This window comes from Mesorhizobium sp. M0106, assembly GCF_040322715.1.
In the GTDB taxonomy this organism is placed as follows: domain Bacteria; phylum Pseudomonadota; class Alphaproteobacteria; order Rhizobiales; family Rhizobiaceae; genus Mesorhizobium.
In genome coordinates, this window is the sequence record NZ_JAMYUA010000012.1 from 1 (window position 1) to 162,368 (window position 162,368).

At 62.9% G+C, this 162,368-nt stretch carries 167 protein-coding genes and 2 pseudogenes; 106 read left to right on the plus strand and 63 right to left on the minus strand.

Annotated features, from left to right (window positions below; all coding sequences use genetic code 11):
• On the plus strand, window positions 1-330 hold a 330-nt coding region (locus NKJ55_RS14050), incomplete at its 5' end, for a hypothetical protein (protein WP_352450422.1).
• Window positions 331-405: 75 nt separating this feature from the next.
• Here NKJ55_RS14050 and NKJ55_RS14055 read toward each other — a convergent pair.
• The 3 genes from NKJ55_RS14055 to NKJ55_RS14065 form a co-directional block, all read right to left on the minus strand.
• Window positions 406-1,014: a glutathione S-transferase family protein gene (locus tag NKJ55_RS14055; RefSeq protein WP_352450423.1), complete on the minus strand. Its 609-nt coding sequence runs from the start codon at window positions 1,012-1,014 to the stop codon at window positions 406-408.
• Between the two features lie 262 nt (window positions 1,015-1,276).
• Complete coding sequence (locus NKJ55_RS14060; protein ID WP_023678335.1) at window positions 1,277-2,131, minus strand: EAL domain-containing protein; 855 nt, start codon at window positions 2,129-2,131, stop codon at window positions 1,277-1,279.
• Window positions 2,128-3,021: an EAL domain-containing protein gene (locus NKJ55_RS14065; protein ID WP_352450424.1), complete on the minus strand. Its 894-nt coding sequence runs from the start codon at window positions 3,019-3,021 to the stop codon at window positions 2,128-2,130. Before NKJ55_RS14065 ends, NKJ55_RS14060 begins: the two co-directional genes overlap by 4 nt.
• 203 nt (window positions 3,022-3,224) lie before the next feature.
• Here NKJ55_RS14065 and NKJ55_RS14070 point away from each other — a divergent pair, with 203 nt between their 5' ends.
• Window positions 3,225-4,427 (plus strand): pyridoxal phosphate-dependent aminotransferase, encoded by a 1,203-nt coding sequence (locus tag NKJ55_RS14070; RefSeq protein WP_352450425.1) that lies wholly within the window; start codon window positions 3,225-3,227, stop codon window positions 4,425-4,427.
• Between the two features lie 6 nt (window positions 4,428-4,433).
• On the opposite strand, the gene NKJ55_RS14075 is transcribed toward NKJ55_RS14070, so the two are convergent.
• Both NKJ55_RS14075 and NKJ55_RS14080 read right to left on the minus strand, forming a co-directional pair.
• Window positions 4,434-4,829 carry a (R)-mandelonitrile lyase gene (locus NKJ55_RS14075; protein ID WP_352450427.1) on the minus strand — a complete coding sequence of 132 codons (396 nt, stop codon included), beginning with the start codon at window positions 4,827-4,829 and terminating at the stop codon, window positions 4,434-4,436.
• A gap of 30 nt (window positions 4,830-4,859) precedes the next feature.
• A complete protein-coding gene (locus NKJ55_RS14080; protein WP_352450428.1) occupies window positions 4,860-5,459 on the minus strand; it encodes a methyltransferase family protein in 600 nt (199 codons plus the stop codon).
• Window positions 5,460-5,603: 144 nt separating this feature from the next.
• On the opposite strand from NKJ55_RS14080, the gene NKJ55_RS14085 reads away from it, so the two are divergent.
• From NKJ55_RS14085 to NKJ55_RS14095, 3 genes and pseudogenes are all read left to right on the plus strand, one after another.
• Window positions 5,604-6,470 (plus strand): alpha/beta fold hydrolase, encoded by an 867-nt coding sequence (locus NKJ55_RS14085; protein WP_352450429.1) that lies wholly within the window; start codon window positions 5,604-5,606, stop codon window positions 6,468-6,470.
• 163 nt (window positions 6,471-6,633) lie between these two features.
• Window positions 6,634-8,685: an elongation factor G gene (locus tag NKJ55_RS14090; protein WP_352450430.1), complete on the plus strand. Its 2,052-nt coding sequence runs from the start codon at window positions 6,634-6,636 to the stop codon at window positions 8,683-8,685.
• An 816-nt stretch (window positions 8,686-9,501) separates the two neighbouring features.
• A pseudogene (locus tag NKJ55_RS14095) lies at window positions 9,502-10,001 on the plus strand (methyltransferase family protein).
• Between the two features lie 19 nt (window positions 10,002-10,020).
• Here the strand turns inward: NKJ55_RS14095 and NKJ55_RS14100 are convergent.
• Window positions 10,021-10,773 carry an SDR family oxidoreductase gene (locus NKJ55_RS14100; RefSeq protein WP_352450431.1) on the minus strand — a complete coding sequence of 251 codons (753 nt, stop codon included), beginning with the start codon at window positions 10,771-10,773 and terminating at the stop codon, window positions 10,021-10,023.
• 121 nt (window positions 10,774-10,894) lie between these two features.
• Between NKJ55_RS14100 and NKJ55_RS14105 the strand changes: the two genes are divergently transcribed.
• Window positions 10,895-11,539 (plus strand): TetR/AcrR family transcriptional regulator, encoded by a 645-nt coding sequence (locus NKJ55_RS14105; RefSeq protein WP_352450432.1) that lies wholly within the window; start codon window positions 10,895-10,897, stop codon window positions 11,537-11,539.
• A 104-nt stretch (window positions 11,540-11,643) separates the two neighbouring features.
• Here NKJ55_RS14105 and NKJ55_RS14110 read toward each other — a convergent pair whose 3' ends face one another.
• Both NKJ55_RS14110 and trxB read right to left on the minus strand, forming a co-directional pair.
• Window positions 11,644-12,540 (minus strand): LysR family transcriptional regulator, encoded by an 897-nt coding sequence (locus tag NKJ55_RS14110; protein WP_023678345.1) that lies wholly within the window; start codon window positions 12,538-12,540, stop codon window positions 11,644-11,646.
• 98 nt (window positions 12,541-12,638) lie between these two features.
• A complete protein-coding gene (trxB, locus tag NKJ55_RS14115; protein WP_352450433.1) occupies window positions 12,639-13,613 on the minus strand; it encodes a thioredoxin-disulfide reductase in 975 nt (324 codons plus the stop codon).
• Window positions 13,614-13,868: 255 nt separating this feature from the next.
• Here trxB and NKJ55_RS14120 point away from each other — a divergent pair, with 255 nt between their 5' ends.
• Window positions 13,869-14,345: an Lrp/AsnC family transcriptional regulator gene (locus NKJ55_RS14120; RefSeq protein ID WP_023678347.1), complete on the plus strand. Its 477-nt coding sequence runs from the start codon at window positions 13,869-13,871 to the stop codon at window positions 14,343-14,345.
• Window positions 14,346-14,669: 324 nt separating this feature from the next.
• Here NKJ55_RS14120 and NKJ55_RS14125 read toward each other — a convergent pair whose 3' ends face one another.
• From NKJ55_RS14125 to NKJ55_RS14135, 3 genes are all read right to left on the minus strand, one after another.
• Window positions 14,670-15,245, minus strand: coding sequence for a D-sedoheptulose-7-phosphate isomerase (locus tag NKJ55_RS14125; RefSeq protein ID WP_352450434.1), 576 nt, complete (start codon window positions 15,243-15,245; stop codon window positions 14,670-14,672).
• A gap of 7 nt (window positions 15,246-15,252) precedes the next feature.
• Window positions 15,253-16,731: a D-glycero-beta-D-manno-heptose-7-phosphate kinase gene (gene rfaE1, locus NKJ55_RS14130; RefSeq protein WP_352450435.1), complete on the minus strand. Its 1,479-nt coding sequence runs from the start codon at window positions 16,729-16,731 to the stop codon at window positions 15,253-15,255.
• Window positions 16,732-16,870: 139 nt separating this feature from the next.
• Window positions 16,871-17,503, minus strand: coding sequence for a LysE family translocator (locus NKJ55_RS14135; RefSeq protein WP_352450436.1), 633 nt, complete (start codon window positions 17,501-17,503; stop codon window positions 16,871-16,873).
• Window positions 17,504-17,927: 424 nt separating this feature from the next.
• Here NKJ55_RS14135 and rfaD point away from each other — a divergent pair, with 424 nt between their 5' ends.
• From rfaD to waaC, 3 genes are read left to right on the plus strand one after another with little or no spacing between them, the layout of a single operon-like run.
• Complete coding sequence (rfaD, locus tag NKJ55_RS14140) at window positions 17,928-18,878, plus strand: ADP-glyceromanno-heptose 6-epimerase (protein WP_352450437.1); 951 nt, start codon at window positions 17,928-17,930, stop codon at window positions 18,876-18,878.
• The gene (gene waaF, locus NKJ55_RS14145; RefSeq protein WP_352450438.1) at window positions 18,851-19,858 is read left to right on the plus strand and encodes a lipopolysaccharide heptosyltransferase II; all 1,008 of its coding nucleotides are present in this window, start codon (window positions 18,851-18,853) and stop codon (window positions 19,856-19,858) included. The genes rfaD and waaF overlap by 28 nt, the downstream gene beginning before the upstream one ends.
• Window positions 19,855-20,844, plus strand: coding sequence for a lipopolysaccharide heptosyltransferase I (gene waaC / locus NKJ55_RS14150; RefSeq protein WP_352450440.1), 990 nt, complete (start codon window positions 19,855-19,857; stop codon window positions 20,842-20,844). Before waaF ends, waaC begins: the two co-directional genes overlap by 4 nt.
• 226 nt (window positions 20,845-21,070) lie before the next feature.
• Here the strand turns inward: waaC and greA are convergent, their stop codons facing one another.
• Both greA and NKJ55_RS14160 read right to left on the minus strand, forming a co-directional pair.
• Window positions 21,071-21,544 (minus strand): transcription elongation factor GreA, encoded by a 474-nt coding sequence (gene greA / locus NKJ55_RS14155; RefSeq protein ID WP_023719113.1) that lies wholly within the window; start codon window positions 21,542-21,544, stop codon window positions 21,071-21,073.
• A 328-nt stretch (window positions 21,545-21,872) separates the two neighbouring features.
• Complete coding sequence (locus NKJ55_RS14160; RefSeq protein ID WP_352450441.1) at window positions 21,873-22,430, minus strand: tetratricopeptide repeat protein; 558 nt, start codon at window positions 22,428-22,430, stop codon at window positions 21,873-21,875.
• A gap of 236 nt (window positions 22,431-22,666) precedes the next feature.
• On the opposite strand from NKJ55_RS14160, the gene NKJ55_RS14165 reads away from it, so the two are divergent.
• From NKJ55_RS14165 to NKJ55_RS14180, 4 genes are all read left to right on the plus strand, one after another.
• On the plus strand, window positions 22,667-23,092 hold the full coding sequence (locus NKJ55_RS14165; protein ID WP_352450442.1) for a DUF3775 domain-containing protein: 426 nt from the start codon (window positions 22,667-22,669) through the stop codon (window positions 23,090-23,092).
• Window positions 23,093-23,168: 76 nt separating this feature from the next.
• On the plus strand, window positions 23,169-24,065 hold the full coding sequence (locus NKJ55_RS14170) for an extensin-like domain-containing protein (protein ID WP_352450443.1): 897 nt from the start codon (window positions 23,169-23,171) through the stop codon (window positions 24,063-24,065).
• Between the two features lie 110 nt (window positions 24,066-24,175).
• Complete coding sequence (locus tag NKJ55_RS14175; RefSeq protein ID WP_352450444.1) at window positions 24,176-25,030, plus strand: extensin-like domain-containing protein; 855 nt, start codon at window positions 24,176-24,178, stop codon at window positions 25,028-25,030.
• A 66-nt stretch (window positions 25,031-25,096) separates the two neighbouring features.
• Window positions 25,097-25,804: an LssY C-terminal domain-containing protein gene (locus tag NKJ55_RS14180; protein WP_352450445.1), complete on the plus strand. Its 708-nt coding sequence runs from the start codon at window positions 25,097-25,099 to the stop codon at window positions 25,802-25,804.
• 47 nt (window positions 25,805-25,851) lie between these two features.
• Here NKJ55_RS14180 and NKJ55_RS14185 read toward each other — a convergent pair whose 3' ends face one another.
• Window positions 25,852-26,871, minus strand: a complete 1,020-nt coding sequence (locus NKJ55_RS14185) for a zinc-dependent alcohol dehydrogenase family protein (RefSeq protein WP_352450446.1) — start codon at window positions 26,869-26,871, stop codon at window positions 25,852-25,854.
• A 127-nt stretch (window positions 26,872-26,998) separates the two neighbouring features.
• Between NKJ55_RS14185 and NKJ55_RS14190 the strand changes: the two genes are divergently transcribed.
• The 3 genes from NKJ55_RS14190 to NKJ55_RS14200 all read left to right on the plus strand — a co-directional run bounded on the left by NKJ55_RS14190 (window position 26,999) and on the right by NKJ55_RS14200 (window position 30,124).
• Entirely contained in the window at window positions 26,999-27,940 is a 942-nt protein-coding gene (locus NKJ55_RS14190) for a LysR family transcriptional regulator (RefSeq protein ID WP_352450447.1), read from the plus strand.
• A 60-nt stretch (window positions 27,941-28,000) separates the two neighbouring features.
• Window positions 28,001-29,311 carry a hemolysin family protein gene (locus NKJ55_RS14195; RefSeq protein WP_352450448.1) on the plus strand — a complete coding sequence of 437 codons (1,311 nt, stop codon included), beginning with the start codon at window positions 28,001-28,003 and terminating at the stop codon, window positions 29,309-29,311.
• Window positions 29,312-29,386: 75 nt separating this feature from the next.
• The gene (locus NKJ55_RS14200; RefSeq protein ID WP_352450450.1) at window positions 29,387-30,124 is read left to right on the plus strand and encodes a class I SAM-dependent DNA methyltransferase; all 738 of its coding nucleotides are present in this window, start codon (window positions 29,387-29,389) and stop codon (window positions 30,122-30,124) included.
• A 133-nt stretch (window positions 30,125-30,257) separates the two neighbouring features.
• Here the strand turns inward: NKJ55_RS14200 and arr are convergent, their stop codons facing one another.
• Window positions 30,258-30,665, minus strand: coding sequence for an NAD(+)--rifampin ADP-ribosyltransferase (arr, locus tag NKJ55_RS14205; protein ID WP_352450452.1), 408 nt, complete (start codon window positions 30,663-30,665; stop codon window positions 30,258-30,260).
• A 190-nt stretch (window positions 30,666-30,855) separates the two neighbouring features.
• On the opposite strand from arr, the gene NKJ55_RS14210 reads away from it, so the two are divergent.
• Window positions 30,856-31,149, plus strand: coding sequence for a hypothetical protein (locus tag NKJ55_RS14210; RefSeq protein ID WP_352450453.1), 294 nt, complete (start codon window positions 30,856-30,858; stop codon window positions 31,147-31,149).
• A gap of 52 nt (window positions 31,150-31,201) precedes the next feature.
• Here NKJ55_RS14210 and NKJ55_RS14215 read toward each other — a convergent pair whose 3' ends face one another.
• The gene (locus tag NKJ55_RS14215; RefSeq protein WP_352450454.1) at window positions 31,202-31,492 is read right to left on the minus strand and encodes a hypothetical protein; all 291 of its coding nucleotides are present in this window, start codon (window positions 31,490-31,492) and stop codon (window positions 31,202-31,204) included.
• Between NKJ55_RS14215 and NKJ55_RS14220 the strand changes: the two genes are divergently transcribed.
• The 4 genes from NKJ55_RS14220 (at window position 31,491) to NKJ55_RS14235 (ending at window position 35,515) form a co-directional block, all read left to right on the plus strand.
• Entirely contained in the window at window positions 31,491-31,841 is a 351-nt protein-coding gene (locus NKJ55_RS14220) for a hypothetical protein (RefSeq protein WP_352450455.1), read from the plus strand. The two genes, NKJ55_RS14215 and NKJ55_RS14220, sit on opposite strands and share 2 nt — an antisense overlap.
• 78 nt (window positions 31,842-31,919) lie before the next feature.
• Window positions 31,920-33,917, plus strand: a complete 1,998-nt coding sequence (locus tag NKJ55_RS14225) for an ABC transporter ATP-binding protein/permease (RefSeq protein WP_352450456.1) — start codon at window positions 31,920-31,922, stop codon at window positions 33,915-33,917.
• Between the two features lie 257 nt (window positions 33,918-34,174).
• Window positions 34,175-34,648: a VOC family protein gene (locus NKJ55_RS14230; protein ID WP_352450557.1), complete on the plus strand. Its 474-nt coding sequence runs from the start codon at window positions 34,175-34,177 to the stop codon at window positions 34,646-34,648.
• A gap of 84 nt (window positions 34,649-34,732) precedes the next feature.
• Window positions 34,733-35,515: a class I SAM-dependent methyltransferase gene (locus tag NKJ55_RS14235; protein WP_352450457.1), complete on the plus strand. Its 783-nt coding sequence runs from the start codon at window positions 34,733-34,735 to the stop codon at window positions 35,513-35,515.
• 39 nt (window positions 35,516-35,554) lie between these two features.
• On the opposite strand, the gene gcvA is transcribed toward NKJ55_RS14235, so the two are convergent.
• Window positions 35,555-36,448 (minus strand): transcriptional regulator GcvA, encoded by an 894-nt coding sequence (gene gcvA, locus NKJ55_RS14240; protein ID WP_352450458.1) that lies wholly within the window; start codon window positions 36,446-36,448, stop codon window positions 35,555-35,557.
• Window positions 36,449-36,655: 207 nt separating this feature from the next.
• On the opposite strand from gcvA, the gene NKJ55_RS14245 reads away from it, so the two are divergent.
• The 5 genes and pseudogenes from NKJ55_RS14245 (at window position 36,656) to NKJ55_RS14265 (ending at window position 40,259) form a co-directional block, all read left to right on the plus strand.
• A complete protein-coding gene (locus NKJ55_RS14245; protein WP_352450459.1) occupies window positions 36,656-36,841 on the plus strand; it encodes a DUF1127 domain-containing protein in 186 nt (61 codons plus the stop codon).
• 72 nt (window positions 36,842-36,913) lie between these two features.
• Entirely contained in the window at window positions 36,914-37,399 is a 486-nt protein-coding gene (locus NKJ55_RS14250; protein WP_352450460.1) for a VOC family protein, read from the plus strand.
• Window positions 37,400-37,433: 34 nt separating this feature from the next.
• Window positions 37,434-38,159 (plus strand): annotated as a pseudogene (locus tag NKJ55_RS14255) (SDR family oxidoreductase).
• Window positions 38,160-38,393: 234 nt separating this feature from the next.
• The gene (locus tag NKJ55_RS14260) at window positions 38,394-38,828 is read left to right on the plus strand and encodes an FKBP-type peptidyl-prolyl cis-trans isomerase (protein WP_352450461.1); all 435 of its coding nucleotides are present in this window, start codon (window positions 38,394-38,396) and stop codon (window positions 38,826-38,828) included.
• 753 nt (window positions 38,829-39,581) lie between these two features.
• The gene (locus NKJ55_RS14265; protein WP_352450462.1) at window positions 39,582-40,259 is read left to right on the plus strand and encodes an HAD family acid phosphatase; all 678 of its coding nucleotides are present in this window, start codon (window positions 39,582-39,584) and stop codon (window positions 40,257-40,259) included.
• Window positions 40,260-40,300: 41 nt separating this feature from the next.
• On the opposite strand, the gene NKJ55_RS14270 is transcribed toward NKJ55_RS14265, so the two are convergent.
• Window positions 40,301-41,281 (minus strand): quinone oxidoreductase family protein, encoded by a 981-nt coding sequence (locus tag NKJ55_RS14270; RefSeq protein ID WP_352450463.1) that lies wholly within the window; start codon window positions 41,279-41,281, stop codon window positions 40,301-40,303.
• A gap of 98 nt (window positions 41,282-41,379) precedes the next feature.
• On the opposite strand from NKJ55_RS14270, the gene NKJ55_RS14275 reads away from it, so the two are divergent.
• Entirely contained in the window at window positions 41,380-41,772 is a 393-nt protein-coding gene (locus tag NKJ55_RS14275) for a winged helix-turn-helix transcriptional regulator (protein WP_352450464.1), read from the plus strand.
• 74 nt (window positions 41,773-41,846) lie between these two features.
• Here the strand turns inward: NKJ55_RS14275 and NKJ55_RS14280 are convergent, their stop codons facing one another.
• Window positions 41,847-42,452: an NADPH-dependent FMN reductase gene (locus tag NKJ55_RS14280; protein ID WP_023678377.1), complete on the minus strand. Its 606-nt coding sequence runs from the start codon at window positions 42,450-42,452 to the stop codon at window positions 41,847-41,849.
• Between the two features lie 91 nt (window positions 42,453-42,543).
• On the opposite strand from NKJ55_RS14280, the gene NKJ55_RS14285 reads away from it, so the two are divergent.
• Window positions 42,544-42,912 carry a winged helix-turn-helix transcriptional regulator gene (locus NKJ55_RS14285; protein WP_352450465.1) on the plus strand — a complete coding sequence of 123 codons (369 nt, stop codon included), beginning with the start codon at window positions 42,544-42,546 and terminating at the stop codon, window positions 42,910-42,912.
• Window positions 42,913-42,961: 49 nt separating this feature from the next.
• Here NKJ55_RS14285 and NKJ55_RS14290 read toward each other — a convergent pair whose 3' ends face one another.
• The 4 genes from NKJ55_RS14290 to NKJ55_RS14305 form a co-directional block, all read right to left on the minus strand.
• A complete protein-coding gene (locus NKJ55_RS14290) occupies window positions 42,962-43,282 on the minus strand; it encodes a hypothetical protein (RefSeq protein ID WP_352450467.1) in 321 nt (106 codons plus the stop codon).
• A 143-nt stretch (window positions 43,283-43,425) separates the two neighbouring features.
• On the minus strand, window positions 43,426-43,821 hold the full coding sequence (locus NKJ55_RS14295; RefSeq protein ID WP_023678380.1) for an acyl-CoA thioesterase: 396 nt from the start codon (window positions 43,819-43,821) through the stop codon (window positions 43,426-43,428).
• Window positions 43,822-44,021: 200 nt separating this feature from the next.
• Window positions 44,022-44,993, minus strand: coding sequence for an MBL fold metallo-hydrolase (locus NKJ55_RS14300; RefSeq protein ID WP_352450468.1), 972 nt, complete (start codon window positions 44,991-44,993; stop codon window positions 44,022-44,024).
• Between the two features lie 265 nt (window positions 44,994-45,258).
• The gene (locus tag NKJ55_RS14305; RefSeq protein ID WP_352450469.1) at window positions 45,259-46,185 is read right to left on the minus strand and encodes a LysR family transcriptional regulator; all 927 of its coding nucleotides are present in this window, start codon (window positions 46,183-46,185) and stop codon (window positions 45,259-45,261) included.
• Window positions 46,186-46,291: 106 nt separating this feature from the next.
• Here NKJ55_RS14305 and NKJ55_RS14310 point away from each other — a divergent pair, with 106 nt between their 5' ends.
• From NKJ55_RS14310 to NKJ55_RS14335, 6 genes are all read left to right on the plus strand, one after another.
• Window positions 46,292-47,083, plus strand: coding sequence for an alpha/beta fold hydrolase (locus NKJ55_RS14310; RefSeq protein ID WP_352450470.1), 792 nt, complete (start codon window positions 46,292-46,294; stop codon window positions 47,081-47,083).
• A 47-nt stretch (window positions 47,084-47,130) separates the two neighbouring features.
• Window positions 47,131-47,589, plus strand: coding sequence for a GNAT family N-acetyltransferase (locus NKJ55_RS14315; RefSeq protein ID WP_352450471.1), 459 nt, complete (start codon window positions 47,131-47,133; stop codon window positions 47,587-47,589).
• A gap of 489 nt (window positions 47,590-48,078) precedes the next feature.
• Window positions 48,079-48,255, plus strand: coding sequence for a hypothetical protein (locus NKJ55_RS14320; protein ID WP_352450472.1), 177 nt, complete (start codon window positions 48,079-48,081; stop codon window positions 48,253-48,255).
• A gap of 746 nt (window positions 48,256-49,001) precedes the next feature.
• On the plus strand, window positions 49,002-50,618 hold the full coding sequence (locus NKJ55_RS14325; protein WP_352450473.1) for a GMC family oxidoreductase: 1,617 nt from the start codon (window positions 49,002-49,004) through the stop codon (window positions 50,616-50,618).
• A complete protein-coding gene (locus tag NKJ55_RS14330) occupies window positions 50,615-51,826 on the plus strand; it encodes a mandelate racemase/muconate lactonizing enzyme family protein (RefSeq protein ID WP_352450474.1) in 1,212 nt (403 codons plus the stop codon). The genes NKJ55_RS14325 and NKJ55_RS14330 overlap by 4 nt, the downstream gene beginning before the upstream one ends.
• The gene (locus NKJ55_RS14335) at window positions 51,823-52,746 is read left to right on the plus strand and encodes an NAD(P)-dependent oxidoreductase (protein WP_352450475.1); all 924 of its coding nucleotides are present in this window, start codon (window positions 51,823-51,825) and stop codon (window positions 52,744-52,746) included. The genes NKJ55_RS14330 and NKJ55_RS14335 overlap by 4 nt, the downstream gene beginning before the upstream one ends.
• Before the next feature lie 92 nt (window positions 52,747-52,838).
• Here the strand turns inward: NKJ55_RS14335 and NKJ55_RS14340 are convergent, their stop codons facing one another.
• The gene (locus NKJ55_RS14340) at window positions 52,839-53,777 is read right to left on the minus strand and encodes a diacylglycerol/lipid kinase family protein (RefSeq protein ID WP_352450476.1); all 939 of its coding nucleotides are present in this window, start codon (window positions 53,775-53,777) and stop codon (window positions 52,839-52,841) included.
• 737 nt (window positions 53,778-54,514) lie between these two features.
• Here NKJ55_RS14340 and NKJ55_RS14345 point away from each other — a divergent pair.
• The 3 genes from NKJ55_RS14345 (at window position 54,515) to NKJ55_RS14355 (ending at window position 56,762) form a co-directional block, all read left to right on the plus strand.
• Window positions 54,515-54,949: a DUF4383 domain-containing protein gene (locus NKJ55_RS14345; protein ID WP_023719157.1), complete on the plus strand. Its 435-nt coding sequence runs from the start codon at window positions 54,515-54,517 to the stop codon at window positions 54,947-54,949.
• A gap of 6 nt (window positions 54,950-54,955) precedes the next feature.
• Entirely contained in the window at window positions 54,956-56,086 is a 1,131-nt protein-coding gene (locus NKJ55_RS14350; RefSeq protein ID WP_352450477.1) for a hypothetical protein, read from the plus strand.
• A 160-nt stretch (window positions 56,087-56,246) separates the two neighbouring features.
• The gene (locus NKJ55_RS14355; RefSeq protein ID WP_352450478.1) at window positions 56,247-56,762 is read left to right on the plus strand and encodes a hypothetical protein; all 516 of its coding nucleotides are present in this window, start codon (window positions 56,247-56,249) and stop codon (window positions 56,760-56,762) included.
• Between the two features lie 8 nt (window positions 56,763-56,770).
• Here the strand turns inward: NKJ55_RS14355 and NKJ55_RS14360 are convergent, their stop codons facing one another.
• On the minus strand, window positions 56,771-58,393 hold the full coding sequence (locus NKJ55_RS14360; RefSeq protein WP_352450480.1) for an FAD-binding oxidoreductase: 1,623 nt from the start codon (window positions 58,391-58,393) through the stop codon (window positions 56,771-56,773).
• Between the two features lie 118 nt (window positions 58,394-58,511).
• Between NKJ55_RS14360 and NKJ55_RS14365 the strand changes: the two genes are divergently transcribed.
• Window positions 58,512-58,997, plus strand: coding sequence for a YegJ family protein (locus NKJ55_RS14365; RefSeq protein ID WP_352450481.1), 486 nt, complete (start codon window positions 58,512-58,514; stop codon window positions 58,995-58,997).
• Window positions 58,998-59,023: 26 nt separating this feature from the next.
• Here NKJ55_RS14365 and NKJ55_RS14370 read toward each other — a convergent pair whose 3' ends face one another.
• Window positions 59,024-59,995 carry a hypothetical protein gene (locus NKJ55_RS14370; protein WP_352450482.1) on the minus strand — a complete coding sequence of 324 codons (972 nt, stop codon included), beginning with the start codon at window positions 59,993-59,995 and terminating at the stop codon, window positions 59,024-59,026.
• Window positions 59,996-60,056: 61 nt separating this feature from the next.
• A complete protein-coding gene (locus NKJ55_RS14375) occupies window positions 60,057-61,097 on the minus strand; it encodes a CapA family protein (RefSeq protein WP_352450483.1) in 1,041 nt (346 codons plus the stop codon).
• A gap of 144 nt (window positions 61,098-61,241) precedes the next feature.
• Here NKJ55_RS14375 and NKJ55_RS14380 point away from each other — a divergent pair, with 144 nt between their 5' ends.
• The 6 genes from NKJ55_RS14380 to NKJ55_RS14405 all read left to right on the plus strand — a co-directional run bounded on the left by NKJ55_RS14380 (window position 61,242) and on the right by NKJ55_RS14405 (window position 69,122).
• Window positions 61,242-62,495, plus strand: coding sequence for a hypothetical protein (locus NKJ55_RS14380; protein ID WP_352450484.1), 1,254 nt, complete (start codon window positions 61,242-61,244; stop codon window positions 62,493-62,495).
• Window positions 62,496-62,607: 112 nt separating this feature from the next.
• Window positions 62,608-65,898 carry an excinuclease ABC subunit UvrB gene (uvrB, locus tag NKJ55_RS14385; protein ID WP_352450485.1) on the plus strand — a complete coding sequence of 1,097 codons (3,291 nt, stop codon included), beginning with the start codon at window positions 62,608-62,610 and terminating at the stop codon, window positions 65,896-65,898.
• Between the two features lie 429 nt (window positions 65,899-66,327).
• Window positions 66,328-67,932, plus strand: a complete 1,605-nt coding sequence (locus NKJ55_RS14390) for an ABC-F family ATP-binding cassette domain-containing protein (protein WP_352450486.1) — start codon at window positions 66,328-66,330, stop codon at window positions 67,930-67,932.
• A gap of 28 nt (window positions 67,933-67,960) precedes the next feature.
• Window positions 67,961-68,134 carry a hypothetical protein gene (locus NKJ55_RS14395; protein WP_023719167.1) on the plus strand — a complete coding sequence of 58 codons (174 nt, stop codon included), beginning with the start codon at window positions 67,961-67,963 and terminating at the stop codon, window positions 68,132-68,134.
• Window positions 68,135-68,262: 128 nt separating this feature from the next.
• Window positions 68,263-68,691 (plus strand): VOC family protein, encoded by a 429-nt coding sequence (locus NKJ55_RS14400; RefSeq protein ID WP_352450487.1) that lies wholly within the window; start codon window positions 68,263-68,265, stop codon window positions 68,689-68,691.
• A gap of 77 nt (window positions 68,692-68,768) precedes the next feature.
• Window positions 68,769-69,122, plus strand: a complete 354-nt coding sequence (locus NKJ55_RS14405; protein ID WP_023678403.1) for a DUF1428 domain-containing protein — start codon at window positions 68,769-68,771, stop codon at window positions 69,120-69,122.
• On the opposite strand, the gene NKJ55_RS14410 is transcribed toward NKJ55_RS14405, so the two are convergent.
• From NKJ55_RS14410 to NKJ55_RS14420, 3 genes are all read right to left on the minus strand, one after another.
• Window positions 69,109-70,764 carry a tetratricopeptide repeat-containing sulfotransferase family protein gene (locus NKJ55_RS14410; RefSeq protein ID WP_352450488.1) on the minus strand — a complete coding sequence of 552 codons (1,656 nt, stop codon included), beginning with the start codon at window positions 70,762-70,764 and terminating at the stop codon, window positions 69,109-69,111. The genes NKJ55_RS14405 and NKJ55_RS14410 overlap by 14 nt on opposite strands.
• Window positions 70,765-70,948: 184 nt before the next feature.
• The gene (locus NKJ55_RS14415; RefSeq protein WP_352450489.1) at window positions 70,949-71,215 is read right to left on the minus strand and encodes a DUF1488 family protein; all 267 of its coding nucleotides are present in this window, start codon (window positions 71,213-71,215) and stop codon (window positions 70,949-70,951) included.
• A 10-nt stretch (window positions 71,216-71,225) separates the two neighbouring features.
• Window positions 71,226-71,408, minus strand: coding sequence for a hypothetical protein (locus tag NKJ55_RS14420; RefSeq protein ID WP_023678406.1), 183 nt, complete (start codon window positions 71,406-71,408; stop codon window positions 71,226-71,228).
• Window positions 71,409-71,775: 367 nt separating this feature from the next.
• Between NKJ55_RS14420 and NKJ55_RS14425 the strand changes: the two genes are divergently transcribed.
• Complete coding sequence (locus tag NKJ55_RS14425; protein WP_023678407.1) at window positions 71,776-72,042, plus strand: hypothetical protein; 267 nt, start codon at window positions 71,776-71,778, stop codon at window positions 72,040-72,042.
• The gene (locus tag NKJ55_RS14430) at window positions 72,039-72,284 is read left to right on the plus strand and encodes a hypothetical protein (RefSeq protein ID WP_023678408.1); all 246 of its coding nucleotides are present in this window, start codon (window positions 72,039-72,041) and stop codon (window positions 72,282-72,284) included. The genes NKJ55_RS14425 and NKJ55_RS14430 overlap by 4 nt, the downstream gene beginning before the upstream one ends.
• 138 nt (window positions 72,285-72,422) lie before the next feature.
• Here NKJ55_RS14430 and NKJ55_RS14435 read toward each other — a convergent pair whose 3' ends face one another.
• The gene (locus NKJ55_RS14435; protein WP_352450490.1) at window positions 72,423-72,824 is read right to left on the minus strand and encodes a Kazal-type serine protease inhibitor family protein; all 402 of its coding nucleotides are present in this window, start codon (window positions 72,822-72,824) and stop codon (window positions 72,423-72,425) included.
• A 491-nt stretch (window positions 72,825-73,315) separates the two neighbouring features.
• On the opposite strand from NKJ55_RS14435, the gene NKJ55_RS14440 reads away from it, so the two are divergent.
• The 3 genes from NKJ55_RS14440 (at window position 73,316) to NKJ55_RS14450 (ending at window position 74,571) form a co-directional block, all read left to right on the plus strand.
• Window positions 73,316-73,528: a cold-shock protein gene (locus NKJ55_RS14440; RefSeq protein ID WP_006202520.1), complete on the plus strand. Its 213-nt coding sequence runs from the start codon at window positions 73,316-73,318 to the stop codon at window positions 73,526-73,528.
• Window positions 73,529-73,755: 227 nt separating this feature from the next.
• A complete protein-coding gene (locus NKJ55_RS14445) occupies window positions 73,756-73,968 on the plus strand; it encodes a cold-shock protein (protein ID WP_006202521.1) in 213 nt (70 codons plus the stop codon).
• A gap of 192 nt (window positions 73,969-74,160) precedes the next feature.
• Window positions 74,161-74,571 (plus strand): BA14K family protein, encoded by a 411-nt coding sequence (locus tag NKJ55_RS14450; protein WP_023678410.1) that lies wholly within the window; start codon window positions 74,161-74,163, stop codon window positions 74,569-74,571.
• 69 nt (window positions 74,572-74,640) lie between these two features.
• Here NKJ55_RS14450 and NKJ55_RS14455 read toward each other — a convergent pair whose 3' ends face one another.
• The 3 genes from NKJ55_RS14455 to NKJ55_RS14465 form a co-directional block, all read right to left on the minus strand.
• The gene (locus NKJ55_RS14455; protein ID WP_352450491.1) at window positions 74,641-75,282 is read right to left on the minus strand and encodes an MBL fold metallo-hydrolase; all 642 of its coding nucleotides are present in this window, start codon (window positions 75,280-75,282) and stop codon (window positions 74,641-74,643) included.
• 176 nt (window positions 75,283-75,458) lie between these two features.
• On the minus strand, window positions 75,459-75,770 hold the full coding sequence (locus NKJ55_RS14460) for a hypothetical protein (protein WP_352450492.1): 312 nt from the start codon (window positions 75,768-75,770) through the stop codon (window positions 75,459-75,461).
• Window positions 75,771-75,915: 145 nt separating this feature from the next.
• Window positions 75,916-76,809 (minus strand): branched-chain amino acid aminotransferase, encoded by an 894-nt coding sequence (locus NKJ55_RS14465; RefSeq protein WP_352450493.1) that lies wholly within the window; start codon window positions 76,807-76,809, stop codon window positions 75,916-75,918.
• 249 nt (window positions 76,810-77,058) lie between these two features.
• Between NKJ55_RS14465 and NKJ55_RS14470 the strand changes: the two genes are divergently transcribed.
• From NKJ55_RS14470 to NKJ55_RS14485, 4 genes are all read left to right on the plus strand, one after another.
• Complete coding sequence (locus NKJ55_RS14470) at window positions 77,059-77,586, plus strand: MarR family winged helix-turn-helix transcriptional regulator (protein WP_023678414.1); 528 nt, start codon at window positions 77,059-77,061, stop codon at window positions 77,584-77,586.
• Window positions 77,573-78,292: a response regulator gene (locus NKJ55_RS14475; protein ID WP_352450494.1), complete on the plus strand. Its 720-nt coding sequence runs from the start codon at window positions 77,573-77,575 to the stop codon at window positions 78,290-78,292. Before NKJ55_RS14470 ends, NKJ55_RS14475 begins: the two co-directional genes overlap by 14 nt.
• Before the next feature lie 51 nt (window positions 78,293-78,343).
• Window positions 78,344-79,759, plus strand: a complete 1,416-nt coding sequence (locus tag NKJ55_RS14480) for an ATP-binding protein (protein WP_023678416.1) — start codon at window positions 78,344-78,346, stop codon at window positions 79,757-79,759.
• A 205-nt stretch (window positions 79,760-79,964) separates the two neighbouring features.
• Window positions 79,965-80,987, plus strand: a complete 1,023-nt coding sequence (locus tag NKJ55_RS14485) for a glycosyltransferase family 4 protein (protein ID WP_352450495.1) — start codon at window positions 79,965-79,967, stop codon at window positions 80,985-80,987.
• Between the two features lie 12 nt (window positions 80,988-80,999).
• Here NKJ55_RS14485 and NKJ55_RS14490 read toward each other — a convergent pair whose 3' ends face one another.
• The 3 genes from NKJ55_RS14490 to NKJ55_RS14500 all read right to left on the minus strand — a co-directional run bounded on the left by NKJ55_RS14490 (window position 81,000) and on the right by NKJ55_RS14500 (window position 82,500).
• Entirely contained in the window at window positions 81,000-81,359 is a 360-nt protein-coding gene (locus tag NKJ55_RS14490; RefSeq protein WP_352450496.1) for a tRNA-binding protein, read from the minus strand.
• A 6-nt stretch (window positions 81,360-81,365) separates the two neighbouring features.
• Window positions 81,366-81,866: a type III secretion system chaperone family protein gene (locus NKJ55_RS14495; RefSeq protein WP_352450497.1), complete on the minus strand. Its 501-nt coding sequence runs from the start codon at window positions 81,864-81,866 to the stop codon at window positions 81,366-81,368.
• Between the two features lie 331 nt (window positions 81,867-82,197).
• On the minus strand, window positions 82,198-82,500 hold the full coding sequence (locus NKJ55_RS14500; RefSeq protein WP_352450558.1) for an accessory factor UbiK family protein: 303 nt from the start codon (window positions 82,498-82,500) through the stop codon (window positions 82,198-82,200).
• A 131-nt stretch (window positions 82,501-82,631) separates the two neighbouring features.
• On the opposite strand from NKJ55_RS14500, the gene lgt reads away from it, so the two are divergent.
• From lgt to NKJ55_RS14530, 6 genes are all read left to right on the plus strand, one after another.
• Window positions 82,632-83,483 carry a prolipoprotein diacylglyceryl transferase gene (gene lgt / locus NKJ55_RS14505; protein ID WP_352450498.1) on the plus strand — a complete coding sequence of 284 codons (852 nt, stop codon included), beginning with the start codon at window positions 82,632-82,634 and terminating at the stop codon, window positions 83,481-83,483.
• Complete coding sequence (locus NKJ55_RS14510) at window positions 83,480-84,568, plus strand: class I SAM-dependent methyltransferase (RefSeq protein WP_352450499.1); 1,089 nt, start codon at window positions 83,480-83,482, stop codon at window positions 84,566-84,568. Before lgt ends, NKJ55_RS14510 begins: the two co-directional genes overlap by 4 nt.
• A gap of 154 nt (window positions 84,569-84,722) precedes the next feature.
• Window positions 84,723-85,511, plus strand: a complete 789-nt coding sequence (gene pgeF, locus NKJ55_RS14515; protein WP_352450500.1) for a peptidoglycan editing factor PgeF — start codon at window positions 84,723-84,725, stop codon at window positions 85,509-85,511.
• The gene (locus tag NKJ55_RS14520; RefSeq protein ID WP_352450501.1) at window positions 85,511-86,662 is read left to right on the plus strand and encodes a M24 family metallopeptidase; all 1,152 of its coding nucleotides are present in this window, start codon (window positions 85,511-85,513) and stop codon (window positions 86,660-86,662) included. Before pgeF ends, NKJ55_RS14520 begins: the two co-directional genes overlap by 1 nt.
• A gap of 54 nt (window positions 86,663-86,716) precedes the next feature.
• Complete coding sequence (locus NKJ55_RS14525; protein ID WP_352450502.1) at window positions 86,717-87,337, plus strand: hypothetical protein; 621 nt, start codon at window positions 86,717-86,719, stop codon at window positions 87,335-87,337.
• A gap of 251 nt (window positions 87,338-87,588) precedes the next feature.
• Window positions 87,589-88,524: a ribose-phosphate pyrophosphokinase gene (locus NKJ55_RS14530; RefSeq protein WP_023678427.1), complete on the plus strand. Its 936-nt coding sequence runs from the start codon at window positions 87,589-87,591 to the stop codon at window positions 88,522-88,524.
• Window positions 88,525-88,621: 97 nt separating this feature from the next.
• Here NKJ55_RS14530 and NKJ55_RS14535 read toward each other — a convergent pair whose 3' ends face one another.
• Window positions 88,622-89,503 (minus strand): AraC family transcriptional regulator, encoded by an 882-nt coding sequence (locus NKJ55_RS14535; RefSeq protein ID WP_023678428.1) that lies wholly within the window; start codon window positions 89,501-89,503, stop codon window positions 88,622-88,624.
• Window positions 89,504-89,631: 128 nt separating this feature from the next.
• On the opposite strand from NKJ55_RS14535, the gene NKJ55_RS14540 reads away from it, so the two are divergent.
• Entirely contained in the window at window positions 89,632-90,882 is a 1,251-nt protein-coding gene (locus tag NKJ55_RS14540; protein WP_352450503.1) for an MFS transporter, read from the plus strand.
• 123 nt (window positions 90,883-91,005) lie between these two features.
• Here NKJ55_RS14540 and NKJ55_RS14545 read toward each other — a convergent pair whose 3' ends face one another.
• The gene (locus NKJ55_RS14545; protein ID WP_352450504.1) at window positions 91,006-92,196 is read right to left on the minus strand and encodes a glycerate kinase family protein; all 1,191 of its coding nucleotides are present in this window, start codon (window positions 92,194-92,196) and stop codon (window positions 91,006-91,008) included.
• 1 nt (window position 92,197) lies between these two features.
• Window positions 92,198-93,568: an SLC13 family permease gene (locus NKJ55_RS14550; RefSeq protein WP_352450505.1), complete on the minus strand. Its 1,371-nt coding sequence runs from the start codon at window positions 93,566-93,568 to the stop codon at window positions 92,198-92,200.
• Window positions 93,569-93,830: 262 nt separating this feature from the next.
• On the opposite strand from NKJ55_RS14550, the gene NKJ55_RS14555 reads away from it, so the two are divergent.
• Both NKJ55_RS14555 and NKJ55_RS14560 read left to right on the plus strand, forming a co-directional pair.
• Complete coding sequence (locus NKJ55_RS14555) at window positions 93,831-95,435, plus strand: sensor histidine kinase (RefSeq protein WP_352450506.1); 1,605 nt, start codon at window positions 93,831-93,833, stop codon at window positions 95,433-95,435.
• Complete coding sequence (locus NKJ55_RS14560; protein WP_352450507.1) at window positions 95,413-96,093, plus strand: response regulator transcription factor; 681 nt, start codon at window positions 95,413-95,415, stop codon at window positions 96,091-96,093. Before NKJ55_RS14555 ends, NKJ55_RS14560 begins: the two co-directional genes overlap by 23 nt.
• Before the next feature lie 217 nt (window positions 96,094-96,310).
• Here NKJ55_RS14560 and NKJ55_RS14565 read toward each other — a convergent pair whose 3' ends face one another.
• The gene (locus tag NKJ55_RS14565; RefSeq protein ID WP_352450508.1) at window positions 96,311-96,988 is read right to left on the minus strand and encodes an ArsR/SmtB family transcription factor; all 678 of its coding nucleotides are present in this window, start codon (window positions 96,986-96,988) and stop codon (window positions 96,311-96,313) included.
• Window positions 96,989-97,083: 95 nt separating this feature from the next.
• On the opposite strand from NKJ55_RS14565, the gene NKJ55_RS14570 reads away from it, so the two are divergent.
• From NKJ55_RS14570 to NKJ55_RS14605, 8 genes are all read left to right on the plus strand, one after another.
• Complete coding sequence (locus tag NKJ55_RS14570; protein ID WP_352450509.1) at window positions 97,084-97,578, plus strand: DUF2938 domain-containing protein; 495 nt, start codon at window positions 97,084-97,086, stop codon at window positions 97,576-97,578.
• A gap of 244 nt (window positions 97,579-97,822) precedes the next feature.
• Complete coding sequence (locus tag NKJ55_RS14575) at window positions 97,823-98,467, plus strand: 50S ribosomal protein L25/general stress protein Ctc (protein WP_023678438.1); 645 nt, start codon at window positions 97,823-97,825, stop codon at window positions 98,465-98,467.
• Window positions 98,468-98,490: 23 nt separating this feature from the next.
• Window positions 98,491-99,216 carry an aminoacyl-tRNA hydrolase gene (gene pth, locus NKJ55_RS14580; RefSeq protein ID WP_352450510.1) on the plus strand — a complete coding sequence of 242 codons (726 nt, stop codon included), beginning with the start codon at window positions 98,491-98,493 and terminating at the stop codon, window positions 99,214-99,216.
• A 3-nt stretch (window positions 99,217-99,219) separates the two neighbouring features.
• A complete protein-coding gene (locus NKJ55_RS14585; protein ID WP_352450511.1) occupies window positions 99,220-99,783 on the plus strand; it encodes a hypothetical protein in 564 nt (187 codons plus the stop codon).
• 77 nt (window positions 99,784-99,860) lie between these two features.
• A complete protein-coding gene (gene ychF, locus NKJ55_RS14590; protein WP_352450512.1) occupies window positions 99,861-100,964 on the plus strand; it encodes a redox-regulated ATPase YchF in 1,104 nt (367 codons plus the stop codon).
• A 217-nt stretch (window positions 100,965-101,181) separates the two neighbouring features.
• Window positions 101,182-102,156, plus strand: a complete 975-nt coding sequence (gene corA / locus NKJ55_RS14595; protein ID WP_352450513.1) for a magnesium/cobalt transporter CorA — start codon at window positions 101,182-101,184, stop codon at window positions 102,154-102,156.
• Between the two features lie 134 nt (window positions 102,157-102,290).
• Complete coding sequence (locus tag NKJ55_RS14600) at window positions 102,291-102,752, plus strand: MaoC family dehydratase (protein ID WP_023678443.1); 462 nt, start codon at window positions 102,291-102,293, stop codon at window positions 102,750-102,752.
• Entirely contained in the window at window positions 102,749-103,219 is a 471-nt protein-coding gene (locus tag NKJ55_RS14605) for a MaoC family dehydratase (RefSeq protein WP_023678444.1), read from the plus strand. The genes NKJ55_RS14600 and NKJ55_RS14605 overlap by 4 nt, the downstream gene beginning before the upstream one ends.
• A 43-nt stretch (window positions 103,220-103,262) precedes the next feature.
• Here NKJ55_RS14605 and NKJ55_RS14610 read toward each other — a convergent pair whose 3' ends face one another.
• The 4 genes from NKJ55_RS14610 to petA form a co-directional block, all read right to left on the minus strand.
• On the minus strand, window positions 103,263-103,808 hold the full coding sequence (locus tag NKJ55_RS14610) for an adenine phosphoribosyltransferase (RefSeq protein WP_352450514.1): 546 nt from the start codon (window positions 103,806-103,808) through the stop codon (window positions 103,263-103,265).
• Window positions 103,809-104,024: 216 nt separating this feature from the next.
• Window positions 104,025-104,897 carry a cytochrome c1 gene (locus NKJ55_RS14615; RefSeq protein WP_023679477.1) on the minus strand — a complete coding sequence of 291 codons (873 nt, stop codon included), beginning with the start codon at window positions 104,895-104,897 and terminating at the stop codon, window positions 104,025-104,027.
• Between the two features lie 88 nt (window positions 104,898-104,985).
• Entirely contained in the window at window positions 104,986-106,287 is a 1,302-nt protein-coding gene (locus NKJ55_RS14620) for a cytochrome b (protein WP_352450515.1), read from the minus strand.
• A 17-nt stretch (window positions 106,288-106,304) separates the two neighbouring features.
• On the minus strand, window positions 106,305-106,865 hold the full coding sequence (gene petA, locus NKJ55_RS14625) for a ubiquinol-cytochrome c reductase iron-sulfur subunit (RefSeq protein ID WP_352450516.1): 561 nt from the start codon (window positions 106,863-106,865) through the stop codon (window positions 106,305-106,307).
• Between the two features lie 281 nt (window positions 106,866-107,146).
• Here petA and NKJ55_RS14630 point away from each other — a divergent pair, with 281 nt between their 5' ends.
• Complete coding sequence (locus NKJ55_RS14630) at window positions 107,147-107,503, plus strand: cupin domain-containing protein (RefSeq protein ID WP_352450559.1); 357 nt, start codon at window positions 107,147-107,149, stop codon at window positions 107,501-107,503.
• Window positions 107,504-107,530: 27 nt separating this feature from the next.
• Here the strand turns inward: NKJ55_RS14630 and NKJ55_RS14635 are convergent, their stop codons facing one another.
• The 4 genes from NKJ55_RS14635 to NKJ55_RS14650 are packed head-to-tail and all read right to left on the minus strand — an operon-like array spanning window position 107,531 to window position 112,203.
• Window positions 107,531-107,845 carry a DUF6665 family protein gene (locus tag NKJ55_RS14635; protein ID WP_352450517.1) on the minus strand — a complete coding sequence of 105 codons (315 nt, stop codon included), beginning with the start codon at window positions 107,843-107,845 and terminating at the stop codon, window positions 107,531-107,533.
• 22 nt (window positions 107,846-107,867) lie between these two features.
• Window positions 107,868-109,748: an ABC transporter ATP-binding protein gene (locus tag NKJ55_RS14640; RefSeq protein WP_352450518.1), complete on the minus strand. Its 1,881-nt coding sequence runs from the start codon at window positions 109,746-109,748 to the stop codon at window positions 107,868-107,870.
• Entirely contained in the window at window positions 109,745-111,634 is a 1,890-nt protein-coding gene (locus NKJ55_RS14645; RefSeq protein ID WP_352450519.1) for an ABC transporter ATP-binding protein, read from the minus strand. Before NKJ55_RS14645 ends, NKJ55_RS14640 begins: the two co-directional genes overlap by 4 nt.
• A gap of 26 nt (window positions 111,635-111,660) precedes the next feature.
• On the minus strand, window positions 111,661-112,203 hold the full coding sequence (locus tag NKJ55_RS14650; protein WP_352450520.1) for a hypothetical protein: 543 nt from the start codon (window positions 112,201-112,203) through the stop codon (window positions 111,661-111,663).
• 283 nt (window positions 112,204-112,486) lie between these two features.
• On the opposite strand from NKJ55_RS14650, the gene NKJ55_RS14655 reads away from it, so the two are divergent.
• From NKJ55_RS14655 to NKJ55_RS14665, 3 genes are all read left to right on the plus strand, one after another.
• The gene (locus NKJ55_RS14655) at window positions 112,487-112,945 is read left to right on the plus strand and encodes a tRNA (cytidine(34)-2'-O)-methyltransferase (protein WP_352450521.1); all 459 of its coding nucleotides are present in this window, start codon (window positions 112,487-112,489) and stop codon (window positions 112,943-112,945) included.
• A gap of 170 nt (window positions 112,946-113,115) precedes the next feature.
• Complete coding sequence (gene soxR, locus NKJ55_RS14660; protein WP_023679485.1) at window positions 113,116-113,559, plus strand: redox-sensitive transcriptional activator SoxR; 444 nt, start codon at window positions 113,116-113,118, stop codon at window positions 113,557-113,559.
• A 119-nt stretch (window positions 113,560-113,678) separates the two neighbouring features.
• Complete coding sequence (locus NKJ55_RS14665) at window positions 113,679-114,029, plus strand: hypothetical protein (protein WP_156937440.1); 351 nt, start codon at window positions 113,679-113,681, stop codon at window positions 114,027-114,029.
• 36 nt (window positions 114,030-114,065) lie between these two features.
• Here NKJ55_RS14665 and NKJ55_RS14670 read toward each other — a convergent pair whose 3' ends face one another.
• Window positions 114,066-114,323, minus strand: coding sequence for a hypothetical protein (locus tag NKJ55_RS14670; protein ID WP_023679487.1), 258 nt, complete (start codon window positions 114,321-114,323; stop codon window positions 114,066-114,068).
• Between the two features lie 103 nt (window positions 114,324-114,426).
• Between NKJ55_RS14670 and hemF the strand changes: the two genes are divergently transcribed.
• From hemF to NKJ55_RS14685, 3 genes are all read left to right on the plus strand, one after another.
• A complete protein-coding gene (gene hemF, locus NKJ55_RS14675) occupies window positions 114,427-115,341 on the plus strand; it encodes an oxygen-dependent coproporphyrinogen oxidase (RefSeq protein ID WP_352450522.1) in 915 nt (304 codons plus the stop codon).
• A 257-nt stretch (window positions 115,342-115,598) separates the two neighbouring features.
• Entirely contained in the window at window positions 115,599-115,859 is a 261-nt protein-coding gene (locus NKJ55_RS14680) for a DUF1344 domain-containing protein (protein ID WP_023679489.1), read from the plus strand.
• 280 nt (window positions 115,860-116,139) lie between these two features.
• Window positions 116,140-116,325: a DUF1059 domain-containing protein gene (locus tag NKJ55_RS14685; RefSeq protein ID WP_023679490.1), complete on the plus strand. Its 186-nt coding sequence runs from the start codon at window positions 116,140-116,142 to the stop codon at window positions 116,323-116,325.
• Window positions 116,326-116,328: 3 nt separating this feature from the next.
• Here NKJ55_RS14685 and NKJ55_RS14690 read toward each other — a convergent pair whose 3' ends face one another.
• The 3 genes from NKJ55_RS14690 to NKJ55_RS14700 are packed head-to-tail and all read right to left on the minus strand — an operon-like array spanning window position 116,329 to window position 118,869.
• Window positions 116,329-117,597, minus strand: coding sequence for a CCA tRNA nucleotidyltransferase (locus NKJ55_RS14690; protein WP_352450523.1), 1,269 nt, complete (start codon window positions 117,595-117,597; stop codon window positions 116,329-116,331).
• Window positions 117,594-118,226 carry a CoA pyrophosphatase gene (locus NKJ55_RS14695; protein ID WP_352450524.1) on the minus strand — a complete coding sequence of 211 codons (633 nt, stop codon included), beginning with the start codon at window positions 118,224-118,226 and terminating at the stop codon, window positions 117,594-117,596. The genes NKJ55_RS14690 and NKJ55_RS14695 overlap by 4 nt, the downstream gene beginning before the upstream one ends.
• Window positions 118,227-118,239: 13 nt before the next feature.
• Window positions 118,240-118,869 carry a DUF1285 domain-containing protein gene (locus NKJ55_RS14700; RefSeq protein WP_352450560.1) on the minus strand — a complete coding sequence of 210 codons (630 nt, stop codon included), beginning with the start codon at window positions 118,867-118,869 and terminating at the stop codon, window positions 118,240-118,242.
• A gap of 145 nt (window positions 118,870-119,014) precedes the next feature.
• Here NKJ55_RS14700 and NKJ55_RS14705 point away from each other — a divergent pair, with 145 nt between their 5' ends.
• The 4 genes from NKJ55_RS14705 to NKJ55_RS14720 are packed head-to-tail and all read left to right on the plus strand — an operon-like array spanning window position 119,015 to window position 125,843.
• Window positions 119,015-120,019 (plus strand): AAA family ATPase, encoded by a 1,005-nt coding sequence (locus NKJ55_RS14705; protein WP_352450525.1) that lies wholly within the window; start codon window positions 119,015-119,017, stop codon window positions 120,017-120,019.
• Window positions 120,019-120,933, plus strand: a complete 915-nt coding sequence (locus tag NKJ55_RS14710; RefSeq protein WP_352450526.1) for a DUF58 domain-containing protein — start codon at window positions 120,019-120,021, stop codon at window positions 120,931-120,933. Before NKJ55_RS14705 ends, NKJ55_RS14710 begins: the two co-directional genes overlap by 1 nt.
• Complete coding sequence (locus tag NKJ55_RS14715; RefSeq protein ID WP_352450527.1) at window positions 120,930-123,752, plus strand: DUF4159 domain-containing protein; 2,823 nt, start codon at window positions 120,930-120,932, stop codon at window positions 123,750-123,752. The genes NKJ55_RS14710 and NKJ55_RS14715 overlap by 4 nt, the downstream gene beginning before the upstream one ends.
• Before the next feature lie 3 nt (window positions 123,753-123,755).
• Window positions 123,756-125,843 (plus strand): hypothetical protein, encoded by a 2,088-nt coding sequence (locus NKJ55_RS14720; protein WP_352450528.1) that lies wholly within the window; start codon window positions 123,756-123,758, stop codon window positions 125,841-125,843.
• Window positions 125,844-126,014: 171 nt separating this feature from the next.
• On the opposite strand, the gene clpS is transcribed toward NKJ55_RS14720, so the two are convergent.
• From clpS to NKJ55_RS14735, 3 genes are all read right to left on the minus strand, one after another.
• Window positions 126,015-126,320, minus strand: coding sequence for an ATP-dependent Clp protease adapter ClpS (gene clpS / locus NKJ55_RS14725; RefSeq protein WP_023679498.1), 306 nt, complete (start codon window positions 126,318-126,320; stop codon window positions 126,015-126,017).
• Window positions 126,321-126,576: 256 nt separating this feature from the next.
• The gene (locus NKJ55_RS14730) at window positions 126,577-126,792 is read right to left on the minus strand and encodes a hypothetical protein (RefSeq protein ID WP_352450529.1); all 216 of its coding nucleotides are present in this window, start codon (window positions 126,790-126,792) and stop codon (window positions 126,577-126,579) included.
• Window positions 126,793-126,828: 36 nt separating this feature from the next.
• Entirely contained in the window at window positions 126,829-127,173 is a 345-nt protein-coding gene (locus NKJ55_RS14735; RefSeq protein WP_023679500.1) for a hypothetical protein, read from the minus strand.
• A gap of 237 nt (window positions 127,174-127,410) precedes the next feature.
• Here NKJ55_RS14735 and NKJ55_RS14740 point away from each other — a divergent pair, with 237 nt between their 5' ends.
• Together NKJ55_RS14740 and NKJ55_RS14745 are read left to right on the plus strand one after the other, a co-directional pair.
• Window positions 127,411-128,127 carry a response regulator gene (locus tag NKJ55_RS14740; protein ID WP_352450530.1) on the plus strand — a complete coding sequence of 239 codons (717 nt, stop codon included), beginning with the start codon at window positions 127,411-127,413 and terminating at the stop codon, window positions 128,125-128,127.
• The gene (locus tag NKJ55_RS14745) at window positions 128,124-129,533 is read left to right on the plus strand and encodes an ATP-binding protein (RefSeq protein WP_352450531.1); all 1,410 of its coding nucleotides are present in this window, start codon (window positions 128,124-128,126) and stop codon (window positions 129,531-129,533) included. Before NKJ55_RS14740 ends, NKJ55_RS14745 begins: the two co-directional genes overlap by 4 nt.
• A gap of 237 nt (window positions 129,534-129,770) precedes the next feature.
• Here NKJ55_RS14745 and choV read toward each other — a convergent pair whose 3' ends face one another.
• The 3 genes from choV to NKJ55_RS14760 form a co-directional block, all read right to left on the minus strand.
• Window positions 129,771-130,952, minus strand: coding sequence for a choline ABC transporter ATP-binding protein (gene choV / locus NKJ55_RS14750; RefSeq protein ID WP_352450532.1), 1,182 nt, complete (start codon window positions 130,950-130,952; stop codon window positions 129,771-129,773).
• A complete protein-coding gene (gene choW, locus NKJ55_RS14755) occupies window positions 130,949-131,803 on the minus strand; it encodes a choline ABC transporter permease subunit (RefSeq protein WP_254819158.1) in 855 nt (284 codons plus the stop codon). Before choW ends, choV begins: the two co-directional genes overlap by 4 nt.
• A gap of 118 nt (window positions 131,804-131,921) precedes the next feature.
• Window positions 131,922-132,857 carry a choline ABC transporter substrate-binding protein gene (locus tag NKJ55_RS14760; protein WP_352450533.1) on the minus strand — a complete coding sequence of 312 codons (936 nt, stop codon included), beginning with the start codon at window positions 132,855-132,857 and terminating at the stop codon, window positions 131,922-131,924.
• Window positions 132,858-133,094: 237 nt separating this feature from the next.
• Here NKJ55_RS14760 and NKJ55_RS14765 point away from each other — a divergent pair, with 237 nt between their 5' ends.
• The 8 genes from NKJ55_RS14765 to NKJ55_RS14800 all read left to right on the plus strand — a co-directional run bounded on the left by NKJ55_RS14765 (window position 133,095) and on the right by NKJ55_RS14800 (window position 143,263).
• Window positions 133,095-133,706 (plus strand): thymidine kinase, encoded by a 612-nt coding sequence (locus NKJ55_RS14765; protein WP_352450534.1) that lies wholly within the window; start codon window positions 133,095-133,097, stop codon window positions 133,704-133,706.
• Between the two features lie 127 nt (window positions 133,707-133,833).
• Window positions 133,834-134,223 (plus strand): c-type cytochrome, encoded by a 390-nt coding sequence (locus NKJ55_RS14770; protein WP_352450535.1) that lies wholly within the window; start codon window positions 133,834-133,836, stop codon window positions 134,221-134,223.
• Window positions 134,224-134,439: 216 nt separating this feature from the next.
• Window positions 134,440-135,528 (plus strand): hypothetical protein, encoded by a 1,089-nt coding sequence (locus tag NKJ55_RS14775; protein WP_352450536.1) that lies wholly within the window; start codon window positions 134,440-134,442, stop codon window positions 135,526-135,528.
• Window positions 135,529-135,563: 35 nt separating this feature from the next.
• A complete protein-coding gene (locus NKJ55_RS14780) occupies window positions 135,564-136,709 on the plus strand; it encodes a hypothetical protein (RefSeq protein WP_352450537.1) in 1,146 nt (381 codons plus the stop codon).
• Between the two features lie 24 nt (window positions 136,710-136,733).
• Window positions 136,734-138,644 (plus strand): AAA family ATPase, encoded by a 1,911-nt coding sequence (locus NKJ55_RS14785; protein ID WP_352450538.1) that lies wholly within the window; start codon window positions 136,734-136,736, stop codon window positions 138,642-138,644.
• A 198-nt stretch (window positions 138,645-138,842) separates the two neighbouring features.
• The gene (locus NKJ55_RS14790; protein WP_352450539.1) at window positions 138,843-140,141 is read left to right on the plus strand and encodes a DUF6638 family protein; all 1,299 of its coding nucleotides are present in this window, start codon (window positions 138,843-138,845) and stop codon (window positions 140,139-140,141) included.
• A 14-nt stretch (window positions 140,142-140,155) separates the two neighbouring features.
• Window positions 140,156-141,280 carry a DUF2333 family protein gene (locus NKJ55_RS14795; protein WP_352450540.1) on the plus strand — a complete coding sequence of 375 codons (1,125 nt, stop codon included), beginning with the start codon at window positions 140,156-140,158 and terminating at the stop codon, window positions 141,278-141,280.
• A 303-nt stretch (window positions 141,281-141,583) separates the two neighbouring features.
• Window positions 141,584-143,263 carry a formate--tetrahydrofolate ligase gene (locus tag NKJ55_RS14800; protein ID WP_352450541.1) on the plus strand — a complete coding sequence of 560 codons (1,680 nt, stop codon included), beginning with the start codon at window positions 141,584-141,586 and terminating at the stop codon, window positions 143,261-143,263.
• A gap of 78 nt (window positions 143,264-143,341) precedes the next feature.
• On the opposite strand, the gene NKJ55_RS14805 is transcribed toward NKJ55_RS14800, so the two are convergent.
• On the minus strand, window positions 143,342-143,989 hold the full coding sequence (locus NKJ55_RS14805) for a cysteine hydrolase family protein (protein WP_352450542.1): 648 nt from the start codon (window positions 143,987-143,989) through the stop codon (window positions 143,342-143,344).
• A 128-nt stretch (window positions 143,990-144,117) separates the two neighbouring features.
• Here NKJ55_RS14805 and NKJ55_RS14810 point away from each other — a divergent pair, with 128 nt between their 5' ends.
• The 3 genes from NKJ55_RS14810 (at window position 144,118) to NKJ55_RS14820 (ending at window position 146,280) form a co-directional block, all read left to right on the plus strand.
• Window positions 144,118-145,107, plus strand: a complete 990-nt coding sequence (locus NKJ55_RS14810) for a helix-turn-helix domain-containing protein (protein ID WP_254819147.1) — start codon at window positions 144,118-144,120, stop codon at window positions 145,105-145,107.
• 187 nt (window positions 145,108-145,294) lie between these two features.
• Window positions 145,295-145,774, plus strand: a complete 480-nt coding sequence (parS, locus tag NKJ55_RS14815; protein WP_352638288.1) for a type II RES/Xre toxin-antitoxin system antitoxin — start codon at window positions 145,295-145,297, stop codon at window positions 145,772-145,774.
• Window positions 145,771-146,280: an RES family NAD+ phosphorylase gene (locus NKJ55_RS14820; RefSeq protein ID WP_352450543.1), complete on the plus strand. Its 510-nt coding sequence runs from the start codon at window positions 145,771-145,773 to the stop codon at window positions 146,278-146,280. Before parS ends, NKJ55_RS14820 begins: the two co-directional genes overlap by 4 nt.
• Before the next feature lie 58 nt (window positions 146,281-146,338).
• Here NKJ55_RS14820 and NKJ55_RS14825 read toward each other — a convergent pair whose 3' ends face one another.
• Window positions 146,339-146,896, minus strand: a complete 558-nt coding sequence (locus NKJ55_RS14825; RefSeq protein WP_352450544.1) for a sugar O-acetyltransferase — start codon at window positions 146,894-146,896, stop codon at window positions 146,339-146,341.
• Window positions 146,897-147,044: 148 nt separating this feature from the next.
• Here NKJ55_RS14825 and NKJ55_RS14830 point away from each other — a divergent pair, with 148 nt between their 5' ends.
• The 3 genes from NKJ55_RS14830 to NKJ55_RS14840 all read left to right on the plus strand — a co-directional run bounded on the left by NKJ55_RS14830 (window position 147,045) and on the right by NKJ55_RS14840 (window position 150,030).
• A complete protein-coding gene (locus NKJ55_RS14830) occupies window positions 147,045-147,506 on the plus strand; it encodes a DUF4126 domain-containing protein (RefSeq protein WP_352450545.1) in 462 nt (153 codons plus the stop codon).
• A complete protein-coding gene (locus NKJ55_RS14835) occupies window positions 147,503-148,879 on the plus strand; it encodes an FAD-containing oxidoreductase (protein ID WP_352450546.1) in 1,377 nt (458 codons plus the stop codon). The genes NKJ55_RS14830 and NKJ55_RS14835 overlap by 4 nt, the downstream gene beginning before the upstream one ends.
• Before the next feature lie 101 nt (window positions 148,880-148,980).
• Window positions 148,981-150,030, plus strand: coding sequence for a M14 family metallopeptidase (locus tag NKJ55_RS14840; RefSeq protein ID WP_352450547.1), 1,050 nt, complete (start codon window positions 148,981-148,983; stop codon window positions 150,028-150,030).
• Window positions 150,031-150,044: 14 nt separating this feature from the next.
• Here NKJ55_RS14840 and NKJ55_RS14845 read toward each other — a convergent pair whose 3' ends face one another.
• Window positions 150,045-150,815 (minus strand): isocitrate lyase/PEP mutase family protein, encoded by a 771-nt coding sequence (locus NKJ55_RS14845; RefSeq protein ID WP_352450548.1) that lies wholly within the window; start codon window positions 150,813-150,815, stop codon window positions 150,045-150,047.
• Between the two features lie 320 nt (window positions 150,816-151,135).
• Here NKJ55_RS14845 and NKJ55_RS14850 point away from each other — a divergent pair, with 320 nt between their 5' ends.
• Both NKJ55_RS14850 and NKJ55_RS14855 read left to right on the plus strand, forming a co-directional pair.
• Window positions 151,136-153,325 (plus strand): anthranilate synthase, encoded by a 2,190-nt coding sequence (locus NKJ55_RS14850; protein WP_352450549.1) that lies wholly within the window; start codon window positions 151,136-151,138, stop codon window positions 153,323-153,325.
• 32 nt (window positions 153,326-153,357) lie between these two features.
• Window positions 153,358-154,287 (plus strand): cation diffusion facilitator family transporter, encoded by a 930-nt coding sequence (locus tag NKJ55_RS14855; protein WP_502895031.1) that lies wholly within the window; start codon window positions 153,358-153,360, stop codon window positions 154,285-154,287.
• Window positions 154,288-154,375: 88 nt separating this feature from the next.
• Here NKJ55_RS14855 and NKJ55_RS14860 read toward each other — a convergent pair whose 3' ends face one another.
• Window positions 154,376-155,464: a hypothetical protein gene (locus NKJ55_RS14860; RefSeq protein WP_352450550.1), complete on the minus strand. Its 1,089-nt coding sequence runs from the start codon at window positions 155,462-155,464 to the stop codon at window positions 154,376-154,378.
• Window positions 155,465-155,565: 101 nt separating this feature from the next.
• Between NKJ55_RS14860 and NKJ55_RS14865 the strand changes: the two genes are divergently transcribed.
• The 6 genes from NKJ55_RS14865 (at window position 155,566) to NKJ55_RS14890 (ending at window position 162,045) form a co-directional block, all read left to right on the plus strand.
• Window positions 155,566-156,018 carry a DsrE family protein gene (locus NKJ55_RS14865; protein ID WP_352450551.1) on the plus strand — a complete coding sequence of 151 codons (453 nt, stop codon included), beginning with the start codon at window positions 155,566-155,568 and terminating at the stop codon, window positions 156,016-156,018.
• Window positions 156,019-156,189: 171 nt separating this feature from the next.
• Window positions 156,190-156,987: an SDR family NAD(P)-dependent oxidoreductase gene (locus NKJ55_RS14870; protein ID WP_352450552.1), complete on the plus strand. Its 798-nt coding sequence runs from the start codon at window positions 156,190-156,192 to the stop codon at window positions 156,985-156,987.
• Between the two features lie 49 nt (window positions 156,988-157,036).
• Window positions 157,037-157,345 (plus strand): putative quinol monooxygenase, encoded by a 309-nt coding sequence (locus NKJ55_RS14875; RefSeq protein WP_352450553.1) that lies wholly within the window; start codon window positions 157,037-157,039, stop codon window positions 157,343-157,345.
• 127 nt (window positions 157,346-157,472) lie between these two features.
• Window positions 157,473-158,561 (plus strand): AbrB family transcriptional regulator, encoded by a 1,089-nt coding sequence (locus tag NKJ55_RS14880; RefSeq protein ID WP_352450554.1) that lies wholly within the window; start codon window positions 157,473-157,475, stop codon window positions 158,559-158,561.
• Between the two features lie 182 nt (window positions 158,562-158,743).
• Entirely contained in the window at window positions 158,744-160,831 is a 2,088-nt protein-coding gene (locus tag NKJ55_RS14885; protein ID WP_352450555.1) for a TonB-dependent siderophore receptor, read from the plus strand.
• Complete coding sequence (locus NKJ55_RS14890) at window positions 160,831-162,045, plus strand: MFS transporter (RefSeq protein WP_352450556.1); 1,215 nt, start codon at window positions 160,831-160,833, stop codon at window positions 162,043-162,045. Before NKJ55_RS14885 ends, NKJ55_RS14890 begins: the two co-directional genes overlap by 1 nt.
• The last annotated feature ends 323 nt before the right edge of the window (window positions 162,046-162,368 follow it).

A 162,368-nucleotide genomic window follows, 5' to 3' on the forward strand; every position in this document is an offset into this window, starting at 1 on the left:
TTAATTTTTCTTCTCCCCCCCGGCCCGCCCCTGTTTGTCGCGGCGGCTTGTTTTTCTTTGCATGTTCGCTTTTTTTGGCTATGGGCGGGCGCGGGGTTTTCGGCGGGGGCGCGCGGCAAGTCACGGATGTACTGGCGGTCGCGCGAGAAGCGCGCCGGAGCGAAAGACCCCGACAAGCCGAAGCAGCAGATTGCTGCCGGCCCGGCCAAAACGCTCCCGATCAGGCTACCAAGCATGGGAAGGCGGGATTTTGTCCCGCCTTTTTGCTGTCTGGATTTTAAACGCCGACAATTGGCGAAACCGGCGATACAGCTCCTTCTCCCCGTATAGTGACGGGGAGAAGGACGCTTTCGCCGAAGCTTTCGCCAATTGTCAACGTTGCTCAGCAAAGTCGGCGAGTTGCACTCAACCCACCCACTCCAGCGGCACATGCCCCGGATCGGTCTCGACCCTTTTCAGCCAGGCGGCCACCGCCGGATAGGCGTCGAGCTGGAAGCCGCCCATCTCGGCCGTATGCGTATACGCGTAGAGCGCGATGTCGGCGACGCTCAGAGCATCGCCGGCAAAGAACGTGCTGCCAGCCAGGTGCTTGTCCATGACGCCGAGCGCCTTGTTGCCGCGCTCCAGCGTCACCGCCAGCCGCTCCGGCGTCGCATCCTTGGCTCTTTCAGGGAAGGTCAGCAGCGCCCTGCGCACGGCGATATAAGGCTCATGGCTGTATTGCTCGAAGAACAGCCACTGATAGGCCAGCGCGCGTTCGTATCTGTCCGCCGGCAGAAACCGCGTGCCTTCGGCGAGATAGAGCAGGATGGCATTGGATTCGGCCAGCCGGCGGCCGTCGTCGAGTTCGAGCAGCGGCACCATGGCGTTCGGGTTTTTCGCGACATAGTCGGGCTTGCGCGTGTCGCCGGTGTGCGAGCTGACCTCGACATTGGTGAAAGCGATGCCGAGCTTGGCCATCAACAGGCGCGGCTTGTAGCAATTGCCGCTGTCGATCATTCCATAGAGTATCATCGGTGCTCCCCCTTGCTCGCAACCACCCGTCTCAGGGCTTGATCCAGCCTCTATCGCGGCAGCGGCGGCTTCATCCAGTGATTTGTTTTGGCGTAACCATCAGCGCCGCTGATGCATTTCAGGATATATCGAGATTCAAGTCAGGCCGAGCCGAGAAGGGTGGGTTCCGAGAACCGGAGCGGAGCGTACTTTGGGTACGTGAGCACCGGAAGCGCAGGAAACCGCCGTTCGCAGGCCGGCATCACTTGAATCTCGACATATCCTAGCCGAATAGGGGGATGACGTTGTTGTCCCTGCCAAGCAGCCTGTCGATCGACAGCGGCTCCTCGTCGAACAGCGTACCGGCCAGCGCCGGCCGGGCAAGGTAAAAGCCCTGCAGCAGGTCGACGCCGCCATCCAGCGCGACGCGCAGATGCGTGGCGTTCTCGACGCCTTCGACCAGCACCTTGGCGCCACGGTCGTGCAGCGTCGAAACTAGCGGCCGGAAAAACCGCTCGGCGGCGGCATGGCGGCAGAATTCTGCGAACCAGGTGCCGTCGATCTTGACGATGTCGGGCTGCACCAGCGCTACCCTTTCTTCGGTCGAATGCCCGGTGCCGAAATCGTCGATGGCGATGCGGACGCCGTCGCGCCGCATCTCGCGCGCCAGGCTGACAAGCACCTTGTCGCCGGCCGCCTGTTCGGTGATCTCGCAGACCAGCATGCCAGGATGCAGGCCGAAATCCGCCAGATGCCTGGTCATCAGCCTGATTTCGGCCAGCGCCCGTGCGGGGTCATCGTTGATCAGCGGATTGTAATTGAAGAACAGGTCGAGCCCGTCGACGCCGATGTTGCGGAAGTTGCGCAAATGCAGCACCCGGCACATGGTTTCGACAAACAGCCGATCCGCTGCCGGCACACCTTCGAAGAAGATTTGCGGCGCCACCGGCCTGCCTGCGCGATGCGGCTCGATCAGTCCCTCGACCGCGACGGCGGCGAGAAACCTGCCGCGCGGCGCGAAGACCGGCTGGTAGGCGCTCCTCAGCCGGAATGCGCCGTAGACGCCATATTCGATGCCGACCTCGTCGGCAAAGATCGCTTCGCCGACCTTGCGCCGCATGTCGGCCCGCCCGGTCACGATGCCACCCTGCGCCCGAAAGCCCGCATCGGCCGCCGCGATGGCGAAACGGCCGCGGGAACTTTGTCCTTATCGGGCGACACCGCTGATGCTTGCCCGGCTTTGTCGAAGACGTGAAAGCTGGTCGGTGCAAGCTCGGGGCGTGCCAGCACGAAGCCTTGCACCATCGAGGCGCCCGACTTTTCGGCGAGCTCGAGCTGCCAGCCCGTCTCGATGCCCTCGAATACCGTACGGATGCCTTGCTCTTCGAAGCTTGTCACCATAGCGGTCAGCAAGGCGAAGCCGGCACCGGACTCCATCAGCGTCATGATCCAGTCGGCGTCGAACTTGACGATGTCTGGCCTGAGTTCCTTGATGCGATTGATGTCGGACTCCTCGGCGCCGTAATCGTCGACGGCAATGCGCAAACCATTGCCCCTGAGCGCCTCGACGAAATTGTAGAGCGTTTCCTGCGACGCCGATTTCTGTTCGGTGACCTCGCAGACGACGCGGCGCGGATCGATGTCGGCCTCGTGCAGCACCAGCCGCATGTCGCGCAGCGCCTTGTCGGCGATGCTGCGGTCGGTGAACACCGATGGATCGAAATTAATGAAGATGGAGGCGTCTCGCGGCAGGCAGGCGCCGGCGTTCAGAAGGTGCAGCGTCCGTGTCAGCGCCTCGATATGCAGGCGGTCGACCGCCGGACAGCTGTTGAAGAAACTCATTGGCGGCTGCGGCTCGCCTTCGCGGAACGGCCGGATCAGCCCCTCGAACGCGACGACGGAAAGCTTGCCCTTGTTGAAGGCGAAGATCGGCTGGAAAGCGCTTTGCAGCGTATAGACCCCCCAGACACCGCTGGCGGTGCCGTCATCATGGCGGATGATATGGGCAAGCCCGATGCTGCGCGTCACGGTTCCTCGCTGTGCGAGACTGGCGGACCGGCTACGGTCCCTGCCGTTCTAGCTTTTACCGATCGTTGGTGAATTTATTGTTTCCAGCATTGCGCGCTGGCTCATTCGACAATGCCTGCGCTGGGCTTGCGCTTGACCAGATGATGCGACATGAGAGGCGCCGCGGCGCCTTCGCCCGCCGGTCTTTTCTGGAGATATCTGTCATGGCCTTTCTTGCCGACGTCCTTTCCCGCGTAAAGCCTTCCGCGACCATCGCGGTGACGCAGAAGGCGCGCGAGCTGAAAAACGCCGGCCGCGACGTGATCGGGCTGGGCGCCGGCGAGCCGGACTTCGACACCCCCGACAACATCAAGAACGCCGCGATCGAGGCCATCCGCCGCGGCGAGACGAAGTATCCGCCGGTATCCGGCATCGTGCCGCTGCGCGATGCGATCGCGAAAAAATTCAAGCGCGAGAACAATCTCGACTACCGGCCGGAGCAGACCATCGTCGGCACCGGCGGCAAGCAGATCCTGTTCAACGCCTTCATGGCGACGCTGAACCCCGGCGACGAGGTGATCATCCCGCGGCCCTACTGGGTCAGCTATCCCGAAATGGTGGCAATCTGCGGCGGCACCTCGGCCTTTGCCGACACCTCGATCGACAACGGCTTCAAGCTGACGGCGACCGTGCTGGAAAAGGCGATCACGCCGCGCACCAAATGGCTGTTGATGAACTCGCCGTCCAACCCCTCGGGCGCCGCCTATACCGAGGCGGAGCTCAAGGGCCTGGCCGATGTGCTGTTGAAGCATCCCCATGTCTGGGTGCTGACCGACGACATGTACGAGCACCTGACTTATGCCGACTTCGTCTTCAAGACCATCGCCGAGGTCGAGCCGAAGCTCTATGAGCGCACGCTGACGATGAACGGCGTGTCAAAGGCCTATGCCATGACCGGCTGGCGCATCGGCTATGCGGCAGGCCCGGTGCCGCTGATCAAGGCGATGGACATGATCCAGGGCCAGCAGACCTCCGGCGCCTGCACCATCGCCCAATGGGCGGCGGTCGAAGCGCTGAACGGCCCGCAGGATTTCATCCCGAAGAACAAGGCGATCTTCCAGGGCCGGCGCGATCTCGTCGTCTCGATGCTCAACCAGGCGCGCGGCATCACCTGTCCGTCGCCGGAGGGTGCGTTCTACGTCTATCCCTCCTGTGCCCAGCTGATCGGCAGGAAGACCAAGAGCGGCAAGGTGATCGACAGCGACGAAACCTTCTGCTCGGAACTGCTCGAGGCCGAGGGCGTGGCGGTTGTTTTCGGCTCGGCCTTTGGCCTCGGCCCGAACTTCCGCATCTCCTACGCCACGTCGGAGGCTCTGCTCGAAGAGGCCTGCACGCGCATCCAGCGCTTTACCGCCGCGCTGGTCTGAGACGTTTCAGCCGCCATACTGCTCGTCGTTCACCTTCTCCAGCCAATCGACATGCACACCCTCGATCGCCTCCTGCATGGCGATGTGGGTCATCGCCGATTTGGGCGCGGCGCCGTGCCAGTGCTTTTCGCCGGCCGCAAAGGAGACGACGTCGCCGGCCCTGATCTCCTGCAGCGGCCCGCCCCAGCTTTGCACGAGACCGGCACCGGATGTGACATAGAGCGTCTGGCCAAGCGGATGCGTGTGCCAGTGGGTGCGGGCGCCGGGCTCGAAGCTGACCAGCGTGGCTCTGAGCCGCGCCGGTGCCTCTTTCTCGATGATCGGCGTCTGCAAAACCCGGCCAGTGAAGTATTTTTCCGGCGCAACAATCGTCGGCACGCTGCCGCAGGCAATAATCTTCATCGTCGCAAGTCCTCGATTCAATCCAGTGTCTTAGACCCTACCACTTTCGTCCGATGCCGGCTGCATCTCCTGCCGGCTGCGGGCAAAACGCGGCCAGAACAGACCGGTCCGCGTGCGGTAAGCGTCGTAGGCATCGGCCAACCTTGTCCGCGAAAATTTTCGCTCTTCGTCCAAGGCTGCGATCACGTAGATCGTAACGATGCCGGCGACCGGCACCACCGCCCAGACCGACCAGGTCGCGATACCCCATCCGATCCAGAAGATGATGTAGGACGTGTAGAACGGATGCCGGACATGGAGATAAGGGCCTTCGGTCACCAGGCTGTCGGGATTGTCAGGATCGAATGCGAACCGCAGCCCCGCCTTGCGGGAGACCGAGATCGCCCACCAGAACAGCGCCGAGCTTGCCAGTTCGATGGCGAGCCCGCCGATCTTCGCCGCCACCGGCTGCCGCTCGATCCACAGCAGCGCAAGAAAGAACAGCGCCGTGCCGACCACGACGGCCGAAATGATCATCGCGCCTTGAGACATGGTCTGCGACTGGAAATGCGCGCGCATCGACCAGGCATATTGGCCGAGCGTCGCGATGCTGCTGATCGAGACGAGAAGGTCGAGCGTGGATTCCATCATCAGGCTCCGGGGGTTAGCTGTGGTGGATTCGTTCATCATACCCGGCGCAAGCCGAGAAATCATTTCTTAACCACCGTTCTAAACAACATGGTGACCTCGGCATGCGATGTTGACCTGGAGACAATCCCAAGGTCCAAACCAGATATGGCCGTTTCCCACCGCACGATCCGCACGCCGCAAGCGGATTTGCGCCTCAGCCAGTCGTCGGGACCCGGCATCCCGCTTGTCCTGATCCACGGCTCGGGCAGTTCGCGCGCCGTATTCGCCCGCCAGTTCGACAGCCCGTTGGCCGCTGCCCATCGGTTGATTGCTTTCGACCTGCCCGGCCATGGCGAATCGTCGGACGCCCGCGATCCGGCGACGGACTACACCATCGCCGGCCTTGCCCAATCGGCGGCCCAGCTCCTCGATGCCTTGGGCATCGGCCGCGCCGTCGTCTTCGGCTGGTCGCTTGGCGGGCACGTGGCAATCGAACTCGCGAGTTTTCACCGCGCCGTCGGCGGGCTGATGCTGACCGGCGCGCCGCCGGTATCGAAGGGTCCTTTCGGCATGCTGCGCGGCTTCCACGCGCATTGGGACATGCTGCTGGCGTCCAAAAAGACATATTCCGAACGCGATGCCGAGCGCTTCGAGACGCTGTGTTTCGGCGACACCGCCGATCCGTCCTTTCGCCAAGCCATCCTGCGCACCGACGGCCGGCTGCGCGCCGCGGTGACGCGCGGCATGCTCACCGGCAAGGGCGCCGACCAGAGACAGGTGGTCGAGCAAGCCGCGTTTCCGGTCGCTATCGTCAATGGCGAAAACGATCCGTTCGTCCGGCTCGGCTATTTTGAGACGCTCGCATACGGCTCGCTGTGGGAGCATTGCCACATCGTCTCCGGCGCCGGGCATGCGCCTTTCTGGGAGCGTGCGGACCTGTTCAATCCGTTGCTCGCGCGCTTTGCCGAGACGGTGGCGGTGCAGCGCGTCGACGCACCCCCGCTGGCGTCGCGCCGAACCGGCACCGGCTGAACCGGCCCCAACTTCAAATCCCTTCAACCTCAAATCCCTTGCCCTCCCGGCCTGCCCGTGGGACGATGCCCTTTGGGTAGGTGGCAAATTGAAAAAAGCCTCGCCCGCGACGGCCGACAGGCCGGCCGCCGCTTACAGGGAAACGCCTGAGTGGAGGTCAGCCATGGGTACTCGCGCCGGAGGACGACGCACGGGACCGAAATGCATTGCCATAGTCGGTCCCTTCGCAAGCGGTAAGACGACACTTCTCGAAGCCATACTCGCCCGTACAGGCGCCATTCCCCGCCAGAATCCCGTTTCGTCCGGAAATACCGTTTCCGATCATTCGCCCGAGGCGCGCGCTCACGGCATGAGCGTCGAGGCGACCTTCGCCACCACCGATTTCATGGGTGAGCCGTTCACCTTCGTCGATTGTCCCGGCTCCATCGAATTCTCCTTCGAAGCCGAGCCGGTGCTGGCCGCCTGCGACGTCGCCGTGGTCGTTGCCGAGGCCGACGAGAAGAAGATCCCTGCCCTGCAGCTTATCATGCGCAAGCTCGACGATCTCGGCGTGCCGCGCATGCTGTTCCTGAACAAGGTCGACAAGGCGATAGCAGGTGTGCGCGACACGCTGAAGATGCTGCAGCCGGCAAGCTCGGTGCCATTGCTGCTGCGCCAGATCCCGCTGCGCAAGGACGGCGTCGTCATCGGCTCGATCGACCTCGCTCTGGAGCGTGCCTACATCTACCGCGAATATGCCGAGAGCGAGGTCGCCCAGATCCCGAGCGACGACAAGGCGCGCGAGCTCGAGGCGCGCTTTTCCATGCTGGAGACGCTCGCCGACCATGACGACCGGCTGATGGAGCAATTGCTGGACGAGATCGAACCGCCGAAGGATGCGATCTTCGACGACCTTGCCGCCGACCTGCGCGACGGCATGGTGACGCCGGTGCTGATCGGCACCGCCGAGAAGGGCAACGGCGTGCTGCGCCTGTTGAAGGCGATCCGTCACGACGCACCCGACAGCGAGGCGACGTGCCAGCGTCTCGGCGCGCCCGATGGCAATGCCACCGTTGTCCAGGTGATGAAGACCATCCACACCGCGCATGGCGGCAAGCTGTCGGTGTCGCGCATCCTGTCCGGCCAGGTCGCCGACGCCGCCGAGCTGTTCCTTTCCAATGGCGAAACGGCAAAGGTCTCCGGCATCTACAAGATGCTCGGCAAGGATCAGGTCAAGCTGACTTCGGCCAAGGCCGGCGACACGGTCGCGCTCGGCAAGCTGGACGCCGTCAGGACCGGCCAGACGCTGAGCTCGACCAAGGGCGGCATCCAGCCGCTGGTCACGCTGGCGCCGCCGCAACCGGTCTTCGCCTTCGCGCTGCGGCCGAAAGAGCGCAAGGACGAGGTCAAGATGTCGGCCGCCATCCAGCGCCTGGCCGAGGAAGATCCCTCGCTCAACCTGCATCACAACCAGGATTCGGCCGAAACCGTGCTGTCTGGCCATGGCGAGATGCATCTGCGCGTCGTGCGCGAGCGGCTGGAAGGCAAGAACCAGATCCCGGTCGAAGGCCATGTGCCGGCCGTGCCCTACCGCGAGACGATCCGCAAAGCGACGCAGCAGCGCGGCCGCCACAAGAAACAATCGGGCGGCCACGGCCAGTTCGGCGACGTCGTGATCGAGATCAAACCGCTGCCGCGCGGGTCAGGCTTCCAGTTCACAGATACGATCACCGGCGGCGTCGTGCCGAAAACCTACATCCAGTCGGTCGAGACCGGCGTGCGTGACTACCTGAAGTCCGGGCCGCTCGGCTTCCCGGTCGTCGATGTTGCCGTCAACCTTTCCGACGGCTCCTACCATGCGGTCGATTCCTCCGACATGGCCTTCCAGATGGCAGCGAAGCTGGCGATGAAAGAAGGCATGGCCGCGTGCTCGCCGGTGCTGCTCGAGCCGGTGATGAAGGTCGAGATCGTCACGCCGTCCGACGCGACGTCGAAGATCATTGCGCTGATCCCGCAGCGGCGCGGCCAGATCCTCGGCTACGACGCGCGGCCCGACTGGCCCGGATGGGACGTCGTCGAGGCGACCATGCCGCAAGCCGAGATCGGCGACCTCATCATCGAGCTGCGCTCGGCCACGGCGGGTGTCGCCAGCTACCGGGCCGTCTTCGACCACATGGCCGAACTCACCGGGCGGTTGGCCGACGAAGCGCTGAACGCCAACGGCAAGGCCGCCTGAGCCGCCTTTGCGGCCCAACAGGAAACGGCGCCCGGATCATTCGGGCGCCGTTTCTTGCGGACCGTCTTCGTGGGAGGCGAAACGGCAGGTCCGCCGCATGCTTGCCGCCGGTGTTTTGGCGGAGGAAGGTTCGGACGCGGTAGCTGCCTGAGCCCGGGTCGTCCGAGTGATGCCCCCATCCCCCGGACGAGCCACACCGCGTCCTGTACTCTGCTTAATCGATTTGGCGCGCCCGCGGCATGTTACCCGAGGTTACATGTCACTGTTACGCGACCGTTCCGGCCGATTTTCTGGCGATGTGTTGGTTTCGGGCAACAAAAAAGCCGGATCAATGAAGACCCGGCTGAGTTTGATTGGAAGTGCCTGTTAAGGCTAACCTCCAGAGGGGAACACTCGAGAGCGCTAATGGGAGGAGAACGCGCTCAGGAGATGATCTATATATGTGCTCTTCATGCCCAAGAAACAAGCATCTATTTTGCAACACTCACATGCAAAAAGGCGCCGGCTGTGGTCTAATCCGTCCCGAAGCGCAATAGGACCAGTTGAATCGCTGAAATACAGCCTGCGGCAAGGCAAAAATCGATCCGCGGCCGCGAATCAGCAGCGATTCCTGCTCGGAAAGTCGAAAAACGCAGGATGACGTGGAATCGTGCAGCACGCGTTTGTTTTTTCGGCAGCCAGACCTTGCTGGTGCATGCCGCCCAAAAGCCCGCCATCGAGCTTGACCTGAGGTGCGGCGGCTTGGGTTACATGCCGGACAAGACCTGAAGCGCGTTGCGGGAGACCGTTCAAGGCCGCGCCCGTAAGGAGAGCTATATGCGAGCCGCTTCGGCGATCGCCGGCAGCATCATCTTCCTTGCAGCGGCGCCCGGCGTGGTCGCCGGACTGCTGCCTTGGCTGCTGACCGATCGCTATCGCCTGCCCTGGTCGAGCCTGCCCGGTTTCGTTCCTGTGGGCTGGCTGCTGGTTGTCGCCGGCACAGCCATACTGCTGCACGCCTTTGCCCGGTTTGCCCTGGAGGGCCTGGGTACCCCCCCGCCCCGGTCGCACCGACCGAAAGGCTGGTCGTCGGCGGCATCTACCGCCATGTCCGCAATCCGATGTACGTCGCCGTGCTGTCGATCGTCCTCGGCCAGGCACTGCTGTTTTCGAGCTGGACGGTCGCCGCCTATCTCGTCATCGCCGCGGCCGCCATGATCTCCTTCGTGAGACTATATGAGGAACCGACGCTTGCCCGCCGCTACGGTGACGAATACGAGGCCTACCGCCGTGCCGTACCAGGCTGGCTGCCCCGCCTGACACCTTGGCGCGGCTGAAGCAGGCTCCAAGGCAACGTCACCACGGCAGCGGGCCGTCCTCGTTCGAGAACGTGCCCGTCGGACCGTTCGCGTCGAGAAGCGCGAGGCGCACCGGCTCCCGCGCGGCCTGTTCGACGGTGCGCGAACCTTCGAAGTTGTTCAGCTCCGTCGCGGTGTAGCCCGGGCAGGCAGCGTTGACCTTGATGCCGGTCTCCTCGAGCTCGATGGCGAAGGCGAGCGTCATCGCGTTGACGGCCGTCTTCGACGGGTTGTAAACGGCGCCAAACGAAGTGCGGTACGCAAAGGCCGGATCCGCGTTCAATGTCAGCGAGCCGGCGCCGCTCGATACGTTGACGATACGTGCCGCCGGCGCCTCACGAAGGAGCCGCAGCATCGCTTGCGTGACGGCGACGATGCCAAACACGTTCGTCTCGAATACCGCGCGTACGTCGTCGAGGGAGGCAACGCTCGGGCGGCCCGAATTGATGATCTCCTCGAGCGGCTTGCCCGGCTTTCCCGCATGGGAGATGCCGGCATTGTTCACCAGCACGTCGAGGCGGCCGAGTTCGATGCGGATGCGCTCTGCCGCGGCGGCGATCGACGCCTGGTCGGTGACGTCGAGCTGCAGGGCGTGGGCATCCTCTCCGATGCTATTTGCGGCTGCCTCGGCATGCTCGAGCCTGCGCGATCCTACGAGCACGGTAAGGCCGTTCGCCGCGAGGTCCTTGGCGATCTGAAGACCGATGCCCTTGTTGGCCCCGGTGACCAGGGCGACGGGTTTGTCCTGCATGGTAATCTCCTTTTGTGCACCGATATGTGGCCAACACCGCCTTGCCGTGCTAGATACAAGTCAAACGGAACCACGTTCCATATATATCCGGAACACGGTTCCGTTTGCAAGAGGTAATTTGATGGGCGAAAAAACGCCGAACGGCAAAACGGATCAAGGCGATGGTCTGGAACCCCGCGACCGCGCGGATCGGCACGTGCGCGCCGACGCACGGCGCAACATCGACGCGTTGCTCCGGGCGGCCATGGCGGTGTTCGCGACCTCCGGCGTGGAGGCTCCGGTGCGAGAGATCGCGGAAAAGGCTGGCGTCGGCGTCGGCACCGTCTACCGCCATTTTCCACAGCGCTCGGACCTGATCGTGGCCGTCTTCCGCAACGAGGTCGACGCCTGTGCGGACGCCGCGCCGATCCTGGCCAGGAAGCATGAGCCGGGTGAAGCGCTGGCCCTGTGGATGCAGCGCTATGTGGATTTCATCACGGCAAAACGCGGCCTCGCGGCAGCCTTGTACTCAGGCAATCCGGCCTTCGACACTTTGCCTGCCTATTTCAACCAACGGCTCCGGCCCGCGCTCCAAACATTGCTGGAGGCAGCGGCCGCGGCCGGCGAGGTGCGCGCCGACATCGAGCCGGGCGACCTGTTGGGGGCGGCCGCCAGCCTTGCCATGCCGGCACATGGCGGCGGCCCTGCCCAGGCGCGGCGCATGGTTGCCTTGCTGGTCGACGGTTTGCGCTACGGCGCCAGCACGCTGGCGGATACGCGTTCCTAAAGCGCGTTGCGTTCGACCGACCTGATGCGACGCGCTTTAGGTTCTTGTTTGATGCATGTCGTTATCGCAAAACCGCTGCACACTTTTGCGCGACATGCATTAAATCAGAACGACCAGCTGCGCGCCTTGGCGATGATGAAATCGCGGAAGACATGCAGCTTCGCCTGGTTCTTCATCGCGTCGGGATAGGCGAAATAGGTATCGAAGGACGGCACTTCGGTCTCGGGCAGCAATTGCACCAGCCCGGAATCCTTGCTGACCACATAATCGGGCAGCATGGCGATGCCGGCGCCGCCCTGCACCGCCCGCTTGATCGACAGGATGTCGTTGATCTGCAGCGTCGGTACCCTTTGCCCGCCTTCGAAATCGCCGACCGTTTCCAGCCAGTTCAGTTCCGACAGATGCGCCGGCACCGGCACGCCGAAGGTGACGATGCGATGGGTTTTCAGCTCGGCAATGGAATTCGGCTTGCCGTATTTGTTCACATAGGAGGGCGCCGCGTAGAGATGGAAATGCACGGTGAACAGGCGGCGCTGGATGAGGTCGGGCTGCTGCGGCTGGCGCAGCCGGATGGCGCAGTCGGCCTGGCGCATCGTGAGATCGAGCTCCTCATTGGCCAGGATGAGCTGCAGGCTGACCTCGGGATACAGCTCGATGAATTCCTGCACGCGCTCGGTCAGCCAGCCGGCGCCGAGGCCGACCGTGGTCGTCACCCTGAGCACGCCGGAGGGCCGGTCCTTGGTTTCGGTCAGTCGCGACTTGATGGTTTCGAGCTTCATCAGCACGTCGTGCGCCGTGCGGAACAGCATCTCGCCCTGCTCGGTCAGCACTAGGCCGCGGGCGTGGCGATTGAACAGCGGCACGCCGACATCATGCTCGAGCGCGCTGACCTGCCGCGAGATCGCCGATTGCGACAAATGCAGTGTTTCCGCGGCATGGGTGAACGACCCCGCTTCCGCCGCGGCGTGAAACACGCGTAGCTTGTCCCAATCCAACGCCATGATTTCCCCTCGTCCTGTTTTCTGGCGTCCGCCTGTTTTCGGCGTCTGAATGAAAAATCAGGCTTTTGCGCGGCTTTTCTCAGCCGCTTATCGAACAATCACTCCGCCGCTTCGCGGTGAACCTCGATCCCCGCCAGATATTTTTCCGCCTCGAGCGCGGCCATGCAGCCGAGCCCGGCCGCCGTCACCGCCTGGCGGTAGATGTCGTCGGTTACGTCGCCGGCGGCGAACACGCCCGGCATGTCGGTGCGGGTCGAATCCGGCGCCGTCCACAGATAGCCGTTCGGCTTCTGCTTCAGCTTGCCGGCAAACAGCTCGACCGCCGGCGCGTGGCCGATCGCCACGAACACGCCGTCGACCACCAGATGCATCTCCTGCCCGGTCACCACGTTGCGCAGCTTCAGCCCTTCGACCGACGGCGGCAGCGGCGCCTTGCCGGGCCTGCCGGTGATCTCGTCGACCACCGTGTCCCAGATGACGCGGACATTGTCTTTCCGCAGCAGCCGCTCGCGCAGGATGCGCTCGGCGCGGAAATCGCTGCGCCTGTGGATAACGGTGACGCTCTTGGCCAGGTTGGAGAGATAGAGCGCTTCCTCCACCGCCGAATTACCGCCGCCGATCACCGCGACGTCCTTGCCGCGGTAGAAGAAGCCGTCGCAGGTGGCGCAGGCCGAGACGCCAAAACCCATGAAGGTGTGTTCGCTCGGGATGCCCAGCCATTTCGCCTGCGCGCCGGTGGCGATGATCAGCGCGTCAGCGGTATAGATCGTGCCGGAATCGCCCTTGGCGCGGAACGGCCGCACGTTGAGGTCGACCTCGGTGATGATGTCGTTGACGATGTCGGTGCCGACATGCTCGGCCTGCCTGAGCATCTCGCTCATTAGCCATGGACCCTGGATCGGTTCGGCGAAGCCCGGATAGTTTTCGACATCGGTGGTGATCATCAGTTGCCCGCCCTGCTGCAGGCCGGCGACCAGCATCGGCTTGAGCATGGCGCGGGCGGCATAGATCGCCGCCGTATAGCCGGCGGGGCCGGAGCCGATGATGAGAACAGGCGCGTGCTTGGTGATCATGAAAAGCCTCTGCGGGGAGCAGCCATGGATTGTGGCATGAACTCTCGTCGATTGTTGCGCGTAATGTAAGTGTTGCCTGCGACGCCAGCAAGGCAAGTTGCCGTTCGTCCCCGGAAAGCTTCGGCGCCGGCGACGGCGACAAGCAACCCGCAGCAAGATGATGCGAAAATCCTCGATCCAGCGGATGGAATAGACAGCAAAGTCGTTTAATTACAAAGTCGCGAAAGATTCTTTCGCGTCACCACGGAAGCCACCATGCCGATCAAGGCCGATCTCGATGCCATCGACTGGAAGATCCTGCGCGAGCTTCAGCAGGACGGACGCATGACCAATGTCGAACTGTCGAGCCGCGTCGGCATTTCGGCGCCGCCGTGCCTGCGCCGCGTCAGGCGGCTGGAAGAGGCCGGCATCATCCGCGGCTACCGCGCTTTGCTCAACGCTCCGGCGCTCGGCCTCGACGTCGTCGCCTTCTGCCTGATCGGCCTGCATCACCAGGCCGACGCCGAACTCAAGACCTTCGCCGAGCGCACCCGCGGCTGGCCGATCGTGCGCGACGCCTGGATGGTGTCTGGCGAGTCCGATTTCCTGCTGCATTGCGTGGCGAGCGATCTCGGCACCTTCCAGACCTTCGTCATCGAGGAACTGGCCTCGGCCCCCAATGTCGATACGGTGCGAACCGCGCTGACCATCCGCCGGGTCAAAGACGAAGGGCTGGTGGCGTTTTCGGCTTAAGAGAGCAGGCAAAGCGGCTGCGAAACAAAAACCCGGAAACAAAAAACCCGCCTCGGCGGGCGGGATCGTCGGTGGAAATCATCACCATACCCAAATTAGTAGCATAGCTGCCGGCACAAAGCAAGAACAAAATTGCCTTCAGCGTTGAAGATTGGCTTCATTCCAGCTTGGGTTCCTCGCCCCACGAAAGTGGGGAGAGGTGGCTCGGCGAAGCCGAGACGGAGAGGGGAACCCGCTCTACGAAGCCCCCTCTCCGGCCGCTTCGCGGCCACCTCTCCCCCGCTTCGCGGTGGGCGAGGAACCCAGGTCCTGAGAGTTCGAGGATCACCCCACCTCGCAGAGGCGCGTTTCGACCATTTCGCACAAATGGTGATAGAGGCACAAATGCCCCTGCTGGATGATCGGCGTCGAGGTCGACGGTACGTTGAGCAGGATGTCGGAGAGCGGCTTCAGCTTGCCGCCGGTGTCGCCGGTCAGGCTGACCACCGTCATGCCCATCATGCGCGCCTGTTGGGCGGCGGCGAGGATGCTTGGCGAATTGCCGCTGGTCGAGATGGCGAGCAGCACGGCGCCCGCCGAACCATGCGCCTCGACCTGGCGCGCAAACACCGTGTCGAAGCCGTAATCATTGCCCCAGGCGGTCAGCACCGCCGCGTTGGCCGGCAGCGCGATGACGTTGTAGGCCTTGCGCTCCCTGAGGAAGCGGCCGACCAGCTCGCCGGCGATATGGATGGCGTCGCTGGCCGAACCGCCATTGCCTGCTATCAGCAGCGCCTTGCCCTGCGAAAGCGCGGCGACGACGGCGCTGACCGCCCGCTCCATCTCGCTGGTCAGGTCGCGCTCGACCATCGCCGAAATCGCGGCCGCCGAGCGGGCCAGGTAATCGTTCAGTTCGGACATGAAACCCTCAGTTCCCGGCGCGCAATCTGCCGATGGTGCCGGTCGTGCTCTTGCCGGCGACGAGGTCGACCAGCACGACGCGCCCGCCGGCCTTCTGCACGACATCGGCGCCAACCACCTGATCGACCGTATAGTCGGCGCCCTTGACCAGTATGTCGGGGCTCAGCGCCTCGATCAGCGAAAGCGGCGTATCCTCCTCGAAGATGACGACGGCGTCGACCGAGGCAAGTGCTGCCAGCACGCAGGCCCGGTCATGCTGGTCGTTGACCGGGCGCCCCGGCCCTTTCAGCCGGCGCACCGAGGCATCGCTGTTGAGGCCGAGCACCAGCCGGTCGCACTGGCTGCGCGCCGCATGCAACAGGCTGACATGGCCGGCATGCAGGATATCGAAACAGCCATTGGTGAAGCCGACGCTCAAGCCCTCGTCTTTCCAGGCCGAAACCATCCGCGCGGCGGCGGCGGCATCGAGGATCGCATCCAAGTGGGCGACCGGACCATGCGAGGCAAACAGCGCACCGGTGAGTTCCTCGATCGTCAGCCGCGCCGTGCCGCGCTTGCCGACGACAACACCGCCGGCGGCGTTGGCGATCGATCCGGCCATGACACGATCGGCGCCTGCTGCAAGAGCCAGCGCGAAGGTCGCGATTACCGTGTCGCCGGCGCCCGAAACGTCGAACACTTCGCGCGCCTGCGTGGCGATATGGCGGGCGTCGTCCGCACCGACGACGCTCATGCCCTTTTCGCTGCGCGTCGCGACGACGAAATCGAAACCGTGCGCCGAAATCAGCTGGCGTGCCGCCGCCTCGATTTCGTCGTCGGCAAACACTGCGCGGCCGACCGCCTCGCCGAGTTCCTTGCGGTTGGGCGTGATTGCCGTCGCGCCGGCATAACGCGCATAGTCGCGGCCCTTCGGGTCGACCAGCACCGGCTTGCCCGCTTCCCGACAGATCGAGATCAGCTCGCCGGCGACGCCGTCGAGCAGCACGCCCTTGCCATAGTCGGACAGAATGACGATGTCGGCCCGCGCCAGCGCTTCGCGAAAATGCCCGATCAATGTCGCGCGCTCGGCATCGCCCAGCGGCTTGATTTCCTCTTCGTCGAAACGCAGCACCTGCTGGTTGAGCGCGCTGAAGCGGCTTTTGGACGACGTCATGCGATCGGCATCCTGCGCCAGCCCGCCGGTGTCGACGCCAAATTCGCCGAGCATGCGCATGAGGTTCTTGCCGGCCTCGTCAGCGCCGATCACCGAGACCGGTATGACGGCAGCGCCGAGCGAAACGATGTTGGCGACGACATTGCCGGCGCCGCCCATCGCCAGCGTTTCGCCGCGCCCGTGCAGCACGGGGATCGGCGCTTCCGGCGAAATGCGCTCGATCACGCCATTGACGAAACGGTCGAGGATGAAATCGCCGACCACCAGCACGGTGACGCCGCCGAAGCGCGAGACGGCGCGGTGAAGAGGTTCGGGAGAGGGCAGCTTGATCATGTCAACGCGCGGGAGGGCCGATTTTCAGTGACGGGAAATTCGATTGGCAGGGCCGGCCGTTCATGGCGATGCCGATATACCGCAATTTCAGCCGACGCAACGGCAGGCCTTCGACCGATCGCCGCGGCGAGACAGTGCGTCAGCTTTTCTGCAACGCGACATGCACGCCCAGTCCGACAAGCACCGCACCGCCGGCGCGCCGCATCAGGCGCTGCGCCCGGCTCGACTGCCGCAGCCTGGCGATCACCGCGCCGGCCAGCACCACGCAAACAATATCGGCCGACGAGAACATCAAATTGACGATCGTTCCAAGCACGACGAACTGCAGCCAGACCGGAAACGCTGCCGAGGCATCGATGAATTGCGGCAGGAACGCCATGAAGAAAATCGCCGTCTTGGGGTTGAGCACCTCGACGGCAACGCTCTCGAAAAAGGCGCGGCGGGCGGATTTCGGCTGAATTCCCGGCAAGACAACGTCGCCTTGCGCCTTGGCGCGAAACAGCGAAACACCGAGCCAGATCAGATACAGCGCACCGACCAGCTTGACCGCCATGTAAAGCACCGGCACGGCATGGAAAAGCACCGACAGGCCGACAGCGGCGGCGAAGACGTGTATGTAGCCGCCGAGATGAATGCCGAGCGCCGCCATCAGGCCGGACCAGCGGCCGCGCGCCATGGTTTGCGCGGCGGCATAGAGCATGGCGGGACCGGGGATATAGGCGAAGATCGCCGTGGTGGCGAAAAAGGCGACAAGCAGTTCGGTTGATGGCATTCTTTGTCCCTGACGATCTCACCGGGTAGCGAATCGACTGAAGCGGCAACTTTGCGGCCTCACTGTGGCGCAGGGCAATCGCCCCCTTGCCCTTCTTGCAGGCGTCGGCGCCGCCCCTCATCCGCCTGCCGGCACCTTCTCCCCGTGTAGTGACGGGGAGAAGGGGGGCTTGCCCGCGATCTCAGCGCTCGTCTGTAATGTTGGCGATCGGCGAAACCGTCGACGAGAGCGCCCCTCTCCCCGTCACTATACGGGGAGAGGATGCCGGCAGGCAGGTGAGGGGCGGCGCCGACTAGATAATCGATGTCTCCGCCAGAAGTTGGAACTGCATCCACCCGAAGCAATTGCTCTCTGCTGCTTTATCGACAGCCCTATCGACCTCCCCTATAAGGGCCGGAATCGACAAGCGAGACCAGAGGCTTTCATGATCATCGTCACGGGCGGCGCCGGCATGATCGGTTCCAACATCGTCGCCGCGCTCAACGCCGAGGGTTTCAGCGACATCCTCGTCGTCGACGACCTCACCGACGGCCACAAGATCGCCAACCTCGCCGATCTCGAGATCGCCGATTATCTCGACAAGGACGATTTTCTGGCGCGGATGGAGGCCGGTGACCTCGGCCGCATCGAGGCGGTCTTCCACCAGGGCGCCTGCTCGACCACCACCGAATGGAACGGCAAGTTCATGATGGAGGTCAACTACGCCTATTCGAAGCGCCTGCTGCACGCCTGCCTGGCCCTGCGCGTGCCGTTCCTCTATGCCTCCTCCGCTTCGGTCTATGGCAGCGGCGCCGAGTTCCGCGAGGAGCCGCAATGCGAACGGCCGCTGAACGTCTATGCCTATTCGAAAAAACTGTTCGACGACTATGTCCGCCGCACCGTTTTCGATACCGATCACTCGCCGGTCGCGGGCCTGCGTTATTTCAACGTCTATGGACCGCGCGAGGCGCATAAGGGCGCCATGGCCTCTGTCGCCTTCCATCTGTTCAACCAGGTCGAGCAAGGCCAGAACCCGAAACTGTTCGGCGCCTATGGTGGTTTCGGGCCCGGCGAGCAGAGCCGCGACTTCATCCATGTCGGCGATGTCGCCGACGTCAATCTGTGGCTGTGGAAACGCGGCTCGAGCGGCATCTTCAACTGCGGCACCGGCAAGGCCCAGCCGTTCCGCGCCATTGCCGAAACGGTGATCGATACGCTCGGCCAAGGCCAGATCGAATTCATCGAGTTTCCCGACCACCTCAAGGGCAGCTACCAGAGCTTTACGCAAGCTGATATGTCCCGCTTGCGCGCAGCCGGTTACAATGGCCAGTTCCGCACAGTGGAAACCGGCGTCAGAGACTATGTCGAATGGCTGAAAGCCCAACGATCCTCGTGATCGGCCCACGCTGGGTGGGCGACATGGTGATGGCGCAGTGCCTGTTCCAGGCGCTGAGGGAGCTTCATCCGGATGCCGCCATCGACGTGCTGGCGCCGGCCTGGGCAGCACCCCTGGTCAAGCGCATGCCCGAAATCCGCCAGCAGATCGACCTGCCGCTGAATTCCGGCGCGTTCGAATTCCGCGTCCGAAGGCGCTTCGGCCGCCTGTTGCGCGGCCGCTACGACATGGCCTTTGTCCTGCCGGGAAGCTGGAAATCGGCGCTGATCCCGTTCTTTGCCGGCATTCCGCGCCGCGTCGGCCATCTCAAGGAAATGCGCTATGGGCTGCTGACCGACATCGTGCCCTTGCCCGATCGCCTGAAACGGCGCACCGCGCAGGCCTATTTCAGCCTTGCCCGGGGTGGCGCCTTCCAGGCGCCGAAGCTCGCCGTCGATCAAGCCAGCCAGGCGGCACTGCTCAGCCGTTTCGGGCTGACGGGGGGGAAATTCGTGGCACTCATGCCCGGCGCCGAATTCGGCCCGGCCAAGCGCTGGCCGAGCGAACACTATGCCGGCCTTGCCCGTGAGATGATGGCGAAAGGGTTTGGCGTCGCGCTGTTCGGGTCGAAGAACGACGCTGAGGTGACGGCGGAAATCGCCGCGCTCGCTCCGGGCGCCGTCGATCTTGCCGGCCAGACGCGGCTCGAGGATGCCATCGACCTGATCGCGGCGGCGAGGCTCGCCGTCTCCAACGACAGCGGGCTGATGCATGTCGCCGCCGCCGTCGGCACGCCGGTAGTCGCCGTCTACGGCTCGACCTCGCCGCAGAACACGCCGCCGCTCGCCGAGCGCCGCGAACTGGTCTGGCTCGGCCTGTCCTGTTCGCCCTGCCACAAAAAAATCTGCCCGCTCGGTCATCTCAACTGCCTGAAGACGCTGGAGGTCGAACGCGTCGTGGCGGCGGCGGAGCGGCTGCTGGAAATGCCGGCCGCCGCATGAAAGTGCTGATCGTCAAGACATCGTCCATGGGCGACGTCATCCACACCTTCCCGGCGATCGAGGACGCGCGCCGCGCTCGGCCGGATATCTCCTTCGACTGGTGTGTCGAAGAGGCATTTGCCGGCATCGTGGCGCTGCATCCAGCCATCCAGACCATCCACAGCGTGGCGATCCGGCGCTGGCGCAGGAAGCTGCTTCAGCCCGGCACATGGCGGGAAGTGATCGGCTTGCGCCGCGCCTTGCGCGATTGCCGCTACGACCTCGTCCTCGATGCACAAGGCTTGCTGAAATCGGCGCTGGTGGCGCGGCTGGCGGCAGCCCCGATCGCCGGGTTCGATCGGTCGAGCGCCCGCGAGCCTTCGGCGAGCCTGTTTTATGGCCATCGCTACGCCGTGCCGCGCGGCCTGCACGCCATCGAGCGCACGAGACGCCTGTTCGGGCTGGCGCTCGGCTACGAGCCGGATTTTTCCCGGCTTGAATCGGGCATCGTGCCGCCGGCCGGAAGATCGATTCTTGTCGGTGAAAAGACCGCCTTCCTGCTGCATGGCACCAGCCGCGAGGACAAGAAATGGCCGGTCGATGACTGGATCGAAACCGCCCGCCTGCTGGTGGACAAGGGGATGACGCCGGTCACCACCTGGTCGAACGACCGGGAACAGGCGGTTGCCGAGGCGATCGCCGGTGCCGTTTCGCAGACCGTGGTGGTTCCCAGGTCGTCGCTAGCCGAGATCGCCGCCGTCATCGGCGGCTCGACGCTGGTCATCGGCGCCGACACCGGCCTGACCCATCTCGCCAGCGCCTTCGGCCTGCCGACGGTGGCGATATTCCTCGCTACCGAGCCTGGCCTGACCGGCCCGCGCGGGCCGTATTCGTCGACGCTACTGGCCGCGCCTGGGTGCAGCGTCACGCCGCCGGAAGTGATTGCGGAAGCCGAGAGATTGCTGGCGCTTCGGGAGACCGGTCAGGCCAAGGTCGGTAGGGGATAGTCCTGAAAGTTGGCGCTGCCCCTCATCTGGCTGCCGCCATCTTCTCCCCGTATAGGGACGGGGAGAAGGACGCCTTCACCGAAGATTTCGCCAATCAGTAACGTTGCAGAAACGGCGCCGAGGTTCCGGATGGCCCCTTCTCCCCGTCACTATACGGGGAGAAGTGCCCGGCAGGGCGATGAGGGGCGGCGCTACCTGACGGGATTAGGGGCTCGCCTCAGATTCCTCAGATAAATTGCACCTGGACGATCTCGTAGCCCCTGGCGCCGCCCGGTGCGTTGACCTCGATGGCGTCGCCGACTTCCTTGCCGATCAGCGCGCGCGCGATCGGCGAGGAGATCGAGATGCGGCCGGATTTCACGTCCGCTTCCTGGTCGCCGACGATCTGGTAGGTCTTTTTCTCCTCGGTATCCTCGTCGACCAGCACCACGGTGGCGCCGAACTTGACCTTGTCGCCGCTGAGCTTGGTGACGTCGATCACCTCGGCCCGCGCGATCAGGTCCTCGAGTTCGTTGACCCGGCCCTCATTGAGGCTCTGTGCCTCTTTTGCCGCGTGATATTCGGCATTTTCGGAGAGGTCGCCATGCGAGCGCGCTTCGGAAATCGCCTCGATGATACGCGGCCGCTCCTGTTGCTGGCGCCAGCGCAGTTCTTCCTTCAATGACGCGAACCCCTCGCCTGTCATCGGGACCTTGTTCATAATGCCTGACCTTTCCTGCCGCCGCCCCCGCAATCGGGAGCGACCTTGTCGATGGTACAAAAAGAAAACGGTCCGGCAGCCTCGGGCTAACGGAACCGTCTCACCACAATTTCGCAAGATATAGCAATCTTCGCGGGTTTTTCACGTCCAAAAAGTCGGTTTTTGAAAAATCATCCACCGATTGCGCGGCTGACCCCACGTCAAGCGGGGGTTTCCAAGATCGTATCGTGTACCGTGATGCCAAATCTCGGTTGTGGCCAACATGTGCAGCACAGAAAAAAGCCGGCTGCGATCGCTCACAGCCGGTTATGAGGAGCGTTCCGCAGGATCAGCTCCTCATAAAATGATCGATCTGCTCCGACAGCATGCCGTATTCGCGTGACCCCTTGCCCGTGCGCTTCTCGATCTCGCGGAGCTGTTCCTGGGCGCCGGCAAGATCGCCGATCTGCAGGTGCGCCTCGCCGAGATATTCGCGCACCAGCGTGTAATTCGGGTCGATGCGCAGCGCTTCCTCGTAATAGCCGAGGCCGACGGTGACGCGGCCGGAATGGCGGTGCGAATAGCCGAGATAATTGAGGATGCGCGGGTCCTGCTTGTTGGCGGCGAGGCTGAGCACGGCGATCGCCTCGTCGTAGCGTCCATCCATCGCCAGCGCGCGACCGGCATCGTAGATGCTGTCGTCGTCCAGCATGCCTTGCTTCGGGGAGACGCATTTCTTCTGTTTCTTGTCCCACGCCTCCCCCTTCTTGCACTGGGACTGGCCGCCGCCATTGCCGCCGCCATTGCCGCCGCCACCGCCACCTCCTTCACCAGCCGAAAACGCCGGAGCCGCAATCAGCGGCAGGGCGGCGATGGCCATGGCATAAATCAGCAATCGTCTGCGCATCGAATTCTCCTTTGAACCTGACAATGCAACACTAACGCCGGGCCAACGCCGTTTCGTCCCGGAAAACGTCATCCTATCTCAAAACCGCGATCTCTCCCAGCAAGGCCATCTTATCCCGGGAAGAGAGGGCATCGGAAATCATGCTTCACGATCAACGCCGCCGCGCAAGATAATGTGACGAGCGCTGCAAATCCGCTATCATCGGGCCGACCGAGCACGAAGCAGGGAGACGGCCGGTGCAGCAACGCGTTGAACGAGACTGGGAGCTTTCGATCGGTCCCGACACCGTGCGCCTGTTCATCCTGAAGGCGAAGGCGCTCAGCGCCGCCGTCAACGAAGACTATGCCGATGGCGCCGAGCACGAGGTAGAGCTCGACGGCAACGCGCACGACAACCACCATCATGACGGCCTTGCCGAGGAAAGCTCCGAAGATCTCACCGAAGAAGAACTGCGCGAGCTAATCGACGATCTCAATGTCGACGAAGCGGCCGAACTGATTGCGTTGGCCTGGGTCGGCCGCGGCGACTATGACGCGACGGAATGGGCGGACGCGCTGTCCGCCGCCCGCGAGCGCGCCAACAAGCGCACGGCAAAATATCTGCTCGGCATGCCGCTGCTGGCGGACTGGCTCGAGGAAGGCTTGGAAGCGATCGGCGCGTGACGGCGCGGTTACCGATTGTGATCGGCCGCCCCCCTCGGTCAAGGCAACTTCCCTGCATTCTGGCCGTTGCGACGTAATGGCGGCGTTTGGCTTTTTCAGATTGGGCAGATTGCTGCTGGCCGTTGCGGCTACGCCGCTGGCGGGACCCGTTTTAGCCAAGGCACCCGACCTACCGCAAACTGCACCGGTTCCGCAGCTCAACCAGCAAGTCACTCCGCCGCCACCAACCGAGATCCCGGTCCCCGAACCGCGCCCGGAGGATGCTCCGGAGCCGCCGACGATTGCACCGCAGCCGCCCGAAAAGCCGGCGCGGGCTGAGCCGCCGGCAAGCCCACCAGGCGCGCCACCAAACCCGGCCGAGGCAGACGAGAAGGCGGAGCAAAAAATCCTTCCTGATCCTCGATCGGCCGCCATTGCCGGGAAAGAAATGCCGGCCGAGGAATTGGCCTGCCGCAGGCGGCTGAAGTCGATGGGCGTCGATTTCGAGGAGCGCAAGCCAGAGCATGATACGGCAGTCGGTTGCTCGATCCCCTACCCGATCGCGCTGAAGACGCTCGGCAAATCCATCGCCATCGGCCCGGAGCCCGAGCTCAATTGCCAGATGGCGGAAGCGGCCGCACGCTTTGCTGCTTCGGTCATCCAGCCTGCCGCAAAGGCTGAGTTCGGCGCGGATATTAAATCGATCGGCCAGGCCTCCGCCTTTGTCTGCCGGTCGCGCAATGGCGGCGGCAAATTGTCGGAGCACGCCTTCGGCAACGCGCTCGATATCGCCAGCTTCAAGCTTTCGGACGGGAAGGAGATCGATGTCGGCCCCGCGCCGCCGGAAAAGGACGCGAAATTCCTGAACGCAGTGCGCAAGGCAGCCTGCGGACCGTTCAAGACCGTGCTTGGCCCCGGCAGCGATGCCGATCATTCGCTGCATCTCCACTTCGACCTCGAACCGCGCCGCAATGGCGGCACGTTTTGCCAATGACCTGCCTATGGGGGCGCCGCAATTTGGCCGCAGGCGTGAACGGCGCCGCTGATTTTTCCTTTACTCTTCAGGTTTAGAGTCTGTGCCATCTGGGGACAGGAACCCTTCCGATGGCCGGGCTACTTCGCGCTGCGCTTGCCGCTGCGCGGCACATAGAATGCGCGCGCATAGCCGGCAGGCTTGCCGCCCTGCTTGCCGTGGCGGCGGTCTCAGCCTGCAATACCGGCAGCGTGCTGTCGCTGCAGCCGGCCGTCGATGTCGGCAGCCAGACCGCTGCCGTCCCGCCCAATTCCGGCGCGCAATATTCCGGCGCGCAAGATTCCGGGCCGCAATATTCGGGTATGCAGCGCCTCGTCCCGTCCAATCCCTTTATGACGGCCGCCTATCCGCGCCTGGACAACCCGATGTCGCCGGCCGAACAGATGCCGGCCACCGAGATCGATTGCCGCAAGGAACTGAAACGCCTCGGCGTCGTCTACACCGACGTGGCGCCGATCCATGAAGGCCAGTGCGGCATCGATTATCCTGTCAAGGTGTCGGCCATCGGCAGCGTCGAGATGAAGCCGGCCGCGACGCTGACCTGCGACATGGCCGCCAGCTTTGCCGGCTGGACCAGGAACGAACTCGTGCCGTCGGCCCGCTGGCGCTATTTTTCAGGCGTCAAGACCATCCACCAGGGCTCGAGCTATTCCTGCCGCAGGATTGCCGGCGAAGGTGTTTTGTCGGAACACGGCAAGGGCAATGCGCTCGACGTGATGAGCATCGAGCTTAACAATGGCGACGACATCGACGTCCGCAAGCCCGGCCTGTTCGCCTTCCGCACGCGCGGCTTCCTCAACAATGTGCGCGCCGACGGCTGCCAGTATTTCACCACCGTGCTCGGCCCCGGCTATAACTACGACCACCGCAACCATTTCCATTTCGACATCAAGAACCGCAAGAACGGCTATCGCGCCTGCCGCTGATTGCAGCCCCTGCCCAAGACTTGCTGCGCCGGTTAAGATGGTGCGCAGACGCTTGGGTGGTGCCTCTTGAGCCAACGGAGCCTTCGACGACGTGCAACGACCTGGCTGGTGGCATGCTGTGCCGCCTATCTTTCGCTCGCCTATTTCGCCGCGCCTGAGTTCTGGACGTTACGGGACCGCAATTTTCGCAATCAGCAATTCGAGATGGTGACGCACACGCCGCAAGGCATTCCGGGCGATCCGATCAATGTCGGCCTTGTCGGCACCAAGAAGGAGCTTGTCCATGCTTTTGCCGTCGCCGGTTGGGATACGGCAGACGCCATCACGCTGAAGACCGCCATCGAGATCGGCGAAAGCGTGCTGTTCAATCGCCCCTATCCCGACGCGCCGGTCAGCCGGCTTTTGTTCGAAGGCCGCGCCCAGGACCTAGCCTTCGAAAAGCCGGTCGGCGACAGCGCCGACCGCCGCCACCACGTCCGCTTCTGGCAGACCGATGCGACCGGAGACGACGGCCGGCCGCTCTGGCTCGGCTCGGCAAGCTTCGACCGGGGCGTCGGCCTCAGCCATGACACCGGCGCGATCACTCATCACATCGGCCCCGACATCGACGCCGAGCGCGACGGGCTGATGCGCGACCTCTCCGCCGCCGGCATGCTGATCTCGACCAGCGAGATACCAGGCGTCGGCGCCACGAAGACCGGGCGCAACGGCGAAGGCGATCCCTATTTCACCGACGGCAAGGCCATCATCGGGGTCCTGCTGCAACTGCCGTAGGCGCGCAATCGGCCTTCCCGTCTGACAGCCATTTCGTCCCGACGGGCTCAGGGCACGGTGATCACGATCTTGCCGAACGGTCCCGTCTCCAGACGCTCAAATGCCTGCGGCACCTCGTCGAAGCCAAACACCTTGTCGATTACCGGCTTGATGGCAAGCGTCTCGATCGCCTGGTTCATCCGTTCGAAAGCACGACGGTGACCGATCGATATGCCCTGGACGACGATCCGGTTGCGCATGAACGGCAAGATCGGAAAATTGAGTTCCATGCTGCCGAGAAGGCCGATGAGCGACAGCCTGCCGTCGGCGCCCAGCGCATTGAGCGAGCGCCGCGCATTGTCGCCGCCAACCATTTCCAGCACATGGCTGACGCCGGCCCCGTTTGTCAGTTCGCGCGCGGCCTCGTCCCATGCCGGCTGGCTGCGATAATTGATCGCCTTCCAGGCGCCGAGCGCCTTCGCCCGCTCGAGCTTCTCGTCGCTGCTCGAGGTGACGATGGCGCGCAGGCCGAAGGCGGCGGCAAATTGCAGCGCAAACAGCGACACGCCGCCGGTGCCCTGGATGAGAACGGTTTCGCCCGGGATCGACTTGGCCGCCTCGACCAGCGCGAACCACGCCGTCAGCGCCGCAATCGGCAGCGTCGATGCCTCGATGTCGCTGAGCGACGGCGGCGCCGCCACGGCGGCATCCTCATGAAAAAGCACATGCTCGGACAGCATGCCGGGCAGTGACGAACCAAGCGTATGCTTGTGCAGCACCGGCGGGGCGTCGCCGTCCGGCCAGTCGGCGATCACCTGGCCGAGCACGCGCTGCCCGATGCCGAAGCGGCTGACTTCGCTGCCGGTGGCGACTACTTCGCCTACCGCGTCCGATGTCGGCACGAACGGAAAGCTGAGGTCCGGTATCAGCACGCCATCGACGATCATCCTGTCCTTGTAATTCAGCGATACCGCTGTGACTCGTACCAGAAGATCATGCGGCCCGGCTTGGGGCAGCTTTCCATCAGCCGGCTTCAACCTGGACAGGCCGAAACCGTTCATCTGCCAGGATCTGTTTTCGGTACTCATTTGGTTCGCGCTCCGTGGTTGATGATTGCGCGAGACATTTACGCCGTTTCACTATGGAGAAAAGTGCTTCCATGTGGCATGTTCTGCAACAGATTAAGGAGCAAAACTCTACAATAGGAGCGCTTCATTGGAATCAGCCAATTTGCAAGGCATCGTCGCATTCGCTCACGCGGTGGAGGCCGGCAGCTTCACCGGCGCTGGCGCACGGCTGCATGTCACCAAATCGGCGGTCGGCAAGTCGATCGCGCAGTTGGAACAGCGATTGGGCGTCCGCCTGCTCAACCGCACCACCCGCAGCCTCAGCCCGACCAGCGAGGGCCTGAGCTATTACGAAGCCTGCGTCAGGGCACTGGCCGAGATCGAAGCCGCGCAGTCACTGCTGGCTTCGCGCAAGCAGGTGCCTTCCGGGCGGCTGCGCGTCGACCTGCCTTTGGCCTTCGGCCGGCGGTGCGTCGCCCCGGTTCTGTTCGACATTTCCAAAAAATTCCCGGACCTGACGATGGAAATCTCGTTCAACGACCGGCGCGTCGACCTGATCGAGGAAGGCATCGACCTGGCGGTGCGCATGGGCGACCTCGACGACAGCTTGTCGATCGCCGCGCGCCGCATCTATGCCCAACGTTCGGCCATCTGCGCCGCCCCCGCCTATCTCGACGCCCATGGCAGGCCGCTATCGATCGAGGATCTGGCCAGGCACAGCCTCATCGGCTACGGCCGCGACGGCACGGTCCATCCCTGGACCGTCAGGCATGTCGACGGCCGTCTCGAAAAATTCGCGCCCAAGGCGCGGCTGGTGCTCGGTCACGGCGAACCGATGCTCGATGCGGTACTGGCCGGCTGCGGCATCGTCTATCTGCCGACATGGCTGACGGCCGACAGCATCAGGCGCGGCGAGCTCGAAATGGTTCTGTCGGACAGTCTTGTCGAAAACACCGTGGTGCATGCCATCTGGCCGGTAACACGCAATCTCGCGCCAAAGGTGCGCGTCGTCGTCGACGCCCTGATCGAGCATTTTTCCGCGCCGCCCTGGGATGCGGCATGGGTGCCGCCTGATTGCCCGGCTCGCTAAATTTAAAAAGCGCGACCCGTCCTATTTTCGAAAACCGCGCGGCAATGCTATGGACCCGGCATGCTTTATGCTGAAATTGCCATCGTGGTCGTCCTCATCTGCGTGAACGGCCTTCTGTCGATGTCCGAGCTCGCCATCGTCTCGTCGCGGCCGGCGCGCCTTAAGACGATGATCGACCGCAACGTCAAGGGTGCCGGCCGGGCCCTGGCGCTCGGCGCCAATCCGGGAAAATTCCTGTCTTCGGTGCAGATCGGCATCACTTTGGTCGGCGTCTTGTCCGGTGCCTTTTCCGGCGCCACGCTCGGCGAGCGGCTGGCCACCTCCCTGGCGTCGGCCGGCATCCGCGAAAGCCTCGCCGATCCGCTCGGCGTCGGCATCGTCGTCGCCCTCATCACCTATGGCTCGCTGATCATCGGCGAACTGGTGCCCAAGCAGATCGCATTGCGCGACCCCGAAAGGGTAGCCGTCAGGGTCGCCCCGGCAATGACCATCCTCGCCAGCGTCTCGGCGCCGCTGGTCTTCCTGCTCGATTTTTCCGGCCGCGCCCTCCTGTGGCTGCTTGGCCAGCGCGGTCAGAGCGAGGATAAGGTCACCGACGAGGAGATCAAGATGCTGGTCGCCGAAGCCGAGCACCACGGCACCATCGAATCCGACGAACGGCGGATGATCGCCGGCGTCATGCGGCTCGGTGATCGTGCTGTGCGCGCGGTGATGACGCCGCGCACCGAGGTCGACTGGATCAATCTGCAATCCGACGAGGCGGCCATCAGGAAGCTGCTGATGGACACCCAGCATTCGCGCCTGCCGGCCGGCGACGGCGGCGTCGACGCCATGATCGGCGTCGTCCAGACCCGCGACGTGCTGGCCGCAATGCTTGCCGGCCGCGCTCTCGACCCGCGCCGGCACGTGCGGGCCGCGCCAATCGTGCATGACCAGGCCGACGCTCTGGACGTGCTTGCGACGCTGAAGGAATCCGACGTGCCGATGGCGCTGGTGCATGACGAATACGGCCATTTCGAAGGCATCGTCACCCCGGCCGACATACTGGAAGCGATCACCGGCGTATTCCGTTCCGACCTCGACGCCGGCGACGAGGAAAACGCGGTCAAGCGCGAGGACGGCTCATGGCTGCTCGCCGGCTATATGCAGGCCGACGAGATGGCAGAGGTCCTCGGCATCGACCTGCCTGAGACCCGCGATTACGAAACCGTCGCCGGCTATGTGCTGTCGCATTTGCACCATCTGCCGGCGACCGGCGAATGTGTCGACGCGCAAGGCTGGCGCTTCGAGGTCGTCGACCTCGACGGCCGCCGCATCGACAAGCTCATCGCCACCCGCCTGCCCGGCCGCCACCGCGAGGTGGTGCGGTAACGATCGACGCGACTTATGGGCTATATGCTGGCGGCGACACCGCTCGCACGTCAAAGTTGATTGGGAATACCGCCTATGGTCGACCACCTTTTCGCCGACCCATATCTCGCTGCCGTCTACGATGCCTGGCACCCGAGATCTGCGCGCGACGACTATGATTTCTACCTGCCCCGCATTCTAACAGCAGACGCGGTGCTTGATGTCGGATGTGGAACGGGCACCCTCCTTCACGAGGCACGCCTGGCCGGACATTCAGGGCGGCTCTGCGGCATCGACCCAGCACCCGGCGTGTTGGATCGCGCACGAACGCGCGCGGATATCGAATGGGTTCTCGGCGATCTCCAATCGGCCGGCTGGACAGCCGAGTTTGATCTCATTGTGATGACGGGGCACGCATTCCAGGCCCTTGTCAGCGACGAAGACCTGAGGGATTTCATGGCGGCTGTCCGACACGCCCTTGTGCCAGGCGGATGCTTCGCGTTCGAAACGCGGAACCCTTCGGTGCGGGCGTGGGAGCACTGGACACCCGAAAATGCGGTGGTCGTTGAGCTGCCTGACGGGTCGCTGGTGCAGATCACAACAGAGGTGATCACGCCGTTCGATGGACAGACGGTGACATTCACCCACAGGTTCGGCGGAAAGCATCCGAGCCTTCCGCAAGTTAGTCGCAGCACCTTGCGATTCCTCGAGACGGACGCCTTATCGAGCCTGCTGGGGAACGCGGGGCTACGGATCGAACAGCAATTCGGCGGCTTTGACGGCAGCCCACTTGGCCCTTCGAGCCCAGAGATCATCACGTTCGCGACGAGATGAAAAGGAGCATCCGCTCTCCAGCCCTGCAAGCAACGACAACTCGCGGACCCATTGCGGACGTGGAGCCGTATTTCGCGGGGACTGCCGCCGACCGCAAGTCAGAGCCAAGCTTGGCAATCGCAGGACTCAGCGATCAATCGATTGCCTCGATGCCTTGTGCCTTCAGCCGTTCGAGATGGTCCTTCATCTCTTTCAGCCGCTCGGGCGAGTGGCCCTGCCACTCGGTGACCTCGCCGGTGATCCTGAGCGGCTCGCGGCAGCGATAGGACTGCGTCGGATTGCCGGGAAATTTCTTGTCCGTAAGATTGGGGTCGTCCATGATCGGGCCGGTTGGTTCCACGATGTAGATCCTTTCGCGTCCGTCACCGGCGGCCAGTTCTGCACCCCAGATAGCCGCATCCAGAGTGCCGGTTAGATAGACCCAGGCTGCCTGCTTTCGCACGCCGTAATTGGAGCTGTAGCCGGCTTCGATCAGGTCTCCCGGCTTAAGATCGGCCCGGGTGCCGTGGTAGAATTGGCGCGGCTTCGCGGGGGCTGTCATCGGCTCATCCTCGCTGTCTCAGGCGTCATGGTGTTGTGGTGCGCACTATTTCATGCACGTCATCGAATCAACCGTCTGGCCGTGCGGTTATCGGACGTCCTCTCATTCCGGTCGTCCCGCCCAAAGTACGCTACCAGTCGGCTGCCGGTGCGGGTATTATCGGCGCCCTGTACGTCACTATGGTGGAAAAATGGATCTGCAAGCCTTCAGGGATTCGATTGCAAAACCACAGCCGCCAGCCGGCTTGAGCCCTGCCCTGCAGGCGCTGTGGTGGGATGCAAAGGGCGATTGGGCTAAGGCGCACGAGTGCGCGCAGCAGCGCGACGACACGGCGGGCATGCACGTGCATGCCTATCTCCACCGCAAGGAAGGCGACCAGTCGAATGCGGAATATTGGTATCGCCGCAGCAACGCGGCGCCGTCGACCTTAACGCTTGACGAGGAATGGCAAGAGCTGGCACGTACACTTTTGCAGCAAAGCTGACGCTTGCTCAGTCATCGTAAAATAGCCGGTCCTGCATCCACTCTCCGGGGTTTCAGCTGGCGCCCTGTGGCTTGTCCCTGCCGTTCCATTCCGCATTGCGCGCCTGCGCCTCTTCGGCGATCAGCTTGAACTCCCGCATCTTCGCAGCTTCGATGGCGAATGCGCGGCTTGGCAGGACGCCAGGGTCCTCCTGACTGTTCTGAAACTGAAAACGGGCCTCCAGTTCGGCCCATATTCGCTCGGGTGCCGTATCCTTGCTGGCAAGCAGCGCAACGACCAGCGCCAGAGTCTCGCGCTGGGCGTTCAGCCGCCCTTCGATCTCTTCATTCGGCAATTCGGACATGCGGGTCGCTTCCGGTTTCTGGCTCAACGGCAAAATCGCACCCTTGTTCCGGAATTCGGGGCTGGCGCGGTCCGGCTGGGCAGCAGATGCTCGCAATCGCAATCGAGATGACCTCTCCTCCTCGATCCTGTTGACTCGGCCGATGGCACTTCTCGCGCCGCTTGCGTCCAGCCTCTTCGAATGCAGCATGCGGACAAATCTTGAGAGCCTGAAGCGAATTGTCGAGATCGCAGCAGGTGATGCTTTGTTGCAGACTGACCCGCAGCCGACGCTCGGCGGTCTGCCCCGCAACGATCAAAGCCTGTCATCGAGAACGACCATAGGCTGCTGCGAGCACCGGAACAGCTGAGAAGCCTTGGCGTTGTTGGCATCTGGGATCTCGAGCGGACGCTATGAAACCTTCTGATTTTTAAGCCGTTATCGCCGGATGCCCGAGGCTAAATTTAAGCTGAAATCGGTTGACGGCGCCCAATCGCGCGATGCCGAGAAGTCGCGCCGCGAGAAACAATCGACTGTCGAAGTCGCGTCCGAGATCGTCGGCGAGCCCGCGCCGCCGCCGGATGTCACCGAACCCGATCCCGAGCTGACACCTGAAGAGGCCGAGCGGGCGCGCAAGAGATACCTGCTTAAGCGCTTCTGGATCAGCGCGCGCGGTTACTGGAGCGGCAGTGGCGACAGGGTCGCCTGGCCGTTGACGATCGGGCTGTTGGGTCTGATCGTCACCAATGTCGGCTTCCAGTATGGGATCAATGTCTGGAATCGCGCAATTTTCGACGCCATTGAGCAACGCAATGCCCACACCGTATATTGGCTGAGCGCCGTTTTCGTGCCACTCGTGCTCGGAAGCGCCAGCCTTGTGGTGGCACAAGTCTTTTTTCGCATGAGGATACAGCGCCGCTGGCGTTCCTGGCTCACCACCGCGGTCATCGCGCGCTGGCTCGCAAGCGGCCGCTACTATCAGCTGAACCTCGTCGGCGGCGATCATAGCAACCCCGAAGCCCGCATCGCCGAGGATTTGCGGATTGCCACCGAATCGCCCGTCGATTTCATCGCCGGTGTCATCGTCGCATTTCTGTCGGCCTCGACCTTCATCGTGGTGCTCTGGACGATCGGCGGCGCCCTGACCCTGACGATTGCAGGTTCGACCGTCACCGTTCCCGGCTTCCTGGTCATCACCGCAGTGCTCTATTCCGCGATCACGTCCACTTCGATGGCGGTCATTGGCCGCCATTTCGTCCACCTCTCCGAGGGAAAAAATCAGGCGGAAGCCGAGTTCCGCTACACGCTGACGCGCGTGCGGGAAAACGGCGAGAGCATCGCATTGCTCGGCGGCGAGGAGGAGGAGCGCAGCGGCGTGGACAAGACATTTGCCCATGTGCTCAGGCAATGGGCGCTCCTTGCAGGTCAGCACATGCGCACGGCGCTGGTGTCTCAGGGGTCGAGCCTGTTTGCGCCTGTCGTGCCGGTCTTGCTTTGCGCTCCAAAGTTCCTCGAAGGCAGCATGACACTTGGACAGGTCATGCAGGCTGCCTCGGCCTTTGCCATCGTGCAGGGCGCGTTCGGATGGCTGGTCGACAACTATCCCCGTCTCGCCGATTGGAACGCCTGTGCACGGCGCATCGCCTCGCTGATGATGTCGCTCGACGGGCTCGAGCGGGCGGAACAGAGCAACACGCTGGGACGCATAAAGCGCGGCGAGACCGGCGGCGATGCGATGCTCAGCCTGAACAATCTCTCCGTGTCGCTCGACGACGGCACCGCCGTGGTCAAGGAAACCGAGGTCGTGATCGAACCAGGCGAGCGGGTGCTCGTCGCCGGCGAATCCGGCTCGGGCAAGAGTACGCTGGTGCGGGCCGTCGCGGGTCTGTGGCCATGGGGTAGCGGCAGCGTCAACATCCGCGCCGACAGACGGTTGTTTATGTTGCCGCAACGGCCCTACATCCCGACCGGGACGCTTCGCCGCGCTGTCGCCTATCCAGGCGCCGCCGACAACTGGACGCTGGATAAGATCAAGGCTGCCCTCGACAAGGTGGGACTCGACTACCTCAACGACCGGATCGAGGAGGACGCGCCATGGGACCAGATCTTGTCGGGTGGCGAAAAGCAGCGCCTCGCCTTCGCGCGTCTTCTGCTGCACCGCCCCGATATCATCGTGCTGGACGAGGCAACGTCGGCACTCGATGAGAAGAGCCAGGACAAGATGATGGAGATGATTATTCGCGAATTGCCGAAGGTCACCATCATAAGCGTAGCGCACCGCGCCGAGCTGGAGGCCTTCCACAGCCGCAAGATCACATTGGAGCGGCACAAGGGCGGGGCAAAACTTGTCAGCGATATCGAACTCGTCCCGCGCAAGGACAGACGGAACTTGCTCATGCGCCTTCTGAGGCAACGGCGCGCAAACGGAAAGCCAGCGCGACCTTGAGCAAAGCGGCGCTGCCCTACGCAAAGAGTGAGGCCGCCAGTCGGACCAGGCGGACGATCGCCGGTTCGAGTCACTGCCCGCATCTGGTCCTGAAAGCACCAGCCGTGGTACCTTATTCCGGGCAGCTGCTGCTGTCGGAACGTCGATGGCACGAGCGCATTTCCATGTCCGGTGCAACGCCGAGGCCAGCTGTGAAAAACCCGGGTTGATTTCAAAAGCCCAGATTGATTTCGAAAGCAAAGGGACCAGCAATGACAATCGCCAAGAACACGATCTGCCTTTGGTACGACAAGGACGCCGAGGCTGCGGCCCGCTTCTATTCCGAGATTTTTCCCGACAGTTCGGTGAAATCCGTCCACCGCGCTCCCAGCGACTACCCGTCCGGCAAGGCAGGCGACGTGCTGACGGTCGAGTTCACGGTCGCCGGCATCCCCTGTCTCGGCCTCAATGGCGGGCCCGCGTTTAAACACAACGAAGCCTTCTCCTTCCAGATCGCCACCGACGATCAGCAGGAGACCGACCGCTATTGGAACGCCATCGTCGGCAATGGCGGCCAGGAAAGTGCCTGCGGCTGGTGCAAGGACAAATGGGGCATCTCCTGGCAAATCACGCCGCGCGTGCTGACCGAAGCGATGGCCGCCGGCGGCGATGAAGCAAAGCGCGCATTCGAGGCGATGATGGAGATGAAGAAAATCGACGTTGCAGCGATCGAGGCGGCGCGGCGCGGCTGACAGTTCGGGGGTGGCCCGACGCGAAAAGATCAGGGCAGAGCGGCCGGAAATGCTGCCGGCCCATCATCTCCAGGCAGGCGTGCGATGGTGCTGAACTGCGCTGCGTTTTACGACGCCGAACTGCGACGGCACAACGAGGTCTTCAGGGCTGCGGTCAAGGTGGGAACGCGCGATCGCGTGCTCGATATCGGATGCGGTTCGGGACAATCCTCTCGTGATGCTGCCCGTGTCGCGGTGGAAGGCAGCGTGCTCGGCGTGGACGTATCGGCGCAGATGCTCGAGATCGCCCGGAAGTGTAGCGCGAAAGAGGGATTGCGAAACGTCGCCTTTGAGCGCGGCGATGCGCAATTGCTGGTATTTCCGCCTGCCCGCTTCGATCTGTGCATTAGTCGATTTGGAGTGATGTTCTTTGCCGATCCGGCGGCGGCGTTCGCCAATATCGCCCGGGCGATGCGACCAGGGGCACGTCTTGTGTGGATGGTATGGCAATGCCAGGACCGTAACGAATGGGCAACTGCCATTCAGCGGGCAATTGCGCCGGGGACCGCCATATCGAGGGGCGCCGCCACCCCGTTTTCGCTTGGCGACCCCGCCATCACCGCGGAAATCTTGCGTGCATCCGGTTTTGTTTCGGTCGACTTTGCCGAAGTGCATGAGCCGGTCTTCTACGGCCAGGATGTCGATGCGGCCTATGACGCTTTGCTTGGCCTGCAACTGGTCAAGGATCCGCTCGCCCGCGCGGATGTGGATGTCGACGCGGCGCTGCGGCGGTTGCGCGATCTGCTCGACGCGCATTTGACCGCGGACGGTGTGCTTTTCAACTCGCGTGCCTGGATCGTCACCGCGTTTCGGGCGGGCCGATGGTGACTGCGCGATATAGACGATCCTATTCTCTCGGCCTTCCCGTCAGTCCATTTGCGGCGTGACTTCTGAGAGCAGCCAATCCCGAAAAGCCTTGACTTTGCGCTGACGGATCGCCTCTGGCGGGTAGACGAAATAGAAGCTGGAGGGGGATTTCAGGGCGTGGCCGAAGGGGCGGACGAGTCGCCCGGCGGCAAGGTCGGCCGCAACGAGCATGGTCCGGCCGAGCACCACCCCCTCGCCTTGTGCGGCCGACTCCATGGCAAAGGTGGCAGAGTCGAAGGTAATCCCGCTCTGCGGGTCCACGCCCTCGACCCCGGCGCTTGCTAGCCAGGTCGCCCAGTCGATCGGAAAGCTGTCGCGGATCAGCGTGTGGTGTTTGAGGTCCTGAGGCGTGCGGAGCGGATGTGCACCCTCAAGAAGCTTTGGGCTGCACACTGGAAACACCTCCTCGCCGGTGAGGAACTCTGACGTGAGCCCCGGATAGTTTCCGTTGCCATAACGGACGGCGACATCGATGCCGTCGCCGAGGAAGTTGGTCAGCTTCCCGCTTGTCGAAACCCGCACATCGACGTCGCCATGCGCACGGTGAAAGCGATAGAGGCGCGGCACCAGCCATCTGCCCGCGAAGCCATCGGAGGTGCTGACGTTCAATGTCGAGCTCGAATAGCGGGCTGTTGCTGCCGCGGTGGCGGTGGCCAACTGGGCGAGCGCCTCGCGCACCGCCCGCGCATAGGGCTCGCCAACGGCTGTCAGACTCACCGAACGCGTACCGCGCTCGAACAGCTGCACACCGAGCTGATCCTCAAGATTCTTGATCGCCCGGCTGATCGCACCGTGGGTGACATGAAGTTCCTCTGCCGCCTTGGAGAAACTCAACAGGCGCGCCGCGGCCTCGAAACTTGGCAAAGTGGTGAGGGGAGGCAGCTTCCGGGGCATGGATCGATACCTGTACGTGTGAGTGATGCTCATAGATTGTCGCCGATAAGTCGTTTGTCGTCCAGGCCAGAAGCCGGCATGTTTGCTCGCGTAATCAGTCATTCACCGCCGCTGCAAAAGGCGAGTTTGATGTGACTGATACTCTCGCTGACGAAAGTCGCGGGGCAACTGCTGAAACCAAAACTGCCGCCACTCTGGGAGAGCACCATGAACGCCAAACGAGTTGAACCCATCGTCGACGTCCTGACCGGCATGGCCGGCCGCATTTTCGCCTCGAGCAGCCGGCGCCGGACCGGGCGGCAGATTGCACGCTTCTCGACCCGCCGGCTCGAAGACCTCGGGTTTGCCCGCGACTGGGACGGTTCGGTCTATCGGCCGTCGGACCACCGCTAGCCTGAACGAAAGCAACAGCGGACAGGCTCTTCGCCAAAGATCGCTGTCGCAAGGAATTAATGGAGAACGGACATGGCCACCATCCACCCATTCCTCTGGTTCAACACCGACGCGGAGCAAGCCCGCGATTTCTATCTCTCGGTCTTCAAGAACAGCAAAGCGCTCCAGACCATCGAATACACCGACTGGGTGTCCGGAACCAACAAGACGGTCCCGCATGCCACCTTCGATTTCGAGCTCGAAGGACTGCACCTTACTGCGCTCAATGCCGGGCCGCAGCCGCCCTTCAACGAGCGGCTCTCGCTTTACATCGAGACCAGGGACCAGGCCGAGACCGACTACTACTATGAGGCGCTCACCGCCGGCGGCGGCAAGGCACAACCCTGCGGCTGGCTCACCGACAGATACGGCGTCTACTGGCAGGTCATCCCGGAAATCCTGCCGCGGCTCAGTGCCGATCCGGATCGCGAAAAGGCCAACCGCGTCCGGCAGGCGATGTACGGGATGCGCAAGATCATCATCGCCGACCTCGAAGCCGCCTATGCCGGCAAGGCCTGACCCTCACCGCAATCGCAACGAACGGAGAACCCTCATGACATCGCTCGTGGACAGGAAAGTCATCGTCGTCGGCGGTAGTTCCGGCATCGGTCTCGGCGTCGCGGAAGCTGCTCTCAACGGCGGAGCGAAGGTCGTGATCGTCGGACGCTCGCCCGAGAAACTGCTGGCTGCCGAACGGACGCTCAATGCGGGCCGCGTGACCAGCGTGGTCGCCGACATGACCGACGAAGCGGACGTCGCTCGCCTGTTCGACGAGGTCGGTCCCTTCGATCACCTCGTATCGACCGCCGGAACACTGCCGCCCGGCGATCCGATCGGCAGTACCGACATGGAGGCTGTGCGAGGCTTCGTCGATAACAAGCTGATTGGCGCTGTCATGCTCTCCAAGCATGCTGTGCGCACCCTGAAAGCCGGCGGCTCGATGACCTTCACCTCGGGAATAAATAAGGATCGGCCGCCGGTGCCGGGAGGCTCGGTCGTCTCCGCGATTGCCGGTTCATTCAGCTACTTCGCCCGCGCCCTGGCGCTCGAACTGGCCCCGACGCGCGTCAATGTCGTGTAGCCCGGATGGGTCGATACACCGATGTGGGACATTGTTGGAGAAGCCAAATCCAGCTTCTTTGCCGACATGGCTGCCCGGTTGCCATCGAGAAAAATTCCGACCGCTGCGGACGTCGCCGCCGCCTACCTCTACCTCATGGAAAGCGACTTCACGACCGGCGAGACGATCCGCATCGATGGCGGCCATAACCTGATCTAGCCGCCATTTGCACGCCGCCTGGATGGGCTGAGCCGGCATGACTGCTAGACCGGTGCACTGCTGCCGAAGGCGACGAACGCCGGCGGGTCATGCCGGCGTCGCGCAATCGGGGTTTACATCGGCAGCCAGGTCCCTAGTTTTAGCGTTTCGCGCCGCGCACCTAAGTGTGTGGATGATCGAGGACGGGACCGTGAGCTCTGGCCGGCCCCTCGAAACTTTCAAAGGATGGCTATCATGACACAGGCCAAGAATGGCGACACCGTGCGCATCAATTACAATGGCCGCCTGGCTGACGGCACTCAGTTCGATTCTTCCGGCAACGAACCGCTGCAATTCACGTTGGGTGAAGGACAAGTGATCGCCGGTCTCGAAACCCATGTCGAGGGTATGGAGGTGGGCGCGAAAAGCACCGTCACCATTCCCGCCGACGCCGCCTATGGCCCCCACCGCCCCGAAGCGGTCATGACCGTCGACCGCGCCCGCGTACCAGACAACATCAATGTCGATATCGGCGCTCGACTGCAGGTCAGAACCCCGGAAGGGCGCCCGATGCCGGTAACAGTCGTCGGCGTGGACGACACCAGCGTCAAGCTCGACGGCAATCATCCGTTGGCCGGGCGCGATCTCGTGTTCGACGTTGAACTGGTCGAGATCGTTCAGGCGGCGTAGGGCACGGCAAAGCGCGTGACGGCCATGATTTTCGGGTGACGCATTTCGACCGGCGGTTCCGGCGGTGCGTCACCTGTTTGGAGGCAAAGACCGCGACGGCGGAAATCGTGTAGCGTGCAGCAACCCATAGAGACATTCGGCATCTGGAATGTCCAATTCAGCGTCGCGGTCTCGAGGACCTGTGGAAGGGTAGTGTCTCAGTTTGAAATTAAGACGACGGTCCATCGTAGTCAGGCGGTGGCGGCGTGCCTGGCCACCGAAGCACGACTTCCTCGCAGGAGTCTTGCATGCGCATGACGCGGACGGCGTTGCCGATCACATCGGCGGGGCGCTTCTGGCCTTTAGGTCCGGTGGGCAATTGCTGCCTCCTGAATTGGCCAGCGCTTATACGCGACGACCCAGAGAATGATTATCATTCCCAACGGGACCACAGAGAGAAGCACCCACGCCCGAGACATTCTTAGTCGCCCAAACAGCACCCACGCGGGGATTGCTGTGAGGACTGTCAACAAGGCGAATGGTAGCAACTGAATCGGATCTGACATTGGGTGCCTTCCATGCTTTCCGCTGAGCACATAGGCGGTTTCGCCTAGGCGAGCAAACCGGGATAGGCGCTTTCGCATATTTCAAATTTCAAACTGAGACACTACCTTTGGAAGACCTCGCTTGACAGCCGACTTCTCGTGACAGCAAAGTCTCGTGATGCGGGCGATTGGTTGGAATAGAATTGCGCGTGCCGGGGCAATCGTGCTGATGATTGGCACAAATGTTCCTGCGCCGGCACGTTCCGACTCGCTCCTTCTCACAAGCCCGTCCCAGCCAGCCAATGTCGGCGATGCGATGCTGGCGGCTGCCAATTATCATGATTCCGGCGACTATGACCGCGACCTTGCCGCTGTGGCGAAGCAGGCAGGCGACTGGGTCATCAAGCGCGCAATGGAGGTGCCTCGCCCCGCACTGGTGCTCGATATCGACGAGACGGCTTTGGCCAACTGGGAAGTGATCACACGTGACAATTTCGGCCGCCCGATCGGCGGCGCCTGCGACATCGCAATCGATGGTCCCTGTGGCTGGGCCGCCTGGGATCAGCTTGCGAAGGATCCGGCCATCGACGCCGTGCTGGAGGTTTTCCGGCAGGCGCGAACGGCGAAAGTCGCGGTGTTCTTCATCACCGGACGTCCGGAGGACCAGCGTCAGGCAACCGAACAGAACCTGCAGTCGGCCGGCTATGCCGGCTACGAGCACCTTTACATGGTCCAGCCTGGGGCCAAATACGGCTCCGCCGCAGATTTCAAGGCACCCATAAGGGCCGAAATCGAAAAGGCCGGCTACACGATAATTGCCAATGTCGGTGACCAGCCATCCGACCTGTTCGGGGGGCATGCGGAGAAGCTGTTCCTGCTGCCAAATCCGTTCTACCGGGTTCGCTGACGGCCTGTACGGCACAACCCCGGATCCTTGCGGAGCACCTACTAAGGTATCAAGACGACCTTGCCGGTCGCGCTGCGCTCCTCCAGCAGGCGATGCGCCTGGCTGGCCTGGTCGAGCGGGAAGCGGCCACCTTTGGTCACCACAAGCTGACCACCAGCGGCCAGACCGAAAAGCTCCAAAAGGCCGTCACGGAGCCCGTCCGTAGACAGCAACGGCAGCAGGGCAAAACCCTTCAGCGACTGGTTGCGGCCGATCATCGCCTCCATCTCCGGGGCGCCGAGCGCGTATCTGCCAAGTGCTGCAAACACCAACTCTCCGCGAGGTGCCAGAGCCTCCAGCGCAACCGCCGTCAGCGGGCCGCCGACAATGTCGTAGATGATGTCGACGCCGGCGCCGTCTGTGGCTGCCCGGACGTGCACCGGCCAATCCGTGTTGCTGTAGTCGACGGCAGCATCGGCTCCCAGCGACAAAGCAAGGTCGAGCTTGGCCTTGCTGCCGGCTGCCGCGATGACACGGCTCGCGCCGGCGCGCTTGGCAAGCTGGACGAGCAACGAACCGACGCCGCCCGCGGCAGCGGCGACCAGCACCGATCTGCCGGCCGGCGGGCTTTGCCGCGATAGATACAATGCCGTCAGTCCTTGCACCATCAATGCCGTCGCGTTTTCGAACGAGAGCGAATCCGGCAAGGGCACGGCCAGGCTTGCGTCGATCGTCACATACTCGGCATAGCCGCCAAACGGGCGGCTCGAGGCGAACAACGGCGCGGCGACGCGCGTGCCGAGCAAGGAAGCGTCCACCCCCTGCCCAAGCGCCTCCACGATCCCGGCGGCCTCGACGCCAGGGATCATCGGCAGTTGCGGCGTCACCGCATAGCGATCCGCGCGCATCAGCACTTCGAAGAAATTCACCCCGGCCGCATGAACGCGGACCAGGACCTCGCCGGCTTGCGGCTCAGGCTTCGGCACCGTGACTATGTCGAGAACGTCGGGCCCGCCGAAGCGGCTCAGTTGAATGGCTCTCATCGCATGCACCGATAGCTGTTGGCATCGGCCGCTGTTTGCCACTATCTGCCTGGCTTCGACTACACACCAATTTGTCCGCTGCTGACCGGGAGGTGACCATGGCCAAGCCGATCAAGAGACTGCCAATGCTGCCGGCGGAGCGCGCGCTGAAAGTGATTTCGGGGCGCTGGAAGGCGGTCATCCTGTACCATCTCTTCGACGCGCCCCGGCGGCTGTCGGCGCTGCAGGCGCTGATGCCCGATATCACCCAGAAAGTGCTGATCCAGCAGCTTCGCGAAATGGAAGAGCACGGCCTCGTCCGCCGCGAGATCTTTGCCGAGATACCTTCGCGCGTCGAATATTCGGCGACGCGGCTCGGCCTCAGCCTCGAGCCGATCCTGCTGGCACTTTGCCAGTGGGGCCAGCATCACGCCGACGAGCTGAATGAGATGGACCGCCTTGCCGATTGCATCATCAGACCACGGCAAGCGCAGGACGCCCATGCCGTGTAAACAAAAGGGGCGGCGCGTGCGCCGCCCCAACGCTTGGGAGAATTAATCCTTGGGAGGACTGCTCGAACCTGTGCTCAGGCCGCCTTGACTTCCTCGGCGACGGCATCGGCCTGACGCGCCGTCTTCAGCACCCTGGCCCACCATGCAATGTCGTTGACCAGCGCGGTTGCCGCCTGGTTGAGGTGCTCGAACTCATCGAGCTTCTTGTCGCCTTGCTTGACGGCAAGGAAATCGGCCCAGGCGATGTGTACGGCGGACTTCACCGGCGCCATCTGCAACTCGACCGCATGCAGCCTCAGCTGCTCGACCGCGCGCGCGCCACCGACGCTGCCATAGCCGACGAAGCCGGCCGGCTTCTTGTTCCACTCGTTGGCGGCGTAGTCGATGGCGTTCTTCAGCACGGCCGTCGGGCCATGATTGTATTCCGCGGCGGTGAAGATGAAGCCGTCGAATCCGGCGACCTTCTTTTGCCAGCGCTGCGCCACTTCGTTCTGCGACGGCACCCAGGCGGAGGATGCGACCTCATCGAAGAACGGCAGCGGGAAATCGCGCAGGTCGACGACTTCAACGTCGATGTCGGCGTGCGACTTGGCTATCTTGGCAATCCATTGGGTCGGGACGTCGGCAAAGCGGGCCGCGCGGGTTGAACCAATGATGATGGCGATTTTGGGTTTTGACATAGAGGGGGCTCTCCTTACGGGAATACTGGTATCGTTTAGATACCTGAGCTATATGAGTAACTGGCCGCTCAATGTGCAAGGAGGCACTTTTTTGTTACCAAGGCACCCGCACCGCACCGAGGACTGCCGCGCCATCTCGGAAATCCTGCAGCGCGTCGGCGACAAATGGACGGTGCTCGTGGTCGGCAAGCTTGGCAACGGGCCGCTGCGTTTCAACGAGTTGCGCAGCGCCGTCGGCGGCATTTCGCAAAAGATGCTGACCACGACCTTGCGCGGGCTCGAGCGCGACGGCTTCGTCACCCGCACCGTGTTCCCGACCATCCCGCCGCGGGTCGACTACGAATTGACCGATCTTGGCTACGAACTGCTGGTGCCGGTCGATGCGCTCGGCGAATGGGCGCGCAAGAACACCCAGCGCGTCAAGGCTGCGCGCGAGAAGTTCGACGCCATGCACAGCTGAACCCTTGCGCTGCAAGGGTTTGAACCTGTCGGGGAGCCTCGGATGAGCGCTACTGCTGTAACTGCATCTTGCTCTTCGGCAGCTTCTCGATCCGGTTCCATTTCGGGTTGGGACTGACCACCCTGCCGCCAATTGTGCAGGTCGTGGTCGTCTCCTTGCGGCAATTGCTCACCGTCGTGCCGCTGGTGTCGCATTTCGTCGCCGAGCAGATCTCGCACTTGGCCGCCTGCCCGTTGATGGTGCGGTTTTCCGACGTGCAGGTGGCGCCTGGATCGCCTTTTTTGACCTCGGCAAAAGCGCTTGCGGACGACAGGCAGAGCAAGGCTGCAAAGGCACCCGCCAGGGCAGCGTTCAGCATGTGTTGACGCATTGTCTTTCCTCCCAAGATCCCGTCGGTCGCGCTGCAGGCGCGCATGCGGGAACCCGTTAGCCAAAGACCACGCGGGATCGCTGTCCGCATCCCCCGCGCGGGAGAGACGGCTGTTTAAATCCGTCTTCTGGAATCAGGCCGGGTCAGCCTTCGGCCGGAACCGCCTTCGGCTTGCCTTCGCCGTCCAGCGCCACCATGACGAAGTCGGCATGGGTGACCTTCTCCATCAGGTCGGAGAGATAGCGCTGCGCCCAGGCCTCGACCTTGAGCGTCATCGAGGTGCGGCCGACGCGTTCGACATGCGTATAGATGCACAGCGTGTCGCCGATCTTCATCGGCTTGGCGAAGGACATTTCCTTCACCGCCGCCGTCACCACGCGGCCCTTGGCGCGCTCGGCGGCGCGGATGCCGCAGGCGAGATCCATCTGCGCCATCACCCAGCCGCCAAAAATGTCGCCTGCCGCATTGGCGTCGGAAGGCATGGCCAGCGTGCGCAGCGTCAGATCGCCGATCGGCCGCCCGTCCGCGTAATGCACCATTTGGCCAATCCTCTCGAAGCCGATTGTCCCGATCCCGTATCGTCATGGCACGGACAGGTCAACGCGCCACTGAACAGGTCGCGGCCTGAGGTTCGGCTATCGGTCGACAGTATTGAAAAGATGCTGTGCGGAGCTAGACGAGCGCACCAGCAGGATTGCATTCCATGGCCGAGGTAAGAAAGCTTACCAATAGGCGTGCTTCACAAAGCGGGCCAGGGCGTCGGGACGTAGGCATAGGCGTTGCCCTCGCGAATAACATGACCGATGCCTGGAAAGGGCAGGTGCATGCCTGCGACGAGCAGGCCATCCGCCGACACCATGTCGAGCACCTTCTTGCGTGTGGCGATTGCGGCCTGCTGGTCCACGTCGAAGGCGATTGCCCATTCCGGATGCGCAAATTGCAGCGCGGAGGCGTGGATTACGTCAGTGAAGAGCAGCAGGTTGGCGTCACCAGAGCCAATTCGAAGCGCGAGATGCCCCGGCGTGTGTCCGGGCGCAGGCAATGCCCTGATCCCGGGCGCGATCTCGACTTCGCCTTCGATCTTCCGGACCTTGCCATGGTAAGGCACCAGCGATTTGCGCGCTATTTCGAAGTATGGCTTCATCTGGTCGGGCGCCTTGGATAGGATCCCGTCATCGTGCCAGAAAGCGAATTCCGGCGCGGCAACCACGACCTCCGCTGCCGGAAAGGCGGCCTTGCCGCCGATACCGACAAGGCCGTTGGCATGGTCGGGATGGAGGTGGGTGATGATTACCGTGTCGATTTCTTCCGGCCTGACGCCAGCGGCGGCGAGCGCCTCGGGTATATGTCCCAGTATAGGCCCCATCGCCGATGCCGTGCCGGTATCGATCAGCACCCGTCTGTCGCCTTTGGTGACAAGGTAAGCATTGACCGAGGTCGGGAGTGGTTTTGGCAGGAATGCCTTTGCCAGCAGCGCTTCGGCGGCAGCCGTATCTGCGGAAGGGAAGAGTTCGAGGCCGAGATTGAGGTAGCCGTCGCTCAGTGCTGTGATCTCGAGGTCGCCGAGCATGAACCTGTGGGCGCTCGCAAGCGAAGCCGGAGACCGGGCGGCGATAGCCGCAGCGTTGCTCCCAAAGAGGCTGATCGGGGAAAGTAGCAGGGCACCAGCACTAAAGGTGCCGATGCCGAACGTTCGACGGTCGATATTCATGGTCTTGTCCTTCGAATTGCAGATGAAGCTAGTCCCAGACTACGTCGTCGCTGCCGGGGCGGATGCCGACCGCTCGGACCACTCTTGGGCGGGGGTCGGCGCGGTTCATGGCCAACTCCTTGCGACATCAATAATCCGCCTCATAAACAGCGGGAATAGCGATGGGATGCAGTTCACTGCTGCAGCTTATGCAGCAATCGAATTAAGCGGGTAAGGCTGCTGGTTCGGCCGTCCGCTAAACGGCCTCGCCGAGCCCTGGCTTCGCCTACTGGACAGGTTGCCGGGGTTCGAGCGCTCGGCGCAACGTCGGCGCCTCTTGCTCGATATAATCCCACAGACGGTTCGAGATCGGCCCGTGCGGCCGGTCGCGGCGGCGCGCCACCACCAACTCCTCGGTGCGGCCTGGCAGATGACGGCCGGCGACGGATTGCAGGCGTCCGTCGCGCAGTTCCTCCTCAATCAGGAAGCGGGGCATGTGGCCCCATCCGAGGCCTTGCAGGATGATTTCCTTCTTCATGCCCTGATCGGCCACCATGCATTGAGGCGCACCCTCGATCATGAAGTAGTCTTGTTGCGGTGAATGGCGGGCCGTGTCGCGCATGACACATTGGGTGAACGCGTGCATCTGATCCGGCGTGATGGGGTGCTTGATGCGCTCCGGCAGAAAGCCCGACGCCACTACTGGGACGAAGGGCACCTTGCACAGATCGATCCATTCCACCCGCGGATCGCTCTTGTCGATCCAGTGCAGGATCAAATCGGCTTCGTCATCGAAGAGGCGCTCCCACGGGCCGCCCACCGCCTCGAAGTGCAGATGCAGGCGTGTGCCCGGACACTGGGCGAAGAACCGTCCGAGCATGCCCAATGCCTGCGGGCGCGGGCAAAGGTCGCCGATCACCACATGGATCTCGCTTTCTTCGCCCATTGACAGCTGAGCAGCATGAAGCCGCAAGCCCTCGAGCTCGCGCAGCAGCGATTGTGCCCTGCGATGGAACGACAGCCCTGCCTCGGTGGGGCGCACGCGATAGCCGCTGCGATCCAGGAGAACGAGATCGAGGTGCCGCTCCAGCTTTGCAACGGCTGCGAACACCGCCGGGTGCGAGCGATGCAGCATGGCCGCCGCAGGCTGAAAGCCGCCGCAGCGGACCACGGCATCGAAGCATTGCAGGTCGTGCAGGGTGAATTCGGCCATGCCAGCTTCTGTTACAGAGATAGTCCTATCTTTGTAATATCATCAAAAGCGCGCCGCAGCTAGGCTTTGCCACATTCAACGCTCCAAGAAGGAAGGTGTATTCACCATGAATGAGCTGGATTTCGTGACCGTCGGCGATGGTACCCGCATCGCCTACCGCATCGACGGCGACGCCGGGAAACCCGTGCTGATGCTGTCGAATTCCATCGCCACCACACTGCGGATGTGGGACATGCAGGTCAACGAGCTGTCGAAGCATTTCCGTGTTCTGCGCTATGATTTTCGCGGTCATGGAGGGTCGAGCGTTCCGGCCGGCGCTTATTCGCTCGACCGGCTTGGCCGCGACGTGATCGAGCTGCTCGATGCCCTAGCCATTGAACGCGTACACTTCCTTGGTCTGTCGTTGGGCGGCTTCGTCGGGCAGTGGCTCGGCATCCACGCGCCCGAGCGGATCGAACGATTGATCCTGAGCAACACCTCATCCTACCTCGGACCGGCAAAGCAGTTTGACGAGCGGATTGCCGCCGTGCTGCAGGCGCCAGATATGTCCGAAACCGCCGAGATGTTCCTGGGCAACTGGTTCCCTGAAAAAATGCTGGCGGCCAACGGGCCCGTCATCGAAGAATTTCGCGCCATGCTGCTGGCTATCGACCGGCAAGGCTTGGCTGGTTTGTTCGCGGCGGTTCGCGATGCGGACCTTCGCCGAACCATAGCGCTGATTTCCAGGCCAACGCTGGTGATCGCCGGCCGGCACGACACTGTGACAGCCGCCAGCCATAGCGAGCTGATCGCGGCGACGGTGCCCGGCGCGAAACTGGTTGTTCTGCCCGCGGTTCACTTGTCGAACGTCGAGTACCCCGCCGAGTTCATGGAGGCCGTGCTTGGCTTTCTGCGCTGAGCTGGAGCACGACAGGTGAGAGCGCCGTCTGCAGTCGCTGTTGGTGTATGTACGGGCGGATCGGCCGTTCTTATCGAAAGCGGCCCGGCGAGGAAAACAAGGCAGCGTTCCGGCAAGCCGTCCAGCATGGTCCGCCTCCAGGCATCCTCGCCTTCGACGGCGATACGGCTGTCGGGTGGTGCCGGGTGACGCCGCGAGATGCCCTGCCCTGGCTCGATCGGCTGTGGCAGCTCAAGCGTGTGGATGATGCGCCGGTCTGGTCCTTGTCCTGCCTGTACGTGCGAAAACGATACCGCAGGCGGGGCGTAACATTCCAGCTGATAGCAGAGGCACTGGAACTCGCGAGGCGCGCAAATGCTCCTGCGCTCGAAGCCTATCCTTTCGACGCGGACGTATCGCCGAGCGCTTCCGGCAGCGGATATGCCTCCACCTTCGCGCGCGCCGGGTTCAGGGTCGTCGCTCGCAGGACGCCGGCCCGCCCGATCGTGCGCTATGATTTCAGGTAGATTGCCGATCATCGCCTGTAATGGTTGGACGGCTTGTCGACAAAGCACAGCGAAGGCATGGCCAGCGTCCTGAGTGTCAGATCGCCGATCGGCCGCAGATTCTCGACAACGGATGAACCGAATCGTCTAACCAGGACTGATAGATGAGTAGCTCTCAAATGGATAAGTGATATTACACCGTGGCTGCAGTTGGATTTGTGGTTATTTTTGTCTCGATCAATGTGCTTGGAATTTTGTGGGGCCTGCTTGCAATATTCGGGTATTTGGCGCTGGTTACATCTCTCAACATATGGCGACGCAATCGACATCCGCGAAGCGTCTATCAAGTCGAATTGACCAAACGAAGACTGGACGGCTAATCACCGCGGGATGAAAACTCCGAGCATCGCGCCAGTCGCTTTTTCACATCGGATGCCGGAAGACCCGGCGACGCCGCGCCGCGCCCAAGCCTAGGTTAGAGGCCGAATTCCGGAGCCGACCGCAGCCGCCATGCAGACCTATGATTTCATCATCGTCGGCTCCGGTTCGGCCGGCTTGGTCATGGCCGAAAGATTGTCGGCTTCCGGCCGGTCGCTAGAGCCACTTGGTAAAGTTTTCGATGCGATGGATGCGTTCGACAGATTAGACCCTACGGACCCGTCGAACTGGGTAAATGGAGCCTATTAAGGAAATGCCTAAGCAGGAAGAATGGTCAAGCGAAGAAGACGCTCGTGCATACAGAGAAATCCGAGCATTGGTCGATAAATGGAAACGCCTCGGGCAGAAGACCTATCCGGATGGAACCGAGTGGATTGGCCATACCCCACATCGAGCGCCTCAAGCGTATTTGCATCAGCTGTATGCACCACTTGACGCCATCGGAATTGGGCAGATGGAGTCTGAAATTTCGCGTCGACTCCCAGATAATTTCCGTTGCTTTCTCATGCTCCACAACGGGATAGGTCTGTTTGCGAATTATATAAGCGTCTATGGGCTGCGACGTAGCTGGTCACGCACGAATTTGGTGGAGGCGGGTCAACAACCCTTCTCCATACTGGAACCGAATGTACAGAGACGGCCAGGCAATGCACCAGACGATGTTCTCTTTATTGGTTCACTCGGGGATATAGGAATTTAATTGGCATGAATCCGGACGGGGGGTCTTTCGCTGGGAGAGTGATGATCCTCTGTCCGGTTCGACCAAGTCCTACTCAAGCGTGTTCACCTTCCTGCTGGAAGAAGCCAATGAGGCGGCGGCCCTGTTCGACCCGGATGGGCGCGAACACGACTGAACTCGGGCAGCAGGCACAGGCTGACATTCAGACTGAATATCCCCGGTCGCTTTTTTCACAACGGATGCCGGAAGACCCGGCGACGCCGCGTCGCGCCTAAGCCTAGGTTAGAGCCGAATTCCGGAGCCAGCCGCAGCCACCATGCAGACCTATGATTTCATCATCGTTGGCTCCGGTTCGGCCGGCTCGGTCCTGGCCGAAAGGCTGTCGGCTTCCGGCCGCTTCTCGGTGCTGGTGCTCGAGGCCGGCGGCAGCGACCGTCGCTTCTACGTGCAGATGCCGCTCGGCTACGGCAAGACCTTCTTCGACCCGGCGGTCAACTGGAACTACAAGGCCGAGCCGGATCCCGGCCTGGCCGGCAATGCCGACCACTGGCCGCGCGGCAAGCTGCTCGGCGGCTCGAGCTCGATCAACGCCATGGTCTGGATCAGGGGCGCGCGCGAGGATTTCGACGCTTGGGCAGCGGCCGGCAATCCCGGCTGGGGCTTCGATGACCTGCTGCCCGCCTTCAAGGCGCTGGAGGATACCCAGGCCGGCGCCGACCAATGGCGCGGCGTCGGCGGGCCGCTGCATGTCACCGACTGCTCGACCTCCGTCCATCCGCTCACCAAGCGCTATCTCGCCGCCGCCAACCAAGCCGGCCTGCCGCTCAACCCGGATTTCAACGGCGCCTCGCAGGAAGGCGCCGGCGTCTACCAGATCACCACCAGGAACGGCCGCCGCATGTCGGCGGCGCGCGCCTTCCTGCGCCCGGCGATGAAGCGCAAAAACGTCCGCGTCGAGATCAACGCGCTGGCGACAAAAATCCTGTTCGAGGGCAAACGCGCCGTCGGTGTCGAGTACCTCCAGAATGGAGAGACGAAAACCGCCCGCGCCGGCCGCGAGATCATCCTGTCGGGCGGCTCGGTCAATTCGCCCCAACTTCTCCAGCTCTCCGGTGTCGGTCCATCGGCGCTTCTTGCTGGTCTGGGCATTCCTGTCGTTCACGCCAACGAGAATGTCGGGGCAAACCTGCAGGACCATGTCGGCATCAATTACACTTTCAAGGGCAGGCTGCCGACGCTCAACCAGATCCTGCACCCATGGTGGGGCAAGCTGCTGGTCGGCATGCAATACGTGTTTTTGCGCTCAGGCCCGCTGTCGCTGTCGATGAACAATGCCGGCGGCTTCTTCCGCACCGATCCGGCCGCGGCGCGGCCCAACATGCAGCTCTATTTCCAGGCGTTTTCGACCGTCATTCCGAAGAGCGGCGAACGCCCGATCCTGACGCCCGATCCATGGCCGGGCTTTTCCATCGGGCTGTCCAATTGCCGTCCGTCGAGCCGCGGCGAAATCATGATCCGTTCCGCCAATCCGCGCGATTATCCCGAAATCGTCGCCAATGCCTTTTCGACCGAGGCGGACGTCGCTGAAATGCTGGCGGCGGTGAAATTCGTCAGGAAGATCGCCTCGATGCCGGCGATGGCCGAGATTATCGAGGAAGAGGTTTTGCCCGGTCCCTCGATCACCTCCGATGCGGATCTCATTCAGGATTTCAGGAAGCGCTCGGGCACCGTCTATCACCCGGTCTCGACCTGCCGCATGGGGCCGGACGCGGCGCGCGCCGTCGTCGATCCGCGCCTCAAGGTGCACGGCATCCAGGCGTTGCGCGTCATCGATGCCTCGATCTTTCCCGACAACATAACCGGCAACACCAACGCCGCCGCGATCATGACCGGATGGAAGGGCGCCGAACTGGTTCTGGAGGATCAGAAATGAAAATCACCGACGTCAAGACCTGGGTGGTCGGCAATCCGCCGCCCGGCATCGGCGGCAAGTATTTCATCTTCGTCAAGCTCACCACCGATGGCGGCGTCGTCGGCTATGGCGAAGCTTACAACGCCACCTTTTCGGCTCATGTCACGGCGAAAATGGTTGAGGACATGGCCGAACGCTATCTGATCGGCCGCGATCCGCACGACGTCGAGAATTTCTTCCGCCGCGCCTATTCGTCCGGCTTCACCCAGCGCCCCGACGTGTCCGGGATGGGATGCTTTTCGGCGCTCGAAATCGCCTGCTGGGACATTATCGGCAAGGAGGCCGGCAAGCCGGTCTACAAGCTGCTCGGCGGCCAGGTTCACGAAACGCTGCGTTCCTATACCTACCTCTACCCGCACAGCGGCAGCGTCCATTCGGAGGACGCCCGCGGCAAGAACGTCTACAACGACCCCGATCTGGCCGCCGCCTGCGCGCTCGAATATGTCGAGCAGGGTTTTAACGCGGTCAAGCTCGACCCGGCCGGTCCCTACACCGCCTTCGACGGCCACCAGCCGCGCCTCGTCGACATCGACCTCTCCGCCCGTATGGTCAAGGCGATCCGCGAGGCGGTCGGCACCAGGGCCGACATCCTGTTCGGTACGCACGGCCAGTTCACCGCATCGGGCGCGCTGCGCCTCGCCCGCGCCATCGAGCCCTATGATCCGCTGTGGTTCGAGGAGCCGGTGCCGCCCGACATGCCCGAGGTGATGGCGCAGGTCGCCCGCGCGACCTCGATCCCGATTGCCACCGGCGAGCGGCTAACAACCAAATTTGAGTTCGCCCGCGTCATCGAGAACCGTGCGGCGACCATTCTTCAGCCCGACCTTGGCCGCTCCGGCGGCATTCTCGAAACCAAAAAGATCGCCGCCATGGCCGAAGCCTACCACATCCAGGTCGCGCCGCACTGCTACTGCGGACCGATCGTCGGCGCCGCCAACATCCAGCTTGCGTTGACGCTGCCCAATTTCCTCATTCTGGAATCGCTGAAACAGTGGGACGGTTTTCACGCGAAGCTGCTCAAGAAGAAGATCGAATGGCGGGACGGCAACGTCATCCCGTCGAAGGAGCCAGGCCTCGGTGTCGAACTCGACGAAGCCGTCTGCGAGGCGCATCCCTGGACCGGCAAGGACCTGCATTTGCAGATGCTGCAGACGCCGTTGATGCCGTGAGCGCGCGTCAGAGCTATGCCTTCGTCGGTCTTGGCCATCTCGGCGGCCAGCTCGCCGCCAACCTGATCCACAACGGCTTTGCCGTCACCGTATTCGACCGCGACCAGGCGGCCGTCGAGCGGCTGGTGATGCTTGGTGCCGATGCCGCCAACAGCCCGGCTGATGCCGCTGGCCGCGCCGGCAATGCCATCACCTGCCTGCCCTCGCCAAAAGTCAGCGAGGCGGTGCTGGCCGGCCCCGGCGGATTGCTCGAAGGCCTGCCCGCAGGCGGCAGTTGGATCGAGATGTCGACCACTAGCCAAGACGAGATCGTGCGCCTTGCATCCCTCGCCTCGGCAAGAGGCGTCGAGACGCTCGAATGCCCGGTCACCGGCGGCGTGCATCTGGCAGCCGTCGGACAGATCACCGCGCTGGTCGGCGGCGACGCAGCGCTTTATGCGCGCCACCGCCCTGCCGTCGAGGCGATGTGCGCGCGCTCGTTCCTGATGGGTCCGGTCGGCTCGGCGGCGGTGATCAAGGTCATCACCAACATGCTGGCCTTCATCCATCTGGTCGCCGCCGGCGAAGCGCTGATGCTGGCCAAAAAGGGCGGGCTCAACCTTGCCCAGTCCTATCACGCCATCGTCGCCTCCTCCGGCAACAGCTTCGTCCATGAGACCGAAAGCCAGCTGGTGCTGAACGGCTCCTACGACATCGGCTTCACCATGGATCTGGCGTTGAAGGATCTCGGCTTCGCCCTCGGCATGGGTGAAAAATTCGGCGTGCCGCTCGAGATTGCCTCGCGCGTCGACGCAATCTTCAGGCAAGGCAAGCAGGCCTATGGCGGCAGCGCCTGGTCGACGATGATCGTGAAACTGCTCGAGGATGCCGTCGGCACCGACCTGCGCGCACCCGGTTTCCCGGCTAAACTCGCAAGTTGATATTGGCCGGATTATCAATCGATTTCAGTCGATTGGAGAGATCGCCGGAACCAGAGCCGCAGTCAACTGAATCAAAGTCTTAACAGCTTGATTCAATATCTCAGCGTCAATGCGCCGGGCAGGATCTCGAAAGTCGCTGGTATGCGACCCGGCGATTCGCCGTCTATGTCGATCAGCGCGGCGTTCTTTTGCACATCGCCGAGCGGCTCGACAACCACTTTCTTGCCGCGCAGGATGGTGATCGCAGGATGGTTGCGGTGCCGCCCGCCATAGAGCAGGCGGATGTCCCAGATCAGCTTCAGCTTGCCGGCGGCGCGCAGGATGACGATGTCGAACTCGCCGTCGTTAAGCTCGGCGTCGGGCGCGATCATCATGCCGCCGCCGAAGAATTTGCCGTTGGCCACCGCCACCAGCGCCATGCGCACCTCGACCGGGGCACCGTCGTCGATGGTGATCGCAACGTCCTGGAAGCGGTAACGGAGGAATTCCCAAACCGTGCGCCAGTAGAACAGCGCCTTGGCCGAAACCTTGCCCTTGCGCTTGTCGGCATTGACCGCGCGGTCGGTGGCGCCGGACAGCCCCAGGCTGGCGATGTTGATGAAATGGCGGCTGGCCAGCGCGCCATGGTCGTCGACATAGCTGATGCAGCCGGCATCGACCTTGCGCGGCTTGGCCCCGGCAATCCGCTTCAGCGTCAGATCGACATTGTTCGACAGGCCGAGCCCGCGGGCGAAGTCGATGCCGGTGCCGCAAGGCAGCAGCCCGAGTTCGGCCGTCCGGCCGCTTTCCCGGAAAGCCTTCAGCAGCCCGTCGGCGACTTCGCTGGCGGTGCCGTCGCCGCCGGCCGCGATCACCAGCTCGAAGCCGATGGCGGCAAGGTCGAGCGCCAGCCGTTCGGCATCGCCCTCGGCCTGCGTTTCACGCAGCTCGAAATCGCCGAAATGTCTTTTCAGCGAAGCCGCAACCTCGGGCCAATGCCGCTTGAGCCTGCCGCCGCCGGCGATCGGATTGAGAACCACCGCGACCTTCAAGCCTGCCTCCCCAAGGCCATCGAACACGCCTTCCAATCATTTGCCGGCATTGAAGCCCGCGCCGAGCCGCGGGGCAAGGGTCGATTACCCGACAATGCGGCTTCGGCATCGAGGCGGCAAATCCCGACCGGCGGCGGCAGAGATCGGAAAGTCGCTATTTTGGCAGGGTCAGTCCCCGATAATCCCGCTATCCACAGGCATGCGGCAGTTCCGCCAAACGCTTATCCGACGTACGTTAAAACCCATCTCAGGCGGCTACCGATCGCCACGCCGAAAGGCAAAGCGGAACGGCGGATTTCCTGAGGCCCGTACGGCCCTGAACGAGAACAGGCTTGCTTGTTGGAGGGATGGACGCCGAGACCTACGGGGCCGCGGAAAGCGTGCGAACGCCGACGGCGGACCGATGCTGCCATGAAGGACGGCAAAAACCTTCGATGGCGCGCTGGGCAAAGCTCGCAAGAGTGGAGACCGGCGTGGTCCGGAACGGACGCTGCCTTCGGGCGGCGACTGGCAGGACCGTCAAAATCAAGGCCGGCATGGCGCGACATCTTTCGGGAGTTGCTGCCGCGACCGTGTCCTGATCTGACAGGGAGGCGCTGGGAGAAATCCCGGCGCCGACTGTCTTTGTGGCCCCGCCTGACGATTTTGCCGGCGACGCTTCACGCTGCACCAAAATCAGCTACTATCCATTTGCCGTCGGGGGCCGTTTAAAAGGGCTGACGGCAGGGGGACATTTCATGACGCTCATCCAGAAGCTTGCTGTTGCCTATGCTTTCCTGTTCTTCGGCGTTGTTGCCATCGGCTATGTGCCGGCTTTCAACGACGCCGGCGGCAATCTGTTCGGCCTGTTCTCGCTGCAATGGTACGACGATTTGCTGCACGCCTTCTCCGGCGTCTGGGCGCTGGCCGCCGCCTTCATCTCGCACCGCCAGGCGGTGTTCTATTTCAAGCTGTTCGGCTCGGTCTATCTGTTCGACGGCGTGCTCGGCCTGGTCACCGGTTCCGGCTGCCTCGATGGCGGCATTTTCATCAACGGCTTCCGCTCCCTGAACGACATCGAATTCCCGGCCCGCTTCTTTGCCAACCTGCCGCACATCGTCATCGGCGGCTTCGCCGTCTACGTCGGGTTCTGGCTGTCGAAACGTGTGTACGACCATTTCGCCACGGCCTGACCGGCCATGTTCCTGTTCCGCTGGCTGAAGCGCATCATCAAGGCGATCCTCTGGCTCGTCGTCATTGTCGTGTTGATCCCGATCGCCGGGCTGGCCTACGGCTTTCTCACCACGCCGTCGTTGGACACAACACCATTGCCGGGCATCGCCGAGGGTGCTCCGCCAAAGGCGCTGGCCGACAAGGTCCGTGCCGAGATCCCCGGCTACCAGCGGCCGGAGGAATCGACCTTTCTCACCTATCCGGAATGGGCCATCGTCTACGCCGCCCGCGAATATGCCGGCTTTGTCGACAAGAACCAGCCGAGCGGCTTCCCTTATCTGTCCTATATCGGCCGCTTCTGGCAGGATTACGCGATGGTCACCCGCGCCAGCTCCGCCTACAAGTTCAACCTCGACAACCACCAGATGCTGGTGATCATCGGCACCAGCCACACGATCGAGCACGCCATCCAGTGGGCCTATGAAAATACGGTCGGCCGCACTACCGAAGCGACAGCCGGCAAGCGCACCGCCGTCGACATCTACCAGGCCAAGGTGGCGGCCGATTATGCCGGTTTTCTCGACCAGGTGCCGTGGTACCAGTTTCCCTATGCCGAAAAGCGTGCCGGCCTGTTTGCCGTCCAGCCGGCAGCGGACGACAGCGCCGTCCGCACCAGCGAACGCAAGCTCGCTTTCGGCCTCGCCGACACGATCAAGCAGGGCTATGCCGATCTGATCAAGTCGGCGCTCGCCGCCACCACCGATCCCGCCTTGCTCGATATTCATGTCTGGGCCAAGGGTCCGGTCGGCGAGGTGACGCGCAACGAACCCGACACCTTGCTTGAGCGCGATCTCGGCGCCGACGGCGCGATCTTCGTCACCAGACGCTATCAGGTGTTCACCGACATGATCCCGCGCCTGATCGGCAAGGGCGTCTCCTTCGTCGAGATCGGCGGCAATGACGAGATCATGGTCACCATGCTTTCCAATGACGAGATCAATGTTCCCGAAGGTGCACGCACCTTGTTCAGCTACCCGCTTCCGGCGGAACCTTCGACGCGCCGCACCGGCCTGACCGTCGCCGTGCGCAAGCTGCACATCGTTCTGCCGGCGCTGATGACGGCGGGCGCCAGGCTCGAGCATGTCTACGATTACTGAGGCCTTTCGGTCACAGCCGGCCTCGGCAGGACGTTGCGTGATGCTCCGTCACGCTCATTCCACAATCGCGGCCAAATCCCGCCTTGTTCCGCAACGATTGATGATGCCGTAGACACGTTGTCTTGCGCACATGTGCCAGGCAACTCGGAGGGACACGACCGTGATCAAGACCGCCCTTGTCGCCATGACCATCGTCGGCTGCGATTGCGACGCCAGGCTTTGCGAATATATCGGCGAGACGCCTGCCAAATGGTCGACCATCGCCGAATGCGAAGCGGCGATGAAAAGCCAGATGCTGCACGAGCGCAATTTCGACTATCCGCTGGTCTCCGGCATCTGCCGGACACAGAACTCGTCTTCGTCATCGCAGCTCGCTGCGACCGCTTCCGAGCCTGAATTGACGACGGCCAGTACGGCCGCGACAGACCCGCTGCCACCGGAACTGAGCCATCGGCCCAGTGCTGCGGTCGGAACGCAGGCCACGGCGACGGAAACGGAAGCCGTCCGGCCGGTCGCCTATGAAGCGGCGGTCGATGGCGGCCGCGCCGTGCTCTACCGCACGAAGGCCGGCTACGCCGTGGTCAAGACCGATCTCGGCCGCGCCGCATCGGCAACGATCGGCATCGCCAGGCGTTCGGCGAACTGGCTGGCGGCGAAGCTGCCTGACGGTCTGTAGCCGCCGCTTCAGGCCGTGCCGATCAGTGCCTTGACGGCGCGATAAAAAATCGACGAAAACAGCTCGCCCGGATCGTATTGCAGCTTCTTCGCCAGGAAGGACGGCAGTTCCGGATAGGAGGCAAGCAGTTCCTTGCCTGTGTAGTGGAGCTGGTAGGGCAGAAAAAAACGCCCGCCATGCTTGATCGTCACGTCGATCAGCGCCCTTGTCAGCGCCCGCATCCTGGCATTGCCGTCGGCGTTTGTCGGCTGATTGATGTAGAGCACCAGCGAATAGGCCGGCTCCGGCGCATAATTCAGCGCCACATCCTCCTTGTGGACGATGCGCACCGAGGCGTTGAGCACCGGCAGGGTCTGGTTGCGCAGGATCTCGCGCGCTTCCGCGATGAACGGGTTATAGGCCGCCCGCGGGATGAAATACTCGTGCAGGATGTCGGTCTCGTCGAGCAGGTCGTTGAACAGATAGGGCACTGAATCGTGCATCGGATTGTTGCGCGTGACGAGGCAGGCCTCGCCCTCGGCCATTGCCGCCGTCCGCGCCACCGTGCAGCTCTCGAATTGCGGCTCCAGCGTCTTTTCGGTGAACCATTTCAGCTCCTGGAACAGGCTGCCCCATTTCGCCAGGTTGATGATCACCCGCTTGAGCCCGACCGAACCCGGTTCACCGATTGCCGGCTGGTCGGCCGGCGGCTGGTCGGCCACCTTGTCATAGCGATAGACGATCATATCCTCGAGGAAATTGCCCGGCGCAGTCGACAGATGCCCATAAAACAGACCGATCGCCCTGTTTGGCTCCAGAACCTCGGCGAAGAACGTCGGGAAATCGTCCGATTTGATGATCTCGCGCGAGGTCCGGTAGACGGCGTTGTCGACGATGTCGAGTGTCGCCTCCAGCACCACGCCGAACAGGCCGTAGCCGCCGACGACGTGGCGGAACAACTCGGTATTTTCGGCCGGTGAGCAGGTCGTCACCGAACCGTCCGCCAGCATCACCCGCATCGATCGGATCGAGCCGGCGACCGAGCCGGCCTGGTGGTCCATGCCATGCGCGTTGACTGACAGCGAGCCGCCGACCGAAAAGATGTCGGTCGACTGCATCGCCTTCACCGCGAAGCGCGGGTGCAAAAGGTTCTGGATGTCGTGCCAGCGCACGCCCGGCTGCAAGGTGATCGTCTTCGCCGTCGGGTCGACACTGACCTTGTTGAATTTGCGCATGTCGAGGACCAGCGCGTTGTCGTCGAAGGCGTGGCCGCCCATCGAATGGCGCACCGCCGCGACCGAGACCTTCAGGCTATTGGCGCGGGCAAGGGCCAGCGCGCTCGCGATGTGGTCTTCCTCGCTGACTTCGATAACGCCGTAGACCGGTGTCATCGACAGGCCGCTGGCATCATTGATATCGCCGCCCTTGGTCAGCCATGGCAGCGACGGATCGTAGGCTGGCGGGCCCTCCAGCGGCTTCTGCGCCAGGTCGATCCCATCAATGTCGGCGATGCGCCCGGAATTCTTCTGCCCCGACGGGCCGCGCGCCAGGCGCGCCACGGTCGTCCCGCCCCACAGCATCGCGCCGCCGACCACCGCCGCACCCAGCAGCAGCCGCCGCGACAGGCGAAACCCCTTGCGTTCCTCGACCATAGCCCCACCCCACTGTCCCAGGAATAGCGCCTGATGGCGACAAAAACCAGTTGCCAATCAGACGTTCGGCGAATGATGATCCGGTTTGTCTGGCGGAAATGTCGAAAGCAGTCGCACCATGAAGCTTGCAGCCCGTACCGCGCTTGCCCTGCTGCTCGCATTTGCTCCGGTCTCAGCCGACGCCCAAAGCGGTGAGAAGGGAGTCCTCGGTGTGGCAAGGGACGATCCGGAGATGGCGGCGGCGATTGAGCAGGCCCGCGCCAGCCTGGATGACTTCCTGATCCTGTCCGAGGCGCCGCCGTCCGGAACAGCCACGTTCAAATTGAAGGTAAGGATCGAAGACGGAACCGCGACGGAACATTTCTGGATCATTCCCTTTCACCGAACGGCGAGCGGATTTGCCGGAATTTTAGCAAACGAGCCGCAGGCAGTGCACAACGTCGTCGCCGGCCAGGAGATCGAATTCACCCGGGACGAAATTTCGGACTGGGGATACACCAAGAACGGCCATCAGGTGGGCAGCTTTACCGTCTGTGTGATGCTCAAGAAGATGTCGAAGGAAGACGCGGACTATCTCCGCGACAATTACGGCTTCGACTGCTAATGTCCGAGCGCGAGGCGCTTTAGCCGCTACCCCGCCTCCTCGTCCTGCGCCCCAATCTTGCGCACCAGCGCCGCGGTCGCCAGGATCGTGGCCATGTCGGCGATGATCGGCGCAACATGCTTGACATAGTCGAGCGGCACAGAGATGTCCGGCAGCTCGAAGAAGTTCTTCGTCTGCGGAAGCAGCAGAAAGCCGTCGCTGCCGTTGAGCGCGACGCGTGCCGGTTCCTTCGGCCATGTTTCGCCAAGCCATTCGAGCGCCTGCGCCAGCCGGCCGGTCACCAGTGGCCGCGCCGCCTCGATATTGTCGGTGCGGAACTCGTAGGCGGCATCGAGCTCCGGCATGCCGCTGGATAGTTCCTGCATCTTGCTGCCGAAGATGCCGCGGAAGAAGCCGACGGCCTTGTTGGTCCGGCGCGCGGCCACCAATATGCCGGGGAACGGCACGATTGTCTCGAAGGCGACGATGACGCCCTTGAACACCGCCGTCGTGCTCTTGCCCGTCCCTTCCCGGAGATCTGCTTCGTAAAGCTCGAACGCAAACCCCTCATAACGGCCGGAAAAAACATCATCGAAAGATTGCCGGTTGAACGGACCAACCGTCTCGCGCGGCAACCGGTCGAACGAATTCGGCTTGACGTTGTGCCGGTACCGCATGTCCTCGATGAAGCCGAAGATGATCGGCAACAGCGTGCTGCGAAACGACTGCTGCAATTTGCTCGCCGGCTTGATCGCCTGGAAATAGAGCAGGATCGCCGCCAGGAATCCGCCGATATAGAGGAACACATGCGGGGTCGAGAACCACTGCTCGTTGGGGTCGGCAACCCCGTTGAAGAGCCAGGCCACAAGCGCCACGAACACCAGCACCAGCCCGATGAAAAGTGGCACCCGCCAGCGCGTCCGGCGATGGGCCGAAGCTCGTTGCGCCTCATAGGCCTCGATGTTCTTCCTGAGGCCGGCGATCACCGCTTCGCTCGGCATGAAATCCGCAGTTTCCATCACCCACCCGCCGCCACAAGCCTGCCCGCGCTGGGCATGATAGCCGGTTTGGTGGACCGCGTCAGCGCACGGCACCGAAGACCGCATCGAGGCGGGCTAGAACCCTTTGCCTGGATTTTCCCGCCAGCGTTTCAACCGGGACCAGCCGCTCGTGATCGCCGGCGCGCAGCCGCATGAAGGCATGCAGCCGGTAGGCGGCGATGGCCCCGCGCGTGCCGGGATCGTCGCTGATGTCGACGACGAGAATGGCGCCGATGCGGCCGGGCCATGGCTGCCGCGCGAAGGCGGTGCCGATGAAATCGCCGAGCCCATAGGCAACGAGTGTCTTGCCGATCCGCTCGATCGGCTGCACGACATGGGCATGATGTCCGGCGATCAGGCCGATGCCATGTTCGGCCAGAAGTCGCGCCATTGCCCGCGTCTTCGCACGTGGAAAATGCCGGAATTCCCAATCCCAATGCGGCACCGCGCAGAGGAGGTCGACACCCGAAGCGGCAGCGTGCGGCCATTGCGTCGGATCGGCTTGCATCGAGACTCGGCCCGCGAACTGAGCCTCGTCGGTATTGCGCCACAAGGTAAAGGCGGCAAGGCCTATGGTCAGCGAACCAACCGCAAACCGCTCGACCGGAGCCGCAGTGCCGATCGTGCGGATGCCTAATTGCTCCAGCGCGGCGACGGTCTCGTCGAAGCCGGCAATACCCTGGTCGAGCACATGGTTGTTGGCCAGCGACAGCACCAGTTTTTCACGCGAAATGCCGGCGGCGGCCAGCGCCTCGGCAAGGAACCGCTCGCTCATCGCGTGGTGCGTGCCAAGCCTGGTGCCCAAAACAGCGCTCGGCCGCTCCACCACCGGGCTTTCGCAATTGCCGACCACCAGATCGGCCGAGGCAAGCAGTGCCGCAATCGCCGGATCGCAGTCCGGCGCGCGGCGATTGGCCACCGCCGAGATATCGCCGACGAAAGCCAGCCGCACCGTCCGCGCCGGCGGCGGCTCGATCAGGGTCGCTGCCGCAGGCGCAAAGCCGCGCGCGTCGCCGTCGAGCGAAGGCCGGAGGAAGCGTGGCAGCCAGGACAGTTTGTAGGAAAGCGGATAGTTCGACACGCGACGCCCAATCGTTTTGCCTTGTGTAGACCGTCCGCCGGATTGATTGAAGCGTCGACTGTTGTGGGTGAACCACAGGGCCACAGGCGCAGCGAACCAAATGCGTGTATGATCCACTGCGGAGCGACAAAAGGGGCGATCACGATGAAGCGTTTTTCCAGGCTGGTGGCGTGCGCCATCATTCTTCTCCTGCGGCTGGCGTTACCCAGCGCCGCGGCTCCCGAACCGGCGGCCCTGTTCGAGGCAAAAACCGTGACTGAGCGCGACAGCGCTCTTGCCGCTCTGGAAGCCGCCGCGCCGGGCGATCCGGCAGCCGCCTATGCCGCCGGCGCCGGCGAATTCTTCACCGCGCTGGAGATACTGGCCGGCGGCCTGCACCGCCACGGTTTCGACAGCCCGCAATCCTTCATGCTGCCGCTGATGCGGCTGCCGGTGCCGGACAATGCCAATCCCGAGCCGCTGACCTACGAACAATTCCGCGCCATTCTCGTCGCCTTCCGCGACCGGCTGGAGAAATCCGCAGCCACGCTGGGTTCGGTACCCGCCGACGCTGACATCGGCATGGTCATCGACCTCACCCGCCTCGGCATCGACCTCAACGAGGACGGCACGATCGCGCCGGACGAAAGCGCCGCGGCGATCATGGCGTCTCTGTCACGCGGCGGCGGTGCGCCAGACGCGGCCGCACCAGCCCTCACCTTCCGCTTCGACCGGGCCGACGGCTACTGGCTGCAGGGCTATGCCGAGTTCCTGATGGCGCAGGCCGACTTCTGGCTGGCGCATGATTTCAGAAACACGTTCGACGGCTCCTTCCACATGCTGTTCCCGCGCGCAAAACTGCCACTGCAGGACACGCTCGTTCCGCTGGACGGTGGCATGGGCGGCAGCATTCTGTCGTCCGAATGGCGTCTCGCCGATTTCATCTCCCTGGTGCATCTCATTAACTGGCAAGTGGTCGAGCCTGAGCGCCGGCAAGCGGCACGCCGCCATCTCATGGAAATGATCCGGCTGTCGCGCGAGGACTGGAAAGCCATCCGCGCCGAAACCGACAATGACCGCGAATGGCTGCCCGGGCCGCAGCAGAAAGGCGCCAGCCCGCTGACCGGTCTCGAAGTCGGCGAGCAGCAGGTGCAGGCCTGGCTCGCTGCCTTGGCCATGGCCGAGGATCTGCTGGAAGGCCGCACCTTGCTGCCGCATTTCCGCATCGCCGACAAAGGCATCAACATGAAGCGCTTCTTTGATGAGCCAAAAACCTTCGACCTGGTGCTGTCGATCACCGGCCCGGCCATCGCGCCCTATCTAGAACGCGGGAAGATTCTCACCAGCGAGGAGTTCGACCAGATCCAGCGCCAATTCGGCGGCGCCGGGTTTCTGACGTTCGCGCTTTGGTTCAACTGAGGGCGTGCTTAGACGCTACTCCTGACAGCCTGCTGTCAGGAGCCAAATTGCGCCTCGCGCCACCGGCCACTCCGCTCTTTCCATTTTGGCCGATACCTCCCATATTCGGTCCATGGCCAGACTCCCCGACAAGAAAACGCCTCCGCCGGCGAATGACGAGCGCGCTTCACCGCCCAAGCGGCTCAGTCCGCTGACCGATTTCCTCGATGCCTCGGAGCCCCTGTACAAGGGCGGCTTTGCCGAGGCGCCGCAGACCGAGTTCACCGGCGCCCCGCTGACCGGCTCGATCGCCGACTGGGCCGAGCAGATAGAGCAGGAAGCCGAGAAGGAAGGGCGCCAAATCTCCCCCCTCGAGGGGGAGATGTCGCCGAAGGCGACAGAGGGGGTCGCCGGAGGCAGCGCGGGACGCAAAGGAACGTCGAGTACTGCCGCACCGACCCCACCCGGCGGCTCCGCCGCCACCCTCCCCTCGAGGGGGAGGGAAGGCGCCAAGTCTGCCAAGAAAATCCCCGAGCGCTCCTCTTCCCCCGGCCGTACGGCACGCGGTACCTCGATGGGCGGCGCGGCTTCGGCGCGGGAGCGCACCGCGGCCGGTCTCAACCCTGTCGCCGGCCTCGATGTCTCCCTGGAAGAGGCCGAGACCATGGCTTCGGGCGGCGTCACCGCCACCGTCGCGGCGCTGTCGGCGCTGATCGAATCCGGCAATCCGCTGCACAAGGACGGCGTGCTGTGGACGCCGCACCGTCCCGCCCGGCCGGAAAAATCCGAAGGCGGCATCGCCATCAAGATGGTCTCGGATTTCGAGCCCGCCGGCGACCAGCCGACGGCGATCAAGGATCTCGTCGAGGGCGTCAACAGCAACGACCGCACCCAGGTTCTGCTCGGCGTCACGGGCTCGGGCAAGACCTTCACCATGGCCAAGGTGATCGAGGAGACGCAGCGCCCCGCTCTGATCCTGGCGCCCAACAAGACGTTGGCCGCGCAGCTCTATTCCGAATTCAAGAAATTCTTCCCGGAAAACGCCGTCGAGTATTTCGTCAGCTACTACGACTATTACCAGCCTGAGGCCTATGTGCCCCGGACCGACACCTACATCGAGAAGGAATCCTCGATCAACGAGCAGATCGACCGCATGCGCCATTCGGCGACGCGCTCGCTGCTCGAGCGCGACGACGTCATCATCGTCGCCTCGGTGTCCTGCATCTACGGTATCGGCTCGGTCGAGACCTATACGGCGATGACCTTCCAGATGCAGATCGGCGACCGGCTCGACCAGCGCGCGCTGCTCGCCGACCTCGTCGCCCAGCAATACAAGCGCCAGGACATCAACTTCGTCCGCGGCTCGTTCCGGGTGCGCGGCGACACGATCGAGATCTTCCCGGCCCACCTCGAGGACCGCGCCTGGCGCATCTCGCTGTTCGGCGACGAGATCGAGGCGATCACCGAATTCGACCCTCTGACGGGCCAAAAGACCGGCGAGCTGAAGAGCGTCAAGATCTATGCCAATTCGCACTATGTGACGCCACGCCCGACCTTGAACCAGGCCATCAAGTCGATCAAGGAAGAGCTCAAGCACAGGCTGGTCGAACTCGAACGGGCCGGTCGGTTGCTCGAGGCGCAGCGGCTTGAGCAGCGCACCCGCTTCGACCTGGAGATGCTGGAAGCGACGGGCTCCTGCGCCGGCATCGAGAATTACTCGCGCTATCTGACCGGCCGCCAGCCGGGCGATCCGCCGCCGACCTTGTTCGAATACATCCCCGACAACGCTTTGGTCTTTGTCGACGAAAGCCACGTCACCATACCGCAGATCGGCGGCATGTATCGCGGCGACTTTCGCCGTAAGGCGACGCTGGCCGAGTATGGGTTCCGCCTGCCGTCCTGCATGGACAACCGGCCGCTGCGCTTCGAGGAGTGGGACGCCATGCGCCCGCTTTCCGTTGCGGTTTCCGCAACGCCCGGCGGTTGGGAGATGGAGCAGTCCGGCGGTGTCTTCGCCGAACAGGTCATCCGCCCGACCGGCCTGATCGATCCGCCGGTCGAGGTGCGCCCGGCCAAGACGCAGGTCGACGATGTCGTGGGCGAAATCCGCGAGACCACCAGGGCCGGCTACCGCACGCTGGTCACCGTGCTGACCAAACGCATGGCCGAGGACCTGACCGAGTATCTGCACGAGCAGGGCATTCGTGTGCGCTACATGCACTCAGACATCGACACGCTGGAGCGTATCGAGATCCTGCGCGACCTGCGCCTCGGCGCCTTCGACGTGCTGGTCGGCATCAACCTGCTGCGCGAAGGCCTCGACATTCCCGAATGCGGTTTCGTCGCCATCCTCGATGCCGACAAGGAAGGTTTTCTCCGCTCCGAGACCTCGCTGATCCAGACCATCGGCCGCGCCGCCAGGAACGTCGACGGCAAGGTCATCCTCTATGCCGACCAGATCACCGGCTCGATGGAGCGGGCAATGGCCGAGACCAACCGCCGTCGCGAAAAGCAGATGGAGTGGAACGCGGCCAACGGCATCACCCCGGAATCGGTCAAGTCGCGCATTTCGGACATCCTGGACTCGGTCTACGAAAAAGATCATGTCCGCGCCGATATCTCGCAGTTCACCGACAGCGCCGGCGCGATGATGGGCAACAATCTGAAGGCGCATCTCGACGCCCTGGACAAGCAGATGCGCGACGCCGCCGCCAACCTCGATTTCGAGAAGGCCGCCCGCATTCGCGACGAGATCAAACGGCTGCGCGAGATGGAGCTGTCCATCTCCGACGACCCGCTGGCCAAGTATGCCGACATGGAAAGCCCGGTCTCGGGCCGCGAGAAGGGCAAGCACAATAAAGGCGTGGCCAAACATCGCACATCAGAGGAACAGGAGCGTTTCCGCAAGCTCGACGAGGCACGTGCCGCCGAAGAGGCGGCCCGGCCCAATCTCTTCCGCAAGCCGGCGCTCGACGAAATGGGTGCCGATGGCGCCGTGCCGGTGAAGAAGCCGCTGTTTTCGAAGCCCTCGCTCGACGCCATGGGGCCGGGCACGGATATGCCGACCCCGGCCGGCGCAGTGTCGCGTTCGCTGTTCAAGAAGCAGTCGGCCGAAGAGGCGCACGGCTCCGATTTCGGCATCCCGGGCGAACCGACCAAGCCGCTGTTCAAGAAGAACTCGCTCGACGAGATGACCGTGCGGCGCACCGAGAAGCCGGTCGAGGGAAAAGTTCCGGCGAAGCAGCAGCCGATCTCCCCCCGTGTGGGGGAGATGCCCGGCAGGGCAGAGGGGGGCGCGAAGGATCGCGACGATTTTGCAAAACCCATTGTCCGCCAGCGCGCCGGCATCGGCTCCTACGAAGACCCCGCCGACGCCCGCCGTGAAAAGCGCCGGCCCGGCAAGACGGGTCGGCCGGGACGGTAGCGAGCTTCCCTTCTCCCCTTGTGGGAGGTGGATCGGCGCGCAGCGCCGAGACGGTTGAGGGGTGCTGGACGGATCGCCGTCGGTGCCAAGCTGGAGCACCCCTCATCCGACCGCTTCGCGGCCACCTTCTCCCACAAGTGGAGAAGGGGGAGCCTAGCCACTTGCCATCGGCCCTACCCTTGGTGTAGCCAGTTTCTACAACTCGAACGTCTTGAAAGGAGGGCTGCGTGTTATTTTCTCACCACCGTCAGCGCGGCCCTGTCTCTGCCCTGCGAGCTAGCTTGCAGGGCTGACCAGGGACGGTCCGGGTTTTTCCCCGCTTCGATTTTTTGGTCTGCCCTTCGTGGTGCGCAATGCCGAGCCTAATGGCTGGCACGTGCACCGTCAAAGTGCATTGAGCCGGGCTCCGGCAAGACCAGAGAAACCCAAATGGCCCTGATCAGCCTCAAATCCCTCGGCGTCACCCTGAGTGCGCCGCTGTTTTCCAACCTCGACCTCACCATCGGCACCGGCGACCGGCTCGGCATCGTCGCCGCCAATGGGCGCGGCAAATCCACTTTGCTCAAATGCCTGACCGGCGAAATGGAACCGACTTCCGGCGACATCACCCGCACGCGCGGCCTGCGCGTCGGCTATGTCGAGCAAGTCGTCCCCGCAGCCTTGGCCGGGCGTAGCTTTCATGAGGTCGTGGCCGACGCCATGCCGGCCGAGCAGGCCGAAAGCGAGCAATGGCGCGTTGACGTGGTTCTCGACTCGCTCGATGTGCCGCAGCCGATGCGCGAGCGGCCGATGCGGGCCTTGAGCGGCGGCTGGCAAAGGCTGGCGCTGATCGCCCGCGTCTGGGTCACCGACCCCGACGTCCTGCTTCTCGACGAGCCGACCAATCACCTCGATCTCGGCAAGATCAGCCAGCTCGAGACCTGGCTGAACGCGCTGCCACGTGAGGTGCCGCTGGTGATTGCCAGCCACGACCGCGCTTTTCTCGATGCTACGACCAACCGGACGCTGTTCCTGCGCCCCGAACAGTCGCCGGTATTCTCGCTGCCCTATTCACGAGCCAGGGACGCATTGAGCGAAGTCGATGCCTCGACCGAGCGCAAATTCCAGCGCGACATGAAAGTGGCGCAGCAGCTGCGCCGGCAGGCGGCCAAGCTCAACAATATCGGCATCAATTCCGGCAGCGACCTTTTGACGGTCAAGACCAAGCAGCTCAACCAGCGGGCAGAGCGTCTGGAAGAAGCGGCAGCGCCGGCACACCGCGAAAGATCGGCGGGCGCGATCAAGCTCGCCAATCGCGGCAGCCATGCCAAGGTGCTGATCACGCTCGACGAGTTGGTGGTCGGAACACCTGACGGCACGCTGTTGTTCAGCACCGGTAAGCGCCACATCTGCCAAGGCGACCGCATCGTCCTGCTCGGCCGTAACGGCGTCGGCAAGTCACGGCTGATCGGCCTGATCCGGAACGCCATCGTCGAGCCGGAAACGGCGGCGCAAAGCCTGAGGGTGACGCCGTCGACGGTGCTCGGCTATAGCGACCAGGCATTGTCGGGCATCGGCGGCGACGACACGCCGCTGGCGATGCTCTCGCGCAGATTCGATGTCGGCGAGCAGCGCGCCCGCTCGCTGCTGGCGGGCGCCGGCGTCAGCATCGACATGCAGGAGCGCAGGATCGGCGTGCTGTCGGGCGGACAGAAGGCGCGGCTGATGATGCTGGCGCTGAGGCTCGCCAATCCCAATTTCTATTTACTCGACGAGCCGACCAATCATCTCGATATCGATGGTCAGGAAGCACTGGAAGCGGAATTGCTGGAACATCAGGCGAGCTGCCTGCTTGCCTCGCACGACCGCTCCTTCATCCGCGCGGTTGGCAACCGCTTCTGGCTGATCGAGAAACGGCGATTGACCGAGATCGAAAGCCCGGAGGAGTTCTTCCGGGAGGTTGCCGAGCCGGCGGCTGAAGGCTTGCGGAAAAAAATTCCGGCGCTCTGTCGGTTGATGATCGCATGCCACGTCCTTGGGTTGCCGACACGGTGATGCCGGCGCCAATTGAGGAGAAAGCATCATGTCTATTCTGTCATCCATAGGTCACGCCGTGACGCGTTACTCGGCGGCTCGCGCCCGTTATCGCAGCGAACGCGCCATCCTTTCATTGCCGATCGAGCTGCGCAAAGATATTGGCTGGCCGGAAATCGTCGTCGACGCGCAAAACAGCCCGCGGATTCGCATCGAAGGTTGAAAGGTGGCAGTTGGCCGTCGCGGCAGGCGCCATTTCGAATCCAAAAAACCATCGGCCGTGTAGGATCGTCGCCGTTCCGTTCGTCCTGTGGTTCGCAAAGGCAAACCAGACGCAAAGAGGAGCATGACATGAATGACCAGCCGCAGACCCAGCCCGCCGCCAAAGTGCTTGGCGGATTGACACCCTACCTTCAGTTGGATGGCGCTTTCAAAGCCGCCGAATTTTACCAAAAGGCCTTCGGTGCCGAGCAGGTCTTTGCCTATCCGCCGGACGAACAGGGCCGTACCATGCATATCCATCTCCACATCAACGGTTCGACCCTGATGCTTTCCGACTTCTATCCCGAGCATGGAATGGCCCCTGTGAAGCCGCAGGGCTACACCATGCAGCTCCATCTCGGCAGCGACGACATCGACGCCTGGTGGCAGCGGGCCATCGAGGCGGGCTGCGCGGAAGTCGTGCCGTTGCAGGTGATGTTCTGGGGTGATCGCTGGGGCAATATGCGTGATCCGTTCGGCGTCGAATGGGCAATGAACGCACCGGTGAAAGCAGCTTAGCATTCCACACAGGCTGTGTCTGAAATCACCTCTCCCGCTCCAGAGGGAGAGGAAAACGATCGCATGGAGGAAATCAGATGTCCTATGTCGACGGTTTCGTACTTGCTGTACCGAAGGCAAAGCTCGATGCTTACAAGAAGCTGGCGGAAACCGGCGGCGCCGTCTGGAAGGAGCACGGTGCTCTTGCCTACGTCGAATGCGTCGGCGACGACGTCCCTTATGGCGAGCTCACCTCGTTCCCGCGCGCCGTACAGGCCAAGGACGACGAGGTCGTCATCTTCTCATGGGTGGTCTACGAATCGCGCCAGAGCCGCGACGCGGTGATGGCCAAGGTGATGGCCGACCCGCGCCTCAAGTCGGACTGGGAGACCATGCCGTTCGACGGCAAGCGCATGATCTTTGGCGGTTTTCAGCCCTTCATCGAGCTGTAGGCGCCCCTCGATCAAGTTTGTCGTGCAGCGGCTTCAGCCGGTCGCCATAGCGCTTCCACAGGTCGACCGAGCCCTGATACATCGGCTGGCGCACTTGCGCAGCCGACGCCGTTCGCACCGGCCGGTCGGTCTGGTGGAACGACAGCACGGCGTCGTCCCACGGCAGGCCGAGATGGGCGATCAGCGCCCGCGACTGGCCTTCCTGGTCGGCGACGAAATCCTCGTAGCGAACGTCGTGCACGACATCAGGCAGCACGGCGTGCCAGTGCGCCATGATGTCGGTGTACAGATTGTGGAAATCGGCGAGCTCGTCGAGATCGTAGCCGTAGCGATGGCTGTCGCCTCGGAAGTGCACCTTGTAGATCGACAGGCAGGTCGCCGCCGCATCGCGCGCGCAATGGATGATCTTGGCCTTCGGCAGCATCAAATGGATGAAGCCCACCAAGAGGAAATTGCCGGGCATCTTGTCGGTGACGTGCCGAGAACCCGGATAGCGGGCGTGCAGCATGTCGAGATAGGCCTGGCCGGCCTCGGCATAGGCCTTGTCTGGCATGTCGGCGATGCCCCAGGGAAAGCCGCCCTTCATGCTGAGCGGAAACTGCTTGCCGACCGCCGTCTTCAATATGCTGAGCTCGCCGGCGCCATAGACCTGCGGATGGCTGGCGATGATCTGCTCGACCAGCGTGGTGCCGGAACGCGGCATGCCGACGACGAAGATCGGCGTGTCCTCGGCTATCCCGCTCGGCCTGTGCCTTTCAAAAAAGGCCTTGTCGAACACCGCCTTCATCGCCTCGAACTCGCCGCGCGTCTTGCCGGCGTCGTAGTCGATGCCCTGGCGGCGGATCGCGTTGCCTTCGGCGAAATAGTCGAAGGCGCGGCCATACTCCCTGAGATCGTCATTGGCCTTGCCGAGACCGAAGGAAAGCTGCATGCGCGCCAGGCTGCCTTGCGGCGCCTTGGCGTGCTCCGCCTCCATGCGGGCAAGCTCGGCGTCGCGCTCCTTCTGGCGCTTGACCTGGGTAAGCATCAGCCAGGCCCTCGCCATGCCGGGGTCCACAGCCAGCGCCTGCCTGAAAAGATCCGCAGCCTCGTCGAGATTGCCCTTTTCCATCAGCCCGACACCCAGGCCGTGCAAAAGATCGGCATCCTTCGGCCGGATCGTCAGCGCCTCGCGAAAAACAGCCAGTGCCTCATCCAGCCGGCCCGCTTCCTGCAGCGTTTCGGCAAGCCCGACGCGGGCGCGGACATGGAACGGGTTGCGGCCGATCGTGCCGCGATAAATATCCTCGGCGCCTTCGAATTGGCCGAGCTGCTTCAGCGACGAGCCGAGATTGTCACGCGCCGCCAGCTGGTCCGGCCGAATCGCCACCACCTTGCGGAAGAGATCGGCGGCGGCCGCGACCCGGCCGAGGTCGCGCAGCACGGTGCCGAGATTGTTGAGGAAATCCGGATTGTTCGGTTGCAGACGCACCGATTGTTCGATCAGCGCCAGCCCCTCGGCGCTGCGCCCGGTCTGGTGCAGCAGAAGCCCGAGGAAATGCGCAGCAGCCGGGTGGTTGGCCTTTTGCGCCAGCACCTGTCGGTAAAGCGCCTCGGCTTCCTGCCGACGCCCGGCCTGGTGCAGCTGCAGCGCCTGCTGCACGTGCTGGTCGAGCCCCAGCGGCGGCTGTCCGCCTGAGCCGTAACGTGCGCCTGCCGGTTGTCTCGGATCTCTGTTGATGGGAAACCTGCCGTGTTGTCCGCCTGCCGCGATCTAGGCCATCGCTGCGGCGCGTGCAAGAGCAGACGGCGGTCGCTACGAAGCAAACCTTCGAACCCGGGGGAGCCTACCGAAAGTCGGCCGGCGTCAGCACATACATGTTCCTGCGGCCGTGCGAGTAGGCTTGGCGCGCAATCTCTTGGATCGACGAACGCTTGGCGTCGAAGGCGCTGAGGAATTCGGCCTCGGCTCCGCTTGCAGCCGGGTTTGCCGCCGAAAGTGCCGCGACCTCGACAAAGAACGGGACTTCGAGCATGCCGTCATGGCCGACGAAACGAATGCGCTTGGCCGCCGCGTCATAGGAGCGGCTGGGATTGGGAAAATTGAGCGTCATGGCTTGCGCGTCAAATCAGGCGGTTGCTTTCGGCAAGCTGGCGCGCCCGCCGCGCCGTGCCGTCGGTGTCGGCAATCCTTCGCCTTGCCGCCTCGTCGCTTCTTATCGTGAGACGCGGCGACAAGACCTTTATCGGCTTTGCGACAGGACTGACTGCAACTGTCGGGACATCCGGTGTTCTTGCGGAGTTCATGACTCTCTTCCTTCCATTGCTAGATAAATACAAATGCCGGAGGAATTTTTTCGGAATTTCTTCAAACAATTTTTGAGGTGCACCGGGACCGTATCATCGTTCTGCAGATAACTATAGAAAAGTAATTTCACGTTGGTAGGGGTAAGAGGCCGAAAACTTCTTGAATAAGCCGTATTTTCAGACTAATGGTAAGAAACCGTTTTGGGTCATGCTTGGCCCCGCGGTGTCAGGGATTCTCGGCCCGCCAAACTTATCCAAATCGCCGACACCTGGTACCGCAATGCAGGCTCCGCTTCCGGGGCAGGCCGGAAAGAAACTTCAAGGCACGAGAACTTCAAGGCACAAGCGAGAACTTCGAGGCACAAGAATGTCTGCTCGCACCACCCATTCCATAGCGCATTTCGCGGCACCTTTCGTGCTTGGCGGGCTGGATGGCGTGCAGCCGGCCGGCGACTATGACATCGACCACGACGAAGAACTGATCGACGGCATGTCCTGGCCTGCCTGGCGCCGCGTCGCCACTTTCATCCATCTGCCGGCAAGGACAGTGAAAAGCGCGACCAGCCAGCTTGTCGCCATTGACCATGCCGAGCTCGACGCAGCGCTTCGGCACGACCAGGAGAATGTCACATGATCCGCTTCCAGCAGAATGCGCGGCGCACGGACACGCCGGCGCATATCTTCACCGTCGGCCAGACCGTCCGCATGAAGAGCCGCACCGGCCTTGCCCAAAAGACCGCGGAGCTGTTCCAGATCAAAAGCCGGCTGCCGGTCAAGGACGGCTCGCCGCAATATCGCATCCGCAGCGATCAGGAGACCTATGAGCGGGTCACCACGGAAGACAATCTCGAACCGGTCGACAACCCGGCCAACTGAGCCGACGCGCCGCAACGCTGCTTCACACGCTGATGATGCCGCAGATCCGCGTCGCCTGCGCATCTCCAACGGGAACGGCGCTGAGCTCTACGCCGGCCCCCAGATGGTGCTTATCCGGCCAGGCTGTAGGTCGGTGCGCTAGCAGGGCCCGTCATCGACGACGCGATAATCCGCCGCGCGGGCTTCGCATTCGTTGGGGAATGTGCGCAGTTCGCCATGGCGACGGGCACAGACTGGGCGGTATTCGCGGGTGCAGAATGTCTGCTCCTCACCGCTACCACCACCGCCGCGGCACTCGCCCTCGCGAATGATGCGGTATCCGGCCCGTTCGGCAAGGCAGGCATTGGCGAAGGTCTGGCGGTCGCCGCCGCGCCGGGCACAGACCGGGTCATATTGCCTAGTGCAGAATTGCGGCCCCGGCCGTGGCGGGCGCGGCCCCGGCCCCTCATCATCCACCACGACGGTGCAGGCTGCGAGAATTGCCGACAGGAACAGGATGGAAAAAACCTGCCGCGGAAAGATTGTCGCAAGAAACCGCATGAATGTTCCCTCCCTTGAAACTCCTGCCTGCACAAATGGTGCCTGGGTCAGGCCGATCCTCGTCATTCCGCTGCCAGATGCAACCCCTGTTTGCAACTGGGCGAGCCAGGGCGGTATTGCGGCGCAAGCCAAGACAGCACCTGCCCCGCTTGCTGGACCATGCCTGGGTGAAGTCTGGCCGATGACCGCGCAGAAAACCGGTACTATCGGTGCGATGCGTCGGGATGCCCCTGTTGGGGCCGCCCGCGGCTGTGTCTTGCAAGCATCACGTTTCCGTGCGATAAATTTTGTGTTCGGGCATTTGCGACCCGGAGAGCGGAACGTTTTGGACGACCTTTCCCCGATACTGTGAATCTCTGACAGCCCCGTTTTCGGCGGGGGGTTTTACCATGCGCCAATGCATGACTGCCGAAGCAACCACCGGGACTTGCCCACGGCGCCAGGCGGCGGGCGGAACCACCAAGACTGACACGGGTGAAGGAGTTTCCCCAATGGCCCAGACCGGCACCGTTAAATTCTTCAACGCTACCAAAGGCTTCGGCTTCATCACGCCCGATGGCGGCGCCAAGGATGTGTTCGTCCACATCTCGGCGATCGAGGCTTCCGGGCTGCGCACGCTCGTCGACGGTCAGAAGGTCACCTTCGATGTCGAGCCCGACCGTATGGGCAAGGGTCCGAAAGCGGTCAATCTCCGCGCTGCCTGAAACCACAGCGTGCCGCGCGTCCTTTCGGGGTGAGGATGCTGCAAGGCTTTTGGAGTGAACTTGAATTCTGTAAAGGCGCGGCGGTTTTCGTCGCGCCTTTTGTGTTCCGGGATGCTTGCCCGCACCCGCAAAACTTTCTCTTGCCGATGGCACTAAAATAAAGGACAAATTTCCGTCCGGGCATTTGCCGGCCCGAGACTGGACTTGTGGGATCAAAGGAGCTTCCCATGCCGCAGACCGGCACCGTCAAATTCTTCAATCACGCCAAGGGCTTCGGCTTCATCACGCCGGACGACGGGGCAAAGGATGTCTTCGTCCATATTTCGGCCGTGCAGGCGTCGGGTCTTCCCGGTCTTGAGGATGGGCAGAAAGTGACATTCGACACCGAGCCGGACAAGCGCGGCAAGGGTCCGAAAGCCGTCAACCTGTCGATCGGCTGAACCACCCCCGGACAGAATGGACGTGGGCCGGTCTGGCCTGCGGTGTTTGCCGCACGCTTGAACCGCCCAGTTAGATGAACCGCCTGGTCAAATTTCGTTCAGCCCCCGTTCAGCCACGGTCGCATATTAATCTTCGTTAAAGCCGGACCGCATCCCCCGAAAACGACCCGGGCCGGCACGAAGGAGACCGACATGAACCGAATTTTCAAGACTGCCATCCTGTCCGCCGCGGTCGTTGCGACCACGCTTGCGACCTTGCCCGCGGCCAATGCCGACGAATGGCGCCATCACCGCCGCCACCACGGCCACGGCGACGCCGTTGCGGCCGGCGTGCTCGGCCTTGCGGCCGGTGCCCTGATCGGCGGTGCGCTCGCCAGCCCGCAGCCCCGCTATTACGACCCGGCCTATGATGATGAATACTACAGGCCTGCCCCGGTGCGCCGTTATTACGTGCAGCCGCGCGTGGCCTATGCCGAAAGCTATGCGGAGCCGTGGACCCGCGGCTGGTACGAATACTGCTCGGACCGCTACCGGAGCTTCAACGCCCGTACCGGCACGTTCACCGGCTATGACGGCGAACAGCATTTCTGCACCGCCAATTAGCGGAGGCAGTTTCCCGTCGGAAAAAAGCGCGGTCGCACAGGCCGCGCTTTTTGTTTCCGGCAAGCGCTTTCAGACCAGAAAAGGATTGCTCCGCCGCTCCTCACCAAAACGGCCGCCGGGACCATGGCCGCAGATAAAGCCGATGTCGTCGCCCAACGGCAAAAGCTTCTCCTTGATCGAGGCGATCAGCGCGGCGTGGTTGCCGCCCGGCAGATCGGTGCGGCCGACCGAACCGCGGAACAGCACGTCGCCGACATGGGCGAACTTCGCAGCCCGGCTATAGTAGACGACGTGGCCGGGTGCATGGCCCGGACAATGGAGCACCTCGAACACGTGCGAGCCGAACGAAACGGTCTCGCCTTCGGCAAGGAACCGGTCGGGGACACAGTTGCGCACGGGATCGGTGATGCCGTAGCGCTTTGCCTGGTTCTCGAGATTGGCGAGCAGCGGCCGGTCGGCGGCATGCGGACCGATGATCTCGATACCGAGCGCCTCCTTCAGTTCCATGGCCCCGCCGGCATGGTCGATATGGCCGTGCGTAATCCAGATCGCGCCGGCAGTGATCGCATTGTCCTCGAGCGCCGCCAGCACCTTGTCGATGTCGCCGCCCGGATCGACGACAACGCCTTGCCTGTCGTCCATGTCGAAGAGGATGGTGCAGTTCTGCTGGAACGGCGTGACCGGCACGATGCCGGCGTTGAGCTGACCCATATTCGTCCTTTCACGCTGTCGGAGCGCTGCGCGTCCCCTCGAACGCGTCAGGAGAGCTCCAACCTTGAACCAGGCCCTGATGTAGAGACACACGCGAACGGCGTCCACCGCTCCCACAAACGGCAAACGAAATGGGCGGCCGAAGCCGCCCATTTGAAAACCTGAAACGTCAAAGCTTATTTCTTCATCGCGTTCATGACCGCACCGATGATGCCGGTCAGGATGGCGCCGCCGCCGGCACCGCCAACGATATTTGAAATGTTCAACGCGCTGCCGGCCCCTGCCGCCGTGGCGGCGGCTGCCGGATCGACCGAGCCACCCAGCAGACTGTTGAGGATGGCCGCACCGCCGACGCCGCCGACAGCGCCGCCCAGGATTTTGGTAAGCTGCCCCATCGCCGCAGTCTTGATAGCCGCGCCAACCGCCTGACCACCGATGATACCCGTAATCACCTGAATAATGATCGGAAGAAGCGTGTTCATATCCATATTTCCAGTCCCTCCATAGCTGCCAGCCTCCCGGGCCGACCCCATCATGAGACGCCGAATTGTGTGAAAGTCAAATGCAGAAGCGCTTAAATAAAAGGGGCGGCCCGAAAACCGCCCTTACTAGTTAAAAAAGCTGTGACTTTCGTTATTCTGCAGCGATTGCGTGCTTGGGCTGAACGGCCGCAGAATAGTCATTCATCAGCGTCTTGGCGATTTCGCCGACCTCGAATCGGTATGGACCGATCTCCGAAACAGGCGTCACCTCGGCTGCCGTCCCGGTGAGGAAGCACTGCTGGAAGCCTTCAAGCTCATCCGGCATGATGGCGCGCTCGATCACCTCCAAACCGCGGTCCTTGGCAAGGCCGATAACCGTGCGGCGGGTGATGCCGTCGAGGAAGCAATCAGGCTTGGGCGTATGGATCTTGCCGTCCTTGACGAAGAAGATGTTGGCGCCTGTCGCTTCCGCCACCTGGCCACGCCAGTCGAGCATCATGGCGTCGGCATAGCCCTTGGCCTCGGCGGCATGCTTGGACATGGTGCAGATCATGTAGAGGCCGGCCGCCTTCGATTTCGACGGTGCGGTGCGCGGGTCGGGGCGGCGCCATTCGGCCATGTCGAGGCGGATCCCCTTGAGCTTCTGCGCCGGGTCGAAATAGCTTGGCCACTGCCAGATGGCGATGGCGCAGTTGATCCGACTGTTCTGTGCGGAAACGCCCATCTGTTCGCTGCCGCGCCACGCGATCGGCCGGACATAGGCGTCCTGGAAACCTTGCTTCTTCAACAGCGTGCGGCAGGCGTCGTCGATCTCGGCGACCGAGTAGGGTATCTTGAAGCCAAGCAGGCGCGCCGATTCATGCAGGCGTTCGGTGTGGTCGGTCAGCTTGAAAATTTCGCCCCCATAAGCGCGCTCGCCCTCGAATACCGCGCTGGCGTAGTGCAGCCCGTGGGTCAAGACGTGGATCTTGGCGTCGGCCCATTTGACGAATTCGCCGTTCATCCAGATAAAGCCGTCCAGTTGGTCGAAGGGAACGGATGCCATGGTAACCTCCCGCGGGCGGCAGCCCGCACATCATTGTGTCGTTGCGTGTTTCGTTTCGGCCGCTGTGGGCGGCCATTGTCTCAAAGCGTAGGCGGATATTTAAGGTCTGGCAAACTCAGGAAGTTCCGGAAAAAACGGCTTCGCTTGCCTTTTCGTTCGCAATCCGCCGAAAAGCTTGCCAAAAATTACCATCGCGCGGAAAATACGTCAATAGTGCTGACATAATTTCCTGCTTCACACGGAGAAAAGATGACGAGCCACGCAGCCGCAGAACCGATCAGGACGGCGATCACCGACGAGGACGGCATCGATTTCGCCATCATCGAGTTGTTTTTCTTCGCCTATCGCGACTTTACCTCCGATCCGGACCAGATCCTGGCCGAATACGGTTTTGGCCGTGCCCATCACCGGGTTCTGCATTTCGTCAATCGCCGGCCCGGGCTGACGGTCGCCGAGCTCCTCGACGTGCTCAAGATCACCAAGCAGAGCCTGGCGCGCGTGCTCAAGCAACTGATCGACACCGACCATATCGTGCAATTGCAGGGCCCCCGCGACCGCCGCCAGCGCGAACTCTACCCGACGGCCAAGGGCCGTGCCCTGGCGCTGGCGCTGGCGCGGCCACAGTCGCGCCGCATCCATGCTGCATTGGAAGATTCCGGAGCCACCGAACGCGCCGTTATCGAACGGTTCCTTGAAGCGATGGTCAATCCGGAACTAAGGGCGCAGATCGACATTGTGCCCGCAAAGATGTCAGGGAAAAACCATGGAGACCATTGAGAGGGTTGATCATCCGGCAGCACCGGAAGACGACGCGCCGCATCTGCTGGTGGTCGACGACGACACCCGTATCCGCAATCTTCTGAAACAGTATCTGACCGAAAACGGCTTTCGCGTCACCGTCGCCGGAAATTCCGGCGAGGCGCGGCGCAAGCTCGCCGGCCTCGACTTCGATCTGATCGTGCTCGACGTCATGATGCCGGGTGAAACTGGCGTCGACCTCACCAAGGCGCTGCGGGCGGAGAAAAACGTGCCGATCCTGATGCTCACCGCACTGTCCGAAACCGACAGCCGGATCACCGGGCTCGAGGCCGGCGCCGACGACTATCTGCCTAAACCGTTCGACCCGCGCGAGCTGATCCTGCGTATCAACAATATCCTGCGCCGCGGCGGCCCCGCGACAACGCCTAAGGTCGAACAGCTGGTCTTTGGCCCCTATACGTTCCAGATCGCCAGGCGTGAGCTGAAGCGCGGCGGCGAGGCGCTCAAGCTGACCGACCGCGAGCAGGAAATCCTGGCGATCTTCGCTGCGCGTGCCGGCGAAACGATACCGCGGCATGAGCTTGTCGGCGATGAATCCGAGGTCGGCGAGCGCACGATCGACGTCCAGATCAATCGGCTCCGCCGCAAGATCGAACGCGATCCGTCCAATCCGGTCTGGCTGCAGACAGTGCGCGGTATTGGGTATCGGCTCAGCGTGGAATAGAATGTCGCCGAAAGCGGTCCTTTGCCGGGCCGCCGGTGAGCGAAAAGACGAATGGCGACCACGCAACTCGAACGGCCGGGAGATGGCGGCTTGAGCGCTCGCGCGACGCGGGCGCTCAAGGCCGTGCCGCGCGCCTGGAACCGTTTCTGGCGCCTGGTGTCGCTTTACATGCCGAAGCGGCTCTATGCCCGTTCGCTGATCATCGTCATCGCGCCGATGATCATGCTGCAGTCGGTCGTCGCCTTTGTCTTCATGGAGCGCCACTGGCAGACCGTGACGCAGCGCCTGTCGCAGGCCACGGTGCGCGACATCGCCGCCATCATCGACCTGATAGAGACCTATCCGCACGACGCCGACTACGCCAACGTCATCCGCATCGCCCAGGATCGCATGCAGCTGAAAGTCGACCTCCTGCCGCCCGACCCGCTGCCGCCTCCCGGGCCAAAGCCGTTCTTCTCGATCCTCGACGAGATCCTTTCGTCCGAGATCACCCGCCAGATCAACCGTCCGTTCTGGATCGATACGGTCGGCAATTCCAATATCGTCGAGGTCCGCGTCCAGCTCGAGAACAAGGTGCTGCGCGTCTTCGTGCGCCGCAGCCAGGCCTATGCATCGAACACCCATATTTTCCTGATCTGGATGGTCGGCACCTCGCTGGTGCTGCTGATGATCGCCATTCCCTTCCTGCGCAACCAGATCCGGCCGATTCTGACGCTGGCCGAGGCGGCCGAGAGCTTCGGCAAGGGCCGGCCGATGCCGCGCGATTTTCGCCCGCGCGGAGCCGAGGAAGTCCGCCGTGCCGGCTTTGCCTTCATACAGATGCGCGAACGCATCGAACGCCAGCTCGAGCAGCGTACCGCCATGCTGAGCGGCGTCAGCCACGATCTGAGGACCATCCTCACCCGCTTCAAACTGCAATTGGCGCTTGCCGGGACCAAGGCGGCCGATACCCAGGCACTCGACCAGGACATCGACGACATGCAGTCGATGCTGGAAGGCTACCTTGCCTTTGCACGCGGCGAAGCTTCGGAAGACGCCGGTCAGTTCGATCTCGAAGCCTTCTTCGACAAGCTTCGCGAGGAAGCCGCGCTGCGCAAGCGCAAGCTGTCGACCGTGCTTGTCGGCGATCCGCATGTGCACGTGCGCCCCAATGCCTTTGCCCGGCTGCTGTCCAACGTCGTCGGCAATGCATTCCGCTATGCCAAGACGGTGGAGATCAATGCCAATCATGGGCGCGGTTCGCTGCTCGTCACCATCGACGATGACGGCCCGGGAATTCCGCCCGAAAAGCGAGAGGATGTATTCAAGCCGTTCGTGCGGCTGGACGAGGCCCGCAACCTCGACGCCAGCGGCACCGGCCTTGGCCTCTCCATCGCACGTGACATTGCCCGCAGCCATGGCGGCGACATCGTCCTCGAACGCAGCCCGCTCGGCGGCCTTCGGGCGGTGATCAAGGTCCCCGCTTGACGGCAGCGACACCCGGCCTTCATCGGCCCGTCATGAAACCATGGTGAAGAGCGCCAATGAAGCGCGCGATCCTGATTGATTCGGCCCTGCGGCCTCATTTCGACCCCGCGCCTGTCCGGGTGCGCCGGTGCGAGGCCAGAGTGGCGGCGTGGTCGCCGTTCAGGCATCGCGGCAAGCCAATCAAGGTTGCCGCCAAGGGACCGCCATGCGCATCCTGATGGTCACCGACGCCTGGCGCCCGCAAGTCAACGGCGTCGTCCACACGCTGGAGCGCCTCTCGGAGACCCTGAAATCCTTCGATATCGAGACGGACTTCCTGACGCCGAATATCTTTCGCACCCTGCCTCTGCCGACCTATCCCGATATCAGGCTGGCGCTGACGACACCGCACCGCGTGGCGCAGCTGATCGAGGCACGCAAGGTGGATCACATCCATATCGTCACCGAAGGACCGCTCGGCATTATGGCCCGGCGCTACTGCCGCAACGCCGGCCGCCCGTTCACGACCAGCTATCACACACGTTTTCCGGAATATCTGAGCGCGCGCCTGCCGGTACCTGAAGCATGGGCCTATCGCTGGCTGCGTGATTTCCACAATTCAGGACAGGGCACGCTGGTTGCCACCCAGTCGCTTGCCGACGATCTTGCGGCGCGCGGCTTCACCAAGCTCCGGCCGTGGACGCGCGGCGTCGACACCGATCATTTTCGGCCGGACAAACGAAAGGACCTGGGATTTCCCGGACCGATCTTCCTCTGCGTCGGCCGCGTGGCGATCGAAAAGAACCTGCCGGCCTTCCTCGACCTCGACCTGCCGGGCAGCAAGGTGATCGTAGGCGAAGGGCCGGAATTGGCGAAGCTGAAGGCCAGATATCCCGATGCCCATTTCCTTGGCCATCGTCCGAACGACGAACTGGCTGAGATCTACGCTTCGGCCGATGCCTTCGTCTTCCCCAGCCGCACCGACACGTTCGGCAACGTCATCATCGAGGCGCTGGCCAGCGGCACGCCGGTCGCAGCCTATCCAGTCACCGGACCGATCGATATTGTGGGTGACGGCATCGGCGGCGCGGTGTCGGACGACCTGCGGCAAGCAGCGCTCGCCGCCCTTCACGTCGACCGCGCCGAGGCGCGGCAACGCGCGATGCGCTACAGCTGGAAGGCCTGCGCGGAAATGTTCATGGAAACGGTCGAAGAGGCGCTGGGTACCACGCGTAAACTGGCTGCGTGAACAACAGCGCAGCTAGAACAACCTGCCGCCGTCCGGCACCTTGCGCTCGATCGCGCCAAGGACGACGGCGCCCTCCTCGTCAGGAAAGCCGAGCGTCAGCACTTCCGACATGAATGGCCCGATCTGACGCGGCGGGAAATTGACCACAGCGAACACCTGCCGGCCGATTAGGGTTTCGGGCGTATAATATTTCGTGATCTGGGCCGAGGATTTCTTCACCCCGATCACGGGACCGAAGTTGATTTTCAATTTGATCGCCGGCTTGCGCGCCTCGGGAAAAGGCTCGGCCTCGACGATCGTGCCGGCGCGGATGTCGACGCGGTCGAAATCGGCAAAGCTGATCTCGGGTTTTCGCGCGTTGCTCGAAACCATCGACGGTCAGGCGTTTCCGTAGGTTTCGAACAGCACGCCGGCCAACGCATCCTTGGCCGAAGTTCCCGACCAGACGACGAACTGGAACGCCTGGAAATAGCATTCGCAGGCTTCCAGCGCCGACGACAGCAGCACCTCGACCTGCTGGCTCGACGGCTCGACCCCACCGGCCAGCAGCAGCGACTGGCGGAACATGATGGCGCCTTCCTGCTCCCAGAGGTCGAAATGGCCAAATAGCATCTGCTCGTTGATCAGCGAAAGCAGCCGCATCACCTCGAGCGCGCGCGCCTCCGCGACCTTGATGTCGAAGGCGCAGGCCAGGTGCAGCGCCTCGTAGTCCTCCATCCAGGAGAATGAAACGTGGTAGTCGGTCCAGCTTCCGGCAACCGAGATCGAGATCTCGTCGTCGCCGGCCCGCTCGAAGGACCAATCGTTGTTGTGCGCCACCTGCTCGATAACATCCACCGGATGGATTTCGCGGGAGAATTCGAGTTCGAGAAGTTCCATGAAATGCTTCCTGTCGTTCTGGGAGCGCCACCACACGCTCCGCGGGAGAGGCACACTCGAACAATTCTGCCTAGAACTCGGACGGCCAGGACTTCGTCAACGCAAAGACCCCGGACCGGACCCCACCGCCCGGCGCATGACCCTGCTCCGAATCATGCAACAAATTCAGTCTATTGATCGGGAGTCGCGTGACCAGCCAAATTTTTCGCACTGCGTCATTCGCATGTGGAAAGGCGCTGTCACAAAGATTCACGCAGTACCGGTAAGCGATTCACGACAAAGCGCTTTTTGCGATCCGGCTTTGTGGAAAAGTTTAACAATTTATTTCTTGTTATTTTTTTACACGCGGCTTTGACGCAGCCGCAGGCGCTGCTTGACCGGTCAATTCGGCAAGCCTGGCCTCGAGCGCCTCGATGCGAGCGGCGAGGCGGGTGTTTTCTTCCCTGGCCTTCGCCGCCATGTCGCGAGCGGCCTCGAATTCCTCGCGCTGCACCACGTCCATGGAGTTGAGTATGCGCTCGGCCTGGCCCCTGAAGGCGGTCTCCACCTCGCGCCGCACGCCTTGCGCGGCACCGGCTGCATCGGTCATCAGCTTGGCGAATTCATCGAGAATGCGGTTCGGTCCGGTCGCCATGGCAAATCCTCGCTTGGTCGAATTGACGTAGTGGCGCACGATTCGGAATGCAAGCATATGCTTGCCTTGACCCCGCCAAAAGCCTGCCGCATGGTCCGCGCCCGAACCTGATTGGGAACCCGGAGACCCTGTTGAGCGAATATTTGCTGCCGCTGGCCGCCCTGCCCTTTCCCAACATCGACCCGGTCATCGTCCGGATCGGACCGCTGGCGGTGCATTGGTACGGCGTCGGCTACATCGTCGGCATTCTGTTCGCCTGGTGGTATGCCAAGCGCCTCGTCACCAACCCAAAACTGTGGCCCGACGGCACCCTGCCGATGAAGCCCGTCGACCTCGATGACTTCATCGTCTGGGCAGCCATCGGTGTGGTGCTCGGCGGACGCACCGGCTACGTGCTGTTCTACGACCTGCCGCGCTACATTGCCAATCCGCTCGATATCGTCGCCGTCTGGCAGGGCGGGATGTCGTTTCATGGCGGCCTGATCGGCGTCATTCTCGCCATGACGCTGTTTTCCCGGTCTCGTGGCATCCGCACATGGTCGCTGTTCGACGTGGTTGCCGCCGGCGTGCCGGTGGGGCTTGGCCTCGTTCGCCTGGCAAACTTCATCAATTCCGAACTATGGGGCCGGCCGACCGACGTTCCATGGGCATTCGAATTCCCCAATGGCGGCCCATTTGCACGCCATCCGAGCCAGATCTACGAGGCGCTCCTCGAAGGGCTGGTGTTGTTCCTTGTCCTGCGCTTCCTCACCCATTCGCGGCTCAAGCTGAAGGCGCCGCGCTTCGTCGGCGGCGCGTTCATCGCCGGCTATGGCGCCTCGCGCATCTTCGTCGAATTCTTTCGCGAGCCCGACCAGCAGCTTGGCTACCTCCTTGGCACGAGCTGGCTGACCATGGGAATGGTGCTGTCACTGCCGATGGTGCTGGCCGGCATCTGGGCGATGGCTACAGCCAAGCCGGTGACAAAACCGCAGCCGGCATGACGCGGCTGAAGACCCGCATCGCCGAGCTGATCGGTGCCGTGGGACCGATCCCTATCAGCGAATACATGGCGCTCTGCCTGTTCGATCCGCAGGACGGCTATTATACGACACGCGAGCCGTTCGGCGCCGCCGGCGACTTCGTCACCGCGCCGGAGATCAGCCAGATGTTTGGCGAACTGGTCGCCATCTGGCTCTACCAGGCGTGGCTGGCGATCGACCGGCCGACGCCGGTCGCCATCGCCGAAATAGGCCCCGGCCGCGGCACGCTGATGAGAGATATGCTGCGCACGCTTTCGCGGCTCGATCCGACGCTTACCGCCAGCGCATCGTTCGCCTTGATCGAGACCAGTCCGCGGTTGACCGAGGTCCAGAAACGAACGCTTGCCGGGACGTCGGCCACCATCGTCTGGCATGAGGCCGTCGACACACTACCGCAGGCGCCGCTTCTGATTGTTGGTAACGAGCTGTTTGACGCGGTGCCCATCCGCCAGTTCGTCCGCGCCGGAGCCGGCTGGCGCGAGCGGATGATCGGTCTCGACGATGCGAACCGGCTGCGCTTTTTCGTCGGCGCCGGCTCGCTTGACCCGATGCTGCTGCCGGAGGGTGCCGAGAATGCGCCGCAAGGTGCCATCGTCGAGGTGGCGCCAGCCCGCGCCGCCCTGATGGCGGCCATCGCCGGGCGACTTGCCGGATTTGGCGGCGCCGGCCTGTTTCTCGACTACGGTCACCTCCAGCCCGGGATCGGCGACACCTTGCAGGCCTTGCGCAATCACGGTCATGAGGACGTGCTGGCCAATCCGGGGCAGGCCGATCTCACAGCCCATGTCGATTTCGCTGCCCTCGCGGCAACCGTTCGGGCACACAGCCTCGATGCCCACCTCTCAACGCAAGGTGAATTCCTGCTCAAGATGGGGCTTCTCGAACGAGCTGGCCGGCTCGGCGCCAATGCCGATGAGGCAGCTCGCGAAAAGATCGCGGCCGACGTCGAGCGCCTCGCCGGCCCGCTGGCCATGGGCGAACTCTTCAAGGTGCTTGCCGTCCTCCCCGCCGGCATTGCCGTTCCGCCGTTTCCAAGCACGGATTGACTTTTCGCTGCCGCCTCTCTCACTCTCCCGTCTCCGACTAGCGCCCGACATCAACTGCGCCAGCCTTCAACTGACCAGCCTTCAACTGACCAGTCTTCAACTGCGCCCCTTCAACTCGCTTGACGAAATCGCCCATACGGACAACAAAGCCGCCATGCTGAATCAGACCAAACCGGATCCCGTTCGGTCGCCCTTGCTGGAAACGGCGCAAGGCATCCGCCACGGCTACTTCACGCGAGTCGGCGGCATTTCCAGCGGCATCTACCGGGGCCTCAACATCGGCACCGGCTCGAACGACGACCAGACGCTGGTGCGCGAGAATCGCCGCCGGGTCGCCGAATGGATGGGCGTGCCTGCAAACCATCTGCTGACCGCTCACCAGGTTCATTCGCCGGACGTCGTCATTGCCAGGGAGCCTTTTGCCGGCGAGCGGCCCAAGGCCGACGCCATTGTCACCGACCGGCCGGGCATTGCCGTCGGTGCCTCGACCGCCGACTGCGGACCGGTCCTCTTCGCCGACGCCGAGGCGCGCATTATCGGCGCCGCCCATGCCGGCTGGAAAGGCGCTTTCACCGGAGTGCTGGAAAACACCATCGCGGCAATGGAAAGCCTCGGCGCCCGGCGCGACCGCATCGTCGCAGTGCTCGGTCCTTCGATCGGCCCGCGGAATTACGAAGTCGGACCGGAATTCGTCGCCCGTTTCGTCGACGCCGATGCCGGCAATGCTCGCTATTTCGCGCCCTCCGCAAATGCCGGACACGCGATGTTCGATCTCAACCGCTACACGGTCGACCGGCTGACCAAGGCTGGCGTCAACGCCGAGGGACTTGGCCGCTGCACCTATGCCGAGGAAGAGCTTTTCTACTCCTATCGGCGCAGCACGCATCGCAACGAGCCCGACTACGGGCGGCAGGTTTCGGCAATCGTTTTGGAGGCTGACTGATGGCGCTGCATTTCGAACGCTCGGAATTCGACGCGCGGCGCGATCGACTGATGATCGAGATCGCCGAAAAGAAGCTCGACGCCGTCCTGCTGTTTGCCCAGGAAAGCATGTATTGGCTAACCGGCTACGACACCTTCGGCTTCTGCTTTTTCCAGTGCCTGGTGGTCAAGGCCGACGGCTCGATGGTGCTGCTGACGCGTTCGGCCGACTTGCGCCAGGCGCGCCACACCTCGATCATCGACAACATCGTTTTGTGGACGGACCGCAACGGCGCCAATCCGGCGGTAGATCTGCGCAATCTGCTCAACGAGCTTGACCTGCTCGGCGCCCGGATCGGCGTCGAATACGACACCCACGGCCTGACCGCCTATAATGGCCGGCGCCTCGACGAGCAGTTGCAGACCTTCGGGCAGATCGCGGATGCCTCCGGCATTGTCAGCCGGCTACGGCTGTTCAAGAGCCCGGCAGAAATCGCCAAGGCGGAAAAAGCCGCAAATCTGGCCGACGACGCGCTGGACGCAGCACTGCCGCTGATCAAGCAGGGCGGCGATGAGGCGCTGATCCTCGCCGCCATGCAAGGTGCGATCTTTGCCGGCGGCGGCGATTATCCGGCCAACGAGTTCATCATCGGCTCCGGAGTCGACGCCCTGCTTTGCCGCTACAAGGCCGGTCGCCGCAAGCTCACCAAGAACGACCAGCTGACGCTCGAATGGGCCGGTGTCTTCCACCACTACCATGCGGCAATGATGCGCACGGTGTTGACCGGCAAGGTATCGAAACGCCACCAGGAATTGTTCGATGCCGCCCGCGCCGCGCTACTTGCAGTCGAGAAGGCGATGACGCCCGGTAATACGTTCGGCGACGTGTTCGACGCCCATGCCCGCACCCTCGAAGCCCACAATTTGACCAAGCACCGGCTCAATGCCTGCGGCTATTCGCTCGGCGCCCGCTTCACCCCGTCCTGGATGGATATGCCGATGTTCTATCAGGATAATCCCGAACCGATTGCGCCGAACATGACGCTGTTCGCCCATATGATCATCATGGACTCCGAAACCGAAACCGCGATGACGCTTGGCCGCACCTATCTGACCACCGAATCCCAGCCGAAGCCGCTGTCCCGCCATGATCTCGACTTGATCGTGCAGTGAATCCATAATGGAAAGAGTGTGAGGGGCGTTCGTCGCCAAGGAGTTTTCAGGCTAATGAGACGATCGCATGTGACGACCGTGTCATTGCTCGTGGCGCTGGCACTGGCGGCCTGCACCAATGCGAAGGACGTTCTCGAACCCTCGGCCATTGCCCCACAATCGACGCAATCGCTCTCCGGAGCCGGAGGTGCCGCAACGCCCCCCGCAACTCCGGCTCAGCCTGCCGGCACCGCGCAAACTGCAGATACAGCGCAGCCTTCCGCTGCAGCAGCCGTGCCGCTCGCCAAAAGCGCGGCTGCCATTGCGCGGACCCGGCTGCAGGTGGCGCCGATCGTCGGCGCCTCGGTAGAAGCCGCGACACCGCTGACCGCCGAGCTTCAGACACGCGCCAGGCAGCGCGGCATCACCTTGGCCGGCAGCACCGACCAGACCCCAACGCATGTGCTCAAGGGCTATTTCTCGACCATGACGGAAGGCAAGGACACTACCGTCATCTATGTCTGGGACATCTATGACCCGGCCGGCAACCGGCTGCATCGCATCAACGGCCAGCAGAAGGCGCCCTCTGTTGGCGGCGGCGAAGGCTGGACGGCGGTCGCGCCGGCGACCATGCAGGCAATTGCCGACCAGACAATCGACCAGTTCGCCACTTGGCTTGGCGGCGGCGCCGGCTGACCTGGAGCATAATTCCGAAAGTGGAATCCGGTTTTCGGAAAAGAGCATGCTCAGACTGAAAGATAGAGCTATCCCGATTCCGTCGGCATGGAACTGGCTCTATCGCCGCATGCTCAAGCCGTAAGCGTTTATTGAGATTAGCCGGCGGATTCCCATTCACGACGCTTGCAATACCGGCGCGGGCCGCTAAAAGCCCGACTAAGAGGCTGGAGTGCTATCGGAGTCTCTCAATCCTTCGCCAGGAACGGTGCATGAAGCTCTTCGCGGGCAATTCCAACAGGGTGCTGGCCGAATCAGTCGCCCGCTACCTCAACATTCCGCTGGGCAAGGCCAGCGTCAGGCGCTTCGCCGACCAGGAAATCTTCGTCGAGATCCAGGAGAACGTGCGCGGCGAGGACGTCTTCATCCTGCAGTCCACTTCGTTCCCGACTAACGATCATTTGATGGAACTGCTCATCATGATCGACGCCTTCATGCGCTCCTCGGCCAAGCGCATCACTGCAGTTATTCCTTATTTCGGCTATGCCAGGCAGGATCGCCGCGCCTCGGGCCGCACACCCATCTCGGCCAAGCTGGTCGCCAACATGATCACGAGGGCGGGCGTCAACCGGGTGCTTACCCTGGATCTCCATGCCGGCCAGATTCAAGGCTTCTTCGACATCCCGACCGACAATCTGTTTTCCGTGCCGGTCATGGCCCGCGACGTAAAGGCGAAATACAAGCAGCTTGCCAATGTCATGGTGGTGTCGCCGGATGTCGGCGGCGTGGTCCGCGCCCGCGCGCTCGCCAAGCGCATCGACGCCCAGCTTGCCATCGTCGACAAGCGCCGCGAGCGCCCCGGCGAATCGGAAGTCATGAACGTCATCGGTGACGTGCGCGGCAAGGATTGCCTGTTGATCGACGACATCATCGATTCGGGCGGCACGCTGTGCAATGCGGCCGATGCGCTGCTTGCCGATGGCGCCACGAGTGTCACCGCCTATACTACCCATGGCGTTTTGTCCGGCGGCGCCATCGCCCGCATCGGCGCCTCGAAACTGCAGGAACTGGTCATCACCGATTCCATCCAGCCGACCCAGGCAGTGCTGGACGCCGCCAATATCCGCGTCATCTCCATCGCCGAATTGATGGGCGAGGCGATCTCGCGCACGGCGACCGAGGAATCGGTGTCGAGCCTGTTCGATTAATGCGTGTCGCGCAAAGTGCAGCGGTTTTGCGATAACGACATGCATAAAAGCAAGAACCCAAAGCGCGTCGCATGAGGCCGGTCGAACGCGACGCCCTTCAGGGCTGCGACTCAGGCCGAGCCGGACCGCTTATTCGTCGTACACCTTCACCAGCATCACGGGCGCCCCGCATGTAACCGCGTGGCGAGGCTCCCAGCATGCGCTTGAACATGGTGATGAACGCCGGCACGCTGTCATAGCCGAGATCGAGCGCCACCCTCGTGATCGGCTCGCCGTCGGCCAGCCGTGGCAGCGCCGCGAACAGACAGGCCTGCTGACGCCAGGTCGACAGCGACAATCCGGTCTGGCGGTGGAACGCGCGGGTGAAAGAGCGGCGGCTCATGCCGACGATAGCGGCCCACTCGTCGATCGTCGCATGCGGTGACGGTGCCGAGACGAAGCGCCGGCACAGCGTCGCCAGCCTTGCATCGGACGGGAACGGAAGGCCGAGCGGCCGTTCCGGCAGGTTCGGGATTTCGTGCAGCAGGAGCTTCATGATCAGTCCGCCCCGCCCCTCCAGCTCGGCGCCTTGCGGCAGCTTTTCCGATTCCACGATCAGGCTGTGCATCAGGTCGGTGATGCCGACGACACGCAACCCGTCCGGCAGGCCGGGAATGGCCTCCGGCATCACATAGACGGACCGCATGCTGACGTCGCCCAGCATCTCGACGGAATGTTCGGTGCCGGCGGGGATCCACATCGCGTGGTCCGGAGGCACCATCCAGCGCCCATGCCGCGTCGTCACCAGCACGACACCGACCAGCGCGTGCAGCAACTGGCTGCGGCTATGATGGTGCCGTGGCACATGGTAGCCGTCCGGATATTCGGTCGGCAGCGCCACTGCCGGCCCTACGGCCTGCTCCAGCCATTGCCAGCGACGCTCATGCAACAGCCCGAGATCGGTGTCGCCCGCTCTGAACATTTCCCTGCCATGCGGCATCAGCTATGGCCCACTTGCGAAACTATTGGACCAAACCACGAAAGAAGTCGCGTGACAAGCAACGTATAAGGCTGCGGCCTATAAGACCGCCTGCGGAAGCGCCCGCTAAAAAGACCACGGAGCCTGCCTTGACCGATACCGCAGCAACCGCCGACGCCAAGCCGGCAGCGGCCAGCCACATTTCAGCTCAGGCGACGGCCTTCACCGTCATCCTGGCGGTGAGCTTCTGCCATTGCATCAACGACATCATGCAGTCGCTGCTGTCGGCGATCTATCCGCTGCTGAAGGACAATTACGGTCTCGATTTCTGGCAGATCGGTCTTTTGACTTTCACCTTCCAGGTGACGGCATCCTTGCTGCAGCCGGTGATCGGCATGATTACCGACAAGCGGCCGATGCCTTATTCGCTGCCCTACGGCATGGCTTCATCGCTGATCGGGCTGGTCGTGCTGGCCTATGCCGGACATTACTCGCTGCTCCTCATTGGCGCCTCGCTGATCGGCATCGGCTCGGCGATCTTCCACCCGGAATCCTCGCGCATCGCCCGCTTCGCCTCCGGTGGCCGGTTCGGTCTTGCGCAGTCGCTGTTCCAGGTCGGCGGCAATTTCGGCCAGGCGATGGGGCCGCTGCTGGCAGCATTCATCGTCGTGCCCTTCGGCCAGACCAGCATCGCCTGGTTTGCCGGCGGCTCGCTGATCGGCATCATCGTGCTGTGGCAGGTTGGCGGCTGGTACAGCCGCCTGCGCGCCGCACAGGGCACCCGCAAGGGGGCAGGCTTCGTTTCGCCTTTCCCGCGCCGCAAGGTCCTGGGCGCGCTGGCGGTGCTGACCTTGCTGGTATTGACCAAGAACGCCTACATCGCCAGCCTGTCCAGCTACTACACCTTCTATGCCATCCATAAATTCGGCGTTTCGGTGCAGATGTCGCAGGTCATGCTGTTCCTGTTCCTCGGCGCCTCGGCCCTGGGCATCCTGCTCGGCGGCCCGTTCGGCGACCGCTACGGACAAAAGGCGATGATCTGGTTCTCGATCGTCGGCGTGCTGCCCTTCACGCTGGCCCTGCCCTATGCCAATTTCGAGTGGACGATGGTTCTCACCGTGCTGATCGGCCTGATCCTGTCCTCGGCCTTCTCGAACATCGTCGTCTTCGCGCAGGAACTGGTGCCCGGCCGCGTCGGCATGATCGCCGGCATCTTTTTCGGCTTCGCCTTCGGCATGGGCGGCATCGCCGCCGCCGTGCTTGGCGTCGTCGCCGACATGAAAGGCATCGATTTCGTCTTCCAGGTCTGCTCGTATTTGCCGCTACTCGGGCTGCTGACGGTTTTTCTTCCCAACATGAAGGAGGCGAGGAAGCTCAAGGCGGGGACCACGATCGGGTGAAGTTTGGGTTGGACTTCGGCTTCCCCGCCCACCGGGCAGCGCGAAATTCGGTTCTCGACATAGACTTCGAGCCGGTCAGGGCCGCCGCGTAGCGACATCGCGGCCATTGGCTGACACGCTCCGTCATCTGAACTTGAAAGCACGCGTCGCCCGCATCAGCCGGAATGCCTGCTCGGCAGCGTTCGCCAGCAGCGTGTCGGCGTCACGGATCGCGTCTTCGAGGGAACACGGTCGGCACAGAATGCTGAAGAAGGCATCGATGCCGATGTCGTGGGTCGCCTCTGCACCTGCTCCGATCGTTCCGGCCAAGGCGATGACAGGCAGATTGTGACGTTTCGCGCGCCGGGCAATCTCGGCTGGTATCTTTCCAAAGCTCGTCTGACCATCCAGGCCACCCTCGGCTGTCATGACGATGTCGGCGTTTGACAGCCGATGATCGAGATCCATATACCGCAGGATCAGGTCGAAGCGCGGATGTAGCCGGGCCCCAGCAAAGGCGTGAAGTCCGGCGCCGAGTCCCCCGGAAGCTCCTCCGCCGACAAGCGGCGTCACGTCGACGCCGAGGTCGCGGCGAACGACGTGAGCGACATTTTCCATGCCCTGCTCGAGCAAAACCACCTGGTCAGGTGTTGCACCCTTTTGCGGGCCGAACACCCGGGCGACGCCTCTCTCGCCGAGCAGCATGTTGTAGGGATTTACCGCGACGTCGATACGAACATTCGAAAGGCGATGATCACGACTGGAAAGATCGACACGAGCTAGCGATGAGAGGGCCGAGCCGCTCCCCGAAATGGGACGGCCGCCGCCATCGAGCAGACGCACGCCTAATGCTTGGGCCATGCCGGTTCCTGCATCGTTGACACCCGAGTCACCGCAGCCGATCAGAATTCTTTCCGCGCCAAGATCGAGCGCAAAACGAATCAACTCACCAACCCCATAACTTGTAGTGCGGGTCGGGTCACGCATGTCCGTGGGGACGAGCCGGAGCCCGGCAGCCGCCGCGATTTCCAGAACTGCTGTCCGTTTCTTTCTTCGCCCGAGAAAACCGACATCGGCCGCCACGGGTTGTCCCACCGGTCCCGTCACTGTGACGGAATGCAGCTCGCCATCAGACAATTCAACAAGGGTCCGCGTAAAATCCTCGCCACCATCCACCATTGGAAGGCCCAGGATCTTTGCTGTCGGAACGGCATTGCGAACGCCCCGCGCCAATGCAGCGATGACATCACGAACGCCGAGGCTCTCCTTAAAGCCGGAGGGTGCGACCAATACTCGAAGCCGTCTTCGTTTCGTCAATCCTTTCTTTTTCGACATTCTACGGCTCTCCAGCAAGTTGCAGATGGAGCGTGTTGAGCAGGGCTCCGGTGGCTGGCCACACGGCGACCGCGAACACGACGATGAGGATGAACTGCATCGGCAGCAGGATTGAGCTGAGCAAGGCGAGGTCTTTCGGGCCGTAGCCTTCCTCGTCGACCCCCGCGAAAAGCGCCACCGGTTTCGCGCAGATCGCGAGGGTTTGGCAAAAGCCAGTCGCCGAGACGAGGACAAACATTGCAAGGAGAGGGTCGAGCCGCGCTGTTGATGCGAGCATCAGCGCCGGGGGCAGCAGCACCGAGACACGCGCCGTGCGACTGTGGATCACGAGATGACTGAAAAGCCCAAGCAAGGCTAATAAGGAGATAAGCGCCAACGGGCCCAAGCCGGTGCCGCGCAGTGGATCGACAGTGGTCTCGATCAACCACCGATTGAGGCCTGCTGCCGTCAGGCCGTCTGCCAAGCAGATCGTCGCCGCCAGAAACAAGAGCAGCTTCCACTCCGCACTCTTGATTGCATCGCCAAACGCCACGGAGCCGACTCCAGGAAGCGTGGCCAAGAGAGCGCCGCCAAGAGCGATAACGGTGGCATCAAGTCCGTGGACAGGTTCGGTCAGCCACGCGATGACAACCCCGCCGGCGATCCAGAGTATCGGCTGCCGTGCCAATCCGGCACCGCCACTAGTCACCGTCGTTGGCTGCAAAAGGGTCATCCGCCGTTCGACCGGCGACAGGAAAAGCCGGAGCAGGCATTCGACCGAAAGGAAGGTGCTCACGGCCGCAAACGGCAGGCCGAAAGCGATCCATTCCAGATAGCTTACTTTCACACCCGAGAGGCGGCCGACCATTTCGATCGCCAGCAGATGGGCACCGGCGCCGACGGGCGATGCAATGGCCGAGAGCAGGATAACAGTGGGGAACAGCAGCGCGAAGGCCCTTCGCAACCGGGCGCTTCCACAGCGTCCCGCGATCGCCTGATAGGCGGGGATCATCAAAGCTGCGCGACCTGAGGTCGACGGAATGACGAAGGCTGTGGCGATCATGACGGCCGTCAAAGAATAGGCGATTGTGCGAACCGATCGCATGCGCCCCGTCACGAGGCCGAGAACGCGATCTGCGACCCCACTCGCCTTGAAGGTGGCCGCCAATATGAAGGAGGCAAGCAATAGCCAGATCAACTCATCGCCGAGCGCATGAAACAGCGCGCCTGGATCACGGTTGACCAGCAGCGCCATTGCCAATCCGGCGGCGATTGCAACGAAGGCATCGTCGAACCGCGTTAAGGTCCACCCGATGATCGCGACAAGCAGGATCTCGAGCGCTCGCCGGGCGTCGGACGGGAGCGCGGGGAGGCCGAATTCAATGATGGCCACACACAGGGATGCACAGGTTCCGATCAGTGCGGCTCGCCATATCGGCCAGAGCACCGGCGGTGTCCTTTCCCGAAGGGTGGCGTCACTGTCGGTCCGAAAATCTACTTGTGCCAACCGAAACCTCGTCTAGTTCGTCGCCAACGTGGCGATGAGGGCGTCGCACACCCTCCGCTCGAACTTAGGAGGTTCCGATTAGACGCTTGGGAGGGCTCCGGTTAGAATTTGGTGAGAGGCATTATCCGATCGCCGGCAGGATTACCGCATGACCGTTCGAGGCCGCATCTTCCTATTTCAAATCGTCATTCTCGCCCTTGTCGGACTGATTTCAGGACTGGCATTCGCAACACTCCAGCTGACAGAGGAATTCGTCCGCCGAATCGACAGCGTCCACGGGCGGTTCGAGGCGCTCGCCGAACTCAATGGGCATGCCAACAATTACACCGAGCAACTCGCTGAAGTCTTGCTGCTTGGGCCCGAGCAAATGCCGGATTTCGAAGCGGCACGAGAAGCAGTGAAATCCGGATTCTACAAGCTGGAGGGCGCCACTCGCGAGGAACTCGGCGCTCTCGGATATTGGAGCGATAGACGCCAGGAGGAGGCCGAACTCAGATTCGTCGGCCGCATCAAGGCGCTGTTTAAGGCGATCGATCGGGCCGCCCAGCGACTGTTTAGCCAGCGAACAAAGGGGGATCCAAAGGGCATCGTAGACGCCTTCCGCAACGATGTGGAGCATCGACTAGAGAGCGATCTCGAAGAAATGATCGAAGCCGCTTTGCACGATGAGCGCAGGGAGGTTGGAGAGGAACTCGCCCGCGTCCGTGGCGCACAATGGCGACTGCTGCTGCTGACCGGCGGCTTCGCTGCGTTGCTCATGCTGGGCAGTCTAGGGTTCGGCCTCGTCCTGCGACGATCAATCGCCACACCTGTGCGTGAACTGAACGAAAGCGCCAAAGCCATCGCTGCAGGCAAGCTCGACCATCGCGTTTCCGCGACCGGACGCGACGAGTTCGCTTCCCTCTCGCGAAGTTTCAACAGCATGGCCGAGGCCCTCGAGATCGAACGTGCTGCTCTGATTTCGGTACAGGACCGCTTGGAGGCGGAGGTTCAGTTGCGCACCCGTGAACTGCGGAAAGCCAATGAGCAACTGAGAGCTATCGATAGCCGACGCACACAATTTTTTGCGGAGGCAAGCCACGAACTCCGCACGCCGTTGACGATTCTCCGCGGAGAGGCCGACGTTGCCCTCCGCGGCCAACCGCGTGTTCGACCTTACCGCGAAGCTCTGAGCCGAATCCGCAATTACGCTGAAGATATGGCTCGCAACCTGGGGGACCTTCTGGCATTCGCCCGCTCCGAAGCCGAAAATTTCAGGTTCTCCTTGCACAACATCGATACCGGTGAGGTGGTGAAGGCGGCCGTTCAGGAGGCTTCCGTACTCGCAGGTCCCAAGCAGATTTCCGTTGATCTGTCGCTCAACCCAGACCATTGTCTCATTCGGGGTGACGCCCAGCGCCTAAAGCAAGCGCTGCTGATCGGCTTCGACAACGCCATAAAGTACTCAAAGCCATATCAGACGATAGCAGTCGAGATGGCTGAGCGTCATGGAATGGTTGAGATCGCCATCCGCGACAACGGTTCAGGGATCGATGTCAACGATCTCCCGTTCGTGTTTGACCGTTATTATCGCGGGCGTGTCGGCGGGAGGTCCGCAGCCGACGGCCTTGGTGTTGGCCTCGCGATCGCCAAGGAGATTATAGACGGGCACAATGGCACAATCGGCCTTGAAGGAATTGAGCCTTCGGGAACCCTCCTCAGAATCAGACTGCCGCTGGTACATCGCACCCATGATTCGAATCCTGATCGTTGAAGACGACCGGCGTGTCTCCGACTTTCTCCGCCGGGGGTTGGAGGCCGAAGGCTTCCACGTGAGTGTCGCGGAGGACGGTCGCGAGGGATTAGCCATTATTCGTACGGATCCATTCGATCTCGTGATCCTGGACCGTCTGCTTCCCTACCTGGACGGCCTTGAGCTGTGCCGGATCGTGCGATTGGAGCAGTGGCCGGTTCTCATCCTGATGCTGACCGCGAAGGAGACAATTCAGGATCGCGTAGATGGGCTCAAGGGCGGTGCCGACGATTACCTGACGAAACCGTTTGCGTTTGATGAACTAGTGGCCAGGATTGACGCGCTGCGCCGACGCCGTCAGGGTGCAGTGGATCGGCAGTTGCTTCGAGTGAGCCGCCTCAATCTCGACACGAGCGCTCGTCGTTTTGCGGACGGCGACCGGGAAATCAGCCTTACCCGACGTGAATTCGACCTTCTGCATTTTCTCATGCTCAATGCGGGGAAAGTGGTTAGCCGCGAGCGCATCCTCAACAATGTCTGGTCATACAGCTTCGAACCCGGGACGAAGATCGTGGAGGTATACATTCGCTATCTGCGTGCGAAGCTCGGGCCGGATGCATCGGCCAGCATTCAGACGGTTCGTGGGATCGGCTACATGCTGGTCGAGCGGAAGCCATAGAAGGTAGAGCGAAACTCTTTATCGCACCGTTCTCGCCACTCGCTGGAAACCTTCCCTTCCGCAACGCCGGTTCCACCGCTTGTTTCCGAATAGGTGTTCATTGGCTCCCTTCCATGCTGCCGGCGCGCGCCGTCCACCCGCCGTGGGCATTGCCCCGCCGCGGTCCCACCTTTCCATTTGTGTTCGGGCTTGGCCGGCGACGCCGATTTGGCGGCCGTTAACCGCTTTCGTAATTCACGCCCTCTACCCCCAGGCCTGCAGCCACCCAGTCGGGGAAGCCGCCTTCGAACCGGCGCGAGGCCCAGCCTCGTGCCCTGAGGATTGCCAAGGCGTCGGCCGACAGAACGCACTGGACTCCACGACAATAGGCGACAACGACCTTTTCCCGTGGGAGCGCCGCAAGCCGCTGCTCCAACTCGTCAGCGGGAATGTTGATCGCACCCGGCAAATGCCCCGCTACGAATTCGTTCTGCGGCCTGACATCGAGCAGCACGACTTCGTCGTTTCGCATGCGGCGCACGAGTTCCTCGCGCGAGATGTTTTCCAACCTGTCCGGCTGGCTGATGCTATCGTTGATAAACTCACGGATCTGCTGGCGTCTGTGGTTTGCAAGATTTCGCAGCGCCGCAAGCACGTTTTCGATTGGGCCATCTGCAAGCCGGTACAGAACGCGTTTTCCGTCTCGCCGGGTCTGCACCAAGCCCGCTCGCTTGAGGTGCTGAAGATGCTGCGACGTATTCGCTAACGCGATCCCGGAAAGTTGCGTCAGTTGTTCGACGGCCAGTTCGCCATCGGCAATGTGACGCAACAGAACCAGCCGGTGGGCATGCCCCAAGGTGCGGGCGAGATCCGCTATTTCGTCGAAGATTGGGTGGTGAACGTCCGCGCTTTTCATATGACATAGCTAGCATCACTCAATCAATCAATCAATATGTTGAATGATTGATTCTTTTTGGTTAGTGTCTGACAGGTGAAACAGGAGATGCCAAAATGTTGGAGTTCGTTGTCCGTGCGGCCGTCATTGGAATCGGCGCGACAGCCCTGATGGATCTCTGGGGATGGTTTCTGAAGCGAATGTTCGCGATTCCACCGCTTGATTACGCCTGGGTCGGCCGCTGGATCGGGCACTTTCCACATGGACGTTTTGCACATGCGAATATCGCACAAGCTGCCCGCGTTCGCGGCGAAACCGCCATTGGATGGAGTGCGCATTACGCGACCGGCATCGTATTTGCCGCAGCGCTGATTGGAGTGTGGGGCCTCGACTGGGCACGGCACCCGACAGTGCTTCCGGCCCTGTTGATCGGCGTCTGCACCATCGTCGCCCCGTTCTTCGTGATGCAACCGGCTTTTGGGATCGGCATCGCGGCTTCGAAAGTTCCCAATCCGCGCACTGCGCGCCTGCGCAGCCTTATGGCCCATCTGTCTTTCGGGGTTGGGCTGTACGTTGCAGGATTGCTTTCAGCACTGCTACTTCCAGCCTGATGGGACACGGTCCATCCCTGGCGCCCTTCCGCCCGCTTGCACCTCGCGCCACCTTCCGCTATAGAGCCGCCACCCGCGTAGACACCCTTGGAGGCAACGCGGCGGAAGGCCGCCTTCCCGCATGATTCCGAAAAGTGGATTCCGGTTTTCGGACCAGGTCATGCGTTAGCTATGTCGGCTTTCGACGTTTACGGCCCAGCCACGCTGACCGTGAGCGCTCCAGAACAACGCGAAAGGAAATGCCATGAGCCACGATACTTACGAGCTCAAGGCCGAAGCGCGCGAACAGGTCGGTAAGGGGTCCGCCCGTGCAGTTCGCCGCAACGGTAAAGTGCCTGCAGTGATTTACGGCGACAAGCAGCCTCCCCTGGCGATTGCGCTGACCTACAAGGACATCTACTACAAGATCCATGGCGGCGGGTTTCTGACCACGGTCGCCACGATCGATGTCGACGGCAACAAGATCCAGGTTCTGCCCAAGGATTTCCAGCTCGACCCGGTCAAGGATTTCCCTGTCCATGTCGATTTCCTGCGCATCGGCAAGGATACCGAAGTCAATGTCGACGTGCCCGTGCACTTCATCAATGAAGACAAGTCGCCCGGCATCAAGCGCGGCGGCGTGCTCAACATCGTGCGCCACGAGGTCGAGTTCCACTGCCCGGCCAATGCGATCCCGGATTTCATCACCATCGATCTCACCGGTACCGATATCGGCGATTCGATCCACATTTCGGCCATCACCTTGCCGGCCGGCGTCAAGCCGGTGATCTCCGACCGCGACTTCACCATCGCGACCATTGCCGGCTCCTCGGCGATGAAGCCGGAGGCCGCGGAAGAGACGACTGAAGCGGCTGAGCCCGAAGCGGCTCCTGCCGCCGAAGAGAAGTAACCCCTTCCCGCCCGGAGGCGACGATGCTTGTCTTTGCAGGCCTCGGCAATCCGGGCGCGAAATACGCCAACAACCGGCACAATGTCGGCTTCATGGCGGCGGACGCGATCGCCCGCCGCCATTCCTTTTCGCCCTGGTCGAAGAAATTCCAGAGCCTGATCGCCGAAGGCACGCTTGCCGGCGAAAAAGTGATCCTGATCAAGCCGCAGTCCTTCATGAACCTGTCCGGCCAGTCGGTCGGCGAAGCCTTGCGCTTCTACAAGCTCGGCCCTTCGGCGCTGACTGTCTTTTATGACGAGATCGACCTTGCCGCCGGCAAGGTGCGGGTCAAGGTCGGTGGCGGTTCCGGCGGCCACAACGGCATCCGCTCGCTCGACCAGCACGTCGGCAAGGATTTTCGCCGTGTGCGCATCGGCGTCGGCCATCCCGGCGTCAAGGAAATGGTGCACGGCCATGTGCTTGGCGATTTCGCCAAGGGCGACCGCGAATGGCTGGACGTGCTGCTCGACGCAATCGCCGATAGTGCCGGATTGCTTGCCAAGGGCGACGACAATTCGTTCATGAACCGCGTGACGCTGGCGCTGCGCGACAAGCTCACGCCGACGGACGACGACGATCGCCCGCCGCCCAAGGCGCCAAAGGCGCAAAGCCACGTCCGCCAGGCGCGGCCGCAGCAGCCGGCGGCCAAGCTGCCCGAAACCGGCCCGATGGCGGCCATGCTGAAGAAGCTTTTTGGCGGCAAGGACTGAGCCATGGATCTGGATGACATTCAGGAATTGGTCCGTCTCATCAGACAGAAGTATGTTGATTATTTCGTCGCCGCTGCCGGCGAACTTGCTCGCAGCAGCCAAGGATCGCATGCGACCGAAATCAAGTTTTCGAACGTCGATTCCTTCTATCGAAATTTCATCGCGGTTGATTTCGTCAGTAATGACGGACAGCCAAATCCGCAATTCATCAACAGCGATTCCTATGTGAAATTCTCTCCGGATATTCACGCCGGGATGGGTGGAATGGATGTCCTCATCTCACCTTTCAGGTGGGATGAGGTTCATTTTAAATTCCCTATAAATGAGCTCGACGGCGATCTCTTCGACGAATGGTTTCGCGGCTGGTTCGATATCGATGGCGAGCGTGAAACATCGGAGACCGTCGGAAACGTCATTCACAGTGCGCAATTGCTCGACGGGCAACTGACCATCGATTTCGGAACCGCTGAGGTCGACGCGTTCTGGCATCTTCTGCAAATACTGAGCAGGTCCGGCGTTCGTTCGTTGGCGATAGGCACCGATGACATCTCGCAGCGTCTGAATTGAATTGCGCCTTGACGATCATCGGCGCTTTCGCCCATAGCCCTGATCAAATTTCGATTTCCCGATAGGACCAGACAAAAATGGGTTTCAAATGCGGCATCGTTGGCTTGCCCAATGTCGGCAAGTCGACGCTCTTCAATGCGTTGACCAGGACGGCGGCGGCGCAGGCCGCCAATTATCCGTTCTGCACCATCGAACCGAATACCGGCGAGGTGGCGGTGCCCGACCCGCGCCTGCAGAAGATCGCCGCGATCGGCAAGTCGAAGGAGATCATCCCGACCCGCATCTCGTTCGTCGACATTGCCGGCCTGGTGCGTGGCGCCTCCAAAGGCGAAGGGCTTGGCAACCAATTCCTCGCCAACATCCGTGAGGTCGACGCCATCGTCCATGTGCTGCGCTGCTTCGAGGATGACGACGTCACCCATGTCGAGGGCCGCATCGATCCTGTCGCTGATGCCGAGACCGTCGAGACCGAATTGATGCTTGCCGACCTCGACAGCCTTGAGCGCCGCATCGTGCAGATCCGCAAGCGTGCCGCCGGCAAGGACAAGGAAGCAGCGACCGTACTTCCGATGATGGAAGCGGCGCTTGAACTGCTGCAGGCCGGCAAGCCCGCCCGCATCCTGCTCAACGGCATCTCGGCTGAGGATCTGCGCATCCTGCAGGGGCTGAATCTCTTGACCTCACACCCGGTGCTTTACGTCTGCAACGTCGCGGAAGCCGATGCCGCCACCGGCAACGCGCATACCAGGGCGGTCGAGAAGATGGCCGCCGCGCAAGGTGCCCGCACCGTTGTGATTTCCGCGGCGATCGAGGCCGAGGTCGCCCAGCTCTCGGACGAAGAGGAAATGGAATTCCTGGCAACGCTCGGTCTGGACGAACCCGGCCTGAACAAGGTCATCCGCGCCGGCTACGAGCTGCTCCAGCTCATCACCTACTTTACCGTTGGCCCCAAGGAGACACGCGCCTGGACCGTGCACAAGGGCGCCAAGGCGCCGCAGGCGGCAGGCGTCATCCACACCGATTTCGAGCGCGGCTTCATCCGCGCCCAGACCATCGCCTATGAGGACTTCGTCAGGCTGGGCGGCGAAGTCGCGGCCAAGGAGGCCGGCAAGGCGCGCGACGAAGGCAAGGAGTATGTCGTCCAGGACGGCGACATCATGCTGTTCAAGTTCAACACCTGACCTGGCGAGGGAGCCCAATGGTCACCATTGCCGTCGCTCGATGACAAACTTCAAAGCAGGGTGTCGCAGTGCCTCTTGCGCTGCTTGACGGGCCATCGTGCGGGGTCTAAGGGGCCTCTGCACCGGCCTCGCGCCTCGCCTGCCCGCGTCCGTGCGATGTGACTGACGCGCCCCCTCCAAACGAACGCTCTTTGGCAACAGCAAGGGAGACCCGGCGATGATCAAGGCCTTCGTCGTCGACAATGATCGCCTGCGCCTGGTCGACGATCTCCTGCAAAACAGCGACACTGTCGTCTGGGTCGACCTCTTCAACCCGACAAAGGAAGAAGAGACGACAATCGAGACCTGGCTCGGCATCGCCGTTCCGACCCGCGAAGAGATGGAAGAGATCGAGATCTCGAGCCGTCTCTACGTCGAGGACGGCGCTTACTTCATGACCGCCATCCTGCCTGCGCAGACCGAGCTGGACGATCCCTTGATGTCGCCGGTCACCTTCGTGCTCGCCGGCAAAAGGCTGATCACCGTGCGGTACCACGAACCGAAGGCGTTCAAGACCTTTCCGCTGCGCGCCGAGAAGGTGGCGACCGGTTGCACCAGCGGCGACACCATCCTGATCGGACTGCTGGAGGCGATCGTCGACCGCCTCGCCGACATTCTGGAGCGCGCCGGCCGCGACGTCGAGGCGATCTCGCGCGACATCTTCGAGGCACGCTCGACCAAGGTTTCCAAGCGCAACCGCGACTTCCAGGAGCTGTTGAAAGGCATTGGCCGCAAGGAGGACCTCGCCTCCTCGATCCGCGACAGCCTGATCTCGCTGCAGCGCCTTGCCGGCTTTCTCGCCCATGCCTCCACGCAAAGCAGGATGAGCAAGGACAGCCGCGCTCGCATCAAGACCTTGTCACGCGACGTCCTGTCGCTCGCCGACCACGCCACCTTCCTGTCGCAGAAGATCAGCTTCCTGCTCGACGCGACGCTCGGCATGATCTCGATCGAGCAGAACGCCATCATCAAGATCTTCTCCGTCGCCGCTGTCATCTTCCTGCCGCCGACGCTTGTCGCTTCGATCTACGGCATGAATTTCGACATCATCCCTGAGCTCAAATGGCACTTTGGCTATCCCTTCGCCATCGGCATGATGGTGCTTTCGGCAATCCTGCCCTTCTGGTATTTCCGCCGCCGCGGCTGGCTATAGGGTCGTCAATACCGCGCTGCGGCTTGGGCGCAGCGGGCTGGCGCAATAGAAATTGCTTGACCAAATGCCACGCTGCCTGCATCCGGGACCCGGACCCGTAGCGATCGTACAATCCTGAACAGGATTTCCAGATCATGACCGCAAAGACCTGGGCTTATGAGGATTTTGTCGAGGGCGCTTCGCTCGACCTCGGCACCAAGCTGGTAAGTGCCGCCGAAATCATAGAATTCGCCGGTGAATTCGATGCCCAGCCGATGCATCTCGACGAGGCCGCGGGCCAGGCCAGCATTCTCGGCGGGCTGGCGGCTTCGGGCTGGCACACCTGCGCCATGTTCATGCGCATGCTGTGCGATGCCTTCCTGCTCGACTCGACCTCCCAGGGCGCGCCGGGCGTCGACCAGGTCAAATGGAAACGGCCAGTCCTGGCCGGCGACCTGTTGACCGGCAGCACCACCGTCCTTGCCAAGCGACTGTCCAGATCGAAGCCCCGGCTTGGCCTGGTGACCATGCGCAGCGAGTTGTTCAACCAGCGTGGCGAAGGTGTTTTCGAGCTCGAAAACACCGTCATGTTCCTCACCCGCGAGGGCCGTGCGTGAGCCTCGACGAATTCTTCTGCATCGGTATCACCGTCACGCTCGGTTCACATCGATTCGAACCGGAGGCGATCAAGGCGTTCGCCCGCAAATACGACCCGCAGATATTCCATATCGACGAAGAGGCGGCGAGGAACAGCATATTCGGCGGGCTCTGCGCCTCGGGCTGGCACACCGCCGCCACCTGGATGAAATTGAACCTCGAGGCTGGCATAGAGGCAGAGGTCGCCCGCTGGCCCGGTCCTGGGCCGGTGCCGGAATTCGGCCCCTCGCCCGGCTTCAAGAACCTCAAATGGCCCAAACCTGTCTATGCCGGGGAAACCGTGACTTTCACCCGCACCGCGCTGGCCCATCGCCCCATTGCCTCGCGACCGGGCTGGCGGCTGCTGACGCTCCGCTCGGAGGCCTTCGATTCGACCGGCGACAAGGTCATCGAATTCGAAAGTGCCGTGCTGGTGAAGGTGGAATGAGCGGAGTTCTTTCCCTCTCCCACAGGAGAGAAGGAAGAAACGCTCAATGCCCCTCAAACCCGATCAGCGTCCTCACCGGTACGCCGAGCGCCTCTAACCTCTCTCGGCCGCCAAGGTCCGGCAGGTCGATGACGAAGCAGGCGGCGAGGATGTCGGCGCCGATCTGCCGCAATAGCTTGACGGCCGCCTCGGCCGTGCCGCCGGTGGCGATCAAATCGTCGACGAGGATTACCTTCTCGCCTGGAGAAACACCGTCTTTGTGCATCTCCATCTCGTCCAGCCCGTATTCCAGGCTGTAGGCGACGCGCACCGTCTCGTAAGGCAACTTGCCCTTCTTGCGGATCGGCACGAAGCCGGCCGAAAGCTGGTGGGCGATGGCGCCGCCGAGGATGAAGCCGCGCGCCTCGATGCCGGCGATCTTGTCGATCTTCAGGCCGGCATAGGGATGCACCAGCTCGTCGATCGCCCGGCGGAAGGCCCGCGCATTGCCGAGCAGTGTCGTAATGTCGCGAAACAGGATGCCGGGTCTGGGATAATCCGGAATGGTGCGGATCGCGGCAAGCAGCGTGTCTTCGAGCGAGGATTTCATCAAGCGGCTCTCCGGACCTTTCGTCGGATTCGACTGAAGACGTGAAAGGAATTGGCCAATCGTAACCCGGGGCAGCCAAGTCCGGCTACCGCCATGTGACGCCTGACGGAAAATTGTCCGGCAAAGGGGGTGCTCAGCGACGGCTGCAATGAATCGAAATGCCTGCAATGAAAAGGGCGCCTTTCGACGCCCTCCCGGTCTCGTGTGTTGCAGCGGTCAGTGCGCCACGCCGGCCCACACCTTGCGTTTTGTCAGGTAGACCAGCGCACCGAACAGAAGCAGAAAGACCAGCACGCGAAAGCCGGTCTTCTTGCGGTCCTCGAGGTGCGGCTCGGCCGCCCACATCAGGAAGGCCGACACGTCGCGCGAATACTGGTCGACCGTCTGCGGCGCGCCGTCATCATAGGTAACCTGGCCGTCGGAGAGCGGCTTCGGCATCTTCAGCGACACGCCGGACAGGAAGTACGGATTGTAGTGCGTGCCTTCCGGTATGACCATGCCCGCCGGCGGCTGCTGGTCGTAGCCGGTCAGCAGCGAGTGGATGTAGTCGGGACCGCCCTGGGCATATTGCGTGAAGATGTCGAAGACGAAGCGCGGGAAGCCGCGTTCAACGCCGCGCGCCTTGGCCAGCAGCGACATGTCGGGCGGTGCTGCGCCGCCATTGGCCGCCGCCGCCGCTTCCGCATTGGGGAACGGCGCCGGGAAATGGTCGGACGGCTTGCCGGGGCGATCGAACATGTCGCCGGCATCGTTCGGGCCGTCGTGGATCGTGTATTCGGCCGCCAGCGTCTTGATCTGCGCATCCGAATAGCCAAGGCCTTCCAGCGTGCGGAACGCCACCAAATTCATCGAATGACAGGCTGAGCAGACTTCCTTGTAGACCTTCAGCCCGCGCTGCAGCTGGGCCTTGTCGTAGGTGCCGAACGGCCCGGCGAAGCTCCAGTCCATTTCCTTTGGTTCGTGTATTGGGAAATGCGTCGGCGCCGCCTCGTTGTGCGCCTCTTCCTGGGCGCGCGCTCCAGTGCCTGTGGCCCCAATGCCCGCGGCCACAAGGCCAAGCAGCGCCAGCGAGGTGAGAATCTTCTTCATGCAAATCCCCTTGAGATTCTCTGACGCGCTGTCATCGTCTCGAGCATGATCTTGTCCGAAAACCGGTTTCCACTTTTCGGGATCATGCTCAGCCTTTGGTTTCCGGCGCGGCCGTGGCGCCGGCAGGATGTCCACCGCCACCCTTGTTCTTCCCGAGCACCGCCTCGGTGATCGAATTCGGCAGCCGCCGCGGCGTCTCGATCAGCCCAAGTACCGGCAGCGCTACCAGGAAGAAGGCGAAGTAGAACAGCGTCGCCATCTGCGCCATGAACACATAGCTGCCCTCGGCCGGCTGCGAGCCCAGCCAGCCGAGCAGGATGGCGTCGGCCACGAACAGCCAGAAGAACAGCTTGTACCAGGGCCGGTAGACTGCCGAGCGCACCTTCGAGGTGTCGAGCCACGGCACCAGGAACAGCATGACAATCGCGCCGAACATGCAGAGCACGCCGCCGAGTTTGGAATTGATGGGCCCGATATTGAAGGTGATAGCGCGCAGGATCGCGTAGAACGGCAGGAAGTACCATTCCGGCACAATGTGGGCCGGCGTCTTCAGCGGGTTGGCCACGGTGTAATTATCCGGATGGCCGAGATAGTTCGGCAGATAAAAGACGAAATAGGCGAAGACGAACAGGAACACGATCATGCCGAACCCGTCCTTGATGGTCGCGTAAGGCGTGAAGGCGAGCGTGTCGGTCTTCGATTTGACCTCGATGCCGGTCGGATTGTTCTGGCCGACGACGTGAAGCGCCCAGATGTGCAGCACGACGACGCCGGCGATCATGAACGGTAATAGGTAATGCAGCGCAAAGAAACGGTTCAGCGTCGGATTGTCGACCGCGAAGCCGCCGAGCAAAAGCTGCTGGATCCAGTCGCCGACCAGCGGGATGGCGGTGAAGAAGCCGGTGATGACGGTGGCGCCCCAGAAGCTCATCTGGCCCCAGGGCAGCACATAGCCCATGAACCCGGTCGCCATCATCAAGAGGTAGATGATGCAGCCGAGGATCCACAGCAGCTCGCGCGGCGCCTTGTAGGAGCCGTAGTAGAGCCCGCGGAAGATATGGATGTAGACCGCGATGAAGAAGAACGACGCGCCGTTCGAATGCAGGTAGCGCAGCAGCCAGCCGGAATTGACGTCGCGCATGATCTTCTCGACCGAATCGAAGGCGAGAGTGCTGTCGGCCGCGTAATGCATGGCCAGCACGATGCCGGTCAGGATCTGCGCCGCCAGCATGAGCGCGAGGATGCCGCCGAAGGTCCAGGCGTAATTCAAATTGCGCGGCACCGGATAGGCGATGAAGCTGTCATAGACCAGCCGCGGCAGCGGCATGCGCGAATCGAACCAGCGTCCGATGCCGGTCTTGGGCGTATAGGTCGAGTGTCCCTCGCTCATGGAAAATATCCCTTGCCTCAGCCGATACGGATCTTGGTGTCGGAAATGAATTGAAACACCGGCACCGCCATGTTCTCGGGCGCCGGCCCCTTCCGGATGCGGCCGGCCGTATCGTATTGCGAACCGTGGCATGGGCAGAACCAGCCGCCGAAATCGCCTTCCTGGCCGAGCGGGATGCAGCCAAGATGGGTGCAGACCTGGACCATCACCATCCAGGCTTCCTTGCCCGGCGTGGTTCGGTTGGCGTCGGTTGCCGGCGCGTCGGCCGGCAGGTTGGCATTGCGGGCAATTGGATCCTTGAGCTCGGCGAGATTGACCGCCTCGGCGTCCTTCATCTCTTTTTCGGTGCGGTTGCGCACGACAACCGGCTTGCCGCGCCACTTCACGACGAGCGACATTCCCGGCGTCAGCGAGGAGACGTCGACCTCGACCGAGGCGAGCGCCAGCGTCGAGGCATCCGGGCGCATCTGGTCGATGAATGGCCAGGCAACGGCGCCCGCGCCGACCACCGCCGCCATGCCAGTGGCGACGTAGAGAAAATCACGACGGTTGGGATCCTGGGTGTCGGTTGCGCTCACGGGTGCCTGATCCTTTCGCCTCTTCCGTGCCGGCGGCCGAGCCTTGTTCCCCGCTCAATCGCGCCGGCCCGACTGCGCATGGCGAACAGGCTAGCGAATTCCTCCGGCATTTGGGACTTGGGTTTATGCGTGAAGCCTGTTTTTGTCCAGACGGGTGAAGGCACAAGGGCAGATTGTCGCGGGGGCGTAATTCGCACGGCGGAACGATTGGAAAACAGCAGCAAAACCAAATGGCTGCGTTCGCCTCGACAGCTGGCGCTGGCCCGGTTTATCCTCGGCCTATGGCGCATGTCATAGACCGCGACAAATGGGCCGAAGCGCCCGACCGCTGGCCCGACCATTGGCAGGGCGAGCTGCAAGGCGGAGCTTACGGCTCCCGCAGCTGCCTGATCTTCAACTACCTGCCCGAGATCGGCGGCGGCCCCAGGCTGCACAGCCATCCCTATTGCGAGATTTTTATCATCCGGACCGGGACCGGTCTGTTCACCGTCGGCGACCGGCAGATCGAGGCCACAGCCGGCCAGATCCTGGTCGTACCGCCGAACACGCCGCACAAATTCACCAATCTCGGGCCAGGCCCGCTGGAAACCACCGACATACACGAGAACGGCAGCTTCATCACCGAGTGGCTGGAATAACGCTTCCCAAACCGATTCCGGTTCGGATCATGCGCTGGCGCCGAGCCTGGCCAGCACAGCCTTGGGAATGCTGTATTCCCGGATCACCGCGTCGTGCTTGCGCAGGCCGCAGAGTTCGCGCTGGATGAAATACCCGTGCACCGCTTCGGCTGCATCCCTGAGCAGCCGGGCACGGTCGACACTGTCGCAATTCTCGCGCAGCCTCGTCAATGTTTCATCGACGCGCCGGCCGGCGCGGCCGAGCGCGGCCGCCTTCTCGCCGAGGATTTCATGGCCAAGCAGGTCCAACGCGCTCTCCTGCGCGCCGGACCGTCCGAAATTCGATGGCATTCTCACCGCCATGGTCTACTCCGGTTTTTAGAAACTACTCCGCCGGCCGGGTCTCGGCCAGCGCGCTCTCCTCGCTGAACAGGAAGCCGCCGGACTGCCGCTTCCACAGCCTGGCATAGAGCCCGTCGAGCCCGACCAGCTCGTCATGCGTGCCTTGCTCGACGATGCGGCCCTCGTCGAGCACCACCAGCCGGTCGAGTGCCGCAATGGTCGACAGCCGATGCGCGATGGCGATGACCGTCTTGCCTTCCATCAGCCTTGCCAGATTTTCCTGGATCGCCGCCTCGATGTCAGAATCGAGCGCCGAGGTCGCCTCATCGAGCACCAAGATCGGTGCATCCTTGAGGAAGACGCGAGCGATCGCCACGCGCTGGCGCTGGCCGCCGGAGAGCTTGACGCCGCGCTCGCCGACATAGGCCTCGTAGCCGATACGATCGCGATTGTCGCGCAGGCCGAGGATGAACTCGTGCGCCTCGGCCTTCTTCGCTGCCGCGACCACCTCGGCGTCGGTCGCTTCCGGCATGCCGAGCTTGATGTTGTCGCGCAGCGAGCGGTGGAAAAGTGCCGTATCCTGGCTGACGACGCCGATATTGGCGCGCAGCGAATTCTGCGTGACCCTGGAGACGTCCTGCCCGTCAATGGTGATCTTGCCGCTCTCGAGGTCGTAGAGGCGCAGGATCAGATTGACCAAGGTCGTCTTGCCGGCGCCGGACGGGCCGACCAGGCCGACCTTTTCGCCCGGCCGCACGACGAGGTCGATGCCGTCGAGCACGCCGGACCCCTTGCCGTAGTGGAACTCGACATTGCTGACGTCGATACGCCCGCCGCCGACGACAATCTCTTTCGCGTCCGGCGCATCGGTCAGGCCGAGCGGCTGTGAGATCAGCGCCTTGGAGTTTTCCAGCACGCCGAGGTTCCGCAAGATGCCGTTGAGCTGCATCATCAGCCGGCCGAGCAGCATGTTCAGCCGCAGCACCAAAGACAGCGTGAAAGCCACGGCGCCGACTGTGATCGAACCCTCGACCCAGAGATAAACGGCAAAGCAGGCGATCGCCGTGATCATAATGCCCGACAGCATCGTCAGTGCCATGCGCACGCCGGTCAGCCTGCGGGTGAATGGGCGCAGCGCGTCGAGATAGATGTCGAAGCCGTTCCTGATGTAGCGGTCGTCGCCATCGGCCGAGAACAGTTTCAGCGTCTGGACGTTCGAATAGGAATCGACAAGGCGGCCGGTGATCATCGAGCCGGCTTCGGCGGTGGCTTCGGCATGTTTGCGGATTGCCGGCAAATAGCGCCTGGCCAGAAAGCCGAAGGCGGTAATCCAGATCACCACCAGCACCGCCAGCCGGAGATCGAGCCCGGCGACCAGCGCCAGCGTCGTCACCGTATAGACGACCATGAACCAGACGACCTCGATGAAGCTTTCCATCAGATCGCCGGTCGCCTGTCCCGCCTGCCAGACCTTGGTCGCGATACGTCCGGCAAAGTCGTTCTGGAAGAAGGCGTAGGATTGGCGCGAGACATGGCGATGCGCCTGCCAGCGCACCAGATTATAGAAACCCGGCGTGATCGTCTGCTCGTCGACCAGCGCCGACAGGCCGACGACGATGGTGCGGATGACCAGCACCACCGCGATCATGAAGACAAGTTCCGGGCCGGCGGCAGTCCACAACGCGTGCCAGCTGCGTTCGCCGGGAAGCTGGTCGAGGATGTCGACCAGCCGCCCGACGAAATAGAACAGTCCGGCTTCGACTAACGGCGCGATGCCGCCGATCAGCAGCATGGCGAAGAAGGCGATCTTCGCCTGCCCGACATAATGCCAGAGAAAACCCCTGACGCCGGCAGGTGGCCGAAGGTCCGCAGGCTCCCGGAATGGATAGACCCAGTTCTCGAACCAGCGGTAGATGGCAGTCATTCGGCGGCTTCACCCTTGACGAGTGCATCGTTGGCGGCTGCATCGTTGACAGAGGGGCCGTCGTCGAGCAGGAAGCCGCCCGACTGGCGCTGCCAGAGCTGGGCGTAGAGCCCGCCGCTGGCAACCAGTTCCTCATGCGAACCTTCCTCGATGACGCGGCCCTTGTCCATGACGACGAGCCGGTCCATGGCCGCGATCGTCGACAGCCGGTGCGCAATGGCGATGACGGTCTTGCCTTGCATCAGTCTGTAGAGGTTCTCCTGGATGGCCGCCTCGGCCTCGGAATCGAGGGCGGAGGTCGCTTCGTCGAGGATAAGGATTGGTGCGTCCTTCAGCATAACACGGGCTATGGCGATGCGTTGCCGCTGGCCGCCGGACAATTTGATGCCGCGATCACCGACATGCGCGTCGAAACCCTTTCGACCGTTAGAATCCGACAATCCGGCGATGAAATCCAGCGCCTCGGCGCGCCGCGCCGCCTCGATCAGCATCTGGTCACTGGCGTCCGGCCGGCCATAGAGGATATTCTCGCGCACCGAGCGATGCAGCAGCGAGGTGTCCTGCGTGACCATGCCGATCTGGGCGCGCAGCGAGTCCTGCGTCACCGCCGCAATGTCCTGGCCGTCGATCAGGACCTTGCCGCTTTCGAGGTCATAGAAGCGCAACAGAAGATTGACCAGCGTCGACTTGCCGGCACCCGAACGGCCAACGATGCCGACCTTCTCGCCCGGCTTCACCGTCAGCGACAGGCTTTCGATCACGCCCTTCTGCTTGCCATAATGGAAGCGGATGTCCTCAAAACGGATCTCCCCCTTGGTCACGGCAATATCCTTGGCGCCAGGCCGGTCTTCGACGAGGCGCGGCAGCGAGATCGAGGCGATGCCGTCCTGCACCGTGCCGATATTCTCGAACAGCGTGGACATCTCCCACATGATCCATTGCGACATGCCCCAGAGCCGAAGCACGAGGCCGATGACCAGGGCGACGGCGCCGATCGTCACGGCTTGGCCGAGCCACAGCCATAGCGAGATTGCGGTGACCGAAAACAACAGCAGCGAATTCAGGACGTAGAGCAGGCCGTAGAGCTGTGTCACCAGCCGCATCGACCGGTAGACTGTATCGAGAAAGCCGGCCATACCGTCCTTGGCGAAGGATGCCTCGCGCCGCGCATGCGAGAACAGCTTGACCGTCTGGATGTTGGAGTAGCTGTCGACGACACGGCCGGTCATGGTTGAGCGCGCATTGGCCTGCTCCTCGCCGACCTTGCCCAGCCGCGGGATGAAATAGCGCAACAGCAGGACATATCCGGCAAGCCAGACGGCAAGCGGCGCAGCCAGCCGCCAGTCTGCCGAGCCGACAATGAACAGCATGCCGAGAAAATAGACGACGATATAGTTGAGCACATCGATGAGCTTGATGACGCACTCGCGCACCGCGAGCGCGGTCTGCATCAGCTTGGTCGCGATGCGCCCGGCAAACTCGTCCTGATAGAAGCTCATCGACTGCTTGAGCAGGTATCGATGCACCTGCCAGCGGATACGCATCGGATAATTACCCATCAGCGTCTGCTGGTTGAGCAGCGAATGGAACCAGACCGTCGCCGGCAGCGCGAAAACCACGATGAAGGCCATGCCGACCAGCTTCAAGCCTTCGGTCTGCAGGAACGTCTCGCGATTCTGTCCGGACAGCCAGTCGACGATCCGGCCCATGAAGCCGAACATCCACACCTCGGCAAGGGCGATGGCCGTCACCAGTACCGCATCGAGAGCGATGTAGGGCCACGCGCCGCGCGTATAATGCACGCAGAAGGCGATCAGTGTCCGCGGCGGCTCGACCGGCTCCTTGGCAGGGAACGGATCGAGCCTTTTTTCAAACCAGCTAAACATAGAGATGCTCACAATACTGTTTCCGCTCACGCGGCACGCGAACGGACGAGGTGTCCAGACCGCATGGCGTCAAGGACCGGCGATACGGAATCGTCCGCCTCGCCGGTCCTGCTTCGCGCTATATAGGTTGTCGCGGGCCTTTCGCCGACAGTCTCGTTTGACGATGCTGACGACGTTTTGACGATCCGGATTTTCGCGCTGGTTTTTGCACCAGGCCGGATCAGCCTGATGATCCGGCGCACCAGCGACGGCCGGCTATAGTCCGGAACGGCGCGCGAGAAATCGACGTCCGGCAGCATGCCGCGATGCGGACGCCGGCGGGTCTCGGCGTGAACCGCCGTCGAGTAGGTCTCGCCGATCAAAAGCGCCCAGGTCGCAGTCTTGCGCTCGTGCAGGCTTCTTGAGCCGGGTATTCTACAGGGATCGAACATCGGTCCGTCCTCCAGTTGAAGATGCAGATAGAAGGGTGAACCAACCCAGGCCGCGGACACGCGCGGCGCGGCAAAGGTGGCATCGGTCGAAGCGTGTTCAGGTGGGGCGTTCAGCCCCTTCCACAGCTTGAAAAACATCGCAGGATTCCTTCAAAGGCCGAAAAAGGTTTCGGCGGGAATCGGTGCGATTGAAGTCTAGAAGGTCAGGAGAATCGTCGTACCGAAACCGCCGTCGGGCTGGTAAGCCCACGAGAGGGGTGGTGGATGTGCATGGCCATCATGAATTACCCCTCCATCGGTTCGGGTTGACAATGCTGGCCGTATAACCGACTTCGCAGAAAATGACCACCCGCCAGTCCAGGAATTTCCAAAACCGCGAGAGCTCTGTGGCTGATCTGCCACTTATTAGAAAGACGCGGAAATGAACGACCGTCTCCGTATCGCGCTCTACCAGCCTGATATCGCCGGCAACACCGGGACAATCCTGCGCTTCGCCGCTTGCCTCGGTCTCGGCGTCGACATCATCGAACCGGCGGGCTTCCCGCTCGGTGACCGGGCGCTGAAACGCGCCGGCATGGACTACCTCGAAATGGCGGCGCTCACCCGCCATGTCGACTGGCACGCCTTCGAGGACTGGCGCAAGCTTGCCAAGCGGCGGCTGGTGCTGCTGTCGACCAAAGCAGCTGCCGCCTACACGGATTTCGCCTTTGCCGGCGACGACATTCTCTTGTTCGGCCGTGAATCCGCAGGCGTGCCGGACGCCGTTCACGAGGCGGCGGATGCGCGACTGATCATCCCGATGCAGCCCGGCGCGCGCAGCATCAACGTCGCGCTTTCCGTTGCGATGGTGGCGGCCGAGGCGATCCGGCAGCTCCGCTAGGATGTGTACGCGATCGCCGGCCGCAGCGACCAAGGCGTCGTCCTCACGCAACACTGCGTCCTCTCCGGTCATTCTCATCCAGACGCCCATCGCCTTCTCCTGCCGTTTGCATCTTCGAGGCTTCTTCGCTACAAGCTCAACTTAACTTGAGGTCAAGCGGAAAATCGGAGATGGCTGCGGCAACGGAATTAACAGTCGGCCAGGTGGCGATGCGCAGCGGCGTGGCGGTGTCGGCGCTGCATTTCTACGAAGCACGCGGGCTGATCCGCAGCCACCGCACATCAGGCAACCAGCGGCGTTATGGCCGCGACGTGCTGCGACGGGTGGCGATCATCAAGGTAGCTCAGGAGGTCGGCATTTCGCTGGCCGAGATCGGCACAGCCCTTCGATCATTGCCTGAAGGCCGGACGCCGACGCGCGAGGATTGGAACCTGCTTTCGACGGCTTGGCGCGATGACCTCGACCAGAAAATTAGTCAGCTCAAGAAGCTGCGCGACGGGCTGAGCGACTGCATCGGCTGCGGCTGCATGTCGATCGACAAATGTCCGCTGCGGAATAAGAACGACAGGCTGGCAAGGGACGGCGCGGGCGCCCGCAGGCTGGTCGTGCGTTGAAGCCATGACGGTCTGGACGGGTTCAGGGAACTTATCCTGTCCGTTAGTCACTATACAGTCTTGTGAAGTTCATGTGCCCGTGCTTGATACGCCCCTGCAACTAACCTTGGGGGGCAGAATTGAAATTTGCATACAAGACTTACGCCGCGTTGCTTGGCGCCATTGTGTTGGCTGGATGCATGCCGAGCGAAGGTGAATGGAATACGGCAAGGACTTTGGTTCAAGGCAGTCCTGCCATGTATAAGAAAGTGCTTACGGAATGCATCAGGCATTCGGAGCAATCGCCTCTCAGTTCGAAGCAGGAAGCTGGCAAGATCATGAATGTCAGCGCAGCCGCGGCGCCACGTGTCTGGTGCGGAAGAACCGTGCGGGCCTTCGCGAATGGGCGCCTGACGTATGCCGAGATGAAAAGAGCGCATCTTGGAACGGGCGACAGAAGCGTGTTTATCAAGATCGTTCAGGGCAGATGAACTAGCCCTGATACGTTCAGCCTCGAGACCGGAGCATTAATCCGCCGCCGGCAGCCGCCTGATGGTGAACTCGATCACATCGCCCGGCCGTTCGAACCAGCTTTCGATCTCGGTCCAATAGGCCTGCTTCGGAAAGCGCTCGAACCATTCCTTCGCCTTGAGACGAGCATCGGAGCGCGGCAGCACGAAGGTCTCGCGCAGGAAGCCGTCGCGCGGCATGCGCGCGTTCTCGGCGCGCGAACGGTCGAGCCTCTTCTTCAGGCCATCCAGCGGCGGTCTTGCCGGGGTGCGCACGAAAGAACTCCATTCACACTTGACCCTTGCACCCAAGAGATTAGGGATCGCGGCCGGAAAAGACGAGTCATTTGTCGGGCGCGCCCGCAACCGGAGACAGGATTTGCAACGACCCGAGATACCGGCGGGGCTGCCAGCCGACATCGAACAGAAGAAGACGAAGGCACGGCTGTGGTTCGAGACGTTGCGCGAGCGCATCTGTGCCAGCTTCGAGCAGATCGAGCAGGACCTGCAGGGGCCGCAGGCTAGCTGGTCGCCCGGCCGCTTCGAAAAGACGCCGTGGCAACGCGATGCCGGCAAGGGCGGCGGCGGTATCATGTCGATGATGCACGGCCGCGTCTTCGAGAAGGTCGGCGTCCACACCTCGACCGTCCACGGCGAGTTCTCGCCCGAATTCAGGAAGCAGATGCCGGGCGCCGAAGAGGACCCCTCCTTCTGGGCAAGCGGCATTTCGCTGATCGCCCATCCGTGGAACCCCAACGTGCCGGCCGTGCATATGAACACGCGCATGGTCGTCACCTCGCGCCAGTGGTTCGGCGGCGGCGCCGACCTGACACCGGTGCTCGACCGCCGCCGCAGCCAGGACGACCCCGACACGATCGCCTTCCACAGAGCGATGCAATTTGCCTGCGAGAAGAACGCGGCGATCGCCGACTACGTGAAATTCAAAGCCTGGTGCGACGAGTACTTCTACCTGCCGCACCGCGACGAGCCACGCGGTACCGGCGGTATCTTCTTCGACTGGCTGCATTCGGATGAGGACAAAGGCGGCTGGGACGCCGATTTCAACTTCGTCCAGGACGTCGGGCGATCTTTTCTCGTCGTCTACGGACATCTGGTGCGCGCCAACTTCAATGACAACTGGACCAATGGCGACCGTGACGAGCAGCTCATCCGCCGCGGCCGTTATGTCGAATTCAACTTGCTTCACGATCGCGGCACCATCTTCGGGCTGAAGACCGGCGGCAATGTCGCCTCGATCCTGTCCAGCCTGCCGCCAGAAGCGAAATGGCCGTAAAATCTCGGTGAGCACGACGTGAGCCGCAATCGGGTCCAAATCCCCAGAATTTGACGGCGAATGTGGCGCAAGGCGCGCCAGAAAATATCTTTTTCGTCTAATATACCATTGTAAAGATTGGGTTATTTGTCGCGTCGGGCCGGGAAACGCCGGCGGTTCTTTACTCCCGAGAGCCGCGACCCGACGTGACCGGACGGCCCATGATTGAATGGGGCACCTTTCCCAAGCGGTGCCCGCATTTTCCAGGAGAGCATGCCATGCGCAAGCTTATTATGACCGCAGCCGCCGCTGCCGTTCTCGCCTCTGGTACTGCCGCATTCGCTGCGGTCAAGCACACCACCGGCACGATCAAAAGCTTTGATGGAACGGCGATGAGCCTAGTTCTGGATAACGGAGCCACCTTTACGTTGCCCCAGACCTTCAAGGATCCTGGCCTGAAGGTCGGCGAAAAGGTCCGCGTCACGTGGGATATGAGCGGCAAGGATAAAATTGCCGAGGCAGTCAAGATCGTGAAGTGATGTCCTGCCCGCTGGAGCAAGACGAGGTCTTACTCCTGGGTGGCGTAAGAGGGCGCAGCAGCGATGCTCCGCCTTTTCGCAACCCGATCACCAGAGGGCCGCGTGTCGGCTTGGACGCACGGCACTCTAAGGCAACCAAAACCGTTCGATCGTGTTATGCTTAGCTGGCCAGCGTGTAGTCCGGATACCGTACGCGGTTTCCGGATCGCGCAATCAAAGGTCTGGAGCTTCCGTGTCAGTGCGCTGCGCGGCGCTCCAAGGAGGAGATGAGGAGAAGCCGATGAAGGAATTCCATTGCGGGTCGCTCGTACCCGGCTGCGAGTGGCACACACGCGCCGAGGAGGAGGCTGAGGTCATGCGCCGTGCCGTCGAGCATCTGCGCGAGACGCACGGCGAGACGGTGATCCGCGAGACGATGATCGAGGCGATCCGCTCGCGCATCGAAAAGGTCCGCGACGCAGCGTGACAGTCAGGATTCGAGTGCCTCCGCGGCGCGCTTGAGCAGCGCGCCGCGATCAAGCGCAAAACCGGACTCGACCCATTCCTTTTCGAGATTCTTCAACGTTGCACCAAGCTTCGGCCCCGGTGATGCGCCAAGCGTCGTCAGATCGGCGCCCTTGACCGGAAAAACAGGGTTTTGCCATTTTGCAGCGAAGGCAAGCAGGCGCGAGAAGCCGCCGGCTTCGAGCAGTGCGTCATTGTCCTCGACCGCGCGGGCTCGAGCGGAAGCGAGCAACAGCCGCAACCGATCGACAAAGCCTTGGCGGTCGCCAAAATAAAGCCTTTTCGCCAACTCTCCTTCGGTCGTTTTCGGATCGACGGCAGCTGTGATCGCCCAATTCCGCAGCCGGCTTGCTTCGCTCACGGAAAGCCTCAATCTCTCGGCAAGCGTTTTCATGCGCGCGGCATCCGGCGGCACGATGGCTTCCAGCCTGAGCAGCGGGTCCGGCGCCCAGGCCAGATCCTTCTCGGTCTTGGTCAGCCCGTGGATGGCATCGATGCCCCATTTCTCGCTTTCCGGCAAAACGGCGGTCAGAACGCCGGCCTGGCGCATCCACAGCAGCGCCCGCGACGGATCTGGCGCTGACAGCAATTTCTTCAATTCCCACCAGACGCGCTCGACCGAGAGCTGGTCGAGCCCCTGCTTCAGCCGGGCACAAGCCTTCAACCCTTCGGCATCCGGCCTGCCGTCGCCATACCATGCGAAGAAACGGAAGAAACGCAGGATGCGCAGATAATCCTCGCGGATACGCGCTTCCGGATCGCCGATGAATCGCAGCCTCCGCGCTTCGATATCGGCGATACCGCCGACCAGATCGACGACCGTTCCATCGGCTTCGGCATAGAGTGCATTGATGGTGAAATCACGCCGCTCAGCGTCGGCTTTCCAGTCGCGGCCGAACGACACTTTGGCGCGCCGGCCGTCGGTTTCGATATCGGCACGCAGCGTGGTGACCTCATAGGCCTTGCCGTGGCCGACCGCGGTGACTGTGCCATGCTCGATGCCGGTCGGTACCGTCTTGAAGCCTGCCGCCTCGGCGCGCCGGATGGTTTCCTCGGGCACCGTGGTGGTGGCGATGTCGATGTCGGCGACCGGCTGACCGATGAGCGCGTTGCGCACCGCACCGCCGGCGACACGCGCCTCCTCGCCGCCATCAGTCAGCGCCGCGAGCAGGCGCTGCAGGTGGCGTTCGCCGAGCCACCCGGCCTTGCCCGCGATCGACACTGGATCGCTCACGAATAGAGCCTTTCATAAAGCGTACGGATGATGCCCGCGGTGACGCCCCAGATGCGCTGGCCGCCATAGGGCATCTCGTAATAGAACCATTCGAGGTCGTTCCACATGCGACTGTCTCTGGTGTGGTTGGCGGGGTCCATCAGAAAGCCCAGCGGCACCTCGAAGACGGCATCGACTTCGTCGGAATTCAGCGTCAGGCTGAAACCGGGCCGCACAATCCCGAGCACCGGGGCGATGCGATAGCCGCTGCCGGAAACGTAGTCCGGCAGACGGCCGATGATCTCGATGTAATCACTATCGAGACCGATCTCCTCGGATGTCTCGCGCAACGCCGCCGCTTCCGGGCTCGCATCGGTTGGATCGATGGTACCACCGGGGAAAGCCACCTGCCCCGAATGGTTGCGCAGCCTTTCCGCCCGCCTGCTCAAAAGGACCGTGGCTTCATGGCCATGATCGACCACCGGGATCAGCACGGCGGCATCGCGCAGCGCCTTGGCCAGCTTCAGCCTGGGATGGCCCGGATTGAAGCGGTGGTCGCCAAAATCGTCGCCGGCATGCGCCAGCGGCTGCGCCGCGACGCGCTGGCGAAACCCGGCAGCGGAAAACCGCAACGGCATCACCTGATCCATCATAAGCGGTCCATCATACGCTCAGCCGTTTCAGTTTCTCAGCCGGCATGATCGGATAGACCTCGCCTTTGGAACGGACGGCAAACATCGTCTCGCCACCGAGGTCGATCTCTTCGCCGTGCTCGACCAGCTCGTACATCACCGGCCGTGCCACCAGCGCCTCCAGCCGCCCGCGCACCAGCACATAAGGCTTCAGGCCACCTGTCTCGTCCTCATCGACGAAGCGCAGCGGGTGTCCCGCCCCAGCCTCTACCACGTCGCCGACATTGGTGCGAAAGGTGACGATTTGTCCGTCGCCGGCGCCCGACACGTCCATCTCGACGGCAATGAAGGGCGCGTCGGCGACGCGGATGCCGACCTTTTCCACCGGCGTCACCAGGTAGGTTCTACCGTCCGCGTCCTTGCGCAGCACTGAGGAAAAAAGCTGCACCAGCGGCATCCGGCCGATCGGCGTTCCCAGATAGAACCAGGTGCCGTCCTGCTTGATTTCCATGTCGAGATCGCCGCAAAATGCCGGATTCCAGCGTTCCACCGGCGCCGGCCCCTTGCCGGCGCGCGTCGCGCGCGAGACCAGCGCCTCCAGCCCGCGCGCCTCGGTCGCGGCCGTCAGCCTCTCTTCACGATAGTCGGCGGCTTCCGTCATGGTCACGAAATAGTCACTGTTGTTCCGCTTGTCAGCCTAAGTCTGTGATTTAAGTTCATTGCAGGCGCCATGCGAGGCCGAATCGCGGCATTCTTTGCGGCACCAAGGTGCCAAGCGGTGTTTCCAACAGAAGGATCGATGCTGCATGAGCGTTATGATCAAGGAAAGCCCAATCAGCGAAAAGGACATGGTGGCGCAGGCCGAGAAAGCGCTGGCCGACATTTCGAGGGTCCGTGACGGCGTCGGCCGGGTCATTTTCGGCCAGGAAAGCGTCGTCGAGCGCACGCTCGTCGCATTGCTGGCCGGCGGCCATGCGCTGCTGGTCGGGGTGCCCGGCCTCGCCAAGACCAAGCTGGTCGAAACGCTGGGCATCGTGCTCGGCCTCGATTCGCGCCGCATCCAGTTCACACCCGACCTGATGCCATCGGATATTCTCGGCTCCGAGGTGATGGAGCAGGATGAATTCGGCAAGCGTTCGTTCCGCTTCATTTCCGGGCCGATCTTTGCGCAACTGCTGATGGCCGACGAGATCAACCGCGCCTCGCCGCGTACCCAGTCGGCGCTGCTGCAGTCGATGCAGGAATACCACGTCACCATTGCCGGCGTGCGCCATGATCTGCCGTCACCGTTCCACGTCCTGGCGACGCAGAACCCGCTGGAGCAGGAAGGCACCTATCCGCTGCCGGAAGCGCAGCTCGACCGCTTCCTGATGCAGGTCGATATCCTCTACCCCGAGATCGAGGCGGAGCGCCGCATCCTGCTGGAAACCACCGGTATCGAGGATGCCAAGGCTGAAAACGTGCTGCAGCCGGCGCGGCTGAAGGACATCCAGACGCTCATCCGCCGTATGCCGGTGCCGGAAAGCGTCGTCGAGGCGATCCTCAAGCTGGTGCGCTCAGCGCGCCCCGGCCAGGGCAACGCCGATACCGACAAGCACGTCGCCTGGGGCCCAGGCCCGCGCGCCAGCCAGGCGCTGACGCTGTGCACCCGCGCCCGCGCCCTCTATGACGGCCGGCTGGCGCCGTCGGTCGACGACGTCCGCGCGCTCGCCGAGCCGGTGCTGCAGCACCGCATGGCGCTGACCTTCGCCGCCCGCGCCGAGGGCACCACGGTTCGCGATGTTGTGGCGAAGCTCGCGAAAGGGATTTGATGGCGCGCATCGGTGAAGCGCAGGCACCGGCAGCGACGCGCGATGCGCTCGCCAGAGGCCGGTTGCGGGCTTCGTTGGTGCCGGACCTGCTGGTCGAGGCGCGCCGCATCGTCAACACGGTAATTGCCGGCTGGCATGGCCGCCGCAAGCGCGGTATCGGCGAGAATTTCTGGCAGTTCCGGCCCTATGTCGAAGGCGATTCCTCGCGCATTGACTGGCGCCGTTCCGCCCGCGACGATCACACCTATGTCCGCGACCGTGAATGGGAGGCCGCCCACACGGTGTGGCTGTGGGCCGATCCCTCGCCTTCCATGCTCTACAAATCGACCGGAGCCAGCGTTCCCAAGGAATCGCGCGCCCTGGTGCTGGCGCTGGCCATGGCCGAGCTTTTGTCGCGCAGCGGCGAGCGCATTGCCTGGCCGGGCCTGACCGACCCGTTCACCGCCCGCAATGGCGCCGAGCGCATCGCGGCGCAACTGATGCACGCCGCCGACCTGCCGGCAAAGCCCGACCTATCCGGCATTCGCCGGTTCTGCGACATCGTTCTCGTCAGCGATTTCCTCGACCCGGTCGAGGACACCATGGCGTGGCTGGACGTGCTCGCCCGCCACGGCGTGCGCGCCCACCTGGTCGAGGTCGCCGATCCGGCCGAGGAAAGCTTCCCCTATGCCGGGCGCACCGAATTCACCGATCCTGAGACCGGCGACAAGTTGACCGCCGGCCGCGCCGAAATGCTGGGCGAGGAATATCGCCTGCTTTATGCCGCCCGCCGCCAGGAATTGGCCGCGTGGTGCAAACGGCTTGGCTGGAGCTTTACCGTCAATCATACCGACCGTCTTGCCTCCGAGGCGCTGGTGCGCATCCACATGGCGATGACCGGCGAAGGCAGCTTTGCCGGGAGGGCCCGCGCATGAGTTGGCTGCCGCTCTCCTTCGGGGCGCCGATGCTGCTGTGGGGCCTGCTGGCGCTGCCGGTGATCTGGTGGCTTCTGCGGCTGACCCCGCCAAGACCGCAAACCGAGGTGTTTCCGCCGCTCAGGATTCTCGCCCGCGTGCTGAGGCGCGAAGAAACGCCGCAGCAAAGCCCTTGGTGGCTGACGCTGCTTAGGCTGCTGATGGCCGCGCTTGTCGTGGCAGCACTTGCCGAACCGGTCTTCAATCCGCGCGAAAAGCTGCCGGCCGAGGGCGCTGCCCTGGCGCTGGTGATCGACAATGACTGGGCAAGTGCCGCCGACTGGGGCAAGCGGGTCGCCACCGCCGAGCGGCTGATCGCCGATGCCAATTCGAACGGCGTGCCGGTGCTCATCGCTTTCACCGCCGAAAAGCCCAATGCCGAGATCGGTCCCTTCGATGCCGCTGCGGCGCTCGACCGGTTGCGCGCGGCAAAGCCGCGGCCGATCCCGACCGACCGCCCCGCCGTCTATGCCCGCGTAGCGTCAGCCTTGGAGTCGCTGCCGGGCGCCAGCGTCGCAGTGCTCGCCGATGGCTTGGCGGCGCAAGGCGACGAAGCCGCGTTCAACACGTTGTTGTCAAAGAACGCAGCACGCGTCGTCTGGGCCGTCTCCGATCGGCTGTCGCTGACCGGCCTGACCGGCGCCGACAATCAGGTCGACGGCTTCGCCCTGACCGCCATCCGCGCACCGGGCGATCCGGCGCCTGCACAGGTGACCGCCGGCGCCTTCGACGACAAGGGCCGCCGCATTACCGACGCGACGCTGACCTTTGCCCCGGGCGGAACCACCGCCACCAGCACGATGGCGGTGCCGTTCGAACTGCGTAACGACTTCGCCTACGTCGCGCTCGACGGCGAGCGCCAGGCCGGTGCCGTCCGCGTGCTCGATGAGAGCTCAAAACGCCGCCGCGTCGGGCTGTTGTCGCAGGCCGAGGCCGACCAGGCGCAACCGCTGCTGTCGCCGCTCTACTACATCCGCCGCGCCCTGCAGCCGTTCGCCGATCTGGTCGAGCCGTCGAGCGTCGATCTCGCCGACGCGATCCCGCAACTGCTCGACCAGAAGCCGGCGATGATCGTCATGGCCGATGTCGGCACCATTCCGGAACAAGCGCGGCAAAGGCTGGTTGACTGGGTCGACAAGGGCGGCACGCTGGTGCGTTTTGCCGGTTCGCGGCTGGCCGCTGCCGGCAATGACGACGATCTGCTGCCGGTCCGGCTGCGCACCGGCGAGCGATCGCTTGGCGGCGCGCTGTCATGGACGGCGCCGCAGCCGGTCACCGAATTCCCGAAAACCGGTCCCTTCGCCGACCTCGCGCCGCCGACCGAGGTCACCGTTACCAGGCAGGTGCTGGCCGAGCCGACGCCCGACATTGTCGAGCGCACCTGGGCCACGCTTGCCGACGGTACGCCGCTGGTGACCGGGATGAGGAAGGACAAGGGCACCCTCGTACTGTTCCACGTCACCCCCGAGGCGACGTGGTCCAACCTGCCGATCTCCGGCAGCTTCGTCGAGATGCTGCGGCGCATCGTACAATTGTCGCGCAACCAGGGCGCGGCTGTCGCCAATGCCGAGGCCGCCGCCACGTCGCTGGCACCCTATCGTATGATCGCCGCCGACGGCACGCTGGTGCCGCCGACGCCGGATGCCAGGCCGCTGGTGCCCGGCGCCGGCCCGCTGCCGGTGACGCTGGAAAACCCGCCCGGCCTCTACGGCTCCGAGACAGGAGTGTTCGCTCACAATCTGCTCGGCGGCGACAGCGCATTCAGGCCGCTGGCCCGGCCTGAAATCACGGTGCCGGTCACCACCATCCAGTATGCCTTCGACGAGCAGCACAACCTCAAAGGTCCGCTTGTCACGGCCGCCCTGGTGCTGATGGTGCTCGACACGCTTGCCGTATTCTGGATGGGCGGCCTGTTGTCGCGCCGGCCGCGCCGTGCCGGCGCTGCGGCGACGGCAGCCGTCCTGCTGATTGCGCTCGGCGCCTTGATTGGCCACGCGGACGTCGCGCGTGCCGACGACGCCAAACCGGGAGATACGGAGGCGATCGGGGACATTTCAAAGACCCGGATCGCCTACGTGCTGACCGGCGAGCCGGGTGTCGATTCGATCAGCCGCGCCGGGCTCGAAGGCCTGACCCGCTTTCTTATCGAGAAAACCGCGCTCGAACCCGGAGCACCGGCCGGCGTCGACATCTCGAAGGACGAACTTTCCTTCTATCCGCTGATCTACTGGCCGATCGATCCCTCGGCCCCGCTGCCCAGCGAGGCCGCCATCGCCCGCATCGACGCCTACATGCAGCAGGGCGGAACGGTCTTGTTCGACACCCGCGACCAGTTCGCCAATGGCATTGGTGCGGATTCGACCAGCCCGGCGACGGAGCGGCTGCGCGACATCCTCGGCAACCTCAACGTGCCACCGCTGGAGCCGGTGCCGTCGGACCACGTGCTGACCAAATCCTTCTACATCCTTCCGGAGTTTCCTGGCCGTTTTGCCGGCAGCCCGCTTTGGGTCGAGGCATCGCTCGAAGCCAGCAACACCGAGAACCGCCCGGTGCGCACCGGCGACGGCGTTTCGCCGATCATGATCACCGCCAATGATTTCGCCGGCGCTTGGGCCGTCGACGAGAATGGCGACCCGCTATTGCCGACGGTGCCGTCGGATCCGATGCAGCGCATCTATGCGCTGCGTGCCGGCGTCAACATCATGATGTACATGCTGACCGGCAACTACAAATCCGATCAGGTGCACGTCCCGGTGCTGCTCGAACGGCTGGGGCAATAGACCATGAACTGGTCGCTCTCCTTCGAACCGCTCATCACCTGGCCACTGCTCGCCGTGGTTCTGATACCGCTGCTGCTGCTGGCGCTGGTCGGCCTTTGGTTTCGCCAGCGCGGCGCGGTCTTCCGCCTGGCAGCCCTGATTGCCCTGACTGCGGCGCTGCTCAATCCGGTGTTCCTCGACGAACAACGTGAGCCGCTGAAAAGCATCGTCGCCGTCGTCGTCGATCGCAGTCAGAGCCAGGATATAGGCGACCGCACCAAGCAGACAGACGCGGCATTGGCCGGGCTTCAGCGGCGTCTCGGCCGCTTCAAGCAGTTCGACGTCCGTGTCGTCGAGGCCGGCAAGTCCGAAGCCGCCGACGAGCGCACCGAGACGCGGTTGTTTTCCTCGCTCGAAAATGCTTTCCGCGACGTGCCGCCCTCGCGCATCGGCGGCGCCATCATGATCACCGATGGCGAGGTGCATGACGCGCCGCTTGGCGCACCTGACTTCAATGCCCCGCTGCATGCGCTGATTACCGGCAACGAGCATGAGAAGGACCGCCGCATCCGCTTCGAGAATGCGCCGCGATTCGGGCTGGTCGGCAAGCCGCTCGAAATGACATATCGCGTCATCGCCACCAACAACGAAACCGGCCCGGTCGATGTCCGCGTATCGGTCAACGGCGAGCAGGTATCGGTCGAGCACGCCAACATCGGCCAGGCGATGCCGCTTCAGGTGACCATTCCCAGCGCCGGGCGAAACATCGTCGAACTCGCCATCAACCACGAGCCGGGCGAACTCACCGACACCAACAACCGCGCCATCGCGCTGATCGACGGCATCCGCGAAAATCTGCGCGTGCTGCTTGTTTCCGGCGAACCGCATGCCGGCGAGCGCACCTGGCGCAATTTGCTGAAATCCGACGCTTCGGTCGACCTCGTGCACTTCACCATCCTGCGCCCGCCGGAAAAGCAGGACGGCACGCCGATCAACGAATTGTCGCTGATCGCCTTTCCGACGCGCGAGCTGTTCGTCGAGAAGATCAAGGATTTCGACCTGATCATCTTCGACCGCTATCAGCACCGCGACGTGCTGCCGATCCTCTATTACGACTACATCTCCGAGTATGTCGAAAAGGGCGGCGCGCTACTGATCGCGGCAGGCCCCGAATATGCCGGCGAAAGCTCGATCGCCCGCACGCCGCTGATGTCGGCGCTGCCGGCAATGCCGACCGGCGAGGTCATCGACAAGGCCTTCTATCCGCGCCTCACCGATACCGGCCAGCGTCATCCGGTAACGCGCGGGCTCGACGGCTCCGCGACCGAGCCGCCGCACTGGAGCCGCTGGTTCCGCACCATCGGCGTTGAGAACCCCGAGGGCGAGGTGGTGATGAAGGGCGCCGACAACCGGCCGCTGCTACTGCTCGATCGCAAGGGCGAAGGCCGCGTCGGCATGCTTCTGTCCGACCAGGGCTGGCTGTGGGCGCGCGGCTTCGAGGGCGGCGGCCCCCACGTCCAACTCTACCGGCGCATCGCCCACTGGCTAATGAAGGAGCCCGAACTCGAGGAAGAGCGGCTGACCGCCGACGGCCGCGGCATGGTGCTGGAAATCCGCCGCCAGACGATGAGCGACGACCCCGGCCCGGCGCAAGTCATCACGCCGTCCGGCAAGGCACTGATCGTCAGGCTCGAGAAATCCGAACCAGGCGTCTTCCTCGGCAGCGTCGAGACCAGCGAAATCGGTCTCTATCAGGTCGGCAATGGCGACCTGACGGCATTGGCCCATGTCGGGCCGGTCAACGCGCCGGAATTCACCGACGTCGTCTCCACCGAGAACCGGCTCAAACCACCGGCTGAGGCAACCGGCGGCAGCGTTCGCCGGCTGGCGCCGGCCTCGGCACTTCGCACTCTCACCAGCACGGTCACGCTGCCCTCGATCGTTCCGGTCCGTTCCTCGGGCGCTGCCTCCGGCGATGACTGGATCGGCCTGCGCACCACCGACGACAGCGTGCTCAAGGCCGTCTCGCGCGTGCCGCTGTTCGGCGGCTTCCTCGGCCTCGGCCTGCTGCTTCTGGCGATGGGCTCGATGTGGTACCGCGAAGGGCGGTAACGCGGTTTATCCTTCTCCCCTTGTGGGAGAAGGTGGAGTGGCGCGCAGCGCCAAGACGGTTGAGGGTGCTGGACGGAGTGCCGTCCTTGCCAAGCTGGAACACCCCTCATCTGACCGAGCTTCGCTCGGCCACCTTCTCCCACAAGGGGAGAAGGAAGAAAGCGAACCGCCCTACTCCTCCGGCTCCGTCGTGAACATCAGCGGGTAGCCCTTGGCCTTGCCGGCATCGGTTGCGCGCGCCGCCTTAGTCTCGGCGACATCCCTGGTGAAGACGGCGACAACGCAGACGCCGCGCCGGTGCGCGGTGATCATTATCCTATGCGCCTGGTCTTCGCTGAGCTTGAACTCGGCCTTCAGCACCGTCACGACAAACTCGCGCGGCGTGAAATCGTCATTGACCAGGATGACCTTGTAGAGCTTCGGCCGTTCGACCTTCGGCTTCGTGCTGGTACGGGGTTTTGTCGTGATTTCAGGCATTGGACCGGCAATTGCGTACGTCAGCTTTGCGGTCATTTTGACATGGGCAAAAGCGGTCGTCCATTCAACCGCGCGCGATCGGCTTCCCGGCAGGCGCAGTTCAAAAGTCCGTGCCTATGTGGGAACTGCCGTCTGGCGTTCAACGGGGGTGTGGGCCGGGACTGGCCCTACTGTCTGCACGCAACAAAAAAGACGACCGCTCCAGGCAAATCGCAACTGGAGCGGTCTTCTCATAGGGTAGAAAGATGTCGCTTGATCAGGCTTTCGGAGCTGCCTTGACCGCGTGCTTCTTGTGCTTCTTGACGGTCTTCTTGGCAGCGACCTTCTTCACGGCCTTGGCCGGCGCAGCGGTCGTCGTTGTCGTCGCAGCCGGGGTGGTGGTCGCGGCATTGGCGCTGCTGGCGCCGAGAACCGGCATCGAGACGGCCAGCGCGATGGCGAGACCGAGGGCGGAGAGGAGGGACTTTTTCATGGCTTCACTTCCTTTTTGTGCAGATCGGATTGAGTGTCACTGAACGGGATCGATCGGTGTCACTCCAAGCAGCTTCAAAGCGTTCGCGAGCATCCGGATTCCCTGTGCCTGTTTCTTGTTGGCGCAGAACCGGTTTCCCTTTCTTTGAAGTGCTTTCGCAGCGGTGACCTGCGTTGCCGCGGCATGGGTTTCGAGGGCTTCGTCAAACTGGCGGTTCAGATCGATGCAACGCTCGCTGCGGGTGGTCGCCACCTTTGCATCGGCCGCCTTTGCATTGGCCACCTTCGCATCGGCCAGTTTTGCATCGGCATGTTCGACCGCGGCCGTGACGAGCGAAATGGAAAGCAACGCACCCATCAGACTGATCGAGAACCTTTGCATTGGTCTGTCCGTAATCCCGTAACGCGTGTCGCAGCCGATGACCTGACCGCCACGGCACCACTTATGCCTTTGATTTTTTTCGGCAGTTTTTCCGGATTGTAGAATTTTGTTTCTGGATTGTTTCTGGGCAGCCCGGATCGGGCAGCCGATCTCCACTGGCCAACTTATGGCCTGAATTCTATCGTCTGGCTGACGGCCGAAGCAGCGCTTGGGCGATCCACAAATGACAGGTTCCCGGTGAAATCCGACCCCCACATACTGATCGTCGACGACGACAAGGGCATTCGCGACCTCCTTCAGGAATTTTTCCAGAAGCGAGGGCTGCATACATCGATCGCCGCCGACGGCACCGAGATGGAGACCATCCTGCGCCGCGCCCAGGTCGACCTGATTGTCCTGGACGTCATGCTGCCCGGCAAGAGCGGGCTGGAGCTCTGCCGCGAGTTGCGCGCCAATTATTCGACGCCGATCATCATGCTGACCGCGGTTACCGAAACTACCGACCGCGTGGTTGGCCTAGAGATGGGCGCCGACGACTACGTGCCGAAACCCTTCGATCCGCGCGAGTTGCTCGCACGCATTCGTGCCGTCTTGAGACGCAATGGCGCCGCCGAACCGCGACGCGCCGCCTCGCGGCAGATCTACCATTTCGCCGGCTGGACGATGGACTGTTCGCGCCGCCGGCTGATGGCGCCCGGCGACGTCAGGATCGAGCTGACGATGGCCGAATTCAATCTCCTGCAGACCTTCGTCAAGAGCGCGCAGCGCGTACTGAGCCGCGAGCAGCTGATCGAGCTGTCCGGCGGCGACAGCGGCTACAGCTTCGACCGCAGTGTCGACATTCTGGTCAGTCGGCTGCGGCGCAAGATGGAGGACGACCCGAAAACGCCGAAGCTGATCTTGACGGTGCGCAGCGGCGGCTACCAGTTCCTGCCTGAGACGACCGCCGAATGAGACGCATCCTGCCGCAAACGCTGCCGGTCTGGGTGCTGCTCATCGTCATCGCCGGCCTGCTGATCAGCCAGATCGCGACCCTCTACATCGTTTCGCGCGACCGTGCCGCCGCCAATGACGTCGTCGATCTCTACCGGCTGAACGACCGCGCCTTCTCGCTGGTACAGCTGATGCATGACGCCACCCCCGAACAGCGCAAGGCGACGGCCTCCGGCCTGTTCAACGCCACTTATGCGCTCACCGTTTCCAACACGCCCGCCGTTACTTCCTCGATAGCCGGCGACGACGAGCTGGCCGAATTGGAGGACATATTGGTCGGCCGGCTATCGAAGTTCGGCATCACCGACGCGCGGGTCCGCCGCGACCCGGCAACGCACGAAGCCGACGCTCCCGGCGGGACGGTCGCCGGTCCCGATATTGGCCAGGTCGAGCGCGACCTGCTGGTGCTGGCCGCCGATTTCGCCCAGAGCGACAAGCTGACGGCTTCGCTTCGCTTTGCCGACGGCCAATGGCTGAACTTCACCGAGCCGAACACGCCGGCCGGGCCGATACTGAGCTTCGATAGCCTGCCGCTCTATGCCTTGATCGCCGGGCTGGTGGTGGCTTCCTCGATCTGGTCGCTGCGCCGGCTGACGGCGCCCTACCGGATGATGGAGACCGCGGTGAAGCGGATCGGCGAGGACCTGAAGAGCCCGCCGATCGCCGAGAGCGGCAGCCGCGAGGTGCGTACCGCGGCAAAGGCGGTCAATGCCATGCAGGCAAGACTGCGCGCCTACGTCGAGGACCGCGAGCATCTTGCCGCCGCACTGGCGCACGACCTGCGCACGCCGCTGACCAGGATGCGGCTGCGCCTCGAACTGCTGAGGAATTCGACCGTGCGCGCCGCACTGGCGCACGACCTCGCCGACATCGAAGGCATTGCCAGCTCGGTCATCGACTTCGCCACTTTCGAGGTGACCGAGGAGAAGAGCGAGAGGGTCGATTTCTGGTCGCTGGTAGAATCGATCGCCGACGGCTTCGACGAGGTCTCCTTCGACAATGAGGACGCGCGCTCGCGCGGCCTGATCTGCGTCGCGCGGCCGGTCGCGCTACGGCGCTGTGTCACCAACCTCGTCCAGAACGCGGTGACCTATGGCAAGAGGGCGCATCTCAGCCTGCGTCAATCAGGCAAGACAATCACGCTGGCGATCCATGACGAGGGTCCGGGCATACCGCAAGCCGAGCTCGACGCCGTGTTCGGCTCGTTCGTGCGCCTGGAACAGTCGCGCAACCGTCAGACCGGCGGCCTCGGCCTCGGCTTGACCATCGCCCGCAACATCGCCCGTAGCGCCGGCGGCGAAGTCAGCCTGTCCAACCATCCCGATGGCGGCCTGATGACGGAGCTGCGCCTGCCGCTGGCGGTTTAGCTTGCGGTATCGGGCTAAACCGGCGTTCCTTCGCGCCCCCTCTGTTCTGCTGGACACCTCCTCCACAGGTGGGGAGATTGGCCGTCGTCGCCGATTTCGCCAATTACAAACGTTGGAATGTGAGAGCCGTCCGCGAAACCGCCGATCTCCCCCCAAGTGGGAGAGATGTCCGACAGGACAGAGGGGGCCGCGGCAGAACTCGGCATTTGGTCTTGGTTCTCTCCCCAAGGAGAAAAACTATCTTCGCAACACCGCGCTCAACACATCCCTGACGCCGATGGCGCCGACGAAGCGCGACTGCTCGTCGAATAGCGCGACGGGTGCGGTCTGCGAGCGATGCATGGCCAGCATCACGGTCTTCAGCGAGGTGCCGGGATTGGCCCAGAATACCTGAGCCGTCTCCTCCGGCTGGGCTTCGACATCGGCGCAGGACACCCAGACCGCCGGCTTGCCGTCGCGCTCGGCCGCCGCCACCAGCCCATGCTCGTCGATCTTGAAACGCGTCGTCCTGCGCCGGTCGAGCCACACCCAGCCGTTCTCGCCATGCTCGAGGTCGCGGCGGTCGCGCATGACGTTCCACGCGGTCAGCACCGAGAGCGGGTTCACATTGGCGATGAAGTCGCGGACATAGTCGTTGGCGGGCCGCAGCACGATGTCTTCCGGCGCGCCTGTTTGCACGATGCGCCCGCCTTCCATGATGGTGATATGGGTGCCGATCTTCAGCGCCTCCTCGAGGTCGTGGCTGACGAAGATGATGGTCTTCTTCAGCTCGGCCTGGAGCTGCAGCAACTCGTCCTGCAGCTTGGTCCGGATCAGCGGATCGAGCGCCGAGAACGGCTCGTCCATGAGCAGGATCGGCGCCTCGGTGGCAAAGGCGCGCGCCAGGCCGACGCGCTGCTGCATGCCGCCGGAAAGCTCATGCGCATATTTCTTCGACCACTGGTCGAGATGAACCAGCTTCAGTTGCCTGTTCACCCGCTCCTTGCGCTCGGCTTCGGGTACGCCGGCGAGCTCGAGGCCAAGGCCGACATTCTCCTCCACCGTGCGCCACGGCAGCAGGCCGAACTGCTGGAACACCATCGCCACCTGCTTCTGCCGCAGCCGCCGAAGCGTCGCCTCGTCGCAGGTGACGACGTCGACCGTACCGTCGCCGTCCTTGACCAGCACCTGGCCGCGCGAGACGACGTTCAGCCGGTTGACGGCTCTGAGCAGCGTCGATTTGCCGGAGCCGGAAAGCCCCATCAGCACCGAGATCTCGCCCTCGTTCACGGTGAGGCTGGCGCCGGCGCAGCCCAGCACGTTGCCGGTCTGTTCGAGGATCTCGGCGCGGGTGGCGCCGCTGTCGATCAGCGCCAGCGAGCCGGCCTGGTCGGCGCCGAAGACGATGTCGACATTCCTGAAATCGACGGCGACGGTCATTTCTTGCCTCCCACGCCGATGCGCGTCATCCGGTCGAGCACGATGGCGAGCACGACGATGGCCAGCCCTGCCTCAAGCCCGAGGTCGATCCTGCGCGAACCGAGCGCCCGGTTGATTTCCGTACCGAGGCCGCCGGCGCCGATCAGGGCGGCGAACACCACCATCGACAGCGACAGCATGATCGACTGGGTCAGCCCAGCCATGATGGTCGGCAGCGCCGAAGGCAGCTCGACCTTCCACAGCAGCTGGCGCTTGGTGGCGCCGAACGCCTCGCCCGCCTCGACGATCGATTTCGGCACTGAGGTGACGCCGAGATGGGTGAGCCGAACCGAGGTCGGGATGACGAAGATGATGGTGACGATCAGGCCGGGCGCGTTGCCGAGGCCGAACAGGGTCAGCACCGGGATCAGGTAGACGAAGGTCGGCAATGTCTGCATCAGGTCGAGCACCGGCAGCATGACGCGATACACCTTCGGCTTGTGCGCGGCCCAGATGCCGAGCGGCACGCCGATGGCCATCGACACGGCGGCGGCGGCGACCACTAGCACCAGCGTCTCCACCGTCTGCTTCCACAGGTTCTGGTTGAGGATGAATAGCAATCCGATGAATACCGCCAAAGCCAGGCCTTTCGAGCGCTGCAGGAAATAGGCGAGCAGAGCGATCAGCGCGATCAGCAGAACCGGCGGCAGCAACAGCAGCCCGTCGACGATGCCGTCGAGCAGGAAGTTGAGGCTGTTGGAAAAAGCCCTGAAGATGGTGTCGAAATTGTCGGTGAGAAAGCCGAAAAACGCCTTCCCCCATGCCCCGATGGGAATCTTGTAACTGACCAGGAATTTGGAGATCGGATCCATCTAGCCCCTCTTCTGCCGGCGCCGTCCTTCGCCGGACGGTCATCTTGTCACAGGATACGAAAAAGGGCAGCCATTTCTACCGTGGCTGCCCCTTGTCTCGTCATGCCAGATGGTCGGGTCAGCTTCCGAGCGCCGTTTTCACCGCAGCCGCCGCATCGCCGCCGTCGAAGGTGGTGACGCCGGCGATCCAGGGAGCGACCGCGTCCGGGTGCTTCTTCAGCCAGTCGGTCGCGACCGTATTGGCATCGCCGCCCTTCAGGATCGCGTCCATCATCTCGCCTTCCATGTCCAGGTTGAACTTCAGATTGGCGATGAACTTGCCGGCGTTCGGGCATTCGCTCATGTAACCCTTGCGTACATTGGTATGCACGGTGGCAGCACCAAAGCCGCTATCGCCCATCCCCTCGAGATAGGTGATCTTCATGGCGCCCATCACCGGATGCGGCGTCCAGCCGAGGAAGGCGATCCATTCATTGTTCTTCATCGACTGCTCGGCCTGGGTGAGCATGCCGGCCTCGGAAGATTCGACCAGTTCCAAGCCTTCGAGATTGGTCTTCGGATCCTTGATCATGTCGAGGATGATGCGGTTGCCGTCATTGCCGGCTTCAATGCCGTAGATCTTGCCGTCAAACTTGTCCTTGAACTTGCCGAGATCGGTCAGCGTCTTGACACCGGCATCGGCGACATAGGTCGGAACGACGATGCCGTAGCCGGCACCGCTGAGATTTTCGCTGACGGTCTCGACCGAGCCTTCGGCGGCATAGTCCTTGATGTCGTTGGTCATCGACGGCATCCAGTTTCCGAGAAACACGTCGAGGTCTTTGTTCTTCAGGGACGCATAGGTCACCGGCACCGAAAGCTGGATCACCTGCGGCTCGTAGCCGAGCGCCGTGAGCAGCACCGAGGCGACGCCGGTGGTCGCCTGGATGTCGGTCCAGCCGACATCGGACAGACGCACCGTCTTGCAGCTTTCCGGATCGCCGGCGAAGGCCCCAGTCGTGGATAGAAAAGCCGCCAGGCCGAGGCCGGCGACGAATGAACTCATACGCGACATGAAAATTCTCCCATTTCAGTTCTCGGTGAAGCGAAGCGACGGTTTTATCTCCGCCTTTGTTCCGTCAGCCAAACATCATTCTGCTGCGGTTTCAAGCACTAAGGCAATCACGAACAACGGCGCAGGCTGGCCGATCAGCGACACGCCCGCCGCTTTCCGGATGGAAGTCGCCTTTTCCCGGTGGAATGTAGGCGCTCCCCCTCCCCGCTTTGTTGCAACTCGGCTTAAAAGGACGGTATGGCCAAGCTGTACTTCCATTATGCGACGATGAATGCCGGCAAGACGACGATGCTGTTGCAGGCCTCGTACAATTACCGCGAGCGCGGCATGACGACGATGCTGTTCATCGCCGGCCACTACCGCAAGGGCGATACCGGGCTGATCTCGTCGCGCATCGGCCTGGAGACGGAAGCCGAGATTTTCCGCGACGGCGACGATCTGTTTGCCCGGGTCGCCGAGCATCACGACCACGCCACGGTCCATTGCGTCTTCATCGATGAGGCCCAGTTCCTCGAAGAGGAGCAAGTCTGGCAACTCGCCCGCATCGCCGACCGGCTGAACATCCCGGTCATGTGCTACGGCCTGCGCACCGATTTCCAGGGCAAGCTGTTTTCCGGATCGCGCACCCTGCTGGCAATCGCCGACGACCTGCGCGAGGTGCGCACCATCTGCCGTTGCGGCCGCAAGGCGACGATGGTGGTGCGCCTCGGCGCCGACGGCAAGGTGGCGAAACAGGGCGAACAGGTGGCGATCGGCAAGGATGTCTATGTCTCGCTCTGCCGCCGCCATTGGGAAGAGGAAATGGGTCGCGCCGTGCCCGACGATTTCATCGGCTTCACCAGAACCTGACCAGCGCTATTGCTTTCATCCGACCTCCCGGCCGACATTCGTTCGCCAATCGCGCCATCGTGCGGCGCTTGTTTAAGGCCTGCTTGCTATTTCAGAACCTCTCAGCCAGAGCCGTCGGGGAGTTCCCATGCTTCGAGCCATTTCGTCTGCCGCTGCTTTCCTCATCGCCGGCGCTCTTGCCGCGCATGCCGACGGCGATGCCGCTCTCGGCAAGAAAGTCTTCAACAGATGCGTGGCCTGTCATGAGGCAACGAGCGACCACGACAAGGTCGGCCCGCATCTGCTGGGTGTCGTCGGCCGCACCGCCGGCACCGCGGACAGTTATCTCAGCCGCTACTCGCAGGGGATGAAGGACGCCGGCGCCGCCGGCCTGGTCTGGGACGAAGCAAACCTCGCCGAATACCTGCGCGCGCCGCGGCAGAAGGTCCCTGGCAACAAAATGGCCTTCTCCGGCCTGACCAGCGACGACGACATCGCCAATGTCATCGCCTACCTCAAGGCCGATCCCAAGCCCTGAGCGTCGCTCCCCGACCTAAAGTCCAGCCGCGGTTGAAGCGGTGTCTGACCGGACGGCAGTTACACCGTAATCATTGCCTGACTATCCTGCGGTCGGCCTCCTGAAATTCTTTTGTTTTCCTGTAATCCCATGTCTTCCGTCTTTCATTCGCCAAACCCGGCACATATATTCGCGGCGGTTTGCGAAACGAAACCGATGCCGAAGCGGGAGGCCCCAATGGCGACATTGCAGAATTTCGACGCCGAGATTGCCAAGACCAAGCAGGTCGTTGAGGACATGCGCACCAAGATCGAGCAGTCCGGTACTGTGCTCGACACGCTCGCCACCGCCGACAAGAAGATCGGCGACGCCAATTTCGACATCGAGAATGCCCGCATCGAGGATGTGCTGAAGCAGCAGAAGGTGATGGAAGGCAATATCGCCGACCTGATTATCGGCCTCGAGGACGCCACCAACGTCTTCGGCGCCGAATTCGAGAGCATGAAGAACTACACCGGCTGGGAAAATTTCGTCGGTGTCTTCTCCAGCCAGCGCAAGCAGCGCCTGCGCACCGACCGCGTCCGCAACATGTCGCTGGCCGGCAATCTGCAGGAGCTGCTGGCGAAATCCGACACCATCGTCGGCATCCTCAAGGCGCAGAAGCAGGTTCTCGACACGCGCTACAAGACCTCCGAGGCCAGCCTGTCGCAGGTGATCGAGCGCCGCAAGACCACCATGTCCAATCTCGAGACCGTGCAGAAACGCATCGAAGAACTCAACCCGATGCTGCTCGACATCGAGAACAAGATCGCCGCCTCGACCAGCCAGAAGGAGCGCACGCAGCTGGAAGGCGAACGCTCGAAACTGGCCACGGAATACAACGAGAAGCAGGCCAAGGAGCAGGAATTGCTGGCCGAAAGCCAGACGCTGGAGCGCTACACCTCGATGTTCCAGACCTTCGTCGATTCGCTCAACAACCAGATCGCAGCGCAATCGACGCTGATCAACAAGCTGACCATCGATACCGAGCAGCGCATCGTGCTGTACAAGGCGCTGGAAGATTCGCTGAAGACCGCCGCCCAACAGGATGTCGCCCACAAGATCAACACGCTGGGCAGCCAGGTCGACAACACCGCCGAAGAGACCATGGCCGGCATTGGTGCCGCCTCGCAAAAGCACATCGGCGATCTGCTTGAAATGCACGAGAAGAACATGGTCGCCACCGCCGACATCCAGCGCCGCAAGAAGCTCGCCGACGATGCCTTCGCCCGCCGCTTCGACGATGTGATGAAGAAGCACAATTCGGCAAATTACGTGCAGTCGTAATTGCTGCACGTGCACTGCTCCCAAGGGCTGGCAGCATGACCCCCGAAAACGAAGCTGCGGCGCGTTATTTCTCGGCGATCGCGGCGGCACTTGGCGGCCTCGAAGTGTTCATGCGCGACGATCGCTCGCCGCTCTACCGGCACGGCATCGTCGCCAAGGTCGTCGCCGAATATATTGCGCGGCTCGACAAGTCGTTCTCGTGCTGGCGCAACCGGCTGGGCTTCACCGAGACGTTCCGCATCTCGCGCGCTGAAAGCGGTTTTCCGGTCTTGCAGAACCTGCTCGAACTGGAAAACGACCGTCTCCAGGCCGACGGCCGTCTCGCCGTCATCCCTTCGGCCAGCGAGCTGCGCGAGGAAATGGCCGACTTCATCCTGCGCCACAAGGAATTCCCCGAAGCGCTGCAGAAGTCGATGGCCGAGCGGCTTTACCTCGAGGATGTCAAGAGCGAGACCACCTTCGGCCCGTTCACGCTGGCGCAGACGGTCAAGGTGTCGGTCAATCCGAAGACGCTGCGGCCCTATTATCTGGTTCACTGGGCCTGCTTCGACGGCAGCGCCAACCTGCCGCTTGTGTATATGGTGACGGTTGAGGATTCCTCGGACGACATGATCCGGCAGCTTGTCGACTCCGGTGGCAAACTTAATGAGAGGGTCGACATTCCGCTGCCGGTCGACGGCTTGCTCAATCCCGAGCTTGCCCATCGTTTCGACGATTTCACAGAGAAGAATTCCGCCTACGCGCTGTCGCCGGCGACCATCGCGGTCAACCTCGACAAGGATTTCGAGCCGCTGCATCCCAAGCAGCTGGGTCGCGTCGTGCTCGGCCCGTTCTATTCTGCAGGGATTACCGACAACAATTCGACGGTGAGCGAAGTGCTGGCCAAGGTGCGCAAGCCGGAAAACGCCTGGCTGCTGACCTGGACCATCCAGGAGGTCTTTTCCAAGGCCGAAAAGCCAGGCCGCAAGGGGCTGTTTTCGAGCGAAAAGACGACGCAGGAATTCTTCATCAATACCGACGATCTCGAGGCCGCGCGGCAAGGCGTGTCGAGCTATGAGAACCATGCGCTGATTCCGCACGAGGCCTATCAGGCGCTCTATGCCGCCGGCGAGGCGCAGAAGATCTTTTCGGGCTACAAGGTCCACATCCTGTCCAAAGGGCAGGTCATCAGCGACGTCTGACCGTCAAATCGCGGAGCATCCTCCATGGACACCGGCCTGACCACCATCCCGGAAGCGGCAATTGAAAAGCACCGTGCCACTGCGCAAAGTTTCATCACTCGCATCGTCGTGCTGGAGGACCCATCGCGCGAGTCCGGCACCGCGCTTGCCGGCACCAACCGCCGCTTCGTCTCTACCGTCTCGGTCGGCTCGGTGCGCCGCACGCGCGAGGTCGAGCTCGCCAAAACCGTCGCCGCCGTCCATTCCGACGACCAGTTGCTGACCATCCCGCAGCACACGCTGTTGTTTCGCGCCCGGCGCGGCACAGCGATAGCGCTGGCCATATCGGATGTCTTCGCCGAGGGCTCGGACCTCGAAAGTCTGCAGGCGAAAAACGCCCGCTCGCCGCTCGAAGGCGATGAAGCTGCCACCTTCAAGAAGCTGCTGTCGGCCTCTGCCTACATCTCCGCCTTCAGCCTTGCCTCCTATTTGTTCCAGCTGATCGACAGCGACGGCGAGGCGCCGAACGACACGCCCGAACCGGACTTTCTGTTCGACACGCCACAGGATGCGGTGAAGTCGATCGTGGCCGGGCTCGACAGGGCGATAGCAGGTTCGAAGGACGATGCCGACCTGATGACCCGCGCCCGCGCCTTTGCCCGCGTCGCCATCGACGGGCTGCTGGCGCGAAAGGGCCGCTTCGACGGCATCGGTCCGTTCGAGAACGCGCATATCCGCATCGACGTCGACGATTTTACCCTTGACGGCTTCGACGTCGCGCCGGGTAAGCGGGCAAAGCCGCTGGTGATGACCTTCAAAAAACCGGAAGAGGTCGTCGGCAACCACATCGCCAAATACCAGTCAGTCAAGCTTGCCAAGATGCTAATGGCCTACGACTTCGAGCGCGAGCTGAACCCGTTCGTCGAGCTCGGCGGCTTCCTGTTCACCTTTATCGGCGATGGCGCGCCCGGCACCGGCAAGACAACCTTGATCCAGATGATCGCCGGTCTTCTCAATGGTTATTGCCAGGTCGCCGGCTATCCCTTCGCTTACGAGAATTTCGGCGTCGACCAGATCTCCTCCTACCAGGGCAAGTCGGGCCAGAACTGCCGACAGTTCATCAACAATGTGCTGAACCCGCGCGTCATCGGCTTCGGCACCATCGACGATATCGACCAGGTGGCGGCACGCCGGTCCGACGACCGCGCCTCGGCCGGCCAGCAGGAAATCACCGGCGTCCTGATGGACGCCTTTGGAGGTGCGGCGACCGTGGTGCGCGGCAATTGCTCGTTCGGCATGTTTTCCAACTATCCCGAGAACGTCGACGACGCATTGCGCCAGCGCGCCGGCGCGCGCTGGCTGGTCGATGGCCCGCAGAGCCGCGACGACTACATCGACATCTTCGTTCTGCTCGCCGGCAAGAACCACAAGATCCCGCTCGGCGAGCACAAGCTCTACGCTGCCCAGGAAATCCAGCGCGCGGTGATGGAAGCCTACGAGGAGCATGAAAAGCCGCAGGAAGACGGGCTGATGAAGGTCTATGAGCGCTACATGAAGGAGAATGGCGCGCCAAAGACGATGGCCGACATCGGCACCTATCTGCACTTGATCAAGGATGCCGAGCCGCGCTTTACCGGCCGCGCCATCAAGAACGTCACCGATGCCATCAAGATGCGCGCCATGGACATCGAATTGCCCGACGAGTGGTTCGAAAAGCCAGAAGCCTTCATGCACAAGGGTTACGACGACAAGAAAGCCATGATCGAGGAGCTGCGCGGGCCATTCTCGATGGACATGGTCATGCAGGAGATCAACCGCTACGCGGATTCCGAATTCCGCTATTCCGACAAGTCCGATGATGCGGCGGTGACCAAGATGATCCGCGACACCCGTCTGCGGGAGCGTGCCGTCCGCGAGATCGAGGGGTTGAAGAAAAAGGGGCTGTGGAATGCGTGAGATGCGCCGACGCCACCTTCTCCCCTTGTGGGAGAAGGTGGCGTCGAAGGCGACGGATGAGGGGTATTCGTCAAGCTGGAACACCCCTCATCCGACCGAGCTTCGCTCGGCCACCTTCTCCCACAAGGGGAGAAGGTGCGTTCGCGCCCCTCATCCGCCCTTCGGGCACCGTCTCCCCGTGAACGCGGAGAAGGAATAATGGCCAAGAAACCCGATCTGTTGCGCGACAACGAGCTGATCTACGGCCGGCTGCTGACGATCGACGAGCCGCACCTGATCCAGCGCTACAACAAGGCGATGGTCGCGTTCGGCTTGAAGCCGACCAAGTTGAGAAGCTTCGAGATCGACCGCACTGGCTTCTCGCCGCAGGTCGCCGAGGAATGCGGCGACTACAGCTACCTCGATCCGAACGAGGTCAACCGCCGCTTCATCATCCTGACGCCGTCGCAGATCGACCTGCCGGTGGTGCACACGGCGTTCTCCAACACCTCGCTGCTGATGTACGAGTTCATGTCCAAGAACCAGCGCGCCATCGATGCGCTGACGATCAAGGACGTCATCTACGGCGAGATCGAGGATTCGGTCCCCAAGGTCGACGACATCGAGGACCTGCTGTCGATCAACCAGGTCGAGTTCAAGGTGCTGTCGGCCGAGGATGTGCTCGGCAAGGCCGCCGAGCTCGGCAAGCTGGTCGACCGGCTGAAGCAGGAGCCGGATGCCTGGCGCGACAACGCCATGCTGGCCCACATGGTCGAGCTGGCGAAGGTCTGCGGCGACATCCGCGAGAATGCGCTGGTGCCGGACCAGGTGATCTTCCGTCACAATGCCTATTGGACCAGCCATTTCGGCGGGCTCTATGTGTTCGTCGATCCCGACGTGACGACGGTGATCAGCGACCCGGCAGCGCCCGGTTTCCGCCGCTCGCGGCCGTGGCAGGTGAGTTACCTTTCGATCCACGATGCCGACAAGGTGTTCAAGTTCCTCGCCTCGACCGGCCGCATCGAGCTGCCGCGCGCCTCATGGATCGAAACCTCCGGTTATCTCGAGCATCGCGCCGAAATGGTGGTGCGCGCGCTGATCCGCGACGCCGATCCCGACCGCAATCTGACCGACGTCGACAAGGTCTGGCTGCAGACCTGGATCCACGGCCATACCGATCTGATCACCAGGGACGGCAATTTTCCCTTCCTCAACGCCGCCAAGCGCGAGATCGCCCAGCTCGGCCATCTCAAGATCGAGGACGTGTTCCCGCAGCAGCGCTTCCTGGTCATCCGCGCCAAGCCGGACCATCCCGACGCCTGGCTGACCAACCAGCTGATCTCGGACTTCGTGCCGCAGGACTTCGTTTCGCGTTACGTCTTCAACAAGCCGGGCTTCTACAGGGACTATGAGGGCTTCAGCGACGCCTGGCGATCGCATGTTGTGGACGTTCTGAAAACCACATATCTGAAGGACAAGGTGGCGTTTCGCACACGCCTCTACGGCTTGACTGACTGAGGGGTGACATCGCCATGCTTGATCCGATCGTGAGTTTCTTCACCCGGATTTTCCAGTGGATTGGCCGCGGCATCGGCCTGCTCATCGGCGCGATCCTGTGGCCGTTCCTGTGGGCGGGGCGCTGGTACACGCAACGCGGCTGGATCCTGAAGGCGGTGCTCGGCCTGGCTGTGCTCGTGCTGATCGGTCTCTATGTCAACTTCTTCTACGCCACCCAGTGGTGGAACAATTTCGACCCGAATTACGTCGACAAATACACGTTCGAAAAACGCAACAGCTCCGCCGGTGAACAGGTTTCCGCCGGCGCCGGCACCGACACGGCCAAGACCTGCGGAAATTCAGCCATTGCCCAGGTTGCGGCCGACCTGACCGACTTCAACGTCAACCAGAATGCCTGGGTGTCGTCGATGATCCTTTACAAGCTCGGCCTGTTCGGCATCGACTGGGATCACACGCCGTTCATGGACAACAAGGCTTCGTTCCAGCGCGGCATCAACCAGGCGGTGCGGCGCACGGCGACCGAGCTTGCCGATAATCTCGGCCGCGTCCGCACCACCTCGCAGATCGACGCCGACCTGCAGGATGCCCGCGGCAATCTGCAGTTCGACGAGGAAACCTGGTATTTCGGCTTGAACCCGTTCGGCCCCAAGACGCCGACGCCGAGCTACTATCGCGACGCGGTGCGCAAGCTGCGTTCCTTCAACGCCCGCCTCGCAGCCTGCCAGGCGACGTTCGATGCCCGCGCCGACAATCTCAAGCAGTATATCGACCGCATCTCGTCCGACATCGGTTCGACCTCGGCGATCCTCAAGGAGCGTGCCGAAAACCACAATAATGGCTGGTTCGACACTCGCGCCGACGACCGCTTCTGGTTCGCCTATGGCCAGCTCTATGCCTATTACGGGCTGATGAAGGGCGCACAGGCCGACTTCGAGGACGTCATCAAGGAAAAGCACCTGCAGAACCTGTGGGATACGATGGACGCGCAGTTCGTCTCGGCACTGCGCATCCAGCCCTTCATCATCGCCAATGGCCGCGAGGACGGCTGGCTGTTGCCGACACATCTGACGACTATGGGCTTTTACATACTCAGGGTGCGCTCGAACATGGTCGAGATCAGCAACGTCCTGACGCAGTAGCGGATCGTCCCGCACAGCCGGCGCTGGTGAATTTGCGCCGTTGCTTCTGTCGCTTTTCGCGTATTACGCGGCTGTTTTGAGACGGCGGAACCGCGCCTGCTCTGGCTTCTATACGGCGCGGCAACCGGCGCGAAAAGAACCTGTAGCAGGGCAGCCGGCCGCAGAGGCATTTTCTTCGTAGGAAACATAGTTGCATGAAAGTTGACGCCGCGGCAGCGACAGGGGTAGAACATGCCCGCGCCTGCAATGCCGGGCTATTCTTGCGACCACACTAGTCAAGTCCAATTCAGAGGGAAGTCGTCCATGGCCGAAGTGAAGTCCGACATCGAGATCGCGCGCGGCGCCAGGAAGAAGCAGATCCAGGAGATCGGCCAGAAGATCGGCATTCCGAGCGAACATCTTCTGCCCTACGGCCACGACAAGGCGAAGATCTCGGCCGAGTTCATCAAGTCGGTGAAGGGCAACAAGGATGGCAAGCTGATCCTCGTCACCGCCATCAACCCGACACCGGCCGGCGAAGGCAAGACGACGACGACGGTGGGCTTGGGCGATGGCCTCAACCGCCTCGGCAAGAAGGCCATCGTCTGCGTCCGTGAGGCTTCGCTCGGACCGAATTTCGGCGTCAAGGGCGGTGCCGCCGGCGGTGGCTACGCGCAGGTCGTGCCGATGGAGGACATGAACCTCCACTTCACCGGCGATTTCCACGCCATCACCACCGCCCATAACTTGCTGTCGGCGCTGATCGACAACCACATCTACTGGGGCAACGAGCTCGGCATCGATACCCGCCGCGTCGTCTGGCGCCGCGTCATGGACATGAACGACCGGTCGCTGCGCGAGATCATCTGTTCGCTCGGCGGCGTCGCCAACGGTTTCCCGCGCGAGGCCGGTTTCGACATCACAGTCGCCTCGGAAGTCATGGCCATCCTGTGCCTGTCGAACGACCTGAAGGACCTGGAAAAGCGCCTCGGCGACATCATCGTCGCCTATCGCCGCGACAAGTCGGCCGTCTATGCCCGCGACCTCAAGGCCGACGGCGCCATGGCCGTACTCTTGAAGGATGCCATGCAGCCCAATCTCGTGCAGACGCTGGAGAACAACCCGGCTTTCGTCCATGGCGGCCCCTTCGCCAACATCGCGCATGGCTGCAACTCCGTCGTTGCCACGACGACGGCGCTGAAGCTTGCCGACTACGTCGTCACCGAAGCCGGTTTCGGCGCCGATCTCGGTGCCGAAAAGTTCTTCGACATCAAATGCCGCAAGGCCGGCCTGAGGCCCGCCGCGGCGGTCATCGTCGCCACGGTTCGCGCCATGAAGATGAATGGCGGCGTCAAGAAGGAGGACCTCGGCAAGGAGAACGTCGAGGCGGTCAAGAAGGGATGTGCGAATCTCGGCCGCCACATCGAGAACATCCGCCAGTTCGGTGTGCCGGCAGTGGTCGCCATCAACCATTTCTACTCCGATACCGAGGCCGAGGTCCAGGCGATGAAGGACTACGTCGCCTCGATGGGCGAAGAGGCGATCCTGTGCAAGCACTGGGCCCAGGGATCGGCCGGCATCGAGGAACTGGCCAAAAGAGTCGTGGCGTTGGCCGAATCCGGCGCGTCGCAATTCGCCCCGCTCTATCCCGACGCCATGCCGCTGTTCGAGAAGATCAACACCATCGTCCAGCGCATCTATCGCGGTTCCGAAGCGATCGCCGACAAATCGGTGCGCGACCAGCTCCACGCCTGGGAGCACGCCGGCTACGGTCATTTGCCGGTCTGCATGGCCAAGACGCAATATTCCTTCTCCACCGATCCGAATCTGCGCGGCGCGCCAACCGGCCACACCGTGCCGGTGCGCGAGGTCAGGCTGTCTGCCGGCGCCGGCTTCGTCGTCATCATCTGCGGCGAGGTGATGACCATGCCCGGCCTGCCCAAAGCGCCATCCTCGGAAAAGATTTTCCTGAACGAAATGGGCCAGGTCGAAGGCCTGTTTTAGGGATAATCAACGCTTGAACGGCAAAGGGCGCCGCAACGCTGCGGCGCCCTTTTTGGCGACTTCGCGACGAGCTCGTCCCTAAGCCGCGCTTCGCGCCAGCGCGCGCTGGTTGGAGGCATAGGGTGTGTCGTGCTGGGGTACCACGCCGGTCTTCAGGCAATCGATCCACTCGGCGGTCTTGAGAACGGCCGCGAAGCGCGACTGCAATACGATCGTCACCACGCGATGGATTTCCTCCCCCGAAGCGTAGCCGGCGCTGTTGGCGTACGGCAACGACCCCGTTGCGTCCGACAGGAACTCCACCTCGAAGCCCATATGCACGGCGTGGATGACCGTCGACAGATCGCAATTGTGCGTCATGTAGCCGATGACTGTGACCGTATCGATAGAGTTGGCGCGCAGCCACTCCTCGAGGTCCGTGCCGGTGAAGGCGCTGGGCAAGTTCTTTTCGATGTAGTGGTCGCGGTTTCGCCTAGCGATTTCCGGGTGCAACTCGGCGCCATGGCTGCCCTTGGCGAAGACCGGTGAGGTTTCCGGCGCCAACTGTTTGATGACCACCACCTTGACGCCTGCCTCGGTGGCCGCATCCATCGCTCGCGCCACATTGACGACGCTGTCGCGGAACGGCGGATGCTGGATGGCGAGGTTGCCGCCGTCATAGTCGTTTTGAACATCGATGACGATGAGGGCGCGGCGTGGAGCTTTGCCTTTGGCTGGTTGCGACATGGGGTTTTCCTTTCCCGTTGGACATTGATGGGCGGACGATAAGCTCGGCACCGGATTGCAAAAAGTGTCCCGATTGACATTATTCGAAAGAATTGGGACAATCGGCCTCACCCGTTGCTGGAGCTCCCATGACCGATCCTGCCGTTGCCGCCATCGCCTTCGATGGCATCAGCCCGTTTCATCTCTCCGTGCCGTGTCTCGTGTTCGGCGCGGATCGCACGGAGCTCGGCCTGCCGCGCTTCGACTTCCGGGTCTGCGCGATTGAGGACGGGCCGATCCGCACCGATGCCGGTCTGACCATCAGCGTCCCGCACGGGCTTTCCGCGCTCGATGACGCCGACATCGTCATCGTGCCAAGCTGGAAAGATCTCGGGAGCTCGCCTCCAGCGGCATTGATCGACGCGTTGCTTGGCGCGCACGAGCGCGGCGCGCTGATCGTCGGACTGTGCTTGGGAACGTTCGCTGTTGCGGCGACCGGACTGCTTTCGGGGCGGCGAGCGGCGACGCACTGGGCCTACGCGGATCAGCTGCAGGAACTCTATCCCGACATTCTCGTCGAACCGGAAGTGCTCTACATCGACAATGGCGATGTCGTGACATCCGCCGGCGTCGCCGCCGGGCTCGACTGCTGCCTGCACGTCGTACGGGCTCGTTACGGCGCGGAGGCGGCACTTCGCCTTGCCCGGCAGATTGTGCTTTCTCCGCACAGGCAGGGCGGGCAGGCGCAATTCATCGAACGTCCCATCGCCAGGACCGGCAATGCGGACCGCTTCACCCAGGCTCTCGAAGCGGTGCGCAAAACCCTGGGTGAGCCGCACAGTCTGGACAGCGTTGCCGGTCACGCCGGCCTCACCCGCCGGACGTTCACGCGCCGTTTCCAGAAAACGATCGGCACCAGTTTCGGCGACTGGCTGACCGACCAGCGCGTCCAGCTGGCGCAACGGCTGCTGGAAGCAACGGAAAAATCGATGGACACGGTTGCCTTCGAGGCCGGCTTCGGCAGCGCTACCTCGCTGCGCCAGCATTTCGCAGCGCGCCTCAGAACCTCGCCGGCGCAGTACCGGCGCGAATTCTCGAAGAGTGCTCAGGAGGAGCGCGTGGCGCACATGCCGAGGTGAAATTCGGCTCGCGCTAGATTCCAGGGCAATCGCTTCAGTGCCGACGTTGGACTGCCATCTGGCCCGAGTAGGCTATCTTTTCTCTCGAAGCGATTGCCCTGCTCTCGATCCTGTCGTGGTTGAAAGGCTCTGCGTCATCTGTCATATATTAAAGCGACAGATGACGCGAAGAGGGCTCGCCGTGGCGATGGCATTGGAAAAGGCTGCGCCAGCAGCAAAAAACAATGAACTTCAGAAGGTGGCGAAATTGCTAGGCGGCAGCCGCATTCTGGCAAGGCGCCTCAGCAGCGCTTTGGATGCCCACGAGTTGCTTCTGCACGGCCTGCCGGCTTCAGCGCTGGACCATCTTATCGGGCAACTCGTCTTCATCCAGAAGACCGATTCGCTGGAGAAGGCCGTCGGCATGAGCCTGCGCACCTACCAGCGCCGCAAGGATGCTCCGTCCAAGCCTCTCAGTCAGGACCAGAGCGGACGAACCTGGAAGTTCGCGGAGATCCTGTCGAAAGCTACCGACGTGTTCGGTTCGCAGGCGGAGGCAGAGCAATGGCTGGAGCGCCCGGCGATTGGGCTCGACCAGCGTCGTCCAATCGACCTTCTGGCGACGCCGGCGGGGATCGAGCTTGTAGAAGACTATCTGGAACGGCTTGAATATGGCGTTTATGCATGACGCCGCTGCCGGCGGCGCTTGGTGGCTCCGACCTCATCGGATGGCGCCTCGATCAAGCCGCGTTTGCGCCTACATGGGATAGTGGCGAGGGCGCATACAGGGTGGGCGGACGCTGGAACAGCAAGGGCGTGCGCGCCGTCTACTGCTCGATCGATCCGTCGACTGCGATCCTCGAGGTTGCGGTCCATAAGGGCTTCAGGGCGCTCGACACGATTGCGCATGTCATGACGGCAGCAATCGTCAGCGATGTCGCGGATGTGCATATCGTCGACCCCGCCGCCGTGCCCAACCCCAAGTGGTTGCGCCCGGGCATTCCGAGCTCCTGGCAACAGGCGTTTGGCGACGATCTTCTGCAACGGCACCGGTTCGTGGTGATTCCGAGCGCCGTATCGCAGCATAGCTGGAACCTGATCTTCGACGCGAGCCTCGCCAGAGGGGCATACGCCATGAAGACCCAGGAGGCGTTTGCGCTCGACACACGGTTGCATCCACCTCCAGCCAAGTGACATAGCCGCCCCCATGTCCATCAGAACGAGGACGTGACCGGCAACAGAAGCACGGTGCTCAGTTGTTGCTGATTACCCGTGCCGGATTGCCGACCACCGTGGTGTTCGCCGCGACGTCGCGCGTCACCACAGCACCGGCGCCGACGATGGCGCCATCGCCGATCCTGACTCCGCCGAGGATGACGGCACTGCCGCCGATCCAGGCATTGTCGCCGATCTCGACCGGCTTGGCGATCTCCAGCCCTGCCCGTCGCCCGGCAGCCTCCTTGTGGTGCTCGGCGCAATAGATCTGCACATTCGGGCCGAGCAGCGTTCCCTTACCGATGCGCACTGGCGCCGTGTCGAGAATGATGCAGCCGGCATTGAGAAAAACGCGGTCGCCGAGAAAGATGTTGAAGCCATAAGCGCAGTGGAACTGCGCCTCGATCCGGGCGCCCTCGCCCGCAGCGCCGAGCAGCGTCCGCAATCCAGGCCCGATGTCGCGACGCTGCCGGGGCGGCAGGCTGTTGTGCTCGAACACCGCGTCTCGCGCCGTGATGCGCAACGCCTCCAGTTCCGGATCGAGGCAGCAATACCACTCGCCCGCCGCCATTTTCATGCGTTCGCTTTCGGCCATGGCCGCAACTCCAGTCTCAATCTTTGCCAAAGCACAAGTGCTGCAAATGCGGAAGCGCCGGCGGCGACACCACCTCTGGTCAAATACCGGACCTATGGTAGCTTGCTCTCTCGGACCTGTCCCAAGCCGGCCATCGAGGGGATCAATCATGCTGTACATTTTTGCACTCCTGATTGGCATCGTTGCCGGGCTTCGCGCGATGACCGCGCCCGCCGCCGTCGCCTGGGGCGCCTGGCTTGGCTGGTTGCCGGTCGCGGACACCTGGGCCAGCTTCATGGGCCACTGGATCGCCGTCGGCATCTTCACCATCCTGGCCATCGCCGAACTGGTCACCGACCAGCTGCCCTCGGCGCCGAGCCGCAAGGTGCCGCAGCAATTCGGCACGCGTATCGTCTTGGGCGCTTTCACCGGCGCGGTGATCGGCGCCACCGGCGGCGCCACCATCGGCGGCCTGATCGCCGGCGCCATCGGCGCGGTGATCGGCACGCTGGGCGGCGCCGAGGCGCGTAAACGCCTGGCCGCCGCCTTCGGCAAGGACCCGCCGGCCGCCTTCATCGAGGACGCGGTGGCGATCGTCGGCGGGCTTCTGATCGCGGCGGCGGCGGCATGACGGCAAAGACATTCGACGCCATCATCGTCGGTGCCGGGCAGGCCGGCCCACCGCTCGCCGGCCGGCTGAATGCGGCCGGCATGAGCGTGGCGCTGATCGAGCGAAAGCTGGTCGGCGGCACTTGCGTCAACACCGGCTGCACGCCGACCAAAACGATGGTGGCAAGCGCCTATGCCGCGCATCTCGCCCGCTCGGCCGCGGATTACGGGGTGACGCTGTCCGGTCCCGTCGGCGTAAACTACAAGGCGATCAAGGCGCGCAAGGACAAGGTCTCCAACGGCGCCCGCGGCAATCTCGAAGACTGGATTGCCGGCATGGACAAATGCACGCTCTATCGCGGCCATGCGCGCTTCGTAAGCGCCAACACGGTGCGCGTCGGCGACGATCTGCTGAGCGCCGAAAAGATATTCCTTAACACCGGCGGGCGCGCCTCGGTGCCCGACCTGCCTGGCATCGACGGCATTTCTTACCTGACCAATTCCTCGATGATGGATCTCGACGTGCTGCCGCGCCATCTCATCGTTGTCGGCGGCAGCTATGTCTCGCTCGAATTCGCGCAGATGTTCCGCCGCTTCGGTTCCGAAGTCACGGTCATCGAAAAAAGCCCGCGCCTGATCGGTCGCGAGGACGAGGATGTCTCGGACGCCATTTTGTCGATCCTCGAAAACGAAGCCATTGCCGTCCATCTCGGCGCCGACGACATCCGCTTCGCCAGGCGAGGCAACGAAATCGCCGTGACCTTCTCGCCAGGCAAGGCGGCTGCGGTCGGCTCGCATGTGCTGCTGGCGCTCGGCCGCACGCCAAACACCGACGATCTCGGCCTCGACAAAGCCGGCGTCGAGGTCGACAAACGCGGCTTCATCGTCGTCGACGACCAGTTGCGCACCAGCGTGCCCGGCATCTGGGCGATGGGCGACTGCAACGGCAAGGGCGCCTTCACCCACACCTCGTACAACGATTACGAGATCGTCGCCGCCAACCTGCTCGACAACGATCCGCGCAAGGTCAGCGACCGCATCGAGGCCTATGCGCTCTATATCGACCCACCGCTCGGCCGCTGCGGCATGACCGAAGCCGCGGTAAGGAAATCCGGCCGCCGCGCCTTGGTCGGCCAGCGGCCAATGACCCGCGTCAGCCGTGCCGTCGAAAAAGGTGAGACGCAAGGCTTCATGAAGATCCTGGTCGATGCCGACACCAAGGAGATCCTCGGCTGTTCGGTGCTCGGCCCGGGCGGCGACGAGGCGGTGCACTGCGTGCTCGACCTGATGTATGCCAAGGCGCCGGTCAGCACGCTGGCGCGCGCCGTGCACATCCACCCGAACGTCTCGGAGCTTCTGCCGACCATCGCCCAGAAACTCAAGCCGCTGGTGTGACGGCCGGGTAGAATCGTGCGCCCATAGCGGCAGCGACTGGACCAATCGACAGCCCAGCGGCAAAAGGGCATGTGTTCCGCCTCTTCTCCCGGAGCCATCCCATGCAGAAGTCCATCGAACGCGTCGCCGGCGACAGCGAAGGCGTTTCCTACGAATTCCCCGTCTTCCGCTTCGCCGGAACGGACAAGACGGCGCCTTCCGCCTATCTGCAGGCGGCACTTCATGCCGGCGAATTGCCGGGCGTCGTCGCCATCGACACGCTGATGCCGATGCTCAGCAAGGCGGAAGCCGAAGGCCGCATCACCGGCAATATGACCATCGTGCCCTGGGCTAATCCGATCGGCCGCGCGCAATATCTTTACGGCGACCATCAGGGCCGCTTTCATCTGGGCACGCGCACCAATTTCAATCGCGGCTTTCCGCGGCTCGCCGCGCCCGACCTCACGCTGCTGCCGGCGCACGGCACGGTCGACCAGCGGCTGAAAACGCGGCTGCTGCAGCTCTCCATTGGCCACGACATCGTGCTCGACCTGCATTGCGACGATGAGGGCCTCGCCTATCTTTACGTCCACACCAGCCTGTGGCCGGCCATGGCGGATTGTGCAGCGGCCATGGGCGTCGACGCGGTGATGCTGTGGGACGAAGACCCCGACGGCACCTTCGAAGGCGCCTCGATCATGCCGTATCAGAACGTTCCCGCCGACGTCGCGTGCCTCGACCCGCGCGTCGCCACCACGGTCGAATATCGCGGCATACTCGATGTCGACGGCGCCCTCGCCGGCGCCGATGCCGAAGGGCTCTACCGGCTGCTGGTGGCGCGCGACGTCATCCAGGATCAGGCGCTGCCCGCGCCTGGCAGCTTCGTTGGGCTCGTCGCGCCGCTCGAAAACATCGAGATGATGCCGGCGCCCCGCTCGGGCGCGATCCTTTACGACGTGAAGCCGGGCGACCGCGTCACCAAGGGTGCGCGCCTTGCCACCATCGTCCACGCGCCCGGCGAGCCCGACGGCCGCACGGAAGTGTTGGCGCCGCAGGCGGGCCTCATCCTGACGCGGCGTTCCCGCCGCATCATCCGCGCCGGCGAAGACCTCGTGAAGCTGGTCGGCGACGGGACGAGCGCCGATGCAAGGTCGGGAACGCTGGAGGACTGACGCACCCCGCCAGGCTACCCCGAAATCGCCTGTCGCGCCTTGGCCTCCAGCCATTCGGCCATCTGCCGGTACGGCACCGGACCATGGCTCACGCGGGCGACGCCGAGTTCGGCAAGCCTCTGGCGCGGCGGCACATGCGCCAGGGCAATGATGTTGACCGGCAATGCCGTTGCCTCGCAGAGCGCCTCGATCAGGCCTTCATCGGCAAGCCCCGGCGCAAAGAAGCCATGCGCTCCGGCCCTTTCGTAGGCGTGCGCCCGCTCGATCGCCTGATCGAGAAGAGCCTTGTCGTGCGCATTCGGTTTAGTCTTCAGGAAAATGTCGGTTCGGCTATTAATGAAGGCCGGAATACCCGACGTCTTCACCGCCGCTGCAGCCGCTTCGATCCGCCTCACCTGTATGGCGATGTCGTGCAGCCCACTGCCGCCGACGATCTGATCCTCGAAATTAAAGCCGACGGCTCCAGCCTGCACGGCGAGCGTCACGCTGCGGGCGACAACCTCCGGAGCGACCCCGTAACCCCCCTCGAGGTCCATGGTTACCGGCACATCCACCGCCGCAACGATGCGTTTGATGTTTTCGAGCGCCAGTTCCAACGGGATTTTCTCGCCATCGGCGAATCCGAAAGCGGCCGCGACCGGCCAGCTTCCGGTGGCGATGGCCTTGGCCCCTGCTTTCTCGATGATCTTGGCGGAGCCTGGGTCCCAGGCATTGTAGAGGACAATCGGGTTTCCCTTGACATGGAGAGAATGGAACGTCCGTGCGCGGTCGAACTGCTGGGTCATTTGATGTTTTCCCGTCTTCCTGCTGTTTGATGCAGAGTCTAGGCAGGACGGCCGGTCTTGGCCATGTGCCATGGGTTGCGAAAGCGGCAGCCACCCCACAGACTTTCAAACCTGTTGCGCATACCGCTTTTCGCGGCTATGGATTTCGCCATGAATATGCGTTCGATCAAGACCATTTGGTGGTGGGCTCGCTGACAGCGGCCTGTTCGAACGCGTTCGCGTGACAATCGAGGGTGGCCGCAGCGGAATGTCCGGGCGGCCATTTGTTTTTTCAAGCCATTCCCGGGTCCGTTGCCCCAAAGACGCTGATGGAGACGGCAATGACGACGAAAATTCTGGAGAATGGCGCCGAGCGCTTCGTCACGGCGGGTGGCGTGGCGATTACCCGCCAGCGCCATGACCGGCCTTACGAGGGGGCGATCGACGGCTATGTCGATGGCCTGAATTCGCGCCGCGGCGCCGTGTTTTCCTCGAATTACGAATATCCCGGCCGCTATACGCGCTGGGACACCGCCATCATCGATCCGCCGGTGGTGATCTCGGCACGCGGCCGCGCCATGCGCATCGAGGCGCTGAACCGCCGCGGCGACGTGCTTTTGCCGGTGATCGGCGCGGTGCTTGCCGGCCTTGACGATGTCACGATCGCCGAGACGTCCAACAAACTCATCCGCCTCGAGGTCGCCAAGCCCGATCGTATCTTCACTGAAGAGGAACGCAGCCGCGTTCCCTCCGTCTTCACCGTGCTGCGCGCCATCACGGCTTTGTTCAAGACCGAGGAAGACGCCAATCTCGGCCTCTATGGCGCCTTCGGCTACGACCTCGCCTTCCAGTTCGATCCGGTCGACTACAAGCTCGAGCGCAAGCCAAGCCAGCGCGATCTCGTGCTGTTCCTGCCCGACGAGATCCTCGTCGTCGACCACTATTCGACCAAGGCCTGGACCGACCGCTACGACTATTCCGGCGATGGCTTCTCGACCGAAGGCCTGCCGCGCGACGAAATCGTCGAGCCGTTCAGGACCGCCGACCGCATCCCGCCGCGCGGCGACCACGAGCCCGGCGAATATGCCAAGCTGGTGCGCAAGGCGATGAAGAGCTTCGAGCGCGGCGACCTGTTCGAAGTGGTGCCGGGGCAGATGTTCTACGAACGCTGCGAAACCCAGCCCTCCGAGATTTCCCGCAAGCTGAAGAGCATCAACCCTTCGCCCTATTCCTTCTTCATCAATCTCGGCGAGGGCGAATATCTGATCGGCGCCTCGCCGGAAATGTTCGTGCGCGTCAACGGCCGCCGCGTCGAGACCTGCCCGATCTCCGGTACCATCAAGCGCGGTGACGACGCCATCTCCGACAGCGAGCAGATCCTGAAGCTGCTCAATTCGAAGAAGGACGAATCCGAACTCACCATGTGCTCGGACGTCGACCGCAACGACAAGTCGAGGGTCTGTGAGCCGGGCTCGGTGCGCGTCATCGGCCGCCGCCAGATCGAAATGTACTCCCGCCTGATCCACACCGTCGACCACATCGAGGGGCGGCTGCGCGAAGGCATGGACGCCTTCGACGCCTTTCTGTCGCATGCCTGGGCGGTCACCGTCACCGGCGCGCCGAAATTATGGGCCATGCGCTTCATCGAGCAGAACGAGAAGAGCCCGCGCGCCTGGTATGGCGGGGCGATCGGCATGGTCAATTTCAACGGTGACATGAACACCGGCCTGACGCTTCGCACCATTCGCATCAAGGACGGCATCGCCGAGGTGCGCGCCGGCGCCACGCTGCTCTTCGACAGCATTCCCGAGGAAGAAGAAGCCGAAACCGAACTGAAGGCATCCGCCATGCTCTCCGCCATCCGCGACGCCAAATCAGGCAATGCCGCCAGCACCGAACGCAGCACCGCGCGTGTCGGCGACGGCGTCAACATCCTGCTGGTCGACCACGAGGACAGTTTCGTCCATACGCTCGCCAACTATTTCCGCCAGACCGGCGCCAATGTCTCGACGGTGCGCACACCAGTGCCGGATGAGATCTTCGACCGGCTGAAGCCAAACCTGGTCGTGCTCTCGCCCGGCCCCGGCACGCCGAAGGACTTCGACTGCGCCGCCACCATCAAGCGGGCCCGTGCGCGCGACCTGCCGATCTTCGGCGTCTGCCTCGGGCTGCAGGCGCTGGCCGAGGCCTATGGCGGCGAGCTGCGCCAACTGCACATCCCGATGCATGGCAAGCCGTCGCGCATCCGCGTGTCGAAGCCGGGCATCATCTTCTCCGGTCTGCCCAAGGAGGTGACGGTCGGCCGCTATCATTCGATCTTTGCAGATCCGGTGCGGCTGCCCGATGGTTTTGTCGTCACCGCCGAGACCGAGGACGGCATCATCATGGCCTTCGAGCACCGCAAGGAGCCGATCGCCGCAGTGCAGTTCCACCCGGAGTCGATCATGACGCTCGGCCACAATGCCGGCATGCGCATCATCGAGAACATCGTCGCGCACCTGCCGCGCAAGGCCAAGGAAAAGGCCGCTTAATTCGAGGGCTCAGTGTTGGGATCTTTTCCCCAGTGACCGCGGCGGAAATCAAAGCCGCCGCCAGGCAGAAGGTCGCCAGCCTCGCCTTCTGGTCGATCGTCGTCGCCTGCGTCGTGCTCGGCCTGAAGCTGGTGGCCTGGTACGTCACCGGTTCGGTCGCGCTTTATTCGGACGCGCTGGAATCGATCGTCAACGTCATTGCCTCTGCCGCCGCCTATTGGGCGATCCAGGTCAGCTACAAGCCAGCCGACCAGGACCATCCGTTCGGCCACCACAAGGCCGAGTATTTCTCGGCCGTCCTCGAAGGCGTGCTGATCGTGCTTGCCGCCTTGCTGATCCTCAATGAGGTCTGGTGGTCCTGGCAGCATCCCGCCCTGCTGGAACAGCCATGGACCGGCCTTGCCGTCAATGGCGTCGCAACGGTCATCAACGCTGTCTGGGCCTTGACGCTGATCCGCACCGGCCGAAGCGAAAAATCGCCGGCTCTCGTTGCCGACGGCAGGCACATCATGACCGACGTGGCGACCTCGGTCGGTGTGTTCATCGGCCTGGTCGGCGCCGTGCTGACCGGCTGGCAGGTTCTCGATCCGGCTCTTGCGGTGATCGTGGCGCTGAACATCCTGTGGCAGGGCTGGCACGTCATCGGCTCCTCGATGAACGGGCTGATGGACCGCGCCGTCGACACCCAGGAACATATCCGCATACGCGACATCATCTCGGCCAATTGCAAGGGCGCGCTCGAGGTCCACGACCTGAAGACGCGCATCGCCGGCCGCGCCACCTTCATCGAGTTCCACCTGGTCGTCGACGCCGACATGTCTGTCGGCGCCAGCCACGTCATCTGCGACCGCATCGAAGACGCGCTGCAGGCCGAAATCCCTTCCGTGCGGGTCATCATCCATGTCGAGCCCGACGACGAGGCGAAACTGCCCAAGGGCACGACGGCCGTGCCGTTCGCGTGAAGCGATAGCGGGACGCCGCCATCCAAAAACCTTGAGGTCGGCGGGACAGCACCCCCCTCTGTCCCGCCGGCATCGCGTCTCTGAACTGCTACAGCCCGCAGGCAGCCTGCGGCATCGGCTCCAGCCGGTAGACCTTGTCGTCGGAGCTGGTGTCACCTTCCGCCGCTTTCGAGCACAGATCGATGATCGGCAGGCCGCTGTTCGGGTTGGCCAGCATCATCGTGCCGTTGGCGCCGCGGCGAAGGAAGACCTCCCTTTGCGCGATGTCACAGGACGCAGCACCCGTCTTCGCGCTCGCCGCGCAGCGCCACTGGTCGCCCTCGCCCTGACAATTATAGACCTGCGTGACCTTGGCCGATTTCTGCCGCGTGGTAACCGAAACGGCGATATCGGCGCCGCTTGGCCAATTGGCCGGATCGCCCTCCTTGGCGAAAGACGCCAGCTCGACCGGTCCGCGGAACACCCTGATCGACTGGGTCAGTTGGTCGGGATGCGAGCCGAGATGCTCGGCGTCGTAGTCGCGTCCGTAGCAGAAGGCCTGGTCCGGCTTCAGCCGCTCGCGCAATGGCGGGCCAAGTGCCGGATCGATCGGGTCGATGCGCGCGAACTCCGCCTTGCAGGTGGCGGCCGGCATCGGATCGAGCCTGAAGCCGTTGTCGTCCTTACCCAGCGCCTGCCTTTCGTACTCCGCCTTGCCGAGCTCGTCTTCCGATCCGGCGTCGAGATAGAGGTCGGGCTGCACGTCCGAGACGATCAGCCGGCCTTTGTCGTCGACCTTCAGCGAAGCCATGGTGCGGTCGCAGTCCATACCGCAGCGGATCGGGCCGGTCTTGCCGTCCTCCGACTCATGACTGCACCAGCCGCCAAGCCATTCAGGCGCCTCGGCGCCGCGCACCGTCGTCGCCATGAAGCCATTGTAGGAGGAATCGATGCCGGCGCTTGGCTCCTCGTTTGGCCGGCTGACCGGATCGCGGCCGTAATAGAAGAAGATGCGCGTCACCTTCTGCTGCGGATGCGACTTGAGATGCGCGGCGTCATAGACGCGGCCGAAGCAGGCGTCCTTGCCGTCGGGGCTGAGCTCGGTGAGTTTGAGCGTGTCGTCGGCGAAAGCAGAGCCGGCGACGGCGGCGAGCAAGGCAACCCCAACTCCGGCGCCCATCACGGTCCTTGATATCATGCTGGCTCCCCCTGCCCCGACAAGACGTGGCTTCAATTTATGTTAGGATCGAGGCCGAGGCCACGCAAATTGCGCGCGCCGGCCAAATGGGAGATGAAGCCATGCGACGCCGCGATATTTTCCGCGTCGGTCTTGCCGGAGCCGCCGGGCTTTTCGGGCTGCGCCCCACCAAGGCGGCAGCCATTGAAGTCAAGGCCGTCGAAGAGGAAAGGCAAAAGGTCGCCTATCACCTCAGCGATCTCGACAAGGTCAATTTCGTGCTCGGCAACATCAAGAACCACTTCGAAGGCACCGACGGCAAAGTCGACATCGCGCTTGTCGTGCACGGCCCGGCACTTGCCGCCTTCAAGTCGAAGGGTATATCGGCCGCCATTTCCGGGCGGTTCGCCGGCCTTGTCCAGGATGGGCTCAGCCCGCACGCTTGCGCCAACACCATGCACGGCATGGATATCGGCCTGGCCGACCTGCTCGACGGCTTCCATGCAGCCGACAGGGGCGGGGTCGTCAAGCTCGCCGAATTGCAACGCCAGGGCTACGCCTATCTCAGGCCATAGGGCAATTCCAGGAAAAGTGTGAAACGGTTTGCCGTCCGGAATTGCGTCAAGACAAAGAGGGAGCGGTTCGCCGTTTCCGTGAAACGGTGAACCGCCCTAAACTTTTACGGACTTGAACGCGAGGACTGCGAGGGCCTACGAAGAGCAGGCAGAGTCCCCGGAGGAATAGACGTGCCAGCCACCACCACCCTTGTCAGCCCCTCTCTCGTCATCCCCGACCTTGCCGGAAAGGCGGTCCTGGTCACCGGCGCCTCGACCGGCATCGGCGCGGCGCTCGCACTCGCCTACGCCGCGCAGAAATGCCGCGTCGCACTGCATTACAATTCGAGCCGCGCGGCTGCCGAAAACCTGGCCGCGACCATTCGCAACGGCGGCGGCGACGTGTTCCTCGCCCAGGGCGATTTCTCGATTCCCGCCGATGTCGAGCGCGTCGTCGAGGACAGTGCGCAACATTTCGGCCGGCTCGACGGCCTCGTCAACAATGCCGGCGGCATGCTCGGCCGCGTGGCCTATGCCGAGCAGACCGAGGCGCATTACGACGCGGTGATGGACCTCAACGCGCGTTCCGTGCTGACAGCTTCGCGCAAGGCAATCCCATGGCTGAAGCGGCAGGGTGGCTTCATCGTCAACACCTCCTCGATCGCCGCGCGCAACGGCGCCGGCGGCGGCGCCGGCCTGTACGGCTCGGCCAAGGCCTTCGTCTCCAACGTCACGCGCGGCATGGCCAAGGAGCTGATCGGTTTCAACATCCGCGTCAACGCGGTGGCGCCCGGCACGATCGCGACACCTTTCCACGAGCGCTACTCGACCGACGACCAGATGAAGGGCATGATCGCCACCATCCCGCAGGGCCGCGCCGGCACCGCCGAGGACTGCGTTGGCGCCTATCTGTTCCTCTCCTCCGATCTGTTGAGCGGCTACATCACCGGCCAGGTGATCGAGGTGAATGGCGGGCAGTTGATGCCGTAGACGGCGAACTGCATACTCCTGGTTGCGTCATCTCAACGGAGCAAAGCGAATGTACGGACTGATCGGCAAGATGCGGGCGATGCGCGGCCAGCGTGACGCAATGATGGATATCCTGCTCGCCAGCACCGGCGCCATGCCCGGCTGCCTGAACTACATCATCGCCACCGACCCGGCCGATGCCGACGCGATCTGGGTGACCGAAGTGTGGACCGACGCCGAAAGCCACAAGGCTTCGTTGCAGCTGCCCGAAGTCCAGGCGGCAATCGCCAAGGCACGGCCGATCATCGCCGGCTTCGAGTTCCAGGTGGAGACGCATCCTGTTGGCGGGTTCGGGTTGCCGGCGGTGAAGGCGGGATAGAGGGAGAGGCCGGCAGGACAGAGGGGGTGCGAAGGATCGCTGCGGATGGTTGGTGCCATTACCATCCAAGCCCTTTTCCGCGCAAAAAGGGTTCGCATTTTTTCGCCACCGGTCTAAGAGCCCATCTATGGATTCTTCCCCGAACCCGCCGGCCATCGAGCATCTGGCGCGGATCCACAGGGCCTGGCAGTGGCCGGTCCTGGTGGTGGTCTCGGTGCTGTTTGCCGGCGCGCTGGAACTCGCCGCCCTGCCCGCCGCGCTCTTGATCGGACCGATGCTGGCGGCCATCGCTGCCGGCACCAACGGCGCCACGGTGCGCGTGCCGCGGGTTCTGTTCGGCTCAGCCCAGGCGGTCGTCGGCTGCCTCGTCGCCAGTTCCATCTCGGCCGATATCTTTCCCGTCTTCTACAAGGAATGGCCGCTGTTCCTTGGCGTCGTGATGGCGACGGTCGCGGCATCCAGCCTGCTCGGCTGGCTGATCAGCCGCTGGCGCATCCTGCCCGGCACCACCGCGGTCTGGGGCTCGTCGCCGGGCGCCGCTACCGCCATGGTGCTGATGGCCGGTGCCTTCGGCGCCGACCAGCGCCTCGTCGCCTTCATGCTTTATCTGCGCGTCATCTGCGTCTCGATGACGGCAGCCCTAGTGGCCAAGCTTTGGGTCGACACCTCAGGCATCGAGGTGCCGGCCATCGTCTGGTTCCCGCCGGTCGACCCGCAAGGCTTGGCCGCAACATTCGGCGTGGCGCTGGTCGGCGGCCTCGCCGGAAAGCTTTTCCGGCTGCCGTCGCCGTTTTTCCTCGGCACCTTCATTTTCGGCACCGTGATCCATCTCGGGCTCGGCGTGACCATGCAGTTGCCACCCTGGCTGCTTGCCTTGAGCTATACGATGATCGGCTGGAGCATCGGCCTGAATTTCACCAGGGCCATTTTGCGCCACGCGGCCCGCGCGCTGCCGCAGATCGTCGGCTCGATCATTGCCCTGATCGTCTTTTGCGGCGGCCTCGCCTTCCTGATCAGCCGCCTGCTCGGCATCGATCCGCTGACCGCCTATCTGGCAACCAGCCCCGGCGGCATGGACAGCGTCGCCATCATCGCCGCCGCCGCGCAGCATGTCGACATCTCCTTCGTCATGGCGCTGCAATCGGCACGCTTCCTGATCGTGCTTCTGGTCGGCCCAAGCGTGGCGCGGCTGGTGGCGAGAAGCCTCAAACCATAGCAGCTTGCCTCTCCCTGATTGGCAGCTGGTTTTCCTGAAACCGGTCGCACTTTGCTGTCGCCGACCGTATCGGGCCAGCACCCGCACGAGCTCAAAAAATAACTTGACTCAAATACTCAGATTTGAGAGCCCCTTCCGTCAATGTACGGAAGAGTGGAGACGAGTTGATGCGGAAACGGACGATGACATGGCTCCTGGGGTTATCATTGCCGGGCAGCATGGCCCTGCTCGACCTGTCCGGGCCGGCTCACGCCCAGGACCAGGGCGGCGTCACCGTTCTCAACAAGATCGAGGTCGATGCCGAGAGCGACGAGATCCTCGTGCAGGACGGCTATGTCGCCAAGAAGGACCGCATCGGCACCAAGACCGACACGCCGATGGTCAAGATTCCGCAAGCCGTTTCGGTTGTGACGCAAAAGCAGATCGAGGACCAGAAGCCACGCACGCTGAACGAATCGCTCGGCTATGTCGCAAGCGCCAATCCGAACAGCTTCGGCTTCGACACCCGCTACGATGCCTTCTTCCTGCGCGGCTTCCAGGCCTTTTACAACGGCATGTTCCGCGACGGGCTGCGCCAGTACAACGGCCCCTCGGCCTGGTTCAAGACCGAGCCCTACGGCATCGAAGGCGTCACCATCCTGAAGGGGCCGGCCTCCTCGCTTTACGGCATCAGCGGTCCGGGCGGCATCGTCAATCTGGTCACCAAGCGCCCCAAGGAAGAACAGTTCCGCGAGGTCGAAATGCTGCTCGGCGAGCACAATCGCTTCCAGGCCGCACTCGACGCTTCCGGCCCGGTGAACGACGACGGCAGCATCCTCTACCGCTTCACCAGCCTCGGCCGCACCAGCGACACCGACCTGCCCGGTTATCCCGACGACAAGATCTATCTGGCGCCGGCAGTCACCTTCAAGCCGGACGAGGACACCAAGCTGACCATCCTCGGCGAATATTCGAAATCCGTCACCGGCGGCACCGCTGCCTTCTACAATTCGGGCGGCGCTCTGACGAACCTCTACGAGGGCGATCCCGTCTGGAACGACTTCGACCAGACCCAGGGCCGCATCGGCTACGAATTCGAGCACCGTTTCAACGACGTGCTGACGGTCCGGCAGAACCTTCGCTACAGCGCCGTCGACGCCGACATCGAATATAGCGGTCATTACCCGGCCGGCGTGGATCTGAAACGCTATTGGGGCCACTACACCGAGACCATGAAGAACTTCGTCGTCGACAACATGGCGCAGTTCGAATTCGATACCGGCCAGGTCAGGCATACGGCGGTAGCCGGCATCGATTACGCCTGGTCGAACTATGACGCCGGCAACGGTATCTCCTACGTTTCCGTCGACGACATCAAGGCCGCTCCGGTTCCTTACTCTGGCGGGCAGGAGATGAACCAGCTCGGCGCCTACCTGCATGACCAGATGGAGTGGAACGATTTCACCCTGTTCGCCAGCGGTCGCTACGACTGGGCCGACACCACCTCGACCGCCGCCGACTTCACCAAGTCCAAGCAGGACGACAGTGCCCTTTCCGGCCGGCTCGGCCTGTCCTACCAGACCGAATGGGGCATCACGCCCTATGTCAACTATTCGACGTCGTTCTCGCCCAATATCGGCTTCGTCTATGACGATGTCAGCAGCCCCATCGGTCGCGTCGCCCGTCCGACCATCGCGACGCAAAAGGAAATCGGCGTCAAATACGAGTTTGCCGATTACAACGCCGCCGTCAGCGCCGCTCTGTTCGACATCGACCAGAAGGATGGCGTCGTCTTCGACGCGTCGACCGGCATCAACAAGCAGCGCCAGCTCGACCTGAACTCGCGCGGCGTCGAACTGGAAGCCAGCGCCTCGCTCGACAACGGCCTCAGCATACTCGCCTCTTACACCTATCTGCGCGTGAAAATCGAACGCGGCGCCACGGGAACCGCAGGCAAGGAACTGTCGGCGACGCCAAATCACATCCTGTCGCTCTGGGGGCAGTACCAGTTCGAGGACGGCACGCTGCAGGGGCTCGGGCTGGGCAGCGGCGTTCGCGTTGCCGGCTCGAGCTATGGCGACGACACCAACACCTTCAAGAACGACGCGCGCGCCTTCGTCGACGCCTCGCTCTCCTACGATTTCGGCTACCGCAATCCCAAACTCGAGGGCGTGAAGCTGCAGGTCAACGCCAAGAACCTGTTCGACACTCAAAAATCCATCTGCTCGGCCGGCTATTGCTACCGCGACGAGGGCCGCTCGCTGTTCGCTAGCCTGCGCTACCGCTTCTGATGTCGATCGCCGTTTCCAGCCGGGCATCGACGCCTGTCGCGATCGTCCTGGCGATCGGCGGGCTCTACGTCGCGCAGAGCGTAATCGGCGGCATCACCTGGGCGGGCCTGCCGGCGGTGATGCGCGACCAGGGCCTGCCGCTCGACCGGATCGGCCTGGTCTCGCTGATCGCGCTGCCATGGGCGCTCAAGTTTCTATGGGCGCCGGCCGTCGAGCGCTATCGGCTGCCGCCGGTCGGCAAGAACCGCACCGGCACGATCGTCGCCGCCGGTGGGCTCGTGTCCATCGCCGGGCTGTGGGCCGTCGGCGCGCTCGGCCCGGAGGCCTGGTGGCCGGTTCTGGCCTGCCTGACCATCGTCGCCTTCGCCGCCTCGACGGTCGACATTGCCTGCGATGGTTTCGCCGTGCAGAGCCTGGCCAGGGAAAACCACGGCTGGGGCAATGCCGCGCAGGTCGGCGGCGCCTACCTCGGCTCGGCCATCGGCGCCGGCCTATTTCTGCTTCTGGTCGACGCTTATGGCTGGCGCATCGCCGTTTGGGCGATGGCCTTGCTGCTCCTGCCGCTCGGTCTGCCCTTCCTGCTCGGCGCGGCCAGCCGCGCGCGCGAGGAGACGCGCGAGCATGTTCCCAGCCTTCTCGACGCGTTGAAGCGTCCCGAAATTCGGCGCGGCCTGGCAGCGTCGGCCATCTATGTCCTGGCCCAGAAGGCGGCACTCGCCATGCTCGGACCATTCCTGATCGACGCCGGGCTCGACCTCCCGATGGTCGGACTTGTCAACGGCGTCGGCAGCATGTTCGTCGGCCTGGCTGCCGCACTCGCCGGCGGCGCTCTCGTCAAATGGTTCGGCCCGCGCAACGTGCTCGTCCTGGCGCTTTTCCTGCAGGGCGGATCGCTGTTCTTCTTTTCGGTCTTCGATTTTCTTGGTGGCTTCTCGACCACCGCTTTGATGGCCATCGCGGTGCTCAGCTCGTCCGGCTTCATGGCTCTCGGTTTCGTCGCGCTTTACGCGCAGTTCATGCGCTGGTCAGATCCAAGACAGGCGGGCGTCGACTTCACGCTGTTCCAGTGCATGGACGCACTGATGAGCATGGCCGGCGGGATCGCGGCCGGCTACGCCGCGCAGTATTTCGGCTATGGCGCGTTCTTCGCAGGCGCCGGCCTCGTCGCGATGCTGGCGGCCCCGGCGATCATCATCGTATCCGACCGCCGGTGACCCCGCCCGCCCTTGTGCAGCAGGGGAATCGCATATGGAAGTTTGGGGCATTTGCCAGGCCGCGTACCCCCACCCTTAACCCCTCCCCACAAGGGGGAGGGGGACGATGCCGCTGCTGTTTCGGCTAGAATCGTCGAAGTTTGCCGCTGAGTGGCGCTGCCGCAAAAGTTCCCCTCCCCCTTGTGGGTGTTTGGACTGGGGACATCGCGAACAGATGTGCGAGGACATCGCGAACAGTTTTGCATGCTATCGCGCCAGGACATTGAGGTCGATGGTTTCTATTTTCTGATGTCTGAACCAGGCGTCGAAGACACCGTCTGTGG

Excerpts from the sequence above, each read along its gene's own strand:
- NKJ55_RS14305 (WP_352450469.1), bottom strand. The coding sequence starts at position 46,185 with ATGGCCGAATTCACCCTGCACGACCTGCAATGCTTCGATGCCGTGGTC.
- NKJ55_RS14880 (WP_352450554.1), top strand. The coding sequence starts at position 157,473 with ATGGATTCTTCCCCGAACCCGCCGGCCATCGAGCATCTGGCGCGGATC.
- NKJ55_RS14700 (WP_352450560.1), bottom strand. The coding sequence starts at position 118,869 with ATGACGGAAGCCGCCGACTATCGTGAAGAGAGGCTGACGGCCGCGACC.
- NKJ55_RS14545 (WP_352450504.1), bottom strand. The coding sequence starts at position 92,196 with ATGTCGAAAAAGAAAGGATTGACGAAACGAAGACGGCTTCGAGTATTG.
- choW (WP_254819158.1), bottom strand. The coding sequence starts at position 131,803 with ATGGATCCGATCTCCAAATTCCTGGTCAGTTACAAGATTCCCATCGGG.
- NKJ55_RS14330 (WP_352450474.1), top strand. The coding sequence starts at position 50,615 with ATGAAAATCACCGACGTCAAGACCTGGGTGGTCGGCAATCCGCCGCCC.
- NKJ55_RS14485 (WP_352450495.1), top strand. The coding sequence starts at position 79,965 with ATGCGCATCCTGATGGTCACCGACGCCTGGCGCCCGCAAGTCAACGGC.
- NKJ55_RS14175 (WP_352450444.1), top strand. The coding sequence starts at position 24,176 with ATGGCCGGGCTACTTCGCGCTGCGCTTGCCGCTGCGCGGCACATAGAA.
- NKJ55_RS14835 (WP_352450546.1), top strand. The coding sequence starts at position 147,503 with ATGACGGCAAAGACATTCGACGCCATCATCGTCGGTGCCGGGCAGGCC.
- corA (WP_352450513.1), top strand. The coding sequence starts at position 101,182 with ATGATCAAGGCCTTCGTCGTCGACAATGATCGCCTGCGCCTGGTCGAC.
- NKJ55_RS14185 (WP_352450446.1), bottom strand. The coding sequence starts at position 26,871 with ATGAGTACCGAAAACAGATCCTGGCAGATGAACGGTTTCGGCCTGTCC.
- NKJ55_RS14850 (WP_352450549.1), top strand. The coding sequence starts at position 151,136 with ATGACGACGAAAATTCTGGAGAATGGCGCCGAGCGCTTCGTCACGGCG.
- NKJ55_RS14840 (WP_352450547.1), top strand. The coding sequence starts at position 148,981 with ATGCAGAAGTCCATCGAACGCGTCGCCGGCGACAGCGAAGGCGTTTCC.
- pgeF (WP_352450500.1), top strand. The coding sequence starts at position 84,723 with ATGCTGAATCAGACCAAACCGGATCCCGTTCGGTCGCCCTTGCTGGAA.
- NKJ55_RS14245 (WP_352450459.1), top strand. The coding sequence starts at position 36,656 with ATGAACGCCAAACGAGTTGAACCCATCGTCGACGTCCTGACCGGCATG.
- NKJ55_RS14110 (WP_023678345.1), bottom strand. The coding sequence starts at position 12,540 with ATGGCGTTGGATTGGGACAAGCTACGCGTGTTTCACGCCGCGGCGGAA.
- ychF (WP_352450512.1), top strand. The coding sequence starts at position 99,861 with ATGGGTTTCAAATGCGGCATCGTTGGCTTGCCCAATGTCGGCAAGTCG.
- NKJ55_RS14310 (WP_352450470.1), top strand. The coding sequence starts at position 46,292 with ATGAATGAGCTGGATTTCGTGACCGTCGGCGATGGTACCCGCATCGCC.
- NKJ55_RS14560 (WP_352450507.1), top strand. The coding sequence starts at position 95,413 with ATGATTCGAATCCTGATCGTTGAAGACGACCGGCGTGTCTCCGACTTT.
- NKJ55_RS14465 (WP_352450493.1), bottom strand. The coding sequence starts at position 76,809 with ATGGCATCCGTTCCCTTCGACCAACTGGACGGCTTTATCTGGATGAAC.
- NKJ55_RS14655 (WP_352450521.1), top strand. The coding sequence starts at position 112,487 with ATGAACGACCGTCTCCGTATCGCGCTCTACCAGCCTGATATCGCCGGC.
- NKJ55_RS14530 (WP_023678427.1), top strand. The coding sequence starts at position 87,589 with ATGAAGCTCTTCGCGGGCAATTCCAACAGGGTGCTGGCCGAATCAGTC.
- NKJ55_RS14585 (WP_352450511.1), top strand. The coding sequence starts at position 99,220 with ATGGATCTGGATGACATTCAGGAATTGGTCCGTCTCATCAGACAGAAG.
- rfaD (WP_352450437.1), top strand. The coding sequence starts at position 17,928 with ATGATCATCGTCACGGGCGGCGCCGGCATGATCGGTTCCAACATCGTC.
- waaF (WP_352450438.1), top strand. The coding sequence starts at position 18,851 with ATGGCTGAAAGCCCAACGATCCTCGTGATCGGCCCACGCTGGGTGGGC.
- clpS (WP_023679498.1), bottom strand. The coding sequence starts at position 126,320 with ATGCCTGAAATCACGACAAAACCCCGTACCAGCACGAAGCCGAAGGTC.
- uvrB (WP_352450485.1), top strand. The coding sequence starts at position 62,608 with ATGGCCAGACTCCCCGACAAGAAAACGCCTCCGCCGGCGAATGACGAG.
- NKJ55_RS14070 (WP_352450425.1), top strand. The coding sequence starts at position 3,225 with ATGGCCTTTCTTGCCGACGTCCTTTCCCGCGTAAAGCCTTCCGCGACC.
- NKJ55_RS14720 (WP_352450528.1), top strand. The coding sequence starts at position 123,756 with ATGAACTGGTCGCTCTCCTTCGAACCGCTCATCACCTGGCCACTGCTC.
- trxB (WP_352450433.1), bottom strand. The coding sequence starts at position 13,613 with ATGATCACCAAGCACGCGCCTGTTCTCATCATCGGCTCCGGCCCCGCC.
- waaC (WP_352450440.1), top strand. The coding sequence starts at position 19,855 with ATGAAAGTGCTGATCGTCAAGACATCGTCCATGGGCGACGTCATCCAC.
- NKJ55_RS14520 (WP_352450501.1), top strand. The coding sequence starts at position 85,511 with ATGGCGCTGCATTTCGAACGCTCGGAATTCGACGCGCGGCGCGATCGA.
- NKJ55_RS14320 (WP_352450472.1), top strand. The coding sequence starts at position 48,079 with ATGCAGACCTATGATTTCATCATCGTCGGCTCCGGTTCGGCCGGCTTG.
- NKJ55_RS14325 (WP_352450473.1), top strand. The coding sequence starts at position 49,002 with ATGCAGACCTATGATTTCATCATCGTTGGCTCCGGTTCGGCCGGCTCG.
- NKJ55_RS14380 (WP_352450484.1), top strand. The coding sequence starts at position 61,242 with ATGAAGCGTTTTTCCAGGCTGGTGGCGTGCGCCATCATTCTTCTCCTG.
- NKJ55_RS14735 (WP_023679500.1), bottom strand. The coding sequence starts at position 127,173 with ATGCAAAGGTTCTCGATCAGTCTGATGGGTGCGTTGCTTTCCATTTCG.
- NKJ55_RS14825 (WP_352450544.1), bottom strand. The coding sequence starts at position 146,896 with ATGGCCGAAAGCGAACGCATGAAAATGGCGGCGGGCGAGTGGTATTGC.
- NKJ55_RS14715 (WP_352450527.1), top strand. The coding sequence starts at position 120,930 with ATGAGTTGGCTGCCGCTCTCCTTCGGGGCGCCGATGCTGCTGTGGGGC.
- NKJ55_RS14525 (WP_352450502.1), top strand. The coding sequence starts at position 86,717 with ATGAGACGATCGCATGTGACGACCGTGTCATTGCTCGTGGCGCTGGCA.
- arr (WP_352450452.1), bottom strand. The coding sequence starts at position 30,665 with ATGACAGCCCCCGCGAAGCCGCGCCAATTCTACCACGGCACCCGGGCC.
- NKJ55_RS14875 (WP_352450553.1), top strand. The coding sequence starts at position 157,037 with ATGTACGGACTGATCGGCAAGATGCGGGCGATGCGCGGCCAGCGTGAC.
- NKJ55_RS14280 (WP_023678377.1), bottom strand. The coding sequence starts at position 42,452 with ATGTCAAAACCCAAAATCGCCATCATCATTGGTTCAACCCGCGCGGCC.
- NKJ55_RS14780 (WP_352450537.1), top strand. The coding sequence starts at position 135,564 with ATGACCCCCGAAAACGAAGCTGCGGCGCGTTATTTCTCGGCGATCGCG.
- NKJ55_RS14300 (WP_352450468.1), bottom strand. The coding sequence starts at position 44,993 with ATGAATATCGACCGTCGAACGTTCGGCATCGGCACCTTTAGTGCTGGT.
- NKJ55_RS14220 (WP_352450455.1), top strand. The coding sequence starts at position 31,491 with ATGCGGGTCGCTTCCGGTTTCTGGCTCAACGGCAAAATCGCACCCTTG.
- NKJ55_RS14775 (WP_352450536.1), top strand. The coding sequence starts at position 134,440 with ATGGCGACATTGCAGAATTTCGACGCCGAGATTGCCAAGACCAAGCAG.
- NKJ55_RS14890 (WP_352450556.1), top strand. The coding sequence starts at position 160,831 with ATGTCGATCGCCGTTTCCAGCCGGGCATCGACGCCTGTCGCGATCGTC.
- NKJ55_RS14235 (WP_352450457.1), top strand. The coding sequence starts at position 34,733 with ATGGTGCTGAACTGCGCTGCGTTTTACGACGCCGAACTGCGACGGCAC.
- NKJ55_RS14080 (WP_352450428.1), bottom strand. The coding sequence starts at position 5,459 with ATGATGGAATCCACGCTCGACCTTCTCGTCTCGATCAGCAGCATCGCG.
- NKJ55_RS14430 (WP_023678408.1), top strand. The coding sequence starts at position 72,039 with ATGATCCGCTTCCAGCAGAATGCGCGGCGCACGGACACGCCGGCGCAT.
- NKJ55_RS14610 (WP_352450514.1), bottom strand. The coding sequence starts at position 103,808 with ATGAAATCCTCGCTCGAAGACACGCTGCTTGCCGCGATCCGCACCATT.
- NKJ55_RS14790 (WP_352450539.1), top strand. The coding sequence starts at position 138,843 with ATGGCCAAGAAACCCGATCTGTTGCGCGACAACGAGCTGATCTACGGC.
- NKJ55_RS14405 (WP_023678403.1), top strand. The coding sequence starts at position 68,769 with ATGTCCTATGTCGACGGTTTCGTACTTGCTGTACCGAAGGCAAAGCTC.
- NKJ55_RS14575 (WP_023678438.1), top strand. The coding sequence starts at position 97,823 with ATGAGCCACGATACTTACGAGCTCAAGGCCGAAGCGCGCGAACAGGTC.
- NKJ55_RS14395 (WP_023719167.1), top strand. The coding sequence starts at position 67,961 with ATGTCTATTCTGTCATCCATAGGTCACGCCGTGACGCGTTACTCGGCG.
- NKJ55_RS14500 (WP_352450558.1), bottom strand. The coding sequence starts at position 82,500 with ATGGCGACCGGACCGAACCGCATTCTCGATGAATTCGCCAAGCTGATG.
- NKJ55_RS14460 (WP_352450492.1), bottom strand. The coding sequence starts at position 75,770 with ATGGATATGAACACGCTTCTTCCGATCATTATTCAGGTGATTACGGGT.
- NKJ55_RS14600 (WP_023678443.1), top strand. The coding sequence starts at position 102,291 with ATGACCGCAAAGACCTGGGCTTATGAGGATTTTGTCGAGGGCGCTTCG.
- NKJ55_RS14425 (WP_023678407.1), top strand. The coding sequence starts at position 71,776 with ATGTCTGCTCGCACCACCCATTCCATAGCGCATTTCGCGGCACCTTTC.
- NKJ55_RS14270 (WP_352450463.1), bottom strand. The coding sequence starts at position 41,281 with ATGAGAGCCATTCAACTGAGCCGCTTCGGCGGGCCCGACGTTCTCGAC.
- NKJ55_RS14470 (WP_023678414.1), top strand. The coding sequence starts at position 77,059 with ATGACGAGCCACGCAGCCGCAGAACCGATCAGGACGGCGATCACCGAC.
- NKJ55_RS14390 (WP_352450486.1), top strand. The coding sequence starts at position 66,328 with ATGGCCCTGATCAGCCTCAAATCCCTCGGCGTCACCCTGAGTGCGCCG.
- NKJ55_RS14265 (WP_352450462.1), top strand. The coding sequence starts at position 39,582 with ATGATTGGCACAAATGTTCCTGCGCCGGCACGTTCCGACTCGCTCCTT.
- NKJ55_RS14680 (WP_023679489.1), top strand. The coding sequence starts at position 115,599 with ATGCGCAAGCTTATTATGACCGCAGCCGCCGCTGCCGTTCTCGCCTCT.
- NKJ55_RS14685 (WP_023679490.1), top strand. The coding sequence starts at position 116,140 with ATGAAGGAATTCCATTGCGGGTCGCTCGTACCCGGCTGCGAGTGGCAC.
- NKJ55_RS14315 (WP_352450471.1), top strand. The coding sequence starts at position 47,131 with ATGTACGGGCGGATCGGCCGTTCTTATCGAAAGCGGCCCGGCGAGGAA.
- NKJ55_RS14055 (WP_352450423.1), bottom strand. The coding sequence starts at position 1,014 with ATGATACTCTATGGAATGATCGACAGCGGCAATTGCTACAAGCCGCGC.
- NKJ55_RS14455 (WP_352450491.1), bottom strand. The coding sequence starts at position 75,282 with ATGGGTCAGCTCAACGCCGGCATCGTGCCGGTCACGCCGTTCCAGCAG.
- NKJ55_RS14820 (WP_352450543.1), top strand. The coding sequence starts at position 145,771 with ATGACGCCGCTGCCGGCGGCGCTTGGTGGCTCCGACCTCATCGGATGG.
- NKJ55_RS14200 (WP_352450450.1), top strand. The coding sequence starts at position 29,387 with ATGGTCGACCACCTTTTCGCCGACCCATATCTCGCTGCCGTCTACGAT.
- NKJ55_RS14290 (WP_352450467.1), bottom strand. The coding sequence starts at position 43,282 with ATGCGTCAACACATGCTGAACGCTGCCCTGGCGGGTGCCTTTGCAGCC.
- NKJ55_RS14845 (WP_352450548.1), bottom strand. The coding sequence starts at position 150,815 with ATGACCCAGCAGTTCGACCGCGCACGGACGTTCCATTCTCTCCATGTC.
- NKJ55_RS14830 (WP_352450545.1), top strand. The coding sequence starts at position 147,045 with ATGCTGTACATTTTTGCACTCCTGATTGGCATCGTTGCCGGGCTTCGC.
- NKJ55_RS14090 (WP_352450430.1), top strand. The coding sequence starts at position 6,634 with ATGGGTACTCGCGCCGGAGGACGACGCACGGGACCGAAATGCATTGCC.
- NKJ55_RS14370 (WP_352450482.1), bottom strand. The coding sequence starts at position 59,995 with ATGGAAACTGCGGATTTCATGCCGAGCGAAGCGGTGATCGCCGGCCTC.
- NKJ55_RS14730 (WP_352450529.1), bottom strand. The coding sequence starts at position 126,792 with ATGAAAAAGTCCCTCCTCTCCGCCCTCGGTCTCGCCATCGCGCTGGCC.
- NKJ55_RS14440 (WP_006202520.1), top strand. The coding sequence starts at position 73,316 with ATGGCCCAGACCGGCACCGTTAAATTCTTCAACGCTACCAAAGGCTTC.
- NKJ55_RS14765 (WP_352450534.1), top strand. The coding sequence starts at position 133,095 with ATGGCCAAGCTGTACTTCCATTATGCGACGATGAATGCCGGCAAGACG.
- NKJ55_RS14450 (WP_023678410.1), top strand. The coding sequence starts at position 74,161 with ATGAACCGAATTTTCAAGACTGCCATCCTGTCCGCCGCGGTCGTTGCG.
- NKJ55_RS14135 (WP_352450436.1), bottom strand. The coding sequence starts at position 17,503 with ATGCCATCAACCGAACTGCTTGTCGCCTTTTTCGCCACCACGGCGATC.
- rfaE1 (WP_352450435.1), bottom strand. The coding sequence starts at position 16,731 with ATGATCAAGCTGCCCTCTCCCGAACCTCTTCACCGCGCCGTCTCGCGC.
- NKJ55_RS14760 (WP_352450533.1), bottom strand. The coding sequence starts at position 132,857 with ATGTCGCGTATGAGTTCATTCGTCGCCGGCCTCGGCCTGGCGGCTTTT.
- NKJ55_RS14695 (WP_352450524.1), bottom strand. The coding sequence starts at position 118,226 with ATGGATCAGGTGATGCCGTTGCGGTTTTCCGCTGCCGGGTTTCGCCAG.
- greA (WP_023719113.1), bottom strand. The coding sequence starts at position 21,544 with ATGAACAAGGTCCCGATGACAGGCGAGGGGTTCGCGTCATTGAAGGAA.
- gcvA (WP_352450458.1), bottom strand. The coding sequence starts at position 36,448 with ATGCCCCGGAAGCTGCCTCCCCTCACCACTTTGCCAAGTTTCGAGGCC.
- NKJ55_RS14085 (WP_352450429.1), top strand. The coding sequence starts at position 5,604 with ATGGCCGTTTCCCACCGCACGATCCGCACGCCGCAAGCGGATTTGCGC.
- NKJ55_RS14565 (WP_352450508.1), bottom strand. The coding sequence starts at position 96,988 with ATGAAAAGCGCGGACGTTCACCACCCAATCTTCGACGAAATAGCGGAT.
- NKJ55_RS14215 (WP_352450454.1), bottom strand. The coding sequence starts at position 31,492 with ATGTCCGAATTGCCGAATGAAGAGATCGAAGGGCGGCTGAACGCCCAG.
- NKJ55_RS14350 (WP_352450477.1), top strand. The coding sequence starts at position 54,956 with ATGTTCCTGTTCCGCTGGCTGAAGCGCATCATCAAGGCGATCCTCTGG.
- NKJ55_RS14260 (WP_352450461.1), top strand. The coding sequence starts at position 38,394 with ATGACACAGGCCAAGAATGGCGACACCGTGCGCATCAATTACAATGGC.
- soxR (WP_023679485.1), top strand. The coding sequence starts at position 113,116 with ATGGCTGCGGCAACGGAATTAACAGTCGGCCAGGTGGCGATGCGCAGC.
- NKJ55_RS14360 (WP_352450480.1), bottom strand. The coding sequence starts at position 58,393 with ATGGTCGAGGAACGCAAGGGGTTTCGCCTGTCGCGGCGGCTGCTGCTG.
- NKJ55_RS14510 (WP_352450499.1), top strand. The coding sequence starts at position 83,480 with ATGACGCGGCTGAAGACCCGCATCGCCGAGCTGATCGGTGCCGTGGGA.
- NKJ55_RS14075 (WP_352450427.1), bottom strand. The coding sequence starts at position 4,829 with ATGAAGATTATTGCCTGCGGCAGCGTGCCGACGATTGTTGCGCCGGAA.
- NKJ55_RS14120 (WP_023678347.1), top strand. The coding sequence starts at position 13,869 with ATGCCGATCAAGGCCGATCTCGATGCCATCGACTGGAAGATCCTGCGC.
- NKJ55_RS14645 (WP_352450519.1), bottom strand. The coding sequence starts at position 111,634 with ATGTTTAGCTGGTTTGAAAAAAGGCTCGATCCGTTCCCTGCCAAGGAG.
- NKJ55_RS14195 (WP_352450448.1), top strand. The coding sequence starts at position 28,001 with ATGCTTTATGCTGAAATTGCCATCGTGGTCGTCCTCATCTGCGTGAAC.
- NKJ55_RS14615 (WP_023679477.1), bottom strand. The coding sequence starts at position 104,897 with ATGAAGAAGATTCTCACCTCGCTGGCGCTGCTTGGCCTTGTGGCCGCG.
- choV (WP_352450532.1), bottom strand. The coding sequence starts at position 130,952 with ATGACCGTCGCCGTCGATTTCAGGAATGTCGACATCGTCTTCGGCGCC.
- NKJ55_RS14365 (WP_352450481.1), top strand. The coding sequence starts at position 58,512 with ATGAAGCTTGCAGCCCGTACCGCGCTTGCCCTGCTGCTCGCATTTGCT.
- NKJ55_RS14445 (WP_006202521.1), top strand. The coding sequence starts at position 73,756 with ATGCCGCAGACCGGCACCGTCAAATTCTTCAATCACGCCAAGGGCTTC.
- NKJ55_RS14420 (WP_023678406.1), bottom strand. The coding sequence starts at position 71,408 with ATGAACTCCGCAAGAACACCGGATGTCCCGACAGTTGCAGTCAGTCCT.
- NKJ55_RS14885 (WP_352450555.1), top strand. The coding sequence starts at position 158,744 with ATGACATGGCTCCTGGGGTTATCATTGCCGGGCAGCATGGCCCTGCTC.
- NKJ55_RS14805 (WP_352450542.1), bottom strand. The coding sequence starts at position 143,989 with ATGTCGCAACCAGCCAAAGGCAAAGCTCCACGCCGCGCCCTCATCGTC.
- NKJ55_RS14125 (WP_352450434.1), bottom strand. The coding sequence starts at position 15,245 with ATGTCCGAACTGAACGATTACCTGGCCCGCTCGGCGGCCGCGATTTCG.
- NKJ55_RS14795 (WP_352450540.1), top strand. The coding sequence starts at position 140,156 with ATGCTTGATCCGATCGTGAGTTTCTTCACCCGGATTTTCCAGTGGATT.
- NKJ55_RS14620 (WP_352450515.1), bottom strand. The coding sequence starts at position 106,287 with ATGAGCGAGGGACACTCGACCTATACGCCCAAGACCGGCATCGGACGC.
- NKJ55_RS14105 (WP_352450432.1), top strand. The coding sequence starts at position 10,895 with ATGGGCGAAAAAACGCCGAACGGCAAAACGGATCAAGGCGATGGTCTG.
- NKJ55_RS14480 (WP_023678416.1), top strand. The coding sequence starts at position 78,344 with ATGGCGACCACGCAACTCGAACGGCCGGGAGATGGCGGCTTGAGCGCT.
- NKJ55_RS14160 (WP_352450441.1), bottom strand. The coding sequence starts at position 22,430 with ATGCGCAGACGATTGCTGATTTATGCCATGGCCATCGCCGCCCTGCCG.
- NKJ55_RS14630 (WP_352450559.1), top strand. The coding sequence starts at position 107,147 with ATGGCGCATGTCATAGACCGCGACAAATGGGCCGAAGCGCCCGACCGC.
- NKJ55_RS14345 (WP_023719157.1), top strand. The coding sequence starts at position 54,515 with ATGACGCTCATCCAGAAGCTTGCTGTTGCCTATGCTTTCCTGTTCTTC.
- NKJ55_RS14225 (WP_352450456.1), top strand. The coding sequence starts at position 31,920 with ATGCCCGAGGCTAAATTTAAGCTGAAATCGGTTGACGGCGCCCAATCG.
- parS (WP_352638288.1), top strand. The coding sequence starts at position 145,295 with ATGGCATTGGAAAAGGCTGCGCCAGCAGCAAAAAACAATGAACTTCAG.
- NKJ55_RS14100 (WP_352450431.1), bottom strand. The coding sequence starts at position 10,773 with ATGCAGGACAAACCCGTCGCCCTGGTCACCGGGGCCAACAAGGGCATC.
- NKJ55_RS14745 (WP_352450531.1), top strand. The coding sequence starts at position 128,124 with ATGAGACGCATCCTGCCGCAAACGCTGCCGGTCTGGGTGCTGCTCATC.
- NKJ55_RS14570 (WP_352450509.1), top strand. The coding sequence starts at position 97,084 with ATGTTGGAGTTCGTTGTCCGTGCGGCCGTCATTGGAATCGGCGCGACA.
- NKJ55_RS14640 (WP_352450518.1), bottom strand. The coding sequence starts at position 109,748 with ATGACTGCCATCTACCGCTGGTTCGAGAACTGGGTCTATCCATTCCGG.
- NKJ55_RS14435 (WP_352450490.1), bottom strand. The coding sequence starts at position 72,824 with ATGCGGTTTCTTGCGACAATCTTTCCGCGGCAGGTTTTTTCCATCCTG.
- NKJ55_RS14495 (WP_352450497.1), bottom strand. The coding sequence starts at position 81,866 with ATGGAACTTCTCGAACTCGAATTCTCCCGCGAAATCCATCCGGTGGAT.
- NKJ55_RS14475 (WP_352450494.1), top strand. The coding sequence starts at position 77,573 with ATGGAGACCATTGAGAGGGTTGATCATCCGGCAGCACCGGAAGACGAC.
- NKJ55_RS14170 (WP_352450443.1), top strand. The coding sequence starts at position 23,169 with ATGGCGGCGTTTGGCTTTTTCAGATTGGGCAGATTGCTGCTGGCCGTT.
- NKJ55_RS14250 (WP_352450460.1), top strand. The coding sequence starts at position 36,914 with ATGGCCACCATCCACCCATTCCTCTGGTTCAACACCGACGCGGAGCAA.
- NKJ55_RS14810 (WP_254819147.1), top strand. The coding sequence starts at position 144,118 with ATGACCGATCCTGCCGTTGCCGCCATCGCCTTCGATGGCATCAGCCCG.
- NKJ55_RS14490 (WP_352450496.1), bottom strand. The coding sequence starts at position 81,359 with ATGGTTTCGAGCAACGCGCGAAAACCCGAGATCAGCTTTGCCGATTTC.
- NKJ55_RS14275 (WP_352450464.1), top strand. The coding sequence starts at position 41,380 with ATGGCCAAGCCGATCAAGAGACTGCCAATGCTGCCGGCGGAGCGCGCG.
- NKJ55_RS14295 (WP_023678380.1), bottom strand. The coding sequence starts at position 43,821 with ATGGTGCATTACGCGGACGGGCGGCCGATCGGCGATCTGACGCTGCGC.
- NKJ55_RS14800 (WP_352450541.1), top strand. The coding sequence starts at position 141,584 with ATGGCCGAAGTGAAGTCCGACATCGAGATCGCGCGCGGCGCCAGGAAG.
- NKJ55_RS14210 (WP_352450453.1), top strand. The coding sequence starts at position 30,856 with ATGGATCTGCAAGCCTTCAGGGATTCGATTGCAAAACCACAGCCGCCA.
- NKJ55_RS14535 (WP_023678428.1), bottom strand. The coding sequence starts at position 89,503 with ATGCCGCATGGCAGGGAAATGTTCAGAGCGGGCGACACCGATCTCGGG.
- NKJ55_RS14400 (WP_352450487.1), top strand. The coding sequence starts at position 68,263 with ATGAATGACCAGCCGCAGACCCAGCCCGCCGCCAAAGTGCTTGGCGGA.
- pth (WP_352450510.1), top strand. The coding sequence starts at position 98,491 with ATGCTTGTCTTTGCAGGCCTCGGCAATCCGGGCGCGAAATACGCCAAC.
- NKJ55_RS14770 (WP_352450535.1), top strand. The coding sequence starts at position 133,834 with ATGCTTCGAGCCATTTCGTCTGCCGCTGCTTTCCTCATCGCCGGCGCT.
- NKJ55_RS14710 (WP_352450526.1), top strand. The coding sequence starts at position 120,019 with ATGGCGCGCATCGGTGAAGCGCAGGCACCGGCAGCGACGCGCGATGCG.
- NKJ55_RS14415 (WP_352450489.1), bottom strand. The coding sequence starts at position 71,215 with ATGACGCTCAATTTTCCCAATCCCAGCCGCTCCTATGACGCGGCGGCC.
- NKJ55_RS14555 (WP_352450506.1), top strand. The coding sequence starts at position 93,831 with ATGACCGTTCGAGGCCGCATCTTCCTATTTCAAATCGTCATTCTCGCC.
- NKJ55_RS14635 (WP_352450517.1), bottom strand. The coding sequence starts at position 107,845 with ATGGCGGTGAGAATGCCATCGAATTTCGGACGGTCCGGCGCGCAGGAG.
- NKJ55_RS14785 (WP_352450538.1), top strand. The coding sequence starts at position 136,734 with ATGGACACCGGCCTGACCACCATCCCGGAAGCGGCAATTGAAAAGCAC.
- NKJ55_RS14860 (WP_352450550.1), bottom strand. The coding sequence starts at position 155,464 with ATGATATCAAGGACCGTGATGGGCGCCGGAGTTGGGGTTGCCTTGCTC.
- NKJ55_RS14865 (WP_352450551.1), top strand. The coding sequence starts at position 155,566 with ATGCGACGCCGCGATATTTTCCGCGTCGGTCTTGCCGGAGCCGCCGGG.
- NKJ55_RS14705 (WP_352450525.1), top strand. The coding sequence starts at position 119,015 with ATGAGCGTTATGATCAAGGAAAGCCCAATCAGCGAAAAGGACATGGTG.
- NKJ55_RS14650 (WP_352450520.1), bottom strand. The coding sequence starts at position 112,203 with ATGTTTTTCAAGCTGTGGAAGGGGCTGAACGCCCCACCTGAACACGCT.